At 59.4% G+C, this 225,802-nt stretch carries 211 protein-coding genes, 13 tRNA genes, 3 pseudogenes and 1 riboswitch (1 of these 228 only partly in view); of the genes and pseudogenes, 151 read left to right on the top strand and 76 right to left on the bottom strand.

What is annotated here, in order from left to right; all coding sequences use genetic code 11:
- On the top strand, positions 1-1,105 hold the 3' portion of the coding sequence (groL, locus tag BLU25_RS20660; protein ID WP_016779795.1) for a chaperonin GroEL. It extends 536 nt beyond the left edge of the window; the window shows 1,105 of its 1,641 coding nt (coding positions 537-1,641); its start codon lies beyond the left edge, outside the window; its stop codon occupies positions 1,103-1,105.
- 226 nt (positions 1,106-1,331) lie between these two features.
- On the opposite strand, the gene BLU25_RS20665 is transcribed toward groL, so the two are convergent.
- The gene (locus BLU25_RS20665; protein ID WP_016779796.1) at positions 1,332-3,281 is read right to left on the bottom strand and encodes an LTA synthase family protein; all 1,950 of its coding nucleotides are present in this window, start codon (positions 3,279-3,281) and stop codon (positions 1,332-1,334) included.
- Positions 3,282-3,500: 219 nt separating this feature from the next.
- Between BLU25_RS20665 and colR the strand changes: the two genes are divergently transcribed.
- The 5 genes from colR to BLU25_RS20690 all read left to right on the top strand — a co-directional run bounded on the left by colR (position 3,501) and on the right by BLU25_RS20690 (position 7,272).
- Positions 3,501-4,184: a two-component system response regulator ColR gene (gene colR / locus BLU25_RS20670; RefSeq protein WP_016779797.1), complete on the top strand. Its 684-nt coding sequence runs from the start codon at positions 3,501-3,503 to the stop codon at positions 4,182-4,184.
- Positions 4,174-5,454, top strand: coding sequence for a sensor histidine kinase (locus BLU25_RS20675; RefSeq protein ID WP_016779798.1), 1,281 nt, complete (start codon positions 4,174-4,176; stop codon positions 5,452-5,454). The genes colR and BLU25_RS20675 overlap by 11 nt, the downstream gene beginning before the upstream one ends.
- Before the next feature lie 196 nt (positions 5,455-5,650).
- Positions 5,651-6,331: a class I SAM-dependent methyltransferase gene (locus tag BLU25_RS20680; protein WP_016779799.1), complete on the top strand. Its 681-nt coding sequence runs from the start codon at positions 5,651-5,653 to the stop codon at positions 6,329-6,331.
- Between the two features lie 3 nt (positions 6,332-6,334).
- Entirely contained in the window at positions 6,335-7,051 is a 717-nt protein-coding gene (locus BLU25_RS20685) for a lipopolysaccharide kinase InaA family protein (protein WP_016779800.1), read from the top strand.
- The gene (locus BLU25_RS20690; RefSeq protein ID WP_016779801.1) at positions 7,051-7,272 is read left to right on the top strand and encodes a hypothetical protein; all 222 of its coding nucleotides are present in this window, start codon (positions 7,051-7,053) and stop codon (positions 7,270-7,272) included. The genes BLU25_RS20685 and BLU25_RS20690 overlap by 1 nt, the downstream gene beginning before the upstream one ends.
- Before the next feature lie 174 nt (positions 7,273-7,446).
- Here BLU25_RS20690 and BLU25_RS20695 read toward each other — a convergent pair whose 3' ends face one another.
- The 7 genes from BLU25_RS20695 to BLU25_RS20725 form a co-directional block, all read right to left on the bottom strand.
- Complete coding sequence (locus BLU25_RS20695; RefSeq protein ID WP_016779802.1) at positions 7,447-8,544, bottom strand: DUF1513 domain-containing protein; 1,098 nt, start codon at positions 8,542-8,544, stop codon at positions 7,447-7,449.
- Between the two features lie 14 nt (positions 8,545-8,558).
- Positions 8,559-9,623 (bottom strand): imelysin family protein, encoded by a 1,065-nt coding sequence (locus BLU25_RS20700; protein ID WP_083369810.1) that lies wholly within the window; start codon positions 9,621-9,623, stop codon positions 8,559-8,561.
- 26 nt (positions 9,624-9,649) lie between these two features.
- Entirely contained in the window at positions 9,650-11,077 is a 1,428-nt protein-coding gene (locus tag BLU25_RS20705) for a di-heme oxidoreductase family protein (protein WP_083369811.1), read from the bottom strand.
- A gap of 313 nt (positions 11,078-11,390) precedes the next feature.
- The gene (locus tag BLU25_RS20710; protein ID WP_016779805.1) at positions 11,391-12,737 is read right to left on the bottom strand and encodes an imelysin family protein; all 1,347 of its coding nucleotides are present in this window, start codon (positions 12,735-12,737) and stop codon (positions 11,391-11,393) included.
- A 161-nt stretch (positions 12,738-12,898) separates the two neighbouring features.
- Entirely contained in the window at positions 12,899-14,950 is a 2,052-nt protein-coding gene (locus BLU25_RS20715; RefSeq protein WP_016779806.1) for a putative bifunctional diguanylate cyclase/phosphodiesterase, read from the bottom strand.
- Between the two features lie 241 nt (positions 14,951-15,191).
- Positions 15,192-15,788 carry a superoxide dismutase gene (locus BLU25_RS20720; protein WP_016779807.1) on the bottom strand — a complete coding sequence of 199 codons (597 nt, stop codon included), beginning with the start codon at positions 15,786-15,788 and terminating at the stop codon, positions 15,192-15,194.
- A gap of 282 nt (positions 15,789-16,070) precedes the next feature.
- On the bottom strand, positions 16,071-16,673 hold the full coding sequence (locus BLU25_RS20725) for a LysE/ArgO family amino acid transporter (protein WP_016779809.1): 603 nt from the start codon (positions 16,671-16,673) through the stop codon (positions 16,071-16,073).
- 103 nt (positions 16,674-16,776) lie between these two features.
- Between BLU25_RS20725 and BLU25_RS20730 the strand changes: the two genes are divergently transcribed.
- The 4 genes from BLU25_RS20730 (at position 16,777) to BLU25_RS20745 (ending at position 21,143) form a co-directional block, all read left to right on the top strand.
- Positions 16,777-17,670 (top strand): LysR family transcriptional regulator ArgP, encoded by an 894-nt coding sequence (locus tag BLU25_RS20730; protein ID WP_016779810.1) that lies wholly within the window; start codon positions 16,777-16,779, stop codon positions 17,668-17,670.
- Positions 17,671-17,722: 52 nt separating this feature from the next.
- Complete coding sequence (locus BLU25_RS20735) at positions 17,723-18,721, top strand: NAD-dependent epimerase/dehydratase family protein (protein WP_016779811.1); 999 nt, start codon at positions 17,723-17,725, stop codon at positions 18,719-18,721.
- 28 nt (positions 18,722-18,749) lie between these two features.
- Positions 18,750-19,571, top strand: a complete 822-nt coding sequence (locus BLU25_RS20740) for a coiled-coil domain-containing protein (protein WP_016779812.1) — start codon at positions 18,750-18,752, stop codon at positions 19,569-19,571.
- 249 nt (positions 19,572-19,820) lie between these two features.
- Positions 19,821-21,143: an MFS transporter gene (locus BLU25_RS20745; RefSeq protein ID WP_016779813.1), complete on the top strand. Its 1,323-nt coding sequence runs from the start codon at positions 19,821-19,823 to the stop codon at positions 21,141-21,143.
- 106 nt (positions 21,144-21,249) lie between these two features.
- Here BLU25_RS20745 and BLU25_RS20750 read toward each other — a convergent pair whose 3' ends face one another.
- The gene (locus tag BLU25_RS20750) at positions 21,250-22,017 is read right to left on the bottom strand and encodes a COG4705 family protein (RefSeq protein ID WP_083369812.1); all 768 of its coding nucleotides are present in this window, start codon (positions 22,015-22,017) and stop codon (positions 21,250-21,252) included.
- A gap of 380 nt (positions 22,018-22,397) precedes the next feature.
- Here BLU25_RS20750 and BLU25_RS20755 point away from each other — a divergent pair, with 380 nt between their 5' ends.
- Together BLU25_RS20755 and BLU25_RS20760 are read left to right on the top strand one after the other, a co-directional pair.
- On the top strand, positions 22,398-22,655 hold the full coding sequence (locus tag BLU25_RS20755) for a hypothetical protein (protein ID WP_016779815.1): 258 nt from the start codon (positions 22,398-22,400) through the stop codon (positions 22,653-22,655).
- A gap of 316 nt (positions 22,656-22,971) precedes the next feature.
- Positions 22,972-23,592 carry a flavin reductase family protein gene (locus BLU25_RS20760; protein WP_083369813.1) on the top strand — a complete coding sequence of 207 codons (621 nt, stop codon included), beginning with the start codon at positions 22,972-22,974 and terminating at the stop codon, positions 23,590-23,592.
- Here BLU25_RS20760 and BLU25_RS20765 read toward each other — a convergent pair whose 3' ends face one another.
- Together BLU25_RS20765 and BLU25_RS20770 are read right to left on the bottom strand one after the other, a co-directional pair.
- A complete protein-coding gene (locus tag BLU25_RS20765) occupies positions 23,593-23,826 on the bottom strand; it encodes a hypothetical protein (protein WP_016779817.1) in 234 nt (77 codons plus the stop codon).
- Between the two features lie 32 nt (positions 23,827-23,858).
- Entirely contained in the window at positions 23,859-24,173 is a 315-nt protein-coding gene (locus tag BLU25_RS20770; RefSeq protein ID WP_016779818.1) for a putative quinol monooxygenase, read from the bottom strand.
- Positions 24,174-24,485: 312 nt separating this feature from the next.
- Here BLU25_RS20770 and BLU25_RS20775 point away from each other — a divergent pair, with 312 nt between their 5' ends.
- On the top strand, positions 24,486-25,415 hold the full coding sequence (locus BLU25_RS20775; protein ID WP_016779819.1) for an AraC family transcriptional regulator: 930 nt from the start codon (positions 24,486-24,488) through the stop codon (positions 25,413-25,415).
- On the opposite strand, the gene BLU25_RS20780 is transcribed toward BLU25_RS20775, so the two are convergent.
- Positions 25,410-27,041, bottom strand: a complete 1,632-nt coding sequence (locus BLU25_RS20780) for a 5-guanidino-2-oxopentanoate decarboxylase (protein WP_016779820.1) — start codon at positions 27,039-27,041, stop codon at positions 25,410-25,412. The genes BLU25_RS20775 and BLU25_RS20780 overlap by 6 nt on opposite strands.
- A 111-nt stretch (positions 27,042-27,152) precedes the next feature.
- On the opposite strand from BLU25_RS20780, the gene BLU25_RS20785 reads away from it, so the two are divergent.
- Together BLU25_RS20785 and BLU25_RS20790 are read left to right on the top strand one after the other, a co-directional pair.
- Positions 27,153-28,037 carry a LysR substrate-binding domain-containing protein gene (locus BLU25_RS20785; RefSeq protein WP_016779821.1) on the top strand — a complete coding sequence of 295 codons (885 nt, stop codon included), beginning with the start codon at positions 27,153-27,155 and terminating at the stop codon, positions 28,035-28,037.
- 150 nt (positions 28,038-28,187) lie between these two features.
- On the top strand, positions 28,188-29,240 hold the full coding sequence (locus tag BLU25_RS20790; protein ID WP_016779822.1) for a Fic family protein: 1,053 nt from the start codon (positions 28,188-28,190) through the stop codon (positions 29,238-29,240).
- 2 nt (positions 29,241-29,242) lie between these two features.
- On the opposite strand, the gene BLU25_RS20795 is transcribed toward BLU25_RS20790, so the two are convergent.
- Positions 29,243-29,860 (bottom strand): NAD(P)-dependent oxidoreductase, encoded by a 618-nt coding sequence (locus BLU25_RS20795; RefSeq protein WP_016779823.1) that lies wholly within the window; start codon positions 29,858-29,860, stop codon positions 29,243-29,245.
- Between the two features lie 222 nt (positions 29,861-30,082).
- Positions 30,083-30,967, bottom strand: a complete 885-nt coding sequence (locus BLU25_RS20800) for an MBL fold metallo-hydrolase (RefSeq protein ID WP_016779824.1) — start codon at positions 30,965-30,967, stop codon at positions 30,083-30,085.
- 112 nt (positions 30,968-31,079) lie between these two features.
- Here BLU25_RS20800 and BLU25_RS20805 point away from each other — a divergent pair, with 112 nt between their 5' ends.
- Positions 31,080-31,985: a LysR family transcriptional regulator gene (locus tag BLU25_RS20805; protein ID WP_029611281.1), complete on the top strand. Its 906-nt coding sequence runs from the start codon at positions 31,080-31,082 to the stop codon at positions 31,983-31,985.
- A 326-nt stretch (positions 31,986-32,311) separates the two neighbouring features.
- Here the strand turns inward: BLU25_RS20805 and BLU25_RS20810 are convergent, their stop codons facing one another.
- Positions 32,312-33,193, bottom strand: a complete 882-nt coding sequence (locus BLU25_RS20810) for a helix-turn-helix domain-containing protein (RefSeq protein WP_016779826.1) — start codon at positions 33,191-33,193, stop codon at positions 32,312-32,314.
- A 173-nt stretch (positions 33,194-33,366) separates the two neighbouring features.
- Between BLU25_RS20810 and pobA the strand changes: the two genes are divergently transcribed.
- Together pobA and BLU25_RS20820 are read left to right on the top strand one after the other, a co-directional pair.
- Complete coding sequence (pobA, locus tag BLU25_RS20815; protein ID WP_029611282.1) at positions 33,367-34,551, top strand: 4-hydroxybenzoate 3-monooxygenase; 1,185 nt, start codon at positions 33,367-33,369, stop codon at positions 34,549-34,551.
- A 59-nt stretch (positions 34,552-34,610) separates the two neighbouring features.
- Positions 34,611-36,128, top strand: a complete 1,518-nt coding sequence (locus BLU25_RS20820) for an MDR family MFS transporter (RefSeq protein ID WP_016779828.1) — start codon at positions 34,611-34,613, stop codon at positions 36,126-36,128.
- Between the two features lie 34 nt (positions 36,129-36,162).
- On the opposite strand, the gene BLU25_RS20825 is transcribed toward BLU25_RS20820, so the two are convergent.
- The 3 genes from BLU25_RS20825 to BLU25_RS20835 form a co-directional block, all read right to left on the bottom strand.
- Positions 36,163-37,497 carry a sigma-54-dependent transcriptional regulator gene (locus BLU25_RS20825; RefSeq protein ID WP_016779829.1) on the bottom strand — a complete coding sequence of 445 codons (1,335 nt, stop codon included), beginning with the start codon at positions 37,495-37,497 and terminating at the stop codon, positions 36,163-36,165.
- Positions 37,498-37,500: 3 nt separating this feature from the next.
- Positions 37,501-39,255 (bottom strand): sensor histidine kinase, encoded by a 1,755-nt coding sequence (locus tag BLU25_RS20830; protein ID WP_029611283.1) that lies wholly within the window; start codon positions 39,253-39,255, stop codon positions 37,501-37,503.
- A 74-nt stretch (positions 39,256-39,329) separates the two neighbouring features.
- Complete coding sequence (locus BLU25_RS20835; RefSeq protein WP_016779831.1) at positions 39,330-40,055, bottom strand: 4'-phosphopantetheinyl transferase family protein; 726 nt, start codon at positions 40,053-40,055, stop codon at positions 39,330-39,332.
- A 131-nt stretch (positions 40,056-40,186) separates the two neighbouring features.
- Here BLU25_RS20835 and BLU25_RS20840 point away from each other — a divergent pair, with 131 nt between their 5' ends.
- From BLU25_RS20840 to BLU25_RS20850, 3 genes are all read left to right on the top strand, one after another.
- Positions 40,187-40,864, top strand: a complete 678-nt coding sequence (locus BLU25_RS20840; protein ID WP_016779832.1) for a response regulator — start codon at positions 40,187-40,189, stop codon at positions 40,862-40,864.
- The gene (locus tag BLU25_RS20845; protein ID WP_016779833.1) at positions 40,861-42,207 is read left to right on the top strand and encodes an ATP-binding protein; all 1,347 of its coding nucleotides are present in this window, start codon (positions 40,861-40,863) and stop codon (positions 42,205-42,207) included. The genes BLU25_RS20840 and BLU25_RS20845 overlap by 4 nt, the downstream gene beginning before the upstream one ends.
- A 468-nt stretch (positions 42,208-42,675) precedes the next feature.
- Positions 42,676-44,010, top strand: a complete 1,335-nt coding sequence (locus tag BLU25_RS20850; protein WP_016779834.1) for a dicarboxylate/amino acid:cation symporter — start codon at positions 42,676-42,678, stop codon at positions 44,008-44,010.
- A gap of 49 nt (positions 44,011-44,059) precedes the next feature.
- Here the strand turns inward: BLU25_RS20850 and BLU25_RS20855 are convergent, their stop codons facing one another.
- Positions 44,060-44,554 (bottom strand): SprT family zinc-dependent metalloprotease, encoded by a 495-nt coding sequence (locus BLU25_RS20855; protein ID WP_016779835.1) that lies wholly within the window; start codon positions 44,552-44,554, stop codon positions 44,060-44,062.
- A 190-nt stretch (positions 44,555-44,744) separates the two neighbouring features.
- The gene (locus BLU25_RS20860; RefSeq protein WP_016779836.1) at positions 44,745-45,347 is read right to left on the bottom strand and encodes a Yip1 family protein; all 603 of its coding nucleotides are present in this window, start codon (positions 45,345-45,347) and stop codon (positions 44,745-44,747) included.
- A 268-nt stretch (positions 45,348-45,615) separates the two neighbouring features.
- Here BLU25_RS20860 and ttcA point away from each other — a divergent pair, with 268 nt between their 5' ends.
- A complete protein-coding gene (gene ttcA, locus BLU25_RS20865; protein ID WP_016779837.1) occupies positions 45,616-46,440 on the top strand; it encodes a tRNA 2-thiocytidine(32) synthetase TtcA in 825 nt (274 codons plus the stop codon).
- 18 nt (positions 46,441-46,458) lie between these two features.
- Positions 46,459-47,130 (top strand): DNA-3-methyladenine glycosylase I, encoded by a 672-nt coding sequence (locus tag BLU25_RS20870; protein WP_016779839.1) that lies wholly within the window; start codon positions 46,459-46,461, stop codon positions 47,128-47,130.
- 123 nt (positions 47,131-47,253) lie between these two features.
- Here the strand turns inward: BLU25_RS20870 and BLU25_RS20875 are convergent, their stop codons facing one another.
- From BLU25_RS20875 to arsC, 3 genes are read right to left on the bottom strand one after another with little or no spacing between them, the layout of a single operon-like run.
- Positions 47,254-47,661 (bottom strand): DUF2069 domain-containing protein, encoded by a 408-nt coding sequence (locus tag BLU25_RS20875; protein WP_016779840.1) that lies wholly within the window; start codon positions 47,659-47,661, stop codon positions 47,254-47,256.
- Positions 47,654-48,259, bottom strand: coding sequence for an NAD(P)H:quinone oxidoreductase (wrbA, locus tag BLU25_RS20880; RefSeq protein WP_016779842.1), 606 nt, complete (start codon positions 48,257-48,259; stop codon positions 47,654-47,656). Before wrbA ends, BLU25_RS20875 begins: the two co-directional genes overlap by 8 nt.
- Positions 48,256-48,609, bottom strand: coding sequence for an arsenate reductase (glutaredoxin) (gene arsC / locus BLU25_RS20885; protein WP_016779843.1), 354 nt, complete (start codon positions 48,607-48,609; stop codon positions 48,256-48,258). Before arsC ends, wrbA begins: the two co-directional genes overlap by 4 nt.
- A gap of 126 nt (positions 48,610-48,735) precedes the next feature.
- Here arsC and BLU25_RS20890 point away from each other — a divergent pair, with 126 nt between their 5' ends.
- Positions 48,736-49,200, top strand: a complete 465-nt coding sequence (locus tag BLU25_RS20890; protein ID WP_029611284.1) for a TlpA disulfide reductase family protein — start codon at positions 48,736-48,738, stop codon at positions 49,198-49,200.
- 89 nt (positions 49,201-49,289) lie between these two features.
- Here the strand turns inward: BLU25_RS20890 and BLU25_RS20895 are convergent, their stop codons facing one another.
- The 4 genes from BLU25_RS20895 to BLU25_RS20910 all read right to left on the bottom strand — a co-directional run bounded on the left by BLU25_RS20895 (position 49,290) and on the right by BLU25_RS20910 (position 54,069).
- Positions 49,290-49,694 carry an META domain-containing protein gene (locus BLU25_RS20895; protein WP_016779845.1) on the bottom strand — a complete coding sequence of 135 codons (405 nt, stop codon included), beginning with the start codon at positions 49,692-49,694 and terminating at the stop codon, positions 49,290-49,292.
- On the bottom strand, positions 49,691-50,128 hold the full coding sequence (locus BLU25_RS20900) for a hypothetical protein (RefSeq protein WP_016779846.1): 438 nt from the start codon (positions 50,126-50,128) through the stop codon (positions 49,691-49,693). Before BLU25_RS20900 ends, BLU25_RS20895 begins: the two co-directional genes overlap by 4 nt.
- 51 nt (positions 50,129-50,179) lie before the next feature.
- Positions 50,180-51,169, bottom strand: a complete 990-nt coding sequence (locus BLU25_RS20905; protein WP_016779847.1) for a 2-hydroxyacid dehydrogenase — start codon at positions 51,167-51,169, stop codon at positions 50,180-50,182.
- Positions 51,170-51,303: 134 nt separating this feature from the next.
- Positions 51,304-54,069, bottom strand: coding sequence for a response regulator (locus BLU25_RS20910; protein ID WP_016779848.1), 2,766 nt, complete (start codon positions 54,067-54,069; stop codon positions 51,304-51,306).
- Positions 54,070-54,269: 200 nt separating this feature from the next.
- Here BLU25_RS20910 and BLU25_RS20915 point away from each other — a divergent pair, with 200 nt between their 5' ends.
- The 7 genes from BLU25_RS20915 (at position 54,270) to BLU25_RS20945 (ending at position 62,730) form a co-directional block, all read left to right on the top strand.
- On the top strand, positions 54,270-54,989 hold the full coding sequence (locus BLU25_RS20915; RefSeq protein WP_016779849.1) for a response regulator transcription factor: 720 nt from the start codon (positions 54,270-54,272) through the stop codon (positions 54,987-54,989).
- Positions 54,979-56,340, top strand: a complete 1,362-nt coding sequence (locus BLU25_RS20920) for a sensor histidine kinase (RefSeq protein ID WP_016779850.1) — start codon at positions 54,979-54,981, stop codon at positions 56,338-56,340. The genes BLU25_RS20915 and BLU25_RS20920 overlap by 11 nt, the downstream gene beginning before the upstream one ends.
- Before the next feature lie 244 nt (positions 56,341-56,584).
- Positions 56,585-57,487, top strand: coding sequence for a cysteine synthase CysM (gene cysM / locus BLU25_RS20925; RefSeq protein WP_016779851.1), 903 nt, complete (start codon positions 56,585-56,587; stop codon positions 57,485-57,487).
- The gene (gene rlmD / locus BLU25_RS20930; RefSeq protein ID WP_016779852.1) at positions 57,487-58,839 is read left to right on the top strand and encodes a 23S rRNA (uracil(1939)-C(5))-methyltransferase RlmD; all 1,353 of its coding nucleotides are present in this window, start codon (positions 57,487-57,489) and stop codon (positions 58,837-58,839) included. The genes cysM and rlmD overlap by 1 nt, the downstream gene beginning before the upstream one ends.
- Before the next feature lie 117 nt (positions 58,840-58,956).
- Complete coding sequence (relA, locus tag BLU25_RS20935) at positions 58,957-61,212, top strand: GTP diphosphokinase (protein ID WP_016779853.1); 2,256 nt, start codon at positions 58,957-58,959, stop codon at positions 61,210-61,212.
- A gap of 116 nt (positions 61,213-61,328) precedes the next feature.
- On the top strand, positions 61,329-62,162 hold the full coding sequence (mazG, locus tag BLU25_RS20940; RefSeq protein WP_016779854.1) for a nucleoside triphosphate pyrophosphohydrolase: 834 nt from the start codon (positions 61,329-61,331) through the stop codon (positions 62,160-62,162).
- 22 nt (positions 62,163-62,184) lie between these two features.
- Positions 62,185-62,730 (top strand): DUF2058 domain-containing protein, encoded by a 546-nt coding sequence (locus tag BLU25_RS20945; protein ID WP_016779855.1) that lies wholly within the window; start codon positions 62,185-62,187, stop codon positions 62,728-62,730.
- Between the two features lie 176 nt (positions 62,731-62,906).
- On the opposite strand, the gene BLU25_RS20950 is transcribed toward BLU25_RS20945, so the two are convergent.
- The 4 genes from BLU25_RS20950 to purM all read right to left on the bottom strand — a co-directional run bounded on the left by BLU25_RS20950 (position 62,907) and on the right by purM (position 65,784).
- The gene (locus BLU25_RS20950; RefSeq protein ID WP_016779856.1) at positions 62,907-63,089 is read right to left on the bottom strand and encodes a hypothetical protein; all 183 of its coding nucleotides are present in this window, start codon (positions 63,087-63,089) and stop codon (positions 62,907-62,909) included.
- 264 nt (positions 63,090-63,353) lie between these two features.
- A complete protein-coding gene (locus tag BLU25_RS20955; RefSeq protein ID WP_016779857.1) occupies positions 63,354-64,067 on the bottom strand; it encodes a DUF3108 domain-containing protein in 714 nt (237 codons plus the stop codon).
- Between the two features lie 8 nt (positions 64,068-64,075).
- Complete coding sequence (purN, locus tag BLU25_RS20960) at positions 64,076-64,726, bottom strand: phosphoribosylglycinamide formyltransferase (protein WP_016779858.1); 651 nt, start codon at positions 64,724-64,726, stop codon at positions 64,076-64,078.
- Positions 64,726-65,784 (bottom strand): phosphoribosylformylglycinamidine cyclo-ligase, encoded by a 1,059-nt coding sequence (gene purM, locus BLU25_RS20965; RefSeq protein ID WP_016779859.1) that lies wholly within the window; start codon positions 65,782-65,784, stop codon positions 64,726-64,728. Before purM ends, purN begins: the two co-directional genes overlap by 1 nt.
- 371 nt (positions 65,785-66,155) lie before the next feature.
- Here purM and BLU25_RS20970 point away from each other — a divergent pair, with 371 nt between their 5' ends.
- From BLU25_RS20970 to BLU25_RS20990, 5 genes are all read left to right on the top strand, one after another.
- On the top strand, positions 66,156-67,190 hold the full coding sequence (locus tag BLU25_RS20970; protein WP_016779860.1) for a DUF2066 domain-containing protein: 1,035 nt from the start codon (positions 66,156-66,158) through the stop codon (positions 67,188-67,190).
- Between the two features lie 35 nt (positions 67,191-67,225).
- Complete coding sequence (locus tag BLU25_RS20975; RefSeq protein ID WP_016779861.1) at positions 67,226-68,299, top strand: AI-2E family transporter; 1,074 nt, start codon at positions 67,226-67,228, stop codon at positions 68,297-68,299.
- 224 nt (positions 68,300-68,523) lie between these two features.
- Positions 68,524-69,228, top strand: coding sequence for a DnaA regulatory inactivator Hda (gene hda / locus BLU25_RS20980; protein WP_016779862.1), 705 nt, complete (start codon positions 68,524-68,526; stop codon positions 69,226-69,228).
- A 225-nt stretch (positions 69,229-69,453) separates the two neighbouring features.
- The gene (locus BLU25_RS20985; RefSeq protein ID WP_016779863.1) at positions 69,454-70,080 is read left to right on the top strand and encodes a C40 family peptidase; all 627 of its coding nucleotides are present in this window, start codon (positions 69,454-69,456) and stop codon (positions 70,078-70,080) included.
- Between the two features lie 145 nt (positions 70,081-70,225).
- Positions 70,226-70,765, top strand: coding sequence for a C40 family peptidase (locus BLU25_RS20990; protein WP_016779864.1), 540 nt, complete (start codon positions 70,226-70,228; stop codon positions 70,763-70,765).
- Positions 70,766-70,862: 97 nt separating this feature from the next.
- Here BLU25_RS20990 and BLU25_RS20995 read toward each other — a convergent pair whose 3' ends face one another.
- Positions 70,863-72,170 (bottom strand): PQQ-dependent sugar dehydrogenase, encoded by a 1,308-nt coding sequence (locus BLU25_RS20995; RefSeq protein WP_083369814.1) that lies wholly within the window; start codon positions 72,168-72,170, stop codon positions 70,863-70,865.
- A 127-nt stretch (positions 72,171-72,297) separates the two neighbouring features.
- A riboswitch (cobalamin riboswitch) is annotated at positions 72,298-72,542 on the top strand.
- 80 nt (positions 72,543-72,622) lie between these two features.
- Between BLU25_RS20995 and cobO the strand changes: the two genes are divergently transcribed.
- The 14 genes from cobO (at position 72,623) to BLU25_RS21060 (ending at position 84,091) form a co-directional block, all read left to right on the top strand.
- Positions 72,623-73,234 carry a cob(I)yrinic acid a,c-diamide adenosyltransferase gene (cobO, locus tag BLU25_RS21000; protein ID WP_016779866.1) on the top strand — a complete coding sequence of 204 codons (612 nt, stop codon included), beginning with the start codon at positions 72,623-72,625 and terminating at the stop codon, positions 73,232-73,234.
- A 10-nt stretch (positions 73,235-73,244) separates the two neighbouring features.
- The gene (locus BLU25_RS21005) at positions 73,245-74,558 is read left to right on the top strand and encodes a cobyrinate a,c-diamide synthase (RefSeq protein WP_029611285.1); all 1,314 of its coding nucleotides are present in this window, start codon (positions 73,245-73,247) and stop codon (positions 74,556-74,558) included.
- The gene (bluB, locus tag BLU25_RS21010) at positions 74,555-75,205 is read left to right on the top strand and encodes a 5,6-dimethylbenzimidazole synthase (RefSeq protein WP_016779868.1); all 651 of its coding nucleotides are present in this window, start codon (positions 74,555-74,557) and stop codon (positions 75,203-75,205) included. Before BLU25_RS21005 ends, bluB begins: the two co-directional genes overlap by 4 nt.
- A complete protein-coding gene (gene cbiB / locus BLU25_RS21015; protein ID WP_083369815.1) occupies positions 75,202-76,110 on the top strand; it encodes an adenosylcobinamide-phosphate synthase CbiB in 909 nt (302 codons plus the stop codon). The genes bluB and cbiB overlap by 4 nt, the downstream gene beginning before the upstream one ends.
- Positions 76,103-77,095 (top strand): threonine-phosphate decarboxylase CobD, encoded by a 993-nt coding sequence (cobD, locus tag BLU25_RS21020; protein ID WP_083369816.1) that lies wholly within the window; start codon positions 76,103-76,105, stop codon positions 77,093-77,095. The genes cbiB and cobD overlap by 8 nt, the downstream gene beginning before the upstream one ends.
- Positions 77,092-78,543, top strand: coding sequence for a cobyric acid synthase (locus tag BLU25_RS21025; RefSeq protein ID WP_016779871.1), 1,452 nt, complete (start codon positions 77,092-77,094; stop codon positions 78,541-78,543). Before cobD ends, BLU25_RS21025 begins: the two co-directional genes overlap by 4 nt.
- Positions 78,544-78,643: 100 nt before the next feature.
- On the top strand, positions 78,644-79,165 hold the full coding sequence (gene cobU / locus BLU25_RS21030) for a bifunctional adenosylcobinamide kinase/adenosylcobinamide-phosphate guanylyltransferase (RefSeq protein WP_016779872.1): 522 nt from the start codon (positions 78,644-78,646) through the stop codon (positions 79,163-79,165).
- Positions 79,162-80,217 carry a nicotinate-nucleotide--dimethylbenzimidazole phosphoribosyltransferase gene (cobT, locus tag BLU25_RS21035; RefSeq protein WP_016779873.1) on the top strand — a complete coding sequence of 352 codons (1,056 nt, stop codon included), beginning with the start codon at positions 79,162-79,164 and terminating at the stop codon, positions 80,215-80,217. Before cobU ends, cobT begins: the two co-directional genes overlap by 4 nt.
- Positions 80,214-80,792, top strand: coding sequence for an alpha-ribazole phosphatase family protein (cobC, locus tag BLU25_RS21040; protein ID WP_016779874.1), 579 nt, complete (start codon positions 80,214-80,216; stop codon positions 80,790-80,792). Before cobT ends, cobC begins: the two co-directional genes overlap by 4 nt.
- Entirely contained in the window at positions 80,792-81,523 is a 732-nt protein-coding gene (locus BLU25_RS21045) for an adenosylcobinamide-GDP ribazoletransferase (protein ID WP_016779875.1), read from the top strand. The genes cobC and BLU25_RS21045 overlap by 1 nt, the downstream gene beginning before the upstream one ends.
- A 168-nt stretch (positions 81,524-81,691) precedes the next feature.
- Entirely contained in the window at positions 81,692-82,105 is a 414-nt protein-coding gene (locus tag BLU25_RS21050; RefSeq protein ID WP_029611286.1) for a MarR family winged helix-turn-helix transcriptional regulator, read from the top strand.
- 52 nt (positions 82,106-82,157) lie between these two features.
- On the top strand, positions 82,158-83,366 hold the full coding sequence (locus tag BLU25_RS21055; RefSeq protein WP_016779877.1) for an MFS transporter: 1,209 nt from the start codon (positions 82,158-82,160) through the stop codon (positions 83,364-83,366).
- Complete coding sequence (locus BLU25_RS23860; protein WP_255311572.1) at positions 83,363-83,485, top strand: hypothetical protein; 123 nt, start codon at positions 83,363-83,365, stop codon at positions 83,483-83,485. The genes BLU25_RS21055 and BLU25_RS23860 overlap by 4 nt, the downstream gene beginning before the upstream one ends.
- Before the next feature lie 54 nt (positions 83,486-83,539).
- Entirely contained in the window at positions 83,540-84,091 is a 552-nt protein-coding gene (locus BLU25_RS21060; protein ID WP_016779879.1) for a glutathione peroxidase, read from the top strand.
- Positions 84,092-84,177: 86 nt separating this feature from the next.
- Here the strand turns inward: BLU25_RS21060 and BLU25_RS21065 are convergent, their stop codons facing one another.
- The 3 genes from BLU25_RS21065 to BLU25_RS21075 form a co-directional block, all read right to left on the bottom strand.
- Positions 84,178-85,479 (bottom strand): OmpP1/FadL family transporter, encoded by a 1,302-nt coding sequence (locus BLU25_RS21065; protein ID WP_016779880.1) that lies wholly within the window; start codon positions 85,477-85,479, stop codon positions 84,178-84,180.
- A gap of 147 nt (positions 85,480-85,626) precedes the next feature.
- Positions 85,627-86,106: a hypothetical protein gene (locus BLU25_RS21070; protein WP_016779881.1), complete on the bottom strand. Its 480-nt coding sequence runs from the start codon at positions 86,104-86,106 to the stop codon at positions 85,627-85,629.
- A 266-nt stretch (positions 86,107-86,372) separates the two neighbouring features.
- The gene (locus BLU25_RS21075; RefSeq protein ID WP_019407963.1) at positions 86,373-86,597 is read right to left on the bottom strand and encodes a hypothetical protein; all 225 of its coding nucleotides are present in this window, start codon (positions 86,595-86,597) and stop codon (positions 86,373-86,375) included.
- Positions 86,598-87,570: 973 nt separating this feature from the next.
- Here BLU25_RS21075 and BLU25_RS21080 point away from each other — a divergent pair.
- Both BLU25_RS21080 and BLU25_RS21085 read left to right on the top strand, forming a co-directional pair.
- On the top strand, positions 87,571-87,894 hold the full coding sequence (locus BLU25_RS21080) for an SEL1-like repeat protein (RefSeq protein WP_029611287.1): 324 nt from the start codon (positions 87,571-87,573) through the stop codon (positions 87,892-87,894).
- A gap of 172 nt (positions 87,895-88,066) precedes the next feature.
- Positions 88,067-89,431, top strand: coding sequence for a DNA recombination protein RmuC (locus tag BLU25_RS21085; RefSeq protein WP_162939411.1), 1,365 nt, complete (start codon positions 88,067-88,069; stop codon positions 89,429-89,431).
- Positions 89,432-89,544: 113 nt separating this feature from the next.
- Here BLU25_RS21085 and BLU25_RS21090 read toward each other — a convergent pair whose 3' ends face one another.
- Positions 89,545-93,015: a hybrid sensor histidine kinase/response regulator gene (locus tag BLU25_RS21090; RefSeq protein ID WP_016779885.1), complete on the bottom strand. Its 3,471-nt coding sequence runs from the start codon at positions 93,013-93,015 to the stop codon at positions 89,545-89,547.
- A 240-nt stretch (positions 93,016-93,255) separates the two neighbouring features.
- Here BLU25_RS21090 and BLU25_RS21095 point away from each other — a divergent pair, with 240 nt between their 5' ends.
- Positions 93,256-94,407 (top strand): TDT family transporter, encoded by a 1,152-nt coding sequence (locus BLU25_RS21095; RefSeq protein WP_016779886.1) that lies wholly within the window; start codon positions 93,256-93,258, stop codon positions 94,405-94,407.
- Positions 94,408-94,522: 115 nt separating this feature from the next.
- Positions 94,523-96,397 carry an MFS transporter gene (locus tag BLU25_RS21100; protein WP_016779887.1) on the top strand — a complete coding sequence of 625 codons (1,875 nt, stop codon included), beginning with the start codon at positions 94,523-94,525 and terminating at the stop codon, positions 96,395-96,397.
- A gap of 124 nt (positions 96,398-96,521) precedes the next feature.
- Here the strand turns inward: BLU25_RS21100 and sugE are convergent, their stop codons facing one another.
- The 3 genes from sugE to rdgC all read right to left on the bottom strand — a co-directional run bounded on the left by sugE (position 96,522) and on the right by rdgC (position 99,023).
- Positions 96,522-96,836, bottom strand: a complete 315-nt coding sequence (gene sugE, locus BLU25_RS21105; RefSeq protein WP_016779888.1) for a quaternary ammonium compound efflux SMR transporter SugE — start codon at positions 96,834-96,836, stop codon at positions 96,522-96,524.
- Between the two features lie 118 nt (positions 96,837-96,954).
- A complete protein-coding gene (locus BLU25_RS21110) occupies positions 96,955-97,920 on the bottom strand; it encodes a bile acid:sodium symporter family protein (protein ID WP_016779889.1) in 966 nt (321 codons plus the stop codon).
- A gap of 182 nt (positions 97,921-98,102) precedes the next feature.
- A complete protein-coding gene (rdgC, locus tag BLU25_RS21115; RefSeq protein WP_016779890.1) occupies positions 98,103-99,023 on the bottom strand; it encodes a recombination-associated protein RdgC in 921 nt (306 codons plus the stop codon).
- Positions 99,024-99,183: 160 nt separating this feature from the next.
- Between rdgC and BLU25_RS21120 the strand changes: the two genes are divergently transcribed.
- The 6 genes from BLU25_RS21120 (at position 99,184) to BLU25_RS21145 (ending at position 100,084) form a co-directional block, all read left to right on the top strand.
- Positions 99,184-99,259: transfer RNA gene (locus BLU25_RS21120), tRNA-Val, on the top strand.
- 19 nt (positions 99,260-99,278) lie between these two features.
- Positions 99,279-99,355: transfer RNA gene (locus BLU25_RS21125), tRNA-Asp, on the top strand.
- Positions 99,356-99,574: 219 nt separating this feature from the next.
- Positions 99,575-99,650 (top strand) — tRNA-Val (locus BLU25_RS21130).
- A gap of 19 nt (positions 99,651-99,669) precedes the next feature.
- A tRNA-Asp gene (locus tag BLU25_RS21135) sits at positions 99,670-99,746 on the top strand.
- 166 nt (positions 99,747-99,912) lie between these two features.
- A tRNA-Val gene (locus BLU25_RS21140) sits at positions 99,913-99,988 on the top strand.
- A gap of 19 nt (positions 99,989-100,007) precedes the next feature.
- Positions 100,008-100,084, top strand: a tRNA-Asp gene (locus BLU25_RS21145).
- Between the two features lie 191 nt (positions 100,085-100,275).
- Here the strand turns inward: BLU25_RS21145 and BLU25_RS21150 are convergent.
- The 8 genes from BLU25_RS21150 to rloA form a co-directional block, all read right to left on the bottom strand.
- Positions 100,276-102,681 carry a TonB-dependent siderophore receptor gene (locus BLU25_RS21150; protein ID WP_016779892.1) on the bottom strand — a complete coding sequence of 802 codons (2,406 nt, stop codon included), beginning with the start codon at positions 102,679-102,681 and terminating at the stop codon, positions 100,276-100,278.
- Positions 102,682-102,758: 77 nt separating this feature from the next.
- Entirely contained in the window at positions 102,759-103,745 is a 987-nt protein-coding gene (locus BLU25_RS21155) for a FecR family protein (RefSeq protein WP_016779893.1), read from the bottom strand.
- Positions 103,746-103,751: 6 nt separating this feature from the next.
- Positions 103,752-104,270 (bottom strand): sigma-70 family RNA polymerase sigma factor, encoded by a 519-nt coding sequence (locus tag BLU25_RS21160; RefSeq protein WP_016779894.1) that lies wholly within the window; start codon positions 104,268-104,270, stop codon positions 103,752-103,754.
- A gap of 204 nt (positions 104,271-104,474) precedes the next feature.
- The gene (locus tag BLU25_RS21165) at positions 104,475-105,209 is read right to left on the bottom strand and encodes a phosphoadenylyl-sulfate reductase (RefSeq protein ID WP_016779895.1); all 735 of its coding nucleotides are present in this window, start codon (positions 105,207-105,209) and stop codon (positions 104,475-104,477) included.
- A gap of 68 nt (positions 105,210-105,277) precedes the next feature.
- Positions 105,278-106,621 (bottom strand): aminodeoxychorismate synthase component I, encoded by a 1,344-nt coding sequence (gene pabB / locus BLU25_RS21170; protein ID WP_029611288.1) that lies wholly within the window; start codon positions 106,619-106,621, stop codon positions 105,278-105,280.
- Between the two features lie 194 nt (positions 106,622-106,815).
- Positions 106,816-107,799 carry an alpha-L-glutamate ligase-like protein gene (locus BLU25_RS21175; RefSeq protein WP_016779897.1) on the bottom strand — a complete coding sequence of 328 codons (984 nt, stop codon included), beginning with the start codon at positions 107,797-107,799 and terminating at the stop codon, positions 106,816-106,818.
- Positions 107,799-109,331, bottom strand: a complete 1,533-nt coding sequence (gene rloB / locus BLU25_RS21180; protein WP_016779898.1) for an osmotic stress tolerance membrane protein RloB — start codon at positions 109,329-109,331, stop codon at positions 107,799-107,801. The genes BLU25_RS21175 and rloB overlap by 1 nt, the downstream gene beginning before the upstream one ends.
- A 5-nt stretch (positions 109,332-109,336) precedes the next feature.
- Positions 109,337-109,873, bottom strand: coding sequence for a retropepsin-like aspartic peptidase RloA (gene rloA, locus BLU25_RS21185; RefSeq protein ID WP_016779899.1), 537 nt, complete (start codon positions 109,871-109,873; stop codon positions 109,337-109,339).
- Between the two features lie 280 nt (positions 109,874-110,153).
- Here rloA and BLU25_RS21190 point away from each other — a divergent pair, with 280 nt between their 5' ends.
- The 6 genes from BLU25_RS21190 to prpD all read left to right on the top strand — a co-directional run bounded on the left by BLU25_RS21190 (position 110,154) and on the right by prpD (position 118,756).
- Complete coding sequence (locus BLU25_RS21190; protein WP_016779900.1) at positions 110,154-110,876, top strand: GntR family transcriptional regulator; 723 nt, start codon at positions 110,154-110,156, stop codon at positions 110,874-110,876.
- Positions 110,873-111,760 (top strand): methylisocitrate lyase, encoded by an 888-nt coding sequence (prpB, locus tag BLU25_RS21195; RefSeq protein WP_016779901.1) that lies wholly within the window; start codon positions 110,873-110,875, stop codon positions 111,758-111,760. Before BLU25_RS21190 ends, prpB begins: the two co-directional genes overlap by 4 nt.
- Before the next feature lie 161 nt (positions 111,761-111,921).
- The gene (gene prpC / locus BLU25_RS21200; RefSeq protein WP_016779902.1) at positions 111,922-113,049 is read left to right on the top strand and encodes a bifunctional 2-methylcitrate synthase/citrate synthase; all 1,128 of its coding nucleotides are present in this window, start codon (positions 111,922-111,924) and stop codon (positions 113,047-113,049) included.
- 167 nt (positions 113,050-113,216) lie between these two features.
- Positions 113,217-115,808: a Fe/S-dependent 2-methylisocitrate dehydratase AcnD gene (gene acnD, locus BLU25_RS21205; RefSeq protein WP_083369817.1), complete on the top strand. Its 2,592-nt coding sequence runs from the start codon at positions 113,217-113,219 to the stop codon at positions 115,806-115,808.
- Between the two features lie 47 nt (positions 115,809-115,855).
- Positions 115,856-117,046 (top strand): 2-methylaconitate cis-trans isomerase PrpF, encoded by a 1,191-nt coding sequence (prpF, locus tag BLU25_RS21210; RefSeq protein ID WP_016779904.1) that lies wholly within the window; start codon positions 115,856-115,858, stop codon positions 117,044-117,046.
- A 225-nt stretch (positions 117,047-117,271) separates the two neighbouring features.
- A complete protein-coding gene (gene prpD / locus BLU25_RS21215; RefSeq protein ID WP_016779905.1) occupies positions 117,272-118,756 on the top strand; it encodes a 2-methylcitrate dehydratase in 1,485 nt (494 codons plus the stop codon).
- 106 nt (positions 118,757-118,862) lie between these two features.
- On the opposite strand, the gene ppsR is transcribed toward prpD, so the two are convergent.
- Complete coding sequence (gene ppsR / locus BLU25_RS21220) at positions 118,863-119,681, bottom strand: posphoenolpyruvate synthetase regulatory kinase/phosphorylase PpsR (RefSeq protein WP_016779906.1); 819 nt, start codon at positions 119,679-119,681, stop codon at positions 118,863-118,865.
- Between the two features lie 177 nt (positions 119,682-119,858).
- Here ppsR and ppsA point away from each other — a divergent pair, with 177 nt between their 5' ends.
- The 9 genes from ppsA to BLU25_RS21270 all read left to right on the top strand — a co-directional run bounded on the left by ppsA (position 119,859) and on the right by BLU25_RS21270 (position 129,574).
- A complete protein-coding gene (gene ppsA / locus BLU25_RS21225) occupies positions 119,859-122,234 on the top strand; it encodes a phosphoenolpyruvate synthase (protein ID WP_083369818.1) in 2,376 nt (791 codons plus the stop codon).
- A gap of 104 nt (positions 122,235-122,338) precedes the next feature.
- A complete protein-coding gene (locus BLU25_RS21230) occupies positions 122,339-123,298 on the top strand; it encodes an alpha/beta fold hydrolase (protein WP_016779909.1) in 960 nt (319 codons plus the stop codon).
- A 721-nt stretch (positions 123,299-124,019) separates the two neighbouring features.
- Positions 124,020-124,511 carry a ribonuclease E activity regulator RraA gene (gene rraA, locus BLU25_RS21240; protein ID WP_016779910.1) on the top strand — a complete coding sequence of 164 codons (492 nt, stop codon included), beginning with the start codon at positions 124,020-124,022 and terminating at the stop codon, positions 124,509-124,511.
- Positions 124,512-124,535: 24 nt separating this feature from the next.
- Entirely contained in the window at positions 124,536-125,531 is a 996-nt protein-coding gene (locus BLU25_RS21245) for a CorA family divalent cation transporter (RefSeq protein WP_016779911.1), read from the top strand.
- Between the two features lie 63 nt (positions 125,532-125,594).
- A complete protein-coding gene (locus BLU25_RS21250) occupies positions 125,595-125,840 on the top strand; it encodes a hypothetical protein (RefSeq protein WP_016779912.1) in 246 nt (81 codons plus the stop codon).
- Positions 125,841-125,842: 2 nt separating this feature from the next.
- Positions 125,843-126,667, top strand: a complete 825-nt coding sequence (locus BLU25_RS21255) for a mechanosensitive ion channel family protein (protein ID WP_016779913.1) — start codon at positions 125,843-125,845, stop codon at positions 126,665-126,667.
- Between the two features lie 92 nt (positions 126,668-126,759).
- Positions 126,760-127,350, top strand: coding sequence for an RNA polymerase sigma factor SigX (gene sigX, locus BLU25_RS21260; protein WP_029611289.1), 591 nt, complete (start codon positions 126,760-126,762; stop codon positions 127,348-127,350).
- Positions 127,351-127,455: 105 nt separating this feature from the next.
- Positions 127,456-128,430 (top strand): OmpA family protein, encoded by a 975-nt coding sequence (locus BLU25_RS21265; RefSeq protein ID WP_016779915.1) that lies wholly within the window; start codon positions 127,456-127,458, stop codon positions 128,428-128,430.
- A 121-nt stretch (positions 128,431-128,551) separates the two neighbouring features.
- Positions 128,552-129,574, top strand: a complete 1,023-nt coding sequence (locus BLU25_RS21270) for a quinone-dependent dihydroorotate dehydrogenase (protein WP_016779916.1) — start codon at positions 128,552-128,554, stop codon at positions 129,572-129,574.
- A 117-nt stretch (positions 129,575-129,691) separates the two neighbouring features.
- On the opposite strand, the gene rmf is transcribed toward BLU25_RS21270, so the two are convergent.
- Positions 129,692-129,907 carry a ribosome modulation factor gene (rmf, locus tag BLU25_RS21275; protein ID WP_081481023.1) on the bottom strand — a complete coding sequence of 72 codons (216 nt, stop codon included), beginning with the start codon at positions 129,905-129,907 and terminating at the stop codon, positions 129,692-129,694.
- Positions 129,908-130,447: 540 nt separating this feature from the next.
- Here rmf and rlmKL point away from each other — a divergent pair.
- A complete protein-coding gene (gene rlmKL / locus BLU25_RS21280; protein ID WP_083369819.1) occupies positions 130,448-132,718 on the top strand; it encodes a bifunctional 23S rRNA (guanine(2069)-N(7))-methyltransferase RlmK/23S rRNA (guanine(2445)-N(2))-methyltransferase RlmL in 2,271 nt (756 codons plus the stop codon).
- Between the two features lie 193 nt (positions 132,719-132,911).
- Here the strand turns inward: rlmKL and dacB are convergent, their stop codons facing one another.
- Positions 132,912-134,378, bottom strand: a complete 1,467-nt coding sequence (gene dacB / locus BLU25_RS21285; protein ID WP_016779917.1) for a D-alanyl-D-alanine carboxypeptidase/D-alanyl-D-alanine endopeptidase — start codon at positions 134,376-134,378, stop codon at positions 132,912-132,914.
- 232 nt (positions 134,379-134,610) lie between these two features.
- Between dacB and BLU25_RS21290 the strand changes: the two genes are divergently transcribed.
- Positions 134,611-134,955: a YggL family protein gene (locus BLU25_RS21290; protein WP_016779918.1), complete on the top strand. Its 345-nt coding sequence runs from the start codon at positions 134,611-134,613 to the stop codon at positions 134,953-134,955.
- A gap of 230 nt (positions 134,956-135,185) precedes the next feature.
- On the opposite strand, the gene BLU25_RS21295 is transcribed toward BLU25_RS21290, so the two are convergent.
- Positions 135,186-135,944 carry a hypothetical protein gene (locus BLU25_RS21295; protein ID WP_083369820.1) on the bottom strand — a complete coding sequence of 253 codons (759 nt, stop codon included), beginning with the start codon at positions 135,942-135,944 and terminating at the stop codon, positions 135,186-135,188.
- Positions 135,945-136,276: 332 nt separating this feature from the next.
- Between BLU25_RS21295 and BLU25_RS21300 the strand changes: the two genes are divergently transcribed.
- The 14 genes from BLU25_RS21300 (at position 136,277) to BLU25_RS21365 (ending at position 147,124) form a co-directional block, all read left to right on the top strand.
- A tRNA-Glu gene (locus tag BLU25_RS21300) sits at positions 136,277-136,352 on the top strand.
- Positions 136,353-136,354: 2 nt separating this feature from the next.
- A tRNA-Gly gene (locus BLU25_RS21305) sits at positions 136,355-136,430 on the top strand.
- 101 nt (positions 136,431-136,531) lie between these two features.
- Positions 136,532-136,607: transfer RNA gene (locus tag BLU25_RS21310), tRNA-Glu, on the top strand.
- A gap of 5 nt (positions 136,608-136,612) precedes the next feature.
- A tRNA-Gly gene (locus BLU25_RS21315) sits at positions 136,613-136,688 on the top strand.
- A gap of 101 nt (positions 136,689-136,789) precedes the next feature.
- Positions 136,790-136,865, top strand: a tRNA-Glu gene (locus BLU25_RS21320).
- A 5-nt stretch (positions 136,866-136,870) separates the two neighbouring features.
- Positions 136,871-136,946 (top strand) — tRNA-Gly (locus tag BLU25_RS21325).
- A gap of 187 nt (positions 136,947-137,133) precedes the next feature.
- A complete protein-coding gene (locus BLU25_RS21330) occupies positions 137,134-138,075 on the top strand; it encodes a fatty acid desaturase (RefSeq protein ID WP_016779920.1) in 942 nt (313 codons plus the stop codon).
- A gap of 18 nt (positions 138,076-138,093) precedes the next feature.
- Positions 138,094-138,885, top strand: a complete 792-nt coding sequence (locus tag BLU25_RS21335) for a phosphate/phosphite/phosphonate ABC transporter substrate-binding protein (RefSeq protein WP_083369821.1) — start codon at positions 138,094-138,096, stop codon at positions 138,883-138,885.
- 130 nt (positions 138,886-139,015) lie between these two features.
- On the top strand, positions 139,016-139,555 hold the full coding sequence (locus BLU25_RS21340) for a sigma-70 family RNA polymerase sigma factor (RefSeq protein WP_016779922.1): 540 nt from the start codon (positions 139,016-139,018) through the stop codon (positions 139,553-139,555).
- Entirely contained in the window at positions 139,552-140,571 is a 1,020-nt protein-coding gene (locus tag BLU25_RS21345; RefSeq protein WP_016779923.1) for an ABC transporter substrate-binding protein, read from the top strand. Before BLU25_RS21340 ends, BLU25_RS21345 begins: the two co-directional genes overlap by 4 nt.
- A 21-nt stretch (positions 140,572-140,592) precedes the next feature.
- A complete protein-coding gene (locus BLU25_RS21350) occupies positions 140,593-141,444 on the top strand; it encodes an ABC transporter permease (RefSeq protein WP_016779924.1) in 852 nt (283 codons plus the stop codon).
- Positions 141,441-142,262 carry a quaternary amine ABC transporter ATP-binding protein gene (locus BLU25_RS21355; RefSeq protein WP_016779925.1) on the top strand — a complete coding sequence of 274 codons (822 nt, stop codon included), beginning with the start codon at positions 141,441-141,443 and terminating at the stop codon, positions 142,260-142,262. The genes BLU25_RS21350 and BLU25_RS21355 overlap by 4 nt, the downstream gene beginning before the upstream one ends.
- Before the next feature lie 108 nt (positions 142,263-142,370).
- Entirely contained in the window at positions 142,371-144,257 is a 1,887-nt protein-coding gene (locus BLU25_RS21360; RefSeq protein WP_029611290.1) for a dermonecrotic toxin domain-containing protein, read from the top strand.
- Positions 144,182-147,124 carry a DUF6543 domain-containing protein gene (locus BLU25_RS21365; RefSeq protein WP_029611291.1) on the top strand — a complete coding sequence of 981 codons (2,943 nt, stop codon included), beginning with the start codon at positions 144,182-144,184 and terminating at the stop codon, positions 147,122-147,124. Before BLU25_RS21360 ends, BLU25_RS21365 begins: the two co-directional genes overlap by 76 nt.
- On the opposite strand, the gene BLU25_RS21370 is transcribed toward BLU25_RS21365, so the two are convergent.
- Entirely contained in the window at positions 147,109-147,735 is a 627-nt protein-coding gene (locus BLU25_RS21370; protein WP_016779926.1) for a hypothetical protein, read from the bottom strand. The genes BLU25_RS21365 and BLU25_RS21370 overlap by 16 nt on opposite strands.
- A gap of 89 nt (positions 147,736-147,824) precedes the next feature.
- Here BLU25_RS21370 and BLU25_RS21375 point away from each other — a divergent pair, with 89 nt between their 5' ends.
- Positions 147,825-148,766: a LysR family transcriptional regulator gene (locus BLU25_RS21375; protein WP_029611292.1), complete on the top strand. Its 942-nt coding sequence runs from the start codon at positions 147,825-147,827 to the stop codon at positions 148,764-148,766.
- 194 nt (positions 148,767-148,960) lie between these two features.
- Here the strand turns inward: BLU25_RS21375 and BLU25_RS21380 are convergent, their stop codons facing one another.
- The gene (locus BLU25_RS21380) at positions 148,961-149,377 is read right to left on the bottom strand and encodes a PA2817 family protein (RefSeq protein ID WP_083369822.1); all 417 of its coding nucleotides are present in this window, start codon (positions 149,375-149,377) and stop codon (positions 148,961-148,963) included.
- A 63-nt stretch (positions 149,378-149,440) separates the two neighbouring features.
- A complete protein-coding gene (locus BLU25_RS21385) occupies positions 149,441-151,888 on the bottom strand; it encodes an acyl-CoA dehydrogenase (RefSeq protein ID WP_016779929.1) in 2,448 nt (815 codons plus the stop codon).
- Between the two features lie 152 nt (positions 151,889-152,040).
- Here BLU25_RS21385 and BLU25_RS21390 point away from each other — a divergent pair, with 152 nt between their 5' ends.
- The 3 genes from BLU25_RS21390 to BLU25_RS21400 all read left to right on the top strand — a co-directional run bounded on the left by BLU25_RS21390 (position 152,041) and on the right by BLU25_RS21400 (position 154,509).
- Positions 152,041-152,667, top strand: coding sequence for a glutathione S-transferase (locus BLU25_RS21390; RefSeq protein ID WP_016779930.1), 627 nt, complete (start codon positions 152,041-152,043; stop codon positions 152,665-152,667).
- Between the two features lie 133 nt (positions 152,668-152,800).
- Positions 152,801-153,733: an ABC transporter ATP-binding protein gene (locus tag BLU25_RS21395; RefSeq protein WP_016779931.1), complete on the top strand. Its 933-nt coding sequence runs from the start codon at positions 152,801-152,803 to the stop codon at positions 153,731-153,733.
- A complete protein-coding gene (locus BLU25_RS21400) occupies positions 153,730-154,509 on the top strand; it encodes an ABC transporter permease (RefSeq protein ID WP_016779932.1) in 780 nt (259 codons plus the stop codon). The genes BLU25_RS21395 and BLU25_RS21400 overlap by 4 nt, the downstream gene beginning before the upstream one ends.
- A 45-nt stretch (positions 154,510-154,554) precedes the next feature.
- Here BLU25_RS21400 and BLU25_RS21405 read toward each other — a convergent pair whose 3' ends face one another.
- Positions 154,555-155,070 (bottom strand): DUF2062 domain-containing protein, encoded by a 516-nt coding sequence (locus tag BLU25_RS21405; RefSeq protein WP_016779933.1) that lies wholly within the window; start codon positions 155,068-155,070, stop codon positions 154,555-154,557.
- A 134-nt stretch (positions 155,071-155,204) separates the two neighbouring features.
- On the opposite strand from BLU25_RS21405, the pseudogene BLU25_RS21410 reads away from it, so the two are divergent.
- The 8 genes and pseudogenes from BLU25_RS21410 (at position 155,205) to BLU25_RS21445 (ending at position 162,151) form a co-directional block, all read left to right on the top strand.
- Positions 155,205-157,421 (top strand): annotated as a pseudogene (locus BLU25_RS21410) (DNA internalization-related competence protein ComEC/Rec2).
- A 48-nt stretch (positions 157,422-157,469) separates the two neighbouring features.
- On the top strand, positions 157,470-158,105 hold the full coding sequence (locus BLU25_RS21415) for a MotA/TolQ/ExbB proton channel family protein (RefSeq protein WP_029611293.1): 636 nt from the start codon (positions 157,470-157,472) through the stop codon (positions 158,103-158,105).
- On the top strand, positions 158,102-158,530 hold the full coding sequence (locus BLU25_RS21420; RefSeq protein ID WP_016779937.1) for an ExbD/TolR family protein: 429 nt from the start codon (positions 158,102-158,104) through the stop codon (positions 158,528-158,530). The genes BLU25_RS21415 and BLU25_RS21420 overlap by 4 nt, the downstream gene beginning before the upstream one ends.
- Positions 158,530-159,540, top strand: a complete 1,011-nt coding sequence (gene lpxK, locus BLU25_RS21425) for a tetraacyldisaccharide 4'-kinase (RefSeq protein WP_016779938.1) — start codon at positions 158,530-158,532, stop codon at positions 159,538-159,540. Before BLU25_RS21420 ends, lpxK begins: the two co-directional genes overlap by 1 nt.
- Before the next feature lie 21 nt (positions 159,541-159,561).
- The gene (locus tag BLU25_RS21430; RefSeq protein ID WP_016779939.1) at positions 159,562-159,747 is read left to right on the top strand and encodes a Trm112 family protein; all 186 of its coding nucleotides are present in this window, start codon (positions 159,562-159,564) and stop codon (positions 159,745-159,747) included.
- Complete coding sequence (kdsB, locus tag BLU25_RS21435) at positions 159,744-160,508, top strand: 3-deoxy-manno-octulosonate cytidylyltransferase (RefSeq protein ID WP_016779940.1); 765 nt, start codon at positions 159,744-159,746, stop codon at positions 160,506-160,508. The genes BLU25_RS21430 and kdsB overlap by 4 nt, the downstream gene beginning before the upstream one ends.
- A complete protein-coding gene (murB, locus tag BLU25_RS21440) occupies positions 160,505-161,524 on the top strand; it encodes a UDP-N-acetylmuramate dehydrogenase (RefSeq protein WP_083369823.1) in 1,020 nt (339 codons plus the stop codon). Before kdsB ends, murB begins: the two co-directional genes overlap by 4 nt.
- A gap of 15 nt (positions 161,525-161,539) precedes the next feature.
- Positions 161,540-162,151 (top strand): transglycosylase SLT domain-containing protein, encoded by a 612-nt coding sequence (locus BLU25_RS21445; protein WP_016779942.1) that lies wholly within the window; start codon positions 161,540-161,542, stop codon positions 162,149-162,151.
- A gap of 81 nt (positions 162,152-162,232) precedes the next feature.
- Here the strand turns inward: BLU25_RS21445 and rne are convergent, their stop codons facing one another.
- The gene (rne, locus tag BLU25_RS21450) at positions 162,233-165,496 is read right to left on the bottom strand and encodes a ribonuclease E (RefSeq protein ID WP_016779943.1); all 3,264 of its coding nucleotides are present in this window, start codon (positions 165,494-165,496) and stop codon (positions 162,233-162,235) included.
- A 721-nt stretch (positions 165,497-166,217) separates the two neighbouring features.
- Between rne and rluC the strand changes: the two genes are divergently transcribed.
- From rluC to BLU25_RS21470, 3 genes are read left to right on the top strand one after another with little or no spacing between them, the layout of a single operon-like run.
- Positions 166,218-167,180: a 23S rRNA pseudouridine(955/2504/2580) synthase RluC gene (rluC, locus tag BLU25_RS21460; RefSeq protein ID WP_016779944.1), complete on the top strand. Its 963-nt coding sequence runs from the start codon at positions 166,218-166,220 to the stop codon at positions 167,178-167,180.
- Positions 167,167-167,832 carry an HAD-IA family hydrolase gene (locus BLU25_RS21465; protein WP_016779945.1) on the top strand — a complete coding sequence of 222 codons (666 nt, stop codon included), beginning with the start codon at positions 167,167-167,169 and terminating at the stop codon, positions 167,830-167,832. Before rluC ends, BLU25_RS21465 begins: the two co-directional genes overlap by 14 nt.
- Positions 167,833-167,852: 20 nt before the next feature.
- A complete protein-coding gene (locus BLU25_RS21470) occupies positions 167,853-168,842 on the top strand; it encodes a S49 family peptidase (protein ID WP_016779946.1) in 990 nt (329 codons plus the stop codon).
- 150 nt (positions 168,843-168,992) lie between these two features.
- On the opposite strand, the gene BLU25_RS21475 is transcribed toward BLU25_RS21470, so the two are convergent.
- Positions 168,993-169,571 carry a Maf family protein gene (locus BLU25_RS21475; protein WP_016779947.1) on the bottom strand — a complete coding sequence of 193 codons (579 nt, stop codon included), beginning with the start codon at positions 169,569-169,571 and terminating at the stop codon, positions 168,993-168,995.
- A gap of 105 nt (positions 169,572-169,676) precedes the next feature.
- Between BLU25_RS21475 and BLU25_RS21480 the strand changes: the two genes are divergently transcribed.
- The 16 genes from BLU25_RS21480 to BLU25_RS21555 all read left to right on the top strand — a co-directional run bounded on the left by BLU25_RS21480 (position 169,677) and on the right by BLU25_RS21555 (position 182,919).
- Complete coding sequence (locus BLU25_RS21480; protein WP_016779948.1) at positions 169,677-170,204, top strand: YceD family protein; 528 nt, start codon at positions 169,677-169,679, stop codon at positions 170,202-170,204.
- A gap of 13 nt (positions 170,205-170,217) precedes the next feature.
- A complete protein-coding gene (gene rpmF, locus BLU25_RS21485) occupies positions 170,218-170,400 on the top strand; it encodes a 50S ribosomal protein L32 (protein ID WP_003442519.1) in 183 nt (60 codons plus the stop codon).
- Between the two features lie 4 nt (positions 170,401-170,404).
- A complete protein-coding gene (gene plsX / locus BLU25_RS21490) occupies positions 170,405-171,415 on the top strand; it encodes a phosphate acyltransferase PlsX (RefSeq protein WP_016779949.1) in 1,011 nt (336 codons plus the stop codon).
- A 126-nt stretch (positions 171,416-171,541) separates the two neighbouring features.
- Complete coding sequence (fabD, locus tag BLU25_RS21495) at positions 171,542-172,480, top strand: ACP S-malonyltransferase (RefSeq protein WP_029611295.1); 939 nt, start codon at positions 171,542-171,544, stop codon at positions 172,478-172,480.
- 16 nt (positions 172,481-172,496) lie between these two features.
- A complete protein-coding gene (fabG, locus tag BLU25_RS21500; protein WP_016779951.1) occupies positions 172,497-173,240 on the top strand; it encodes a 3-oxoacyl-ACP reductase FabG in 744 nt (247 codons plus the stop codon).
- Positions 173,241-173,431: 191 nt separating this feature from the next.
- Positions 173,432-173,668: an acyl carrier protein gene (gene acpP / locus BLU25_RS21505; protein ID WP_016779952.1), complete on the top strand. Its 237-nt coding sequence runs from the start codon at positions 173,432-173,434 to the stop codon at positions 173,666-173,668.
- Between the two features lie 111 nt (positions 173,669-173,779).
- The gene (fabF, locus tag BLU25_RS21510) at positions 173,780-175,024 is read left to right on the top strand and encodes a beta-ketoacyl-ACP synthase II (protein ID WP_029611296.1); all 1,245 of its coding nucleotides are present in this window, start codon (positions 173,780-173,782) and stop codon (positions 175,022-175,024) included.
- On the top strand, positions 175,024-175,842 hold the full coding sequence (gene pabC, locus BLU25_RS21515; protein ID WP_016779954.1) for an aminodeoxychorismate lyase: 819 nt from the start codon (positions 175,024-175,026) through the stop codon (positions 175,840-175,842). The genes fabF and pabC overlap by 1 nt, the downstream gene beginning before the upstream one ends.
- Before the next feature lie 3 nt (positions 175,843-175,845).
- Positions 175,846-176,940 (top strand): endolytic transglycosylase MltG, encoded by a 1,095-nt coding sequence (mltG, locus tag BLU25_RS21520; protein ID WP_016779955.1) that lies wholly within the window; start codon positions 175,846-175,848, stop codon positions 176,938-176,940.
- A 12-nt stretch (positions 176,941-176,952) separates the two neighbouring features.
- Positions 176,953-177,585, top strand: a complete 633-nt coding sequence (gene tmk, locus BLU25_RS21525) for a dTMP kinase (protein WP_016779956.1) — start codon at positions 176,953-176,955, stop codon at positions 177,583-177,585.
- A complete protein-coding gene (locus BLU25_RS21530) occupies positions 177,578-178,564 on the top strand; it encodes a DNA polymerase III subunit delta' (RefSeq protein WP_083369824.1) in 987 nt (328 codons plus the stop codon). The genes tmk and BLU25_RS21530 overlap by 8 nt, the downstream gene beginning before the upstream one ends.
- A 32-nt stretch (positions 178,565-178,596) precedes the next feature.
- A complete protein-coding gene (locus BLU25_RS21535) occupies positions 178,597-179,379 on the top strand; it encodes a TatD family hydrolase (RefSeq protein ID WP_016779957.1) in 783 nt (260 codons plus the stop codon).
- Positions 179,380-179,825: 446 nt separating this feature from the next.
- A complete protein-coding gene (locus BLU25_RS21540; RefSeq protein WP_016779958.1) occupies positions 179,826-180,467 on the top strand; it encodes a TetR/AcrR family transcriptional regulator in 642 nt (213 codons plus the stop codon).
- Between the two features lie 125 nt (positions 180,468-180,592).
- On the top strand, positions 180,593-181,561 hold the full coding sequence (locus BLU25_RS21545; protein ID WP_083369825.1) for a GTP 3',8-cyclase MoaA: 969 nt from the start codon (positions 180,593-180,595) through the stop codon (positions 181,559-181,561).
- 173 nt (positions 181,562-181,734) lie between these two features.
- Entirely contained in the window at positions 181,735-182,340 is a 606-nt protein-coding gene (locus BLU25_RS21550) for a DUF4823 domain-containing protein (RefSeq protein WP_016779960.1), read from the top strand.
- Positions 182,341-182,355: 15 nt separating this feature from the next.
- Positions 182,356-182,919 (top strand): DUF1285 domain-containing protein, encoded by a 564-nt coding sequence (locus BLU25_RS21555; protein ID WP_016779961.1) that lies wholly within the window; start codon positions 182,356-182,358, stop codon positions 182,917-182,919.
- Between the two features lie 43 nt (positions 182,920-182,962).
- On the opposite strand, the gene BLU25_RS21560 is transcribed toward BLU25_RS21555, so the two are convergent.
- Positions 182,963-184,027 (bottom strand): NAD(P)-dependent alcohol dehydrogenase, encoded by a 1,065-nt coding sequence (locus tag BLU25_RS21560; RefSeq protein WP_016779962.1) that lies wholly within the window; start codon positions 184,025-184,027, stop codon positions 182,963-182,965.
- A 179-nt stretch (positions 184,028-184,206) separates the two neighbouring features.
- Between BLU25_RS21560 and BLU25_RS21565 the strand changes: the two genes are divergently transcribed.
- Entirely contained in the window at positions 184,207-185,100 is an 894-nt protein-coding gene (locus tag BLU25_RS21565; protein ID WP_016779963.1) for an AraC family transcriptional regulator, read from the top strand.
- 154 nt (positions 185,101-185,254) lie between these two features.
- On the opposite strand, the gene BLU25_RS21570 is transcribed toward BLU25_RS21565, so the two are convergent.
- On the bottom strand, positions 185,255-186,919 hold the full coding sequence (locus tag BLU25_RS21570) for an electron transfer flavoprotein-ubiquinone oxidoreductase (RefSeq protein WP_016779964.1): 1,665 nt from the start codon (positions 186,917-186,919) through the stop codon (positions 185,255-185,257).
- A gap of 546 nt (positions 186,920-187,465) precedes the next feature.
- Between BLU25_RS21570 and BLU25_RS21575 the strand changes: the two genes are divergently transcribed.
- The 11 genes from BLU25_RS21575 (at position 187,466) to BLU25_RS21625 (ending at position 196,670) form a co-directional block, all read left to right on the top strand.
- The gene (locus tag BLU25_RS21575; protein ID WP_046809636.1) at positions 187,466-188,215 is read left to right on the top strand and encodes an electron transfer flavoprotein subunit beta/FixA family protein; all 750 of its coding nucleotides are present in this window, start codon (positions 187,466-187,468) and stop codon (positions 188,213-188,215) included.
- A gap of 2 nt (positions 188,216-188,217) precedes the next feature.
- Positions 188,218-189,147 carry an electron transfer flavoprotein subunit alpha/FixB family protein gene (locus BLU25_RS21580; protein ID WP_016779965.1) on the top strand — a complete coding sequence of 310 codons (930 nt, stop codon included), beginning with the start codon at positions 188,218-188,220 and terminating at the stop codon, positions 189,145-189,147.
- A gap of 136 nt (positions 189,148-189,283) precedes the next feature.
- The gene (locus BLU25_RS21585) at positions 189,284-190,102 is read left to right on the top strand and encodes a substrate-binding periplasmic protein (protein ID WP_016779966.1); all 819 of its coding nucleotides are present in this window, start codon (positions 189,284-189,286) and stop codon (positions 190,100-190,102) included.
- Between the two features lie 9 nt (positions 190,103-190,111).
- Complete coding sequence (locus BLU25_RS21590; RefSeq protein WP_016779967.1) at positions 190,112-190,468, top strand: DUF4398 domain-containing protein; 357 nt, start codon at positions 190,112-190,114, stop codon at positions 190,466-190,468.
- Positions 190,465-191,271, top strand: a complete 807-nt coding sequence (locus tag BLU25_RS21595; protein WP_029611297.1) for an OmpA family protein — start codon at positions 190,465-190,467, stop codon at positions 191,269-191,271. The genes BLU25_RS21590 and BLU25_RS21595 overlap by 4 nt, the downstream gene beginning before the upstream one ends.
- A gap of 364 nt (positions 191,272-191,635) precedes the next feature.
- On the top strand, positions 191,636-193,105 hold the full coding sequence (locus tag BLU25_RS21600; protein ID WP_016779969.1) for an aminotransferase-like domain-containing protein: 1,470 nt from the start codon (positions 191,636-191,638) through the stop codon (positions 193,103-193,105).
- Between the two features lie 70 nt (positions 193,106-193,175).
- On the top strand, positions 193,176-193,649 hold the full coding sequence (locus tag BLU25_RS21605) for a hypothetical protein (protein ID WP_029611298.1): 474 nt from the start codon (positions 193,176-193,178) through the stop codon (positions 193,647-193,649).
- A gap of 153 nt (positions 193,650-193,802) precedes the next feature.
- Positions 193,803-194,057: a YkgJ family cysteine cluster protein gene (locus BLU25_RS21610; protein ID WP_016779971.1), complete on the top strand. Its 255-nt coding sequence runs from the start codon at positions 193,803-193,805 to the stop codon at positions 194,055-194,057.
- Positions 194,058-194,104: 47 nt separating this feature from the next.
- On the top strand, positions 194,105-194,713 hold the full coding sequence (locus BLU25_RS21615; RefSeq protein WP_016779972.1) for an START domain-containing protein: 609 nt from the start codon (positions 194,105-194,107) through the stop codon (positions 194,711-194,713).
- Positions 194,714-194,978: 265 nt separating this feature from the next.
- Positions 194,979-195,320, top strand: coding sequence for a ribonuclease E inhibitor RraB (locus tag BLU25_RS21620; RefSeq protein WP_016779973.1), 342 nt, complete (start codon positions 194,979-194,981; stop codon positions 195,318-195,320).
- Positions 195,321-195,947: 627 nt separating this feature from the next.
- A complete protein-coding gene (locus BLU25_RS21625; protein WP_016779977.1) occupies positions 195,948-196,670 on the top strand; it encodes an amidotransferase in 723 nt (240 codons plus the stop codon).
- Between the two features lie 54 nt (positions 196,671-196,724).
- Here BLU25_RS21625 and BLU25_RS21630 read toward each other — a convergent pair whose 3' ends face one another.
- The 3 genes from BLU25_RS21630 to BLU25_RS21640 all read right to left on the bottom strand — a co-directional run bounded on the left by BLU25_RS21630 (position 196,725) and on the right by BLU25_RS21640 (position 199,475).
- Complete coding sequence (locus BLU25_RS21630; protein WP_016779978.1) at positions 196,725-197,696, bottom strand: magnesium and cobalt transport protein CorA; 972 nt, start codon at positions 197,694-197,696, stop codon at positions 196,725-196,727.
- 83 nt (positions 197,697-197,779) lie between these two features.
- Entirely contained in the window at positions 197,780-198,562 is a 783-nt protein-coding gene (locus BLU25_RS21635; protein ID WP_029611299.1) for a lysophospholipid acyltransferase family protein, read from the bottom strand.
- Between the two features lie 223 nt (positions 198,563-198,785).
- Positions 198,786-199,475: a crotonase/enoyl-CoA hydratase family protein gene (locus BLU25_RS21640; RefSeq protein ID WP_016779980.1), complete on the bottom strand. Its 690-nt coding sequence runs from the start codon at positions 199,473-199,475 to the stop codon at positions 198,786-198,788.
- Between the two features lie 307 nt (positions 199,476-199,782).
- Here BLU25_RS21640 and BLU25_RS21645 point away from each other — a divergent pair.
- From BLU25_RS21645 to moeB, 6 genes are all read left to right on the top strand, one after another.
- A tRNA-Ser gene (locus BLU25_RS21645) sits at positions 199,783-199,872 on the top strand.
- Positions 199,873-200,036: 164 nt separating this feature from the next.
- Positions 200,037-200,555 (top strand): hypothetical protein, encoded by a 519-nt coding sequence (locus BLU25_RS21650; RefSeq protein WP_016779981.1) that lies wholly within the window; start codon positions 200,037-200,039, stop codon positions 200,553-200,555.
- A gap of 363 nt (positions 200,556-200,918) precedes the next feature.
- Positions 200,919-202,094, top strand: coding sequence for an acyl-CoA dehydrogenase family protein (locus tag BLU25_RS21655; protein ID WP_016779982.1), 1,176 nt, complete (start codon positions 200,919-200,921; stop codon positions 202,092-202,094).
- Between the two features lie 2 nt (positions 202,095-202,096).
- Positions 202,097-202,372 carry a MoaD/ThiS family protein gene (locus BLU25_RS21660; RefSeq protein ID WP_016779983.1) on the top strand — a complete coding sequence of 92 codons (276 nt, stop codon included), beginning with the start codon at positions 202,097-202,099 and terminating at the stop codon, positions 202,370-202,372.
- Positions 202,373-202,376: 4 nt separating this feature from the next.
- A complete protein-coding gene (locus BLU25_RS21665) occupies positions 202,377-203,210 on the top strand; it encodes a hypothetical protein (RefSeq protein WP_037000995.1) in 834 nt (277 codons plus the stop codon).
- A 64-nt stretch (positions 203,211-203,274) separates the two neighbouring features.
- Positions 203,275-204,486, top strand: a complete 1,212-nt coding sequence (moeB, locus tag BLU25_RS21670; RefSeq protein ID WP_016779985.1) for a molybdopterin-synthase adenylyltransferase MoeB — start codon at positions 203,275-203,277, stop codon at positions 204,484-204,486.
- Positions 204,487-204,587: 101 nt separating this feature from the next.
- On the opposite strand, the gene BLU25_RS23495 is transcribed toward moeB, so the two are convergent.
- A complete protein-coding gene (locus BLU25_RS23495) occupies positions 204,588-204,737 on the bottom strand; it encodes a hypothetical protein (RefSeq protein ID WP_016779986.1) in 150 nt (49 codons plus the stop codon).
- Positions 204,738-204,766: 29 nt separating this feature from the next.
- On the opposite strand from BLU25_RS23495, the pseudogene BLU25_RS21680 reads away from it, so the two are divergent.
- A pseudogene (locus BLU25_RS21680) lies at positions 204,767-205,401 on the top strand (phage terminase large subunit family protein); the annotation flags it as partial.
- Positions 205,401-205,640: pseudogene (locus BLU25_RS21685) on the top strand (phage portal protein); the annotation flags it as partial. The pseudogenes BLU25_RS21680 and BLU25_RS21685, both read left to right, overlap by 1 nt.
- Before the next feature lie 78 nt (positions 205,641-205,718).
- On the opposite strand, the gene BLU25_RS21690 reads toward BLU25_RS21685, so the two are convergent.
- The 5 genes from BLU25_RS21690 to BLU25_RS21710 form a co-directional block, all read right to left on the bottom strand.
- Complete coding sequence (locus BLU25_RS21690) at positions 205,719-206,294, bottom strand: HD domain-containing protein (protein ID WP_029611301.1); 576 nt, start codon at positions 206,292-206,294, stop codon at positions 205,719-205,721.
- 105 nt (positions 206,295-206,399) lie between these two features.
- Positions 206,400-206,957 carry a helix-turn-helix domain-containing protein gene (locus BLU25_RS21695; RefSeq protein ID WP_081481025.1) on the bottom strand — a complete coding sequence of 186 codons (558 nt, stop codon included), beginning with the start codon at positions 206,955-206,957 and terminating at the stop codon, positions 206,400-206,402.
- Between the two features lie 831 nt (positions 206,958-207,788).
- Complete coding sequence (locus tag BLU25_RS21700) at positions 207,789-208,934, bottom strand: EstA family serine hydrolase (protein WP_016779991.1); 1,146 nt, start codon at positions 208,932-208,934, stop codon at positions 207,789-207,791.
- A 182-nt stretch (positions 208,935-209,116) separates the two neighbouring features.
- Positions 209,117-210,172 carry a fatty acid desaturase gene (locus tag BLU25_RS21705; RefSeq protein WP_016779992.1) on the bottom strand — a complete coding sequence of 352 codons (1,056 nt, stop codon included), beginning with the start codon at positions 210,170-210,172 and terminating at the stop codon, positions 209,117-209,119.
- Between the two features lie 327 nt (positions 210,173-210,499).
- A complete protein-coding gene (locus tag BLU25_RS21710; RefSeq protein ID WP_016779993.1) occupies positions 210,500-210,841 on the bottom strand; it encodes a hypothetical protein in 342 nt (113 codons plus the stop codon).
- A 169-nt stretch (positions 210,842-211,010) separates the two neighbouring features.
- Here BLU25_RS21710 and BLU25_RS21715 point away from each other — a divergent pair, with 169 nt between their 5' ends.
- Positions 211,011-211,529 carry a DUF4142 domain-containing protein gene (locus BLU25_RS21715; protein ID WP_016779994.1) on the top strand — a complete coding sequence of 173 codons (519 nt, stop codon included), beginning with the start codon at positions 211,011-211,013 and terminating at the stop codon, positions 211,527-211,529.
- A gap of 64 nt (positions 211,530-211,593) precedes the next feature.
- Here BLU25_RS21715 and BLU25_RS21720 read toward each other — a convergent pair whose 3' ends face one another.
- From BLU25_RS21720 to BLU25_RS21730, 3 genes are all read right to left on the bottom strand, one after another.
- Positions 211,594-211,890, bottom strand: coding sequence for a DUF6388 family protein (locus tag BLU25_RS21720; protein WP_016779995.1), 297 nt, complete (start codon positions 211,888-211,890; stop codon positions 211,594-211,596).
- Between the two features lie 76 nt (positions 211,891-211,966).
- Positions 211,967-213,169, bottom strand: a complete 1,203-nt coding sequence (locus BLU25_RS21725; RefSeq protein ID WP_029611302.1) for an MFS transporter — start codon at positions 213,167-213,169, stop codon at positions 211,967-211,969.
- Between the two features lie 149 nt (positions 213,170-213,318).
- On the bottom strand, positions 213,319-213,636 hold the full coding sequence (locus BLU25_RS21730) for an ElaB/YgaM/YqjD family protein (protein ID WP_016779997.1): 318 nt from the start codon (positions 213,634-213,636) through the stop codon (positions 213,319-213,321).
- Between the two features lie 167 nt (positions 213,637-213,803).
- On the opposite strand from BLU25_RS21730, the gene BLU25_RS21735 reads away from it, so the two are divergent.
- A complete protein-coding gene (locus BLU25_RS21735) occupies positions 213,804-214,058 on the top strand; it encodes a hypothetical protein (protein WP_016779998.1) in 255 nt (84 codons plus the stop codon).
- A gap of 113 nt (positions 214,059-214,171) precedes the next feature.
- On the opposite strand, the gene BLU25_RS21740 is transcribed toward BLU25_RS21735, so the two are convergent.
- Entirely contained in the window at positions 214,172-214,654 is a 483-nt protein-coding gene (locus tag BLU25_RS21740) for a GreA/GreB family elongation factor (protein ID WP_016779999.1), read from the bottom strand.
- 125 nt (positions 214,655-214,779) lie between these two features.
- Between BLU25_RS21740 and earP the strand changes: the two genes are divergently transcribed.
- From earP to BLU25_RS21755, 3 genes are all read left to right on the top strand, one after another.
- Positions 214,780-215,913 (top strand): elongation factor P maturation arginine rhamnosyltransferase EarP, encoded by a 1,134-nt coding sequence (gene earP, locus BLU25_RS21745; RefSeq protein WP_016780000.1) that lies wholly within the window; start codon positions 214,780-214,782, stop codon positions 215,911-215,913.
- Positions 215,914-215,962: 49 nt separating this feature from the next.
- Positions 215,963-216,535, top strand: a complete 573-nt coding sequence (locus BLU25_RS21750) for an elongation factor P (RefSeq protein WP_016780001.1) — start codon at positions 215,963-215,965, stop codon at positions 216,533-216,535.
- Between the two features lie 133 nt (positions 216,536-216,668).
- A complete protein-coding gene (locus tag BLU25_RS21755) occupies positions 216,669-217,421 on the top strand; it encodes a sulfite exporter TauE/SafE family protein (RefSeq protein ID WP_016780002.1) in 753 nt (250 codons plus the stop codon).
- Here the strand turns inward: BLU25_RS21755 and BLU25_RS21760 are convergent.
- The gene (locus BLU25_RS21760; protein ID WP_016780003.1) at positions 217,411-218,268 is read right to left on the bottom strand and encodes a LysR substrate-binding domain-containing protein; all 858 of its coding nucleotides are present in this window, start codon (positions 218,266-218,268) and stop codon (positions 217,411-217,413) included. The two genes, BLU25_RS21755 and BLU25_RS21760, sit on opposite strands and share 11 nt — an antisense overlap.
- Positions 218,269-218,363: 95 nt before the next feature.
- On the opposite strand from BLU25_RS21760, the gene BLU25_RS21765 reads away from it, so the two are divergent.
- On the top strand, positions 218,364-218,543 hold the full coding sequence (locus BLU25_RS21765) for a DUF1127 domain-containing protein (RefSeq protein WP_016780004.1): 180 nt from the start codon (positions 218,364-218,366) through the stop codon (positions 218,541-218,543).
- A 135-nt stretch (positions 218,544-218,678) separates the two neighbouring features.
- Here the strand turns inward: BLU25_RS21765 and BLU25_RS21770 are convergent, their stop codons facing one another.
- Positions 218,679-220,025 carry a class II 3-deoxy-7-phosphoheptulonate synthase gene (locus BLU25_RS21770; protein WP_016780005.1) on the bottom strand — a complete coding sequence of 449 codons (1,347 nt, stop codon included), beginning with the start codon at positions 220,023-220,025 and terminating at the stop codon, positions 218,679-218,681.
- 157 nt (positions 220,026-220,182) lie between these two features.
- Here BLU25_RS21770 and BLU25_RS21775 point away from each other — a divergent pair, with 157 nt between their 5' ends.
- Complete coding sequence (locus BLU25_RS21775; RefSeq protein ID WP_016780006.1) at positions 220,183-220,938, top strand: spermidine synthase; 756 nt, start codon at positions 220,183-220,185, stop codon at positions 220,936-220,938.
- Positions 220,939-221,309: 371 nt separating this feature from the next.
- Positions 221,310-222,980: a DEAD/DEAH box helicase gene (locus tag BLU25_RS21785; protein WP_016780007.1), complete on the top strand. Its 1,671-nt coding sequence runs from the start codon at positions 221,310-221,312 to the stop codon at positions 222,978-222,980.
- A 183-nt stretch (positions 222,981-223,163) separates the two neighbouring features.
- Here the strand turns inward: BLU25_RS21785 and BLU25_RS21790 are convergent, their stop codons facing one another.
- On the bottom strand, positions 223,164-223,931 hold the full coding sequence (locus BLU25_RS21790) for a DODA-type extradiol aromatic ring-opening family dioxygenase (RefSeq protein WP_016780008.1): 768 nt from the start codon (positions 223,929-223,931) through the stop codon (positions 223,164-223,166).
- Between the two features lie 101 nt (positions 223,932-224,032).
- Between BLU25_RS21790 and BLU25_RS21795 the strand changes: the two genes are divergently transcribed.
- Complete coding sequence (locus tag BLU25_RS21795) at positions 224,033-224,692, top strand: thiopurine S-methyltransferase (protein WP_016780009.1); 660 nt, start codon at positions 224,033-224,035, stop codon at positions 224,690-224,692.
- Positions 224,693-224,752: 60 nt separating this feature from the next.
- Here the strand turns inward: BLU25_RS21795 and htpX are convergent, their stop codons facing one another.
- The gene (gene htpX, locus BLU25_RS21800; protein ID WP_016780010.1) at positions 224,753-225,640 is read right to left on the bottom strand and encodes a protease HtpX; all 888 of its coding nucleotides are present in this window, start codon (positions 225,638-225,640) and stop codon (positions 224,753-224,755) included.
- Between the last annotated feature and the right edge of the window lie 162 nt (positions 225,641-225,802).

Genomic DNA, 225,802 nt, shown 5'->3' on the forward strand with positions numbered 1-225,802 from the left:
AGGCTCGGGCCTGGAAAACGAACTGTCTGTTGTTGAAGGCATGCAGTTCGACCGTGGCTACCTGTCCCCTTACTTCGTCAACAAGCCAGACACCATGGTGGCTGAGCTGGACGGCCCGCTGATCCTGTTGGTAGACAAAAAGATCTCCAACATCCGCGAAATGCTGCCAGTTCTGGAAGCCGTTGCAAAAGCCGGCCGTCCACTGCTGATCGTGGCTGAAGACGTTGAAGGCGAAGCCCTGGCGACTCTGGTTGTGAACAACATGCGCGGTATCGTTAAAGTCGCTGCTGTTAAAGCACCAGGCTTCGGCGACCGTCGCAAAGCAATGCTGCAGGACATCGCTGTTCTGACTGGCGGTACCGTTATCTCCGAAGAGATCGGCCTGAGCCTGGAAAGCACTACCCTGGAGCACCTGGGTAACGCCAAGCGCGTGATCCTGTCCAAAGAAAACACCACCATCATCGATGGTGCTGGTAACGACGCGGACATCCAGGCACGTGTTACCCAGATCCGTGCTCAAGTGGCTGACACCACTTCGGACTACGACCGTGAAAAACTGCAAGAGCGTCTGGCCAAGCTGTCTGGCGGCGTTGCAGTGATCAAGGTTGGCGCTGGTTCTGAAGTAGAAATGAAAGAGAAGAAAGCCCGCGTTGAAGACGCCCTGCACGCAACCCGTGCAGCCGTTGAAGAAGGCGTGGTACCTGGCGGTGGCGTGGCACTGGTTCGCGCTCTGCAAGCCATCTCCGAACTGAAAGGCGACAACGCTGATCAGAACGTGGGTATTGCTCTGCTGCGCCGTGCTGTTGAAGCACCTCTGCGCCAGATCGTTGCCAACTCCGGCGACGAGCCAAGCGTAGTTGTCGACAAAGTGAAGCAGGGTTCGGGTAACTACGGTTACAACGCTGCTACTGGCGAATACGGCGACATGATCGAAATGGGTATCCTTGACCCGGCCAAAGTGACTCGTTCGGCTCTGCAAGCGGCTTCGTCGATTGCCAGCCTGATGATCACCACTGAGGCGATGATCGCTGAGATCCAGGAAGACAAACCAGCTGGCGGCATGCCAGACATGGGCGGCATGGGTGGTATGGGCGGCATGATGTAAGCCAGCCTTACCCCGATACGCAAAAGCCCCGCCTGAGTGATCAGGCGGGGCTTTTTTGTGGGTCTATTAAAAGCCCCTCACCCTGGCCCTCTCCCAGAGGGAGAGGGGATTGACCGAGCCGATGCAGGATTCAACTCAATGCATTCAGGCTGCAGAGATTCTGCAATATCCCCCAATCAGCCCCCTCTCCCTTTGGGAGAGGGTTGGGGTGAGGGTCGCAAGGCAATTACCGTTGCGAAACCTGCCCCGCTTCGACCTGCACCGGCTTCCAGCCCAGCAACTGCTGCTTGAAGCCATGACTGGCGCCCTGATAGTAGGCAATCGCCCGCTCAATCAACGGATCAGTCGCCGGTACTCGCGATTCAATACTGGTGCTCAGCGCATCATCATGGCGGCGCAGCCCTTGGCGCGGGCTGAGAATGGCCAGGTCTTGGCCGTCAAACAACCCCAGGTGCTGGTAGTTGCCCACCACCACTCGCGGTGGCAACGGGTTGTCCTGCAACAGGTTGCGGCCAAAGAAGGTTGACTGGTAATCCAGGTTCAACAAGCCGAGCAAGGTGGGCGCCAGGTCGATCTGGCTGGCCAGTTGCGAGTTCTCACGGGCCTCTATCAGTTTTGGCGCATAGATAAACAACGGGATCTGGTAGTTGGTGATCGGCAAGTCTTCCTTGCCGGCACTGCCTGCCGTGTGGTCAGCCACGAAGACGAAGATCGTGTTATCGAACCAGGGTTTTTTACGCGCATCGTTAAGGAATTGGCCGATGGCGTAGTCGGTGTATTTCACTGCGCCGTCGCGACCATTGCCCGACTTGATGTCGATCCGGCCTTCAGGGTAGGTGTAAGGACGGTGGTTGGAGGTGGTCATCAACTGCAGCAAAAACGGCTTTTGTTGCGCGTAATTGGCGTCGGCCAGTTTCAGGGTTTCGCGGTACAGGTCTTCGTCAGCCATGCCCCAGGCATTTTTGAAGTGGATATCGGCTTCATTCACGCTGCTTTGGTCGACAACGCGGTAACCGTTGCCACTGAAAAAGGCGTTCATGTTGTCGAAGTAGCCGCGCCCGCCATACACGAACACGCTGTCATAGCCCACGCCATTGAGCTGCTGGCCGAGGCTGGCAAAGCCGCTTTCACGGCCGATACGCTTGACGATGGAGCGCCCCGGTGTCGGCGGAATGGCCAGGGTGATGGCTTCCAGGCCGCGGTCGGTACGGGTGCCGGTGGCATAGAAGTTGTTGAAGTACAGGCTCTCCTTGCGCAGTTGGTCCAGGTTCGGCGTCAGGTTGCGGCCGTCACCGTTGCTGCCCAGGTACTTGGCACTGAGGCTTTCGATGGTCACCAGCACGATGTTGGGTTGGCGCGCAGTGCCGGGGTTGTCGATATTGCGGCGGATATCCAGCGGGTCCTGGCCAACGAAGGTGGCGTTGGGTTCGGTCAGTTCTGCGCGCAGCTGTTTGGCCACTACGTCTGTGGGCAGGCTGGCGTAAAACTGCTGGTAATCCAGTTCGTTGTTACGGAACGCAGCGAAGAACTGGTACGGGCCATTGCTCGCCAGTTCATGTTGGTAGGCGTTGCCGCCCTGGCCGCGCGGGCCGTCCTGGTCCAGCAGTTGCAGGCTCAGGCCGGCAACCAGCAACAGGCCAGCAAAGGTCGCCAGACGACCGCCAAAAGAGGGTAGCGGTGCGTTCATCGCAGCTTTGAACGGCTTGCGCAGCACCAGGCTCAACACTATGGCCGCCAGGGCGATGGCGCTGAGCAGGATGCCGATCGGGTAGGATTCCAGTACGTTGTTCAGTACTTCGTCGGAGTAGACCAGGTAGTCCACCGCGATAAAGTTGAAGCGCACCCCAAACTCATCCCAGAACAGCCACTCGGCGACGGCGGTGAACAGCATGGCAAACAGGCTGACGGTCAGCAGGCCTTGCAGAAACCACTGATGGCCACGGCGGCGCCACAGCGCAGGCGGACAGAGCAGCAGGTACAGGCCCAGGGGCACAGCGGCATAGGTCAAGAAGCCAAGGTCGTAAAGCAGGCCAATCCCGAACACCGGCAGCCAGTTGTTGCCAGCCTCACCCAGGTGGGTGACCAGCAGGACGCCTCGGGTGATCAAAAAAGTCGCCAGCCAGCAGCCAGTCAACAACAGGAGGTAGCGCATAGGCGCAGTGTGCAGCAGACGCATGGGTTGTTTTTCCTTAAACGCGGGAGGCTTTATCGCGGGGGGAGCGGGAGTGTGCGCGCGCCACTGTATTGAGTTTGTGAACCGATAGTAAAAAAAATGTCATTTCTGTGAGAGCTATAACTAAATTGTCTGAGCGCCCTGTGGTGCTGGCCCTGCGCGGTTGTTGGCCTTAAGCTGCGCGGGCCAAGACGGCCGTAACTGTGAACGGAGAGAGTGCCCATGCGAATTCTATTGGTTGAAGACAACCGCGATATCCTCGCCAACCTTGCCGACTACCTGGGCCTGAAGGGCTACACCGTTGACTGCGCGCAAGATGGTTTGTCGGGCCTGCACCTGGCGGCCACCGAGCATTACGACCTGATTGTGCTCGATATCATGTTGCCCGGCATCGACGGCTATACCCTGTGCAAGCGCCTGCGTGAAGATGCCCGGCGCGATACGCCGGTAATCATGCTGACTGCCCGCGATCAGCTGGACGACCGCCTGCAAGGGTTCAAGTCAGGTGCCGATGACTATTTGCTAAAACCCTTTGCCCTCTCGGAACTGGCCGCCCGGATCGAAGCGGTATTGCGTCGCGCCCAGGGCGGCGGGCGACGTGAGCTGCAGGTCGGCGAGTTGCGCTATGACCTCGATACCCTGGAAGTCACCCGTGAAGGCCGTCTGCTCAAGCTCAACCCGGTGGGCTTGAAATTGCTGGCAGTACTGATGCAGAAAAGCCCCCATGTGTTACGCCGCGAAGTGCTGGAAGAAGCCTTGTGGGGCGATGATTGCCCGGACAGCGACAGCCTGCGCAGCCACGTCCACCAATTGCGCCAGGTGATCGACAAACCATTCGACAAGCCTCTGTTGCACACCGTACATGGCGTGGGCTACCGCCTCGCCGAGGTTCGTGATGGAGTTTAGGCAAAGTCTTTCCCAGCGGATCATCATCGCTTTTGCCTTGATGAGCGCGCTGGTGGCAGGGACATTCGCTGTGGGCATTATTGCCACCGTGCACCTGGTCGAAGAGAAACTCATCTCGGCAGGGCTGGGCGGGGATTTGCAGCGCCTGCTGCTGATGGACAACGGCGCAGAGTGGAATCATCGTCCCAAGCCAAGCCAGCTGTTTTATTTCAGTGGCGGGCGTGGCGACTTTGCCCTGCCCAAGGACCTGCGTCACCTGGACCCGGGCTTTCATGAGGTGTTTCGCGATCAGTTGTCTTATCACGCGATGGTGGAAGTGGTCGATGGCCGGCGCTACGTCCTGTTGCAAGACCAGAGCGATTTTGAAGAGCGCGAGCGCGTACTGTTTGCCGTGGTTGCCGTCGGTTTCGTTCTCGCGCTGGCACTGGCGGTATTTTTGGGCTGGACCCTGGCCCGGCGGGTGATGGCACCGGTGATCCGCCTGGCCCGTCAGGTTCGTCATCGCGATCAGTTGCTGGGGCTGGCGCCGCCATTGGCCCCGGATTATGCGGCCGATGAAGTGGGCGAACTGGCAGTGGCGTTCGATGCCACTCTGGGGCGCTTGCGCGACACCCTGACGCGCGAACGTTTGTTCACCAGTGATGTAAGTCACGAGTTACGTACTCCGCTTATGGTGTTGGCCAGTTCCTGCGAGTTGTTGCTGGAAAGCCCGTCACTGGATCAGCGCAGTCGCTCGCAGGTCGAGCGTATTTCCCGCGCCTGTGAGGAAATGCGCGAACTGGTGCAAACCTTCCTGATGCTGGCCCGTGCCCAGCATGAGGATGCCAGCATGTCGCCAACGGTGACCCTGAGCACCGTGGCCGAAGGCCTGATCAGCCTGTGGCGCGAACCCATCGAGGCCAAAGGCCTCAAGCTGATCTATGACCCCGGCAACCCGCTGGACACACGGTACAACGCCACCTTCCTGCACGCCGTCATGGGCAACTTGCTGCGCAATGCCTTGCACTACACCGACACCGGCTTTATCCGCTTGACCCTTGAGGCCAGCGGTTTTGTGGTGGAAGACAGCGGCGTGGGGATCCCGGAAGAAAAACGCCAGGCGATGTTCCAGCCATTTGTGCGCGGCAGCGAAAAACGCGGTGAAGGTCTCGGGTTGGGCCTGTCACTGGTGCAGCGTATCTGCGATAGCCAGGGTTGGCGCGTGACCCTGACCACGATGGAACCCAACGGCTGTCGTTTTCGCGTCGAACTGGCTCCGGCCGACGTCTGATCCCCTCCCGTGGCCTGCGCTCTGCAGGCCGCTCTCCCTGCGCATTAGTCGATACATGGCCCTGCGCCAGTATTTTCGCCCTGTAAAACCTTGCAATGTTTATGTGGAATGCCCTGACAGAATTTTCACCTGTTGATGACCTGATGCAAACGTTCGGCTGATTAAGGTAGTGCTCATTAGCTTCAGGAGCACTGATATGAGCCCGATCATCAAACTCAAATTTTCTGAAAAGTACGATCAGCAGCACGCTACGCAATACCTGATCAAGCATCAGGACGGCCTGGCCCGGCGTTTGTCGCACAAACGCGATGAACAATTGGCGCGCCGTGCATTGCAGTTGGCTGGCGAGCCTCAGGTTGTCCTCGATTTGCCTTGTGGTGCGGGCCGTTTCTGGCCGTTGCTGGCGCAAATGCCAAGCCGTGAAATCATCGGTGCGGACAACTCGGCGTCGATGCTGGAGGTGGCTTCGTTGGCGCAACCGGCCGATGTGGTTAAACGGGTACGGCGTTTGCAGATGTCAGCTTTCGAAATAGATATGCCTGACAACTCGGTTGACAGTGTTTTCTGCATGCGCTTGCTGCACCACATTGGTGATGCAAGCCACCGGATGGCTCTATTGCGGGAGCTTCATCGCGTTAGCCGGGACAGTGTGATTATTTCATTGTGGGTTGATGGCAATTTCAAGGCCTGGAAACGCAAGCGTCTTGAGCGTCAACGCGCTGCAGAGGCAGAGCAATTCGGTTACCAAAATCGTTTTGTGTTACCTGCTGCTACAGTGGAGGCGGAATTCAAAAAGGCAGGCTTCACCGTTCAGGACCATTTGGACTTTATTCCGCTCTACGCGATGTGGCGGGTTTACGTATTACGAAAGAGATAACTCATGACCGTTGATTTTGTACAGCAAGCTCCCTCTGCGACTGACGACCCATTCGAGTTCTACTGGAATCGGCAAGGCGAATGGGTTGAAGAGCCCAACCAGCGTCGCGGTGGGGAGAGCGGTGTACAACGGATACATGACGCCGATGGGCGCTTGCTCTACGTCAAGCGACAGGTCGGGCATACCTACCGCAGCTGGCGTTACCCGCTGGGCCGCCCGACGGTTTTGCGGGAGCAGGATGCGTTACTGGCCTTGAGCCGTTTGGCGGTGGGTGTGCCTGAGCTGGTGTACTGCGGGGCGCAGCAAGCGGCAGATAAACAATGGCGTGCATTGCTGGTGACCGTGGGCCTGGAAGGCTTTGTCGAGATCGACAACTGGTACGCCGCAGGTGAGCGCGAGCGTCACGGTGAAGCGGTGCATGACCGCGTGCTTGAAGCGATCGGTCAGACCTTGGCCCGCATGCATCTGGGCCGTTGGCAGCACGGCTGCCTGTACGCCAAGCATGTGTTTGTGCGGGTGACGGGGCAGGGCGAAGGGGCAGTGATTGATGTGGCTTTGCTGGACCTGGAAAAAAGCCGGCAACGCCTGACGGCCCAAAAAGCCGCTTCCCACGATCTTAAACAATTGCGCCGCCATTCGTCGTGGAGTGCCACAGAGTGGGACAGACTGATCTACTTTTATAAGACAGTGTTTGGCAGCGCTATCAAAGGTTTACGGTGATGAAGCGAGAAATAGCACGAAGTTTGTTTCTGCTGGGCGCCTTGGTCATTGCTGGCGTGGCGTTTGCCGCTTGGGAACAACCGGTGACACAAGTGTTGAGCGGGCCCCAAATGGGGGCTCATTGCCCGTTGCCGCGGGTGGTTAAAGCGGCGGTAGCGACCCGGCCCGATCATGATTTGTTGCTGTTTATGTTTGGCATGAGCCAGGGGCTGAAGAAGTAATAGCCAAATCCCTGTAGCCGTTGACGAGCTGTGCGAGGCTACGTTCGGCTGCGCAGCAGTCGTAAAACCATCCAGCGTTGGTGTTTCTGATACACCATGCCCACCGGCTTTACGACTGCTGCGCAGCCGAACGCAGCCTCGTTCCTTCGGCAGCTGCTACAGGTTTTTTTGGTTCTACATGATATGTAGATGGTTGTCCCAAAGCCCCGACGGCAAATCCAGAGGCTTGGCAATCAGGTCGTTCTGACGGCAATCGTAGAAACGGCAGCGGCCCTGGCCGGACGTGACCACAAACCCATCCTTCACCGCACCCACCCCCGCACAATCCGGCAACGGCGCATCCAGGCGCAAGGCGCCGCTGTCCAGGTCCCAGACGAAAAAACGGTTGCCCCGTGGCGCCGTCAGCGCGACCAGACGCAACTCGCTGTGGACCGCGACGCTGGCCGTGTAATGGCCCATTGCTCGCAGTTGTGCTTCGGCCACCGGGAAGGGCTCAAATGGCTGGCCGGGACGCTTGATGGCCAGCAATTCGGACAACTCATGGGCATCGCCCATAAATTGCTGGCAGGCGACGATGGTGCCGTCACTGGCAATGCCCAAGTGGCGCACGCTGTTCATTTGCTGGCTCAGGGTTTCCTTGCTGAGCAGGGTGCCATCACGCTGCATCAGCACCAGGCTGGGTTCCATCGCGTTGAGGTTCATCTCGACCCGGCTTTCGGCTTCGGTACGAATTCCGCCGTTGGCCACCACCAGTGTTTCACCGTCAGGCATCCACGACACCTGATGCGGGCCGACGCCGTGGGTGGGGATTTCGCCGCTGTGAACCAGGCGCTCGCCCTCAAAGCGATAAACCCCTAGCAGGCCACGGCCCGGATCAGTGGTGTCGTTTTCAGTGGTGTACAGCCACTCGCCATCTTTATGGATCACGGCGTGACCATAAAAATGCCGGTTGGGCAGGGAGGTCAGGGTTTGCAGCAGCTGCCCGTCGGTCAGGCTGATCAGGTAGCTTTCGGTACCGGGGCGCCGGGCCACGAACAAGGCGATGGGCAGCGTCGGGTGGTTGATGATGTCATGGCAGCGCTGGCCGACCCGGGTGCTGAACACCCGGGTGCCATCGAGTCGATAGCCGACGGCAAAGTGATTGCCGTCTGCATCGTCGCGGGCACTCAGCAGCAGCGGGCTTTGGCCTTTTTGTTTAAACAGCGACCAACCGCCCAGCGTCATTGCACTGAGCAGTAAACCACCAAGCTTGAGTGCTTGCCTGCGCATCATCGAACCTTCCTTTATCAATCGCCGTCGTTGGCGTTAAAGCCCAGCTGGATACCCAGGGCCTTGGCCAGTTCGCCTTCGTGCAGGCGGTGAACCACGTTGAGGCTGTCGTAGATGGCATTCAGCTGGGCGCGCCCGGCATCGTCCGCCAGCAGCTCATTGAGCGTGCGCTGGTTGTCGTTGAACAACTTGAGCGAGGTGGCGTAGGCCGCGTCGATCTTGTCAGCCAGTGGCTTTTGTTCGGCAGGCAACAGGCTGCGCAAGCCCTTGTTGTCGACACCGGCCCAAACAGTCTGGGCAGCGGCCAGGCTGGCGGCCAGGCTCTTGAGTGACGACTCGCTGCGCCAGGCATCGGCCTGGAACGGTTGCGGAATGCCCTTGCTCTGGCGGCCCATTGGCGTGCCGAGTTTTTTCTTCAGGGTATCCAGCGCAGTCACCTGCACACGCAGCACGTCAGCGATGGCTTCGTGGGAGTCGGCATACCGCTGGTTGGGGAACTTGCTCATTTGCGCGAGCATGCCGTCGGTGCTGTTCCAGCTGGCCAGAATCTCTTCGGCCAGTTGCTTCTGACGTTCGCCGATGGCGGTCAGCAGCGGGCAGTAACGGGCTTTTTGCGCATCGTCAGCCAGGTTGATATTGCTGTCGAACAGAATGTATTCGTAAGCCGACAGGCCTTGCACCACAACGCTGGACTTGGCCAGGGCGGCAGCATCGATCTGCGGCTGGGCAACCACCAACTGCTCGACCTGACGGCCGACCAGGTTCTTTTTGTCCGGCCAGAACTGTACCTGCCACGAACGATTGCCTTCAGCCAAAGGCCCGATCAGCAGCGGTTGCAGCTCGGCCCAGGCCTTTTGCGCGTGCAGGAAGTCGGCACGGGCGGTTTCCAGGCTTTCCTTGCCCTGGCAATAGGCCAGGGCACTGACCGCCAGCTGGCGGTCAGCTTCAACCCAGCGGCTGTAGGTAGGCAGGATCACTTGTTTGGCGATGGCTGCCGAAGTGACGGCCTGCGGGTCTTGAGGCGAGCAGGCAGCCAGGGCGATGGCGGCAAGGCTGGTGAACAGAAGCTTGGGTCGAAACATGTCGGGGTCCCCGATCTTGTAAGGCGTTAAAGAGAGTTCAGGAACGCCAGCAACGCAGCGCGCTGCTCGGCATTAAAACGTAAAACCTGCTGCCTGGCCGGTTCGGCCTCGCCGCCATGCCACAGCACGGCTTCAAGCAGGTTGCGGGCACGTCCATCGTGCAGAAACTGGGTGTGGCCACTCACCGCCTGGGTCAAACCAATCCCCCACAGCGGTGGCGTGCGCCAGTCGCGGCCGCTGGCGGCGAACTCGGTGCGGTTGTCGGCAAGGCCCGGGCCCATATCATGCAGCAGCAGGTCGCTGTAGGGGTGGATGACCTGATTGGCCAGTTCGGGCTCGGCAGCGCTGGCCGATGTCGTGAAAGTCGGTGTGTGACAGGCGCTGCAGCCTGCCTGATAGAACAGGTTTTTACCGGCCAGCACCTGGGGCGCGCCGACATCACGGCGGGCGGGCACAGCCAGGTTGCGGGTGTAGAACTCCACCAGGCGCAGAATGTTGTCGCTGACCTCGGGTTCGCCATCCGGGCCATTGCCGTTGGGCGCCTCGAGGCAGGCAGTTTGGGCCTTGGTGCAGTCATCGAAGGGTCTCAGGGAAGTCGTGAGGCCCATATCACCAGAAAAGGCGTGAACATTTTGTTGATTGAGATTCGGTTGTCCGGCTTTCCAGCCAAAACGGCCCAAAACCGTCTTTTGTTGCGCGTCATCCCACACCCAGTTCGGACGCCCGGCCACGCCGCCAGCGGTTTTTCGCTGGGCATCGGCATTGGCCAGGATCGCCTCGTTGGGGATGGCTTCGAGCAGCCCCAGGCCAATCATCGGCGGCGCGATGCGGGCTGACATGCGGGCATCGGGGTGCATCGGGCCATAGCCCAACTGGGTGATTTGCAGCGTGGGCTTGCGCAGCTCGACTTCAGTGCCGTCCTTGAAACGCACGGTCACGGGTTCGTAATCGACTCGCACCTTGCCCTCGGGGACTACACCGGGAACCGACATATCCTGCAACTGGCCGCCATAGACCGGCTCGGGCACGATGCCAGCCTGTTCGATCAGCGTGGCATAAGTCGGGTCGTTGGGGATCGACAGGCGTACCAGCATCGACACCGAATTTTTGGCGCCGGGGGCGGGCGGGTGGCCGCGACCATCCTTGATATGGCAGTTCTGGCAGGCGTTGGTGTTGAACAGCGGGCCCAGGCCGTCACGCGCGGTGGTGGTTGACGGAGCGATGACCCAGGGGCTGCGAAAAAAACTGTTGCCGACACTGAAATCCAGACGCCGGGTGGGCGAAAGGTTGGCTGATGGCATGGAAAAGGCGTTGTGATCGCTTTTACGCACCGTAGTCGCGCCGCCGGAGCGGGCTTCGCCGGGCTCGGGTTTGGTAAAGCGCGGGGCATCATCACAGCCGCCAAGGCCCAGGGCCACTAGCAACAGAGACAGGCGAAGAGGCAACGAAGGCATCAAGCGTCCAGATCAGTGAGCAAAATCGAGGGCGTAAAGTCTAGCAGGGAAGGTGAATTGAAATAAGAGGGATTAGCGTTTGCTGTGACTTGGGGCAGACAAATGGCCCTTCTGCTTTTGATCTGTTTTTTGATTTTGATCTACCAGCCCCATCGGGAGGCCGAGAGGAGGTTCTGCGCAGTGGGTCTCCCGGCATGGATGCCGGGAGAGCCGCGATGGGCCATGGATGGCCCGTGGCGGCTGGCGCGGCGTCCTGCCGCAAAAAAAGGCGACCCGAAGGTCGCCTCATTACTCAGTCACTCAGCGCCGCAGATCAAAAATCGTGATCGGCGTTGTCCGGGTTCAGGTCGCTGATACCCAGCTTGCCGGCAGCTTGCTCGATGGCACCGGTCTGCTTGACCAGCGCTGCAATGGCATCACGTACCACCTGGTTGCCCGCAGCGTTGTCCGCAGCGATCAACTGGTCGTAGTGCTCGCCCTTGTTGGCGCGATCAACCATGACCTGGATCTTGGCTTCAGTGTCGGCCAGGTCGGACTTGAGCGTGGCGTCGGTAGCCGGGTCGATGACCACCACCAGCGACGACAGGCTAGGGCCGGTCATTTTTGTGCCGTCGGCCCGCACGTACTCGCCCAGGTACACGTTGCGGATGCCCTTGGCATCGTAGAAGTGCGAGTTGTGGGTGTTGTCGCTGAAGCAGTCCTGCTCGTCTTCAGGCGAGTTGGCTTCCAGGGACACTTTCATGCGCTCGCCGGCCAGTTCGCCCAGCGACAGGCTGCCCATGCCGAACAGCATCTTGCGCAGGCCGTTTTGTACCGGCTCGGCTTCCAGCGTGGCGCGGTAGTTGTCGGCCACGTTCGGTGCCCAGTTGCCGACCATTTCATTGAGGTCGTTGACCAGCAGCTGGGTTACGGCTTTCAGGTAAGCGCGACGGCGATCGTTATGACCACCGGTGGCGCCTTCGCCTTCCAGGTAGTCCGAAGCAGGACGGTTGCCTGCGCCCGGGCCGGTGCCGTTGAGGTCCTGGCCCCACAGGAGGAATTCGATGGCGTGGTAGCCGGTGGCTACGTTGGCTTCGGAACCGCCCAGCTCGTTGAGGCTGGCCAGGGTTTCCGGGGTGATTTCGGTGACGTCGACCTTGTCTTCGCCGACCTGGATCTGGGTGTTGGCAATGATGTTGGCATTGGCACCCGGGTTGCCCAGTGCGCCGGCGTAGTTGGCGTCAACGTAGTCGATCAGGCCTTCGTCCAGCGGCCATGCGTTCACCTGGCCTTCCCAGTCGTCGATGATGGTGTTGCCGAAGCGGAACACTTCGCTTTGCAGGTATGGCACGCGGGCTTCAACCCAGGCGGCGCGAGCGGCCTTGAGGGTGTCGTCGTTCGGTTTGGCCAGGAACGCATCGATAGCGGTCTGCAGTTTTTTGGCGGTGCTTTCGGCATCGCTGTACACGGCATGAACCATGTCGGCGTAATGGGCCACGACAGCCTTGGCAGCAGCTTCGTCGACTTTTGCCGCGGTGACGTCAGTGGCTGGCGTCGCAGTGCTGGTGGCGGCTGCCGGGGTCGGCGCCGCAGCGGTTTTTTCCTTGTCCTTGTCGCCACAGCCGGCGAGTGAGATAGCAATGGCCAGCAGACTGGCGGTAGCCAGGGGCATACGAATCATGGCGAAAATCCTGCTTCGAGAGGTGGGACAAGCGTGCGGCTGCACGCAAAACTGCCACATGATGCGAAAGATATGCATTTTCTGTAAAGGGCTACGGTTGGAAATATTTCTTGTTTACTTGCGCTCTGCGCCGGGGCTTTAGTGAATCTCGAAATATGGACTTACAGAATGACTGCCTTGTTACGCTTCGCCTGCTTCAGATAAGCGACCAACTCCCGTGCGCCAAGGGGTTTGCTGTACAGGTAGCCCTGGCCTTCATGGCAGCCTTCGGCAATGACATAGGCTTCCTGTTCGGCGGTTTCGACGCCTTCGGCGATCACCTGCATGCCCAGGCTTTTACCGAGCTGGATGATGGCGCGCACGATGGTGGCGTCGTCACCGTCATCGATCAGGTCCTGGACAAAGCTTTTATCGATCTTGATCTTGTCCAGTGGCAGGCTCTTGAGATAGCTCAAGGATGAGTAGCCGGTGCCGAAGTCATCAATGGCAATCAGCGCACCGGAGCGGCGCAGGCTGAGCAGGTGCTGGGCGGCCGTGCTGATGTCTTGCATCAGGCTGGTTTCGGTGACTTCCAGCTCCAGGCTGCGCGGCGGCAAGCGGTAGCGCTGCAACAGATTGTTGACTACCCGCGGCAGTTCGACGTGGTGCAATTGCACAGTGGACAGGTTGACCGCCATGCGCAGCTCGCTGAAGCCCTGGTCGTGCCATTCGCGCAGTTGGCGGCAGGCCTGGTCCAGTGCCCATTCGCCGATGGCAATGATACTGCCGTTTTTTTCCGCCAGCGGGATAAACAGATCGGGCGGGACCATGCCGTGCTGCGGGTGCTGCCAGCGCAACAGGGCCTCGACGCCGACTACGCGGTGGTCGCTGTAGCGGATTTGCGGCTGGTAGACCAGGTGCAGCTGGTTGCACAAGAGGGCTTCGCGCAGGTCTTTTTCCAGCTCGCGCATGCGCCGCATCTCGCGGTCGACGCTGGCGATATAAAACTGGTAGCGGCTGCGCGAATAGCTTTTGGCCAGGGTCATGGTCTGCTCGGCCTTTTGCAGCAATTGCTCGGTAGTGTCGCCATCTTCGGGGAACAGGGTGATGCCGATGGTGGCGCGCAGGCGGATGCTTTGCTGATCGAGGCTGAACGGTGATTCGAGGTCATCGAGAATGCTCTGGGCCAGCTCGGCGGCCTCGTAAGGCTGCTCGATATGGGCCTGCACCAGGGCAAACTGATCGCCGCCCAGACGGCCAAGCGCACCGAGGCTGCCGCTATGGGCGCGCAAGCGGTCGGCCAGGGCCTGGAGCAACTGGTCGCCGGTTTGATAGCCGAACTGTTCGTTGATGCCCTTAAAGTCGTCCAGGCCCACGCACAGCACGGCGACCCGGCGCTGCAAGCGGCCTGCATCGGTGAGGATCTTGCCCAATTGCCCCTGCAATTGCTGGCGGTTGGGCAGCCCGGTCAAAAAGTCGTACTGGGCCATGCGCAGCAACGAGCTTTCGGCTTCGTGGCGCAAGCGGTTGTTGCGCTCGATCGAAGCCAGCAACTGATTGGATGTATTGACCCACACCCCCAGTTCGTTGTGCTCATGGCCCTTGAGCAGGGGGATCACATGCTCGCTGGGGCGGTCGGGGTTGATGCTGGTCAGGTGGCCAATGATGTTGGACAGCGGCTTGGTCAACAGCCAGTGATAGACCAGATACAACACCAGCCCCATCAGCAGGGCGCGCAACAGGCCGGAAAACAGCATGACGGCGGAGTCGGTCAACAGGCCCTGGCCGTAAGTGGCAGTATCGAGGGTAATGCTCAGGTCGCCGTAGTACTCGCTGTAGGGCCCCTGGCCCACCAGCGGGATACTGAACGTGTGCTCGCGACCCAAAATCATGTCGGTCACCCAGCGGCTTGATGAACTGTGCAATGCCCGGGCTTTTTCGGCGAGGGCCGCTTCATTGGGGTGGCCGATGGATGCCTTGCGCACAGCCGGGTCCTGGAACAGGCCTTCGATGACTTGCATGGCCATGTCACGGTCCAGGCTATAAAGCGCCTGGGTCGAGGGGTCGCGAAACATGTCGAGGATGCGCCCGGCATCGGTCGTGACGGCCTGTCGGACTTTGTAGGCATCGAACACGATTTGTGCGCAACTCAGCACTCCTCCGACAACCAGTGCCGACAGCAGCACGATCCGGAGCAACTTGAGTGACAAGCTGTTTTTGAATTGCCGCTTCAAAGCGCTATTCCTTGTTTCTCGCCGTTAATGCCTGTTGGGGGGACAAGTATGCAAGCCGTCAGCACACGCTGTTCACGATCGCCACTGTGTCGGTATTCTGACTTCGAACTTGAGGCGCGCAATAAAAAAAACCAACGCTTTCATACTAGCTGGCCCGGATTGTGCGCAAGGGTCTTTTGGCACTTTTCACGCGGCCAAAAAAAAACCCGGCAATGCCGGGTTTTTTTATCTGGAGCGAGGCTTAGGCAGTGAAGGTCTTGCCTTCGAACTGCTCAGCCACGAACTTCCAGTTAACGAGGTTCCAGAACGCTTCTACATACTTCGGACGCACGTTGCGGTAGTCGATGTAGTAGGCGTGTTCCCAAACGTCGCAGGTCAGCAGCGGGGTGTCGCCGCTGGTCAGCGGGTTGCCGGCGCCGATGGTGCTGGCCAGGGCCAGGGAACCGTCAGCTTTCTTCACCAGCCAGCCCCAGCCGGAGCCGAAGGTGCCGATGGAAGTCTTGCTGAATTCTTCCTTGAACTTGTCGAACGAACCGAAGGCAGCGTTGATGGCATCAGCCAGCGCGCCAGTCGGTTGGCCGCCGGCGTTTGGCGCCAGGCAGTTCCAGTAGAAGGTGTGGTTCCAGACCTGAGCGGCGTTGTTGAAGATACCGCCCGAAGAGGTTTTAACGATCTCTTCCAGGGTTTTGCCTTCGAACTCGGTGCCTGGCACCAGGTTGTTCAGGTTCACGACGTAGGTGTTGTGGTGCTTGTCGTGGTGAAACTCCAGGGTTTCTTTGGAGATGTGCGGCTGCAGGGCATCGTGTGCGTACGGCAGCGGCGGCAATTCGAAAGCCATGATGATTCTCCTAATCAGGTCAGTTGCGATGAGCGCAAGGCCGATCACGGGCGGCCAAACACGCGCCGATGAGTTTTTACTCTTTGCGGCGCAGGGTCAGGATCATAGCACCGGGGTGACCGCTTAACCACGCGACAACTGTGTGGGATAGACGTTTCAGCAGGTGTGGGACTATTTTTTTTAGCTGTGGGAGCGGGCTTGCTCGCGATGATATCGCTGGGGTTTGTCTGACAGACTGCGCCGTCTGCATCGCGAGCAAGCCCGCTCCCACAGGTTTTGCGCTCAGCCCGAAACTATCAGTTGCACCGCCACCGCATACATCATCACCGCCACCAGCAAATCGAGGATGCGCCAGGTGTTTGGCCGTGCCAGCCACGGCGCAAGCCAGGCAGCGCCCAGGGCCAGGGTGAAAAACCACATCAGCGAAGCACTGGCCGCGCCCACTACATAGGCGCCGGGCACGCTTTGTTGAGCACCAAGGGAGCCGATCAGCAACACTGTATCGAGATAGACATGGGGGTTGAGCAGAGTCACGGCCAGCGCACTGAGCATCACTGCCTTGAGCGAGCGCGCCGTCTGGCCGGCAGATTGTTCAAGGCTCGACTGGGAAAACGCCCGACGCAGTGCCTGGGTGCCGTACCACAACAAAAACACCGCGCCGCCCCAGCGTGCCACGCTGAGCAATAACGGGTTTTGTGCCAGAAGGGTGGCCAGGCCGAACACCCCGGCGGCCACCAGCAAGGCATCGCTCACCACGCAAAATGCGGCCACGGGCAGGTGGTGTTCACGGCGCAGGCTTTGTGCCAGGACGAAGGCATTCTGGGTGCCGATGGCCATGATCAGGCCGAACGCGACCAACAGGCCATTAAGGTAGCTTTGCCACATAAGGATTACTCGTTGTACTGCAGGCGGGGTTGCTGCTGGCTATTGTCCTGCCCTTGGCTGTATAAGAAAAACCAATATTGCTGATCGCTCATTAGGAAAACTGATGTTCGACTATAAATTACTCTCGGCCCTCGCTGCAGTGGTGGAACAAGCCGGATTTGAGCGGGCGGCGCAGGTGCTTGGGCTGTCACAATCGGCCATCTCCCAGCGCATCAAATTGCTTGAGGCCCGTATCGGCCAGCCGGTGCTGGTGCGCGCCACGCCACCGACCCCGACCGAGATCGGCCGGCGCCTGCTCAACCATGTACAGCAAGTGCGTTTGCTGGAGCGTGACTTGCAAAGTGCGGTGCCGGCGCTGGACGAAGACGGTTTGCCGGAGCGGTTGCGGATCGCCTTGAATGCCGACAGCCTGGCCACCTGGTGGGCGCAGGCCGTGGGCGATTTTTGTGCCGAGCAACACCTGCTGCTGGATATGGTGGTTGAGGATCAGACCGTTGGCCTCAAACGCATGCGTGCCGGTGAAGTGGCAGCCTGCCTGTGCGCCAGTGAGCGCCCGGTTGCCGGGGCTCGCAGTGTGCTGCTGGGGGCCATGCGATACCGTGCGCTGGCCAGCCCGGCCTTTATAGCGCGGCATTTTCCCCATGGGGTGAGTGCCGTGCAGTTGTCAAAAACGCCGGCCCTGGTGTTCGGCCCGGATGATTTTCTGCAGCACCGCTACCTTGCCGCACTGGGCGTCGAAGAGGGTTTCGAGCACCATTTGTGCCCGTCCTCAGAGGGCTTTATCCGCCTCACCGAGGCCGGCCTGGGGTGGGGGCTGGTGCCTGAACTGCAAGTGCGCGAACAATTGGCAAATGGCAGCCTGGTGGAGCTTTTGCCAGATAAACCCATCGACGTGCCACTGTACTGGCATCATTGGCGCAATGGCGGACAACTGCTGGGGCAACTGACCGAACATTTATCGCGTTCGGCAGCCCGCTGGTTAGTGCCTTTGGCCTGATAACCGGCGTTTAAAGAGCAAGCAGCACGAATTACAGCATTTGGAGTGATTGATGAAGATTCTGGTCACCGGCGCAAGCGGCTTTATTGGCGGACGCTTTGCGCGTTTTGCCCTGGAGCAGGGCTTTGACGTACGGGTCAGCGGGCGTCGGGCCGAAGGTGTCGAACACCTGGTGCGACGCGGGGCTGAATTTATCCCGGGGGATTTGACCGATGGCTTGCTGGTGCGCGACTTGTGCGTCGATGTCGATGCGGTGGTGCATTGTGCGGGGCATGTGGGCGCCTGGGGGCGTTATCAGGACTTCCACCGTGACAACGTGCTGGTGACCGAAAACGTGGTTGAAGCCTGCCTCAAGCAGCGGGTGCGGCGCCTGGTGCACTTGTCTTCGGCAGCGTTGTACTTCGATGGCCGCGACCACAACGACCTGACCGAGGAGCAGGTGCCCAAGCGCTTCAGGCACCCCTATGCCGCCACTAAAAACCTGGCAGAGCAGAAGGTGTTTGGTGCCCAGGAGTTTGGTCTTGAAGTGGTTGCCCTGCGCCCCAGTCTGGTTACCGGGGCAGGGGACATGAGCCTCTTCCCGCGATTGCTCAAGCAGCAGCGCAAGGGCCGGCTGGCCATTGTCGGCAACGGTCTGAACAAGGTCGACTTCACCAGCATGCAAAACCTCAATGAGGCGCTGATGAGCAGCTTGCTGAGCAGCGCTGCGGCGTTGGGCAGGGCCTACAATATAAGCAATGGCACGCCGATACCTTATTGGGATGTGGTCAATTATGTGATGCGCCAAATGAACGTGGCGCAAGTGACCCGTTACCGGGGCTACACCCTGGCCTACTGCCGAGGAGCGCTTAACGAAGCGGCCTGCAAGCTGTGGCCGGGGCAGCCTGAGCCGTCACTCTCGCGTTTGGGCGTGCAGATCATGAACAAAGACTTTACCCTCGACATCGGCCGCGCCCGGCATTACCTCGATTACGATCCCAAGGTGAGTCTGTGGGCCGCGCTTGATGAATTCTGCGGCTGGTGGAAAGCTCAGGAATCCCCTTACCGCTAACCGCTGCCGCCATTTTTAAAGGTTTACGATGCGTAACGATGCCCGCGACGACTTTGACAATGTGCCGACCCTGCGCGCCGATGCCCATGATCATGATGAGCCGCAGGCCAGCCCTGGTGCCCGTGAGCGCACCACGGTGTACTCGCGCAACACGCCGGTGATCAAGGTCAAGGGCCCGAGCACCGGGCCTTTGTGGACCTTGATCTGTGCCTTGCTGGTGGCCGTTGGCGGGTTGGCCTGGTGGAGCTTTCAGCAGATTTCGCTGATGGAGCAACAGTTGGTGGCCACCCAGGAGAGTTTTGCCCGTATCAGCGAAGAAGCTGCCGGGCGCCTGCAGGCCATTTCCGGCAAGGTGGTTGCCAGTGAGTCGACGATCAATACCGGCAGCGAAGCCTTGAAGATGCAGATCAAGCAGCTTGAAGAACAGTTGCTTGAGCAGAGCAAGCGTCAGCAAGGGTTGGTGGCGGGGCAGCAGGGGGATCTGGATCAGCGCTTTGAGCAAATCAATGCGGCCATGTTGCTGCAAGTGACGGCGCAGAAAGAAAACCAGGCCAAGCTCGAAACCGAAATCAAGAACCTGGGCACTGAGCTGGCCACGCTCAAGGCGGGTGTCGCCCAGCAGGTCGCAGAGGTGGCGGCCTTGAAGAAACAGGGCAACCCGAGCGCGGCAGTGGAGCGCCTGGAGCAGGACATGATCGTGCTCAAAAGCGAACTCGAAAATCGTCCGGCTCCGGCTCAAGGCGCCAATGCGGCCGAGTTTGACGTGTTCCGTGCGCAGATGACGCGCAACATCAACACCCTGCAAAGCCAGATTCAGAACCTGCAAAAGCAGATCAGCGCTCGACCTTGACGGTTTTCCCCTCACCCCAACCCTCTCCCGCAGGGAGAGGGGGCTGATGTCTGGCGTCAGGCAGATCTGGATTTGCCTGTCGGCGGATTTCCGCTTATTCCTGCGCTGAAAGTCAGCGGATTCCCGCTTATCCATCTCCCGCAAGCCATGTAAACCGTGGCTTCAAGCGTTGGCACAAGTCCTGCTATAGCCCTGCAAGCTCGCGTTTTGACGCGCTATAAAAAAACAAATAAAAGAAGGATCCATTCAATGGATAACTCCAGCACCCTGCCTGCCGGGGCCGTGTCTGCGGCGCCTAAAGAAAAGACCACCTCCAGCCGCATCAAATCGATTTTCAGTGGTTCCGTCGGCAATATGGTCGAGTGGTACGACTGGTACGTTTACGCCGCGTTCTCGCTGTATTTCGCCAAGGCTTTTTTCCCTAAGGGCGACACCACCGCACAACTGCTCAACACCGCTGCGATCTTCGCCGTGGGCTTTTTGATGCGCCCCATCGGTGGCTGGCTGATGGGCCTGTACGCTGACCGCAAAGGCCGTAAAGCCGCACTGATGGCCTCGGTATTGCTGATGTGCTTCGGTTCGCTGGTGATCGCGCTATCGCCGGGTTACGAAACCATCGGCGTCTGGGCACCGATCCTGCTGGTCTTCGCCCGCTTGCTGCAAGGCTTGTCGGTGGGCGGTGAATACGGCACTTCGGCCACTTACCTGAGTGAAATGGCGACCAAGGAACGTCGCGGTTTCTTCTCCAGTTTCCAGTACGTGACCCTGATCTCGGGCCAGCTCATCGCCCTGGGCGTGCTGATCGTGCTGCAACAGACCCTGACCGAAGAACAGCTTTACAGCTGGGGCTGGCGCGTGCCGTTCGTGATCGGCGCCCTGTGTGCCGTGGTCGCGCTGTATCTGCGTCGTGGCATGGAAGAAACCGAGTCGTTCAAAAAGACCAAGGTCAAGCCTAAAGAAAGCGCCATGCGCACCTTGCTGCGTCATCCCAAGGAGCTGATGACCGTCGTCGGCCTGACTATGGGCGGCACCCTGGCGTTCTACACCTACACCACCTATATGCAGAAGTATCTGGTGAACACGGTGGGCATGAGCATCTCGGACTCCACCACCATTTCGGCCGCTACATTGTTCCTGTTCATGTGCATCCAGCCGCTGGTGGGCGGGCTTTCGGACAAGATCGGCCGTCGTCCGATCCTGATCGCCTTCGGTGTACTGGGGACCCTGTTTACCGTGCCGATCCTCACCACCCTGCACACCATCACCACCTGGTGGGGCGCGTTCTTCCTGATCATGGCCGCACTGATCATCGTCAGCGGCTACACCTCGATCAACGCCGTGGTCAAAGCGGAACTGTTCCCCACGGAGATTCGCGCACTGGGCGTAGGTTTGCCTTACGCACTGACCGTGTCGATTTTTGGTGGTACGGCTGAATATATCGCGCTGTGGTTCAAGAGCGCAGGTATGGAAACCGGTTACTACTGGTACGTTACGGCTTGTATTGCCTGCTCGCTGGCGGTGTATGCCACCATGAAAGACACCCGCAAGCACTCGCGCATCGAGACTGACTGACGGCCTACCCAGTGGTGTGGGAGCGGGCTTGCTCGCGATTGAATCGCTGCGCTGCAACTGAAACACCGCAGCGCCTGCATCGCGAGCAAGCCCGCTCCCACAGGGGTTAGCCGATGCTGCTACCCGACAGGCTGGCCGATTGGCCGGCCTGTTTGTTTTTCAGATACGTCGCCCCGCCAATCATGACCACCAATATCCCCGCCAGCACCAGCGATGAGCCGATGGTGCCGAAGTCCAGCCCGCCCTTGTCCAGGGGTTTGGTCAGGAAGTCGCCCAGGGTTGCGCCGAACGGGCGCGTCAGCACGAATGCGACCCAGAACAACACCACCGGCGAGATTTTGCTGAAGTAGCGCGCCAGCACCACCACCCCGATAGTCGCCCCGATAAACAGCGCGCCACCCGCAAAACCCAGCCCCGAATCATCCGCCAGGTAGTCACCCAGGGCAGTGCCCAGAGTGTTGGAAAACAGAATCGCCATCCAGTAGAACATCTCGCCGCGTCGGCTCTGCACCTGGCTGACATTCAGTGACTCACCGCTCCATTTCCACAGCGCGAATATCGCCACCAGTATCGACACCAGAATCAGCGAGCCCGTGGCATAGCCCAGGCCGAGGGTGCGGTCCATAAAGTCAGACAGGGTGGTGCCGGCGGTGCTGGTGGACAGAATCACCAGCCAATACAGCACGGGGTTGTAGGTTTTGGAGGACAGCTGAGTCAGCAAGGTCAGCACAAACACGCTGATAAGCAGCATCGAGCTGACGGCATAGCCGACATTGAGGGTCATCGACAGCAAGTCGCCCGCGGTTTCGCCCAGGGTCGTGGCGCAGATTTTCATCACCCAAAACGCAAGGGTAATTTGAGGAAGTTTGTTCATTCGGTCGAGGCTCCAGTGTTTATGGGGGGCAAAGCCGTTTTTGGGATCGGCTTTTTTGCCCGCGGAAGACTGGTGCTCGGGGGGTGAAAAATAGGTAATGGACAGATGAAAAGCCTGTCTGTGAATACGATTTTTCCCAATTAATTGTCAGTTAATACTGTTAGCCCACTATCAATCTCAGCAACGCCTGTGGGCCGGCTGAAGTGCTAAGCCACCCTGCGCAACGATGGACAGCCTGTACAACCTGTTTTTGTGCGGGCCTATACATCGAATTAACTGATTTGTTTGTGCTGTTTTTTGCGCTTTTTAATCAAATTAATCGGCGTAGTCTTAAACCCATAGCCACTCAACATCCCAAACACGAAACAAGGAACTTGATCATGAAAACCAAACTTATCCTCGCTGCTGCTTTCTCTGTCCTGGCTTTCAATGCTGTTGCCGCCGACGGTTTCGATAAAACCCATTCGTCGAGCTTTGCTGAAGATGGCTACAGCCGCACAGGTTCTGCTGCCGTGGCTGCCGACGGTTATGACCGCACAGGTTCGGCCACATTTGCCGAAGACGGTTTCAGCCGCACCAAATCGGCTACCTTCGCCGCTGACGGTTACGATCGCACCGAAGGCGCCCGGTTCAGCTAACCGCTGAAACAGGCACTCCAGCCCGGCCTTGGCCGGGCTTAGTTGTTTTTGGGGGGGAGGAAATGGCGATCCACTTGTAGCAGCTGCCGAAGGAACGAGGCTGCGTTCGGGGACGTAGTCGTCGTAAATCCTGAGTACCGGTTTTAACTGGCGCACCCCATTGTCTGATTTTGCGACGGCTTCGCCGCCGAACGCAGCCTCGTTCCTTCGGCAGCTGCTACGAAAGCCTCGCAATTCGCCATGGAAGCTTTTGTAATCAACCCAAATGCCTTGCACTATATGGGCCCTCTATCTCAGCCGTTTGCGGACTCTTCCCATGTATGACGATATCCATTTCTATGAACCATCCCAGGGCCACGGCCTGCCCCATGATCCGTTCAATGCCATCGTCGGTCCGCGCCCCATCGGCTGGATTTCGTCACAGGACGCCCAGGGCCGCTTGAACCTTGCGCCCTACAGCTTTTTCAACGCATTCAACTACATCCCGCCGATCATCGGGTTTTGCAGTGTAGGTCGCAAAGACAGCCTCAATAACATCGAACAAACCGGCGAGTTCGTCTGGAACCTCGCCACCCGGCCGCTGGCCGAGTCCATGAACCAAAGCTGTGCCATGGTCGCGCCCGAGGTCAATGAGTTCGAGCTGGCCGGGCTGACCACCGTACCGTCACGGGTGATCAGTGTGCCGCGCGTGGCCGAAACGCCGGTGTCGTTTGAATGCAAGGTCACCCAGATTATCCAGCTGCAACGGGCAGACCAGGAACTGGTGCCAAGCTGGCTGATTCTGGGGGAGGTGGTGGCGGTGCATATTGCCAGGCACCTGCTCAAGGACGGGATTTACGATACCGCCGCCGCCGAGCCGATCTTGCGCGGCGGCGGCCCGGCGGATTACTTCCAGCTGGGCCCCGAAGCATTGTTCAAGATGCATCGCCCACGCTGATTACCACACCAGCTCGGCGTCCTCGGTGACGCCTTGCAGGGCTTCAAGTTGCTCGGCTGCAGCGGCATCGGCGGCGGTCGCAGTCTTGAAGGTCTGCTCGATGAGAATTTTGTGAAAGCGCGGGGTTCCACCTTCGTACAAGGCTTTGACCGCAATTGCTGCGTGATAAACACCCGGTTCTACCGGGACTACAGCGGATACCGCTTCAAACTGTGCAAATTCCTTACGCGCCATGCGCCAACTCCCGGCAGTGAAAAACCGCCATTCTACCTCTTCGGCCCGCCTGCATCGCTGTAGGTCTGAAAATCGAGGCTGTCCACCACTTGCTGGTGTACCAGGGTGCCGTAGATATCCATCAGCGCTGAGTTGAAGTAGGCCTGCATCGAGGGTTCATCCTGCCAGTAGCCAGCAACCTGCCACAGCAGCGGATCGTTATCGCAATGCTGCAAGGCAAAGTGCAGGCAGCCGGGGGTTTGCAGGCTCGGTTCGATCAGTTGGCTCAGGCAGGCCTCGACCTGGGCCGAGCACCCGGCGCGGGCGCGAACCACGGTCATATGACTGACGGCATTGGGCTGGGGCATGCTGGCCTCCACAAAGGAAAGTGGTGTTGGGGGGAGGTTCAAAGCTTAAGGGGCGCAGCAACTGACCGTTAGTCGATTCCTGCCCGAGGCTTGCACGATCCTGCAAACCCCCGCCTGCCAGCCGCCCGCCCGGACAATCGGGCAAACGGCCTGGCTATCAGGGTTTCGAGCAAGGTTGTGCGTCTGCGCCGGGTTCGGCGGGGGGCTGCTCCCGGGCTTTGACAGGATCAGGCAAGACAACGGCAGAAATTAGCTACCCCTTGGCCTTGCACAAACTTAAGCTGTGCCATCACTGCAAGAAGGATGCGCCCCATGTCCCTGCTGGAACCGCCGCGGCCCGCGCTCGACCCCGCCTTTGAAACGCAGCGGGTGGAACTGGCCGACCTGATTTTTCGTCACGCCCCGCAAGACGGCTCGTTCACCACCGGCGTCGAGGCGCTGTTCGTGTCGCGCTACAGCCAGCCCAGCGGTTTCTCTCCGAGCCTGCCCAAACCCGCTTTGTGCATCATGGCCCAGGGGCGCAAAGAGGTACGCCTGGCAGACGAATACTTCGCCTACGACCCGCTCAATTACCTGGTGGTTTCGGTGTCGATGCCCATCAGTGGCCGGGTGCTGGAAATATCCCCCGAGCACCCGGTACTGGCTTTGCGCTTGGACATTGACCCGGCCGAGATCGCCACGCTGATCAGCGAGGCTGGCCCCATGGGCGTGCCATCACGACCTACCGGGCGCGGGCTGTATGTCGAACCCATCGACCCGTTGATGCTCGATGCACTGCTGCGTCTGACACGTCTGCTCGATACGCCCAAAGACATCGCCATGCTCGCGCCATTAATTCGCCGCGAGATTCTCTACCGGCTGCTACGCAGCCCGCAGGGCCATCGGCTGTATCAGATCGCCAGCGAGAACAGCCAGAACCACCGCGTCAGCCGGGCGATTTCCTGGCTTAACGGTAACTTTGAGCAGCCGTTGCGCATCGACAGCCTGGCACGCGAAGCCAATCTCAGCGTGTCGACCCTGCACCACCGGTTCAAGGCCATGACCGCCATGAGCCCGCTGCAATACCAAAAGCAACTGCGCCTTAACGAAGCCCGCCGATTGATGCTCAGCGAAGGCCTGGATGCGTCGGCCGCGGGCTATCGCGTGGGCTATGAGAGCCCGTCGCAATTCAGCCGCGAGTACAGCCGCCAGTTTGGCGCGCCACCGGTGCGGGATCTGGCGCGCCTGCGCATGAGCTTATAGGCCCAGAGATTGCTGCCAGCGCAGCTCATCGATTTCAATCACGCTGGGCCCCTGGCGGTCGCCGGCGCTGGCCAGCGCTGCGCGCAATTGCGCTTCATCCCCGACCGCCTGCGCGGCACAACCCAGGGCCTTGGCCACACCGATAAAGTCCGGGGTGTAGATGTCCACGCCAACAGGCTCGATGGCGCGATTGAGCATGTATTTCTTGATCTCGCCGTAGCCCTGGTTGTTCCACAGCAGCACGATGATCGGCGTTTGCGCCTCCACTGCGCTGGCCAGTTCGGCCAGGGTAAATTGCAGGCCGCCATCACCAATCAGGCACAGCACCGGGCCGCCGGGTTTGCCTTCGGCACGACGCCCCAGCCAGGCCCCCACTGCCGCGGGCAGGGCGTAGCCGAGCGTGCCGTAGCCCGTCGATGAGTTGAACCAGCGCCGCGGCTGTTCGGGGTTGAAGGTCAGGTTGCCGGTGTACACCGGCTGGGTCGAATCGCCGACGCACACGGCATCCGGCAGCACCTCGAAAACCGTCTGCAAAAAAACCGTCTGGGCACGGGTCGGGGCATCCCACTCGGTGGCCAACTGCGCCTGCAGACGGCTGACCCGCACAGCTCCCCACTGCGGATCTCGTAATGGCAACGGCGCAAGGCTTGCCAGTAGAGCCTCGCTCGCCACGTTGGCATCGGCTACCAGCGCCAGTGTCGGCGGGTAATTGCGTACGGTCTGGTCGGGGTCGATATCAATACGCAGCAGTACGCCGGGGATCTCGAAGCCGCCGGCAAACGTCACGTCGTAATCGGTCTCGGCCAACTCTGTGCCGATTGCCAGCACCACATCGGCCTCGGCCACCAGCGCCCGTGTGGCGACCAGGCTTTGCGTCGAGCCGATCAACAGAGGGTGAGAGGAGGGCAGCATGCCCTTGGCGTTGATGGTCAGGGCCACCGGCGCGCCGAGGCGCTCGGCCAGTTGCGTCAGTGCCGGCGCCGCATCGATCGCACCGCCGCCAGCCAGAATCAGCGGTCGCTTGGCCTGGGCCAGACGCTGGCTCATCTGCTCAATCGCAGCAGGCGCGGGGCCGGGGCGGGCAATGCTGACGGGCAGGCTGGCAAGCAGCGCATCGGCGTTTTCCACCAGCACGTCCAGGGGGATTTCGATATGCACCGGGCGTGGGCGCCCGGCCTGAAATAGCGCAAAGGCCCGCGCCAGCACGGCCGGCAACTCAGCTGCCGACATCAGGGTATGGGAAAACGCCGCGACGCCAGCGACCAGTGCGCTTTGGTTGGGCAGCTCGTGCAACTTGCCGCGCCCGCCACCCAACTGGCTGCGTGACTGCACACTGGAGATCACCAGCATCGGGATCGAGTCGCCGTAGGCCTGGCCCATCGCCGTGGTGATATTGGTCATGCCCGGCCCGGTGATGATAAAACATACACCCGGTTTGCCACTGGTGCGGGCATAGCCGTCGGCCATAAAGCCTGCACCCTGCTCATGACGCGGGGTGATGTGGTTGATCGACGAGCCCGCCAGCCCGCGATACAGCTCAACGGTATGCACCCCCGGAATGCCGAACACCTGCTCGACCCCGTAGGCCTCCAGCAACTTGACCAATACCTCGCCGCACGTCGCCATGTGTCCCGTTCCTTTTTTGTTCTGGAAAAGACCATTGAAGCGGTCGGATGTGGTGCGCACAACGCAAACGTGCTCATACTAGCCATGTCCTGGACTCATGGCTGACCACTGATGAAACGCCTCCCGCCGCTTCCCGCACTGCATACTTTTCTGATCACGGCCCAATGCTGCAACTTCACCCGTGCCGGTGAGCAATTGCATATCACCCAAGGGGCGGTCAGCAGGCAAATTTCCGGTCTGGAAGAGCATCTGGGTTACTCGCTGTTCCATCGTCAGGCCCGTGGTCTGAGCCTGACCGAGCAGGGCCAGGCGCTGTACCCGCGTATCGAGCAGGTGTTTGACTTGATCGGCGAGGCTGTCGAGCATGCGAGCGTTCGCCGCAGCCCGCTGCAAATCAAGGCCCCTACCTGCATGCTGCGCTGGCTGTTGCCCAAGTTGCTGCACTGGCAAGAACTGCGCCCGGACGTGCCGGTTGAGCTGACCAGCAGTGTGCAGCACGGGGTGGATTTTCGCCGCGAGGCATTTGATGCTGCGGTGGTCTACAGCCCGCAACCGGGGCCCAAGCGTCAGGGGCGCCACCTGTTCGACGAACAGCTGACACCGGTCTGCGCCCCGCATCTGCTGGATGGCAGCGGCGCTATCAACCAGCTGGGCGATCTGGCACAACACACCCTGCTGCACCCCAGTCGCGACCAGCAGGACTGGACCCACTGGCTGAGTGCGGCGGGGGGCGATGTATCGGCCATCCGCAAGAGCCAGTACTTCGACACCCTGGACCTGGCCATGACCGTGGCCGCCCAGGGCAACGGCGTTGCCATAGGCGACTGGTCACTGATAGGCGATGACCTGAAGGCTGGCCGCCTGGCCATGCCCTTTGACTTCAAGGTGCGTACCGGCGGCGCGTACCTGCTGGTGTGTTCACCACGCCACGAGGCATCGGCGCCGTTGCTTGAGTTGCTGGACTGGTTGGTGGCGCAGGCACATGGCGCAGATTAACTGCGGACCGATAACCCCCCCCCCCCGATTTTCCTGATGCGACAAAAAGCGCTGTAACAGTTTTAATGGGGTAATTCTTCCTTAAATGGGGTAAAAACAACCAATAAAACCCTATTTGATCTTTTGAATTACCCTATTTAAAGGACGCTTATGCACTCGCTCACCGTCGAACTACTGGCCCAACTCCGTTATGACGGTTTGCAGCTTTCAACCTTGAGGGCGTTGGGCGAGTACAGGGGCAAGCAAAAGCTGTTTGTCGCGCAATCGGCAGAAGCACTGGCAGACCTGAAGCAGCAGGCCGTGATCGAGTCCGCCGAATCATCCAGCCGCCTGGAGGGCGTCGTCGTTTCGCCCTCCCGTCTGAAGTCCTTGATGGTCAAAAATGCCCAGCCTAAAAGTCGCTGCGAACAGGAAGTTGCCGGCTATCGGGATGCCCTGTCGCTGATCCACGAAGCCTGCGATGCCATGCCCGTCTGCGAAGGCACGGTGCGCCAGTTACATACGATTCTCTATCGTTACTTGCCACAAGAGGGTGGCAACTGGAAATCAACCAATAACGACATCATTGAACGCCATCCTGATGGCAGTCTCAGGGTGAGATTCACACCTACTCCCGCTCATCTGACGCCGATGGCCATGAGCGATCTGCTAACCCGCTTCCACAACGCCAATCAGCAAAAACTTGCCGACCCACTGGTGCTGGTTCCGCTGTGTATTCTGGACTTTTTGTGTATCCACCCCTTTGCCGACGGGAACGGCCGTGTTGCCCGCCTGTTGACTTTGTTGCTGCTCTATCAGTTTGATTACGCCGTAGGCCGTTTCATCAGCCTTGAGCGGATTTTTGAAGACAGCAAAGAGAGCTATTACGAAACCCTGGAGGCCAGCTCTGTTAATTGGCATTCAGGCACCCACGATGTGGGGCCCTGGCTCAATTATTTTTGGGGCGCACTGATCAAGGCTTACAAAGAGTTTGAAGCCCGGGTTGGAACCATCGAGAAAAAACACGGTAACAAGAGCAGCCGTGTCCGGATTGCCGTGCTGAACCGCTCGCTACCCTTTTCAATCAGCGAGATCGAACTGGCATGCCCCGGCACGAGCCGGGACACGGTGCGCCTGGTGTTACGAACGTTGAAGTCCGAAGGCGTGATTGAGTCCACAGGCAAGGGGCGAAGTGCGAAATGGCGCAATTGCCCCTTACCCTGAACTCAATACCCCACGGTAAACCGCTGGCGGGAATGCTGGGGCTGTTCGACTTCATCGAGCATGGCGATGGCAAAGTCGGCAAAGCTGATCCAGCTTTTGCCTTCGCTGTTGATCAGCAGGCGGTCTGTGCCCAGGCGGAACTTGCCCGTGCGCTCGCCTTCGACAAACTCGGCTGAAGGTGACAGAAAGGTCCAGTCCAGCTCTTTTTCGGCGCGCAAGGTGTCAAGGTAGACGCCGCCTGCCGTGGCTTCTGGCCGGTATTCGTCAGGGAAGCCCGGGCTGTCGATGACTTTGGTGTCGCCTGGCAGCAACAGTGAGCCTGCACCGCCCACAAACAGCAGGCGTTTGACCCCGGCCTTTTTCACCGGCTCGATAATGGCCGAGGCCGGCAGGGTCGAGAAATGCGCGGCGCTGAGCACCACGTCATGGCCCGTCACGGCGTCTTGCAGGGCCTGGGCATCGTTGACGTCAACGTCCTTGACCACCACGCCCGCCCGCTCGCCCAGTTTTTTCGAGGCATTGCGGGCAATGGCCGTGACACTGTGGCCACGACGCAGGGCTTCTTCCAGCAGTTGGCTGCCAGCACGGCCGGTAGCCCCGATAATTGCGATCTTGCTCATGATGTTCTCCAGTGAGTAGGTAGTAACGTCAAACATTCAGTTCAGGCCCGTAGCAGCTGCCGTAGGAACGAGGCTGCGTTCGGTTGCGCAGCGACCGTAAACCCTGGAATCCGGATCTGACTGGCACACCGCAGTATCTGATTTCACGACGGCTGCGTCGGGGTGCCGCCTTACGTCGGACGCAGCCTCGTTCCTTCGGCAGCTGCTACGCAGGTTCTGCATTCACCACTTCATTTCGCCCTTGGCCACCTTGGCGCTCAGTTCCAGCGAAGACTCTTCGCCCAGATCCGGGTAGCGTTTTTTCATGGCTGCAATCAGTTCGCCCGAGTTGCTGGCCTTTAGCGCCTCTTCATCGAACGCCTTGATGTAGTCGCGGGTGAAATACACCGCTTTCATCGATCGGTCGCTGTCACCCAGGTAATGGCCCGGTACCACGATTTTCGGTTGCAGGCTGTCGATACGTTTAAGGGTGGCCAGCCATTGCTTGTGCGATTGCGGGGTCTGGGTGTCGGCCATCCATACATGCAGGTTGTCAGCCACGACCACGCCACCGACCACCGCCTTGATCGAAGGGATCCACACAAAGGTACGGTCCGGCTGGCGCCCGCTCAGGCCGACGATATCCAGTTCATGCCCTTCAAGGTCCAGGGTGTTGCCCTTGAGCACCTGCGGCACGATCAGCTTTTGCGGCATATCGGCGCCCATTTGCGGGCCCCAGAATGCCAGTTTGGCGTCTTTGGTCTGGTTGATATGCTCGACCACCGGCCCCGGGGCAACCACTTTGGCATCCGGGAACGCCTGGGTCAGGGTCTCCAGGCCGAAATAGTAGTCCGGGTCGCCGTGGCTGATGTAGATGGTGGTCAGGTGCTTGCCACTGGCGCGAATCTTGTCGACCACTTGCCGGGCCTGGGCCTTGCCAAATTGGGCGTCGACCAAGATGGCGTCCTTGTCGCCACTGACCAGCACTGAAGACACCGGGAAAATCGCCGCCGCCCCCGGGTTGTAAACGTCCAGGGTCAAGGGCGCCGGAGCCGCCGCAGCATGGGCGGCAAAGCCCAGCATCACAGCGCTGAGAACAAAACGGCGAAGGGTGGAAAATCCGCTCATGGGTGATTCCTGAGTCAATGGCCAAAATCGGCGATGGACAGAGCTTAGTTGCCCGATCAAGAACTAAAAATGCGATGCTTGAACATAGTTTGTTTCAGATATCGGGCAGATCATGGATCGTCTTATTGCAATGCGGGTGTTTGTCACCGTCGTCGACCTTGGCAGCCAGTCAGCCGCTGCTGATCACCTGGACCTGTCGCGCCCGGTGGTTTCGCGTTATCTGGCGGAGCTTGAAGAATGGGTGGGGGCACGCTTGATGCACCGCACCACGCGCAAGCTGAGCCTGACCGCCGCCGGCAATGAAACCCTGCCGCGCTGCCGGCAGTTGTTGGAGCTGGCCGACGACATGCAGGCCGCCGTGGATGTGCCCAGTGATGCACCACGGGGGTTGTTGCGCATCAGCGTCAGCACCTCGTTCGGCCAGGCGCAACTGGCGGCGGCAGTCACCGACTATGTACGGCTTTACCCGCAGGTCAGTATCGACCTGCAGATGCTCGATCGCACGGTCAATCTGGTGGATGAACGCATTGATCTGGCGATTCGCACCAGCAATGATCTGGACCCGAGCCTGATCGCACGCAAGCTGACCGTTTGTCGCTCAGTGCTTTGCGCATCCCCGGCCTATTTGCGCGAACACCCGGCGCCGCAACAGGTCGATGACCTCAGTGGGCACAACTGCCTGACCCATTCCTACTATGGCAAAAGCCTGTGGCATTTCACTTGCGCGGGTGAGGAAGTGTCGGTACCGGTGCAGGGCAATATCAGCGCCAATGAAGCCAGCACCCTGTTGAGCGCTACATTGGCCGGTGCCGGGGTTGCGCTGCTGCCCAGCTATCAGGCGGGGGTTTTTGTGCAACGCGGTGAACTGGTGCCCCTGCTGCCCGAAGCAGAGCCGCGCTTGATGAACATCTACGCGGTGTACGCCTCGCGCAAGCACATGCCGGCCAGCTTGCGCAGCATGCTCGACTTCCTCGCCGAGCGCTTTACCGACGAACCGGTGTGGGATAAATACCTGTAGCCGCTGCGCTCCTCAGCGGCTACAGGATTTACATGCATAGTCCATTTGAAGGATGAAATCGGGCGCAACCACTCGTACAACTGATATGGCAAGAACCTGTGTCTGAACTAGCCTCAAAGCTGTGACGTCAAGGGAGCCAATGCCATGACTACCAAAACAAAAACAACATGCATGACCGTTTTTATCGTTTTCGCTGCCGCTGTCCTGTTTGCAAGCGCTTGCTACCGCGCCGAGCAAACCCGCCAGGCAGCCGGATTGACCGCCAGTTGCAATGGCGCGCACTGCACTGCCATGTTCAGCGCTCTGAGGTAGCAAACACCAGAGTGTCAGGGCGGGCTGATCATGTCAGTCCGCCCTTCTCGAAACGCACTGGGCGATGTCCCGCTCAAGCGTCGGAAAAATCGCGCAAAATACGCCGGGTCTGCAAACCCCAGGCTGTCAGCCACTTCGCTGATGGTTAGCGGTGTATAGATCAAATGTCGCTTGGCCTCCAATAACAGTCGCTGATGGATGATCTGCAACGCCGACTGCCCCGCCAGTTCGCGGCAGATGCTGTTCAAGTGCGCCACTGAAATGCCCACCTGATGTGCCAGCTGCTCAACACCGGGTTGCTGGCGGAACTGCGCCTCGACCTGCTGATTGAACAGGCCCAGATACTCGCGCCCCCTTGGTAACAACTGCCGCGCCTCACGACGCTGGATCACCTGGCGCGCCACCCATACCAGCAGCACACTGATCAACGATTGCAAGAGCATGTCGCGGGCAGGCTGTGCGCCGACATATTCGCGTTGCACCTCACTGAACAGGTTGTTGAGGTAATCACTGTCCTTGCCTGCGGGGTAACTGGCGACCCGCTGCAACAGACTGATGTTGCCGCCCAGTTGGGCTTGCAACTGCGCCACCAGCGGCGCGGCCAGGGTCAGGACAAAGCCTTCCACGTTCGGCGAAAACTGAAACCCGTGGACGCACAGAGGCGGGATGACCTGAATCGCCGATTGCTCCAGAACATGGCGCTGGCCCTCGACTTCAACCTGCGCTCGGCCCTTGTGCACATAGAGCAACTGGCACAAGTCAGCATGCCGATGGGGGCGGATCTCCCAATCGTGGACGCGGCTGCGCAGCGAGATGGTTTCGCAGTGCAACAGGTCGGGGCTGAGCCAGTCCTGCTGCTCACCGTAAAGCTTGAACACCGGGATTGAAGGAATCATTGGCGCCGTACCTGTTGTCGGGTTGTAAGCCGATAATCGCACCGATTGGCGAAAAGTACCGGTAATGCCGTGGTTATCACCTTCATTTGCTGCGCTCGCAAGCGAAAAATACAAGCACAAACCTATAAGAACTTGCTCGCCCCACGGGGTCGAGGCTACGCGAGACAACAACAATGAGAACTCAAGTCGCCATTATTGGAGCGGGTCCTGCGGGGCTTTTGCTCGGTCAACTGCTGCACAACGCCGGGATTGATAACGTGATCCTCGAACGCCAGAGCGGCGACTATGTGCTCGGGCGGATTCGCGCCGGAGTGCTGGAGCAGGGCATGGTCGACCTGTTGCGCCAGGCCGGTGTCAGCCAGCGCATGGACGCCGAAGGGTTGGTGCATACCGGCTTTGAGCTGGCCCTGGATGATCGCCAGGTGCATATCGACCTCAAGGGCCTGACCGGCGGCAAGACGGTGATGGTCTATGGCCAGACCGAAGTCACCCGCGACCTTATGGCGGCCCGCGAAGCTGTCGGTGCCCACACCCTGTACAGCGTCAGCAACGTCCAGCCCCACGGCATGAAAACCGATGCGCCTTACGTCACCTTCGATAAAGAGGGCGAAAGCGTGCGCCTGGACTGCGATTACATTGCAGGCTGCGATGGTTTTCACGGCGTCGCACGTCAGTCGATTCCGAGTGATGTACTGAAAATTTTCGAACGTGTGTATCCCTTTGGTTGGCTCGGCGTACTGGCCGACACCCCTCCGGTGCATGACGAACTGGTGTATGCCCGCCACGAGCGCGGTTTTGCCCTGTGCAGCCAGCGCTCGGCCAGCCGTAGCCGCTATTACTTGCAGGTGCCGGCAGAAGAGAAAGTCGAGGACTGGTCTGATCAGCGCTTCTGGGCCGAACTGAAAACCCGGCTGCCAAAGGCGTTGGCCGAGCAGTTGGTGACGGGCCCCTCCATCGAAAAAAGCATCGCGCCCTTGCGCAGTTTTGTCGTTGAACCGATGCAGTACGGGCGCCTGTTTTTGCTGGGCGATGCCGCCCATATCGTACCGCCGACCGGGGCCAAGGGCCTGAACCTGGCCGCCAGCGATGTCAGCACCTTGTTCAATATGTTGCGCAAGGTCTACACCGAGGGGCGCACCGACTTGCTGGAACGCTATTCCGAGGTGTGCCTGCGACGAATCTGGAAGGCCGAGCGCTTTTCGTGGTGGATGACCTCGATGCTGCACCGCTTCCCGGACAGCGACGGCTTCAGCCAGCGCATTGCCGACAGCGAACTGGCGTATTTCGTCGACTCTGCGGCGGGCCGTACCACCATTGCAGAAAATTACGTCGGGCTCCCTTACGAAGCTATCGAATAGGATCCTATCGAGTACACTGAGGGCCATCCGATACAAGCTCCGCGCCTACAGGTGTCCCCGTGACCAGTCTGAACCAGCCTCCCCAGGCCAAACCGGCCATTCGCAGCATTCTGATCGCCCTGATGCTGGCGATTTTTCTGGGGGCGCTGGATCAGACCATCGTCGCCGTCTCCATGCCCGCCATTTCTGCCCAGTTCAAGGATGTCAGCCAGCTGGCGTGGGTGATTTCCGGTTATATGGTGGCGATGACCGTCGCGGTGCCGATCTACGGCAAGCTCGGTGACCTGTACGGGCGCCGGCGCCTGATGCTGTTCGGCATGGGCCTGTTTACCCTGGCCTCGCTGTTTTGCGGGCTGGCGCAAAACATGGAGCAGCTGGTACTGGCGCGGATCATTCAGGGCATTGGCGCCGGCGGCATGATCTCGGTCAGCCAGGCGATCATTGGCGATATCGTACCGCCCCGCGAACGCGGCCGTTACCAGGGTTACTTCAGCAGCATGTATGCCCTGGCCAGCGTTGCCGGGCCGGTGCTGGGTGGCTATATGACCGAGTACCTGTCATGGCGCTGGGTGTTCCTGATCAACCTGCCACTGGGGCTGGCGGCCTGGTGGATTTCCCACCGTACCCTGGTCGGCCTGCCCGTGCCGCAGCGCAAACCCATTATTGATTACCTGGGCACGATGCTGATGATCGTCGGCCTGACGTCACTGCTGCTGAGCATCACGTTTATCGGTCAGGGCCAAAGCTGGCGTGACCCGCAAGTGGCAGGTTTTCTGGTGGTGGCGCTGATCGCCCTGGCGCTGTTTGTCCGGCATGAACGGCGCACGCCAGAGCCGTTGCTGCCCATGCACCTGTTTGCCAACCGCAATGCGGTGCTGTGCTGGTGTACGGTGTTTTTCACCAGCTTCCAGGCCATTTCCCTGATTGTGCTGATGCCGCTGCGCTATCAGAGCATCACCGGTGCCGGTGCCGACAGTGCGGCCCTGCACCTGTTGCCGCTGGCCATCGGGTTGCCGATGGGGGCCTACTTCGCCGGGCGCATGACTTCGGTGACCGGGCGTTACAAGCCGATGATCCTGAGCGGGGCGGTGCTGATGCCCCTGTCCATTCTGGGCATGGCCTTCAGCCCGCCCGGCGCCGAATGGTTGAGTGGCGTGTTTATGCTGTTCAGCGGGATTGCCAGCGGCATGCAGTTTCCGACGTCGCTGGTGGGCGCGCAGAATTCGGTGCAACAGCACGATATTGGCGTGGCGACCAGCACCACCAACCTGTTCCGTGCGTTGGGCGGGGCGATGGGGGTGGCGTTGATGTCAGCCCTGTTGCTGGCGCTGCTGCACGGTTCATTGCCGGCGCCGGTCATGGGCCAGCCGCTGATTGGCGAAGGCAGTTCGGGCAATGTGCTGCTCGACAGCCTCAGCCAGGTTCAGGGCCCGGCCCTGCAAAGCCTGCGGGCAGAGCTGCTGCTGACTTTCCGTCAGTTGTTGAGCATCAGCGCGGCGGTGTCGTTGCTGGGGCTGGCGGCGGCACTGGCGATGCCCAACCAGGTACTGCGCGGGCGTGAGGACAAGGCACGCTAGGGCAAATCAAAAGCCCCTGAATACGCTGAGGGGCTTATTCGGCATTTAAAAACGCTTCACGCACCAGGCCGTGGCGCTGCATTTTTTCATTCAGGGTACGCCGCGGCAGTTGCAGCTCATGGAGTACGGCCTTGATATCGCCCTTGTGCCGGGTCAGTGCCGCGCGCAGGCATTGCGCCTCAAAGGCTTCCTGTTGTGCCACCAGCGATTGCCCCACGTCGGTGTCGGGCAGTTGCGGTTCGCCCAACCCCAGTACATCCCGCTCGGCCACGTTGGCCAGTTCGCGCACGTTGCCTGGCCAGGCGTGGCAGAGCAAGCGCGACAGCTGCGGGCCGCTCAGCACTTGTAGGCTGCGCCCGAGGCGTTCAGCGGCTTGGCGGGAAAAGGCGTCGTACAACAAGGCAATGTCCTCGCGCCGCTCCCGCAGCGGTGCCAGGCGTAACTCGGCCACAGTCAGGCGATAGGCCAGGTCTTCACGAAAGCGTCCGGCGCGGGCTTCGTCGAGGAGGTCGGGTTTGGTCGCGGCAACCACCCGCAAATTCACGCTGATGCTCTGGTTGGAACCCAGGCGCTCGAGCTTCTGCTCCTGCAGCACCCGCAGCAATTTGGCTTGCTGGGCCAGCGGCATGCTTTCGATTTCATCCAGAAACAAGGTGCCACCATCGGCGTATTCCAGCTTGCCGATGCGCTTGCCCTGGGCGCCGGTAAAGGCGCCGCTTTCGTGGCCAAACAACTCGGCTTCAAACAACTGCTCGGGGATGGCCGAGCAATTGAGGGCGACAAAGGGCTTGTCGGCCCGTGGACCAAAATCATGCAGGCAGCGGGCGACCAGTTCCTTGCCGCTGCCGGTCTCGCCGCGAATCAGCACATTGACCGGCAGCGGCGCCAGCTCCAGCACCTGGCGGCGCAAGGTCTGCAAGCTGCGCGAGACCCCCAGCAGGCGCCCGTCGATCTGCTCACGCAGGTCGGCCTGTTCGTGCAAGCGACGGTTCTCCAGGATCAACTGACGTTTTTCCAGCGCGCGGCGCAGGCTGCCAAGCAATGCTTCGGGGCTGAAGGGCTTTTCCAAAAAGTCGTAGGCACCTGCGCGCATGGCCTCCACTGCCATCGGCACATCGCCGTGGCCGGTCAGCAGGATCACCGGCAAGTCTGCATCCAGTTGCTGCAAGCGGTTGAGCAGGGCCAGACCGCCCATGCCCGGCATGCGCACATCGCTGACAATCACCCCGGCAAAGTGCGCAGGCAACTGGCCAAGACAGTCTTCGGCGCAGGTGAACAACTGCACGTCAAAGCCGCTCAGGCTCAGCCACTGCTCCACTGCATTGCGAATACTGGCCTCGTCATCGACCACGATCACCGAATTGAGCATGTTTCAAGATTCCTGTGCGATGGGCAGCGTCAGCGTGAATTGCGCACCATCCGCGTGGTTGCAAGCAGTCAGGCGACCGCCGATTTCGTGAACAATGGCGTAAGACACCGCCAGCCCCAAGCCCAATCCGTCGCCCACGGGCTTGGTGGTGAAGAACGGGTCGAAGATTTTACCCAAGTGCTGCTCGTCAATCCCGCCGCCGCTGTCGGTCACGGTCAGGCACCACAGTTGCTGGTCGGCTTCGATGCGGATCTCAAGGTGCTTGCGCGGTTTGTCGCGCATGGCGTCCAGGGCATTGCGCAGCAGGTTGATCAGCACCTGCTCCAGGCGGATGGCATCGCCGCGTACCCAGGCCGGGCGTTGCAGGTTGACCTGCAGGTCGATCTGCTCGTCCTTCAGACGCGGCTCCAGCAGTTGCAAGGCTTGATCCACCACAGTGGCCAGATCCAGCTTTTCGCGCAGGCCGCTGGGGCTTTGCCTGGCGTAGGTTTTCAGGTGGCCGGTGAGGGCCGCCATGCGCGTAAGCATCTGCTCCAGGGGCGCCAGGGCTTTATAAGCATCGTCGATGCGGCCGTGGTCGAGCAACAGGCGCAAGGTCGCCAGTTGCATGCGCTGGGCGGTAAGGGGCTGGTTGATTTCGTGGGCCAGCGCCGCCGACATTTGCCCCAGTGCCGCGAGTTTCGCTGATTGCACCAGGCCATCTTGGGCGGTTCGCAAGTCCCGGGTACGGGCTTCGACCAGTTGTTCAAGTTCTTCACGATTACGCTGGCGCAAACGTGCCAGGCGCCAACGCTGAAGTAAAAACAGGCCCAGAAAAACCACGGTCAGCCACAGACCTGCCCCCGCCAGGGCTGCATTGCGGATGTCTTCTGCGACGTTTGCCGGGCGCCGCAACAGGTGCAGGGTCCAGCCTTCGGGGCTCAGTGGCAGAGAGCCCCACAAATAATCCGCCGGCCCGTCCGGGCCCTCGACGCGGGTCAGTGAGCTGTTTTCAGCGAAGCTGCGCAAGGTGTGGGTGTTCATCAAGGTCAGCGGTTGATTGTGGTATTGGCGGGTAACGCTGATTTCGTTGCGGTCGCTGTCATCCAGCGGCCGCAACAGGCGATAGCGCCAGCCGGGCTGATTGGCAATAAACACGATGCCCCGCGCATCGCTGACCAGCAGGATATCGTTGCCGTGGCTCCATTCGCGTTCAAGCTGGGGGAACTCGAGTTTGACCACCATCGCCCCGAGGAAGCGGCCGTCCGCATCGAGCACAGCGCTGGACAGAAAATACCCCGGGATGCCACTGGTCACGCCCACCGCGTAAAAGCTGCCGCTGCCCTGGCTGCGGGTCTGGCTGAAGTAGGGCCTGAAGCCGTAGTTGTGGCCCACATAGCTGTTGGAGGTGTTCCAGTTGCTGGCGGCCACTGCCAGCCCGCTGCTGTCGAGCAGTTCCAGGGTCGAGGACTGCGCCGCGCCGTTGATGCGTTCCAGTTTGCGGTTGAGGGCGGCCTGTACCTCGGGCGTGACCGGGTTGCTCAGGGCGTTGACCAGTTCGGCGTCCAGCGCCAGCACGGCCGGTAGGGCGCGATAGCGCTCGATCAGGGTGTGCAGTGAGTTGGCATACAGGCTCAGTTGCTCTGGCCCGCGTCTGGCGCTTTCTTCCAGGGCATGGCGCTCGGCCTGACGCATCGCCCAGCCGCCAGCCAGAGCCGCGCCGGCCAGGATCAACAGGCAATACAGCGCCATACGCAGGGCGCGAGATGTCACAGGCATGCTGGCAAACCGCTCAAACAGGGGGGCGAACGATAGCATGGCAGGCGTATCCAGCGGCCAACGGCCAGCAGGGGTCAGGCTTTTATCGCCACCACGCTGAGCAATTGCCCGTCAACCAGAGCAAACTGCGCATCCAGTTCGCTGCCGTGTTGCCAGTCGGTAGACAGGTCGGTGAGCAGGCGCAGGCGCACATGACCTTCGGGCGTCCAGCTGAGCACTTCGGCGTGTTCAAAGTAGAAGCGTTTTTGCACCAGCGGGTAGAGGGCCTTGAACAGGCTTTCCTTGACTGAAAAGGTCAGGGTGACCAGCAGCGCGATCTGCTCGGCAGGCCCGGCGAGCATGCGCGCAAGCTCATCCGGGGTGAGGATTTCCTTGGCCAGGCGCTGGGCGCGTTCGGGGCTGAGCAGGGTTTCCAGATCGATGCCCAGGCCTTGCCAGTCGCGCCGCAATGCTACCAGGGCCGCGGCGCGGCCTTTGCTGTGGGTAATGGCGCCGCAGATATGGGCGGGCCAAACGGGGGCGCGGTCTTCGCCCATGCCGGGGGTGGCCAGAGTGCCATCCAGTTGCAGCATGGCTGCACGGGCACACAGGCGCCCGGCCAGAAATTCGGCCTGGCGTTTGGCCACCGAGCGTTGAATACTCGCTGGCATGTCGATGTTGCTGCGGGCAAAGTCATCGTCTTCCAGCTGGGCAGGGATAAAGTCGGTGCTTAGCCAGGTACTGGCAGGCAGCGTGGCTGGCAAGGGCCAGTCGGCGCGCAGCGGCGTGCAGCAGGCAGGCAGGGCGGGGAGTCGGTTCATGGCGCCATTGTGCCGGGGCTTGGCCCGGCTGTGCAATTGTTCAGAGTCTGTTCAGGGCACACGACTTACTGTGTAGCTAGGCTGTATAGGACACACGTCCTTAGAGACGCGGATTGGCTTGGGAGAGCGCGATGAAATTGCTGGTGGTTGAAGATGAGGCGTTGCTGCGCCATCACTTGCAAACCCGTCTGACAGAAAGTGGCCATGTGGTCGAAGCGGTGGCCAATGCCGAAGAGGCGTTGTACCAGACCGAGCAGTTCAACCATGACCTGGCGATGATTGACCTGGGCCTGCCGGGGCTTGGCGGCCTGGAACTGATTCGCCAGTTGCGCGCCCGGGGCAAGACGTTTCCGATCCTGATCCTCACTGCGCGTGGCAATTGGCAGGACAAGGTCGAAGGGCTGGCAGCGGGTGCGGACGATTATGTGGTCAAGCCGTTCCAGTTCGAAGAACTGGATGCGCGGCTCAATGCGTTGCTGCGCCGCTCCAGTGGCTTTACCCAACCGACGATAGTGGCCGGTGCGCTGGTGCTGGACATCAACCGCAAACAGGCGGTGCTCGACGGTGAGCCGCTGGCGCTGACCGCCTATGAATACCGGATTCTTGAATACCTGATGCGCCATCACCAGCAAGTGGTGGCCAAGGACCGACTGATGGAACAGCTGTACCCGGATGACGAGGAACGTGATCCGAATGTGATCGAGGTGCTGGTCGGGCGCCTGCGACGCAAGCTGGAGGGGGCAAACGGTTTTAAGCCAATCGATACAGTGCGCGGCCTGGGGTACTTGTTTACTGAGCGCTGCCGATGATTCGTTCGCTTCGCGTTCGATTGATGCTGGCGGCAACCCTGTTGGCCGTGTTGTTTATGCTGGCGTTGCTGCCGGCGATGCAGGGAGCGTTCAGTCTGGCGCTCAAGGACGCCATCGAGCAGCGCCTGGCGTCAGATGTCACCACGCTGATTTCAGCGGCAAAGATGGAAAAGAACCGGCTCAAGATGCCGGCGCTGCTGCCTGATGAGCAGTTCGACCTGCCGGACAGTCGCCTGCTGGGCTACATCTATGACCGTGACGGGCAACTGGTGTGGCGCTCACGCGCCACCCAGGAAGAAACCATCAACTACAAGCCGCGCTATGACGGGCGCGGCAACGAATTTGCGAGCATTCGCGAGGCCAACGGCGAAGAGTTCTTTGTCTACGACGTGGAGGTCAAGCTGCTAGGCGGCAAAAGTGCGGCCTTCAGCTTTGTCGCCCTGCAACCGATGCGCGAATACAACCGCACGCTGGAAGGCCTGCGGGAAAATCTTTATCTGGGGTTCGGCGCAGCTTTGATTGTGCTGCTGGCATTGCTATGGATTGGTCTGACGTGGGGGTTACGCGCCTTGCGACGTTTGAGTCAGGAACTGGATGAAATCGAAACGGGCACTCGCCAGAGCCTCAGCGAGCAACACCCGCGCGAGCTGCTGCGCCTGACCGGCTCGTTGAACCGCTTGCTGCAAAGCGAGCGCGAGCAGCGCACGCGCTATCGTGATTCCCTCGACGACCTGGCCCATAGCCTGAAAACCCCGCTGGCGGTGTTGCAGGGGGTAAGCGAAAGCATGGCCCAGCGCCCGGCCGACCGTGAACAGGCCTGGGTGCTGCAAAGTCAGATCGAGCGCATGAACCAGCAGATCGGCTATCAGTTGCAGCGTGCCAGCTTGCGCAAGAGCGGCCTGGTGCGTCATCAGGTCGAAGTGCTGCCCGTGGTACAGAGTCTGTGCAACACGCTGGACAAGGTGTACCGCGACAAGGGCGTCAAGGTCAGCTACGACATCCCGGAACTGAGCCATCTGCCGATCGAGCAAAATGCCTTGCTGGAGTTGCTCGGCAACCTGTTGGAAAACGCCTATCGGCTGTGCCTGAGCCAGGTACGCATCAGCCTGCACCGCAATGCCCACGGCATAGAAGTCTGCGTGGAGGACGACGGCCCGGGCGTGCCGCCGGATCAGCGTGCGCGCATCTTGCAGCGCGGCGAGCGCCTCGACCGCCAGCATCCGGGGCAGGGCATAGGCCTGGCGGTGGTCAAGGACATCATTGAAAGTTATGACGCCACCTTGACCCTGGACGACTCGTCATTGGGCGGGGCGGCCTTCAGGATTCATTTCCCGGCGGGGTGAGCGATGCCCCCCCTGTAGCAGCTGACGAGCGGAGCGAGGCTGCGTTCGGCGGCGCAGCCGTCGTAAACCTGAGTCCCGGGTTTTCCTGACACAACCATGTACCTGACTTCACGACGGCTGCGCCGCCGAACGCAGCCTCGCTCCGCTCGTCAGCTGCTACAGGTATATGGGGGTACGGTGGCGTTTAGGCGGATATCCGCCACCTCCTGCACTTCAACACGCCTAATGGGCGGATTCCCGCCAAGGGCTGTCCTGCAAAAACAATACGTAAAGTCCTACAAGTTCAGGCGCTACGGGCCATTGCGCAGCTTTAACGCAATGTGGCCCACGGCTTGCAATAAGTGCGAGAGGTCTGCCGTAAGAGCAGCCCCAAAAACAAATCCCTCCAAGTACAGGAGGGTTCGCGCTTTAGGTGTCACCAGTCTCAGACGGAATGATGATTGAGTGATGCACTTGAGGAACTTTGCAATGACGACTCGTCAGCCACTGTACAAATCCCTGTATGTGCAAGTAATCGTAGCGATCGCTATCGGTATCTTGCTGGGCCATTACTACCCGGAAACCGGTGTCGCTCTCAAGCCGCTGGGTGATGGCTTTATCAAACTGATCAAGATGGTCATCGCGCCCATTATTTTCTGTACGGTGGTCAGCGGTATTGCCGGCATGCAGAGCATGAAATCGGTCGGCAAGACCGGCGGTTATGCCTTGCTCTACTTCGAAGTCGTGTCGACTATCGCGCTGTTGATCGGCCTGATCGTGGTTAACGTGGTTCAGCCTGGCGCTGGCATGCATATTGACGTGTCGACCCTGGATGCCAGCAAAATTGCCGGTTACGTGTCGGCAGGCGCAGACCAGAGCATCGTAGGCTTTATCCTCAATGTAATCCCGTCGACCATTGTTGGCGCCTTCGCCAATGGCGATATCCTGCAAGTGCTGATGTTCTCGGTGATCTTCGGTTTCGCCCTGCATCGCCTGGGTGCCTACGGCAAGCCGGTACTGGACTTCATCGACCGTTTCGCCCATGTGATGTTCAACATCATCAACATGATCATGAAGCTGGCGCCACTCGGTGCGCTGGGTGCGATGGCCTTCACCATCGGCGCTTACGGCGTAGGCTCGCTGGTGCAGCTGGGTCAGTTGATGATCTGCTTCTACATCACTTGCGTGCTGTTCGTGCTGATCGTGCTGGGCGGTATTGCCCGCGCTCACGGTTTCAGCGTGTTGAAGCTGATCCGCTACATTCGTGAAGAGCTGCTGATCGTACTGGGTACGTCCTCGTCGGAATCGGCGCTGCCACGCATGCTGGTGAAAATGGAGCGCCTGGGCGCGAAGAAATCGGTAGTGGGCCTGGTGATCCCGACCGGTTACTCGTTCAACCTCGACGGTACTTCGATCTACCTGACCATGGCCGCCGTGTTTATCGCCCAGGCGACTGACACCCATATGGACATCACCCATCAGATCACCCTGTTGCTGGTGCTGTTGCTGTCGTCCAAAGGTGCTGCGGGCGTAACCGGTAGCGGCTTTATCGTGCTGGCGGCCACCCTGTCGGCTGTAGGCCACTTGCCGGTAGCTGGTCTGGCGCTGATCCTGGGTATCGACCGCTTCATGTCTGAAGCCCGTGCCCTGACCAACCTGATCGGTAACGCCGTGGCAACCCTGGTGGTGGCCAAGTGGGTTAAAGAGCTGGACACCGACACCCTGCAGACCGAGCTGAACTCCGGCGGTCGCCCGCTGGAAGATACCCGCCCGCAAGATGACCTGGGCGTGGCTGAAGGCCCGGCCCCGGTGCTGCTCAAGTAAGTCTGAGCGCATAAAAAACCCATCTTCGGATGGGTTTTTTTATGCCTGCTTATTCGACCCGCGTCAGGCCGCTGAACACCAGCGCGTTACGGCAGCGTCGGCACAGATAGCCGCGGCCTTGCTTGACCAGGGCGTGGCGCTGGGCGGAAAAGGCAAAGTCGCTGTCCGGGCACGGGCAACGGTAGATATAGCGCGTGGCGCTGCGCCGTTTGATGGCGTAGGTATGGCAGCGATTGGGCGGCAGTTCGTACACCCCGCGCATGATCAATTGCCATTCTTCGCCGTGGGGCGCGATACGTTCGCCAAACAACTGATGGGCAACCAGGTGCGCCACTTCGTGGGGCACGGTCTGCCTGAGGAAGTCTTCGCTGTTTTCACGGTACAGCTGGGGGTTGAAGCGCAGCAGGTTTTCATGCAAATGGGCGACCCCGGCTTTTTGCCCGCGCAGTTTGAAACTGACGACGGGGCGCTTGAAGGGGCGTTTGAAAAACACTTCGGCCTGTTGGAAACAGTCTTCGACGCGGGTATTGAGCAACTCGGGCATGCGGTTCGGTTCTCCAGAGCCGAGGATTATGCCGCAAGCGGTGGGGGTTCCGAAGTGTCGAGGTGCCGAGCGGTCACGATGCGAACGCTGTAGCCGCTGCCGCAGGCTGCGATGGGTTGCGTAGCGACCCGCTCTTGAAGGTCCTGCGCCCCTTATCGCAGCCTGCGGCAGCGACTACAGGTAGTGCCGGTTAATTGGTATACACCGGCCCGACACCCAGGCCCCAGACGATCACGGTAAAGGCCATGATCGCCACCAGCACCACCAGGCCCACTGCCAGCACCGAGCTGGAAAACAGGAAGCCTTCATCCGGGTCTATGTTCATAAAGGTCGGCAGGCCCACATACAGCAGGTACACCGTGTAGCAAATGGCGGCGGTACCCACCATCATGCCCAGCCACATATGCGGGTACAGCGCTGCCAGCCCGCCAATAAACAGCGGTGTAGCGGTGTAGGTGGCAAAGGCCACGCAACGCTGCAGGCTGGGTTGTGCATCGTAGGTACGCGCCATCCAGTGGATAAATGCGCCCATTACGCCCACGCCCACCAGCATGGCGGCGTAGGACAACAGGGTCATCCACAAGGCACTGTCCAGGGTCAGCATCACCGGTGCGCGGTTACCGATCACCCAGCCCACCTGGGTTGTACCGATAAACGCAGAAACGGCCGGAATCGCTGCCAGAATTAACGTATGCGTGAAATACATATGACCGATGCTTTCTTCGGCATCTCCACGGATTTCGCGCCATTCTTTATCGGGGTGGGTGAAAAGGCCCACAACGTGATGGATCATGGCTGTCGCTCCTGTATAAGACGCATCGCCTCCAGTGGGACGCGTGCCGGTCGCGCAGCCAAAACGTATTGGGAAGAAAAGAGGCGTGCGGCCTTGGTGACAAGTATAGGAAACCTGTCGGCCCTTATATCCGGCTCCTTAGAGCTTATTGTGCTGTCAGCTGCGGGCTTATTGCATTGGCGTCTTTAGGCGGGCAAGGGGTTCGTCGGCCGGGTTTTTTTCGGTAAAATCACCGGCTTTTGGTCTTAACTCGCGGAATTGAAGCGCTATGGGCACTCACTCGGTCTCTCAAATCAAACTCCAGAAACGCCTGCGTCGATTGACCGGTGAGGCAATTGCCGACTTCAACATGATTGAGCATGGCGACAAGGTGATGGTCTGCCTGTCGGGCGGCAAGGACAGCTACACCCTGCTCGATGTGTTGCTGCACCTGCAAAAAGTGGCGCCGATCCAGTTCGAGATCGTGGCGGTGAACATGGACCAGAAGCAGCCGGGTTTCCCCGAGGACGTGCTGCCGGCCTACCTCAAGTCGCTGGGCGTGGAATATCACATCGTTGAAAAAGACACTTACTCGGTGGTCAAGGAACTGATCCCCGAAGGCAAAACCACCTGCTCGCTGTGTTCGCGCCTGCGCCGTGGCACCTTGTACACCTTTGCCGATGAGATCGGCGCGACCAAGATGGCCCTGGGGCATCATCGCGATGACATCGTTGAAACCTTCTTCCTCAACATGTTCTTCAACGGCACACTCAAGGCGATGCCGCCCAAGCTGCGCTCCGATGACGGGCGCAACGTGGTGATCCGCCCGCTGGCGTACTGCAACGAGAAGGACATCCAGGCCTACTCCGACTGGCAGCAGTTTCCGATCATTCCGTGCAACCTCTGTGGTTCCCAGGAAAACCTGCAACGCCAGGTGGTCAAGGACATGCTCCAGGAGTGGGACCGCAAGACGCCGGGCCGCACCGAGAGTATCTTTCGCAGCCTGCAGAACGTGATCCCGTCGCAATTGGCGGACCGTAACCTGTTTGATTTTGCGAGCCTGAAGATCGACGAAAGCGCCACGCCGCGCTTCGTCAACCTGCTCAACCTGTAATTGCCAAGAGGAGAGGGCATGCGCGACTACAAATGGCTGCACGGATACTGTTTGAACCGCTTTGGTTCGTCAGCCGCACTTGAAGCCCAATTGCCCGTCCCGAAAACCGCGGAACAATTGCGCCGGATCAGCGACGATCGCTACCTGTCGACCCTGGCCCTGCGCGTCTTCCGTGCCGGGCTCAAGCACAGCGTGGTCGATGCCAAGTGGCCAGTATTTGAAGAAGTGTTCTTTGGTTTTGACCCGGAAAAAGTGGTGCTGATGGGCGCCGAGCACCTGGAGCGGTTGATGCAGGATGCGCGGATCATCCGCCATCTGGGCAAGCTTAAAAGCGTGCCGCGCAATGCCCAGATGGTGCTCGATATCGCCCACGAGCACGGCAGTTTCGGCGCGTTTATCGCCGACTGGCCAGTGACCGATATCGTCGGGTTGTGGAAGTACCTGGCCAAGCATGGGCATCAGCTGGGCGGTTTGTCGGCTCCGCGTTTTTTGCGCATGGTCGGCAAGGACACTTTTGTGCCCAGCTATGACGTGGTGGCCGCGCTGAACGCGCAGAAGCTGGTGGACAAGGCGCCGACCAGCCTGCGCGACCTGGCGATTGTGCAGAACGCCTTCAACCAGTGGCACGCCGAGAGTGGCCGGCCAATGTGCCAGCTGTCACAGATGCTGGCGTTTACGGTGAATCACTAACCAGGCTTTGTGAGCGGCCAAAAGCCTGTGGGAGCGAGGCTTGCCCGCGATGGCAGCGCCTCGATGTACCTGATACACCGAGTCGTCTGCCTCGCGAGCAAGCCCGCTCCCACAACAGCTGCATCACTCGCCGCTCAGGCGCCGATCCAGCTGGTAGCGCCAGCGCACAAACAACAAGGCACTGACAAACACCGCCACGCTGGCGGCGATTTCCAGCAGGCCGAAGACCTGGCGGTTGGGGTCGAATGCCGCCAGCGCTCCCTTGATCAGGTACAGGTTGACCACATAGCAGGTGAACGAGTGCCCGCGTGGGCTGCCCATCAGCATGCCGGGCACCACAAACATCAACGGCACCAGTTCGATCAACAGGATCACCCACGGCCGGGCGCCGTGCAGGTCGGCAAAGATCAGGTAGTAAGCACACAGCAAGCCGATCAGGCCAAAAAAGCACACCAGGCTTATTACGCGCATCAGCCGCACCCGCGGCTCCAGCCATTCGATGGGCGGTAGCACTTTGGGCTTTTTAGCCACGGTTGCTCTCCAGTTTCAGCGCAATAGTGGCCAAACGCTGACCCAGGGCCCGGCACAGGGCGATTTCGTGCTCGTCCAGGCCGCGCTTGCCGTCAGCACCGGCATGATGGCTCGGGCCATAAGGCGTGCCACCCGCGGTGGTATGGAGCAGGGCCGATTCGCTGTAGGGCAGGCCGGTGACCAGCATGCCGTGGTGCATCAGCGGCAGCAGCATCGACAGCAGGGTGCTTTCCTGGCCGCCGTGCAGGCTGGCGGTGGAGGTGAACACACCCGCCGGCTTGCCGACCAGTGCGCCGGTCAGCCACAGGTTGCTGGTGCCATCGAGAAAGTACTTGAGCGGCGCGGCCATGTTGCCGAAACGCGTCGGGCTGCCCAGGGCCAGCCCCGAGCAGTTTTTCAGGTCGTCGAGGCTGGCGTACATCGCGCCGTCGTCGGGAATGGCTGGGGCCACGGCTTCGCATTCGGCAGAGATGGCCGGCACAGTGCGCAGGCGCGCCTCAAGGCCACCTTGCTCGATGCCCCGGGCAATTTGCCGGGCCATTTCGCTGGTCGAACCGTTGCGGCTGTAAAACAGAACCAGAATATAAGGCGCGCTCACGGCAGGATCTCCAGGATTTTTTCCGGCGGGCGGCCAATCACGGCCTTGTCGCCTGCGACCAGGATCGGCCGCTCGATCAACTTGGGGTGGGCCGCCATCGCGTCGATCAGGTGTGCTTCGCTGAGGCTGCTGTCGCCCAGGTTAAGGGCCTTGTACTCGTCTTCACCGCTGCGTAGCAGCTGGCGGGCGCTGAGGTTCAGCCTGGCCAGCAGGTCGCGCAGTTGCGCGGCGCTCAGCGGCGTTTCGAGGTAGCGCACCACGGTGGGGGTCAGGCCGCGGGCTTCGAGGAGTTCGAGCGCACCGCGGGATTTCGAGCAGCGCGGGTTGTGATAAAGCGTCAGATCGGTCATGTGCGGGTCGCATCTTGCGTAAGGTGGCGGCTATTCTACCCGCCTGACGGGCGCGCCTGAACCGTATGCGGTAAATGGCCGCTCGCTAATGGCTTTTTGTTTGTATTTACCGGGAAGGATCAACGCATGTTAAAGCGACTCATGGCAGTAGCTGCCGTTTCCGCCACGTTATTGCTGGCTGGTTGCGGAAATGATTATGGGGTCGATCAGCACGGACAGAAGATCGCGTCGGAGCGTCTGGACAAGCAGTGGAAGATTATCAACTACTGGGCCGAGTGGTGTGGCCCGTGCCGCATCGAGATTCCTGAACTCAACTCCCTGGAAAAACAGCTGCAGGGGCAGTCGGTGGGGGTGTTCGGGGTCAATTTCGATGGCTTGCAGGGCAAGGAGCTGAGCGACGCGAGTGCTGCGCTGGGCATCACCTTCACCGTGCTGGCGCAGGATCCGGCGGAAGTGTTCGATTTACCACGCAGTGAAGCGCTGCCGGTGACCTATATCCTTGATGAGAAGGGCAAGGTACGGGCGACCTTGATGGGCGAGCAGACTGCGGCCGGGCTGCTGGCCAAGATCAAGGAACTCAGGGGGGCCTGAGTCGCAGCCATCGCGAGCAAGCCCGCTCCCACAGGTTGACGCCAACCTTGTGGGAGCGGGCTTGCTCGCGATTCAAACGCCGCGCTGTATCAGCCTTCTTCCGGCCAAAGCCGCAGCGGCTTGCCTTCGGCAGGCCAGAAGCGCACCTGCTCGATCGGCGAAATGTCCCAGCGCTGGACGGTTTGCAGGGCTTCGAAGAATCGATGCTCCTGCTCCATCAGCGCCGGTGCACAGGCTTTGCGGGTGCTGCCCACGCCACTAAAGGTCAGCTTGTCGCCTTCCAGGGTGTAAGGCGCGAACCAGTGATTGCAACCGCCACTGCCATAGGCCCGGCCAGCATCGTCCAGGGTGACGGTCAGGTGGCTGTTGTCGATCAGCGGTCGCTCGCCGATCCACTCCAGTACATAGGTGTGGTTCTGCTGCAGCTTCACCGGGTCACCCGCGCAGCCCGCCAGGCTTGCGCCCAGTACGGCCAGCAGGATCAAACGTTTCATTGCGCAGCCTTTTGGCATTGCGGGCACACATGCTTGCTGCCTTCAGTGCTCCAGCCCAGCTCGGCAATGCGCGCCGTGGCTGCAGGCTTTTGGGCCTTGGTGCCGAGTTTGGCGTCGACCGCGAACTCGAATTTCAGCTCCTTGGCGCAAGCATCGCAGTTGACCTGCCATTCATGTATCGCCAATTCGCCGAAAACCGGCCCCTTGGTTACGGCAACCCACTGGCCGCGCGGGTTGATCAGGTGACGGACCTTGTCGACGCTCAAGCGCATGGACAAGGTCTTGCTGCCCTTGAGGGACACAATCAGCACGTCACCGGCTTGAATCGAGCCACCGTTACCGGTGACTTGATACAGGCCCGGCGCCAGAGCGCGGCATTCAATCAGGGTGTGCTGCGGGTTAAGCAGGCTGTAGCGAAAATCGTGTTCGACCATGGGTCCTCCAAGTAAGTCGCTATGCTAGCACGCAGGCATCAAAGTCCAGACTCAACCTTCGATCAGGTTTTGCGCCACGCCGTTTTTCCAGGCCGCGATATTGCTCAGGGTAGTGGCTGCAATCGCGTTCAGCGCCTCGCGGGTCAGAAACGCCTGATGAGCGGTAATGATCACGTTGGGAAAGGTCAGCAGCCGCGCCAGCACATCATCCTGCAAGGGCAGGTCGGAGCGGTCCTCGAAGAACAGCTGGGCCTCTTCCTCGTACACATCCAGCCCCAGATAGCCCAACTGGCCGCTCTTGAGTGCTTCGATCAGCGCCGGCGTATGGACCAGTGCGCCGCGCCCGGTGTTGATCAGCATGGCGCCATGTTTGAGGGTGGCCAGGCTGGTGGCGTTGATCAGGTGCTTGTTGTCTGCGGTCAGCGGGCAATGCAGGGAGATGATGTGCGAACCGGCCAGCAGCTCGGGCAGGGTGACGTATTGCGCGCCCAGTGCCAGCAGTTCGGCGTTGGGGTAGGGGTCGAAACACAGCAGCTTGCAGCCGAAACCGGCCATGATCTTGCCGAACGTGGCGCCGATCTGGCCGGTGCCCACCACGCCCACGGTTTTGCCCACCAGGTCGAAACCGGTCAACCCGTGCAGGGTGAAGTCACCTTCGCGGGTGCGGTTATAGGCGCGATGCAGGCGACGGTTGAGGGCCAGGATCAGGGCCACGGCATGTTCGGCCACGGCATGGGGCGAGTAGGCGGGTACGCGCACCACACTCAGGCCCAGGCGCTTGGCGGCGGGCAGGTCGACATGGTTGTAGCCGGCCGAGCGCAAGGCGATCAGGCGGGTACGGCCAGCGGCCAGTTGCTCCAGCACGGGGGCACTGAGGTCGTCATTGATAAACGGGCAGACCACTTCGTAGTCATGGGCCAGCGCCGCGGTGTCCAGGGTCAGGCGCGCTGGTTGGAAGTGCAGCTCGTTGCCGTCGTCTTGTGCGGCCGCGGTAAAGCTGTCGCGGTCGTAGGTCTGGCTGCTGAAAAGAATCGTGCGCATGGGGTCTTCCTTAGTGTGTAACCACAAATCGGCATGTGTGGGGGAGGGCTTGCCCGCGATTCAGGCGGCGCTGTGTGCCGGGTAAACCGGGGCGATGCCCTCGCGAGCAAGCCCGCTCCCACGCAATGATGTTGCTATGCGGTACTGCGTGCTTCTTTGGCCAGGCGTGTGATGGCTAGATCCAGCTCGTCCAGGGCGGTAGCAGCGTTGGGGCTGGTTTGCTTGAGCAGGGTCTCGCTGCGCTGGCAGGCCGCGCGCAGTTGCGGCACGCCGCAGTAACGCGTGGCGCCGTGCAGGCGGTGGACGCGTTCGATCAGCGCGTTGTTGTCTTTGGCGTCGCGCGCCTGGCGAATGGCGTCGCGGTCGGCTTCCAGCGAGGCCAGCAGCATGGCCAGCATGTCGATGGCCAGGTCGGCCTTGCCTGCGGCCAGACGCAGGCCTTCTTCGTGATCCAGAACTGGCAATTGCGCGTTATGGCGCTGCGGTTCGTGAGGGTTGTCGCTGGTCTGATTGCGCAAGGCCAGCCCTGTCCACTTCAACACCACCTGGGCCAATTGGCGTTCACTGATGGGTTTGGTCAGGTAGTCATCCATGCCGCTTTGCAGCAGGGCACGTTTTTCGTTGGCCATGGCGTGGGCCGTCAGTGCGACCACCGGCAGCGGTGTGCATTGGCGCTCGCTTTCCCATTGGCGTAACACCTCCGTGGTTTCACGCCCGTCCATGCCGGGCATTTGCACATCCATCAGCACCAGGTCGAAGTCTTGTGTCTTGACCGCATCAAGGGCGGCATAACCGCTGTCCGCTGCTGCCACTTTGGCGCCCATGCCTTCCAGCAGGGTTTGCACCAACAGCAGGTTGGCCGGGTTGTCATCCACGCACAGGATGCGCGGCGCACGGCTGGCCAGCGGTTCGCCAGGCTCGCTGCGGGGCTGGCGCGGGTTGATCAGGTCGGCCAGGGCGCGGCGCAATTTACGGGTGCAGGCGGGCTTGGCCAGCAGTTGGCTGTGCGGGTTGGTCACCACAGGATTGAACAGCCCCTGCTCGGTGGTTGGGCACAGCACCAGCACCTTGCAGCCCAGGTGCTCAAGGTCCCAGATATGCTGGTTGAGGCGCTCGGGGGGCATGTCGTTGGCCGTCACCCCGAGCACCGCCAGGTCAATCGCCTGCGCGGTCTGGTGGGCGCCGGTGACGCAGTTGGTGAGGTTTTCCAGGGTGGTGCAGGGCGTGACTTCCAGGCCGCAGTCTTCCAACTGGTGGTGCAGGGCCTGGCGGGCCAGGTCGTGTTTTTCCAGAATGGCGACACGCCGGCCCAGCAGCGGGGCGCCGGGCAAGTCTTCGACATCATCGCGGGCCTTGGGCAGCTTGACGCTGATCCAGAACACCGAACCTTCGCCGGGGGTGCTTTCCACGCCGATTTCGCCGCCCATCTGCTCCACCAGTCGCTTGGAAATCACCAGCCCCAACCCGGTGCCGCCGGGCTGGCGGGACAGCGAGTTGTCGGCCTGGCTGAAGGCCTGGAACAGGGCGCGGATATCCTGAGCGGTGAGGCCGATGCCGGTGTCTTGCACGCTGATGCGCAATTGCACGCTGCCATCGGTTTCGTTTTCGTCCTGGTCTTCAAGCATGGCGCGTACGGCAATGGTGCCTTCACGGGTGAACTTGATGGCGTTGTTGACCAGGTTGGTGAGGATTTGCTTGAGCCGCAGCGGGTCACCCACCAGCGACAGCGGCGTGTCGCGATAGACCAGGCTGACCAGTTCCAGGCCTTTGTCGTGGGCCGAGGGCGCGAGAATGGTCAGGGTGTCCTGCAGCAGGTCGCGCAAATTGAACGGAATGTTGTCCAGCACCAGCTTGCCGGCTTCGATTTTTGAAAAGTCGAGAATCTCGTTGATGATGCCCAGCAGGCTGTCAGCTGATTTTTCGATGGTATTCAGGTAGTCGAACTGGCGCGGCGTCAGCTCACTTTTTTGCAGCAGGTGGGTAAAACCGAGGATGCCATTGAGCGGCGTGCGGATTTCATGGCTCATGTTGGCCAGGAATTCGGACTTGATGCGGCTGGCCTCCAGTGCTTCCTTGCGGGCCAGGTCAAGTTCCAGGTTCTGGATTTCAATGGTTTCGAGGTTCTGGCGCACGTCTTCGGTGGCCTGGTCGACGCTGTGTTGCAGTTCTTCCTGGGCATTGTGCAGGGTTTCGGCCATGCGATTGATGCCCGAGGCCAGTTCGTCCAGCTCGTGGCTGCCCAAGGGCGGCAGACGGGTTTCCAGGTGCCCGTCCTTGAGCTGGGCCACGGCTTGCTTGATCTGGCCCAGCGGTGCGTTGATGGTGCGGCTCATGCGCAAGGCCAGCAGGGTGGTCAGTACCAGCCCGGTGGCGATCAACAGCAGGCTGGCAAACAGGTTGCGATAGCTGCGCAGCAGCATGCCGTTGTGTGACAGTTCCAGCTCCACCCAGCCCAGCAGGCGATGGGCTTCGTTAGGGATCACATCCCCGGCCAGGTTGCGGTGGCGGCCGAACACCGGCAACAGGTAACGCGTGGCATCGTTGTCGGTACGCTGTTGCAGTTGGGTGCTGCTGCCCAGCGGGGCCCGGTTGAGCATGATCGGCCCGGCATGGGCGAGGGGCTCGTGGTTGGCGTTGAGGAACGCCACGGCGCGCACGTCCTGCTGCTCAAGGGATTCGGTGGCGATGCGGGCCAGCAGGGCGGTGTCATGCCGGCCCATCGCCGGGGCCACCAGCGGCGCGAGCTGCTCGGCGATCATTTCGCCGCGCTGCAGCAACTGCGATTGCAGTTCGGACTGTTGCAACCAGGTGAAGTAGCCGCCCAGCACCGTTGCCATCAGGCTGACGGGTAAAAGCGTCAGCAGCAATACGCGGCCTTTGATACCGAGGTTTTTAAGCACGCAACTCTCCAGCCCTGCATTTTTAAGAATGGCCCGGGCATCCCGCCCGGCCCAGGTGGCAGTGTAGCCATATGGTGACCGGCAAATCTTTGAAAATTTGCCATCAGTTTCTGATTATCAGACCGGGTAAAGGCCATGCCGGTTGCCCGCAGTGGCTCAATCTTGAATAATCGCCGATTGAGAATTACTTGCAGACGCTAATGAATCCCGTAGCTGTTAGCCCTTCGCGCCTTCTGACCATTGAAGACGACCCCGTTCTGGGTGCCTACCTGCACGAGCAGTTGGGGCGCTGCGGGTTTGACGTTATCTGGTGCCAGAACGGCCAGGAGGGTCTGGCCCGCGCCCGGCAGGAGCATTTTGACGTGGTGCTGATGGATATCCTGCTGCCCGGCATGAATGGGTTGCAGGTGCTTACGCAACTGCGCCAGACCCACGCCTTGCCGGTGATCCTGATGTCTGCGCTGGGCGCCGAGGCCGACCGCATCAGCGGGTTCCAGCTGGGCGCCGACGACTACCTGCCCAAGCCGTTCAGCATGGCCGAACTGCGGGTGCGCATCCAGGCCATCCTGCGCCGCGTGGCCCTGGACCGCATGCCCGGTGTGGCGCAGCCGACAGCCCCTGAACATGGCCTGTGGTTCGATGAACAGGCCAGTGACGTGCGCTGTGGCGAGCAATGGGCCGGGTTGACCCGCAGCGAGTTCCGCTTGCTCGACACCTTGCAGCGCAATGCCGACGAGGTACTGAGCAAGGCGTTCCTCTATCAGCAGGTGTTGCAACGCGGCTATGCCGCCCACGACCGTAGCCTGGACATGCATATCAGCCAGATCCGGCGCAAACTCAAGACCATCGGCTACCACCAGCGCGAAGTGCGCACGGTATGGGGCAAGGGCTATGTGCTGAGCGCCAGCGATGCCCTGTAAGGTGCCCGGCAAAAACTCGGTGTTCTGGAAGCTGGCCTGTTTGCTGGTGGTGTTCTGCTTGCTGATGATCTGGCTCAGCTGGTCCTGGGGCCGCTACATGGACAAACGCACCGGGTTTTTGTCCGAGCAGGCCCACGGCACCCTGGTGCGCTATGCCGGTGAGGCCGAGCGCGCCTGGGAGACCGGCCAGCAAACCGGCGTCGACCAGTGGCTGCAAGGCATGGGGCGCCGGGAACCCGGCTGGGTCGGGGTGATTGGCCAGGACCTGCAATCGCTGAGCAGCTACCCGCTGAGCGAGCGAGAAAGCGAGCGCCTGACCTTTTTGCGCGGCCTGGACTGGCCCATCAGCCATATGAAAACGGCACGGCCGTGGATCAAGGTGCCCTTTCCCCGGGACCCGTCCTTGGGCAGCCTGGTTATCGAGTTACCGCAGCGCTTTATGCCCGGACGCTCCCAGGTGGTCTGGCGGATTGTGACCAATGGTGTGATTCCGGGTTTGCTTACGCTGCTGCTGTGCGTGGGCCTGTACCGCGTGCTTATTGTGCCGCTCAACCATCTGCGCGAGCAGGCCAACGCCTGGCGGGCTGACCAGTTGGGGGCAAGGCTGTCGAGCCAGACCACCAGCCGTCAGGACGAACTGGGCGAACTGGCGCGGGCGTTCGATCAAATGTCCGAGCGTTTGCAGAGCACGGTGTCGCAACAGCAGCAATTGCTCCGTGACCTGTCCCATGAACTGCGCACGCCCTTGAGCCGTTTACGGGTGGCCTGTGACAGCGAGCAGGGGGTCGAGGCCTTGCGCGAGCGTTTGAGTCGCGAAGTGGACGGCATGCAGCGGCTGGTCGAGGACACCCTGCAACTGGCCTGGTTGGACGCCGAGCGCGGCCCGCTGCCGGTGGAAGACATCCAGGTGCAGGCGTTGTGGGAAATGCTCACCGAAAATGCCCGCTTTGAAAGCGGCTGGCCGCAATCGCGGCTGCCTTGCCGGGTGGATGAGCAGTGCTGGGTGCGCGGGCACCTCAACAGCCTGGCCCAGGCGCTGGAGAATATCCTGCGCAATGCCATCCGCCATTCGCCGCCTGACGGCATCGTCAGCCTCAGCGGCCAGCGCGAAGGCGACATGTGGCATCTGTGGCTCGACGATCAGGGCGGCGGGGTGGCGCCTGAAGAACTGGAGCGGATTTTTGCGCCCTTTACCCGCCTCGACGGGTCGCGCCCTGGGGATGGCGGCTTTGGCCTGGGCCTGAGCATTGCGCGCAATGCGCTGCGCCTGCAGGGCGGCAGTTTGTGGGCCGAGAACCATGCTGGCGGGTTGCGGGTGCATGTTCGTTTGCCGGCAGGGCATGTGGTGTAAACGCTCTGGCCGCCGGTATGCATACATCCCTGTGGGAGCGAGCTTGCCCGCGAGGGTATCAGCCCGTTTTAACTGACAGAGCGCGGTGTCAGCATCGCGGGCAAGCCCGGCTCCCACAGGAATTATTGTGAAGGGCTTGCGGCGCTTATAGCCTTTAACCATAAGCACCACACTTTGCGTGATATGGGCTCCGGGCGTTTGTCGGTATGATGTGCGGCCCCGCGGTCTGGATTGCGAATACGCCATGACATTGCAGTACCCAACTATCGCCGATTGCGTCGGCAACACCCCTCTGGTGCGCTTGCAGCGCCTGGCCGGGAACACCTCCAACACCTTGTTGCTCAAGCTCGAAGGGAATAACCCTGCAGGCTCGGTCAAGGACCGTCCGGCTCTGTCGATGATTGCCCGCGCCGAAGCGCGCGGCCAGATCCAGCCCGGCGATACCTTGATCGAAGCCACTTCGGGCAATACCGGTATTGCCCTGGCGATGGCGGCGGCGATCAAGGGCTACAAGATGATCCTGATCATGCCCGACAACTCCAGCGCTGAGCGCAAGGCGGCCATGACCGCCTATGGTGCCGAGCTGATCCTGGTCAGCCAGGAAGAGGGCATGGAAGGTGCCCGCGACCTGGCCGACCAGATGCAGGCCAAGGGCCTGGGCAAGGTGCTCGACCAGTTCGCCAACGGTGACAACCCCGAGGCGCACTACACCGGCACCGGCCCGGAAATCTGGCGCCAGACCAACGGTACCATCACCCACTTCATCAGTTCGATGGGCACCACTGGCACCATCATGGGCGTGTCGCGCTACCTCAAGGAGCAAAATCCAGGGGTTCAAATCGTCGGTTTGCAGCCGATGGAAGGCGCTGCCATCCCGGGTATCCGCCGCTGGCCGACCGAATACCTGCCAAAAATCTATCAGGCCGACCGCGTTGATCGCATCGTCGACATGGCCCAGCGCGAAGCCGAAGACGTCACCCGTCGCCTGGCCCGCGAAGAAGGCATTTTCTGTGGCGTGTCCTCGGGCGGGGCGGTGGCGGCAATGCTGCGCCTGAACCAGGAAGTCGAAAACGCGGTGATGGTCGCGATCATTTGTGACCGGGGCGACCGTTACTTGTCGACCGGCATCTACGACGCACCCAACTGATGGCCAAGCAAGAGAGAGGCCTGCGCTTCCAGCCTGCTGGCGGCACCAAGGCTGCGCAAGTGCCCACGGGCAAGAAACAGCGTTTGAATATCGAGCGCCTGGCCAATGACGGCCGCGGTATTGCCTTTATTGAAGGGCGTACCTGGTTTGTCGCGGGTGCGCTGGCCGGTGAAGAAGTTGAAGCGCGGGTGCTGGGCGCCCACGGTAAAGTCGTTGAGGCGCGTACCGAGCGTGTTTTCAAGGCCAGCGAGATCCGTCGCGAGGCACCCTGTGTCCATGCAAGCAAGTGCGGCGGTTGCAGCGTGCAGCATTTGCCCCATGAAGAGCAGCTTGCACTGAAACAGCGCATGCTGGCCGAGCAACTGTCCCGCGTGGCTGGTGTCGAACCTCAAGAGTGGGCAGCGCCTTTGACCGGCCCCGAGTTCGGCTATCGCCGCCGGGCGCGCATCGCGGTGCGTTGGGATGCGCGGGCCAAGCATCTGGAAGTGGGGTTTCGGGCTGCAGGTAGCCAGGATATCGTCGCCATTGATCACTGTTTGGTTCTGGTACAGGCCTTGCAACCTATCATGACGGGGCTGCCCGCCATGTTGCGTCAACTGGGCAATCCCAAGGCCCTGGGCCATGTGGAGTTGTTCAGCGGCTCGGCGATTGCCGTGCTGTTGCGGCACATGGCGCCGCTCAGTGATGCCGATATGAACGTATTGCAGAATTTTTGCATCACCCATAACGCCCAATTGTGGCTGCAGGGTGAAGACGGGCCGCAACCGGTCGATCTGACCCGTGCGCTGGGCTATCGTCTGGAACAGTGGGATCTGGAGCTGGCGTATCGTCCCGGGGACTTTGTCCAGGTCAATGCCGGCGTCAATGAAGCAATGGTGGCCCAAGCCATAAAGTGGCTTGCACCACAAGCTGACGAACGGATTCTTGACTTGTTCTGTGGGCTGGGTAACTTCGCATTACCACTGGCCAAACAGGTGCGCGAAGTGGTGGCTGTAGAAGGTGTTGCGACCATGGTCGAACGCGCAGCGCAAAACGCGGTCAGTAACAGCCTGCATAATGCAGTGTTTTTTCAGGCCGACCTGTCGCAGCCGCTGGTGGATGCAGACTGGGCCAAGAAGGGGTTCAGTGCGGTGCTGCTTGACCCGCCCCGCGACGGTGCCTATGAGGTGGTACGCAAGCTGTCTGGCCTGGGCGCCAAACGTTTGGTGTATGTGTCGTGCAACCCGGCCACGCTGGCGCGCGACACGGTTGAATTGATGAAACAGGGTTACCGGTTAAAACGTGCCGCAATCCTCGACATGTTCCCGCAAACAGCTCATGTCGAGGCGATGGCGTTATTTGAAGCAGACTAGGATGTCTGTCTATTTCAACGGGCCCGCAACCCGCGCAGTGATGCCCTGTAGCGCGGGTTGGGATTAGGGCCTGTGATTTCGGCGCACCAGACGTGCGCTGTAGGGAAGGTAAGCAAGATGGTACAGGTCAGAGCACACCAGCCGATCAACACCGACGGCAGTCTCAACCTTGAGGCATGGCTCGATCATGCGGTGAGTGTCGATGTGGCGCTGGACCGTGAAGCCTTGAAAGAAGCGTGCGAGTTTGCACGCGAGGCCGAGCAGCAAGCCAATGCCGCGAAAAACCTGTGGACTGAAGGCACATCGAGCTTTCGTACCGGGTTAGAAATCGCCGAGATCCTGGCCGATCTGAAACTGGATCAGGACTCCCTGGTAGCGGCAATTTTGTATCGCGGCGTGCGTGAAGGTCAGATTCAGCTCCCGGCGGTCAGCCAGCGCTTCGGTCCGGTAGTGGCCAAGCTGATTGACGGTGTACTGCGCATGGCGGCCATCAGTGCCAGCCTCAGCCCGCGTCAGTCAATGGTGCTGGGCTCCCAGGGCCAGGTCGAAAACCTGCGCAAGATGCTGGTAGCGATGGTTGATGACGTTCGCGTGGCACTGATCAAGCTGGCTGAACGTACCTGCGCGATTCGCGCTGTCAAAAACGCCCCGGACGAAAAGCGCAACCGCGTCGCCCGCGAGGTGTTCGATATTTATGCGCCACTGGCGCACCGCCTGGGCATCGGCCATATCAAGTGGGAACTGGAGGATTTGTCCTTCCGTTACCTGGAACCCGAGCAGTACAAACAAATTGCCACCTTGCTGCATGAGCGGCGCCTCGACCGCGAGCGCTTTATCAGCGATGTGATGAACCAGCTGCGTACCGAGCTGGAAGCCACCGGGGTGACCGACGCCGACATCAGCGGCCGGGCCAAGCATATCTACTCGATCTGGCGCAAAATGCAGCGCAAGGGCCTGGCCTTCAGCCAGATCTATGACGTGCGTGCGGTGCGGGTTCTGGTGCCGGAGATGCGCGATTGCTACACCGCGCTGGGCATCGTTCATACCCTGTGGCGGCATATCCCCAAAGAATTCGACGACTATATCGCCAACCCCAAGGAGAACGGCTACCGCTCGCTGCACACTGCCGTGATCGGGCCTGAAGGCAAGGTGCTCGAAGTGCAGATCCGCACCCACGCCATGCACGAAGAGGCCGAGCTGGGGGTTTGCGCGCACTGGCGTTACAAGGGCACCGACGTCAAGGCCGGGTCCAACCAGTACGAAGAGAAAATCTCGTGGTTGCGCCAGGTGCTGGAATGGCACGAAGAGCTGGGTGATATCGGCGGGCTGGCCGATCAGCTGCGGGTCGATATCGAGCCGGACCGGGTATACATCTTTACCCCGGACGGGCATGCCATCGACTTGCCCAAAGGGGCGACGCCGCTGGACTTTGCCTACCGGGTGCACACCGAAATCGGCCACAACTGCCGTGGTGCCAAGATCAACGGGCGCATCGTGCCGCTCAACTACAGCCTGCAGACCGGTGAGCAGGTCGAGATCATCACCAGCAAGCACGGTACGCCGAGCCGCGACTGGCTGAACCCGAACCTGGGCTATGTCACCACCTCGCGGGCGCGGGCCAAGATCGTCCACTGGTTCAAGCTGCAGGCCCGCGACCAGAACGTCGCGGCCGGCAAGACCATGCTCGAGCGCGAACTCGGCCGTTTGGGCCTGCCTGCGGTGGACTACGAGAAGCTCGCCGACAAGGCCAACATGCGCACCGCCGAGGACATGTACGCGGCGCTTGGCGCGGGCGACTTGCGCCTGGCGCAGTTGATCAACCTGGCCCAGCAACAGGTCGAGCCCGAGCGCGGCAGCGAACAGATGGAGCTGATCCCGCGCAAGGCCACGGGCTACAAGCCGGGCAAGCGCGGCGATATCCAGATCGAAGGCGTCGGCAACCTGCTGACCCAGATGGCCGGCTGCTGCCAGCCGTTGCCGGGGGATGCGATCGTCGGTTACATCACCCAGGGCCGTGGCGTCAGCATCCACCGCCAGGACTGCGCCTCGGTGCTGCAACTGGGCAGCCGTGAGCCGGAGCGGATGATCCAGGTTAACTGGGGGCCGATCCCGGTTTCGACGTATCCGGTGGATATCGAGATCCGCGCCTATGATCGTTCCGGTTTGCTGCGTGACGTTTCCCAGGTGCTGCTCAACGAGCGGATCAACGTGCTGGCGGTCAACACCCGCTCGAACAAGGAAAACAACACGGCGTTGATGACCCTGACCATCGAGATCCCGGGGCTGGACGCACTGGGGCGCTTGCTGGGGCGTATCTCGCAACTGCCGAACATCATCGAAACCCGCCGGATCGGGCGCAGCGAGCCGCGCTGATCCTTTGTGGGAGCGGGCTTGCTCGCGATTGCATCACCTCGGTGAGTCGGGGGTGTTCACATCGCGAGCAAGCCCGCTCCCACAGGGTGTGGTTAGCGTGTGCCAAAGGATTACAGATGTATAACCTCGACGACCTGCTTCACCTTATGGCCCGCCTGCGCGATCCGCAATATGGCTGCCCGTGGGATATCAAGCAGACGTATGCCACCCTCGTGCCCTACACCCTTGAAGAAGCCTACGAGGTTGCTGACGCGATCGAGCAGGGCGACTTCGAGCACCTGCAGGGTGAACTCGGCGATTTGCTGTTCCAGGTGGTGTATTACAGCCAGCTGGCCCGCGAAGAAGGCCGTTTCGAATTTGCCGCGGTGATCGACAGCATCACCCGCAAGCTGATCCGCCGTCACCCCCATGTGTTTCCAACTGGCGACCTGTATGCGCCGCTGGATGTGCCGCGCCTGAGCGAAGAACAGGTCAAGGTACGCTGGGATGAGATCAAGGCCGAGGAGCGCGCAGAAAAATCTGCAGCCCCCGAGCAGTTGTCCTTGCTGGATGATGTGCCAGTAGCCCTGCCGGCGTTGTCCCGTGCCGCCAAGCTGCAAAAGCGCGCCGCCCAGGTCGGTTTTGACTGGCCAGCAGCCTTGCCGGTGCTGGACAAGGTACGAGAGGAGCTGGACGAAGTGCTGGAGGCCATGGCTGACAACGATTCGTCGGCCATTCATGAGGAAATAGGCGACCTGCTGTTTTCCGTGGTCAACCTGGCCCGTCATCTTAAAGTGGACCCTGAAACCGCCTTGCGTGGCGCCAATACAAAATTTGATCGACGTTTCCGGTTTATTGAGCAGGCATTGCGCGATACCCTGCGTCCCATTGAAAGTTGCACCCTTGAAGACCTGGACGCCCTGTGGGGCGAAGCCAAGCGCCAGGAAAAGAATTTGCCCAGCTGCGGCTGAGTTTGCCTAAGTGAGTAAGTAGATGAGCATTTCCCTACGCGACCAGTTGCTCAAAGCCGGACTGGTCAACGAGAAGCAGGCCAAGCAGGCCGGCAAAGAAAAACAGAAGCAGCAGCGCCTGGCCCACAAGGGCCAGATCGAGCTGGACGACACCCAGCAGCGCCTGGCTGCCGAGGCCAAGGCCGAGAAGGTCAAGCGTGACCAGGAACTGAACCGCCAGCAGCAGGAAAAGGTCGAGCAAAAGGCCCGTGCTGCGCAGATCAAGCAATTGATCGAAGTGTCGCGCTTGCCCAAGCTGAACACCGAGGACTACTACAACTTCGTTGACGACAAGAAGGTCAAGCGCCTGTCGGTAAACACCCTGATGCGCAACAAACTGGCCAATGGCTCGCTGGCGATCGTGCAGCACCAGGGCGGCTATGAAGTCATCCCCCGTGAGGCGGCGTTGAAGATCCAGGAGCGCGACCCGCGCCGGATCGTGCAGCTGAACATCCTGGTTGAGCCGAAAACCCCGGAAGAAGACGATCCTTACGCGGCATACCAGATTCCTGATGACCTGATGTGGTAAGACACACAACCTGTGGGAGCGGGCTTGCTCGCGATTGCATCGACGCGGTTTAGCTGGAAGATCGCAGCGTCTGCATCGCGAGCAAGCCCGCTCCCACGGAGTGTTGTGTTGGCGCATAACAAAACAAACCCCGCTTCGGCGGGGTTTGTGTTTTTCAAGACTGTAATTGCCGTGGTTCAGGCCTGGCGTTTCTGCGCTTCCAGCTTTTCCAGCTCAGCCTTGTAGCTGTGAGCGTCGCTCTCGCGGTGGAACATGCCTACCAGTATGTCTTCTTGATGCACATCCCACAGGTGGACTCCGTGGGCTACCAGTTGGTGGAACATACGTGAATCGTCGCGCTCAGTTACTTTGATAGTCATCTGCTTGCTCCAAATTCTGATGAGGGCCTGCGGCAAGGCGTCGCAGGACTTCTTTATAGAATTTGTTAGCTTCCTAAGTAAATAGCTGATTGTCGCACTGTCATCTTGTTAAACAGAGCTAAACGCTGCAGCCCTTGTAAACCGGGCTGTTTACGGATTTGGCCGATAGTTTTATGACAAAAGTTTCATGTTTCAGGGGGCTCCAAACCAAAAAAAACCTCGCCGAAGCGAGGTTTTTGAGGCGTGCAGCTAAAGGCGTGTCGCTTAGTTGCCCTTGACCGGTTTGCCGTTCACCGTGCCGTCCAGCAGCATGATGTTGTATTCCTTGCCGTCTTTTTCGACCTGACGCAGTTTGACCAGCAGCGAATCCCAGTTCTTGGCGAACCACATTTCGGTGATGCGCTTGTTCTGTGTCGGGTCGCGTACGCGCTCAACCTTGATGGCGTCGACCTTGCCTGCCTTGGTTTCAACCACTTCAGGGCCGATCACGCGGAAGTCATAGGTGTCCACGTCATTACCGTCAACCACCTGGTAGCTCATGGACTTCTTGCCGGCTTCTACGTCACGCTGCAGCGCCAGCTGGTAGGTGGACTTGTCGAGCATGCCGCTGAGCAAAGGCACTTTGACTGCGTCGCCCTGATCGGTGCCGGTGACCATTTTGGTCGCCCAGTCGAAATCCAGATCGATCTTTTTCGCTTTGCCCAGGCCACCACGTTCAAAGTGGTAGGTGAGCGGGATCAGCGCGTTTTTCTCGATCTTGAGCGTGCTTTCTTCGTTCAGGCTGGCCACCAGCATCGATGCCTTGAAGTTCAAGGTCCAGATGCCGTTGTCGCTCTTGGTCAGGCTGCGCTCGGCAGAACCGCTCATGGGCAGCTGTTTCCAGTCTGCGGTGTAGCTGGCCTTGAAAGGCTGAAGATCGGCCGCTTGGACTGCTGGAATAGCCAGCAGGCTAAGGGCGAGAAGCAGGGCACGACGCATAAGTTCTCCTAGGTTCGTATCAAGTGGCCGCTGGCCGCAAGTAATTGACCGTCCAATAATGCGCCTTGCTCGTCAAGAGACAAGCGACCTTCGGCAAACCAGCGCACTGCAAGCGGATAAATCCGGTGTTCCTGGGCGTGAACCCGTTGCGCCAGACTGTGTGGCGAGTCATCGGACTCTACCGGTATCACTGCCTGTACGACCAGAGGCCCGCCGTCGAGTTCCTCGGTCACAAAGTGCACGCTGCAGCCGTGCTCGCCATCACCCGCTTCCAGCGCCCGCTGATGGGTGTGCAAGCCTTTGTACTTGGGCAGCAGGGAGGGGTGGATATTGAGCAGGCGCCCCTGATAGTGACGCACGAAATCTGCGCTGAGAATGCGCATGAACCCGGCCAGAACCACCAGTTGCGGTTTGAATTCGTCGATGACTTCGATCAGTGCAGCATCGAAGGCCTCGCGGCCCTCGAATGCCTTGTGATCCAGTACGCGGGTATCGATACCCGCGTCTTTGGCGCGTTGCAGGCCGTAGGCGTCGGCGCGGTTGGAGATAACCGCGCGGATGTTTGCCGGGCTGGCCTTGACGTCATCGCTGTCGATCAAGGCCTGCAAGTTGCTGCCGGTGCCGGAAAGCAGCACCACTACATCACAGGTATCAGGCATTAGTGCGCCTTGATGTTTTGCAGCTCAACTTGCGCAGCGCCTTCAGCGGCGGTTGCGATCTGGCCGATGACCCAAGGCTGCTCGCCCGCTTCACGCAGTACGTTCAGCGCGGTTTCAACATCGGCCTGGGCCACGCAGATCACCATGCCAACACCGCAGTTCAGCACGCGGTGCATTTCGTGCTCGTCCACGTTGCCTTTTTCCTGCAGCCAGTCGAATACGGCAGGGCGCTGCCAGCTGGCAACGTCAACCACGGCCTGGGCGCCTTTTGGCAGAACGCGCGGGATGTTGTCGAGCAGGCCACCACCAGTGATGTGGGCCATTGCCTTGACCACGCCGGTTTCCTTGATCAGCTTGAGCAACGGCTTGACGTAGATGCGGGTCGGCGCCATCAGCAGGTCGGTCAGTGGCTTGCCGTCGAGCTGGATGTTTTCGATGTCGGCACCCGACACTTCGATGATCTTGCGGATCAGCGAGTAGCCGTTGGAGTGCGGGCCCGAGGACGGCAGGGCGAGCAGGGCGTCGCCGGCCGCTACTTTGGAACCGTCGATGATCTCGGATTTTTCGACAACGCCAACGCAGAAGCCGGCCAGGTCGTAGTCTTCGCCTTCGTACATGCCTGGCATTTCAGCGGTTTCGCCGCCCACCAGGGAGCAACCGGACAGTTCGCAGCCAGCGCCGATACCGGTAACCACCTGGGTTGCGGTTTCAACGTTGAGCTTGCCGGTGGCGTAGTAGTCAAGGAAGAACAGAGGCTCGGCGCCGCATACGATCAGGTCGTTGACGCACATGGCAACCAGGTCGATACCGATGCTGTCGTGCTTGTTCAGGTTCAGCGCCAGGCGCAGCTTGGTGCCGACGCCGTCAGTGCCGGAAACCAGAACAGGCTGCTTGTAGCCAGCCGGAATTTCGCAGAGGGCGCCAAAACCGCCGAGGCCGCCCATCACTTCCGGGCGTGCAGTGCGCTTGGCCACGCTCTTGATGCGTTCGACCAATGCTTCACCGGCGTCGATGTCTACACCGGCGTCTTTGTAGCTCAGGGATGGTTGCTTGCTCATAATCCAGGCCTTTAGGGGGGATTCGGGGGTATCGACCGAGTTCAGGGGGCAGGCTTGCCAGTGCTCTTTGAGTGCTGCAGAGCATTTGCACGGTGCCCGGCTGTTGCCGGTCTGCGAAGGCGCGCGATTTTATCAGGCTTGAAGGGCAGCGGCCATCCTCGGGCCGACAGGCAGGGTTATATCTGGCGAAAAAAACCTTTTTTAGTCGTACTTGGGTCTGCGCGCGGGCCTGTATAAGGTATAGAGAAGTTTTGTTACCGCGTGAAAACGCGAAGCGGGCGTGAATGATTTGGCTGCGGCCGTGTCTGAAGTCTGTTCGAGTGTTTTTATGGCGTCCTTATCAGGCTGCTTTTTGTCATCGGGAATCTTTCATGCGTCTTAGCCAATTTTTAGCTGTCGGCTGTTTATCTTTTTTTAGCCTGGCCAGTCATGCCGAAATTTTAACGGGGCTGTATCAGGTCCGCGAGCCGGTCGCCAGCCAGTCACCAGATGAGCGTATCCAGGCCACGCAAAAAGCCCTGGAGACCCTGGTGCTGCGTTTGACCGGGGATGCCAAGGCGCTTCAAAGCCCCGGGCTTGAGGCGATTCGCAAGGACCCGCAGCAAATCATCAGCCGGTTTGGCTATGACGCCGGCCCGCCGGAAAGCCTGCAGGTCGATTTCGACCCGGTCAGCACTGATCGTGCTTTACGCCAGGCTGGTTTGTCGCTGTGGGGCAGCAACCGTCCGGCATTGCTCGGCTGGTGGCTGAACGACTCGATCGAGGGTTCGAGTCTGGTCGGTGACGGTCAGTCCGTGGCCGAGCCGTTGCGTCGCGCCGCACAGCATCGTGGCTTGCCGTTGCGCTTGCCGTTGGCAGACTTGAGTGAGCAGCTGGTGGGTACCGCAGAAAACCTTGAGGGCAGCAACCCTGCCCCATTGAAGGACGCTTCCGAGCGTTACGGGGCTGATGCCCTGCTGGCCGTGCATGCCCGTGAAGACGATGGCAAGTGGACAGCCAAGTGGCGCCTGTGGGTCGGTGACCAGCAAGAGCAGGGCAGTGCTCAGGCAGCGGATCAGGCCGCCCTGGCGGATGCCGTGATGCTGGCGGTGAGCGAGCGTCTGGCCCCGCGTTATGCCGTCAAGCCGGGGGTGTCCTCGGAGCAGTTGCTGGAGGTGCAGGGCATGACGCTGCAACGCTACGCCCAGTTGGGACATTTGCTTGAGCCGTTTGGCGCGCAACTTAAGCGTGTCGACGGTGATCGTATTGTGTATCTGGTCAACGGCAGTGCCGAGCAGTTGCGCTCGCAACTGGGGCTGGCGCAGTTGCAGGAAGTACCGGCAGGGCAGGTGCCTGCAGTGACGGATGCAGGGCAGGCGCCAGGTCTGGCTGCGGTGCCGGCAGCACAGTTGCGGTTTCGCTGGTAGGTTTTTGTCTTCTTTATATAAGGATGGGGTGGCTCATGGCTGATTCGCGACGGTGGGTGTGGTGGGGTGTGGCGCTGGGGTTCGCCCTTTTTGTGTATTTCCTGCATCCGATACTCACGCCATTTCTGGTCGCGATCGTCCTGGCCTATATGTTCGATCCTGTGGTCGACCGGCTGGAAAGGTTCGGGCTTTCAAGAACCTGGGGCGTGGTGGCGGTCTTTACCGTGTTCACTGTCATTTTGATGACATTGTTGCTGGTACTGGTGCCGCTGCTGGCCAAGCAGCTGTTGAAGCTCTATCAATTGGCACCGCAGATCCTCGACTGGTTGCAGCACACCGCAATGCCGTGGGTGCAGGCCAAGTTCGGTTTGAGTGACAGTTTCTGGAAGTTCGACAAGATCAAGGCAGCGATCACCGAGCACATGGGGCAGGCCACTGACATTGTTGGCATCGTCTTGTCCCAGGCCACGGCTTCCAGCCTGGCGCTGATCGGCTTTTTGGCCAATCTGGTGCTGATTCCGGTGGTGGCGTTCTACCTGTTGCGTGACTGGAACGTCATGATGGCCAAGATTCGCGGCTTGTTGCCGCGCGCCCGGGCCGAGCAGATTGTGTCGCTGGCCAAGGAGTGTCACGACGTGCTTGGCGCGTTTGTGCGCGGGCAGTTGCTGGTGATGCTGGCACTGGGGGTGATCTACTCGGCAGGCCTGATGCTGGTCGGCCTCGAGTTGGGCCTGTTGATCGGCTTGATGGCAGGGGTAGCGGCCATCGTGCCGTATATGGGCTTTATTGTCGGTATCGGTGCGGCGTTGGTCGCCGGTTTGTTCCAGTTTGGCGGGGATCTGTATCCGATGCTCGGCATCGTGGCGGTGTTTATGGTCGGTCAGGCGCTGGAGGGCACGGTCCTTACGCCACTGCTGGTGGGCGACAAGATCGGCATGCACCCGGTGGCGGTGATCTTCGCGATTCTGGCGGGCGGCGAGCTGTTCGGTTTTACCGGGGTCTTGCTGGCTTTGCCGGTCGCGGCCGTGATCATGGTGCTGGTGCGTCATGTGCAGGATCTGTACAAGGACTCCCAGGTCTATAAAGGCAGTGAAGACCCGCAGTTGTAAGCCGGGGCACTGTGTCGGGGCGGGGGCATCGCGAGGTGCCCCCGCTTTTTTATGCGCGCAAGGCGGTTCTCGGTCGTCAGAAAAAGCCCAATCAATCCAAGACCTTAACGCAAACCTTTGATTTTGCTCGTGGTCTGTTACATTGTGTGCCCAGCGACACGGGTATAAACTTTTCAAACCTTACACAGAGGCCACTAACGGTTCGTTTGAACTGTTCAGTCAGCATGAAACCGATTCAGCTGCCCCTAGGTGTGCGTCTGCGTGATGACGCTACCTTCATAAATTACTATCCAGGCGCCAATGCCGCTGCACTCGGCTATGTCGAACGTCTGTGCGAAGCCGACGCCGGCTGGACAGAAAGCCTGATTTACTTGTGGGGCAAGCATGGCGTGGGGCGTACGCACCTGCTGCAGGCCGCTTGCCTGCGTTTTGAGCAGATGGGTGAGCCGGCGGTTTACCTGCCTCTGGCCGAGTTGCTGGACCGCGGCATAGAAATCCTCGACAACCTTGAGCAGTACGAACTGGTTTGCCTGGATGACCTGCAGGCGGTGGCCGGGCGTGCGGACTGGGAAGAGGCGCTGTTTCATCTGTTCAACCGGTTGCGTGACAGCGGTCGGCGCCTGTTGATTGCAGCGTCCACCTCGCCCCGTGAACTGCCGATCAAGCTGGCGGACCTCAAGTCCCGGCTAACCATGGCGCTGGTGTTTCAGATGCGCCCCCTGTCTGATGAAGACAAGCTGCGGGCCTTGCAGCTGCGCGCATCGCGCCGTGGCCTGCACCTGACCGACGAAGTCGGGCATTTTATTCTGACCCGCGGCACTCGCAGCATGAGTGCCCTGTTCGATTTGCTCGAACGGCTCGATCAGGCGTCCTTGCAAGCGCAGCGCAAGCTGACCATTCCCTTCCTCAAAGAAACCCTGGGCTGGTAGTTCAGCCCTTTAAAACTGCGGTCTGCACCCAATTTTGGCAGTTTTCAGGCGCCAGAAATCCTGCGCGGCCCAAGGGCTGTTTGCGCAAAATCTATCGTCAGGGGTGTAAAGCCTTAGATGTCGCGACAAAACCATCAAGTCACATTTAGATCGATTGAATTTGCAAATGAGGATCATAGAAGGCATAGTCGCGGCTACTTTTTCTAATAAGCCACGGTCGTGCCCATGCTAAAGCGCTTCGCACCCCTCGTGCCCCTCGCACTCGTTACCCTGTTGTTTGGTTGCGCTGCCCACACGCCAGTGTCGCAGCAAGTGGTCCAGGCTCAGGTTCAAAAGTCATCTTCGGTCTCGCAAACTTCCGCTCTTTATCAGGAAGAACTGGCAACCGAAAAAGAACTGGCTGAATTTTCCTCCAACAGCAAGCCTTACGAACTGCCGGCCCTGGCTGACAGCATTCTTGAGCGCGGCATGTCCTTGATCGGTACCCGTTACCGGTTTGGCGGCACCTCTGAAGCGGGCTTCGATTGCAGCGGCTTTATTGGCTACCTGTTCAAGGAAGAAGCCGGTATGCAGTTACCGCGTTCGACCCGCGAAATGATCAACGTAAAAGCACCGTTGGTCGCGCGAAACAATCTGAAACCAGGTGATTTGCTGTTCTTCAGCACCAATGGTCGTGGCCGTGTGAGCCATGCCGGGATTTACTTGGGCGATGACCAGTTTATCCACTCCAGCAGCCGTCGCAGCGGGGGTGTACGGATTGACAACCTGGGTGACAGCTACTGGAGCAAGACCTTTATTGAGGCCAAACGCGCCCTGGCGATGGCCCCTGCGAGCGTAGTCGCCCGCAAGTAAAGTTAATGTCTTACTTGAAGTTCGGCCGCTAAGGGCTAGAATTCAGAGACATTGTTAAATTCCTGAAGCCGCGAGGGTCCTTCCTGTCGCGGCTTCGGGTTTCGCGGCCTGAGTTGCCGTATCCAGAATCAGGAACATTCTGTTTATGTCGACCATGGCCCGAGCTCTACTTTTGACTCTAGCAGCACTGCTCAGTGCCTGCGCAAACCGCCCGGCCCCGGTTGCGGTACCCACCAAGCCCGTCGTATTCATCAACCCTGCCGATGAGACTTCACCCATAGCCGCAGACGTATTGTTTCGCGCCTTGGGTCTGGTGGGCACGCCTTATCGCTGGGGTGGTAATACACCGGATTCGGGCTTTGATTGCAGCGGCCTGATCAAGTATGTGTACAACGATGCCGCAGGTATTTCGCTGCCGCGCACCACTCGCGAGATGATCGTGATGCAGGCGCAGAACATCGGCCAGGACAAGCTGCAAACCGGTGACCTGCTGTTCTTTGCCACCAATGGCGGCTCCCAGGTCAGTCATGCCGGGATATATGTGGGCGAAGGCCGTTTTGTACACGCACCGGCCACTGGCGGTACGGTCAAGCTGGACAGCCTGAACAAAGCCTACTGGCAAAAAGCCTATCTGAATGCCAAGCGAGTGTTGCCGACCGAGCAGCATCTGGCGCGGTTGCCGTAAGGCAAGAGCCCCTCACCCCAACCCTCCCGGAGTCGCGTGCGGTCAGTTCCCTCTCCCTTTGGGAGAGGGCTAGGGTGAGGGTCGTTCTGCCAGTTACTTACTGGCCCGACACCCGCCAAACCTTGTTGCCTACATCATCGGCCACCAACAAATCCCCCTGCTTGTCGATTTCCACGCCCACTGGCCGGCCCATGGCTTTTTCGTCTTTGTTGAGAAATCCGCTCAGCACATCGATCGGCATGCCTGTCGGTTTACCTTGGGCAAAGGGCACGAAAATCACTTTGTAACCACTGTGCGGCTTGCGATTCCAGGAGCCGTGCTGGCCAATAAAGACGCCTTCAGTAAAGCCAGGCAATCTACTGCCTTCGGCAAAACTCAGGCCCAGCGACGCTGTGTGCGGGCCCACGGCGTAATCCGGGGCAATGGCTTTGGCCACCAGTTCGGGGTTTTGCGGATTGACCCGCGCATCCACATGCTGGCCGTAATAGCTGTAGGGCCAGCCATAGAAGCCGCCATCCTGCACTGACGTGATGTAGTCGGGCACCAGGTCGCTGCCGATTTCGTCACGTTCGTTAACCGCAGTCCACAGCTTGCCGGTGACCGGTTCCCAGGCCATGCCGTTGGGGTTGCGCAGGCCGGAGGCAAAAATGCGCTGGCTGCCTGTGGCCGGGTCGACTTCCCAGATTGCGGCGCGACCTTGCTCCTGATCCATCCCGTTCTCGCCCACGTTGCTGTTGGAACCGACGGTCACATACAGTTTTTTGCCGTCGGGGCTGGCGATCACGTTTTTGGTCCAGTGATGATTCAGCGGCCCGCCGGGCAAGTCGGCGACCTTGACGGGTTGGGCGCTGATGCGGTCTTCGCCGGCTTGATAAGGGAAGCGCAGCAGCTTGTCGGTGTCTGCGACATACAAATCGTTGCCCACCAGCGTCATGCCAAAGGGCGAATTCAGATTCTCGATAAATACGGTGCGGGTTTCGGCCACGCCGTCGTGGTCCGCATCGCGGAGCAAGGTAATCCGGTTCGCGCTCGGCACACCGGCCCCGGCGCGGGCCATGACCTTGTCCGCGATCCAGCCCTTGATGCCCTTGCTGTCGTCCGGTTTGGCCGGCGAGTTGGTTTCGGCTACCAGCACATCGCCATTGGGCAGCACATAGAGCCAGCGCGGGTGGTCGAGGTGTTCGGCGAAGGCGGCTACCTTCAGGCCCGCAGCGGCGGTGGGTGTGGCGCCATTGGCCCAGCCGATCGCCGGGGCGATATTGACGGTGGGGATCAGGGTCTTGTTGGGTTCGGGCAGTTTCGGCGATGGGCCGGTACCATCCGCCACTTGCAGGGTCGAACTCTCACCGCAGGCAGCCAGCCCGACCGCAAGTACGATGACAACAGCGTGCTGGGGCTTGAGCATATGAATCTCCATGAGGTTTTGGTCTTGTCAGTCATAGAGAAGCGTAGCGGGTTAAAGGTTCAGCCCGGGCGCCGGATTAAGCCCTTTGTCGGCAGCTTTAATTGACGCTCCACCCCCAACCCTCTAACCTTCGCGGCTTGTTTCAGGTGCTCTGTGGCCATTGGCCGACAGGGTGAAACAGGGAAGCCGGTGAGGGCGTGTTTGACCCACACAACCGCCACGATCCCGGCGCTGCCCCCGCAACGGTAAACGAGTCAACGCCACGCTCAGTGCCACTGTGTTTTTTTGCACGGGAAGGCGCGTGGACAAGGACTGCTCTCGCCGAGCCGCCCGCTTGTGAGCCCGGAGACCGGCCTGATCCATCCACCACTCTCGCGGCGGGCGATGCAGTGTGTTGTTCAAGAATCCCCCCGCCTCCCGTTTGCATCATCGAGCCCCAACGGAGAGCTGCCATGAACGAATCCCCCGAACGCGACGAACGTCACCAGGCGCGCATGCTGCGCAAAAAAGCTGTTATGGACGAGCGTATTGCCAGCTCGCCCAACGAGTGCGGGCTGCTGCTGGTATTGACCGGCAACGGCAAAGGCAAAAGCAGCTCCGCCTTTGGCATGCTGGCCCGGGCCATGGGCCACGGCATGCAGTGTGGCGTGGTGCAATTTATCAAGGGCCGCAACAGCACCGGCGAGGAGATTTTCTTCCGCCGTTTCCCCGAGCAGGTGCGTTATCACGTCATGGGCGAAGGCTTTACCTGGGAAACCCAGGATCGCCAGCGCGATATCGCCGCCGCTGAAGCAGCGTGGGAAGTGTCCCGCGAGATGCTGCGCGACCCGTCCATTGGCCTGGTAGTGCTCGATGAGCTGAATATCGCGCTCAAGCACGGTTACCTCGACCTGGAGCAGGTGCTCGCCGACCTGCAAGCCCGCCCGCCCATGCAGCATGTGCTGGTCACCGGCCGTGGCGCCAAACCTGAACTGATTGATCTGGCCGATACCGTTACTGAAATGGGTGTGGTCAAACACGCTTTTCAGGCCGGGATCAAAGCCCAGAAAGGCATCGAATTGTGAGTGTTGAAGTATGAGAGCGTCACGTCATTGCCCGGCGGTGTTGATCGCCGCGCCGGCTTCCGGTCAGGGCAAGACCACGGTTACCGCTGCTTTGGCCCGGTTGCATCGCAATCAGGGGCGCAAGGTGCGGGTGTTCAAGTGCGGCCCTGACTTTCTTGACCCCATGATCCTCGAGCGCGCCAGCGGTGCGCCGGTGTATCAGGTGGACTTGTGGATGGTGGGAGCCGAGGAAAGTCGTCGCCTGCTGTGGGAAGCCGCCGGTGAGGCGGACCTGATCCTGATCGAAGGCGTGATGGGGTTGTTCGACGGCACGCCGTCCAGTGCCGATCTGGCGCGACATTTTGGCGTGCCGGTACTGGGTGTGATTGATGGCACCGCAATGGCTCAGACCTTTGGTGCGCTGGCTCTGGGGCTGGCGCGTTATCAGCCGGACTTGCCGTTTGCCGGGGTGCTGGCCAATCGGGTTGGCACCGTGCGCCATGCACAGTTGCTTGAAGGCAGCCTGACCGAAGGCTTGCGCTGGTATGGCGCGCTGTCCCGCGAAACCGGGATCGAGCTGCCCAGCCGTCACTTGGGGCTGGTGCAGGCCAGTGAACTGAATGATCTGGATGCTCGCCTCGACGCGGCGGCCAATGCCTTGGCCAGCACCTGTGAGGTAGCGCTGCCACCGCCGGTCGAGTTCGCCGCGCCTGAGCCGGTGGCTGTCGAGCCGCTGCTGGCCGGGGTGCGGATTGCCGTGGCCCGCGACGAAGCCTTTGCTTTTACCTACGGCGCCAGCCTGGAGTTGTTGCGTGACATGGGCGCCGAGTTGGTGTTCTTCTCGCCGATCCGCGATACCGCCTTGCCCGAGGCGCACAGCCTGTATTTACCCGGTGGTTATCCTGAATTGCATCACCTTGAGCTGTCGCGCAATGCGCCGATGCTGGAGGCGATTCGCGCCCATCACGGTGCCGGCAAGCCACTGCTGGCCGAGTGCGGCGGCATGCTTTACCTGCTCGATGCCCTGACCGATGTTGACGGTCAGCGCGCCGAACTGGTGGGGTTGCTGGCAGGGGAGGCGACCATGCAAAAGCGCCTGGCGGCCCTGGCGTTGCAAGCCGTGGACATGCCCGAAGGGCTGTTGCGCGGCCACACCTATCATCACTCGCTGACCAGCACCGCGCTCGAACCCATTGCTCGCGGCCTGAGCCCCAATGGCGGGCGTGGCGCCGAAGCGGTGTATCGCGAAGGGCGGATGACCGCTTCTTATGTGCACTTTTACTTCCCGTCCAATCCTCAGGCCATTGCCGCGTTGTTCGCGCCATGTGCCGTGAAGGTGCCATGAGCGATAACGCCTTTAGCCCGCAAGAACGCGCCGCCGTTTACCGCGCCATCGCCGAGCGCCGTGATATGCGCCACTTCAGTGGTGGCAGTGTGGCACCCGAGTTGTTGTCGCGTTTGCTGGAAGCGGCGCATCAAGCCCCAAGCGTGGGGCTGATGCAGCCGTGGCGGTTTATCCGCATTACTGACCGCGAGTTGCGGGGCAAGATACAGGGCCTGGTGGAAGAGGAGCGGGTACGCACCGCAGATGCCCTGGGCCAGCGCTCCGATGAATTCATGACGCTCAAGGTCGAAGGCATCAACGATTGCGCCGAGGTGCTGGTGGCAGCCTTGATGGATGACCGCGAAAAGCACATTTTCGGTCGGCGGACGCTGCCGGAAATGGATATGGCGTCGCTGTCCTGTGCCATTCAAAACCTGTGGCTGGCCGCTCGTGTCGAAGGCTTGGGTATGGGCTGGGTGTCGTTGTTCGAACCGCAGGCCCTGGCTGATTTGCTGGGGTTGCCCACAGGGGCAAAACCGCTGGCGGTGTTGTGCCTGGGGCCGGTTGAAGCGTTTTATCCGGCACCGATGCTGGTGCTGGAAGGGTGGGCGCAAGCGCGTCCGCTCAGTGAACTGGTGTATGAGAATTATTGGGGGGTGAGTCCATGAGTGTGGCGTTGCTGTGCGTCGCCGGGGTGGCGCTGGATGCGTTGCTCGGCGAGCCCAAGCGCTGGCATCCGCTGGTTGCCTTTGGCCGTATGGCCGAGCGTATTGAGCAGCGTTTCAATTCCGGCGGCCGTGGCTGGCGCAGTCATGGCGTCACGGCCTGGGTGCTGGCCGTATTGCCGTTGACGATCCTGGCCACCGCCCTGTCCTGGCTGCCCTATGTCGGTTGGCTGGTGGAAATCCTGGCGCTGTATTGCGCGTTGGGCATGCGCAGCCTGGGCGAGCATGTGCAACCGGTGGCCGAGGCGTTGCGTGCCAATAATCTGGATGAGGCACGCACGCGGGTCGGGTACCTGGTCAGCCGCCAGACCAGTGAACTGGATGAGACTGAAGTGGCCCGCGCTGCCACCGAGTCGGTGCTGGAAAACGGCAGCGATGCCGTGTTTGCCGCGATTTTCTGGTTTGTGGTGGCCGGTGCGCCGGGCGTGGTGCTCTATCGTTTGAGTAACACCCTGGACGCGATGTGGGGCTATCGCAATGAGCGTTTTGAGCGCTTTGGCTGGGCCGCGGCGCGGATTGACGATGTTCTTAACTATATTCCTGCAAGGTTGGTAGCACTGACCTACGCCGTATTGGGTAAAACCCGGCTGGCCTTGAAGTGCTGGCGCAAACAGGCGCCGCAGTGGGACAGCCCCAATGCTGGCCCGGTGATGGCGGCTGGCGCGGGGGCGCTGGGTGTGGAACTGGGCGGCCCGGCGATTTACCACGGCGAACTGCATGAGCGCCCGCAACTGGGTGAAGGCACGCCAGCGGATGCCGACTCGATCGGCCGTGGCTGGCAACTGGTGCAGCGTGGTGTGTGGCTGTGGTTGCTGATTCTGTGTGTGTGGAGTGAATTCTATGCTTGAGCACGGCGGACGTTTACGCAAGGCTGCGTTGCACTACGGCATTGCCGAGGCCGATTGGCTGGACCTGTCCACCGGTTTGGCGCCCTGGCCTTTTGCGATTCCTCAAGTGCCCGAGCGTGCCTGGGCGCGCTTGCCTGAGACCGACGATGGCCTTGAACAGGCCGCCTGTGCCTATTACGGGGCGCAGCAGGTGCTGCCGGTGCCGGGGTCGCAATGTGCCATCCAGTTGCTGCCGCGCCTGCGCCGCAGTGGCAAGGTTGGCGTGCTGTCGCCGTGTTACGCCGAGCATGCCCATGCCTGGCGGCACAGCGGGCATATCGTGCGTGAAATCATGGAACAGGAGGTGGATTTCTACCTCGACACACTGGATGTGCTGGTGGTGGTCAACCCCAACAACCCCACGGGTTTGCGCCTGTCGGCAGAGCGTTTGCTGGAATGGCATGCGCGGCTGGTACAGCGCGGTGGCTGGCTGGTGGTGGACGAAGCCTTTATGGACAACACCCCCGAGCTGAGCCTGGCGGCCCATACCCAGCGTACCGGGCTGATCGTGTTGCGCTCGTTCGGCAAGTTCTTTGGCCTGGCGGGCGTGCGCCTGGGCTTTGTGCTGGCGGAGCCAAAGTTGCTCAAGTTGCTGGCCGAGCAAGTTGGCCCCTGGGCTGTCAGCGGGCCGACGCGAATTGTCGGGCAGGCTTGCCTGCTCGACACCGAAGGCCATAGCCGCCAGCGCGAGCGCAGTGACCTGGCCAGCGGGCGCCTGGAGCGTTTGCTGGGCTTGCACGATTTGCCGCCGCAAGGGGGCTGTGCGCTGTTCCAGTGGCTGATCACGCCCCACGCCGAGCGTCTTTACGAATTTATGGCCCATCGCGGCATTTTGCTGCGCCTGTTCACCCACAACAGCAGCGTGCGTTTTGGCCTGCCCGCCGATGAGGCCGACTGGCAGCGCCTGGAGATGGCGCTGGCGGCGTACACCAAGGAAACCACATGAGTACGTTGATGGTGCAGGGCACCACATCCGATGCCGGTAAAAGCACCCTGGTGACGGCCCTGTGCCGCTGGCTGACCCGTCAGGGCGTGGCCGTGGTGCCGTTTAAACCGCAGAACATGGCGCTCAACAGTGCAGTCACCGCCGAAGGCGGCGAGATCGGTCGCGCCCAGGCGGTACAGGCCCAGGCGGCCGGGCTGGCGCCGCACACAGACATGAACCCGGTGCTGCTCAAGCCCAACAGCGACACCGGCGCCCAGGTGATTATCCACGGCCGTGCCGTGACCAGCATGAATGCAGTGGCGTACCACGACTACAAGGCCATCGCCATGCAGGCGGTCCTGGCCTCGCACCAACGCCTGAGTGCGGCGTATCCGGTGGTGATGGTCGAGGGCGCAGGTTCGCCGGCCGAGATCAACCTGCGTGCCGGCGATATCGCCAATATGGGCTTTGCCGAAGCGGTGGACTGCCCGGTGGTGCTGATCGCTGACATCAACCGTGGCGGGGTGTTTGCCCATCTGGTCGGCACTCTGGAGTTGCTGTCCGAGACCGAGCAGGCACGGGTCAAGGGCTTTATCATCAACCGCTTTCGCGGTGACATTGCCTTGCTCCAGCCGGGGCTCGACTGGCTTGAGCAGCGCACCGGCAAACCGGTGATCGGCGTGCTGCCATATGTGATGGACTTGCATCTGGAGGCCGAGGATGGCATCGACCAGCGCCAGACCGACAAGGTCGAGCAGGTGCTCAAGGTCGTGGTGCCTGTGTTACCGCGCATCAGCAACCACACCGACTTCGACCCGCTGCGCCTGCACCCGCAGGTCGACTTGCAGTTCGTTGGCCCGGGGCAGGCGATCCCGCCCGCCGATCTGATCATCCTGCCCGGCTCCAAAAGCGTGCGCAGCGATCTGGCCTATCTGCGCGCCAATGGCTGGGACACGGCCATCAGCCGTCACCTGCGCTATGGCGGCAAGTTGCTGGGGATTTGCGGCGGTCTGCAGATGCTTGGCGAGCAGGTTCACGACCCGTTGGGCCTTGAAGGCACTGCGGGCAGCAGCGCCGGGTTGGGCTTGCTGGCCTTCAGCACCGAGCTGGCTGCCGAAAAGCAGTTGCGCAACGTGCGCGGGCATCTGGCTTTGGAAAACGCCGCTGTCATGGGCTACGAAATCCACGCGGGCGTCACCACTGGCGCGGCGCTGGAGCAGCCGGCGGTGTATCTGGACGACGGCCGCTGCGACGGTGCACAAAGCGCCGACGGGCAGATTTTTGGCACCTACCTGCATGGCCTGTTCGAATCGCCCGCCGCATGCAGCGCGATGTTGCGCTGGGCCGGATTGCAGGATGTGCAGGCGGTGGACTACCACGCCCTGCGCGAGCGGGACATTGAGCGGCTGGCCGATCTGGTGGAAAACCATCTGGATACGGCTTATTTGCGCGAACTGTGCGCAATTTGACAGGCCTGTCGCCTGATCCGGCATCCACCAGGATTGCGCTGAACCGGTGGGAGCCGGGCTTGCCCGCGATGGCATCAGCGGCCTTTAGAGGTATACCAACATGCTGCAACTGATTTTGGGCGGTGCCCGCTCGGGCAAGAGCCGCCTCGCTGAAAAACTGGCGGCCGAGTCCGGCTGCGTCGTGACCTACATTGCCACCAGCCAGCTGCTGGATGGCGAGATGAATGAACGCGTGCGCCATCATCGCGAACGCAGGCCCGGGCATTGGGCGCTGATTGAAGAACCCATTGAGCTGGCCCGCATACTGCGTGACAACGCGCGCGCCGATACCTGCCTGCTGGTCGATTGCCTGACCCTGTGGCTGACCAATCTGCTGATGCTGGAAGACTCGCAGCGCCTGACCGCCGAACGCGATGCGCTGCTGCAATGCCTGGCCGAGCTGCCGGGTGAAATTGTGTTTGTCAGCAACGAAACCGGAATGGGTGTCGTACCGCTGGGCGAATTGACTCGCCGCTATGTCGATGAAGCCGGTTGGTTGCATCAAGCCCTGGCCGAGCGTTGTCAGCGAGTCGTGCTGACAGTGGCGGGCCTGCCCCTGACGTTGAAAGGAACTGCACTATGAGCACCCCCTGGTGGCTGAAACCCTGCAAACCGGTTGATCGTGACCAGCAAACGGCGGCTGGCGAGCGTCAGCAGCAGTTGACCAAGCCTGCCGGCTCCCTGGGCCAGCTGGAAGCACTGGCGGTGCAACTGGCCGGGCTGCAGGGGCGGCTCAAGCCCCGTGTCGATCAGGTGTGGATCGGCATTTTCGCCGGTGATCACGGCATTGTCGCCGAAGGTGTCTCGGCCTATCCGCAGGCAGTCACCGGGCAAATGCTGCACAATTTTGTCAGCGGCGGCGCAGCGATCAGCGTGCTTGCCCGGCAGTTGGGCGCGCAGCTGGATGTGGTGGACCTGGGCACGGTCACGCCGATGCTGGAGCTGGCGGGTGTGCGGCACCTGCAGTTGGGAGCGGGCACGGCCAACTTTGCCCAGGGCGCGGCGATGTCTGACAGTCAGGGTTTGAAAGCCCTGCAGGCCGGGCGCGACAGTGTGCTGCGGGCGCAGGCGGCAGGCAGCGAGCTGTTTATTGGCGGTGAAATGGGTATTGGCAACACGGCGTCCGCCAGTGCGGTGGCCAGTGCATTGCTTGGGTGCCCGGCTTCATTGTTGACCGGCCCGGGCACCGGCCTGGATGCCGCAGGCGTCAGCCATAAGGCACGGGTGATTGACCGGGCACTGGCGTTTCATGACGGGTATCTCGACGATCCGCTGCAAACACTGTTTCGTCTCGGCGGTTTTGAAATTGCCGCGCTGGTCGGGGCCTATGTGGCCTGCGCCCAGGAAGGCATCGTGGCAGTGGTGGACGGGTTTATCTGCACTGTCGCGGCCATGGTTGCCGTGCGCCTGAACCCGCAGTGCCGCGAGTGGCTGGTGTTCAGCCATCGCGGAGCAGAGCAGGGCCATCGCCATGTGCTCGAAAGCCTGCAGGCCGAACCCTTGCTTGAACTGGGCCTGCGCCTGGGCGAAGGCAGCGGTGCTGCGCTGGCGGTGCCGTTGATGCGTCTGGCTTGTGATCTGCACGGGCAGATGGCGACGTTTGCTGAAGCCGCAGTGGCAGATCGCCCGGCATGAGCGTGCAGCTGGATTTGCTGCGCCACGGTGAGACCGAGCTGGGCGGCGGCTTGCGCGGCAGCCTGGACGATGCCTTGACGCCACTGGGCTGGGCGCAGATGCGCGATGCGGTCAAGGGGGGCGGGCCGTGGGACCGTATTGTCAGTTCGCCACTGCAGCGTTGCGCCTTGTTTGCCCGGGAGTTGAGCGCGCAGCTCGATATTCCCCTGTCCTTCGACAAGAACCTGCAAGAACTGCATTTTGGCGCCTGGGAAGGGCAGAGCGCCGCAGCGCTGATGCAAACCGATGAGCAGGCCCTGGGCCAGTTCTGGGCTGATCCCTATGCCTTTACTCCACCGGAAGGTGAGCCGGTGCTTGAATTTTCGGCGCGGGTGCTGTCGGCAGTGGGCCGTTTGCAGCAGGATTTCGCCGGTGAGCGGGTGCTGGTGGTGTGCCACGGCGGGGTGATGAAACTGCTGCTGGCCCGGGCTCGCGGTTTGCCCCGCGAGCAACTGTTGCAAGTACCCGTGCTACACGGCGCCATGTTTGGCTTGCAGGTCGGCGCGGATGGCGAGTTGATCGAGGTTGGCGGGTGATGCTGCCATTCTGGATTGCCCTGCAGTTTTTGAGCAGCTTGCCGATTCGCTTGCCCGGGATGCCGCAGCCTCAGGAACTGGGGCGCTCGTTGCTGTTTTATCCGCTGGTGGGGTTGTTGTTCGGTCTGCTGCTGTACGCGGTTAACGGTCTGCTGGCCGATACGCCGTTGATGTTGCACGCCGCCTTGTTGCTGACCCTTTGGGTGTTGCTCAGTGGCGGCTTGCATCTGGACGGTCTGGCGGACAGTGCCGACGCCTGGCTGGGCGGTTTTGGCGACCGTGAACGCACGCTGACCATCATGAAAGACCCGCGCAGCGGGCCGATTGCGGTGGTTGTGCTGGTGCTGGTGCTGTTGCTCAAGTTTTGTGCGCTGCTGGCGTTGCTGGAACAGGGCAATGGCGTCGCCTTGTTGATCGTGCCACTGATCGGGCGCAGTGCCTTGCTGGCAGTGTTTCTGACCACCCCTTATGTGCGGGCTGGTGGTTTGGGTCAGGCACTGGCCGATCACTTGCCGCGCAAGTCGGGCTGGTGGGTGCTGGGGCTCAGTGCCCTGGGCTGCGTAGTGTTGGCCGGTCATGCCGGGTTGTGGGCTCTGGGCCTGGCGGCACTGGGGTTTGTGTGGCTGCGCCGGGTGATGATGCGCCGCTTGGGCGGCACCACGGGCGATACCGCCGGGGCGCTGCTGGAATTGCTCGAAGTGCTGGTGCTGGTAGGTTTGGCGCTGATCTGAAGTTGCACGTGCTCTTGTGGGAGCGGGCTTGCTCGCGATGGTATCAACTCGATAAACCTGACACACCGAGCTGCCTGTATCGCGAGCAAGCCCGCTCCCACAAAAAAACCGGGCAGGCGGCACTGCATAAATCTTGATTCTCTTTTATTGCGGGTATATACATACAAAATGTTACCAACCCAGTGTTTATGTACCAATCTGCGGCGTGCGGCACGTGGCGTGAGCAGGCATTACGACGGGGCTCTCGATGGCTTCGGGATCAACGTTGCCCAGTATTCCTTGCTGTGCAATCTCAAGCGGCTCGATCAACCCAGCATTTCCACCTTGGCCGAAGCGATGGGGCTGGATCGCAGTACGTTGGGCCGTAACGTGCGGGTGCTTGAGGGGGCCGGGTTGCTGAAGATGACCGAGGGCGCAGATCAGCGTAACCGGCTGGTGTGCCTGACCCAGGCAGGCGAGGATTGCCTCAAGGCCGCCTTGCCGGCCTGGGAGGCTGCACAGCAGCGTTTGATGGACCGCTTGGGTGAAGCCAAGCGCGCGCAGTTGCTACAACTATTGGATGAGTTGGCGGGTTCTGACTGAAGGTCAGTCCCTCGATTATAAAAGGGTATATACCCGCTCCCGGAGAACAACAATGACATCGGTGTGGCGCAACAGTGGTTGGGTACTGCTTGGCAGTGCGCTTATTTTGGCGCTGTCGTTGGGTGTAAGGCATGGGTTCGGGCTGTTTCTGCCGCCCATGAGTGCGCAGTTTGGCTGGGGGCGTGAGGTGTTTGCGTTTGCCATCGCCCTGCAAAACCTGATCTGGGGCCTGGCCCAGCCCTTTACCGGGGCGCTGGCGGACCGCTTTGGCGCTGCCAGGGTGGTGATTGTCGGTGGCGTCCTGTATGCGGTGGGGTTGTTGCTGATGGGTTTGTCGGATTCGCCGCTGTCGCTGTCATTGAGCGCCGGACTGCTGATTGGTATCGGGTTGTCGGGCACTTCGTTCTCGGTGATTTTGGGCGTGGTGGGCCGTGCCTTGCCAGCAGAAAAGCGCAGCATGGGCATGGGGATCGCCAGTGCGGCGGGGTCCTTCGGTCAATTTGCCATGTTGCCCGGCACCCTGGGCTTGATTGGCTGGCTCGGTTGGTCGACGGCGCTTCTGGTGCTGGGAGTGCTGGTGGCAATGATCGTGCCTCTGGTCGGCATGCTCAAGGATCGCCCGCTACCCAACCTGGGCGGCGAGCAAACCCTCAAGGAAGCGCTGCGTGAGGCCTGTTCGCACTCGGGCTTCTGGTTGCTGGCGTTCGGCTTTTTTGTCTGCGGCTTTCAGGTGGTGTTTATCGGTATCCACCTGCCGGCGTATCTGGTGGATCAGCATCTGCCTGCGACGGTGGGCACCACGGTGCTGGCGCTGATCGGCCTGTTCAATATTTTCGGTACCTATACCGCCGGCTGGCTGGGCGGGCGCATGTCCAAGCCGCGCCTGCTGACTGCGCTGTACCTGGCGCGCGCCGTGGTGATTGTGTTGTTCCTGTGGGCACCTGTAACGCAGTTCAGTGCTTACCTGTTCGGCATGGCGATGGGCTTTTTATGGCTGTCGACCGTACCGCTGACCAATGGCACGGTGGCGACCCTGTTTGGCGTGCGGAACCTGTCGATGCTGGGCGGCATTGTGTTCCTGTTCCATCAACTGGGTGCATTTTTGGGCGGCTGGCTGGGTGGCGTGGTCTATGATCAGACCGGTAGCTATGACCTGATCTGGCAGGTCTCGATTGTGTTAAGTCTGCTGGCAGCCGCCTTGAACTGGCCGGTGCGCGAGCGTCCGGTGGCCCGTTTGCAGGCGCAGGGGAGTTTGGGGTGAATACAGCGTGGATGTGGCTGGGGGCAGTGAGTGGCGGTGCCTTGTTGCTGGCCCTGGTCTGGTGGGGCTGGCATCAGGGCGGCTTGGCCATGATGCAATTGGGCATGGGTGCTTGCTAGTGTGGCGGCGGGTGAGTAAGTTCTAAGCTTGCCTCTTATTCAAGGACACTGATGATGCTCAAGCGCTGGATTGCGATGCCTGTACTGCTGTTGGCCTGCGCAGGGTCGGTGTGGGCAGCGGATTGCCCGCCCTTGCTGGAGGGCTCGCTGCCCAAATTGCGGGCCAAGGAATCGATCGATCTGTGCCAGCGCTTTGCCGGCAAACCGCTGTTGATCGTCAATACCGCGAGCTTTTGCGGCTTCGCCCCGCAGTTCAAGGGGCTTGAGGCGTTGAACCAGCGCTACAAGGGCCAGGGCCTGGAGCTGATCGGTGTGCCCTCGGATGACTTCAAGCAAGAAGCCAAGGATGGTGAGGAGACGGCCAAGGTGTGTTACGTCAACTATGGCGTGACCTTCACCATGATCGACCCGCAGCATGTGCGCGGGCCGGATGCGACTCACCTGTTCAAGATCCTGGCCGAGCAAAGTAATGCGCCGAAGTGGAACTTCTACAAATATGTGGTAGATCGCCAGGGCAATGTGATTGCCAGCTTCTCCAGTTTGACCAAGCCTGACAGTCCTGAATTGATTGAGGCCATCGACAAGGCCATTGCTTCCAGGCCCTGAATCGCAGCCATTAAAAATCCCCGCCTCGGTAACGAGAGCGGGGATTTTTTTGATTCAGCAGGCGAGGGGGTTAGCCTCGCGGTGAATCAGAACTTGTAGGTTGCACCTACTGCAAAACCGTTGGCGCTGTTTTCGTACTTGGAGCTGTAGTAGCTGCCGAGAGCTGCCTTCTGGTCATCAACCTTGACCGACTCTTCCTTCAGGTAGGAATAGGCAGCATCGATTGTCAGGTTCTCGTTGACGGCATAACCGGCACCCAGGCTGAAAATCGTACGGTCGCCAGTAGGGATGCGAGGCGAGCGATTTTCATTGTTGGTAGGCGACTGGTCCCAGGTCAGACCGGTACGCAGTACCCACTGCTTGTTCAACTGATACGAAGTACCGATAGCGTAAGCCCAGGTATCGTGCCAGTTTTGCTCTTCCTTGATCGTGGTGAAAAGTGCAGGGGCTGCACCGCCGCCGGCCGCAGCAGTAACGCCTTCGTTCTGTACGGTGATGTCTTTCAGGCGGCTCCAGCGAGTCCAGGTGGAACCTGCATAGACCTTCCACGCGTCATTGATCTCTTGAGTAACCGACAGATCCCAGGATTCAGGCGTGTCGATTTTCAGAGTGGCGTCATAGCGGTTGCTTTTCAGGCGGGCGGCAGTGAACGGATCGCTGCTGGCTGTTACGTTGGTGTGACCTTCAAGCTTGTACTTAACCTTTGAGTGGTAAGTCAAACCTACCCGCGTGGTGTCGGTAGCTTGTACCAGGATACCGGCGTTGAAGCCCAGGGCGGTATCGTCACCCTTGATTTTTACATTGCTGTCGCCTGCCCCGGCCAGCGGGTTGGGGGTCAGTCGAAGCTCGGATTCAAGAGTACCGGCAATGCGGTTGATGGTCGGGCCAAAACCAATCGACACGCGATCATTGAAGGCATAGCTGACGGTTGGTTGCAGGGTAACAACCTTCACTTCGCTTTTGCTGCCAAAGCCACGGCCCTGGAAGCTGCTTTCGTAGTCGGTCACAAGGCCGAACGGGGCATAAACGCCGAAGCCGACTGCCCACTGGTCATTCAGCTTGTTGGTGTAAAAGCCCATCGGAACGCCTGTGAACGGCACCATGTCACCTTTGTTGGTGCCCTTGATGCTGCCATTGGCATCCTTGATATCGGTCGAAGCATCAATAACAGCGATACCGCCTGTTACTTGCTGGCCGCTGAGGCGGGACATACCGGCAGGGTTACCAAAAACGGTACTGGCATCGTCGGCAGAAGATGAACGACCTGCGAAACCGGTCCCCATACCGCTGACGCTTTGTTCGTTGAGTGCGAAGCCGCTAGCGAAAATCTGGCTGGAAGCCAAAGTGACGGCGAGGCCAAGTGTGGTCTTGAGCATTACTTTTTTCATTATTAGAACTCCTTATGATCACCGGACGAAAACTACCAACATTTTTGTTGAAGCGCTATAGGCTAAATCGCAGAAGATAGCGATGTTTTGTAGGACAATCCGACCGGATTTCAGGCTGTTTGAAGATCATTACAGTTGTTTGAAATTTCAAGCAACTTGGTTGAGAGGTGAAACGCAGGTGCGCCAGGCATGGGCGAAATCACGTAAACGCCCATGTGGTTCAAAGGCTTGGCGCCAGATCCTGGCCATGCCGAGCAGGTCGTCGGCGGCAGGAATGGCTATTTTTTGTTGCTCGACCAAAAACCAGGCAATGGCCGTGGCGTAACGCAAATTGACCGTCAGCTCCAGATGAGGGCTGCACAGGAACGCATGCTGGCTGGCCAGCCCGCGAACCAGGCTCGCCAAATCCGGGTCGTGGGCCAGGTACTGATCCCACAGGGCGGCATGGCGTAACTCGCGGATGCAATACAGGCCGTGACCATGACGATCATGCAGTGCCGAGCCCAGGTGCGACTGGCTGGCTGCAATACCTAGCAACAAAGCTTCTGCATCCGGGTTGTCTTGCCCCAGATAAAGAAGCGTTGGCCGGATCACGAATTGGCTCAACTCCCTGGCAGCGATACCCATATAGCCCTCGAAGCCTGAAAATGACCAGCGATACCCCGGCGCTTGGCAGCGGTGAATCGAAAGGGTTCGCTGGAAGCGGAGCAGGCCGCTTGAGTTGAAGTGTAGTGTCAAATTCTTGCTGTAACGGCCTGTTTTTAAAACATTTAAAGCATCGGCCCGCGAGCTATATATCCGCAAGTAATTAAACAATGCCGGATATTTCTTAAAGTGCAGGCAATAAAAAGCCCTGCTAATCAGGCAGGGCTTGATGTGTAACGCTCAAGCTGTCAGGCAATCAGGGCCTGACGAGTACGCTCGATCACAGCTTGCAGAGGTTCTGCGCTGGAGTACTGGTCGGGGTACAGGCGTTCGCTGTGACGGGCGATACCGTGTTCGTTGACCAGGGTGAAGCTGAAGCATCCTTTGCGAGCGGCCATAATCAGGCAGTTCATTGGAGCAAAGGCGTTGGTTAGGGTGCGAATGGCATCCTGAGTATGGATTTGAGTAGACATAGTTATTAGGTGTTCCTACAAAAGACACGGATTCGATCCGTGCTGCATTAAAACGTTCCAGTGACGTCGAGCCATTCTTTGGCTGGACGAAGAACCTGACTGGAACAAAGCCGCCAGTTGGAGCGCATTAAGTATGTGGCGCTTGGGCTGGCAGGTAGGTACTTAGGAGGGCAGGCAGTCACAACAGGAGCTAAGGTTCCGTGCTCCGGGTGAAGATCCTGATCAATTTGCAGGTTGGTTCGGTCAGAGTAAAAGAACTTCGCGATACCCTGTGCGTTTGTGCAAAGGCCGTATCGTCGCAAGATTTACCTGGAAACCATCGAGGGGGTCGATCCCGTTTATTCAGCGTGCTTTCGCTTTTTTAGCGAGGTGCTGGAGGGATTTGTTCGGCCCGAATTGACTTTCAGCTTGGTACTAACGCTGCGGATACTAACGGGTTGAATTTTTAAACGCAAGTATGCTAGCAAAAATACTTTATGTGCTTGCACCGCCGCCGCAGCTTGGCGTGTGGCACTGGCTAGTACATTTTAGCCGTTTCGCCAGTGGGGCAGGGGGTGCATTCTGTCGGTAAAGCTCCCCTTGAGAGACGCGCCGCCGCGGTGCACCAACCTGCAAGCGGTGCCCGGTAAAGGCCCGGTGCGTTGCTGTTAATGTGAACTTGTGCACATTAACAGTGCTGCCGAAAAAAACAGTGCAGATACCCGGGTTTTGCGCTTCCTAGCCTGCCTGGTAAATTTAAGTCAATGAAAAACATCGTTTTTTTTAATTGGTGAAAAAATCGACAGTTTGACCCGAGGCCCCGCAGGGTGGGCGTTTGCGGAGGTTAAAGCAGGGTTGTCCACTGACTTATCCACAGGATCTGTGGATTGTCCCATGCGCTTGCTCTAGATCAAGGGTGTCGACTTTTTTGGACTTTACCCAGACGAAAAAAGGAGTAGAGTGGCGCGCCTTCTGTTCTGCCCTACAGTGTCGTATGAAGTTCCGCACAGCTACTTCCTCTGTTGCTCGCCCCAATACACCAACTGAAGCTCCCAAGCGCTTTTCTTTGCGGGTCGCTATCTGGCTGCTGGACAACCCGCGCCTGAGTGCCAGCCCCAGCGTCAAGCATGTGGCCGGGCACCTGCTCAAACAACCCGCCCGCCAGGGTGTGGTGTTGGCCCAGAGCCGTTTGGGCCAGTTGATGTGCCGTGAATGCGGCAGCGCCCGCGATCAGCGTATCGGCCACGAACTGTTGCGCCAGGCCGCTCGCGCCGGTGACCGTCTGGCGCAGCAGGAACTGAACAAGACCGAAGACTGAACTGTCTTCGGCGCTGACTGTTGGTTAACCTTGTTCTTTTACCTCGTGCGGAGGGGTTATGGCCCTGGATCTGAGCAGCCTGTTGCTTGGCCTGGCAGCAGCGGGCGTGCCGTTGCTGGCGTTAATCTGGCAGTTGCAACGCAAGCTCGGCGGCCAGCCCGCTGAGCTTGCACTGCTCAACGAGCGCCTGAGTACGGCGCAACTGGCCCAGGAGGGCCTGAGTGCCCAGCTGGACGCCTGTCGCGACGAAGTCAGTGATCTGGGCCAGGCCAATGCCGCCAAGCAGGCAGAGCTGGCCGCACTGGGCCGCGAAGTCGAACTGTTGCAGGTGGAACGGGACAACGGGCGCGATGCCGCCCATGCCTGGAACCTGGAGCGCAATCAGAAAGAAGTCGAGCTGCGGCGCCTGGATGCCCATGCGTCTGCACTGGCTGCTGAGTTGCGTGAGCAGCAGGATAGCCATCAGCAACGGCTCAACGACCTGCAGGGTTCCCGGGACGAATTGCGGGCGCAGTTTGCCGAGCTAGCGGGCAAGATTTTCGATGAGCGCGAGCAGCGTTTCGCCGAAACCAGCAATGAGCGTCTTGGCCAGTTGCTTGACCCTCTCAAGGAACGCATCCAGTCGTTTGAGAAACGGGTCGAGGAGAGTTATCAGCAGGAATCGCGGGAGCGGTTTTCCCTGGGCAAAGAGCTGGAGCGCTTGCAGCAACTGAACCTGCGCCTCAGTGATGAGGCCACCAACCTGACCCGCGCCCTCAAGGGCCAGAAAACCCAAGGCAACTGGGGCGAGCTGATTCTGGAGCGGGTGCTGGAGCATGCGGGGCTTGAGAAAGGCCGTGAATACCAGACCCAGGTCAGCCTCAAGGGCCCTGACGGCGAGCGCTTCCAGCCTGACGTGCTGATCATGTTGCCGGGTGACAAGCAGGTGGTGGTCGACTCCAAGGTCAGCCTCACCGCGTATCAGCAATATGTAGGGGCCGATGACGATGTAATCGGGCAAGCGGCGCTCAAGCAGCATGTACTGTCGCTGCGCAATCATGTGAAGGGCTTGGCCAGCAAGGACTACAAGCGCCTGGAGGGGCTGCACAGCCTGGACTTTGTGCTGTTGTTCGTACCGATCGAGGCGGCATTTTCGGCGGCGTTGCAGGCCGAGCCGAATTTGTTTCAAGAGGCGTTTGACCGGCATATCGTGATCGTCAGCCCGACCACGCTGCTGGCCACTTTGCGGGTGATCGACAGCCTGTGGAAGCAGGAGCGCCAGGGGCAGAATGCGCGTGAAATCGCCGAGCGCGCCGGCTGGCTGTACGACAAGTTCGTGCTGTTTATTCAGGACCTGGATGAGGTGGGCAATCGCCTGCAGCAACTGGACAAGGCCTACAGCTCAGCGCGTAACAAACTGACGGAAGGCCGCGGCAATCTGGTCAGCCGCAGCGAGCAGCTCAAATTGCTCGGCGCCCGGGCCAGCAAAAGCCTGCCGGCCGACCTGCTGGAGCGGGCTATGACCGACGTTGACGGCGTGGCGCACCCGGCGGAGTAGCACCGATAGGTGGTTTTGTGGGAGCGGGCTTGCCCGCGATGCAGGCAACGCGGTTTTCTATAGCTGCGAGGTGATGCCATCGCGGGCAAGCCCGCTCCCACAAGGGTGCTCAGCTACAGCGGTACATGCCTGCTCAGCAGCGCCCGCAGTACAGCAGGCTTGACCGGCTTGGGCAGGTACTCAAGGCCTGCCGCATGCACCTCGGCAATCATCTCCGGGCGGCCATCGGCGCTGATGACCACGCCCGGTACCGGTTCACCCAGTTGTGCGCGCAGCCAGCCCATCAGTTCTGTCCCCACCTCGCCGTCGTCCAGATGGTAGTCAACCAGCACCAGCTGCGGACGCACACCTTCATTGAGCAACGCTGCGCATTCTTCGCGGTTGCGGGCCGTCCACACCTGGCAACCCCAGCGCGTCAGCAGGCTTTGCATGCCGATCAGAATGCTGTCTTCATTATCAATACACAGCACCCGTGCCCCTGTCAGAGGCTGGCCGTTCTGCTCGGCGACCACCGGCTGCGGTGCGGCCTGGCTCCTGGCCATCGGCACGCGCACACTGAACACGCTGCCAAACCCTTGCCATGAGCGCACCTGCAGGCTGTGCCCGAGCACATGGCACAAGCCGTCGGCGATCGCCAGGCCCAGGCCCAGGCCTTTTTCGGCGCGGGTTTGATGGCTGTCGAGGCGTTTGAATTCTTCAAAAATCACTTTCAGCTTGTCTTCGGGAATGCCCGGCCCGCGGTCCCACACCTCAAGGCACAGCTCCCCGCCACGGCGACGCACGCCCAGCAGCACCGGGCCTTTGGCGTAGCGAAAGGCGTTGGTAAGGAAGTTTTGCAGGATCCGACGCAGCAATTTGATATCACTGTTGACCCGCACCCGGCTGCCGCGAACCCTGAAGTTCAGGCCCTGTTCCTGGGCCTGGGCGGTAAATTCATTGCCCAGGGTTTCGAACAGGTCGTTAATGGCAAACGGCTTGATATCGGGGGTGATCTTGCCGTTTTCCAGGCGGGAAATATCCAGCAGGTCGCTGATCAGGTCTTCGGCCGAGCGCAGGGAGCTGTCCAGATGCTGCACCAGTTTCTGCGCTTCGGCGCTCAAGCCTTCTTCCTGGTGGGAGAGGGCAGAGGAGAACAGGCGCGCGGCGTTCATAGGCTGCATCAGGTCATGGCTGACGGCGGCCAAAAACCGGGTTTTCGACTGGCTGGCGGTTTCGGCCACGCCCTTGGCTTCGGTCAGTGCCTGGTTGAGTTGTGACAGTTCATGGGTGCGCTCGGCAACCCTTTGCTCCAGGCCTTCATTGGCCTCGGTCAGGGCCTGCTCGGCTTCACGGAAGGCGGTAATGTCGGTGAAACTCATGACAAAACCACCTCCCGGCATCGGGTTGCCGATCAGCTCGATCACCCGACCATTGGGGAACAGTCGTTCCGAGGTATGCGCCCGGCCCTGGCGCATCCAGTGCAGGCGGCGGGCCACATGCACTTCGGCTTCGCCGGGGCCGCACAGGCCGCGCTCGGCATTGTGGCGGATGATGTCGGCAATCGGGCGGCCGACGCTGATCAGCCCCTCCGGGTAGTCAAACAGCTCCAGATAACGGCGATTCCAGGCCACCAGCTTGAGTGACTGGTCGACCACGCTGATGCCCTGGGTGATGTTCTCAATGGCGCCCTGGAGCAAGGCGCGGTTGAACTGCAGTACTTCCGACGCCTCATCGGCAATGCGTACCACGTCTTCGAGCTGCATTTCCCGGCCTTCAATAGCAGCTTTTACTACAGCGCGGGTGGAGGATGCGCCGAGCACGCCCGCCAGTAGCCGTTCGGTGTGGGCGATCCACTCGCCATTGGCGTTCTGGTTGGGGTTAAAGCCCTTGCCCTGACGGTAAGCGAAGCGAATAAAGCTCTGATGGGCGCGCTCTTCCCCGACAAAGCGCGCGGCGAGGGCCAGCAGGTCATTGATCTGCACCGACAGCATCGAACGGCCACTGGGGTGGCTGCTTAGTTCCTGGCCAATAAAACGTCCGGCCTGCCAGTGTTCTGATACGCGGGTGCGCGACAGTACCGAGACCCAGGCAAACAGGGTGAAGTTGCCCGCCAGCGACAGCACCACGCCCTGGGTCAGCGGGGTGATCGACAGGCCCAGCGGGTTGCTGTGCAGCCACGCCAACCCCGGGAAGTGGCTCAAGTGCCAGCCAAAGCTGTGGGCGATGAGCGGCAGTACCAGGGTGTAGAACCAGATAAAGGTGCCCGTAGCCAACCCGGCAAACACGCCGCGACGGTTGGCTTGTTTCCAGTACAGGGCGCCGAGCATGGCGGGCGCCAGCTGGGTGACGGCTGCGAAGGCTATCTGGCCAATGGTCGCCAGGCTGGCGGTCGAACCCAGCAGGCGGTAGCTGACATAAGCCAGCAGCAGGATCACCACGATCGACACGCGCCGTACCGAGAGCATCCAGTGACGGAACACCTCGAACGGGCGCTCGGCGTTTTTATGGCGCAGCAGCCACGGCAGCAGCATGTCGTTGGAGACCATGGTCGACAGCGCAACGCTGGCCACGATCACCATGCCGGTGGCCGCCGATGCACCACCGATAAAGGCCAGTAATGCCAGGGCCGGATGGGCCTGGGCCAGTGGCAGGCTGATCACGAAGGAGTCCGGCAGTACCGAGCTGGGCAGCAACATTTGCCCGGCCAGGGCAATCGGCACCACAAACAGCCCGGCCAGAATCAGATAAGCCGGGAACACCCACTTGGCCAGTTGCAGGTCTTGCGGGTCGATGTTTTCCACCACGGTGACGTGGAACTGGCGGGGCAGGCAGATGATTGCCATCATCGCCACGCCGGTTTGCACGATCATCGATGGCCAGTTGACGGTTTCTTTCCAGTACTCCTCAAGGCGCGGCGCGAGCATGGCCTGGTTGAACAGGTCGTCGAAGCCGTCATACAGCCCGAAGGTCACGAAGGCGCCGACGGCGAGGAAAGCGAACAGCTTGACCAGCGATTCAAAGGCAATGGCCAGCACCATGCCGCGGTGGTGTTCGGTGGCATCAAGGTTGCGCGTGCCGAAGAGGATGGTAAACAGGGCCAGCACCAGCGTCACAATCAGCGCCGTGTCCTCGACCCGCGAGCCGGTCGCGTCGGCCCCGGCCCCGATCAGCAGGTTGACCCCCAGCACGATGCCCTTGAGCTGCAGTGCAATATAAGGCAGCACGCCCACCAGGCAGATCAGCGCCACCACAATGGCCAGCGACTGCGATTTGCCGTAGCGGGCGGCGATAAAGTCAGCAATCGAAGTGATGTTCTCCTGTTTGCTGATCATCACCATCTTTTGCAGCACCCAGGGTGCGCATACCAGCAGTAGCACCGGGCCCAGGTAAATCGGCAGAAATGCCCAGAGTTGTTCGGCGGCCTGACCAACGGCGCCGAAGAACGTCCAACTGGTGCAGTACACCGCCAGCGACAGGCTATAGACCCACGCGCGAACCCGCGGCGGCAGCGGTTTGCTGCGCCGGTCACCATAAAAGGCAATGGCGAACATAATGGCCATATAGGCCAGGGCAACGGCGGCAATCAGCCCGCTGGACAACGACATGGACACTCCTGAAGGTATAAGGCCGCTGCAATCCGGCAACGGCAGGCTAGTCTCGCATGATGTTCGGGGCGCGTCAGTGTCGACCATGGTCTGAGCGCGGCCTGGTGTCGCAGCAGTTGAAGGATGACAAAAAAACCATATATAGGCAAAACAGATAACAGTTAGAGAAATTACCCGTTATATAGATATTCGATTTGGTTCTACTCTATTTGCACCTCATACGAGGAACAGGAGGAACCCATGACTTGCCCAAACAATGCCAAAGCCGGTTTTCGGCCATTCAGTCACTTGCAGCACCCGCGGGAAGTGATCCGCCAGTTCACCCCGAACTGGTTTGCCGCGACCATGGGCACCGGTGTACTGGCCCTGGCCCTGGCTCAATTGCCGGTCCATATCCCGGGTGTGCATGCCTTTGCCGAGGGTTTGTGGCTGTTCAATATCGGTTTGTTCATTCTGTTCAGCGTGCTCTATGGCGCGCGCTGGGTGCTGTATTTCGATGAAGCGCGGCGCATTTTCGGGCACTCCACCGTGTCGATGTTCTTTGGCACCATCCCTATGGGCCTGGCCACCATCATCAACGGTTTTCTGGTGTTCGGCGTGCCGCGCTGGGGTGAAGGCATGGTGCAGGTGGCCGAGGTGCTGTGGTGGATCGATGTGGCCATGGCGCTGGGCTGCGGCGTGCTGATCCCCTACCTGATGTTTACCCGTCAGGATCACAGTATCGACCAGATGACGGCTGTCTGGCTGCTGCCGGTGGTGGCCGCCGAGGTTGCGGCGGCCAGTGGCGGTCTGTTGGCACCGTATCTGAGCGATACCGTCATGCAGTTCCATGTGCTGATTACCAGCTATGTGCTGTGGGCGTTTTCGGTGCCGGTGGCCTTCAGCATCCTGACCATTCTGATCCTGCGTATGGCACTGCACAAACTGCCCCACGAGAGCATGGCTGCCTCCAGCTGGCTGGCGTTGGGCCCTATCGGCACCGGTGCCCTGGGCCTGCTGTTGCTGGGCGCTGATGCCCCGGCGATCTTTGCGGCCAATGGCCTGGCCCGGATCGGTGAGATTGTCGAAGGCCTGGGCCTGATCAGCGGGGTGATTCTGTGGGGTGTGGGCTTGTGGTGGATTGTGATGGCGGCGCTGATCACCATTCGCTACTTCCGCTCGGGCATCCCGTTCAACCTGGGCTGGTGGGGCTTTACCTTCCCGCTGGGTGTGTACTCGCTGGCAACCTTGCGCCTGGGCAGCATGCTGCACCTGAGCTTCTTTGATGTGGCCGGTTGTGTCCTGGTGCTGGCGCTGGCGCTGATGTGGCTGCTGGTGGGCACCCGCACCGTGCAAGGGGCCTATCGCGGCGAGCTGTTTGTATCGCCTTGTATTGCCGGGTTGAAGAAGTAAGTCATTGGCTCGGGTTCTGTGCGCTCACACACAGAACCCGAGCAAGGTTGTGCCCTGAGTGTTACAACGGCCCTCCAAAGAGAAAGCCCATCAGCGCAACGTGAGTACATGGATGATGAGTCACCCCTCGCAATTCAGCTTGCTCGGCAAGCGCCGCTTCCTGCCCTTTTTCGTGACCCAGGCCCTGGGCGCGCTCAATGACAACCTGTTCAAGCAATCGCTGATTCTGGCCATCCTTTATAAGCTCACTCTCGAAGGTGACCGGGGTATCTGGGTCAATCTGTGTGCGTTGCTATTTATCGTGCCTTTTTTTCTGTTCTCGGCGCTGGCCGGGCAGTTTGGCGAAAAATACGACAAGGACCGTCTGATTCGGCTGATCAAGCTGGGTGAAATCGCCATCATGGTGGTCGCAGCCATTGGCTTTGCCTTTGATCATCTGGCGTTGATGCTGGTGGCGCTGTTTGCGATGGGCACCCATTCGGCGCTGTTCGGGCCGGTGAAATACTCGATCCTGCCGCAAACCCTGCGGCCAGAGGAACTGGTCGGTGGCAATGGCCTGGTGGAGATGGGCACCTTTTTGGCGATTCTGGCGGGCACCATTGGCGCCGGGATCATGCTGTCGTCCGGCAATTACACGGTTATTGTCTCGGCGGTGATTATCGCGGTCGCCGTGCTGGGGTACCTGGCCAGCCGTGCCATTCCGCCTGCGCCGGCGGATACGCCAGAGCTGCGGTTGAACTGGAATATTTTCAGCGAGTCCTGGGCCACCTTGCGCATGGGGCTTAATCAGACACCAGCAGTGTCCCGTTCCGTAGTAGGCAACTCGTGGTTCTGGTTTGTCGGTGCGATTTACCTGACGCAAATCCCGGCCTATGCCAAGGACTGGCTCTACGGTGACGAGACCGTGGTTACCTTGATTCTCACCGTGTTCTCGGTGGGCATCGCTTTGGGTTCGCTGCTGTGCGAGAAGCTCTCGGGGCGCAAGGTTGAAATTGGCCTGGTGCCTTTTGGCTCGTTTGGCTTGACCGTATTTGGCCTGTTGCTGTGGTGGCATTCGGGGCAAATGCCGCAAAACCTCCAGGCCAACGACTGGCTGGGTGTGCTGGGCTTCAGCCAGGCCTGGTGGGTGCTACTGGATATTCTCGGGCTCGGTGTGTTTGGCGGCTTCTATATAGTGCCGCTGTATGCGCTGATCCAGTCGCGCACCTCGGAAAGCGAGCGGGCGCGAGTGATCGCGGCCAACAATATCCTCAATGCGTTGTTCATGGTGGTGTCGGCGCTGATCACCATCCTGCTGCTCAGTGTGGCCAAGCTGACAATTCCGGAGTTGTTTCTGGTGGTGTCGCTGATGAACATCGCAGTCAACGCCTACATCTTCAAAATCGTGCCTGAATTCAGCATGCGCTTCATGATCTGGCTGTTGAGCCATTCCATGTACCGCGTGCAGCACAAGCATCTGGAGCTGATCCCCGATGAGGGGGCGGCGTTGCTGGTGTGCAACCATGTGTCTTTTGTGGATGCCCTGCTGATAGGCGGGGCAGTGCGTCGCCCGATTCGCTTTGTCATGTATTACAAAATCTACAATCTGCCGGTGCTCAACTTTATCTTCCGCACCGCAGGTACGATTCCCATTGCCGGGCGTGCTGAAGACGAGGCGATCTACGAGCAGGCATTCGACAGGATTGCCCGGTATCTGAACGATGGTGAGCTGGTGTGCATCTTCCCTGAAGGCAAACTCACCACGAACGGGCAGATTGACGAGTTCAAGGCGGGAGTGACGCGGATTCTGGAGCGCACGCCGGTGCCGGTGATTCCGATGGCGTTGCAGGGGTTGTGGGGCAGCTTTTTCAGCCGTGATCCAAACAAGGGTTTTTTGCGGCGCTTGTGGTCGCGGGTAACCCTGGTGGCCGGTGCGCCGATAGCGCCCGCCGAAGCCACGCAAAAGCTGTTGCGTGAGCGGGTGATGGAATTGCGCGGGGCGGTCAGATAGGCAAAGCAAAAGTGGGAGCGGGCTTGTTGTGGGAGCGGGCTTGCTCGCGATGCAGGCACTGCGGTTCTTCAGAAAAACCGCGGTGATGCTATCGCGAGCAAGCCCGCTCCCACAGCCGAGTGTGTTAAGCGCTGATCTTCAGGCCCACCAAACCGGCAATGATCAGTGCAACACTGGCCAGGCGGAACAATGCCATCGACTCGCCAAACAGGATGATCCCGGCGATAACCGTGCCTACTGCGCCCACGCCGGTCCAGATTGCGTAGGCTGTGCCCAGTGGCAGTTCTTTCATGGCTAGGCCTAGCAGGCCAAGGCTGATCACCATGGCGCCGACGGTCAGGGCTGTCGGTAGCGGGCGGCTGAAGCCGTCGGTGTATTTCAGGCCGACAGCCCAGCCAACTTCAAACAGACCGGCGAAAAACAGAATGATCCAGGACATCTTCATCTCCATCAATTGATGGGGTCGTCCCCGGATTAATCACTCGATGAGCCGCGAGGTCGTCCTCGCTGTGCGCAGTATATTGCACACGATTAATCCGGCAGGCAAGCCCGAAATTTCACTCAGTTGCCGCCTTGGCAGCCGCCAGGCGGTCTTCTTTCTCGCTCATGCGCCTGAAGTACGTCGACAGCAGCGCCCCCGAAATATTGTGCCAGACGCTGAAGAGCGCACTGGGCACGGCTGCCAGCGGCGAGAAGTGGGCGCTGGCCAGCGCTGCGCCCAGCCCCGAGTTCTGCATGCCGACTTCCAGGGCCAGGGATTTGCGCTGGGCCAACGGCAGCTTGAACAGACGACCGGTAAAGTAACCGAGCAAATAGCCGAAGCTGTTATGCAAAATCACCACGGCCATGATCAGCAGGCCGGACTTGGCGATTTGCGCCTGACTGGCCGCCACCACCGCGGCGACGATGATGACGATACTGACCACCGACACCAGCGGCAGTACGTCGACGGCGAAACGCACCCGTGCGCCAAGCAGGCGCTGGGCCAGTACGCCGAGGACAATCGGCAGCAGCACCACTTGCAGGATTGACCAGAACAGCTCCATAAACGAAACCGGCAGCCAGGCCGACGCCAGCAACCAGATCAGGGCCGGGGTCAACAAGGGAGCGAGGAGGGTGGTCACGGCGGCGATGGCCACCGACAGCGCCAGGTCGCCGCGAGCCAGCCAGGTCATGACATTGGATGAAGTGCCACTTGGGCAGCAGCCAACCAGGATCACCCCTACGGCGATTTCGGGCGGCAGATGGAACACCTGGCAGAGCAACCACGCCACGCCGGGCATGATCACGAAATGAGCAACCACGCCCAGTGCCACGCGCCAGGGGTGGCGGGCAACTTCGGCGAAGTCATCGAGTTTGAGGGTCAGGCCCATGCCGAACATCACCACGCCCAGCAGCGGCACGATGTAGCCTTTGAGGCCGACAAACCAGCCGGGCTCCAGAAACGCCAGTACGGCGAAAATCAGCACCCAGTAGGCAAAGGTATTACCGACAAAGCGGCTTAAGGCGGCGAGTGCGCGCATGGTGGTCCTTATTATGGTTATTGTTCGATCCGTAGCAGCTGCCGAAGGCTGCGTTCGGCGGCGTAGCCGTCGTAAAAAGTGAATGCACAGTTTGACTTTAAAACCGCGCATTCAGAATTTACGAGCGCTTCGCACTCGAACGCAGCCTTCGTTCCTCGGCAGCTGCTACGGGTGGGTGGTTTTTAGATACCCTGCGGGGTTTCTTCGCCGCCCAGTGCTTCAAACAGTTGCGGCAAGAACTCGCCGAAGGTCAGCATCATCAGGGTGAAGCTGGCGTCCTGCTGGCCTAGATCGTCGTCGCCGCCGTCCTGTTCCGCCTGGTCTTGCAGCAAGTCTTCGAACTTCAGGCGCTTGACCACCAGTTTGTCGTCCAGCACGAACGACAGCTTGTCCTGCCATGCCAGTGACAGCTGGGTCACGACTTTACCCGTGCTCAGGTGCAGCTGGATTTCGTCGCTGGTCAGGTCCTGGCGTTTGCAGCGGATGATGCCACCGTCTTCGTGGGTGTCGCGCAGCTCGCATTCGTCGAGAACGAAGAAGTTGTCAGCGGCTTTCTGGGTCTTGACCCACTCGGTCATCACCGCGCTAGGCGCAACTTTTACGGCCAGCGGGCGAACCGGCAGCGAGCCGATCACTTCACGCAGGGTGGACAGCAGGTCTTCGGCGCGTTTCGGGCTGGAGGCGTTAACCAGGATCAGGCCCTGTTTTGGCGCGATGGCGGCAAAGGTCGCCGAGCGGCGGATAAAGGCACGCGGCAGGAAGGCCTGGATGATTTCATCCTTGAGCTGATCGCGTTCCTTTTTGTAGACCTTGCGCATTTGCTCGGCCTCGATCTCTTCGACCTTCTCCTTCAATGCATCGCGCACAACGCTGCTTGGCAGGATGCGCTCTTCCTTGCGGGCGGCAATCAGCAGGAAGTCCTGGCTGACGTGAACCAGCGGGGCGTCTTCGCCTTTGCCGAACGGGGCAACGAAACCGTAGGTGGCTACTTCCTGGCTTGAACACGGGCGGGCCAGTTTGGTGGCCAGTGCAGTTTCCAGCACCTGTGCATCAAAAGGCAGATCTTGGGTCAGGCGATAGATAAGCAGGTTTTTGAACCACATGGGGTGAATCACTCCTATATACAAAGGCGCATTATTCGCCTGATAACCTTAATAGGCCAACCCTGCGCTAAGCCTTTGTCATCGTTAGGAAAATTATTTTAAAAAGTGCTTGCCAGACTATAGGTCGCTCCGTAGAATGCGCGCCACACCGAGAGTGAAAGGGTGATTAGCTCAGCTGGGAGAGCATCTGCCTTACAAGCAGAGGGTCGGCGGTTCGATCCCGTCATCACCCACCATTCGCTCACAGTGTTACGCGCAGCGGTAGTTCAGTCGGTTAGAATACCGGCCTGTCACGCCGGGGGTCGCGGGTTCGAGTCCCGTCCGCTGCGCCATTTTTAATACCATAAGCCCCTTGAACGCTTGTGGTTGGGATAAGCCCGCTAAATGCTGGTTTGCCCGAAAGGCTTCGGTTTGGCAGTTCGCTGCGAAATCAAAGATGCAGGGTGCTGGAAACGGCTGTTTTTACCAGGTTTTGAAAAAAACCAAAATAAAAACAACCACTTACACAAATAGTGTGAGAGAATGCGCCCCGCAACGAAAGTGAAGTAAATGGGTGATTAGCTCAGCTGGGAGAGCATCTGCCTTACAAGCAGAGGGTCGGCGGTTCGATCCCGTCATCACCCACCACTTACTTTCAATGTTACGCGCAGCGGTAGTTCAGTCGGTTAGAATACCGGCCTGTCACGCCGGGGGTCGCGGGTTCGAGTCCCGTCCGCTGCGCCATATTCTGAACACAAGCCCCTTGAACGCTTGTGATCAACAAAAAGCCTGCCTTGTGCAGGCTTTTTTGTGTGCGCAGGTTTTGTTTAATTAATAAAAACCTTAAATAAAACAAACACTTACATAAAAATTGTGAGACAATGCGCCCCGCAATGAGAGTGAAGTAAAAGGGTGATTAGCTCAGCTGGGAGAGCATCTGCCTTACAAGCAGAGGGTCGGCGGTTCGATCCCGTCATCACCCACCACTTACTCACAGTGTTACGCGCAGCGGTAGTTCAGTCGGTTAGAATACCGGCCTGTCACGCCGGGGGTCGCGGGTTCGAGTCCCGTCCGCTGCGCCATATTCCGATCACAGGCCCCTTGAACGTCTGTGATCAACAAAAAATCCTGCCATGTGCAGGCTTTTTTGTGCGCGGGTGTTTTGTGGCGGGTGGGAGCGGGCTTGCTCGCGATAGCATCGACGCGTGCTTACTCAAGAGCCGCAGCGTTTGCATCGCGAGCAAGCCCGCTCCCACAGGTATTTTGCGTGGGTTTAGAAATCCCAGCGCGTGGTCACCATCACATTGCGCGGGTCGCCGTAGTACGACGAGTTATAGAAACCGATATTGGTGTAGTACGACTTGTCGAACACGTTGTTCAGGTTGACCGTGGCCGACAGGTTTTTCGAGATCTGATAGCGCGCCATCAGATCAACCAGCCAGTACGGGTCCTGGGAGAATTTTTCCACGGTGCCGCCCTTGTTCCAGTTGGTCAGCATCTGCCAGCCGGTGCTCTGCCAGCGCACGCCACCGCCCAGGGTCAGTTTGTCCAGATCACCGGTCAGCTTGTAGCTGGTGTAGAGGTTGATCTGGTCTTCCGGCTCCCAGGTCGAAACCTTGGTGCCGCCCTGGTCACGGCTGACCTTGTGGGTGTAGCCCGCCTGCAATTGCCAGCCCGGCATCAGCTCACCGGAAATTTCCGCCTCGTAACCCTTGGTCGTGGCCTTGATACCTTTGTAGGCGTAGTCGATTTCCGGGTTGGTCGGATTGCCGTTGTAGGCCATGTCCGCTTCAGGGCGGTTGTCCTGATGCACTTCGAAGTACGCCAGGCTTGAGTTCAGACGACCGTCATAGAACTCGCCTTTCAGGCCCAGCTCATAGTTGGTGCCTTCGTCCGGTTCAAGCATCTTGTTGTTACGATCGCGGTAATACGTCTGCGGCAAAAAGATCTGCGTGTAGCTGGTATAGGCCGAGATATTGGGGGTGATGTCGTAGATCAGGGCGGCGTAGGGCAGCACTTTGCCGGTGTCCTTGGCCTGGCTGGTGCCGGTCACGTTGTAGTCGGCCACGCGGGTGCCCAGCATCAGCTTCAGGTCATCGGTCAGGCTGAAGCGACCGGTCATGTAGGTGCCGACCTGGCGCGTGGTTTCATCGTTGTAGGAGGTGACATTGCGCCAGTCCGGCTCCAGCGCTTCACCTTTCCAGTTGTAGTAGTCGTAGGCGTTGTTGACCATGTCGGCGTTGGTGTAGTCCTTGCCGGTCCAGTGCGACCTGGAGATCGAGCCGCCAACGACCAGTTCGTGTTCGCGCCCCAACAGGCTGAAAGGCCCGGTGGCAAACAGGTCGCCGCTGTCGCTGACGTATTCGCCGGTGTACTTGCGCGCCAGGATCGGCGCCAGGCCGGTGGTCACGTTCGGGTCGAGGAGTGCGCCCAGTGGAGCGTTATAGCCGTTGATCTGGTGGTTGTACTGGCCTTTGACTACCCAGCCATTGTCGAAGTTGTGCTCCAGGGTCGAAAACACGGTGCGCGTGTACTGCTTCCAGCTGCTCCATTTGGTGCCGTTGTTGAACGAGCGCGGAGTGCTGATGCGCTCACCGGCGGAGTTGAACAGCGAGGCGCTGCCTGACCAGCTTGAGCCTTTGGGGTTGTTGTCCTGGTAGTCGGCACCCAGGGTGAGCAGGGTGTCGGGCGTCAGGTCCACTTCAAGGATGCCGTAATAGACCTCGCTGTCGCGCTTGTAATGATCCATGAACGAATGCTTGTCCTGATAGGCCGCCACGGCCCGGCCACGCACGTTGCCACTTTCGGTTAATGGCCCGCTGACATCGATTTCGGAGCGGTAGTTCTCCCAGGAGCCTGCGCCCACATCGATATGGGCCTTGAATTCACGGGTCGGCTTTTTGCGCACCATGTTGATGGTGCCGCCCGGGCCGCCTGCGCCGGTGAGCAATCCGGTTGCCCCCTTGAGGATCTCGACGCGGTCGTAAATCGCCGTGTCTGTCAGGGTGTGGCCGGCCGAGTACTGCGGGTCCTGCAGGATGGGGATGCCGTCGTACTGGAAGTTCTTGATCGCAAAGCCGCGCGAGTAATAGCTGGTGCGGTCACTGTCGTAGGTGGCCACGGTGATGCCGGGGGTATGGCGCATCACATCGTCAATGGAGTTCATGCCGAAATCGTCCATCGCCTGGCGGGTCACCACGGAGATGGACTGCGGGGTTTCCTTGGGCGTCAGCACCATACGTGTTGCGGTGGCGATGGAGCCTGGGGTGTAGGACCCGCTACCTTCGGTGATCGTCCCCAGTTGGTTGGCGCTGACCTGGGTGGCGCCCAATTCCAGGGCGCCGCCTGCTGCCGGCAGGGCGTCCAGCCTGTAGCCGTTGGTGCTTTTGACCACCGTGTAACCGCTGCCGCGCAACAAGGCTTCGAATCCGCCTTGTTCGTTGTAGGCACCATGCAGGCCGGGAGTCGACAAACCCTCCAGGTTGCTCGACTGGAAAATGATGGCTACGCCAGCCTGTTGTGCGAAGCGGTTAAGTGCGCTGCTCAGCGGGCCTGCCGGGATATCGTAGGTCTGCACGGCTGCTGTTTGCGCCTGGGCGGTAGCGGCGCAGGCCACACCAGCCGCCGAAGCAACGATCAAGTGAATCGCCAGCGTGAGCGGTTTGTAGGAGGTCAGCATGGAAGACGTAGTCCTTTATGAGTCGTTGTTACCTACCTTGACGGTTGACTCGAAAAAAGCGGAACGAATGGGAATTATTATTTTTTGGCCGGTTGCAGCTGACTGATGACGATCAGCCACGGTGTGTACGTGTTGATCTGCAGGGGTAGGGTGTCAGCGATCAGTTGCAGCGCCCGGTCGGTGTCGTCCAGGGGCAGCACGGCCGAGACGCGCAAGTGGGCCAGGGCAGTGCGATCAAACTGCAGGTGGCCGCGTCGATGGCGGGAAATTTCATCAAGAACTTCAGGCAATGGCTGGTTCTCAACCACCAGTTGATGACGCTCCCAGGCCTGGTTGATGCTGGCCGGTGAGACGCTGCCAGCGAGTTCCACCGAGTCGCGGTGGATCAATGCCCGCGAGCCTGCAGCCACTTCCAGGGTTTGCTGCTCGTTGGCGCTCTGCGCCGCGACACGGGATTGCAGCATGCTCAAGACCGTCGTGTCGCCCTGGCGCTTGACCACGAAACGGGTGCCCAGGGCGCGCATGCTGCCTTGCGCGGTTTGCACAAAGAAAGGTCTGGTGCTGTCGTGGGCAACTTCAACCAGCACTTCACCCTGGAGCAATTCGATGCGGCGTTCCTGAGCATTAAAATGCACGTTAACTGCGCTGGTACCGCTGAGGGTGATGGTCGAGTTGTCGGCCAGGCGCTGCGTTTTCCAGTCGTTGGGGCCGGTACTGATATCGGCCATCCATTGCGCGGGGTAATGGCTTTTGAGAAGCAGGGTAACCGGCAGGGCCAGACAGCCTGCAATCAGCAGTGCGCGCAGGGCCTGTTTGCGTCGGGTTACGGCTTTACGCCCGGCGAATGCGGCGTTGAGCGCCGCTTTGGCCGGCACCGATTGCTGGCGCAAGGCCTGCAGGCGGTTGATGACATCCTGCATGCGCAGGGCGGCGGCGGCGTGTTGCGGGCTTTGTTGCTTCCAGCGCTCGAACTCCAGGCGCAAGCCCTCGCTGAAGCCTTCTTCGTGCAGGCGAAGGATCCATTCGGCGGCTTGTTCGTCTATTGATTCGGGCTGTTCGGGCATGCGGGCTCAGGTGTTCAGGCTATGGCTGCAATGCAGCAGGGCCTGGATCAGGTACTTGCGCACGGTGCGGTCAGACAGGCCCAGTTGCCGGGCGATTTCGCACTGGGTCAGGCCGTCCAGGTAATACAGCACAAAGGCCTGGCGTGCCTTTTCCTGCATGCCTTCGAGAATAAAGGCGATCTGCTCCAGGGCTTCCAGGGTGGTGAGAATCTGCTCCGGCGACTGAAAACCTTCGAGGGCTTCGGCGGTCAGGGCCAGTTCTTGCAGATAGGCGTTTTCTATCTGTTTGCGGCGCACCTGATCGATGATGAGCCTGCGTGCTGTAGTGCTCAAAAAGGCCCGGGGCTCGCGCAGGGTGGCGACCGACTCGCGGGCATTGAGGATTCGGGCGAAGGTGTCCTGGGCCAGATCGGCGGCATTGTGCGCGCAACCGAGTTTTCTGCGCAGCCAGCCAAATAGCCAGCCATGATGCTCGCAGTACAGGTCAGTAATAGCGCTCTGGTAGGACGGTTCACCCGAAGCCATAGGACTTTGCCTAAACGTTATTGAGAATAATTACCAATTCTCAACGAAAGTCCGGGGTAAACGCAAGGCGGGCGATGAAATGCTACGGTCACTTACAACTGTAGGAGCGGGCTTGCTCGCGATGGGGCGCATCGGTGTGGCAGTTACACCGCGTTGTATCCATCGCGAGCAAGCCCGCTCCCACAGGGTTTGGAGGCGGGCGTTTTAGTTCTTCGCGATTAAGTTGCCGGCATGCAGGCCGCATTCTTTTTGCGTGGCTTCTTCCCACCACCAGCGGCCTTCGCGCTCGTGCTGGTTGGGCAGTACCGGGCGGGTGCAGGGCTCGCAGCCGATGCTGATAAAGCCGCGCTCATGCAGGCTGTTGTAAGGCAGCTCCAGCATGCGGATATAGCCCCACACTTCCTCGCTGGTCATCTGTGCCAGCGGGTTGAACTTGTACAGCGTGCGCTCGGGTGTGGAGAACGCGCCGTCGATTTCCACAGCGGCTACCTGGCTGCGGGTGCCGGGGCTCTGGTCGCGGCGCTGGCCGGTGGCCCAGGCCTTGACCGTCGACAGCTTGCGTCGCAACGGTTCGATCTTGCGGATGCCGCAGCATTCGCCGTGGCCGTCCTTGTAGAAGCTGAACAGGCCTTTTTCCTTGACGAACGGTTCGAGCTTGCTTTGATCCGGCGAGATTAGTTCGATCTGGATCTTGTAGTGCTCGCGTACCTGTTCGATAAACCGGTAGGTCTCGGGGTGCAGGCGGCCGGTGTCGAGGCTGAACACCTTGACGTTCTTGTTGAGCTTCCAGGCCATGTCCACCAGCACCACATCTTCGGCGCCGCTGAAGGAGATCCAGAGTTCGTCGCCAAAGTGTTCAAAGGCGAGTTTGAGTATGTCTTGCGGGGACTTGCTGGCGTATGTCGCGGCGAGTTCAGCGACGTCAAACGGATGGCTCATCAGGCGGCTTCCTGCAGTGAATGGCGCTGGGCGCTCTCTAGTGGCGTGATCTTAGCAAAAAGCGCGGGCTACAGGGTTTGCAGCGTATCGAGCAGTACCTTCACTTTGGTGATCGATTCCTGGTATTCGTCCTGCCAGTCGGAGTCGGCCACAATGCCGCCACCGCCCCAGCAACTGACGCGCCCGTCCTTGACCAGCAGGCTGCGGATGGCGATGGAACTGTCCATTTCGCCGCGAACGTCGAGGTATAGCAATGAGCCGCAGTAGAGGCTGCGGCGTGTGGGTTCCAGTTCGTCGATGATCTGCATGGCGCGGATCTTGGGAGCCCCGGTAATCGAGCCGCCGGGAAAGCTGTCGCCAATCAGGTCCAGGGCGTCCTTGCCGTCAGCCAGTTCGCCGACAACGCTGCTGACCAGGTGATGAACGTTGGGGTAGCTTTCGAGGGTGAACAGTTGCGGTACGCGCACCGAGCCGGTGCGGCAGGTGCGGCCCAGGTCATTGCGCAACAAGTCGACGATCATCAGGTTCTCTGCGCGATCCTTGGCGCTGGCCAGCAGTTCGGCGGCGTTGGCTGCGTCTTCGGCGCTGTTCTTGCCCCGTGGCCGGGTGCCTTTAATCGGCCGGGTTTCTACCTGATGGTGGCTGACCCGAACAAAGCGCTCGGGGGACAGGCTCAAAATGGTGTTGTCGTCCGCCAGGCTCATAAACCCGGAAAAAGGCGTCGGGCAGGCCTGGCGCAGGGCGCAATAGGCGGTCCAGGCATCACCTTCGCACTGCGCGCTAAAGCGCTGGGTGTAGTTGACCTGATAACAGTCGCCCGCCTGGATGTAGTCGTGGATCTTGCTCAAAGCCTGTTGGTACTGGCTGGCGCTGATATCCGGCTGCATCGGCTGCTTGAGGGAGAACGGCCCATTGAGCTGCGGTGCGGGCTGGCTAAACAGCTGGATCAGGCGATCGCGTTGCGCGGGTTCAAGGCTTGGGTGAAACACCAATTGGCTGGTGGCTGCCTGGTGGTCCGTGATCAGTGCCCAGGCATACAGACCCAGTCGCGCATCCGGCAGGTGCAGGTCATCCAGGGCGTGGGCTGGCAGCTGTTCGAGTTGTCGGCCAAAGTCATAACTCAGGTAGCCGATCAGGCCGCCCGCGAAGGGTAATTCGTAAGCGTCGGGCAGGGTGGCGTTGCCCAGTTGCTGGAGGCTGTTACGCAGGCGCTGCAAAAATGCTGGCCCTGATTCGTCTTTGTTCATGGCCAGCTCTGCCTGTGGCCATGCGCTCATCAGGTCATAACGGCCACGGTCGGCAGTCGGGCGGCCGCTGTCGAGCAGCACGGCGCCGGGGGCGTGACGAATCACCGCAAAATAGTCGGCAGGGTTGGCGAGGTAGGGCAGCGGGTAAACGGAGCAGGTGAGCATGCGCAGCAAATCAGCCATCGGAGCGGGGGGCTGATTGTAGTCCTGTGCAGGGCAGCAAATCTATGTAGCTTGTGGGAACTGTGACAGCTGTTGGAGCTGTGGGAGCGGGCTTGCTCGCGATGGATACGACGCGGTTTAGCAGGAAAACCGAGTTGACAGCATCGCGAGCAAGCCCGCTCCCACAGGTTTTTGGCTTACTCGGGCTGGTGAATATGCCCAAAAAGCTCCTGGGCAAAGCGCACGCGCTCTTCCGGGGTTTCGGTGATGCCTTTGGCGGCCAGTTCTTCAAGGTGTGCTTCGACTGCGTGGGTGCGCAGGGTCAGGCCGCAATCGTTGGCAATCTGGATATTCAGCCCCGGACGGGCGTTGAGCTCCAGGATCAGCGGGCCTTTGTCCTGGTCGAGGACCATGTCCACGCCGATATAGCCCAGGCCGCACAACTCGTAGCAACCGGCCGCCAGCTTCATGAAACCGTCCCAGTTGGGCAGTTGCACGCCGTCCACCGCGTTGGTGGTGTCGGGGTGTTTGCTGATGATGTTGTTCAGCCAGGTGCCGCGCAGGGTCAAGCCGGTGGCCAGGTCGACGCCAACACCGATGGCACCCTGGTGCAGGTTGGCCTTGCCGCCCGATTGACGGGTCGGCAAGCGCAGCATGGCCATTACCGGGTAGCCCATCAGCACGATAATGCGGATATCCGGCACACCTTCGTAGCTGATGCTTTTGAAGATCTGGTCCGGGGTAACCCGGTACTCGATCAGCGCGCGGTCACGGTGGCCGCCCAGGGAATACAGGCCGGTGAGGATGCTGGAAATCTGATGCTCGATCTCTTCGTGGCTGATGATCTTGCCCGAGACCGTGCGAAACCGGTCTTCGAAGCGATCCGCAATCACCAGGATGCCGTCACCGCCCGCACCTTGCGCGGGCTTGATCACGAAGTCGCTGCGACCACCGATGATTTCATCGAGCTTGTCGATTTCCTTTTCGGTGGAAATCACCCCGTACATTTCCGGCACATGAATGCCGGCCTTGATCGCGCGTTCCTTGGTGATGATCTTGTCATCCACAATCGGATACAGGCTGCGTTTGTTGTACTTGAGTACGTAGTCCGCATTGCGCCGATTGATGCCCATGATGCCCCTGGCTTCCAGGGCCTTCCAGGTCTTCCAGAAGCCAAACATCAGGAATCAGCCTTCAGGAACGCTTTGAAACGTACCAGCTCGGTCAGGCGATAGCCGCGATAGCGACCCATTGCCAGCATAAAGCCGACCATGATCAGCAGGACTGCCGGGAAGGTGAATACGAAGTACACCAGCTCCGGCACGCTCATCACCAGATACGCCAGGGTAGCGGCGAACAGGGTGCCGATCGCGACTTTCATGGCATGCCCGCCACCGCGCTCTTCCCAGGTGATCGACAGGCGCTCGATGGTCATGGTCAGGATCACCATCGGGAACAAGGCCACGGACAAACCGCGCTCCAGGCCCAGTTTATGGCTGAACAGGCTGATGGCCGCGATCAGGATGACCACAAAGGTCAGCACCACAGACAGGCGCGGCAGCATCTGCAGCTTCAAGTGTTCAAGGTAGGAACGTAGCGTCAGCCCCAGTGCGGTAATCACCGTAAACAGGATGATGCCAAAGCCCAGCTGGGTCTCGCGGAACGCCAGGGCAATCAGAACCGGGGTGAATGTGCCCAGGGTCTGCAGGCCGATCAGGTTGCGCAGGATCAGGATCACCAGCACGCCGATCGGGATCATGACCATGATCATGAAGGTTTGCTGGGTCTGCAGTGGCAAGCCGTAAAGCGAGTATTCAAGGAAGTTGGCGTCAGTGTTTTCGTCAGTCAGCTTGGCCAGGCGAATGGCGTTCATTTCGCTGTTGTTCAGGCTGAAAGTAACGTTGGCTTTTTTACCGCCATCCACCGTGACCATTGGCTCGTCGCCGATCCACCACAGCAGGCGGTCAGACGGCAGGCCCTGTTCGCCGGTTTCCGGGTTGAAGTACAGCCAGTCGTTGCCGTTGAAGCTGCGCAGCCACAGCTCCGGGGTTTGGGGTTGTTCGGCCACCAGGCGGATGGTGTGGACTTTTTCCATTGGCACGTGGGCAATCGACAGCAGCAGCTCGATGACTTGTGCCTTGTGCGCGGTCGACGGATCGCCGGCCAGCAGCAGCTTCACATTGTCATCGTTGGCGTTGCTGACGCGCTTGATGGTCTCGCTGATAAAGGTCTCGACGTCGGCCGAGTGCTGGCGGATAGGCGCGAGCAAGGCTTCGGCAGCGATTTTTTCCGGGCCTTCGACGGCGATGCTGTCACGGAAAACCGGGCCCTTGACCTTGGTTTTTTCACCCGAGTAGCGCTTGGTCAGCACCAGGCGGTAGTAGAGGGTTTGCTTGCCACTGACCCGGCGTGCCGACCAGGTGACCTTGCGGTTGCCATCAACCCGGTTGACGCTCACCCCGTAGTTATTGGAGATAAAGCTCTCGTTCAAACTGACGTAGTCGCGGTTGAGCGGTGGCACGAACATCTGGATCTTGACCGGATCCTTGGAGCTGGCGACGAATTCGACCTTGGCGTCGATATTCCACAAGTCGTCCGTGGCATCTTCGGTTACCGGAATGCCGAGAACGAAAATCTGGTAGGCAGTAATCGAAATGCCCAGCACCACCAGGATGGTGATCAGGATTTTCAGGTGAAGGGTAAGCGCGCGCATTTCAATTACTCTGCGGTTTGAGCGTTGGCGACACAGGCAGGTTTGCCAGCAGCGTATTTAAGACTTGGGTCAACCAGCGCATCAAAGCGTTTCAGCGCTTCGGAGCCGATCAACAGCGGGTATTGGAACGCACTTCTATCGGTCAAGTTCACTTCGATGGTGCGTAAAGCCTTGCCCATGCAGATTTCCAGGGAAATGACCGGGCGTGAGGTGTAGTTCTTGTCAGCCTGCGGGTCGTAGTCACCCGAGCGACGCTTGATCTTGCTGACACGGGCCAGCGGGCGTTCGATGGGGTGGGAGTGGGCATCATCGATGGCCAGGTAAAAGCGCACCCAGCTCTCGCCATCACGCTTGAAACGCTTGATATCGCGGGCACTGAGCGAGGCGGTCTTGGCGCCGGTGTCGAGTTTGGCCGCTACCTGCAAGTCAATGCCTGCCAGTTCTGCGTATTCATTAAGGCCATACACGGTTTTTTCGCCAGCCAGGCTCAGGCCGGGTACGCATAGCAGGCAGGCGAGGATAGAGAGGGGGAAACATTTCATAAATCGAAGCACGTCTCTTGCAATCTTCAGATCAAGGCGACTGGCAGGAGCGCAAGTTTCCTCGTGCGGCTGCCCTATGGATGAGGGCAGGGCGGATGCGGTCGGCATTCTAACATGATGGTTTTATGGCGCCAGCGCCGAGGCGCTCCACCTGGGCCAGCAAGGCTGTCGATACAACCAAGGTCGTATTAGACGATTGTCGACAATATCTATTTATTCTTTGACTCTGCACCTGTAAATAGCTAGTTTTGGCGCTATTGATTTTCAAGGTGTCGACAATATGCTGCAAGCACTGGAACCCGCCACTATCCCCCAGGATGACTCGGAAACCCTTTCCGAGAACGTCTTCCGGCGTATTCAGGCGGCCATTGTCAAAGGCGAAATCGCCCCGGGCAGCAAGATCTCCGAGCCCGAACTGGCGCGCACTTACGGCATCAGCCGCGGGCCGCTGCGTGAAGCCATTCACCGTCTTGAAGGCCAGCGTTTGCTGGTGCGCGTGCCTCATGTGGGCGCGCGGGTCGTGTCGTTGAGCCATGCCGAGCTGATTGAACTCTACGAAATTCGCGAGTCCCTGGAAGGCATGGCCTGTCGCCTGGCCGCCGAGCGCATGAGTGATGAAGACATTGCCGAGTTGCGCCGGGTGCTCGAAACCCATGAGCGCGACGAGGCGTTTCAGGCGGGCGTTGGCTACTACCAGCAGGAAGGCGACTTCGATTTTCATTACAAGATTATTCAGGGCAGCGGTAACCGCACCCTGACGCAGATGCTCTGTGGCGAGCTGTACCAGTTGGTGCGCATGTACCGCATCCAGTTCTCTGCCACGCCCAATCGCCCGCACCAGGCGTTTGCCGAGCATCACCGCATTCTCGATGCCATTGCCGACCGCGACGGCGAACTGGCCGAGTTGTTGATGCGCCGACATATCGGCGCTTCGAAACGCAATATTGCGCGTCATTACCAAGACAGCGCCCAGCAGACAGCCACTCCACGAGGTGAGTCATGAGCAATAAGAACAGTCCAGGCCAGCGTTTCCGTGATGCAGTTGCAAGCGAGCACCCTTTGCAAGTGGTGGGCGCGATCAACGCCAACCACGCGCTGCTGGCCCAGCGTGCCGGTTTCAAGGCCATCTACCTGTCGGGTGGCGGTGTTGCAGCCGGGTCGCTGGGCGTGCCGGATCTGGGTATTACCGGTCTGGACGATGTACTGACTGATGTACGACGCATTACCGATGTATGTGATCTGCCGCTGCTGGTGGACGTGGACACTGGCTTCGGCTCCTCGTTTTTCAACGTGTCGCGCACCGTCAAGTCGATGATCAAGTTCGGCGCTGCAGCGATTCACATTGAGGATCAGGTCGGCGCCAAGCGTTGCGGCCATCGCCCGAACAAGGAAATCGTTTCGCTGCAGGAAATGGTCGACCGCATCAAGGCCGCCGTCGATGCGCGTACCGATGACAGTTTCGTGATCATGGCGCGTACCGATGCGTTGGCGGTAGAAGGTCTGGAGTCGGCCCTGGAGCGTGCAGCGGCTTGCGTTGAAGCCGGCGCGGACATGGTCTTCCCGGAAGCCATTACTGAGCTTGAGATGTACAAACTGTTCGCCAACCGGGTGAAAGCGCCGATCCTGGCCAACATCACCGAGTTTGGTGCCACGCCGCTGTATACCACCGAGCAACTGGCCGGTGCTGACGTATCGCTGGTGCTGTACCCGCTGTCGGCGTTCCGCGCAATGAACAAGGCGGCTGAAAACGTGTACACCGCCATCCGCCGCGACGGTACCCAGCAAAACGTGATCGACACCATGCAAACCCGCATGGAGCTTTACGATGCCATCAACTACCACGAGTTCGAGCAGAAACTCGATGCGTTGTTTGCCGCGAAGAAGTAACAGAACACTGTGAATCTGTGGGAGCGGGCTTGCCCGCGATAGGGTCACCACAGTGATTCAGGCAAACCGTGTTGCCTGAATCGCGAGCAAGCCCGCTCCCACCTGTACATTGAATCAAGTAGTTGCCGAATCCCTAACAAATTCAAGATTGGAGAAGCGCAATGGCCGAAGCAAAAGTATTGAGTGGTGCCGGTTTACGCGGCCAGGTGGCCGGGCAAACGGCCCTGTCCACCGTAGGCCAGGAAGGCGCGGGCCTCACTTATCGTGGTTATGACGTACGTGAACTGGCGGCCGAAGCCCGCTTCGAAGAAGTGGCTTACCTGCTGCTGTATGGCGAACTGCCGACTAAAACCGAGCTGGCTGCCTACACGGCCAAGCTGCAAAAGCTGCGCGATCTGCCCCAGGCATTGAAAGAAGTGCTGGAGCGCATTCCCGCCGACGCCCACCCGATGGACGTGATGCGCACCGGTTGCTCGTTCCTGGGTAACCTTGAGCCGGAGAAAGACTTCTCAGAGCAACAGGACAAGACCGACCGCCTGCTGGCCGCTTTCCCGGCGATCATGTGTTACTGGTATCGCTTCAGCCATGACGGCAAGCGCATCAATTGCGTAACCGACGAAGAGTCGATCGGCGGCCACTTCCTGCACTTGCTGCACGACAAAAAACCGAGCGAGTTGCACGTCAAGGTGATGAACGTGTCGCTGATCCTCTATGCCGAGCACGAGTTCAACGCTTCGACCTTTACTGCCCGTGTTTGTGCCTCGACCTTGTCCGATCTGTATTCGTGCATTACCGCGGCCATCGGCTCGCTGCGCGGTCCGCTGCATGGCGGCGCCAACGAAGCGGCGATGGAAATGATCGAACGCTTCGGCTCGGCAGAAGAAGCAGTGCAGGGCACCCTCGGCATGCTGGCGCGCAAGGACAAGATCATGGGCTTTGGCCACGCGATCTACAAAGACAGCGACCCGCGTAACGAGGTGATCAAGGGCTGGTCGAAAAAACTTGCCGACGAAGTGGGCGACACCGTGCTGTTTCCGGTTTCCGAAGCCATCGACAAGACCATGTGGGAACAAAAGAAGCTGTTCCCCAACGCCGATTTCTACCATGCCTCGGCGTATCACTTCATGGGCATCCCGACCAAGCTGTTCACCCCGATCTTTGTCTGCTCGCGCCTGACCGGCTGGGCTGCACACGTGTTCGAGCAGCGCGCCAACAACCGCATCATCCGTCCGAGCGCCGAGTACATCGGCGTAGAACAGCGCAAGTTCGTGCCAATCGAACGTCGCTGAGTGAGCAGGCCCAGAGCCGATTAAAAGGTGGGAGCGGGCTGGCCCGCGATGGCATCAACGCGGTCTGCCAGAACGACCGCAGCGCTTGCATCGCGAGCAAGCCCGCTCCCACATGAGTTCCTGGCCTGTTTGCCCTTTTGTACCTACCGTGATCGAGTCCTGCGCCAATGAATACTGAATTTCGCAAAACACTACCGGGCACCCGGCTGGATTATTTCGACACCCGTGCGGCGGTCGATGCGATCAAGCCCGGTGCGTATGGCACGCTGCCTTATACCTCCCGCGTACTGGCCGAAAACCTGGTCCGGCGCTGTGATCCGGCCACCCTGAAGGCATCGCTGAGCCAGTTGATCGAGCGCAAGCGCGATCTCGACTTTCCATGGTTCCCGGCGCGCGTGGTGTGCCACGATATTCTCGGCCAGACCGCACTGGTCGACCTCGCCGGCCTGCGTGACGCCATCGCCCAGCAAGGCGGAGACCCGGCCCAGGTCAACCCGGTGGTGCCGACCCAACTGATCGTCGACCACTCGCTGGCGGTGGAATGCGGCGGTTACGACCCCGAGGCGTTTGAAAAGAACCGCGCCATCGAAGACCGTCGTAACGAAGACCGCTTCCACTTTATCGAGTGGACCAAAAAAGCCTTCAAGAACGTCGATGTAATCCCGCCAGGCAACGGCATCATGCACCAGATCAACCTGGAGAAAATGTCCCCGGTGATCCAGGTGCGCGACGGCGTGGCCTTTCCCGATACCTGCGTGGGCACTGACAGCCATACCCCTCACGTCGATTCCCTGGGGGTGATCGCCATTGGCGTCGGCGGCCTTGAAGCCGAAAGCGTCATGCTGGGCCGGGCCTCGTGGATGCGCCTGCCGGAAATCGTCGGCGTCGAGCTGACCGGCAAGCTGCAACCGGGCATCACCGCCACCGATATGGTGCTGGCGCTCACCGAATTCTTGCGCAAGCAGAAAGTGGTCGGTGCCTGGCTGGAGTTCTTCGGCGAAGGCGCTGCGGCGCTGACCCTGGGCGACCGTGCCACCATCTCCAACATGGCCCCGGAATACGGTGCCACGGCTGCGATGTTCTATATCGACCAGCAAACCATCGACTACCTCAAGCTTACCGGTCGTGAAGACCAGCAAGTACAACTGGTGGAGAACTACGCCAGGGTCAGTGGCCTGTGGGCCGACAGCCTCAAGGGCGCACAATACGAGCGCAGCCTGAGCTTTGACCTGTCATCGGTAGTGCGCAACATGGCCGGGCCGAGCAACCCGCATGCGCGCGTGGCCACCACTGATCTGGCGGCCAAGGGCATCGCCGGTCAATGGGACGAAGTGCCGGGGCAAATGCCCGACGGCGCGGTCATCATCGCCGCCATCACCAGTTGCACCAATACCAGTAACCCGCGCAACGTGATCGCCGCGGGCTTGATGGCGCGCAATGCCAACAAGCTGGGCCTGAGCCGCAAACCGTGGGTCAAAACCTCGCTGGCGCCGGGCTCCAAAACCGTGGCCCTGTATCTTGACGAAGCCGGCTTGACCCATGAACTGGAGAAGCTGGGCTTTGGCGTCGTGGCCTTTGCCTGCACCACCTGCAACGGCATGTCTGGCGCGCTGGACCCGGCGATCCAGCAAGAAATCATCGACCGCGACCTGTACGCCACGGCCGTATTGTCGGGTAACCGCAACTTTGACGGACGAATTCATCCTTACGCCAAGCAGGCATTTCTCGCCTCGCCGCCGCTGGTGGTGGCCTACGCGATTGCCGGCACCATCCGCTTCGATATTGAGAAAGATGTATTGGGCCTGGACGCCAACGGCAAGGAAATCCGCCTGAAAGACATCTGGCCGAGCGATGAAGAAATCGACGCCGTGGTCAAGGCTGCGGTCAAGCCCGAGCAGTTTCGCCAGGTCTACATCCCGATGTTCGCCATCCATGAAGACACCGGCCCGAAAGTCGAGCCGCTGTATGACTGGCGCCCGCAAAGTACCTACATCCGCCGTCCGCCGTATTGGGAAGGGGCACTGGCCGGGGCTCGTCCACTCAAGGGCATGCGCCCGTTGGCAGTGCTGCCGGACAACATCACCACGGACCACTTGTCACCATCCAACGCCATCATGCTCGACAGCGCCGCAGGCGAGTATCTGGCGAAAATGGGCTTGCCGGAAGTCGACTTCAACTCTTATGCCACTCACCGTGGTGACCACCTGACGGCCCAGCGCGCGACATTCGCCAACCCGAAGCTGTTCAACGAAATGGTGATCGAGGACGGCAAGGTCAAACAGGGTTCCCTGACTCGCCTTGAGCCCGAGGGCAAGGTGATGCGCATGTGGGAAGCCATCGAAACCTACATGGAGCGCAAGCAGCCGCTGATCATCATCGCCGGTGCAGACTATGGTCAGGGCTCGTCCCGGGACTGGGCGGCCAAGGGCGTGCGCCTGGCAGGTGTCGAGGCCATCGCGGCCGAAGGCTTTGAGCGTATTCACCGCACCAACCTGGTCGGCATGGGCGTATTGCCGCTGGAATTCTTGCCGGGTACCAACCGCAAGACCCTGCAGATCGACGGCAGTGAAACCTACGACGTGATCGGCGAACGCACCCCGCGTGCCACGCTGACCCTGGTGATCACCCGCAAAAATGGCGAGCGTGTTGAAGTGCCGGTGACCTGCCGCCTGGACACCGCCGAAGAAGTCTCGATCTACGAAGCGGGCGGCGTGTTGCAGCGTTTTGCCCAGGACTTCCTGGAATCGGCGACCGCCTAACCCCAGCGCCGGGGCCAAGTGCCCCGGCTTTTACAGGACTTAGTGTGATGGCTTACCCAGCGCAAATCAGAATTCCCGCAACTTACATGCGTGGCGGCACCAGCAAAGGGGTGTTTTTCAGCCTGCTGGACTTGCCCGCCGTGGCCCAGGTACCGGGCGCAGCCCGTGATGCCCTGTTGCTGCGTGTGATCGGCAGCCCCGATCCCTACGAAAAACAGATCGACGGCATGGGCGCGGCCACCTCCAGCACCAGCAAAACCGTGATCGTCAGCAAAAGCCTGCGCGCGGATCATGATGTCGATTACCTGTTCGGTCAGGTCGCTATCGACAAGCCATTTGTCGACTGGAGCGGCAACTGCGGCAACCTGTCGGCGGCCGTGGGCTCGTTCGCGATCAGCAGCGGTTTGCTGGATGCCGGGCGCATTCCGCAAAACGGCACGGCGGTGGTGCGTATCTGGCAGGCCAATATTGGCAAGACCATCATTGCCCATGTGCCGATCACCGAGGGTGCGGTGCAGGAAACCGGTGATTTCGAGCTCGATGGCGTGACCTTCCCGGCGGCCGAAGTGCAACTGGAGTTTCTCGACCCTGCAGCGGATGAAGAGGGCGCAGGCGGTTCGATGTTCCCCACCGGCAACTTGGTCGATGACCTTGAGGTGCCGGGCGTCGGTACCTTGAACGTGACCCTGATCAATGCCGGGATCCCGACGATTTTCGTCAATGCCCGGGACATCGGTTATAGCGGTGCAGAGCTGCAAAACGACATTAATAGCGACCCGAAAGCCCTGGCCATGTTTGAAACCATCCGCGCCCACGGTGCGCTGCGCATGGGGCTGATCGACAAGCTGGAAGACGCGGCCAGGCGCCAGCACACACCCAAGGTGGCCTTTGTTGCGCCGCCAGCGGCGTATGTGTCGTCCAGTGGCAAACCGGTCAGTGCCCAGAGCGTGGATTTGCTGGTGCGGGCCTTGTCGATGGGCAAGTTGCACCACGCCATGATGGGCACTGCAGCGGTGGCCATCGGTACCGCTGCAGCGATCCCGGGCACGCTGGTCAACCTGGCGGCCGGTGGTGAACAGCGCGATGCAGTGCGCTTCGGCCATCCCTCGGGCACCTTGCGCGTGGGGGCCGAGGCCCGTCAGGTGGACGGCCAGTGGACCGTGACCAAAGCCATCATGAGCCGCAGTGCGCGGGTGCTGATGGAAGGCTGGGTGCGGGTGCCGGGGGACTCCTTTTGATCGGGTGAACCCTTTTGCCCTCACCTCAACCCTCTCCCGGAGGGAGAGGGGGCTGTTCTGCGGTGTGACGCAAAACTGTTTTTGCCTTTAGTCCCCTCTCCCTCCGGGAGAGGCGTGGTGAGGGGCTTTTGATTTTGATCCATCAAGCGGGCATTTCAGACCCGCAAAGTCACGATGAACCTGAGGATGGAACACGACCCTTACCCATACTTTGGAGACTGCCCCATGAGCGCCAACGTCGACCTCAATAACCGCCCCGATTACGACCAGGTTTTGCAGGACATTGCCGATTATGTCCTGACCTACACCATCACCTCCCCCGAAGCCCTCGATACTGCCCGCAACTGCCTGATGGATACCTTGGGCTGTGGCCTGCTGGCGCTGCGTTTTCCGGAATGCACCAAGCACCTGGGGCCGATTGTCGAAGGCACGGTGGTGCCGTTTGGTGCCCGGGTGCCGGGCACTTCGTATCGTCTGGATCCGGTCAAGGCCGCATGGGACATCGGCTGCATCGTGCGCTGGCTGGATTACAACGACACCTGGCTGGCCGCAGAGTGGGGTCACCCCTCGGACAATCTGGGCGGTATTCTGGCGGTAGCCGACCATCTGTCGCAAAAGCGCGTAGCCAATGGCGAAGCGCCGTTGACGATGCGGGCGGTGCTCGACGCAATGATCATGGCCCACGAGATTCAGGGCGTGATGGCCCTGGAAAATTCCTTCAATCGTGTCGGCCTTGATCACGTGTTGCTGGTCAAGGTCGCCTCGACGGCGGTGTGCGCCAAGCTGATGGGCGCCAATCGCGAGCAGTTGTTGTCGGCACTGTCCCATGCCTTTGTGGATGGCCAGGCGTTGCGCACCTATCGCCATGCGCCGAACGCCGGGTCGCGCAAGTCCTGGGCGGCGGGGGACGCGTCGAGCCGTGGCGTGCGCCTTGCCGATATCGCCTTGCGCGGTGAAATGGGTATTCCCGGGGTGCTGACAGCGCCGCAATGGGGTTTTTATGATGTGCTGTTCAGCCATACCAACAAGGACCTGGCGCTCAAGCCCGAAGGTCAGCGCCAGTTCAGCCTGAGCCAGCCCTATGGCACCTATGTGATGGAAAATGTGCTGTTCAAGATCAGCTTCCCGGCCGAATTCCATGCGCAAACCGCATGCGAAGCGGCGGTGACCCTGCACCCACAGGTCAAGGATCGCTTGCACGACATCGAAAAAATCGTGATTACAACCCACGAATCAGCGATTCGGATCATTTCCAAGCAAGGCAAATTGGCCAACGCGGCGGACCGTGATCACTGCATTCAGTACATGACCGCCGTGCCGCTGGCCTTTGGCAATTTGATCGCCGAGCAGTACGAGGACGATTTTCACGCGGCCCATCCGATCATCGACCAACTGCGGGACAAAATGGTAGTGGTCGAAAACCCGCGCTACACCCGCGAATACCTGGAGGCGGACAAGCGCTCGATTGCCAATGCCATCGAGGTGTTTTTCACCGATGGCACCCGCACCGGGCAAGTTGAGGTGGAGTACCCGATTGGCCATCGCCGGCGCCGGGCAGAAGGGATTCCATTGCTGGAGGACAAGTTCAGGGCCAACCTGGCGACCCGTTTTGTGGGCCAGCGCTGTGCGCAGATTTTTGCACTGTGCAAGGATCAGGCAGCGCTGGAAGCCACGCCGGTTAACCGGTTTGTGGACTTGTTGGTGATTTGAGACGGTGTGGGAGCGGGCTTGCTCGCGATGCAGGCGCTGCGGTCTTGGCGTATGACCGCGTTGATGCGATCGCGGGCAAGCCCGCTCCCACAGCCCCTCAGGGCTGTTACTTGAAACGCCGCTCTACGCCTTTTTCCACCAGGATCTTGGCCGAGATTTCTTCAACCGAGAAATGCGTGGAGTTGATATGCGGGATGTTTTCGCGCTGGAACAGGCGTTCAACCTCACGCACTTCAAACTCACACTGGGCAAAGCTGGAGTAGCGGCTGTTGGGCTTGCGTTCGTTGCGAATGGCGGTCAGGCGGTCCGGGTCGATGGTCAGGCCGAACAGCTTGTGTTTGTGCTCGCGCAGTGCGGCCGGCAACTTGAGGCTTTCCATGTCGTCATCGGTCAGCGGGTAGTTGGCCGCACGGATGCCGAATTGCATGGCCATGTACAGGCAGGTCGGGGTTTTGCCGCAACGGGACACGCCCACCAGGATCAGGTCGGCCTTGTCGTACTTGTGTGTACGGGCGCCGTCGTCGTTGTCGAGGGCAAAGTTCACCGCCTCGATACGCTCCATATAGTTGGAGTTGTGGCCAATGGAGTGGGACTTGCCCACTGAATAAGAGGAATGTTCGCCCAGTGCCTGCTCCAGCGGAGCAAGAAAGCTGGAGAAGATATCGATCATGAAGCCGTTGGACGTGGCGAGGATCTCGCGAATGTCCTGATTGACGATGGTGTCAAAGATGATCGGGCTGAAACCGTCCTTTTCGGCGGCGTTATCGATTTGTTGCACCATAGCCCGCGCTTTTTCCACGCTGTCTATGTAGGGGCGGGTGAATTTGCTGAAGGTCACATTCTCGAATTGTGCCAGCAAACTCTGGCCCAGGGTTTCGGCTGTAATGCCGGTGCCATCGGATATAAAGAAAGCAGATCGTTTCATTTGCGCCTTGGGCCTTAAGCTGGTGACGATTCTTGGATATGATAGGCGCGCTTTTGTCGCGCTACATGACAGGCAGTGTCACTTATTTTCCAGGTCCAGGCCACAATCGCTGCGATGACTCATGATGAGCATCCAGCGCCCTGAGCTTTTCCCAACACCGTTAGTGGAGAGATCACCTTGGTAGAGTACGTAGTTTCCCTCGATAAGCTCGGCGCCCATGACGTGGAGCATGTGGGGGGCAAGAACGCATCCCTCGGCGAGATGATCAGTAATCTTGCAGGCGCTGGTGTTTCAGTTCCCGGTGGCTTCGCCACGACTTCTCAGGCCTATCGTGATTTTCTCGAACTGAGCGGTTTGAACGACCAGATCCATGCTGCGCTGGATGCGCTCGATGTAGATGACGTCAATGCCCTGGCCAAAACCGGTGCCCAGATCCGTCAATGGATCATGGAAGCCGAGTTCCCGGAGAAGCTCAACGCCGAAATTCGTACCGCCTTTGCTGCGCTGTCCCAGGGCAACCCGGACATGGCCGTTGCCGTGCGCTCCTCGGCCACCGCCGAAGACTTGCCGGACGCCTCCTTTGCCGGTCAGCAAGAAACCTTCCTGAACATCCGTGGCGTTGAAAACGTCATTCGTGCGGCCAAGGAGGTATTTGCCTCCCTGTTCAACGACCGCGCCATTTCTTACCGCGTGCACCAGGGCTTTGACCACAAACTGGTCGCCCTGTCGGCTGGCGTACAGCGCATGGTGCGCTCCGAAACCGGTACCGCGGGCGTGATGTTCACCCTGGACACCGAGTCGGGCTTCCGTGATGTAGTGTTTATTACCGGCGCCTACGGCCTGGGTGAAACCGTCGTACAAGGTGCGGTAAACCCGGACGAGTTCTACGTCCACAAACAAACCCTGGAAGCTGGCCGTCCTGCGATTCTGCGCCGCAACCTGGGCAGCAAAGCCATCAAGATGATCTACGGCGACGAAGCCAAGGCTGGCAAGTCGGTCAAGGTGATCGACGTTGAAAAAGCCGATCGCGCGCGCTTCTGCCTGACCGACGCTGAAGTCAGCGAACTGGCCAAGCAAGCCATGATCATCGAGAAGCACTACAAGTGCCCGATGGACATCGAGTGGGCCAAGGACGGTGATGACGGCAAGCTGTACATCGTTCAGGCGCGCCCGGAAACCGTGAAAAGCCGCAGCGCCGGCAATGTCATGGAACGCTACCTGCTCAAGGAAACCGGTACGGTACTGGCTGAAGGCCGTGCCATTGGCCAGCGCATCGGCGCAGGCAAGGTGCGCATCATCAAGGACGTCTCGGAAATGGACAAAGTCCAGCCGGGTGACGTGCTGGTTTCCGACATGACCGACCCTGACTGGGAACCGGTGATGAAGCGCGCCAGCGCCATCGTTACCAACCGTGGCGGTCGTACTTGCCATGCGGCGATTATCGCCCGCGAGCTGGGCATCCCGGCCGTGGTGGGTTGCGGCAACGCCACCCAGCTATTGAAGGACGGCCAGGGCGTTACCGTTTCCTGTGCTGAAGGCGATACCGGGTTTATCTTCGAAGGCGAACTGGGCTTCGATATCAAGAAGAACTCCGTGGACGCCATGCCGGACCTGCCGTTCAAGATCATGATGAACGTCGGCAACCCGGACCGTGCCTTTGACTTCGCACAGTTGCCGAACGCCGGTGTGGGCCTGGCCCGCCTGGAGTTCATCATCAACCGCATGATCGGCGTACACCCCAAGGCGCTGTTGAACTACGATGGCCTGCCACAGGAAATCAAGGACAGCGTCGACAAGCGCATTGCCGGTTACAGCGATCCGGTGGGTTTCTACGTTGAGAAACTGGTTGAAGGCATCAGCACCCTGGCTGGCGCATTTACCCCGAAGAAAGTCATCGTGCGGCTGTCGGACTTCAAGTCCAACGAATACGCGAACCTGATCGGCGGCAAGCTCTACGAGCCGGAAGAAGAAAACCCGATGCTGGGCTTCCGCGGTGCTTCGCGTTACATCAGCGAAAACTTCCGTGACTGCTTCGAGCTCGAGTGCCGTGCGCTCAAGCGTGTACGCAACGAGATGGGCTTTACCAACGTCGAAATCATGGTGCCGTTCGTGCGTACCCTGGGCGAAGCGAGCCAGGTGATCGACCTGCTGGCCAAAAATGGCCTCAAGCGCGGCGAAAACGGCCTGCGCGTGATCATGATGTGCGAGTTGCCTTCCAACGCGATCCTGGCTGAAGAGTTCCTTGAGTACTTCGACGGCTTCTCCATCGGCTCCAACGACCTGACCCAGCTGACCCTGGGCCTGGACCGTGACTCCGGTGTGATCGCGCACTTGTTCGACGAACGCAACCCGGCGGTTAAAAAGCTGCTGTCCAACGCCATCCAGGCGTGCAACAAGGCTGGCAAATACATCGGTATTTGCGGTCAGGGCCCGTCCGATCACCCGGATCTGGCGCTGTGGCTGATGGAACAGGGCATCGAAAGCGTTTCCCTGAACCCGGACAGCGTGCTGGAAACCTGGTTCTTCCTGGCAGAAGGTCAAGCCAAGGCTTGAGTCGTTGAGAGAAGAGCAGGGCAGCCGTGAGGCTGCCCTGCTCTTTATAGGCAGTGGTAGGGCGAGTTCTTTATGAGCGTCGCCCTTTTTTGTGCAAGAGCATTATGCAAAGCAGCAGTCTCCTTTTTCCCGTTGCCCTGATCAGCGCTGAGCGTCGGGGCGACCTGAGCGAAGATGTCTATCGCTTGAAACCCGCCAACAGCCTGGATATCTCCGTTGAGCTGGTGGTTACCCGGCTGGGCATGGCCGACGATAGTCAGGTACGCGGCGTGCCGGTCATTCTGTTGCATGGCAGTTTTTCCAACCGGCGCTTCTGGTACTCGCCCAAGGGCGTGGGGCTGGGCGCTTATCTGGCGCGTGCCGGGTTTGATGTGTGGCTGGCGGAAATGCGCGGCCACGGCCTGTCGTCGCGCAATGTCTGCTGGAGCAAGAACCGCGTGGCGGACTATGCCCGGTACGATTTGCCGGCCATAGCGGCCTTTGTTCGTGAGCAAAGCGGGCAGGTTCCCCACTGGATCGGCCACTCCCAGGGGGCTATCAGCCTGGCAGCGGCCTTGGGCGGCAAGTACCTGAGCGAAATGGACGTGGCCTCGGCGGCATTTTTTGGCTGTCAGATCAATCGCCGCTACTGGTCGTTGAAAATCCCTCCTGTGCAGTGGGGTGCATATTTATTGTTGCGGCGTTTTGCACAGTTGTCGGGGACGCGACTCAAGCGTGGCCCGGAAGATGAACCGGTCAGCATCGCCCTTGAAACCCTGCGCTGGAATGGTTTTATGGGGCGTTTCAAGGATGCCGAGCGTGACTGGTGGGCCGGTTTGGCCGAGGTTCAGATTCCGGCTCTGGTGGTGGCTGCGGCAGGGGATAGGCAAACACCTGAGTGGGCGTGCCGCAAACTTTTCGATCAGTTGGGCTCAGAACAGCGCAAGTTCGTTTCTCTGGGCCGTGAGCAGGGTTTCAGCTCTGATTTCAGTCACGTCGAAATGTTGGTCAGCCAGCCCGCACAGCAGGAAGTGTGGCCGTTGGTGCGTGATTGGCTACTAAAAGGCACTACGAAATCGTTGTAGATACTCTGTTGCAGGCTCGCTCCCACAGTTGAAATTTCTTTCAGACTTTGTAGCCGCTGACGAGCGGAGCGAGGCTGCGTCCGGTTGCGAAGCGACCGTAAAACCTGAGCCCGGGATTTACCTGAACGAGCGCAGTGTCCGGTTTTACGAGCGCTGCGTCGCAGTGGCGCACCAACTCGATCGCAGCCTCGCTCCGCTCGTCAGCGACTACAGGAAAACAGTTAATTCGCGTACATATCCGGCATTTGCATATAACTGGAATATTGGTTTCGCCCTTACGGCGAGTCCCTTTTGTCAAACAGCCACAAAAGGAACCAAAAAGGCCTTGCCCCTGGCGTACGGCCTTCGCTGCGCTCAGGTTCCCTCACTCCGGTCCCGCTCCGTGGGCCCGCCGCCACGGGCCATCCATGGCCCATCGCGGCTCTCCCGGCATCCATGCCGGTCGACCCACTCCACAGAACCTCCTCTCGGCCTCCCGATGGGGCGGTAGATCAAAAGCCGCCGAGGCGGCCGACCGGCCGACCTGTTGGCGTCAGTGTGTGCTGCTACGGATAGCGTGTGACCCGACGTCGCGAGGTGGTCATAACTTGTTCTTTTGTGTGATATTGGTTGCCACTAGTGGCCTGGACGACTTTTAAAGCCAGCCATCACCAAAGCGTCTATAACCATAGTGCTAACGTTATTTTCACTGTTGTGCCCACCCCCGAACAGGAGCTTTCCCGTGAATCACTACATCACCCCCGATCTGTGCGATGCCTACCCTGAACTGGTGCAGGTGCTTGAGCCGATGTTCAGCAATTTCGGCGGGCGCGACTCCTTTGGTGGCGAGATCGTGACCATCAAGTGTTTCGAAGACAATTCGCGGGTCAAGGAGCAGGCTGAACTCAACGGTGAAGGCAAAGTGCTGGTGGTTGACGGTGGCGGTTCTCTGCGCCATGCCTTGCTGGGCGACATGATTGCCGATCGGGCCGCGAAAAACGGCTGGGAAGGTATCGTTATCTACGGCTGTATTCGCGATGTCGATGTGCTCGCGCAAACCGCTCTGGGTGTGCAGGCCTTGGCCAGCCACCCGCTCAAGAGCAACCGCCGCGGAGTGGGTGATGTTAACGTGCCGGTCACGTTTGCAGGTGTCACGTTTCGCCCCGGAGAATTCATTTATGCCGACAACAACGGCGTTATCATCTCGCCAACTGCTCTGAAAATGCCGGGCTAAACGCATTACCATTAAGGATCACGGATGTTCGAAGAAGAAAACGCTCAATGGGGGCTGGTGCACGCGCTGGTGCTGGATGGTGAAGGTGGTGCGCGTTCGATTGCGCGCACCGAGCTGAACGATCTTCAGTTAAAAGCCCACGAAAGCCTCTGGCTGCACTGGGATCGCAGCCATCCGCAAACCCAGAGCTGGTTGCGTGACTCCAGCGGCTTGAGTGATTTCAACTGTGACCTGCTGCTTGAAGAAAATACCCGCCCGCGCCTGGTTCCCGCCCCCAACAATGAGCTGCTGCTGTTTATGCGCGGGGTCAATCTGAACCCGGGCGCAGAGCCGGAAGACATGGTATCGCTGCGTATTTTCGGCAGCGCGCAGCGCTTGATTTCGCTGCGCATGCGACCGCTGCGGGCGACCGATGAGTTGCTCAATGAGTTTTCCCAGGGCGAAGGCCCGAAAAACCCCTCTGAATTGATCCTGTATCTGGCACAGCACCTGACACTGAAGGTGCAGGACTTGATCGGCGAGCTGTCAGAAATCGTCGATGACGAGGAAGACAAAATAGATGCCGACGAACGGTATACCCCTGATCACAACGCGCTGTTGCAGGTGCGTCGAAGGGCGGCCGCCTTGCGTCGATTCCTCGCCCCGCAGCGGGATATTTTCGGTCAGCTCACGCGTATCAAATTACCCTGGTTCAGCGCCGATGATGCCGATTACTGGAACGAATTGAACAACAGCCTGACCCGCTATCTCGAAGAGCTTGAACTGACCCGCGAGCGCGTGGGGCTGGTGCTCGAGTCGGAAGACCGGCGCCTGAACGTGCGCATGAGCCGCATCATGTACCGCTTTGGCGTGCTCACGGGGATCTTTCTGCCGATCACCTTTATTACCGGTTTGCTGGGTATTAATGTGGGCGGCGTGCCGTTCTCCGATGACTCCTATGGCTTTGCGATAACTTGCGCTGTGATGCTGGTGATCGGGGCGGGGCAATGGTGGTTTTACCGCCGTTTGCAGTGGCTGTGATCGGGGTGGATGTGACCCCGGCAAATGTCCCTTCGTCTTTTACTGACTTACCGAGAGGTGCATATGCACGATCCGTTTGAACAGTCGTTGCGTGAAATGCTCAAGGCCGAGCCGTCCAACCGGGACGACGACGCTTGCCTGGGCCGCGTGCTGAAAACCGCCAACCGCCAGGTCGGTGCGGGGGACCTTTTCAGCCTGTTGGGCCGCTGGATGCAAGCACTGATGATTGCTTTGAACAGCGGTTCGGCTCATATTGCGCCCGTTTCGCGACGCAAACCTGCTGCTCGCCCTGTTGATAAGGCTGATTGAACATGGAATTGAATGTCTGGACCCAAAGCCTGGTCGCGGCGATGACTGCCTTGTGGACCAAGATTGCGAACTTTATTCCCAACCTCTTCGGTGCGTTGGTGGTGGTACTGCTGGGCTTCGTGGTTGCCAAACTGCTTGACGCCCTGCTGTCCAAGCTACTCGCCAAACTGGGCCTTGATCGCCTGATGGGTGGCACAGGGCTGACCAAGATTCTGGCCCGGGTCGGCATCCAGGTCCCTATTTCGACGCTGATTGGCAAGATTGTTTACTGGTTTGTGTTGCTGGTGTTCCTGGTTTCGGCGGCGCAGTCGCTGGGCCTGGACCGCGTATCATCTGCGCTGGACCTGTTGACGGTCTATTTGCCCAAGGTCTTTGGTGCGCTGCTGGTTCTGCTGGCAGGTGTGTTGCTGGCCCAGGTGCTCAATGGCCTGGTGCGTGGTGCTGCCGAGAGCGTGGGTTTTGATTACGCCAGCGGCCTGGGGCGGGTAACCCAGGGTCTGGTCATTATCATCAGTATTTCCGTGGCCATCAGCCAGCTTGAGGTCAAAACCGACCTGCTGAACCACGTTATTGTGATCGTATTGATTACCGTTGGTCTGGCGATTGCCCTGGCAATGGGGCTGGGCAGCCGCGAAATCGCGGGTCAGATACTGGCGGGGATCTATGTGCGTGAGTTGTATCAGGTAGGGCAGGAAGTGCGTGTGGGCGAGGTCGAAGGGCAGATCGAGGAAATTGGCACGGTTAAAACCACGTTGCTGACCGATGAGGGTGAGCTAGTCTCCATCTCGAACCGGATCTTGTTGGAGCAGCATGTAACCAGCCGCTAAGGCGGTAAACCCTGCTAATGTACGCCGCCGCAAAAATAGCCATGATTCAAAGGCTGCGGCGGACATTGACCTGACTGTTGGCACAACTCGTTTTGAATAAAGCCCAATCGCTATCCATGCGCTATGACCCCCGCGAGCTCTCTGATGAGGAGCTGGTGGCGCGCTCGCATGATGAGTTGTTTCACGTCACGCGCGCCTATGAAGAGCTGATGCGCCGCTATCAACGTACTTTGTTCAACGTTTGTTCAAGGTATTTAGGGAACGATAGAGACGCTGATGATGTCTGTCAGGAAGTCATGCTGAAAGTGCTGTACGGTTTGAAGAATTTCGAAGGCAAATCGAAATTCAAGACATGGCTATATAGCATCACCTACAACGAATGCATTACGCAGTATCGCAAGGAACGGCGAAAGCGTCGCTTGATGGACGCATTAAGCATTGACCCCCTCGAGGAAGCGTCCGAAGAAAAGGCGCCGAAACCTGAGGAAAAGGGCGGGCTTGATCGCTGGCTGGTGCATGTGAATCCGATTGATCGGGAGATTTTGGTGCTGCGATTTGTCGCAGAACTGGAATTTCAGGAAATCGCAGACATAATGCATATGGGTTTGAGCGCGACAAAGATGCGTTACAAGCGTGCTCTTGATAAATTGCGTGAGAAATTTGCAGGCATTGCTGAAACTTAGTTCAGCGCAAATGGCTCTACGTGTAGGCAAGGTCTGATAGACTTGCCGCCGAGTTGTCCCCCGGTTGTGGGACTGCTTTACAATCACCAGATGGGGATTTAACGGATGAAACTGAAAAACACCTTGGGCATTGCCATTGGTTCCTTTGTAGCCGCAACTTCGTTCGGTGCCCTGGCACAAGGCCAAGGCGCGGTCGAGGGTGAACTGTTCTACAAAAAACAGTACAACGACAGCGTCAAGCACGTAGAAGACGGCTACAACCCAGGCGCATCGATCGGTTACTTCCTGACCGACGACGTTTCGTTGAACCTGACCTACGACACCACCAACCACACCCGTTCGAATGACGGCACTGGCCACCAGAAAATCAAAGGCGACAACTTTGGTCTGAACGCTCAGTACCACTTCGGCACCGTAGGCGACGCTCTGCGTCCATACGTTTCCGGCGGTGTTGCTCACAAGAGCATGACCAACGTTGAGGCTGACGGCCACAGCGGTCGTGACAAGTCGACTTTCCTGACTGCAGGCGCTGGTGTTAAGTGGTACATCACTGACAACCTGTTCGCCCGTGCTGGCGTTGAAGCTGACTACAAACTGGACAACGGCAAGTGGGACTACGCTCCTACCGTTGGTCTGGGTGTGAACTTCGGCGGCAACGGCGGTAAAGTCGCTCCTGCTCCAGTTCCAGCTCCAGCACCAGTTGAAGCAGAACCAGAAGCTCCGATCGCTGAAGTTGTTCGCGTTGAACTTGACGTGAAATTCGACTTCGACAAGTCGGTTGTTAAATCGCAGTACATGCCTGATATCAACAACGTTGCTGATTTCATGAAGCAGTACCCTGCGACCACCACTACTGTTGCTGGTTACACTGACAGCATCGGTCCAGACGCCTACAACCAGAAACTGTCGCAGCGTCGTGCTGACGCTGTTCGTGCAGCCCTGGTTAACCAAGGTGTTGCAGCCAACCGTGTAGACGCAGTTGGCCACGGCGAAGCCAACCCAGTTGCAAGCAACGCAACTGAAGAAGGCCGTGCTCTGAACCGTCGCGTAGAAGCTACCGTTCAAGCAGAAGCTAAGTAATTTTTAGCTAGGCTGTTCAGAAAAACCCGGCTCCGGCCGGGTTTTTCTTTGCCTGTGATTTAGCGAAGCGCGCAGCTATAATCGCGCTCTCTTCAAGTAACCCTTTGAGTCCAATCAGCCCATGTATAACCTGGCCCGCCAGTTGCTCTTCAAACTTTCCCCTGAAACCTCCCACGACCTGTCCCTGGACTTGATCGGCGCAGGTGGCCGTCTTGGGCTTAACGGTTTGTTGTGCAAGGCGCCGGCAAGGCTGCCAGTGAAGGTGATGGGGCTGGAATTTCCGAACCCGGTCGGTCTGGCCGCGGGGCTGGACAAAAATGGTGCGGCCATTGATGGCTTTGCACAGCTGGGTTTTGGCTTCGTTGAGATCGGCACCGTGACGCCGCGTCCTCAGCCGGGCAACCCCAAGCCACGTATTTTCCGACTGCCTGAAGCACAAGCGATCATCAACCGCATGGGGTTCAACAACCTTGGCGTTGATCATCTGCTGACGCGGGTTCAGGCAGCCAGGTACAGCGGTATCCTGGGTATCAATATCGGCAAGAACTTCGACACGCCGGTTGAGCGTGCGGTCGATGACTACCTGATTTGCCTGGACAAGGTGTATGAGCACGCCAGCTATGTGACTGTAAACGTCAGCTCGCCCAACACTCCAGGTTTGCGCAGCCTGCAATTCGGTGATTCGCTCAAGCAATTGCTCGAAGCCCTACAGGTGCGTCAGAACGAACTGACACAGCGCCACGGCAAGCGCGTACCGCTGGCGATCAAGATCGCCCCTGACATGACCGACGAAGAAACCGTGCTCGTGGCTCAGGCGCTGCTTGAGACGGGTATGGACGCGGTTATCGCCACCAACACAACACTGAGCCGGGTGGGTGTGGAAGGGATGGAGCATGGCGACGAGGCGGGTGGGCTGTCCGGTGCCCCGGTACGCGAGAAAAGCACTCACACCGTCAAGGTTCTGGCTGGCGAGCTGGCGGGTCGCATGCCGATCATCGCTGCAGGCGGGATCACCGAAGGCAAGCACGCGGCTGAGAAGATCGCTGCGGGTGCCAGCCTGGTACAGATCTACTCGGGCTTTATCTACAAGGGCCCGGCCTTGATTCGTGAGTCGGTCGACGCCATTTCTGCCTTGCCACGTTGATTGGCAGGCAATAAAAAGGGCTCCCCTAAGGAGCCCTTGGGCCGAAGCCCGCCGCCTGGATAGGACGGCAAGGTTGAGTCGGTACAGCTTCGAGGTGATGTCGGATCTTGCCCAGAGTTAGCCGACGGCGTGAAGTTCGTTGAGTCTGTGGATGCCCGCAGTGCCAGTCATACCGTCCCAGTTGTCGCCGCGTCCTTCGCGCCAGCCGTTAATCCAGGCTTGGCGTACCGACGGTAGAGTAAAAGGGCAAAGCTCGCGGGATTTTCCAGTAACACCGTATTGATATCCGCGTAGGAACGCTTTTTCCAACGGATCACGCTTAAGTCTTCTCATAGGGTATTGCCCTCACTTGTTGACTGTTTTATTTAGCGTCGACCTTCCTGAGGTCGGGGCAGAGTGTTCTGCCGTTGGTGTGCTCGCTGCCGGCGTGGCGAGCATTTCGTCAGGGCCTGTGCGGCCATAACCTGTGTTGAGTTCTAACCAATGCGCCAAGGCGTGTGAATGATCGTTTTGTCATAAGGACGTAACGATAATGGTGTTAAGGCCATAAGTAAGGTCGCTTTTTCGCTGCGAATTACGACCAAAGCCTGATAGGGCGAGTGTTTGCAAAGCTGATGAGTTTCATTCTCTGCCGTGAATAACCGCCCGTTTCAATGGGGCACTATTCGACGAAGGGTCTGAATATGACCAGTTGTTTCTCGATAAATGACCTGCCTCTGCGTCTAAACTCTTCGTGCCTCAAGGCATGAATGACGCTTCGGTGGAACGGCACAGTTTCGTGCCATGCGAGCGCTCTTCAAGAAAAGCGCTTGATTGAAAACGGAGCAGGCAATGCGTTGCCTCTTCACAGATAGCTTAAAGCTCAGGAATCCCATGTCGGATCGTTACGAACTCTTCCTTACCTGCCCCAAAGGCCTTGAAGGCCTGCTCCTCGACGAGGCCACCGGCCTAGGCCTGGAGGAAGCCCGCGAGCATACCTCGGCCATTCGAGGCATGGCGGATATGGAAACTGCCTACCGCCTGTGTCTGTGGTCGCGTCTTGCCAACCGTGTGCTGCTAGTGCTCAAGCGTTTCCCGATGAAGGACGCTGAAGACCTGTACCACGGTGTGCTGGACGTTGACTGGCAAGACCATATGGTCCCGGATGGCACCCTGGCCGTTGAGTTCAGTGGTCACGGTTCGGGTATCGACAACACCCACTTCGGTGCGTTGAAGGTAAAGGACGCCATCGTCGACAAACTGCGCACGCCAAGCGGCGAGCGTCCTTCGATCGACAAGATCAGCCCGGACATGCGCATCCACCTGCGCCTGGACCGTGGCGAAGCCATTCTGTCGCTGGACCTGTCGGGCAGCAGCCTGCACCAGCGTGGCTACCGTCTGCAGCAGGGTGCAGCCCCGCTGAAGGAAAACCTCGCGGCAGCCATCCTTATTCGTGCGGGCTGGCCACGTATGGCCGCCGAAGGCGCTGCCCTGGCTGACCCGATGTGCGGTGTGGGTACGTTCCTCGTCGAAGGTGCAATGATTGCCGCCGATATGGCACCGAACCTCAATCGTATCCATTGGGGTTTCGATGCCTGGCTCGGTCACATTCCGGCCATCTGGAAAAAACTCCACGACGAAGCCACCGAGCGCGCCGAGATCGGCATGGCCAAGCCACCGCTGTGGATTCGTGGTTATGAAGCCGATCCGCGCCTGATCCAGCCAGCGCGCAACAATATCGAGCGTGCGGGCCTGAGCCACTGGATCAAGATTTACCAGGGCGAAGTCGCGACCTTCGAGCCACGCCCGGACCAGAACCAGAAAGGCCTGGTGATCTGTAACCCGCCCTACGGCGAGCGTCTGGGTGATGAGGCGAGCCTGCTCTACCTCTACCAGAACCTCGGCGAACGCCTGCGTCAGGCCTGTCTGAACTGGGAGGCGGCGGTATTTACCGGTGCTCCGGACCTGGGCAAGCGCATGGGTATCCGTAGCCACAAGCAGTATTCGTTCTGGAACGGCGCCTTGCCGTGCAAGCTGTTGTTGATCAAGGTGGTGCCGGATCAGTTCGTGACTGGCGAGCGTCGTACTCCCGAGCAGCGTCAGGCTGAGCGCGAGCAGGCTGAGTCCGATCTGCCTTCCAACATCGAAGCGCCGACCAAGTACGAGAAGTTCAACAAGAACGGCAACCCGATCAAGCCGGCCCCGGTGGTGATCGAGCAGCCGCGCTTGAGCGAAGGCGGGCAGATGTTTGCCAATCGCCTGCAAAAGAACCTCAAGGCCCTGGGCAAGTGGGTCAAGCGCGAAGGCATCGATTGCTACCGTGTCTACGACGCCGACATGCCTGAGTACTCGATGGCTATCGACCTGTATCACGACTGGGTTCACGTCCAGGAGTACGCGGCACCCAAGTCCATCGATCCGGTGAAAGCTTCGGAGCGTATGTTCGATGCATTGGCGGCCATCCCGCAGGCACTGAACGTCGACAAGAGCCGGGTGATCGTCAAGCGCCGCGAGCGTCAGAGCGGTACCAAGCAGTACGAGCGTCAGAGTGCCCAGGGCAAGTTCACCGAGGTCAATGAAGGCGGCGTCAAGCTGCTGGTCAACCTCACTGACTACCTGGACACCGGTCTGTTCCTGGACCACCGCCCGATGCGCATGCGCATCCAGAAAGAAGCCGCGGGCAAGCGCTTCCTCAATCTGTACTGCTACACCGCAACGGCCAGTGTGCATGCAGCCAAGGGCGGCGCGCGCAGCACCACCAGCGTTGACCTGTCGAAAACTTATCTGGACTGGGCGCGTCGCAACCTGTCCCTGAACGGTTTCTCGGACAAGAACCGTCTGGAGCAGAGTGATGTGATGGTGTGGCTGGATGCCTGCCGCGAAGAGTACGACCTGATCTTTATCGATCCGCCGACTTTCTCCAACTCCAAGCGCATGGAAGGTATCTTCGATGTGCAGCGCGATCACGTGCAATTGCTGGATCTGGCCATGGCCCGTCTGGCGCCGGGTGGCGTGCTGTACTTCTCGAACAACTTCCGCAAGTTCATTCTTGATGAGCATCTGGAAGCGCGTTATTCGGTCGAAGAAATCACTGCCAGCACCATCGACCCGGACTTTGCCCGCAACAGCAAAATCCACCGTGCCTGGAAAATCATGGCGCGCTGAGAGTCGTTGGCGTGATTGTGGGAGCGGGCTTGCTCGCGATGGTGTCGCCGCGGTTTGCCTGATTAACCGTGTCGCCTGCATCGCGGGCAAGCCCGCTCCCACAGGGCAGAGCTGCTCTCAAGGCAATTGCGCTCACAAAAAAAACGCCCCTGATCGCAAGATCAGGGGCGTTTTTTATTGCCTGGCCTATGCCCTACTGAGCGATGGATACCGCAGTGTTAGGGACTTGCGGCTGGCGATACAGGTCGAGCAGCACCTGGTCGAGAATTGCCGAGGCACCCCACGGGCGAGGGTCGTTGAGGATGGCGACCACTGCCCAGGTGTTGCCGTTGCTGTCGCGGCTAAAACCGGAAATGGCCCGCACGGTATTCAGGGTGCCGGTCTTGATATGCGCCTGGCCGTTCATGGCCGTGGTTTTCAGGCGTTTGCGCATGGTGCCGTCCTTGCCGGCAATGGGCATGGAACTGATGAACTCGGCAGCGTAGGGGCTTTTCCAGGCTGCCTGGAGCATTTGCGCCATTTCCCGTGCGCTGACGCGCTCTGCACGGGACAGGCCGGAGCCGTTTTCCATGACCAGGTGCGGCGCAGTGATGCCTTTTTTCGCCAGCCACTGGCGCACTACGCGCTGTGCGGCTTTGGCGTCGTCACCGTCGGCGTCATTGCGAAACTGCGCGCCCAGGCTCAGGAACAACTGCTGGGCCATGGTGTTGTTACTGTACTTGTTGATGTCGCGAATGATCTCGGCCAGGTCAGGCGAGAACGCGCGTGCCAGCAACTTGGCACCTTTTGGCACGCTGGCCTGGCGGTCCTGGCCCTGGATGCTGCCACCCAGCTCTTTCCAGATGGCGCGTACGGCGCCAGCGGTGTAGGTCGCGTGATCAAGCAGGGACAGATAAGTCTGCGAGTTGCAGCCATCAGCCAGTTGCCCGCTGACGGTGACAATCACCGAGCCGTCTGCTTGTGTGACCGGGTTGTAGCGCACATCGCCGGTGCATTGCTTGGCGTTGACGGCTTTGACCTGGTTATCGATCTTGATGCTGGCAATCGGTGGTTCAACCGAGATCAGGACTTTGCCGCCATCGTTGCGGGCCACGAAGCGCAGGGCCTTGAGGTTGACCATCAACGAGTCGGGCTTGACCAGGAAGGGCTTGTTCTTGTCATTGCCGTCATCGTTGAACACCGGCAGTTGCGGCTGATCGAAGAAGTTGCGGTCAAGCACCAGGTCGCCGGTCACCTGCTGCACGCCATTGGCGCGCAGGTCGCGCATCAATAGCCAGAGTTTTTCCATGTTGAGCTTGGGGTCGCCGCCGCCCTTGAGGTACAGGTTGCCTTGCAGGATGCCGTTGTTGAGCGTGCCGTCAGTGTAGAACTCGGTTTTCCACTGATGGGTCGGGCCGAGCATTTCCAGGGCCGCGTAGGTGGTCACCAGTTTCATGGTGGAGGCCGGGTTCATGGACACGTCGGCGTTGTAAACGGTTGGAATCCCGGGGCCGCTGAGAGGCAGCAGCACCAGGGACAAGGCGTCGTCGCCCAGCTTGTTGGTTTTAAGCGCTTGCTGAACTTTTGGTGTGAGGGTGGTATTGACGGGGGCGGCGTTGGCGCCGAAAGCCAGTGGCAGAAAAAAGCTGGCGAGAAACAGAGGCCGTAAAGATTTGATCATATGAAGTAAAACCCTGCAGGCGAGGGGGAAAATACGAGGGCATGATGAAAAGTTCCCTCAATGGTCATAAAAGTGTTGGCATTATGCCCCAAGGTTGTCGGGCTTGTGCATCCACCTGTTACAGGGTTTGGTGGATAAAGTATAGAAAACGATGAACCGTTCACACGGAACCGGGCGCCGGGCGGCCGAAGCTGCTAAAGTGCCGCCCGTTATTACTTAAGAGGATTGTTCAATGGCTACTAATCGTTCCCAGCGTCTGCGCAAAAAACTGTGCGTTGATGAATTTCAGGAGTTGGGTTTTGAGCTGAACCTGGATTTCAAAGAAGACCTGTCGGAAGAGGCTATCGATGCATTCCTGGCAGCTTTCCTGGCAGAAGCCATGGAAGCCAACGGTCTGGGTTATGTTGGCGGCGACGACTACGGTCTGGTTTGCCTGCAGAAGCGCGGCTCGGTCAGCGAAGAACAGCGTGCAGCTGTTGAAGCCTGGCTCAAGGCGCGTCCAGAGCTGACCACCGTTGAAGTCAGCCCGCTGCTGGACGTGTGGTACCCGGAAAAAGAAATCAATCCGGTAGCCTGACGTCAAACGCAAAGGCAGCCCGCGCGGCTGCCTTTGTGTGTTACGCCCTCTGACCCGTCCGGGTCTTGATTCGAATTTCTAAGTCTCAGTGCCGCGTATTTTCGTGCGATTTGCCGTGGGCGTCATGTTGTGGGAGCGGGCTTGCTCGCGATGCAGGCAGCGCGGTCTCCAGGGAGTGCCCGGTGATGCCATCGCGAGCAAGCCCGCTCCCACCTCTTGATATGAGGGGCTCAGTCGTAAATCGACTTCTTTTTCCAGTCCGCATCGGCTTCGTCGGTTTTCAAGCCTTCAGTCAGCTCGTTCACTTCGCCCGTATTCGGCGCGAGTGCGCTTTGCACCTGTGCGTCGGCGCGGGCCAGCTGTGCTTCAAAGTCCTTCAGCGGGGCGTTGTACATGGCCGGCACCGGCTGTTTGCGCAAATACTGCACGGCGCGCTCGAAAGCCAGGCGGGCCTGGGCCGGCTGGTTTTTCTGTAAGGCGAGCTTGCCCAGGTTGTTGAAGAACTCGATATGCACCACCACCAACAAGTGGCGAATCTCTTTAAGCCATTGCTTGGCTTCATTAGTAGGCAGAAAACCATCCTGCGCAGCACGGGTAATCTGGCCGTGCAGGGTTTCCAGCAAGAAGCGCACGTCCTTGGCCTTGGCCTCGCTCATGATGGGGTTGGGCGGGTTGTTGACCGGGATCGACTCGCCTTTGCCAATCAAGCCCGTGAGTTCGGCCACTTGCGCCTTCAAGTCGGCGCTGGATTTGTGCAGCAGTAACAGACGCTGCAGGGCGTTGAGTTCCAGGCGCGTGATCAGCAGTTTGAGGGCAGGGGACATCAGTTGCCCGGGAAACGTTTCGTTGACCTCGCTGCAGCGGCGCACGCGGTCATTGAGCTCGACCTTGAGGCGGGCCTTCTCCAGTTTGTTGTTTTCCACTACATGGTTGATGTAGACGATGGCGATCAATAGTGCGATCCCGGCGACGACAAGCAGGGCGATCATGGAGGGCGTCAACGTTAAAACCTCTTCTGGTTGTGGGTGCGCTGTCTCGGTGAGGTCGGGTCGCCTGGGTATATAGAGAGGCTGAAGATCGACGGGCAGCAAACTGCCATCACTGAGGTTGGGCAATCATAACCCCTTGTAGGGTGCCGGAATATAGGCGTCAGGAGCTTGGCTTGAGACTCCGTAGGAAAACGCCTTAATAGGGGGGAAGTCATTGATTTCAATATATTTTCATATTGGGGTTGACGACCTTCCAATCCATCCCTAGAATGCGCGCCAATTGCAGCGTAAAGCAAACAGCCAAACGCTTGTAACCAGTGAAGTTGTAGTGTGTCCCCTTCGTCTAGTGGCCTAGGACACCGCCCTTTCACGGCGGTAACAGGGGTTCGAGTCCCCTAGGGGACGCCATTGCGGGAATAGCTCAGTTGGTAGAGCACGACCTTGCCAAGGTCGGGGTCGCGAGTTCGAGTCTCGTTTCCCGCTCCATTTTTAAGCAGCTTTGCTTTCGGGCGAAGTTGAGTGAAAGCCAAGAGACTAACATTTTTTAGTGATCTGGCACTGAAATGTACGTGTGCATTTCGGGCAACGTCCCCTTCGTCTAGTGGCCTAGGACACCGCCCTTTCACGGCGGTAACAGGGGTTCGAGTCCCCTAGGGGACGCCATTATTGCGGGAATAGCTCAGTTGGTAGAGCACGACCTTGCCAAGGTCGGGGTCGCGAGTTCGAGTCTCGTTTCCCGCTCCATTTTTAAGCAGCTTTGCTTTCGGGCGAAGTTGAGTGAAAGCCAAGAGACTAACGTTTGTTAGTGATCTGGCACTGAAATGTACGTGTGCATTTCGGGCAACGTCCCCTTCGTCTAGTGGCCTAGGACACCGCCCTTTCACGGCGGTAACAGGGGTTCGAGTCCCCTAGGGGACGCCATTATTGCGGGAATAGCTCAGTTGGTAGAGCACGACCTTGCCAAGGTCGGGGTCGCGAGTTCGAGTCTCGTTTCCCGCTCCAAATTTTGTTTTTTGGAGCTACGCAGTTGCAAAAAACACTCAGAAAGCAGCCTTAGGGCTGCTTTTTGCGTTTCCGGGTTTTGCTTTTCTTGCTCCGCGTAAACGCTTCTAAGCTGATAACCAATCGATCTGCAAGAAAACCCCGGCTGGCGCCACACAAGAATTCAAACCTGATTTGAGTTCTTCAGATGTCGTATTACTTCGATAGCGCCCAGCAACGGGACATCCAGGCCTTGTCCCTTACCTTCACCGGTCGAACCCAGTGGCCTACCTGGTTTTTGCTGCTTGCCGTACCCGCTGCCTGGTTCGCCTTGCTGCTGGGCAGTCCGCTGCTCGGCGCGGGCTGGACGATTGTGCTGCTGATTCCGGTGGTTGTGTTATGGATGTCGGTGCAGCACGAACTGCTGCATGGCCATCCCACCCGTTTCAATGGCCTTAACAAAGTGCTGGGCTACGCCCCGTTTGCCCTGTGGTATCCCTACACTCTGTATCGCGACAGCCATTTGCAGCATCACCGCGATCATGACCTGACCCTTCCCGGTATCGACCCCGAAAGCCGCTATATGACTCAGGCTCACTGGCAAGGCAGTTCGAAACTGTTGCGCGGTCTGCTCTGGCTGAACAAAACGGTGCCCGGCCGCTTGCTGGTGGGGCCGCCCCTGGCGTTGTACGGTATGGCCAGAGAAGAGCTGCAACGCCTGCGCAGTGGCGACCGGCAAGCCTGGTGTATGTGGCTGACCCACGGTTTTTTTACCCTGCTGATGTTTGCCTTTATTGCGTACTGCAGCGAACTGGCCGTTTGGCAGTATGTGTTTCTGGTCACCGTACCGGTTTTGTCAGTGGGCATGGTCCGTTCCTTTTATGAGCACCGCCCCGCAGTCCGGCCGGAACAGCGAACGGTACTCAATGAAGCCGGTTGGCCCTGGACCTGGCTGTTCCTGAACCTCAATTTGCATCTGGTGCACCATGATTTACCGAGTTTGCCGTGGTTTTACCTGCCCAGGGTCTACCGGGCGCGGCGCGCGCAGTGGCAGCAACGCAGTGGTGGTTTCCTGGTGCAAGGCTACGGTGAGCTGATTCGTCGTCACGCGGTGCAGGCGATTGATAGCCCGCAGCATCCGTTCAGTTAATTACTAAAGGTGCCTTCCATGTCTGGCCGTTATGCCGAATTGGCAATGTATGTAGCCCCCCAGCAAGTCAGCCAGGCCAATGAGCAGTGGTTGACCCGCATTCTCGAGCTGTTGCAGCAACCGCGTGGTGATGCCCGGGGCCTGGATTCACTGGCGCTGTGGCGGTCTGCGCACCTGTTGCTCAGCCAGACCTGCGGCTACCCGCTGTTGACCCAGTTGCGCGGGCAGGTGCAAGTGATCGGTCGCCCGCAGTACGAATGGCCTGACAGCAGTGGCGGTGAGCATTGCAGTGTGATTGTCAGCCGTGATGCAGACCCGCGCCGCGATCTGGGCGCTTTTGCGGGCAGCCGCGGGGTGATCAATGATCTGCACTCCAACAGCGGCATGAATCTGTTGCGCCATCGCCTTGCGCCCCTGCAGCGCGGCGGGCGCTTTTTTGCCTCAGTGGCCGTTAGCGGGGCGCACCGGCAAAGCCTGCGCTGGGTGCGTGAAGGCTGGGCAGACCTGGCCGCCATCGACAGCGTGACCTTTGCCTACCTGGCCCGTTATGCCCCGGCAGAAGTTGCCGGGCTGCGGGTTGTGGCGCGTACGGCCTCCAGCCCGACCCTGCCTTACATCACTGCCCTCAATGCCGGACCTGACGGCGCTGAGCGGATTCGCCAGGCAATGAATACTGCCTTGCTGCAATTACCCGAGGTCGCTGCAACCCTGGGGCTGCGGGAAGTTTTACCCGCCAGCGAAGCAAACTATCTGAAGGTTCTCGATTATCGGCAGGAGGCGACTGAATTCGGGTATGGGGTGTTGCAGTAATGGCGTGAATATTAATAGCTTAAACGAATAACCAAATGTTTTTTTAGTATTTAAATTGCATAAAACCTTTTGCTAGCATCGCCGCACCGGATCACCGGACATACCGTTCTACTTACTTTCTGGAGCCTCTATGTCCGGCGCCGACTTCGCTCACCGCGATCATGTGAGCCAGCTTTATCGCACCCACTATTTGTGGCTGCATGCACGATTGTGCCGTTACCTCGATTCCAGCAGCTACGCTGAAGACATTGCAGCCGATACGTTTGCCCAGCTTTTAAGTGCCCCTCAAAGCCTGGTCATTCGTGAACCGCGTGCGCTGTTGACGACTATCGCCCGGCGTTTGATCTTTCAACTGTGGCGTCGCCGGGATGTGGAGCGGGCCTATCTGATGAGCGTGCAACAGCAAGAACCCCTGCATTCACCCTCGCCAGAAACACTGGCCCAGGCCCTCCAGGCCCTGCAAGTGATTGACGCCCGGCTTGATGGTTTGCCCGACAAGGTCAAGGAAACCTTCGTGCTGTCACGGGTCAATGGCCTGACCTACCCCGAAATTGCCCAACAACTGGGAATTTCCCGGCGCAGCGTCAGTCACTACATGGTTCGTGCACTCAAGCGCTGCGCCATTGCGCAATCACCCTACCGCCCCTCCATAACAAGAGAATCCCCATGAGTAACTTGAAAAAATGGCTCGGTGGGCCGCTGTTGGCCGTGGCCCTTGTCGCTCAGCCAGTACTGGCCGAGCAGAAAACCCCGGTTCACTTCGGTGATATCACCTGGGAAAGCGGCAGCCTGATTACCGAAGTACTACGCCTTATTACCGAAAAAGGCTACGACGTGGCTACGGACACACTGCCGGGCAGCACGGTCAGCCTGGAAGCCGCACTGGCCAAAAACGATATCCAGGTGATTGGAGAAGAGTGGGCAGGGCGTAGCCCGGTGTGGATCAAGGCCGAAGCCGAAGGCAAGGTGCAGGGCCTGGGCGATATCGTCAAGAACGCCAGTGAAGGCTGGTGGGTGCCGGAATATGTGATCAAAGGCGACCCGGAAAAAGGCATCAAGCCAGTGGCGCCGGACTTGAAGTCTGTCAACGATCTGGCGCGCTACAAAGATGTTTTCCGTGATCAGGAAGACCCGTCTCGCGGTCGCTTTCTGAACAGTCCTACTGGCTGGACCTCTGAAATCGTCAATAGCCAGAAGCTCAAGGCCTACGGCCTGGACAAGGACTTCGTGAACTTCCGTACCGGCTCCGGCGCGGCGCTGGATGCCGAGGTCAGTTCATCAATCAAGCGTGGCAAACCGGTGTTGTTCTACTACTGGTCGCCCACCCCGCTGATTGGCCGTTACAAGCTGATCAAGCTCGAAGAGCCTGCCTTTGATGCCGAAGCCTGGAAAACCCTGGCCGACGTCAATAACCCAAACCCCAAGGGCACTCGTTCGTTGCCGGCGAAACTGGCCATCGGCGTGTCGACGCCGTTCAGCCAGCAATACCCGCAACTGGTCGAGTTCTACCAGAAGGTCGATTTCCCCATCGATCTGCTGAACACCACCCTGGCGCAGATGAGCGAAAAACGCACCGAGCCGCGCAAGGCCGCGCAGGCCTTTTTGCGTGAGCAACCGCAGATCTGGCACGCCTGGGTCACTCCAGAAGCTGCGGCCAAGGTCGATGCGGCGCTTAAAGCGAATTAACCTCTTGAACGCGAGCACTGCATGTTTCCTGACAATCTGACGTTTTCCATCGCAGGATGGGTCAACGACGGGGTTGATGCGCTGGTCAGCAACTACGGCGATGTGTTTCGGCACATCTCCGACACGTTGCTGTGGGCCATCGTCAACCTTGAAAACCTGCTGCGCCTGACCCCCTGGTGGCTGATGCTGGCCATCGTCGGGGTGATTGCCTGGCATGCCACGCGCAAAGTCGTCAGCACCTTGCTGCTCGTCGGCCTGCTATTTCTGGTCGGGGCTGTCGGGCTGTGGGACAAGCTCATGCAAACCCTGGCATTGATGATGGTAGCCACGGTCATTTCGGTGCTGTTGGGCATCCCCCTGGGGATCCTCGCCGCCCGCAACAACCGCCTGCGCTCGCTGCTGATGCCGCTGCTGGACATCATGCAGACCATGCCCAGCTTCGTGTACCTGATCCCGGTGCTGATGCTGTTTGGCCTGGGCAAGGTGCCAGCGATTTTTGCCACTGTGATCTATGCGGTGCCACCGCTGATCCGCCTGACCGACCTGGGCCTGCGCCAGGTTGACCGCGAGGTCATGGAGGCCATCAACGCCTTTGGCGCCACGCCTTGGCAGCAGTTGTTCGGCGTGCAATTGCCGCTGGCCATGCCGAGCATCATGGCCGGGATCAACCAGACCACCATGATGGCGCTGTCGATGGTGGTGATTGCCTCGATGATCGGCGCCCGAGGCCTGGGCGAGGATGTGCTGGTGGGCATCCAGACCCTCAACGTGGGCAAGGGCCTGGAGGCCGGGCTGGCGATCGTGATTCTGGCGGTGGTCATCGACCGTATTACCCAGGCCTATGGCCGCCCGCGGCACGGGGATCAGAAATGAGCGTCAACAAAATAGAAGTGCGCAACGTGTTCAAGGTGTTCGGCAATCGTGAAAAAGACGTGCTGGCCATGATCCGCGCAGGCAAGAGCAAGGAGCAGGTGCTGGCCGAAACCGGCTGCGTGGTGGGCATCAACGATTTGTCGCTGTCGATCGCGGCCGGGGAGGTGTTCGTCATCATGGGCTTGTCCGGTTCGGGCAAGTCCACGCTGGTACGTCATCTCAATCGCCTGATCGACCCCAGCAGCGGGCAGATCCTGGTGGACGGTGAAGATATCCTGGAATACGACATGCCGGCCCTGCGCCATTTTCGCCGGCACAAGATCAGCATGGTGTTTCAGAACTTTGGCCTGTTGCCGCACCGCAACGTGCTGGATAACGTCGCCTATGGTTTGAAAGTGCGCGGCGAGAGCACGGCGCAATGCCAGGCGCGGGCTCGCCACTGGATTACAGTGGTCGGCCTGCAGGGGTACGAGCAGGCCTTTATTCATCAGCTGTCGGGCGGCATGCGCCAGCGTGTCGGCCTGGCGCGGGCATTGGCCACCGACACCGATATTATCCTGATGGATGAGGCTTTCAGCGCCCTCGACCCGTTGATCCGCGCCGAGATGCAGGACCAGTTGCTCGAACTGCAGCGTACCCTGCAAAAAACCATCGTGTTTATCACCCATGACCTGGACGAGGCATTGCGCATCGGCAATCGCATCGCCGTGCTCAAGGATGGCCAGTTGATCCAGGTGGGTACCCCCCACGAGATCCTGCATGCGCCGGCGGATGATTACGTCGACCGCTTTGTCCAGCGTCGGCGTACCAGCGCCTAGCGATATCCTGATACCGCACGCAGTGCGGGTTTGTTGCGTTCAATCAGGCAATCCGGTTCTGCCCTGCACGGGCAGGGCCCTGTCTGCCATCCAACGCGATGAACTGCCATGCCAACACTTTCGACCACACCCGACTCACTGGTTCGTCACGCGGTTCTGGGCAATTTTGCGGCCCCGGATTTTGCCCGGCGCCCGACCTTTCAAAATGTTGCGGCGCTCTGCTTCAAACAGGCCCTGCTGGAGAAGTATCCGGCCCTGAGCGTGGACTTTACTCAACTGGCCATTGCCGAACCCGTGGAAAGCACCGATAGCTCCGGCCCGCCCCGGGGTTATCGTTTTGGGCACCCTGTGGATGCGATGATCCGCAGTTTTATCAACTCGACGCCGGTTACCCTGATCCAGGGCGTGCATCGCCTGACGGTCGATCCCAACCGGCTGGCCCCCCATCCGTTGGCCGTGGGCATGGCCGAGCTGCAGGCCATTATCAACGACCATGCGCCGCTGCTGATCAGGGCCTACCAGCAGGCGCTGGCCGAGTTCTGGAGTGACAGCCCTGACCGTTCGCTGCCGCCCCTGCAGTGGTTGCGGCGGGTGTTGCAGACTGCCCTGAAAAGCGCCGCCCTGGCTCAGGGCCGTACGCCCTCGTTGTCTGCCGAGCAGTCGGTGGCGCTGGCGGTGGTGGCGGCGTTCCCCGACAGGCAGGACCGGGCCCGAGGGACCGCGGAAACCCCGCTGAAAGCCTGGCTGGTGAATATTGACGGTAGCCATAACGATGCGCGGCAACGCTTCCAGTTGCCGGGCGTGATGCTGGTGACCCGGCAAATGCCCGATCGCCTGATTGTGCTGGGTTACTCCCTGGAACATGGCGTCGAGCTGTTCGCTTCGGTGCAAGCGTTTGCAACCTGTATGGTTACCCGCGTATTGCAAGACACGGCCCTGCGCTCCCTGAGCTGGAGCCTGCATGAGCCTGAAGGGGATTTTTTTACCGCGCTTGGCATCACCCTGCTCGATGAGCAGTTGCGTGACATTGCCCGCATAGGGGCTGATGCCCAAGCCGAAAAATACACGGTCGCGCGCCTGGAGCAGGCGCTGGATGAGGCGGGCAGGATGTTCCCGTTTTTCAGCCCCCGGGAGCGCCCCGAACTGCAGCGGGTGATGGCGGTATTGCCCGACTGGCTGAGGCAGGCCAGCCCGGCAGACCAGTTGGCCTGCAGCAAGCTGATTGGCGCCGAGGTTGCCTGGCAGCGCCAGACCCGGGGCCAGACGTTTCTCGAGGGTATCGTGGCCATGCCGGAGTATGCCGAGGGGCTTATCCGCCAGCGCATCGAGCAAGACCACCCGCAATCAGGGCTCGATATCACACAGATCGAGATCCATGACATCGGCGTCGAGAATTTGCAGTTGCCCATCTTCACCGACGATGTGCTGCCCTTCGCCGAGTTTGTCCTGACCTACCGGGGTGGTTGGCCCGTCGGCCTGATCGGGGTCAGGCAACGCTCGGGCGAAGCCGTACCCGACTGGTTGAATGGTGCCTATGTAAAAAACCTAGTGGATGAACTGGATGTGGGCAGCCGCTATATCGCGCTGCTGAAAAACCTGCTGGTGGACAACGAGGCCGAGGTGACGCGGCGCAAGGGGCTGTTCGCCTCGCAATTGCAGGTGCAATTGCCGTTATTTGCCCTGGAGCGAAAAATCAGGGGGCAGGCCGGTTTTACCCAGCAGGGCGTAGACATCTTGAGCCGGTTGATGGCCCCCGGCGGGCAGCACCCGGCCAGCGCTGCCGATGTGTGCGTGCGCCCCCTGGGGTTTCATGCCTATGAAGGAGCGGGCGTTGATACGGTGGCGAACATGTTTGTGTTTGGGGCCCGGCAGACTGGCACCGGCCCCTTTATTCTCTATCGCCTTTCTCGCCCGAACCGTTGCTGGAGTTCGCCAGCTGGGCCGCGCTGCTGGCGGCGATCAAACAGCCCGGCGATCTGCAGGAAAGCATACTGACCTGGCTGGACGATGATGCCCGCGGTTATTACGCCGACGGCGGCTTTGAGCGCCCGCATCTGGAAAGCGTGCTGCTTGAAGGTATCTTGGCCCTCCTGCCGCGCAGCCCGGCGACCCTCGGCACCCAGAGGGTGGTGGGGGATTATTTCGAGGCCATGTTCGATGCCAATGCCAAGGCCTTGATGACCTTGGCCGACAAGCAGACCGTCTCGACCGCCGAGCGGCGCTGGATCTTGCTTAAACGCTATGGCTGGAGCCTGTTCAACGGACTGACATTTTTCCTCAGCGGGCCCTTGCAGAAAGCCGCCTGGCTGTTCCAGACCCTGCTGAGCCTGGACAGCGGCCTGCAGGCGCGAATCAATGGCGACAAGCAAGGGGTGCAACAAACCCTGATCGACCTGCTGTTCAATATCAGCCAGGCCCTTCTGCATGCCGGCCTGAACTTCAAGGCGCAGGCCAATGAGCGCCAGCGCCTGCAAGCGCCGGTCGACGAGCCCCTGTTCAGCATCGCTAAACCACAGCCCCCACGGGTGGTAGAGCCCCATATTGTCTCGGTGCTTGCGCAAAAAAAACTGCCTGACCTCGATGGCCGTGCTGCCCGGGATTATTCCGCGCTGGATTTCTCCTGGTTCGGTGCGCAACAACGCCTGAACCAGACGCAGCAGGCGAGCTTGAACACGTTCGCCCTGGCCATCGACTTGAGCCAGGGCACACCCATCGAAGTCGGCCCGTTACAAGGGGTGATCAACCATGAAGGCAAGTCGTATGTGCAGGTCGACGGCCACACCTACCGCGTTGCCCGCGATGTCGATGGCTTGGTGATTCAGGACGACAGCCAGCCGACCAGATTCGGCCCGCGCCTGCGCAGCGATGAGGCCGGGCAGTGGCGCCTGGACCTGCGTCTGGGGTTGCGCGGCGGGGGGCCGAAAAAGGCGATCCAGGCATTGCGCGAAAAAAAGGCGCAGAAACTCGCCGCCCTTGAGCAACAGGCCGGGGAGCTGGATGTTGAACTGCACAGACGTGAGCGTGTGCTCAGGCTTACGGAGGAGTTGCTGGGTAAATACCCGGAGCGACACACGGCGCTGGTTGACCGTTACGAGGCCGAGATCGATGCATGGCGCACTACAGTGCTGGAACTGATCGCGGTGAAAACCCGTTCCCACGACATCACTCCCGTGGAGGGTTTTGCCATGAAAACCCAGGAAACCTGGGTACAACTGACCTTGCGCCTGTTCAAGTTGCAGAACTACCTGGAAGAAACGCTCAATCTCCTGCCGGTCTGCAACTCCAGGCCTTCTTACATTCCGGACCTGCTGGAGATGATGGCCGAGATATCCCGTGGCTCAACGCTGCCTTATGCGCGCTGGATCGAGGATTTGAAGCAGGCCGAGCAGGTAGAGGCCCGGCTGTATAAAAACTCCTTGCGCGAGAGCCAGGCCCTGACTGAGGTCAAGCGTCGGCCGTTGCCCAAGGAGAGCTCGCTGCTGGAAATCGCGAGCCAACCCGACGGCGACTATTTTGATCGCCACTGGGCGGCAGCCTACCTGGAAACCCTCTGTGAGCTGGTTATCCGTCGTGATGCATTCAACCTTAGCCCTGAAGAGCAGCACGCGTTTGATCTCTTCGGCCAAGGGACACTGATAGACACCGCCTGGTCGCAATTGAGCCTGCGCCGAGAAGGGACGCTGTACACCAGCGATCATCTGGATTTTTTTGACCGCACCATTGACCAGTACGATGCTGCCGAAGGGGTATGCCGAAACATCATAAGCCTTGGCTCAGAGCATTTTCGCAATGAGTACCTGCCGGAAATCATCCGTGTGCTAGGTGAACTACGAAACTTTGCAGAAGCCCAGATGCAGAACGTTATTCATGACTCGGAAAGCTCATCCTCCGAAGCCGAAGAGCCTGTGCCCGGGCCCAGCCGTGTCTTCAATCTGCCCAAGGCCAGTAACTCCTCGGCCCAGGGCTCTCAGCAAATCATCAAGACCACCCGCAACCTGACCCTGGTAGGGCAGCGCCGGCCTCCGTCAACCACTTCCGAAGGTTCGGATGAAGAGATTGTTGATGTGGCCGAAGGTATCGACCGCATGAAAATCCGCTCGTACCGCAAAACCCAGGCCGGGGACTGGGAAGAAATCGGCAGCAGCCGGCCACCGACCCTGCAGGCTTCCCAGGCCAGGCCACTGGCCGGGCTGCAGGTGGAGGCGCGCAAATTGCTGGAGCGTCTGTCGGAAGTCATCGCGCAGAACAGGGTCAGTGCCAATACGTCGAAGATCCCGGTGGAAATCGAGGAAATCCTCGATTTCAAGGCTCGCGCGCTGGACGAAGTCGCGCAGCAGATCGAAAAAATCGTGCTGGCGTCCAACCATAATGTCGAGGTTCTGGACCCGCAGCGTAAAACAGCCGCCCTGGCGCAAATTGCCGAGCTCAAGGCGGCGGCTGGCAGATTGCGTACGGAGGGTCGCAGCCTGCGTATCAATATCATCAAGCGGCTGCCACCCACTGGGGCCAATGTGGAGTACTTGCTGGCCCAGGGGGAGGTGAGCATTGCCCGTGTGGGGCAGCGCCGGCATTTGTCCCGGGGCCAGCGCAAGGACTACCTGGATGAATATGTCATCAAGACCCGGGAGGGTACCGAGCTGTGGTTTGCCCATTTTCATTACAAGGCCAAGGACACCCCCGTTGCCGAGTTTGAGGTGGCCCATTTGAAAACCGCCCAGCAGCGCACCTTGAGTGAGCAGGCGCTGTACGCCCGGGCGCAAAGCTCCCATGAATATATCGAGGTGTATCGGGCCAAGCTGGACCGGGCAATGGCGCTACGGCTGTTTCTACCGACCCCTGGGGGGGCTCAGTCCAACGTGTAGCGAACAGACAGCACGCCCTTTTTCTGGCTGACGGACAGCACGTTGACGGCACCCAGCTCGGCCAGGGAGCGCACATGGGTGCCGCCGCACGGGTAACCCGGCAATTCGCCGAAACTGACGGCGCGTTGTTGAGTGGCAAGGTGCACATGCCTTGGCAGGTCGGCGCTGATCCACTGTGCCAGCGCGTGCTGCACGGCTTCTGCTTCAAAGGGGGTCGGCTGGTCGCCGGGTACAAAGCTGACCCGGCACTCGCCTGGCCAGTGGTGCGCCCTGGTTGGCACCCAGCCCAGTTGTTCGCCGTAAACACCAATCAAATGCCCGGCCGAATGCAGGCGGGCATTGAGCCGGCGGCGCGCTTCGTCGACCCGGGCCTGCGCCTTGCCTGTGGTCACAGGGTGGGTGGTGTAGTGCACGATGGATTCCTGCTCCTGCATGACCCGAGTGACCTGGCTGTCGCCGATCCAGCCAGTGTCGCTGGGTTGCCCGCCGCCCTGGGGGTGAAAGGGGGTGGCGACCAGGGTGACGGCGAACCCGTCTTCATGGGGTACACAGTGGGTAACGTCAACGTCGCAGTTCAGCGCATCGTCGGTAAAAAAAAGGCGTTGGGTCATGGCTGTGTTCCTGAACGGGTTTCTTTTTTCAGTATAAGGGTGCGCTTGTGGTGTGATAATCCTCTCAACTATCAATGGACCTGTGCGCTGTGAGCATAAATCTACCTGTGACGTTGCTGACTGAGATGGTGGTGTTTGTGAAGGTGGTCGAGGCCGGCAGCTTTTCCGCAGCTGCGCGCCAGCTGGGTAGTTCACCCTCGGCGGTAAGCCGCAGCATTGCCCGGCTGGAAAAGGCCCTGGCGATTCGCCTGTTGCAACGCACCACGCGCAAACTGCGTCTGAGCGATGCTGGTGAAGAAGTCTTCAGGCGTTGTCGCGAGATGGCGGGCGCGGCCCAGGCGGTGATGGACCTGAGCGGGCGATTCACCCGGGAAGCTGAAGGCTTGATTCGCGTCAGCGTGCCCAAGGCGGTGGGGCGCTATGTGATTCATCCGCATATGCCTGAATTCTTGCGTCGGTATCCCAAGGTCGATGTGCAATTGATTCTGGAAGACCGCTATGTCGACCTGATCGATGACAACGTTGACTTGAGTATTCGTATCACCGACGAGCCGCCGCCGGGGCTGGTGGGGCGTGAACTGTTTCCGATCGAGCATTTGCTCTGTGCCACGCCGCAGTATCTGGCCGAGCAGGGGGTGCCGCAGCAGCCCGAGGACTTGCGCGAGCACAGTTGCATTGTGCTGGGGGAAACCCCGGCCGATGCGCGCTGGAAATTCAGGCAGGGGAGCAAATCGGTGACCGTGGGCGTGCGCGGGCGTTATGCGGCCAACCACACCGGGGTGCGACTGGACGCGGTGTTGCAGGATATCGGTATTGGCAGCTTGCCGTATTTCACTGCCCGGCAGGCGCTGGAAGAAGGGAGGGTGATTCAGGTGCTGCCCGAGTGGGATTTTATTGCGTCCTACCACGGCGGCGTATGGTTGCTTCAGACCCCGACGCGCTACCTGCAGCCCAAATTGCGGGTGTTTATCGACTTTCTGGTGGAGCGGCTGGCGCAGGAACCGACGCTGGGGATGTTGCGTAAAACGTAGCAGCTGCCGAAGGCTGCGTTCGGCGGCGCAGCCGTCGTAAAGTCAGCCACTGCGGTGCGCCCGACAAACACGGCTCTAACGATTTGCGACGACTACGTCGCCGAACGCAGCCTTCGGCAGCTGCTACAGAGCTTTGTGTTTGCATAAAAAAGCCCGCCAGGCAAAACCGGGCGGGCTTTTGGGTCGGAGCGGTATCAGTGCTGCGGGCTGTCTTGGGTGGTCGGCAGCGCCATCAGTTGTTTTTCCTGATTCCAGTCGAACGGCTCATCGTTCAGTTCGGCTTCATGGCGGCGCTCTTCCAGAGCCTGGTACATGTCCAGTTCTTCATCCGAAAGGAAGTTGAAGCATGCACCGCCGAAGTACCACAGCAGGTCACGCGGCACCAGGTGGGCGATCTGCGGGTAGCGTTCGATCACCTGGCACATGATGTCCTGGCCCAGGTACTGGCTGTTGATCGGGTCAACCGGCAGCGAGCTGCGCATGTCGTCAAAACGCTCCAGGAACAGCGCGTGGCTTTCCTCGGGGATCTGCTCAGCGTCACCGACAGCAACCAGGATGCTGCGCAGAATGTCGAGCAACACTAGGTTGTGGTTCAGGTCATTGGTGGCCATTGCGGGTGTCCTCTTGGGCAAAACGGGCGCGAGAGTATAAAGCTCATCGCGCTCGCTGTCCTGCTATCGAATCTTTCCGTCTGTGTGGCTGAGTTCTTCCTTGCTGAAGTCATCCACGTCGATCACCTTGCGCCGTGCCGCTTCGGCAGCGCGCAGGGTTTGAGCTTCGGCCGGTTGCAGGACGCCAGCTTGCAATGCGGCCTCGATGGCCGGTTCGCCCGCAGCTGGTTTGACCTGGCCGCTTTTCAGCGCTTCGTGGAGCTTTTTGTGCAGTGGTCGCGCCTCGGCCAGCAGGTCGCAGGCCTGTTGCAGGGCGCCTACGGCATCGTCTGCCGATTGCGGGCGATAGCAACCGGCAAGTACTGCTTCGAGGGTCGGATCACCCTTGGCGCGGCCCAGTACGGCGGCCACTTCGGCATCCAGCCGGTCGGATGGTCCGGTATGACGACGGCCGAACGGGAACACCACGACCCGTAGCAGGCAGCCCAGGGCACGGTTGGGGAAGTTTTTCAGCAGTTCGTCCAGAGCACGCTCGGCCTGGCCGAGACTTTCTTCCATGGCCCACTTGAACAGCGGGTCAAGGTGCGCAGGTGAGTCCAGGTCGTGATAGCGCTTGAGCGCGGCGCTGGCCAGGTACATATGGCTCAGTACGTCACCCAGGCGCGCCGACAGACGCTCACGGCGTTTGAGTTCGCCACCCAGCAGCATCATGCTCAGGTCGGCCAGCAGGGCAAAGGCTGCGGCCTGACGGTTCAGGGCGCGGAAGTAACCCTGGCTCAAGGCGTTGCCAGGTGCATGCTCGAAACGCCCAAGACCCAGGTTCAGGACGAACGTGCTGGCCATGTTGCTGATCGCAAAACCGATGTGCTTGAGCAGCAGGTCGTCAAACTCGATCAGCGCCTGGTCCTTGTCTTCACGGCTGGCGAGGGCCATTTCCTTGAGGACAAAAGGATGGCAGCGAATGGCGCCCTGGCCGAAGATCATCAGGTTGCGCGACAGGATATTCGCGCCTTCCACGGTGATGAAAATCGGCGCACCCTGCCAGTTGCGGCCCAGGTAGTTGTTGGGCCCCATGATGATGCCCTTGCCGCCATGCACGTCCATTGCGTGGCTGATGCACTCGCGGCCGCGTTCGGTCAGGTGGTACTTGAGAATCGCCGACAGCACCGAGGGTTTTTCCCCCAGATCCACCGCGTTGGCGGTGAGCATGCGCGCGCTGTCCATCAGCCAGGCATTGCCGCCGATACGTGCCAGTGCCTCCTGAATGCCTTCGAAGGCCGCCAGTGGCACATTGAACTGTTCGCGCACCTGAGCATACTGGCCGGTCACCAGGCTGGTGAACTTGGCGGCGCCGGTGCCTACTGCAGGCAAGGAAATCGAACGCCCCACAGACAGGCAGTTCATCAGCATCATCCAGCCCTTGCCGAGCATCTCCTGGCCGCCGATCAGGTAGTCGAGCGGGATAAACACGTCTTTGCCCGAGTTCGGGCCGTTCATAAAGGCTGCGCCCAGTGGCAGGTGGCGACGGCCGATCTCGACGCCGGGGGTGTCGGTGGGGATCAACGCCAGGCTGATGCCCAGGTCTTCGTTGTCACCCAGCAGGTGGTCCGGGTCATGGGCCTTGAACGCCAGCCCCAGCAGGGTGGCGACAGGGCCGAGGGTGATGTAGCGCTTTTCCCAGTTCAGGCGCAGGCCAAGTACTTCTTCGCCTTGCCACTGGCCCTTGCAGATAATCCCGGTATCGGGCATTGCGCCGGCATCGGAGCCGGCCAGCGGCCCGGTCAAGGCAAAGCAGGGGATGTCATCGCCACGGGCCAGGCGGGGCAGATAGTGGTCGCGTTGTTCGTCGGTGCCGTAGTGCAGCAGCAATTCTGCCGGGCCTAGGGAGTTGGGCACCATCACAGTGGAGGCGAGGTCGCCGCTGCGGGTGGCCAGTTTCATCGCGACCTGGGAGTGGGCGTAGGCCGAGAAACCCTTGCCGCCGTAGGCCTTGGGGATGATCAGGGCGAAGAAACCATGTTCCTTGATATGCGCCCAGGCTTGTGGCGGCAAATCCATCGCCTGGCCGATTTCCCAGTCGCTGACCATCGCGCACAGTTCTTCGGTGGGGCCATCGATAAAGGCCTGCTCTTCTTCGGTCAGGTGGACCTTGGGGTAAGCCAGCAGCTGATTCCAGTCGGGGCGGCCACTGAACAGCTGGCCATCCCACCAGACCGTGCCGGCATCGATTGCATCGCGTTCGGTTTGCGACATCGGTGGCAGGGTTTTTTGAAACCAGCTGAACAGTGGCGCAGTGAACAGTTTGCGCCGCAGCTCAGGCAACAGCAGCAGGGCGGTGGGCGCGGCCAGCAGTAGCCAGAGGATTGCCAGCAGCCAGCCGGGGACATGGCCGATGACCCCCATCGCCAGCAGATAAACCGCCGTCACGGCAATGATCGTCAGCGGGGCGATGCGCCGGTGAGCCATATAGGCGAGGCCAACAATCAGAACCAGTATCCACAGCAACAGCATATTCAATCCTCCATGAAACCTAGGGGCAGGCACCCTTGTGAGCTTAGTCGCAACTTTCGCCAAGGGTTACATGGATAGTGACCTTGTGTTGCAGACGGAGTTCGACAACCCGGCGTAGACTGCCCCGGCGTCTATCAATCAGGAGCCAGATCATGCTGAAAGTGTGGGGTCGCAAGAATTCGTCCAACGTGCGCAAGGCGTTGTGGTGTGTTGAAGAGCTGGCGTTGCCGTATAGCCGCGTAGAAGCGGGAGGCGCCTTTGGGGTGGTCAACAGCCCGGAGTATCGGGCGTTGAACCCTAATGGCCAGGTGCCTGTGATTGAAGAGGACGACGGCTTCGTGCTGTGGGAATCAAACACTATCGTGCGTTACCTCACTGCCAGATACGGTTCGGATACGTCCTGGTACCCGACCGATGCCCGTGTACGGGCGCAGGCAGACAAGTGGATGGACTGGACCAGTACCTCCTTTGCCGGGGTGTTTCGCACCGTCTTCTGGGGTGTCTTGCGTACACCTGCCGAGCAGCAGGATTGGGTGGCAATCAATGCTGCGATCAAGGCCAGCGGCGAATTGCTGGCCATTGCCGATCGGGCGCTGGCGGAAAAACCCTACTTGTCCGGTGACGAAATCGGCATGGGTGATATTCCCCTGGGATCCTTTATTTACGCCTGGTTTGAAATGCCCATCGAACGCCCGCCCCTGCCGCATTTGAGTGCCTGGTATGAGCGCCTGAAGCAGCGTCCGGCTTACCGAAATGCAGTAATGACCGCGTTGACTTAATAGCCACTATTAATACGGGCGACTGTACTTGTGCGGCGAGGCCAAGCACCATAGGTCCTTGTCGGACTTGCCCTACAGGCAGTTCGCCCCTATTTACACCTCTCCTTTCCCCCATCTTGGTGCGTAATCCGATATGAGTTCCGCTCTGTCCATACGGCAGCTAACCAAAACCTACGGCAACGGTTTCCAGGCCCTGAGTGGTATCGATCTGGATGTGGCCGAAGGTGACTTTTTTGCCTTGCTGGGCCCTAACGGCGCCGGCAAATCCACCACCATCGGTATTCTCTCGACCCTGGTCAACAAGACCAGCGGCACGGTGAATATCTTTGGCCATGACCTTGATACCAACCCGGCAGCCCTCAAGCGCTCGATTGGCGTGGTACCGCAGGAATTCAACTTTAACCAGTTTGAAAAGACCTTCGATATCGTCGTCACCCAGGCGGGGTACTACGGCATCCCGGCGAAAATTGCCAAGGAACGTGCCGAAAAGTACCTGACGCAGTTGGGGCTTTGGGACAAGCGCGATACGCCTTCGCGTTCGTTGTCAGGGGGCATGAAGCGTCGCCTGATGATTGCCCGTGCCCTGGTGCACGAGCCGCGCCTGCTGATTCTCGACGAGCCGACTGCCGGTGTCGACATTGAGCTGCGCCGCTCGATGTGGACCTTCCTCACCGGGCTGAACGAGCAGGGCACCACCATCATCCTCACCACCCACTATCTGGAAGAGGCCGAGCAGCTGTGCCGCAATATCGGCATCATCGATCACGGCACCATTGTGGAAAACACCAGCATGCGCCAGTTGCTTGGCCAGCTGCATGTCGAGACCTTCCTGCTCGACTTGAAGCACCCGTTGCAGACTGCCCCGCAGTTGATCGGTTACCCGAGTCAGTTGCTCGATGCCACAACCCTGGAAGTGCAAGTGGACAAGGTGGTGGGCATTACCGGCCTGTTCACTCAACTGGCCGCGCAAAACATCGAAGTGGTGAGCCTGCGCAACAAAACCAATCGCCTTGAGGAGTTGTTCGTGTCGTTGGTCGAGAAAAATCTGGCAAAGGTGGCGGTATGAGCTCGGAGCTGCGTCCCAACCTGGTTGCGTTGAATACCATTATTTACCGTGAAGTTCGCCGCTTTATGCGGATCTGGCCGCAAACGCTGCTGCCGCCTGCGATCACCATGGTCTTGTACTTTGTGATCTTCGGTAACCTGATCGGTCGGCAAATCGGCGATATGGGTGGTTTCACCTATATGGAGTACATCGTGCCGGGCTTGATCATGATGTCGGTGATCACCAACTCCTACGGCAACGTGGTATCGAGCTTCTTTGGTGCCAAGTTTCAGCGTTCGATCGAAGAGCTGATGGTGTCCCCGGTCTCGCCGCATACCATCCTGATCGGTTTTACCGTGGGCGGGATTTTGCGTGGCTTGATCGTGGGCCTGATCGTGACCCTGCTGTCGCTGTTCTTTACCCACTTGCAGGTGCATCACCTGGGCCTGACCATTGTGGTGGTGGTACTGACCGCGACGATCTTCTCGCTGCTGGGGTTTATCAACGCCGTATTTGCGCGCAACTTCGATGATATTTCGATTATCCCGACCTTTGTGCTGACGCCGCTGACCTACCTGGGCGGGGTGTTCTACTCGATCACGCTGTTGCCGCCGTTCTGGCAGAGCGTGTCGCTGGCCAACCCGGTGCTGCATATGGTCAACGCCTTTCGCTACGGCATCCTCGGGGTTTCGGACATCAAGATCAGCGTAGCGCTGACCTTTATGGTGGTGGCGACCATCGTCCTGTACTTTGGCTGCGCCAGGCTGCTGGTCAGCGGGCGCGGGATGCGCCAGTAGTCACGATACCTGCTGCATGAAAAAGGCCCCGACAAGGGGCCTTTTTCATGGGTGCCGGTTTTTCCGGGCCTTCCATTTATGGCTGACCCACCAGCGCCAGTAGAGCATGGTCAGGCAATAGGCCAATGCGCCAAGCACCACGCCGCAAACCACCGAGCCCAACAGGAATGGCTGCCAGACCGTAGACAGCTGGCCGCTGATCCATTCCCAGGTCAGCTCGTCGGGCAGGGTGCGTGCCGGTACGTTCATCAGCCAGGCGCCGAGCTGGTAGGTGCAATAAAACACCGGCGGCATGGTGATGGGGTTGGTCAGCCATACCAGGCCCACGGATATCGGCATATTGCTGCGCACGTTTATCGCCAGAAAGGCCGCCAGCAGCATTTGAAAGGGCATGGGGATAAAGGCCGCGAAAATGCCTACAGCCATCGCCCGCGCCACCGAGTGACGATTGAGGTGCCAGAGGTTCGGGTCGTGGAGCAAGGTGCCCAAAAATCGTAAGGACTTGTGTTCCCTGATAAGGGCCGGATCTGGCATGAAACGTTTGATCAAACGCCTTGGCATGGGCCTCTCCCTGGGGCAAGGGGGCAGTATGCCCAAATTCGACAGGATGCCTATTCAGACTTTGTGACATTTTTTTAATCGCAGAACGCCTGAGACCAACTAATCCGAGTCAAAAGGGTTAGTTGAGTATAGGCATGTACACAGGGATGTTGGCGCTGGCAGCGGGCCTGATGACGCTGCGCTTTTTACCGATTTTACCGTCTGTCGGGTGGTTGCTGCTGATGCTGGTGGCGGGGCTGTTGCTGTTGGCCTGCAGGGCCTGGCCGCTGGGGCTTTTTGTGCTTGGGTTGAGCTGGGCCTGCGTGCAGGGGCAAAGGGCGCTGGATGATCGTCTGGCGGATTCATTCGACGGGCGTACCCTCTGGGTTGAGGGGCGTGTTATCGGGTTGCCGCAGCAGTCCGGCAAGTCCGTTCGTTTTGAGTTGCAAGGGGCAAAGTCGCGGCACGGCGCGCTGCCCGCGACCATCAGGCTGAGCTGGTATGGCGGGCCCTCCGTGAACAGCGGCGAGCGCTGGCGGCTGGCGGTCAAACTCAAGAAGCCCAAGGGCTTGCTCAACCCTCAGGGGTTTGATTTTGAAGCCTGGTTACTGGCGCAGCGCATCGGTGCCACTGGCACAGTCAAGTAGGGGCAACTGCAGCAAGCCGCCAGCCACGCCTGGCGTGACGGCTTGCGCCAACGCCTGTCAGGGGTTGATGCCCAAGGCCGGGGCGCCTGGCTGGCAGCGCTGGTCCTGGGTGACGGGTCGGGCCTGAGCCGGGATGACTGGGCGCTGCTGCAGGCGACCGGCACGGTGCATTTGCTGGTGATCTCGGGGCAGCATATCGGCCTGTTTGCCGGCTTGATCTACGGGTTGGTCGCCCTGCTGGCGCGTTACGGGCTGTGGCCAGGCTTTTTGCCGTGGCTGCCCTGGGCGTGTGCCCTGGCGTTTATCGGCGCCACAGGCTATGGCCTGCTGGCCGGCTTTGAAGTGCCAGTACAGCGGGCATGCGCGATGCTCGGTCTGGTGCTGGCATGGCGTTTGTGGTTTCGCCAGCTGGGGGTGTGGCTGCCTTTTTTGCTGGCGCTCAATGCGGTGTTGATCGTCGAACCGCTGGCGAGTTTGCGGGCGGGGTTGTGGTTGTCATTCAGTGCCGTGGCGGTGCTGCTTTTTACCTTCAGCGGCCGTTTGGGGGCGTGGGGGTGGCGGGCCATGTGGCTGCGCCCTCAGGGCCTGATAGCCCTGGGCTTGTTCCCGGTGCTGTGGATCCTCGATTTGCCCATCAGCCTGACCGGGCCGCTGGCCAATCTGCTGGCGGTGCCCTGGATCAGCCTGGCGGTGCTGCCCACGGCACTGCTGGGGACCTTGCTGCTGCCTGTGCCCTGGCTGGGGGAAAACCTGCTGTGGTTATCGGGTGGCCTGATTGATGTGCTGGTGCAGGGTTTGAGCCTGCTGGCCGATGTGTTCAAGCCCTGGTTGCCCGCCTCGGTGCCGGTTTACCTTTGGTTGTTGAGTGCTGGTGGAGTGCTGATCCTGTTGTTGCCAGCGGGGTTGGTGTTGCGGCCGTTGGGCTGGCCGCTGGTGCTGCTGGCGCTGTTCGCGCCCCGGGAGCCAATCCCCCACGGTCAGGTCGAGGTGCTGCAACTGGATGTCGGCCAGGGCCTGGCCATTGCTTTGCGTACCCGCAATCACACGCTGTTGTATGACGCTGGCCCCAAGTTCGGCGATCTGGATCAGGGGGAGCGGGTGGTGGTGCCGGTTTTGCGCTCTCTGGGCGTTGGTGCGCTGGATTTGATGCTGCTCAGCCATGCTGACGCCGATCATGCGGGTGGCGCGCTGGCAGTGCAGCGCGCGATCAACGTGGCGCGGGTGGTCAGCGGTGATGTACCTGGGCTGGCGCCGCAGTTGCGGGCGCAACCCTGTGTCAGTGGCCACAGCTGGGAGTGGGACGGGGTGCGGTTTGCACTCTGGCAGTGGGCGGGGGCGAGCGACAGTAATCAAAAGTCCTGCGTGCTACAGGTGCAGGCTGGCGATGAACGGTTGCTGCTGACCGGGGATATCGACGCCAGGGCCGAGCGTGAGTTGCTGAAAAGCCCGTTGGCCGTGCCCACCCGTTGGTTGCAGGCCCCGCACCACGGCAGCAAGACTTCGTCGTCGATGGTGTTTCTCAAGGCGCTGGCGCCTGAAATCGTGCTGATATCCCGGGGGCATGGTAATAGCTTCGGTCATCCCCATCCGCAGGTGATGGCCCGGTATCAGGCGCTGGGGGTGCAGGTACTGGACAGCGCCGAGCAGGGTGCGGTGAAATTTCGTCTCGGGGTGTCGGGCAAGGCTGAAAGCATGCGTGACCAACGCCGCTTCTGGCGCGATTGACACTGCCCCTGTGGTAGAGTGGCGCACTTTTTCGAGGGGATTGTCACTGTGTGGGAACTGGTCAAATCCGGCGGCTGGATGATGCTGCCGATCATTCTGAGCTCTGTTGCCGCGCTGGGCATTATTGTCGAGCGCCTGTGGACCCTGCGTGCCAGTCGCGTGACCCCGGAGCATTTGCTCGGCCAGGTCTGGGTCTGGATCAAAGACAAACAGATGGACAAGGAAAAACTCAAGCAGCTGCGCGCCGATTCACCCCTGGGGGAGATTCTCGCTGCCGGCCTGGCCAACTCCCGGCATGGTCGCGAGATCATGAAGGAGTGCATTGAAGAGGCCGCCGCGCGGGTCATTCACGAGCTGGAGCGCTACCTCAATACCCTGGGCACCATCGCGGCAATGGCGCCGTTGCTGGGCCTGCTGGGCACCGTGCTGGGCATGATCGATATTTTCAGTTCGTTCATGGGCTCGGGCATGACCACCAATGCTGCCATCCTGGCGGGCGGTATTTCCAAGGCGCTGATCACCACGGCTGCAGGCCTGATGGTGGGTATCCCGGCGGTATTCTTCCATCGTTTCTTGCAGCGTCGCGTTGACGACCTGGTGGTCGGCATGGAACAGGAAGCAATCAAGCTGGTTGAAGTGGTGCAGGGCGACCGTGAAGTCGACATGGTCGGGAGCAAAGCGTGAAATTTCGCCGCAAGCCACGGGAAACGGTCGATATCAACCTCGCGTCATTGATTGACGTGGTGTTTATCCTGTTGCTGTTTTTTGTCGTGACCACCACGTTTACCCGCGAAACCCAGTTGCGCGTCGATCTGCCCGAGGCCGTGAGCGGCTCGCCCAACGACGAGCAGAACGGCAAGCAGCTGGATATCGCCATCAGCGCAGACGGGGTGTTTTCGCTGAATAACCAGCTGTTGCCCAAGAATGACCTGGCCAGCCTGATGGACGCCTTGCAAAAAGAGTCCGGCGGCGATACCCGCTTGCCCCTGTCCATCAGCGCCGATGGCAAAACGCAACATCAGGCGGTCATCACCGCGATGGACGCGGCCGGCAAACTGGGTTTTACGCATTTGCGCATGACCACCGTTGAAGCGCAGACGACGCCCTGATGGCCATGTCCGATCGGTTACTGCGCGCCTGGTACAGCGGGCATCCGCTGCTGACCCTGTTGCGACCGCTTGAGTGCCTCTACCGACGGGTGGTTGAGCGCAAGCGCGCACGTTTTGTTGCCGGTGAGGGCCAGATCTACCGCCCACCGGTGCCGTTGGTGGTTGTGGGCAATATCACGGTCGGCGGCACTGGCAAGACGCCTTTGATCCTGTGGCTGATCGAGCATTGCCAGCGCAAGGGGCTGCGAGTGGGTGTGGTCAGTCGTGGTTATGGCGCGACCCCGCCTCAATTGCCGTGGCGCGTACGCGCCGAGCAAAGCGCCGCGCAGGCAGGGGATGAACCCTTGCTGATCGTGCAGCGCACCGGTGTGCCGTTGATGATCGACCCCGACCGTAGCCGGGCAGTCAAGGCGCTGCTGGCCAGCGAGGTGCTGGACCTGATCCTGTCCGATGACGGTATGCAGCATTACCGTCTGGCGCGGGACCTGGAGCTGGTGCTGATCGACAATGCCAGGGGCCTGGGCAATGGCCGCTGCCTGCCGGCGGGGCCGTTGCGCGAACCGGTCGAGCGCCTGCAAAGCGTTGATGCAGTGCTGTACAACGGCGCGGCCAGCGACCCGCGGGGCGGTTTTGCATTTGCGTTGCAACCCACCGCTCTGGTCAATCTGCTGAGCGGGGAGCGCAAGGCGCTGGACTTTTTCCCTGCGCAGCAGGCCCTGCATGCGGTCGCCGGTATCGGCAACCCCCAGCGTTTCTTCACCACCCTTGAAACGCTACACTGGCGGCCAATTGCCCATGCTTTTGCCGATCACGCGCCCTATAGCGCCGACATATTGAATTTCTCGCCGGCATTGCCAGTGGTCATGACCGAAAAAGACGCGGTTAAGTGCCGCGACTTTGCGTCGCCCGACTGGTGGTATCTGGCTGTTGACGCAGTGCCTTCCCAGGCCTTTGTACTGTGGTTTGACCAACAATTGCTGCGTCTTTTACCTGATCGTCTTTTACCCTAACTCATCTCAAGGGGAACATTTATGGACACCAAGCTGCTCGATATCCTCGCCTGCCCTGTTTGCAAAGGCCCGCTCAAGCTCAGCGCCGATAAAACCGAACTGATCAGCAAGGGTGCAGGCCTGGCTTACCCGATCCGTGATGGCATCCCGGTAATGCTCGAAACCGAGGCCCGCACCCTCACCGCCGAAGAGCGTCTGGAAAAATGATCCCGGTTTTTACCGTCGTTATCCCGTCGCGCTTCGCCTCGACCCGTTTGCCGGGCAAGCCGTTGCAGATGATCGCAGGCAAGCCGATGGTCCAGCATGTCTGGGAGCAGGCCTGTAAAAGCAGCGCACAGCGGGTGGTGGTTGCCACCGACGATGCGCGTATTGTCGAGGCCTGCAAGGCGTTCGGCGCCGAGGTGCTACTGACCCGTGCCGACCACGAGTCGGGCACCGATCGCCTGGCCGAAGTGGCCACGCAACTGGGCCTGGCCAGCGATGCCATCGTGGTCAACGTGCAGGGTGACGAACCCATGATTCCGCCACAGGTGATCGATCAGGTTGCCGTCAACCTGGCGGCCCACAGTGAAGCGAGCATGGCGACCCTGGCCGAGCCGATCGACGACGTTGAGACCCTGTTCAACCCCAATGTGGTCAAGGTGGTCAGTGACATCAACGGGCTGGCGCTGACCTTCAGCCGCGCTACATTGCCCTGGGCGCGGGATGACTTCGCCCGGCAACCGGATGCACTGCCAGCGGGCGTGCCTTACCGTCGACATATCGGTATCTACGCTTATCGTGCAGGCTTCCTGCATGATTTCGTCAGTTGGGGCCCTTGCTGGCTGGAAAACACCGAACGCCTTGAGCAGCTTCGAGCGCTGTGGCACGGCGTACGTATTCATGTGGCTGACGTGCTTGAAGCCCCGCCTGCCGGTGTGGATACCGCAGAAGACCTTGAGCGCGTGCGGCGGTTGCTGGAGTCATGAGTCTGGACATGCAGGTCAATGCCTCGCTCAAGCCGTTCAACAGCTTTGGCGTGGATGTGAAGGCGAGCCTGTTGGCGCAGGCGCACAACGATGATGATGTGCGTCAGGCCTTGCTGTGCGCCGAGGAGCAAAAATTACCGCTGCTGGTGATTGGCGGGGGCAGCAACCTGCTGTTGACCGGCGATGTGCCAGCGCTGGTTTTGCGCATGGCCAGTCGCGGTATCCGCTTGCTGGAAGATGACGGCGAGCGGGTGGTGGTCGAAGCCGAGGCCGGGGAAGTCTGGCATGCCTTTGTGTTGTGGACCCTGGAGCAGGGGTTGTCGGGGCTGGAAAACCTCAGCCTGATCCCTGGCACCGTGGGCGCTGCGCCGATGCAAAATATCGGAGCCTACGGGGTTGAGATCAAGGACGTCTTTGCAGGCCTGACGGCGCTCGACCGGCACACCGGCGAGCTGCGCGAGTTCAGCCTGGCCGAGTGCAACTTTGCCTATCGTGACAGCCTGTTCAAGCAGCAGGCCGGGCGCTGGTTGATCTTGCGGGTGCGCTTTGCCCTGAGCCGGGCCATGCACTTGCATCTGGAGTACGGGCCGGTGCGTCAGCGCCTGGCCGAACAGGGCATTGAACAACCCACGGCCAGTGATGTGAGCCGCGCCATCTGCAGTATCCGCAGCGAAAAACTGCCGGACCCTGCGGTGCTGGGTAATGCTGGCAGCTTCTTCAAGAATCCATTGGTGTCGGCTGTGCTGGCTGCTGAGTTGCAACTGGCCCATCCTGGCTTGATCGGCTATCCGCAAGCGGATGGCCAGGTAAAGCTGGCCGCAGGCTGGTTGATCGAAGCTGCGGGCTGGAAGGGCTTTCGCGAGGCCGATGCCGGGGTGCATCGTCTGCAGTCGCTGGTGCTGGTCAATTATGGGTCGGCCACCGGTCTGCAGTTGTTGGCCCTGGCGCAACGCATTCAGGCGGATATCGAGCAGCGCTTTGCGGTGCAGCTGGAGATGGAGCCCAACCTGTATTAGTGGTCTGGACAATCAATGAAGCCTATACCGGTAGCGGCGCTGGCGTTGGCCCTGGTGACGTTGACCGGGTGTGTCACTGCTCCGCCCAAAGATCAAAACAACCTGTGCAGTATTTATCGCCAATACCCGGCCTGGTACAAGGACTCGGTCGCGATGCAGGAGCGCTGGGGCACCCCTGTGCATGTTGCGATGGCAATCATGAAGCAGGAAAGCAGCTTCGTCGCCGACGCGCTGCCGCCCCGCGCTTATCTTCTGTGGGTCATTCCGTGGGGCAGGGTCAGCCCGTCTTACGGTTATGCGCAGGCCCAGCCCCCCGCGTGGCGTGACTTTGAAGCCAGCATGGGCAGTTCCGGCTCGCGCGACAATTTCGCGGACGCCATCATGTTTATTGGTTGGTACACCGCCGGAACCCAGCGGCAATTGGGGATCTCCAAATGGGATGCCTACAACCAGTACCTGGCGTATCACGAGGGCAGGGGGGGATACAGTCGCAATACCTATCGCGCCAAGCCCTGGTTGATGCAGGTGGCGCGCAAGGTCGAGCAACAGTCCAAAACCTATGGTGCGCAGCTTGGTCAGTGTCGTGGCGAGCTGGAGAAGGGGCGCCGCTCGTTCTGGCCATTCTGATTGCCCGCAAGCCATGACTTGGGGGAATAAAAAAAGCCCCGCCAGTTCAGAACTGGCGGGGCTTTTTATTGGCCTTTGGAATTAGGCGAGGGGTTTATCCTCGTGCTCCTTTTCCTGGGCTACGCCTTCGTGCGCAGTTGCCTGGGCGGCAGCTGCCGCTGCAGCAGCGGCTTCTTCACGCTTGCGACGACGGACTTCACGCGGGTCGTTAGGTGCACGACCATTGCTTGGGGCGCTGACCGCCGGGGCGGCAACCACGACCTCAACCACTTCAGTTGCCACAACAGCTTCGACTGGAGCCGGCTCTGCGGCAACGACCGTTTCAACCACGGCTTCGACGGCGACGACTGCAGGTGCGGCCGGTTCTTCGACAGCCACGCGCTCTGCGGCGGCTTCAGCAACGGCAGGCTCTGCAACGGGCTCGCGTACTACGCGGGCTTCGCGGGCAGGCTGTGGTGCCTTCTCGATCACCGCAGTCTCGACCACAGGTGCTTGCACCTCGGTTTCGACTACAGGCTCTGGTGCTGCTGCAACTGGTTCGGCAGCGGCCTGAACTTCAGGCTGTGCTTGCTGATCCGGAGCTACTTCAACTTCAGGTGCCTTGACCGCTTCGATCGGTGTCACGGCTTCCACGACAGGGGCTTCAACAACCGGCGTTTCAACAACCGGTGCTTCAACGGCGGGTGCCTGGGCAGCGACTGCTTCTACCGTGGTTGCTTCTTCAGCAGCGGCTTCAACAGCCGGCGCCTGGGCAGCAGCTGCTTCAACAACCAGCACTTCCTTGTCGGCTTCAACAACCGCTACGGTTTCAGCCGGGGCCGATTCCTGGGCTGCTTCGGTGGCGCGTTCTGCCTGCTGGTGCGCCTGGGCTTCAGCTGGAGCGCTGATGGCCTGGGTGGCAACCACTTCAGTCACGGCTACAGCGGCGGCGACTTCAGGTGCATTGGCAGGAGCGTTTTGGGCAGTGCCTTCTTCGCTGTTCTCTTCCGAGCCTTCAATCACATTGCCGTTGGCGTCACGCTGACGTTCACGACGGTTGCTGCGACGACGCTGGCCGCGGGAGCGACGACGTGGGCGATCGCCTTCGGCGTTGTCCTGGGTCTCGTCCTGGGACTGCTCTTCAGCGGTCAGCACTTCTTCGTCTTCAGCAGCGGCGACAACCTGCTCTTCGCGTGGTGCGCGTTCTTCGCGAGGGGCGCGCGGCTGGCGTTCTTCACGCGGTGGGCGTGGTGCGCGCTCTTCAGCTACGGCTGCGGTGGCAGCGGCAACAGCAGGTGCTGCATCCAGAGGTTCGCGCAGTTCACGTACGCGTTCTTCGCGTTCGCCACGAGGCTTGCGGTCTTCACGCGGTGCGCGTGGTGCACGCTCTTCACGAGGTGGGCGTGGTGCGCGCTCTTCGCGAGGGGCTTGGGCCACAACCGGAGTTTCTTCGCGCGGGCTACGTTCTTCGCGTGGTTCGCGTGCAGCACGTTCTTCACGTGGAGCACGTTCTTCGCGCGGCTTGCGTTCTTCGTCACGACGACCGTTGCGGTTACGGCTTTGCTGGCGACCGTTGCGGCGCTCTTCGTTGCGCGCAGGGCGCTCAGGGGTTGCCGGCTTCTCGACTACGGTCGGAGCAGCAGGCTCTTCCTTGGAGGCGAACAGGCTGACCAGCGACTTGACCAGGCCCTTGAACAGGCTCGGCTCGGCGATGGTGGCAGCAGGTGCAGGCGCGACCGGTGCAGCAGCGGCTTCGGTTGGAACCGGTGCCGAAGTGCGTGGCGGAGCAGTCTTGACCGCTGCTTCCTGGCGAACCAGGGTGCGGGTGGCTGCAGCCGGTTGAACTTCTTCCACTTCAGCAGCAGCGGCAGCGATTTCATAGCTGGACTGGTTGGTGTGGGCTTCCGGGCTGTCATCACGCAGACGCTGAACTTCGAAGTGCGGCGTTTCGAGGTGATCGTTCGGCAGGATGACGATGCGGGCACGGGTGCGCAGTTCGATCTTGGTGATCGAGTTGCGTTTTTCGTTGAGCAGGAACGCTGCAACCGGGATCGGCACCTGGGCGCGTACTTCGGCAGTGCGGTCTTTCAGGGCTTCTTCTTCGATCAGGCGCAGGATCGCCAGCGACAGCGATTCAACATCACGGATGATGCCGGTGCCGTTGCAGCGCGGGCAAACGATGCCGCTGCTCTCGCCCAGGGATGGACGCAGGCGCTGACGGGACATTTCCAGCAGGCCGAAGCGCGAGATACGACCCACTTGTACGCGGGCACGGTCGGCTTCCAGGCATTCGCGGACTTTTTCTTCCACGGCGCGCTGGTTCTTGGCCGGGGTCATGTCGATGAAGTCGATGACGATCAGGCCGCCGATGTCGCGCAGGCGCAACTGACGGGCGATTTCTTCTGCCGCTTCAAGGTTGGTTTGCAGGGCGGTTTCTTCGATATCGCTGCCTTTGGTGGCGCGCGCCGAGTTGATGTCGATGGACACCAGGGCTTCGGTCGGGTCGATAACGATGGAGCCGCCGGAAGGCAGTTCAACGACGCGCTGGAAGGCGGTCTCGATCTGGCTTTCGATCTGGAAACGATTGAACAGCGGAACGCTGTCTTCGTAGAGTTTGATCTTGCTGGCGTACTGCGGCATCACCTGGCGGATGAAGGTCAGGGCTTCGTCCTGGGCTTCAACGCTGTCGATCAGCACTTCGCCGATGTCCTGGCGCAGGTAATCGCGGATGGCGCGGATGATCACGTTGCTTTCCTGGTAGATCAGGAATGGCGCGGCGCGATCCAGCGAGGCTTCTTTAATGGCGGTCCACAGCTGCAGCAGGTAGTCGAGGTCCCACTGCATTTCTTCGCTGCTGCGGCCAAGGCCGGCAGTGCGCACGATCAGGCCCATGTCGGCAGGAGCGATCAGGCCGTTCAGCGCTTCACGCAGTTCGTTGCGCTCTTCGCCTTCGATGCGACGGGAGATGCCGCCGGCACGCGGGTTGTTCGGCATCAGGACCAGGTAGCGGCCGGCCAGGCTGATAAACGTGGTCAGGGCTGCGCCCTTGTTGCCGCGTTCTTCTTTTTCGACCTGCACGATAACTTCCTGGCCTTCGCTCAGGACGTCCTTGATGTTGACGCGGCCTTCAGGGGCTTTCTTGAAGTACTCGCGGGAGATTTCCTTGAGGGGCAGGAAGCCGTGGCGCTCGGAGCCGAAATCGACAAAGGCAGCCTCAAGGCTTGGTTCGATGCGAGTAATACGGCCTTTGTAGATATTGGCTTTCTTCTGCTCGCGAGCACCCGACTCGATGTCCAGGTCGTAGAGGCGTTGGCCATCTACCAGTGCAACGCGCAGCTCTTCAGGTTGAGTTGCGTTAATCAGCATTCTTTTCATGTTGTACCGTCGGTTTCCGGGCTACCGGAAACGGCGTTCGGCACACACGACTTCTCATGGTCGGTGTCAGGTGCGTCAGGAGTTGTTGGCCACTCCTGTGTACAACGAGGTTCGACCCTTGGGGGCGAAGTCGCGACTTACGCTTCCTGCTTGCTGTGGTGCTAAAGCACCTCTTAAGCAAAAGTCTGGTCAGGAGGAGGAATCAACCGGCGGCTGTGGACGAGATGAAGCGTCTTGATAAAGCCTATTGCTACACAGTCCGGCGGTTGTGCATCTCCACCCTACACGTATCCCTGATAATTCGGGTGCTGCCGCGCGCAGAATCCGCAGCGGGTTGGCATTTACCGTGTTCTCCAAAAGGGGAGTTCACGCATCATGGCTAATAAAGGCGTTGTTTCCGAAGCATTCGCTCGAAATTCCCGAGGCTGACTGCACTTTGTGAACTGGCCGTGAATATCGGCGTAAAAGGCGAGTTTGCACTCTGCTTTCCAGGCTCGCTTCAGGCCTCATGTCACCTGCGCTTGTTACAACTCCAGGTCTTGCGTATCCAGCAAAAGCCCCGTAGGACGGCCTCGCGTCCTGATCAAGAGCGTTGGTCAGGGCCGGTTGTTCACCGTTAATCCGCTGTCCAGGCCGCTTTTGGCGGCGTTCGCGACTATAGCAGCAATGATTAAGTGCTTCAATTCCATAAAAAATTGTTATCATTCGCGGCATGACGACGACTACCCCCCCGACCCCCAGCGTCCAGCTGCTTGAGGTCTCGCCGGAATATGCCGGCCAACGCATCGACAACTTTCTTCTTGCTCGGCTCAAGGGCGTTCCCAAGACCTTGATTTACCGCATTTTGCGTAAAGGCGAAGTGCGCGTGAACAAGGGCCGGATCAAGCCCGAGTACAAGCTGCAGGCTGGCGATATCGTGCGCGTGCCGCCGGTTCGCGTGCCTGAGCGTGACGAGCCGGTGCCGGTGGCGCAAGGTTTGCTGCTGCGTCTTGAGGCAGCGATTGTCTATGAAGACAAAGCGCTGATTGTATTGAACAAGCCGGCGGGTATCGCCGTGCATGGCGGCAGCGGCCTGACCTTTGGCGTGATTGAAGCCTTTCGTCAGATGCGCCCGGACGCCAAGGAACTGGAGCTGGTTCACCGCCTCGACCGTGACACGTCCGGCCTGCTGATGATCGCGAAAAAACGCAGCATGCTGCGTCACCTGCACGAAGCCCTGCGTGGCGATGGTATCGACAAGCGCTATATGGCCCTGGTGCGCGGCAACTGGGCGGCCTCCATCAAGCAGGTGCGTGCGCCGCTGATGAAGAGCAACTTGCGCTCAGGTGAGCGCATGGTGGAAGTCAACGAAGACGAAGGCAAAGAGTCGGTGACCGTGTTCAAGGTACTGCGCCGCTTCGGCGACTTTGCCACCATGGTCGAAGCGCGGCCGATTACCGGGCGTACCCACCAGATCCGCGTGCATACCCTGCATGCCGGGCATTGCATTGCCGGCGACAGCAAGTACGGCGATGAAGGGTTCTCCAAGGAGATCCGCGACCTGGGCGGCAAGCGTCTGTTTCTGCATGCCTATATGCTGACGGTGCCGATGCCCGATGGCACTGAAATGAAATTCCAGGCCCCGGTTGATGAGATGTGGGCCAAAACCGTGGAGCGTCTGAGTGCCCCTTACTGAGTACAAGCTGCTCATTTTTGACTGGGATGGCACGCTGGCCGATTCCATTGGTCGGATTGTCACGGCGATGCAGGGCGCGGCGCAGCGTGCGGGGCGCCCTGAGCGTGATGCGCCTGCTGTAAAAGGGATTATCGGCTTGGGGTTGCCCGAGGCGATCCTGACCCTTTACCCCGACATGACGCCTGAAGAGGTCATTGCCTTCCGTCAGCACTATGCCGACCTCTATATCGCTATGGATGCCGAGCCCTCGCCGTTGTTTGCGGGGGTGCGGGAATCGCTGGAAGCCTTCCGTGCCCAGGGCTATCGTCTGGCGGTGGCCACGGGCAAGGCGCGTCGCGGCCTTGATCGTGTGCTCAAGGCTCACGGCTGGGAGGACTTCTTTGATATCACCCGTGCCGCAGACGAGACCGCCAGCAAGCCCGATCCGTTGATGCTCAATCAAATCCTGGCCCATTGCGCTGTGCGCCCGGAGCAGGCGTTGATGGTGGGGGATGCGTCCTTTGATTTGCTGATGGCACGCAATGCGGGTATCGACTCGGTTGCGGTAGGCTATGGTGCTCAATCAATGGAGCGCTTGCTGACGTTCGAGCCCCGGTTGGCGATTGACAGTTTTCCCGAGTTGCGTGCCTGGCTTGAGCGTCAGGCTAATTAAGATCTTTGCTGGGGTAATGCATGGTCGATCAATGGAAAGCGCCCTCTGCGGCTGAAAACACTGTTGGTGATGATAAAAGCTGGCGGTTGCTGGAAAAAACCTTGTTGGCAGGTATTCAGGAGCAGCGCCGCTCGCGACGCTGGGGCATTTTCTTCAAGGTCTTGATGTTCTGCTACCTGATTGCGGTGTTGTTGCTGTTCACTCCGCTGGTGAGCATGGAGCGCAGCGCGGTCGGCGGCTCCAGCTATACCGCGCTGATCGATGTGCGCGGGCCGATTGCCGATAAAGAGCCGGCCAGTGCCGACAATCTGGTCACCAGCCTGCAGGCAGCGTTTGACGACCCGCGGGTCAAGGGCGTGGTGCTGCGCATCAACAGCCCGGGCGGCAGCCCTGTGCAGTCGGGTTATGTCTACGATGAGATCCGTCGTCTGCGCGGCTTGCATCCCGATACCAAGGTGTATGCGGTGATTTCCGATCTGGGCGCTTCCGGGGCTTACTACATTGCCAGTGCCGCTGACGAAATCTACGCCGACAAGGCCAGCCTCGTCGGGTCGATTGGTGTGACGGCGGCAGGTTTCGGCTTTGTCGGTGCGATGGACAAGCTGGGGATCCAGCGTCGTGCCTATACCTCGGGTGACCACAAGGCGTTCCTGGATCCTTTTGAGCCGGAGAAGCCGGACGAGACCAAGTTCTGGCAGGGCGTGTTGAATGTGACGCACCAGCAGTTTATTGACAGCGTCAAGCAGGGGCGTGGTGATCGCCTGAAAGACAAGGAGCACCCGGAGCTGTTCTCGGGCCTGGTCTGGACTGGTCAGCAGGCACTGCCGCTGGGCTTGATCGACGGGCTGGGCAATACCAGTTCGGTAGCGCGTGACGTGATCGGTGCCAAGGAATTGGTGGATTTCACGGTGCAGGAATCGGCGTTCGATCGCTTCTCGAAAAAGCTCGGTGCCAGCGTGGCTGAGCAATTGGCCATGTGGATGGGCTTTCAGGGGCCGACGCTGCGCTGATTACTTTGCTGTTGTGGGAGTTGGCTTGCCTGCGATGCAGGCGATGCGGTCTGTCAGATGCACCGTGTTGATGCCATCGCGAGCAAGCCCGCTCCCACAGGCATGTTGCAAACAAAAAAAACCGGCACGGCGATGCCGATTTTTTGTGGGTCAGGGAATCTCGACGCCCTCAGCAAGCAGCATATCCACCAGGCGGATCAGCGGCAGGCCGACCAGGCTGGTGGCATCATCGCCTTCAGTGCGCTGGAACAGGCTCACACCAAGCCCTTCGGCTTTAAAGCTGCCTGCGCAGTCGTAGGGTTGCTCGGCGCGCAGGTAGCGCTCGATCTGCTCTGTGCTCAGGCTGCGCATATGCACGGTAAATGGCACGCAGTCGGTCTGATAATGGCCGGTCTGGCTGTTGAGCAGGGTCAGGCCGGTCAGGAAGCTGACGCTGGCGCCACTTGCCCTGGTCAGTTGCTGGTGGGCTTTTTCGTGGGTGTGGGGTTTGCCGATGATCTGTCCGTCGAGAACTGCGACCTGATCCGAGCCGATAATCAGATGGTTCGGATGGCAGGCGGCGAGTGCGCGGGCTTTTTCCAGTGACAGGCGCTTGACCAGTTCGGTGGCAGTTTCGCCTTGATGGTGGCTTTCGTCGATATCCGGCGAGCTGCAAGTGAAGGGCAGGCGCAGGCGAGACAATAAATCGCGGCGATAAACCGAGCTTGAAGCGAGTAATAAAGGTAGCATGCGCGACTCCTGTAGGCAGTTGACGATTCTAATGCTCGTACGCAATGTCGCACAGACACAATTTCCTTTGACACGTGAAGGGGTCCTCCCTAGAATGCTGCGCCTATGTTGAATGACCCGATTCCACCTCACGTTGACCCGCGCAAATTGGCTGATCGTGGCACTACCCTTCAAGGTGAAGTGTTGCTGGCTGATTTGGAGAGACTCTGCGATCCGCTTTCCGACGATGTTGGAACGGTCCAGGCTAAATTTGTTTTTGAGCGCGACGAACGTAGATCTGTGGTAATACACAGCTCCATTGACGTCGAGGTCAAGATGGTTTGCCAGCGTTGTCTTGAGCTGGTCACCCTGCCGATCCACAGCGAATGCAGTTATGCCGTGGTGAAAGAGGGTGCGAATACCCAGTCGTTACCGAAAGGTTATGACGTGCTGGAACTGGGCGAAGATCCATTGGATCTGCATGCACTGATCGAGGAGGAGCTTTTGCTCGCCTTGCCCATTGTGCCTGCTCATCATCCGGAAGAATGCCAGCAGCCGGCGGGTCTCGATGAGCCCGAACCAGGCGAGGACGAGGTAACGCGGTCCAACCCGTTCAGTGTATTGGCGCAGTTAAAGCGTGACCCAAACGTTTAGGAGTTAATCAATTATGGCTGTTCAGCAGAACAAAAAATCCCGCTCTGCCCGTGACATGCGTCGTTCGCACGATGCTCTTTCGGCTAGCACTCTGTCTGTAGAAAAAACCACCGGTGAAATTCACCTGCGTCACCACGTATCGCCAGAAGGCGTATACCGTGGTCGTAAAGTGATCGACAAGGGCGCTGACGAGTAATCACTTGTCCGCTCAGGTCATCGCGATCGACGCAATGGGCGGGGACTTCGGTCCCCGCAGCATTGTTCAGGCCTGTATTGCCTGCCTGTCTGCTACTCCCTCGCTGCATCTGACCCTCGTCGGTCAACCCTCCATACTTGAATCCCTGATTGCCGGCCATTCGGCTGTGGATCGCTCGCGCCTGTCGATTACTCCCGCTTCTGAAGTGATTGCCATGAATGAGCGGCCGTCCCATGCCTTGCGCAGCAAGCCGGACTCGTCCATGCGCGTTGCTCTGGAGTTGCTCCGTGATGGCAAGGTGCAAGCCTGTGTCAGTTCCGGCAACACCGGTGCGCTGATGGCCTTGTCCCGGCATGTGCTCAAGACCTTGCCGGGTATCGACCGTCCGGCGATGGTGGCGGCGGTGCCGACCCAGACCGGCTACTGTCAGTTGCTGGACCTTGGGGCGAATGTCGATTGCACGGCCAGCCAGTTGTTCCAGTTTGCGGTGATGGGCTCGGTGGCCGCGCAGGCGCTGGGCGTGCCCCGTCCGCGGGTTGCATTGCTTAACGTCGGCACCGAGGACGTCAAGGGCAACCAGCAGGTCAAGGAGGCGGCGGCGTTGTTGCAGGCGGCACCAGGGCTGCATTACATCGGCTTTGTCGAGGGTGACGGGGTGTATCGCGGTGAGGCTGATGTGGTGGTGTGCGACGGATTTGTCGGCAATATCATGCTCAAGTCCAGCGAAGGCCTGGCGACCATGATTTCGAGCCGGCTTGAAGCGGTGTTCCGGCGCAACCTGTTCAGTCGCTGCGTAGGTATGCTGGCATTGCCGTTGATGCGGCGCCTGCAGGCCGACCTGGCACCGGCGCGGCACAACGGCGCGAGTTTTCTCGGTTTGCAGGGCATTGTGGTCAAGAGTCACGGTTCGGCAGGTGCTCAGGGCTTTCAAAGTGCAATTGAGCGCGCACTGATTGAAATCCATGAAGACCTGCCAAAGCGTTTGTATGGGCGCCTTGAAGGGTTGTTGCCGTAGGCGTTTTACCGGGTGGATGCTTAAATGTGACCGCCCGGTCCAATCAGCCATCCAACTGTCAGTTTCTTGCGTCCGCCACGGCAGGACGTCAATTCTCCGACGACAAGATCATTAGGGGCTTGTTACATGTCTACATCCCTCGCATTCGTCTTTCCAGGGCAGGGTTCGCAGTCCCTCGGCATGTTGGCCGAGCTGGGCGCGGAACACCCGCTGGTCCTGGAAACATTCAAAGAAGCTTCTGCTGCCCTGGGTTACGACCTGTGGGCGCTGGTCCAGGAAGGCCCTGCAGAGAAGCTGAACCAGACTGATATTACCCAGCCTGCCATTCTCACCGCCTCGATTGCCCTGTGGCGTCTGTGGCTGGCTGAAGGCGGCAAGCGTCCGGACTTCGTGGCTGGCCACAGCCTGGGCGAGTACAGCGCGCTGGTGGCTGCCGAATGCCTGACCCTGGCCGAGGCGGTCAAGCTGGTTGAGCGTCGCGGTCAGCTGATGCAAGAGGCCGTACCGGCCGGGCAGGGCGCCATGGCGGCGATCCTGGGCCTGGAAGATGCCGATGTACTGGCGGCCTGCGCAGAAGCTGCGCAAGGTGAGGTGGTCAGTGCGGTCAACTTCAACTCGCCGGGTCAGGTCGTGATTGCCGGGGCCAAGGCTGCTGTCGAGCGTGCCATGGAGCTGTGCAAGGCCAAGGGCGCCAAGCGTGCCTTGCCGTTGCCGGTGAGCGTGCCGTCGCACTGCGAGCTGATGCGCCCTGCTGCCGAGCGTTTTGCCGAGTCCATCGAAGCGATCGACTGGAAAATGCCGGGCATTGCCCTGGTGCAGAACGTCAGCGCCGCCGTGGCGGCCGATCTGCCGACCCTCAAGCGCGATCTGCTCGAGCAGCTGTACAAGCCTGTGCGTTGGGTTGAATCGGTGCAGGCCCTGGCGGCCAACGGCCCGGTTGACCTGGTTGAATGCGGCCCGGGCAAAGTCCTGGTGGGCATCAGCAAGCGTTGCGCCGAAGGCGTTACCACTCACAATTTGAATACCCCGGATGCCTTCGCCGCTGCGCGCTTGGCTCTGGTCTGAATCAGGAGAAGCCTGCATGAGCTTGCAAGGTAAAGTTGCACTGGTAACAGGCGCAAGCCGTGGCATTGGCCAGGCGATCGCATTGGAATTGGGTCGTCAGGGCGCCATTGTCATTGGCACGGCGACTTCCGCGTCAGGTGCCGAGCGCATCGCTGCCACCCTGAAAGAAAACGGTGTTCAGGGCACTGGCATGGAGCTCAACGTGACCAGCAACGAATCGGTTGCTGCGGTACTGGCAAGCATTCAGGAGCAGTTCGGCGCGCCGGCAATCCTGGTCAATAATGCCGGTATCACCCGCGATAACCTGATGATGCGCATGAAAGATGACGAATGGCATGATGTCATCGACACCAACCTGAACAGTCTGTATCGCCTGTCCAAGGGTGTTTTGCGCGGCATGACCAAGGCCCGCTGGGGACGAATTATCAATATTGGCTCTGTTGTGGGTGCCATGGGCAACGCAGGCCAAGTAAACTACGCCGCCGCCAAGGCAGGCCTTGAAGGTTTCGGCCGTGCACTGGCACGTGAAGTGGGCTCGCGCTCGATCACTGTCAACTCGGTTGCTCCGGGCTTTATCGACACCGATATGACCCGTGAACTGCCAGAAGCACAGCGCGAAGCCTTGCAGACGCAGATTCCGCTGGGCCGTCTGGGCCAGGCTCAAGAGATCGCTAACGTGGTCGCTTTCCTGGCATCCGACGGTGCAGCCTACGTGACCGGGGCTACAATTCCGGTCAACGGCGGGATGTACATGAGTTAAATGTGACGGATTGCTTCAAAAAAATGTCATACGAGCTGTCTAAAATCCGTTATAAAGCTGCAATCTTTTTATAGGCAGCCGGCTGTTGCGGAGTGAGTGCAAAGCTTTCAGTTGAAAAACCGAAAAGGCTTTCGATACACTTGCCCACTGGCCAGCTGCCTGAATTTGTCCATTAGGAGTGAAAACAAGGTATGAGCACCATCGAAGAGCGCGTCAAGAAAATCGTTGCCGAGCAACTGGGCGTTAAAGAAGAAGAAGTGACCAATGCCGCTTCCTTCGTTGAAGACCTGGGTGCCGACTCCCTTGACACCGTTGAGCTTGTGATGGCTCTGGAAGAGGAATTCGAGACTGAGATTCCTGACGAAGAAGCTGAAAAGATCACTACTGTACAAGCAGCAATCGACTACGTTACTAGCCACCAGGCGTAATAGTTTGTAATCGTTGCTCGCTGTCATGGAAAAACCGCACTGCCGCTCTGGCGTGCGGTTTTTTCTTTAGGTGTGATGCAAAGTGTCGTCAATAGAATAAAGGAGAGTGCTGTGTCGCGTAGACGCGTCGTAGTCACCGGTATGGGGATGTTGTCGCCACTGGGTGCGGATGTTCCGAGCACCTGGCAAGGCATTCTGGCAGGCCGTAGTGGCATTGGTCTGATCGAACACACGGATCTTTCTGCCTATTCCACCCGTTTTGGCGGCTCGGTACAGGGCTTTAACGTTGAGGATTACCTCTCCGTCAAAGAAGCCCGAAAACTTGACCTGTTTATTCAATACGGTCTGGCAGCCGGGTTTCAGGCTGTGCGCAATTCCGGCCTGGAAGTTACCGACGCCAATCGTGAGCGCATCGGTGTGGCAATGGGTTCGGGTATTGGCGGTCTGACCAATATCGAAGAAACCAGCCGTACCCTGCACGAGCAAGGCCCGCGACGGATTTCTCCGTTCTTTGTGCCTGGCTCGATCATCAACATGATTTCCGGCTTTCTGTCTATCCACCTGGGTACACAGGGGCCTAACTACGCCATCGCCACAGCCTGTACCACCGGTACGCACTGTATTGGCATGGCGGCGCGCAATATTGCCTACGGCGAAGCCGATGTGATGATTGCAGGTGGCGCAGAAATGGCTGCTTGCGGTCTGGGCATGGGCGGCTTTGGTGCTTCGCGTGCGCTGTCGACCCGCAACGACGACCCGACCCGGGCCAGCCGTCCTTGGGACAAGGGCCGTGACGGCTTTGTGCTGTCCGACGGTGCCGGCGCGCTGGTGCTTGAAGAGCTTGAGCATGCCAAGGCGCGTGGCGCGACCATCTACGCCGAGCTGATCGGTTTTGGCATGAGCGGCGACGCCTTCCACATGACCTCGCCTCCGGCTGACGGTGCGGGTGCTGCACGCTGCATCACCAATGCCTTGCGTGATGCCCGGGTCAACCCTGACCAGGTGCAGTACATCAACGCCCACGGCACCTCGACGCCTGCCGGTGACCTGGCGGAAGTTTCGGCGATCAAGTCGGTGTTCGGCGATCACGCCTACAACCTGGCCGTGAGTTCGACCAAGTCCATGACCGGTCACCTGCTGGGTGCCGCCGGCGCGGTCGAGGCGATCTTCAGCGTGCTGGCCATCAACAGCCAGATTGCCCCGCCGACCATCAACCTCGACGAGCCCGATGAAGGCTGCGACCTCGACTTCGTGCCGCATACCCCGCGCGAAATGCCGATTGACGTGGTGTTGTCCAACTCGTTCGGCTTTGGTGGCACCAACGGCTCGCTGGTATTCCGCCGGTACGCCGAGTAATGCAAAGCTGGGTCGACGGTCAACCGGCGAGCGCCCTGGCGTCGCTTAAAGACCGTGGGCTGGCCTATGGCGATGGGCTGTTCGAGACCATTGCCGTCAAGGCTGGCACGCCGTTGCTGCTGGAGCTGCACCTGCAGCGCCTGGCACTCGGTTGTTCCCGGCTGGCGATTGTTGCGGATCAAGCACTGATCCGCAGCGAATTGCTGGCTTACGCCCGCGCAATGGGCGAAGGCGTGCTCAAGCTGATCCTGACCCGCGGCGACAGCCAGCGCGGTTATGGCGCATCCCCCGGGGCCTTGCCTCGAAGAATTCTGCAGGCCAGCCCGACGGCTGCTTACCCTGAAGCCAATGCGTTGCAGGGTATACAGCTGTTCGACTGTGCCACCCGTCTGGCCGAGCAACCGCTATTGGCCGGGCTCAAACACCTCAATCGACTTGAACAGGTCATTGCGCGCTCCGAATGGCAAGACCCGGCCTGTGCCGAGGGCTTGATGCGCGATACCTCGGGGCGGGTGATTGAAGGTGTGTTCAGTAATCTGTTTATAGTGCGTGACGGGGTTTTGCTGACCGCCGACCTGAGCCGCTGTGGCGTGGCCGGCGTGATGCGCGCGGCACTGCTGGCTGAGGCCGGGCGCCTGGGTATCCCGTGTCATGTCACCGACATCAGCCTTGCGCAACTGCAGCAGGCCGATGAACTCTTCCTCTGCAACAGTGTGTATGGCATTTGGCCCGTGCGCGCTTTTGCAGACCTGAGCTGGCCGGTGGGGCCACTCACCCGTAAACTGCAAGGCATTGCTCGCACCCTACTGGATGTCTGATTCGTGAAACGTAAAATCTTGGTGCTGCTGCAGATGGGTCTGGTGCTGGCGGGCTTGGTGCTGGGCGCCAGCGCCTGGAAGCTCAACTCGGCGCTGGAGCAACCGCTCAACCTGACGCAAGAACAAATGCTCGATGTGCCCGCCGGCGCCACGCCCACCGGTACGTTCAATCGCCTGGAAGCAGACGGCACGCTGGACGACGCTTTCTGGCTGCGCCTGTACTGGCGCTTCAACCTTGAAGGCCAGCCCCTGCACAGCGGCGAATACCGCATGACGCCGGGCATGACCGCTCAGGACCTGATCGGTGTGTGGCAGCGGGGTGAAGTGGTGCAATACAGCCTGACCCTGGTTGAAGGCTGGAACTTTCGCCAAGTGCGTAGCGCCCTGGCCAAACACGAAAAAATCGAACAGACCCTCGACGGCCTGAGCGACAGCGAAGTCATGGCCAAACTCGGGCACGAAGGTGTATTCCCGGAAGGGCGGTTTTTCCCGGACACCTACCGTTTTGTGCGCGGCATGACCGATGCCCAGCTGCTGGAAAAAGCCTACGATCGTCTGGATAAAGTACTCGCCCAGGAATGGGAGCAGCGTGACCCTGCTGTGCCCTATGCCACGCCGTATCAGGCGCTGATCATGGCCTCCCTGGTGGAAAAAGAAACCGGTGTGCCGCAAGAGCGTGGGCAGATTGCCGGGGTTTTTGTACGCCGGATGAAAATCGGCATGCCGCTGCAAACCGATCCTACGGTGATCTACGGTCTGGGTGAGCGCTACACCGGCAAGCTGACCCGCGCCCATTTACGCGAGCCTACGCCCTACAATACCTACACCATCCCCGGCTTGCCGCCGACGCCGATTGCGATGGTGGGGCGCGAGGCCATTCACGCCGCGCTGCACCCGGCAGATGGCACCAGCCTGTATTTTGTGGCCAAGGGCGATGGCAGCCACACGTTTTCCGATGATCTGGATGCGCACAATTCCGCTGTGCGCGAATTCCAGATCAAGCGCCGTGCCGATTACCGTTCGAGCCCCGCGCCGGCCCCGGCGGCTGAACCGCAGACTTCCCCGGTCGAGCCGCAAGGCCCGACAGACACTGATTAAGGATTGCTGCCTGTGACTGGCTTGTTTATTACCTTGGAAGGCCCCGAAGGCGCGGGCAAAAGCACCAACCGCGAATACCTGGCAGAGCGCTTGCGCGCCGAAGGCATTGACGTGGTGCTGACCCGCGAACCTGGCGGCACGCCGTTGGCCGAGCGTATCCGCGAGCTGCTGCTCACGCCCAGCGATGACGCGATGTGTGCCGACACCGAACTGCTGCTGGTCTTCGCCGCCCGCGCCCAGCATCTGGCCGAAGTCATTCGCCCGGCACTGGCCCGTGGCGCGGTGGTGCTGTGTGATCGCTTTACCGATGCCACCTATGCCTATCAGGGCGGCGGCCGGGGCTTGTCCCATGAGCGTATCGCCACCCTTGAGACCTTTGTTCAGGGCGCGCTGCGCCCAGACCTGACCCTGGTGTTCGACCTGCCGATCGAAGTCGGCATGGCCCGTGCCAGCGCCCGCGGCCGACTGGACCGCTTTGAGCAGGAAGGCCGCACATTTTTCGATGCCGTGCGCAGCACCTACCTTGATCGCGCCAGGGCCGAGCCCGGACGCTATCGCCTGATCGATGCCGGGCAAACCCTGGATCAGGTGCAGGGCCAGCTCGACGCGCTGTTGCCGCAATTGCTGGGCATGCACCGTGGCTGAGGCCTATCCGTGGCAAGACAACCTGTGGCAGCAGATGGCCGGGCGCGCACAGCATGCCCATGCCTACCTGCTGCACGGCCCGGCGGGCATCGGCAAGCGGGCGCTGGCCGAGCGCTTGATGGCCAGCCTGCTGTGCAAGCAGCCGGTGGGGCTTGAGGCGTGCGGTGTGTGCAAGTCTTGTTCGCTGCTGGCGGCGGGCAGCCACCCCGACAACTACATTCTTGAGCCAGAAGAGGCCGACAAGGCGATCAAGGTCGACCAGGTGCGCGAGCTGGTCAGCTTTGTGGTGCAGACCGCCCAGCTGGGCGGGCGCAAGGTGGTGCTGGTCGAGCCGGTGGAAGCGATGAATATCAACGCCGCCAACGCCTTGCTCAAAAGCCTTGAAGAACCGTCGGGCAACACCATCTTGCTGTTGGTCAGCCATCAGTCGAGCCGGTTGCTGCCGACCATTCGCAGCCGTTGCGTGCAGCAGGCCTGCCCGCTGCCCAGTGAAGCGCTGAGCCTGGAGTGGCTGGCCAGTGCGCTGCCCGACCTCGTCGAAGCCGAGCGCGTCGAGTTGCTGACCCTGGCCGCAGGTTCGCCCCTGGTGGCGGTCAAGCTGCAGGCCCAGGGTGTGCGCGAGCAGCGCGCAGCGGTGGTGGAGGGCGTCAAGAAGCTGCTCAAGCGCGAGCTGTCGGCCAGTCAGTTGGCTGAAAGCTGGAAAGCCATTCCGCTGTTGCTGCTGTTTGACTGGTTCTGCGACTGGTCGAGCCTGATCCTGCGCTATCAACTGACCCGGGACGAAGCCGGCCTTGGCCTGGAAGACATGCGCAAAGTCCTGCAATACCTGGCACAAAAGACCCCCCAGGACAAAGTGCTGACTATCCAGGACTGGATTCTTGCCCAGCGCCAGAAGGTCTTGAGCAAGGCCAACCTTAATCGTGACTTGTTGCTCGAAGCGCTGCTGGTGCAGTGGGCTGGCCTGCCCGGCCAGCGCTGATTTGACTGAATTGATAAACAGGTAATTTTTGTATGCTGGTTGACTCCCATTGCCATCTCGATCGTCTTGATCTGAGCGCCCATGACGGCTCGCTGGATGCCGCCCTTGAGGCAGCGCGTCAGCGCGGCGTCGGGCATTTTCTGTGTATCGGTGTCAGCGCCGACAATGCGGCGGATGTCAAAGCCCTGACCGAGCGCTATGCCGATGTTGACTGTTCGGTGGGCGTCCACCCGCTGGACGTGCAGCCTGGTGCAGCGCCGGCGCTGGACTGGTTGTTGGGCGAATTGAATCACCCGCAGGTAGTGGCCATTGGCGAAACCGGCCTGGACTACCACTACGAGCCTGAAGCCGCCGACCTGCAGCAACTGTCGTTCCGGGTGCATCTGGAAGCGGCACAACAGACCGGCAAGCCGGTGGTGATCCACAGTCGCGGGGCCCGCGCCGATACCCTGGCGATGCTGCGCGAGGCGGCCTTGCCCCAGGCTGGCGTGCTGCATTGCTTTACCGAAGACTGGGACATGGCCAGGGCGGCGCTGGACATGGGCTATTACATTTCGCTCTCGGGTATCGTGACCTTCCGTAATGCTGACGCGCTGCGCGATGTAGCCCGCCAGGTGCCTGCCGACCGCTTGCTGGTCGAGACTGACTCGCCTTACCTCGCCCCGATCCCGTATCGCGGCAAGCCGAACCTGCCGCAATATGTGCGGGAAGTGGCGGAATTCCTGGCCATGTTGCGCGGTGAGTCCTACGAGCGCTTCGCCGAGCAAACTACTGAAAATTTCAAGCGGCTGTTTCCGCTGGCCCGGGTCAGATAATTGCGTGGCTTTGTGGGAGCGGGCTTGCTCGCGATGGGATCGCTACGGTGTATCTGTTAAACCGGGTTGCCTGTATCGCGAGCAAGCCCGCTGCCACAGGTTTCGCATTTAACTGAACAGCAGGCAAAAAAAACCCGAACTCTGGGGAATTCGGGTTAAGACCATTAGGAGTAAAACAAAGGCGCACAGTCCATTGCGGCCAATATCGGCGCCACACTTTGGGGGGGATGTCGCACCGACATGTTAAGTATTGGTCAGCTTTGTCGAACGTCCAGCCGTGGTTGATCGTTTTTTAAACAGATTTGGAATACCCCAGCTTCGCTTGAGTGCTCATCGAATCGCGGGTAAATCGTTTGACCCCATCGATATGCAGGATGATCCGTGCAATTTAGCGTGACTAATGCATAATACTCCGCTTCGATTTTGACCCGAACAGACCTTTTCTTATGCACAAAGAACCCCGTAAGGTCCGTGAGTTTCGTCGCCGCGAGCAAGAAATTCTCGATACCGCGCTCAAGCTGTTCCTCGACCTGGGTGAAGACAGTGTCACCGTCGAGATGATTGCTGATGCCGTGGGTATCGGCAAAGGCACGATCTACAAGCACTTCAAGTCCAAGGCCGAGATCTACCTGCGCCTGATGCTCGACTACGAGCGCGATTTGAACGAGCTACTGCACTCTGCTGACGTGGACAAGGACAAGGAGGCGTTGTCGCGTGCCTACTTTGAGTTCCGCATGCGCGACCCGCAGCGCTACCGGCTGTTCGACCGCCTCGAAGAGAAGGTGGTCAAGGGCAACCAGGTGCCGGAACTGGTCGAAGAACTGCACAAGATCCGCGCTTCCAACTTTGAGCGCCTGACCCTGCTGATCAAGGGGCGCATCAGTGAAGGCAAGCTCGAAGACGTACCGCCATACTTCCATTACTGCGCGGCCTGGGCCCTGGTACATGGCGCGGTAGCGCTGTACCACTCGCCGTTCTGGAGCAATGTGCTGGAAGATCAGGAAGGCTTCTTCCAGTTCCTGATGGACATCGGCGTGCGCATGGGCAACAAGCGCAAGCGTGACAGCGACACCCCGGCGGTAGAGTAATCAAGGCCCGTATTTGCCTTCATGGCAGATGGCCTTGAGGCTTATACTCAGGCTTGGGTCTTGCCAAAACCTGATTTATGAGTCAGGTTTTGCAGCGGCCCATTTCCCCCGCGCCGGAGTCATCCATGATCGTTGATCGCCAAGGCAGACGTTTTCGCAATTTGCGTATCAGTCTGACGTCTGCCTGCAACTACGCCTGCACTTACTGTGTGCCCAACGGCAAACGGCTGGTGGCGGCGCAGAATGAGCTGTCGGCTGAAGCGATGGTGCGCGGGGTGGCCTACCTGATCGAAGCGGCAGGCATCGAGCGCCTGCGCATTACCGGCGGCGAGCCGCTGATCAGCCCCAAGCTCGAAACGTTCATGGGTGAGGTCGGTCAGCTCGGTCTGAACGATATCAGCCTGACGACCAATGGCCAGTTGCTTGCGCGCAAACTGCCGCTGCTGCTGGACGCGGGCATCGCTCGCATCAACGTTTCCCTGGATACCCTCGACCCTGAAGCATTCCGCCGCATTGCCCGGGGTGGCGACCTGGCGACCGTGCTCGACGGCATGCAGCGGGCGCGCGAGGCCGGGATCAAGATCAAGGTCAATATGGTGCCGCTGCGCGGGCAGAACCTGGACCAGGTCATGCCGTTGCTGGAGTATTGCCTGGAGCGTGGCTACGAGCTGCGTTTTATCGAGCTTATGCGCATGGGGCATCTGGCCAGTGACGGTAATGCCTTTCTTCAGCAGTTCGTCAGTTTGCAACAGCTGTTGGCGCTGATTGGCGAGCGTCATGAGTACTTGCAGGCCGATGCACCCATCGACGCCACGGCGGTGCGCTACCAGATTCCCGGGCACGGCTATTTCGGGGTCATTGCCAACGAAAGCGTGCCGTTTTGCCGGACCTGCTCGCGGTTGCGGCTGTCTTCGACGGGGTGGCTGCATGGTTGCCTGTCGTCGAGTAACCGGCACTATGTGGGCGACCTGTTGAACAAGCCGCGGCACGAGGCGTTGCCAGCGCTGCAAGGCCTGCTGATGAAAGCTCTGGGCGACAAGCAGGACATCGCCTTCTCGGGCGGCGCTACCGTGATGAAAATCATCGGCGGCTAACAATCTGCGTGGGAGCTGGCTTGCCTGCGATGCTGGCAACTCGGTCTTACTGATACCCCGAGGTGATGCCATCGCGAGCAAGCCCGCTCCCACAAGGGAGGAGGGTGTTGGCGCGCAATCTGCATCTCGGGGCTATTCGCCGGTTTTTTGTCGCCGGCCATCGGGAGAGCGGGATGCGTGGTCTGATTGTATTGCTGGCTTTTTTGACACTGGGCGGCTGCATGACCGTCAGCGATCTGGGTGAAAGCGCACGCTATCAAATGAGCGACGCCGGTCTGCTCGATCACAGCAATACGCGACGCAGCAATTCGCTGCGCATTCAACCGGATTCCTTTATCTATATCGCCCAAGGCCCGTTTGCACCGATCGGCGACCCCTATGTGCGGCCCAATATCGTTGCCGAGGAAGCCTTCAACGGCTTTGTCGAATACTTCCCCATGGTGCGCCGTGCCAAAGCGCCGGTCGGGCTCGACCAGGCGATGACCGAAGCGCGTAATTTTGGCGCTCACTATTTACTGTACACCCGCTTTGCCCGGGCCGATGACCGCATCGGCAACAGCGACGAATGGCTCGATCAGGAAGAAATCAGCCGCCTGGGCATCGACAGCGGTGTGATCCAGGTGATGTTGATCGAAACCAGCACCCAGTACCTGATCGACACCGCCACCATCCGCAGCCGCGGCGGTTTGCTGACGTTCCATGACAACAAGCCTGCCGACCTGATCGGTCCACCGCTGGCTAAATACGCCCGCAGCTTGATAGGCTTGAGCGATCAATAAGTCGAGGAGAGCACCATGAGCGAGCCGGTAGACGTCAGCAACCTGCTGGCGCAAATCCCCAGGGCCGACAAGGGCCTGCCGCCCGTTCACTTGTGGGATACGGCGTTTTGCGGTGACATCGATATGCGCATCGCCCGTGATGGCACCTGGTACTACATGGGCACGCCGATCGGCCGCAAACCGATGGTAAAATTGTTCTCCACCATCATCCGCCGCGATGGCGATGATTATTTCCTGATCACCCCGGTTGAAAAGGTCGGTATCAAGGTCGATGACGCGCCTTTTGTCGCCGTAACGCTGGACGTGGAAGGGGCGGGCGAGCAGCAAGTGCTGCGCTTTACTACCAATGTCGACGAGTCGATCAGTGCCGGTCGCGAGCATCCGCTGCGTTTCGTCATTGATCCCCAGACCCAGGAGCCTGCGCCATACCTGCATGTGCGGCGCAATCTTGAAGCGCTGATCCACCGCAATGTGTTCTATCAGTTGATAGAGCTGGCGGTGGTGCGTGAAATCGATGGGCAAAACTGGCTGGGTGTGTGGAGCGCGGGAGTGTTCTTCCCGATAGGGCTTGAACCCTGAGGGGGGTTGTGGGAGCGGGCAATCCGCTCCCACAAAGACGCTTTTAGGCTTTCAAGGTTTTCATATCGATCACAAAGCGGTATTTCACATCGCCTTTGACTACGCGCTCAAAGGCTTCGTTGATGTTTTTGATGTCGAGCATTTCGATATCGCAGGTAATCCCGTGCTCGGCGCTGAAATCGAGCATTTCCTGGGTTTCGGCAATGCCACCGATCAGCGAACCGGCCAGTACGCGGCGCTTGAACACCAGGTTGAAGGCGTTCAGTGCTGGCTCAACCGGCTCGATCAGGCCCACCAGAATGTGTACGCCGTCAAAGGTCAGGGTTTCCAGGTACGGGTTCAGGTCGTGCGGCACCGGAATGGTGTCCAGCAAGAAGTCGAAGTGCCCGGCAGCGGCTTTCATCTGCTCGGGATCGGTGGACACGATCACATGGTCGGCGCCCTGGCGACGGGCTTCTTCAGCCTTGGCTTCGGAGCGGGTGAACAGGGTGACTTCAGCGCCCAGGGCCTTGGCGAACTTGATGCCCATGTGGCCCAGGCCGCCCATGCCCAGAATCCCGACCTTGTCGCCCGCTTCCACGCCGTAGTGAACCAGTGGCGAGTAGGTGGTGATACCGGCGCACAGCAGAGGTGCGGCGCTGGCCGGGTCGAGGTTTTTCGGGATGCTCAGCACGAAGTGTTCGCTGACGACCATCTTGTCCGAGTAACCGCCCATGGTCAGGGTGCCGTCGATGCGGTCCGGGCTGGCGTAGGTCTGGGTCATGCCTTCCAGGCAGTATTGCTCCAGGTCTTCCTTGCACGCCGAGCAGGTGCGGCACGAATCGACCATGCAGCCCACGCCGACCAGATCGCCGACCTTGTGCTTGGTGACCTTGTCGCCAATAGCCGTGACCTTGCCGATGATTTCGTGGCCCGGCATCAGCGGGTAAGTGGCGAAGCCCCAGTCATTGCGCGCCTGGTGGATGTCGGAGTGGCAAACGCCGCAGTACAGCACTTCGATGGCAACGTCGTCCGGTCGTGGGGCGCGACGGTTGAACTGCATGGGCGCCAGAGGTGCCTTGGCATTCTGGGCGGCATAACCGATAGCGTTGTAAGTGACTGTGGACATGTGAACCTCGCGAAACGTTAACTGTGGAGAGGGGGCGATTTTGCGCCTGGTTGCTTTGCAGGACTATGACGATTCCTCCGCCTGTCATGCCTATTACTCCGGAGTGTCGGGCCGGCTGTCGCTTTATTGACCAATTCTGCGAAGATGCGGCTGTCTATTCCTCCTGTGAACCTTTATCCATGTTTTTGACCCGTCATCGCGACGAGAATGCCGCGCTGGTGTCTCTGATCGAACCCTTGGCAACACAGACCGGTTTTGTGTCGACCCTTTTGCCTGAAGTTCGGGTGGTTTCTGCGTGCCGGGTGGTGGCCCGGATGCCGCAGATCTATGAGCCTAGCCTGATGGTGATCGCCCAGGGCAGTAAATTGGCCTACTTGGGCCAGCGCACCCTGGAATACGGCGCCGGGCATTATCTGGTGCAGGCGCTGGCGGTGCCGTTCGAGTGCGAAACCTTCGCCAGTGAAGAAATGCCGCTGTTGGGAGTGGCCATCAGTATTGATCGTGCAGTGCTGGGTGAGCTGGTGCTGGCAATGGGCCTGACAGCGGATCGCAATGCCGTGGCGCAGACGCCGGAGTCAATGACCTCGGCGGTACTGGATGACGACATGCGCGAGGCGGTGGAGCGCTTGCTGCGTTGCCTGCATGATCCGCTGGAGTGCCGGATCATGGGTCAGGCGCGTTTGCGCGAGGTGTTGTTTGCCGCGCTGCGCGGGCCGCAGGCGGGGGTGTTGCGGGCTTTGGTTGAGCAGCAAGGGCAGTTTGCCCGGGTGGCGGCGTCGTTAAGCTATTTGCACGAGCACTTTGCCCGGCCGCTGAATGTCGAGACCCTGGCCCGTTGCGCAAACATGAGCGCGTCCACCTTTCATGAGCATTTCAAGCGCAGCACGTTATTGTCGCCGGTGCAGTACCTCAAGCGGTTGCGATTGTTGCGCGCGCAGCAGTTGCTGCTGAGCGAGGGCTTGGGAGTGGCGCAGGTAGCGGAGCGGGTGGGTTATCAAAGTACCTCGCAGTTCAGTCGCGAGTACAAGCGTTACTTCGAACGCAGCCCGGGGCATGAAGGGGTGGGGTGCTAGTCAATCGGTGTGACAGGCGTGTTGTGGGAGCGGGCTTGCTCGCGATGCGGGCAGCGCAGGCTGTCAGGCAAGGCTGGGCGATCCCATCGCGAGCAAGCCCGCTCCCACAAAAAAGCCGGGGGCAATAAAAAGGCTCCCGAAGGAGCCTTTTGACTTACATGTTCGGGTAAGTCGGCCCGCCGCCACCTTCCGGGGTGACCCAGGTGATGTTCTGCGAAGGGTCCTTGATGTCACAGGTCTTGCAGTGCACGCAGTTTTGCGCGTTGATCTGGAAGCGCTTCTCGCCGCTTTCCTGGGTGATCACTTCGTACACACCCGCCGGGCAATAACGCTGCGCAGGCTCGTCGTAGAGCGGCAGGTTAACGCTGATCGGGATGCTCGCGTCACGCAGCTTGAGGTGGCACGGCTGCTCTTCTTCATGGTTGGTGCTGGAGATAAACACCGAGCTGAGCTTGTCGAAGCTGAGCTTGCCGTCGGGTTTCGGGTAGTCGATCTTCTTGCAGTCCTTGGCCTGTTTCAGACACGCGTAGTCCGGCTTGGTGTCGTGCAGGGTAAACGGCATCTTGCCGCCAAAGATGTTCTGGTCGAGCCAGTTGAAACCACCGCCTACGATTGGGCCGAACTTGTGCAGTGCCGGGCCGAAGTTGCGGCTGGCGAACAGCTCGTCGAACAACCAGCTGGCCTTGAAGGCTTCAACGTAGGTGTTGAGTGCATCACCCCCTTCGGAGTCGGCGAGCAACGAGTCAGCCACGGCCTCAGCTGCGAGCATGCCGGACTTCATGGCGGTGTGGCTGCCCTTGATCTTGGAGAAGTTCAGGGTGCCCAGGTCGCAACCGATCAATGCACCGCCGTTGAAGATCATTTTCGGCAGCGAGTTCAGGCCGCCCTTGCAAATGGCGCGGGCGCCGTAGCTGATGCGCTTGCCGCCTTCCAGGTACTGCTTGAGCACCGGGTGATGCTTGAGGCGCTGGAATTCGTCGAACGGTGACAGGAAGGTGTTGCTGTAGGACAGGTCAACGATCAGGCCGACAACCACCTGGTTGTTTTCCAGGTGATAGAGGAACGACCCCCCGGTGTTTTCGCTGCTGACGATGTCCAGCGGCCAGCCTGCAGTGTGTACCACCAGGCCTGGCTGGTGCTTGGCCGGGTCGATTTCCCAGATTTCCTTCAGGCCGATGCCGTAGTGCTGGGCGTCGGCTTCGCTGTCGAGCTTGAAGCGCTCGATCAGTTGCTTGCCCAGGTGGCCACGACAGCCTTCGGCGAACAGGGTGTACTTGCCGCGCAGTTCCATGCCCGGGGTGTACAGGCCTTCCTTGGGGTTGCCTTCGCGGTCAACCCCGAGGTCGCCGGTGATGATTCCGCGCACCACATTGTTTTCGTCGAACAGCACTTCTTGAGCAGCAAAGCCCGGGTAGATTTCTACGCCCAGGTTTTCAGCCTGCTGTGCCAGCCAGCGGCACAGGTTGCCCAGGGAGATGATGTAGTTGCCTTCGTTGTGCATGGTTTTTGGCACAAACAGGTCTGGCACCTTGGTCGCGGTGCTGTCGCTGCGCAGTACATAGATATCGTCGCGGGTGACCGGAGTATTGAGCGGAGCGCCAAGCTCTTTCCAGTCCGGGAACAATTCGTTCAGGGCGCGGGGTTCGAATACCGCACCGGACAGGATGTGAGCACCGACTTCGGAGCCTTTTTCAACCACGCAGACGCTGATTTCTTTACCGGCTTCGGCGGCCTTCTGCTTCAGGCGGCAGGCGGCGGACAAACCGGCAGGGCCGGCGCCGACGATGACCACGTCGAATTCCATGTATTCGCGTTCCACAGGTTCTCTCCTACTCAAGGCTCAACGGTATTTTTCTAATTGGAGGTTTGGCGTTTCATCCATTATTCCCTCGGCGCAGGCCAAGGACGCAATGGATGAGGCGCCGCTCTCTCTATAAGGCCGGGCATTATATCTACACCACTGGCAGGGTCCAATACAAACGTTTGTTTGAATTCACTGCAAGCCAGACAAATCAAAGACGCGCGGCTTGAAACTGGCCCATTTGCTGTATTGACCGCAAATGGTGTTCCGGTCAAGATACGGGCGGTTTTGCGCTCGCCGTAGGCTGATTGTCGGTTTCAAGAGCACCTCTAAAGACAGGGCACAGGCACACGCCAGTGGGAGCCTGCCATTTTTGCAGCGGAGTTTACACGTCCTTTTGGTGGATGACTTGTTAGTCACATCGGACAGACGGTCGCAGGGGCAGTCGCTGGTACCCGTCTATTAATAAGGCAACGATCTTTGGAGGTGCCCTTGTGCTGACGAGCATCAACCGCCAGGTTCGCCTAGGCGACTTTCTTTTCACCGGAGAGTAACGAGGAATCCATGAAGGTTCTTGTAGCTGTCAAACGAGTGGTCGATTACAACGTTAAAGTGCGCGTCAAGGCGGACAACTCCGGCGTTGACCTCGCCAACGTCAAGATGTCGATGAACCCCTTCTGCGAAATCGCCGTGGAAGAAGCCGTACGCCTGAAAGAAAAAGGTGTTGCGACTGAAATCGTCGTCGTCTCCATCGGCCCGACCACTGCTCAGGAACAGCTGCGTACCGCGCTGGCTCTGGGTGCAGATCGCGCCATTCTCGTCGAGTCCGCCGAAGACCTGACCTCGCTGGCCGTGGCCAAGCTGCTCAAGGCCGTTGTCGACAAGGAACAGCCTCAGCTGGTGATCCTGGGCAAACAGGCCATCGACAGCGACAACAACCAGACTGGCCAGATGCTGGCTGCGCTGACCGGTTTCGGCCAGGGTACGTTTGCCTCCAAGGTTGAAGTGGCAGGTGACAAGGTTGCCGTCACGCGTGAAGTCGACGGCGGCGCGCAAACTGTTTCGCTGAGCTTGCCGGCGATCATCACCACCGACCTGCGTTTGAACGAGCCGCGTTATGCGTCCCTGCCAAACATCATGAAAGCCAAGAAAAAGCCGCTTGAAGTGCTGACGCCAGACGCGTTGGGTGTTTCGACTGCTTCGACCAACAAGACCCTGAAAGTTGAAGCCCCGGCTGCACGCAGCGCGGGTATCAAGGTCAAGTCGGTGGCTGAACTGGTCGAGAAACTGAAAAACGAAGCGAAGGTAATCTAATCATGACTATCTTGGTAATCGCAGAACACGACGGCAAGGCACTGGCTCCGGCCACGCTGAACACCGTAGCCGCCGCCGCTAAAATCGGTGGCGACATCCACGTTCTGGTTGCAGGCCAGGGCATTGGCGCAGTCGCTGAAGCCGCTGCACAGATCGCTGGCGTGGCCAAAGTCCTGGTTGCTGATAACGCGGCTTACGCCCATCAGTTGCCGGAAAACGTTGCCCCGCTGGTTGCAGAGCTGGGTGCCGGCTACAGCCACATCCTGGCCGCCGCGACCTCCAACGGCAAAAACATCCTGCCGCGCGTTGCTGCACAGCTGGACGTTGACCAGATCTCCGAGATCATCTCGGTGGTCAGCGCCGACACCTTCACCCGCCCGATCTACGCCGGTAACGCCATTGCCACCGTGCAGTCCACTGCGCCGGTGAAAGTGATCACCGTGCGTGCCACCGGTTTCGACCCGGTTGCCGCCCAAGGTGGTTCGGCAGCGGTTGAAGCGGTTGCAGCGGTTCACGATGCTGGCACTTCCTCGTTCGTGGGTGAAGAACTGGCCAAGTCGGACCGTCCTGAGCTGACCGCAGCCAAAGTCGTGGTTTCCGGCGGTCGTGGCATGCAGAACGGCGACAACTTCAAACTGCTTTACACTCTGGCCGACAAGCTGGGTGCTGCGGTTGGCGCATCGCGTGCCGCTGTGGACGCAGGCTTTGTACCCAACGACATGCAGGTCGGTCAGACCGGTAAAATCGTTGCGCCACAGCTGTACATCGCGGTGGGCATTTCCGGCGCGATCCAGCATCTGGCCGGCATGAAAGACTCCAAGGTGATCGTTGCGATCAACAAGGACGAAGAAGCACCGATCTTCCAGGTGGCTGATTACGGCCTGGTAGCGGACTTGTTCGAAGCAGTACCTGAGCTGGAGAAGCTGGTTTAATCCAGTCGCTTCACTTATAAAGAGCCCGGTGACCGGGGCGTGGGGAAGGGCAGGGCACTCAGTGTTTTGCCTGCTTTCACCGCCCGGGTAACCGGGCTTTTTTATGCCTGTCAATTGTGGAGGGAGCGTGAGGGGTATGGATATGCGTCAGATCAGCAGGCTGCTGGCGGGGCTGGCATTGTTGCCATTGCTGGCCGAGGCGGCGGGCAAGTGCGAACGCCTGATTGTCACCGGCAGCCCCGATGCGCCGCCTTACCTGTGGCGCGACCCGGCCGACCCGGCGCATTTGATCGGTGCCAGCGCCGACCTGATCCAGCAGGCGGGGCAGGAGCTGGGGATCAAGGTTGAAGTGCTGTATGGCGGCAAGCGCGCCCAGGCCCAGGACGAAGTGCGCACCGGACGCATGGACATGCTGCTCGATGCGCCGCTGACGGTAGCCGGGCTTTCGTCTTTTGATTACATCCACCCGCCGCTGGTACGCAACGATTACCTGGTGTGGACGCGCAAGGACTCGCCCCTGATCTACGAAACGCCCGCAGATTTGCATGGGCACAAGGGGGCTGTCTCGCAAAAGGCCCGTTTAAGCGAGACCTTCAACGAGTTTGCCCAGCATCAACTGACACTCGAGCTCCAGCCCGGGTTGACCCAGGCTTTTCAGAAGCTGCTGCTGGGGCAGGCCGAATACGTATTGGCCGGGCGCTACGCCGGTATGGCTACAGCACAGACCCTGGGTATTGCCGACGACTTGCTGGCGCACCCGCAACCGGTCGATCAGCCAGGGCTGTTTTTGGCGGTTTCCCACGACTCGGCCTGCAATGAGCCGTGGTTGCGCGGACAGCTCGCCAAAAAGATGACAGAATTGCCCGCCTCCGGCCTGACCGAGGCGGTAGTGCAACGCAACCTGGAGCGGTGGAAAACCCAGCTGCAACAACCGCTCAGCGCCCCAAAACAGTAGGAATCCCTAGTGACAATTCGACCTCTTTTCGCTGCCCTGGCCGTTGTGGCTCTGGCGGGTTGTGCAGCCGATCCTGCGCCGAATGAACAATTGCGTTTGACCGAACAGGCCCTGGAACAAGCCAGGGCGGTGGGTGCCAAGGCCGATGATCTGGCTGAGCTAAAACAAGCCGAAGACAAGCTGGCCCAAGCGCTGGCCGATATGGCTGATGAATCCTACAAAGACGCCCGCATGCACGCCGAGCAGGCCGAGCTTGACGCCCGGTTGGCCGAAGCGCGTGTGCTGACGCAAAAAAGCCAGGAACAATTGAACGTGCTCAATACCCGTATCGCGCGCTTGCGCAAACAACTGGCGGAGGCGCAATGAGCCTCAAACCCTTAGCTTGCATGGGTGCGCTGGTGGTCGGCCTGAGCGGTTGCGCCGGTCATCACAACAGCGAACAAGCCTTGCAGCAGGCCAGCACGGACTTCCAGGCCGTCAAGGAAGATACCAATGTGCTGCGCATCGCTCCCAAGGATGTGATCCGTTCCGGTGAGTCCCTGGCGCGAGCCGACCGGTTGTCCAGCTACTGGGGCAGCGGCGAAGATGTAGCGCATTACGCTTACTTGAGTCAGCGCTACAGCGAAATCGCCCGTGAGCATACCCAGCAAGTGCTGAATGAAGAACGTGCTGCCAAGCTCGAACTGGAGCGTCAGCGCCTGCAACTGGCCTTACGCGAAGCCAAGCTGTTGAGTGTTCAGCAGCAGGGCCAATGGTTGGAAGAGCAAATCATCAGCCTGGCCACGACCCAGACCGATCGAGGCCTGGTCATGACCCTGGGCGACGTGCTGTTTGATACCGGCGAAGCCGACTTGAAGAATTCGGCCAACCGCACGGTGCTCAAGCTGGTGCAGTTTCTGCAACTCAATCCCAAGCGCATAGTGCGAATCGAGGGTTACACCGACAGCACCGGCGGCACGGAGGATAACCTCAAGTTGTCCCTGGCCCGTGCCCAGGCCGTGGCGGATGTGCTGATTGATCTGGGAATCGATGAAAAACGCATCCAGGTGGAAGGTTATGGCGACCAGTACCCGGTGGATGTAAACGCAAGTGAACGCGGGCGGGCCCAGAACCGTCGTGTTGAAATCGTCTTTTCTGACGAAAAAGGCCAGTTGGGCGCTGCGCGGTAAACGTTTTACCCGAAACCCTGTAGATACTCTGTTGCAGGTCAAGCCCAACCAAAAGCCCCTCACCCTAGCCCTCTCCCGGAGGGAGAGGGGACTGACCGCACGCGGCCTCAAAATCTCCACAGATCAACCCCCTCTCCCTCCGGGAGAGGGTTGGGGTGAGGGGCTTTCAGCCATCACTTTTCCCCAGCGTGTAGCAGCAGTCTCGTCCCTTCGGCAGCTGCAGGGGAAGTTCCGTCCGCACCCATACAGTTTGCCCCGCACTCGGGCTGTACGGCTGAGATAAGTGACAACTGTGCCCGTACACTTCTAAACTGTTCCGGTATTGTTCCCACAAAAATAAAGCCTGAACATCGAGTGCGGCGCCATGACCAACCTTTTGCTTTACCAACGTATCGCTCAGCAGCTGGCTGAAGATATCCGGCGTGGCGTTTATCAGCCCGGCGAGCGCGTGCCTTCGGTGCGCAAGATGAGCTCGCAGCTCAACGTCAGCCATGCCACGGTGTTGCAGGCCTACGCCAATCTTGAAGACCAGGGGCTGATCCGGGCGCGGCCACAGTCCGGCTACTACGTTCACCAGACCCCGGCCCTCACCGCGCCCACTCCGGATATTGCCCGTGTCGAGCGCCCGGGGCTGGTCACCCGCAGCAGCATAATCCAGCAAGTTTTGGTCGAGTCCCGCCGCGAAGGCGTATTCCCGCTGGGCGCGGCAGTGCCCAGTGTCGATTACCTGCCTGTGCGGGCGCTGCACCAGCAATTGGCCAAGGTCACGCGCTTTCACAGCCCGCGGGCGTTCAGCTATATGTTCAGCCCCGGCTTCGAACCCCTGCGCCGACAGGTGGCCATCCGCATGCGCGACGCCGGGGTGGTGGTTGATCCGTCCGAGGTCATCATCACCCACGGCTGTGTCGATGCCCTGCAAATGTCATTACGGGTGCTGACCCGCCCCGGTGACCTGATTGCGGCAGAGTCGCCGACTTACTACGGCTTGTTGCAACTGGCCGATCTGCTGGGTTTGAAAGTCATTGAAATCCCCAGCGACCCGGCCACCGGCATGAGCCTTGAGGCCCTGCAGCTGGCCGCCAACCAATGGTCGATCAAGGCCCTGGTGCTGACCACGCGCCTGAGCAACCCGCTGGGCGGGACCATGCCTGAAGAGCGGCAAAAGCAACTGCTGCGCCTGGCTTCAGACTTTGATATCCAGATCGTCGAAGATGACATCTACGGCGAATTGATGTTCGAGGTCGGGCGCACCAAGGCCCTGAAAGCCTATGACCGCCTGGATCGGGTGATCTACTGTTCGAGCTTTTCCAAAACCCTGTCACCCGGTGTGCGTATCGGCTGGATGATTGCGGGTAAATTTCAGCAGGAAATCCAGCGTCTGCAAACCTTTACCACCCATTCGGCGTGCAGCGTGACCCAAATGGGCGTGGCGGCTTACCTTGAAAATGGTGGTTACGACCGCCATTTACGTTACATCCGCCAGGAATACAGAAAAAACCTCAGTGCATTCCAGTTGGCCGTACAGCAGCATTTCCCGGAAGGCACACAGATGTCACGCCCCAGCGGCGGTTTTATCCTGTGGGTCAGTTTGCCGGGCCGGGTCAATACCCAGGAGCTGCATGTGCGGGCGCTGCAGCAGGGCATCAGTATCGCGCCGGGGCTGATTTTCAGTAATACCGAGCAGTTCAATCATTGCATCCGGCTAAACTGCGGCACGCCCTGGAATCGGGAAGCCGAACGGGCCCTGATGACACTTGGCATGCTTGCCAAGCAGCTATGCCAGGAAGCGGCAGGTCTGTATGGCGGCTCGGCAACAGCCGGGATGGCATTTTGACTATAATTACCTTGTTCCCCTGTGCGTAAAGCGCGAGCATACGCACCTGAACCGTTAAAGCTGTGGAGTTATGAAAGCGACATATTGTGCAAGTCTTGTGTTGATGGGTGTTTTGGGTGCGCTCAATGCAGTCGTTGCAACAGCAGACCCGGTGCAACCTGCATCCACTTCTGCGCAGACGCCATCTGTCCATTCAGCGGCCCAACCTGCCGCCAGCGAGAAAAAAGCGCCCGTCAAAAAGCGTGAGCCGATTGCCTCCAAATCCAGGTCGGCCCATGACATCGCCAAAAAGCGTTTGCCTTCTGCCAAGCTGGACCTGCACCTGCCGCCCGAGATGGTCAGGCAATTGCGCCCCCTGGGTACGGTCCCCATGCCTGCCCACAAACCGCTGTTGCCCAATATGTTTGGCGAAAAGTCGGTCGAAGAAAGTCCGTTTCAACTCAATGGGCGTTTGCTCAGCAATGAAATGGACCTGCAATTGCGCAATGAATATCGGCGCAATGAAATCGAAGGTGCGGCGCTGGATTTCGAGTTCAAGCAATAAGTGCCGAACGTTGAAAAACAGACTTCTAAACTGACTAATCAGTCACCGTCAGTTATCGGCACATTCTGCTGAACGGTCAATTTCAAACACCTGTTCCAGCGAGTACTATCCCTTGTCATCTACACACTTTGCCCCGAACGAGGAGCTGACGTCATGAATTGCCGTGAAGGCTGTGGCGCTTGCTGCATAGCCCCTTCCATCAGTACACCGCTGCCCGGCATGCCCAATGGCAAGCCGGCCGGGGAACGCTGCCTGCATCTGTCTGTCGACTACCTGTGTGGTTTGTTCGGCCAGCCGCAACGCCCTGCGGTGTGCGGTGATTTCAAGGCCGATATCGAGGTGTGCGGCAGCAATCGGGAAGAAGCCATCAACCTGATCGGCTGGTGGGAGCAGGTGACTGCGGCGTAGTGTGTTGGTGTCCAGTGAACAAACCTTCAACAATAAGGAACAAGACAATGGGTTCGTTGCATAGAGTGGCATTGGTATGTGGTTTGAGCGCGCTGCTGGTGGGTGTGGCCCAGGCTGAAGACTGGAAGGTTGCCAAGGATCAGGACGGCATCAAGGTGTCGCTGAGTGAGGTCGCCGGTTCCCAGTACAAGGCGTACCAGGGCGTGACCACCATCAAGGCGCCACTGGCCAAAATCAGCAAGCTGCAGGAAGACGTGGCCAGCGCTTGCGCCTGGATCCATGAGTGTCAGTCGCAAAAATTGCTCAAGCATGAAGGCGACCAGAGCTGGACTTACACCCAGTTCAAGACCCCGTGGCCGGTCACCCCGCGTGATTCGGTGCTGCAGGTGACCACGGCCCAGGGTGCCGATGGCAGTCTGACCCGCACGCTCAAGGGCATGCCGACCTACATCCCGGAAGAAAAGGGCTTTGTACGGGTTGCCCAGGTCAACGGCTTCTGGAAACTGGTGCCCAAAGGCGACAACCTGACCGAAGTGACTTACCAGGTGCACACCGAGCCGGGCGGCAGCGTGCCTTCGTGGCTGGCCAACAAGTTTGTGGTCGATGCTCCGTTCAATACCCTCAAGGGGCTGAAAGAACGCGCTGAAAAGCCGTAACCCGCAGCAGTGCAAGCCGGGTCCTGGACAGCGCATCTGTCCGGGTACCGGGCGAGGTTTCCCCGGAGTGGGGTAAAAAACTGTTGAAATTCATGGCTTGCCCCCTTGGCAGAGGCCGCTCCCCGGGTCTACTCTGGATCCAGACCAGCGAAGTAATCGACTGGCTCTGATCTTGTTCGCTACATGCTTATTTCTTCCCCTGTCACGGCCCGAATGCGGCCAGAGGGAAGCGCTGAATGTCTATCCATTGCGAGGAGGACGTTTCATGAGCACAGCCCATCAAGAAGACCTCAGCAGCTATGTGCTGCGCCGCATGAAAGAAGGCGGTTTTGATTTTTCACGCATCCATCCCATCGAGTTTTACGCAATCTTCCCGGACGAGGAGCGGGCGCGCAGGGCTGCACAAAAATTTTGCGGTGAATCCCTCAATGCGCAGATCAATGTGCGTGATGACGGGGCCTGGCATCTGGAATTGAGCAAGGTGATGTATGCCACCTATGGTGGTATCGGTGATTTCGAGCAGGACTTTGAAGCTGTCGTGGTGCCGCTGGGCGGGATTATCGAAGGCTGGGGCGTCAAGCAGGAGGTGCGTGGCCTGCTCAATTGAACGGCGTTTGATGGATAAGCGGCTGGCCTCAGGGCTGGCCGTTCTGCTTTTTGCGCCGGGTACCCAGGCCCGCGAAGACGCGCAGGGGCTGCACGTCTTCGGCGCAGTGGCGTGTCTTTAACCGATAACCTTGGTCAGGTTCGGCAAGATCAGCAGCAAGGTGGTAGCAAAGAGGATAAGACCGGCTTGACGTACTTTCGTATGTTTGAACATGGCTATCTGCCTTTTTTTGTTTTTTCCGAACGACAATGCCTGCGCCAAGGGCACCATGCCTTGGAAAGAAAGCGGCCCCGGCGACAGGCTTAACAGTAGAGCCCTCATAAGACATGGCTTAGAACCCTTTCACATCATTCAAGTGCAGTAAGTTTCTAAAACGCTATTAGGTTTATTGCGCCTGACCTGCCGCCCCGCAGCTAGACGCAACGGACTTGTGGGGAGGGCATATTCTTAGCCACCTACCGTTCGTCAGTGCGTCCAGTTCCTGTTTGTTTTGTCCTACAAAAGCCCACGGTTTTCGGGGGCTGGAGGGTAATCACCCGCTTCAGTGCTTGCCATGAAATACCCTTTCAAGGCAGGCTCTGGCGAGCAGTCATCATTACTTTCGCCTTTATCGTGCCAGGTACTTTTATGTCGCTACGCATCTGCATTCTGGAAACCGACATTTTGCGTCCAGAGTTTGTTGACCAATATCAGGGTTACGGGCAAATGTTCGTGCGCCTGTTCTCCACGCAGCCTATTGCGGCACAGTTCAGTGTTTTTAACGTGATGCAAGGCGAGTACCCGTCTGATGACCAGGTTTTTGATGCTTACCTGGTTACCGGCAGCAAGGCGGATTCATTTGGCACCGATCCGTGGATTGAAACCCTCAAAGCCTACTTGCTGAGCCGCTACGAGCGCGGCGACAAGTTGCTAGGTGTGTGCTTTGGCCATCAATTGCTGGCGCTGCTGCTCGGTGGCAAGAGCGAGCGCGCTACCCAGGGTTGGGGAGTGGGCACCCATCAGTACAAACTGGCGGCCAGGGCGCCGTGGATGAGCCCGGTGGTCGAGGACCTGACCCTGCTGATCAGTCATCAGGATCAGGTCACAGCCCTGCCGCAGAACGCCACGGTCATTGCCTCCAGCGATTTCTGCCCGTATGCCGCCTACCATATCAATGATCAGGTGCTGTGCTTCCAGGGGCACCCCGAGTTTATCCACGATTATTCGCGGGCCTTGCTCGACCTGCGCCAGGAGCACCTGGGCGAGCAGGTCTACAGCACCGGTGTTGCCAGCCTGGGCCAGGACCATCATGGTCGCACCGTTGCCGAGTGGATGATGCGCTTCGTTTCGCACAAGCCGCAGACCGCCTGATATCCGGCTCGATACCTGTGGGAGCGAGCAAGCCCGCTCCCACAGGGTGGGGCGTTATAGCCAGCCAGAGCGCTTGAAGCTGGTCCACAGGCCGGTCACGCCCAGCGCAATAAACCCCAGCACGCCGAAATAGCCGTAATGCCAGGTCAATTCCGGCATGTTCTGGAAGTTCATCCCGTAAATACCCGCCACGGCAGTGGGGAAGGCGAGGATGGCGGCCCAGGCGGCGAATTTGCGCTGCACGTTGCTCTGGCGTGAAGATTCCAGCAACACCACGATCTCAATGGTCTGGGTCGCGGCATCGCGCAGGTTGGTGAGGTCTTCCATCTGCCGGGTGACGTGAATCTGCACATCGCGAAAGTACGGGCGCATGTTTTTGTCGATAAAGGGAAAGGTCAGGCGCTGCAGTTCTTCGCTGATCTCGACCATCGGCGCCACATAACGGCGCAGGCGCAGTACATCGCGGCGCAGGCCATGCAGGTGGACAATGTCGGCCTCATTCAGGGCGTTGCCCATGATGCTTTGCTCGAGCTGTTCGATTTCGGCGTGGATGGCCTCGCTGACCGGCTGATAGCTCTCGGTGACGAAGTCGAGCAGGGCATACAGCACAAAGTCTTCGCCATGCTCCAGCAGCAGCGGGCGAGCTTCGCAACGCTGGCGCACGGCCTTGTACGAGGCCGAATGGCCGTTGCGGCTGGTGATGATGTAGCCGTTGCCGGCAAAGATATGGGTTTCGACAAACTCCAATTTGCCTTCATGGCGAATCGGCGAATAGATCACGATAAACAGCGCATCGCCGAAGGTTTCGAGCTTGGGCCGGCTGTGCTGCTCAAGGGCGTCCTCGATGGCCAGTTCATGCAGGTTGAACTGGCGTTGCAAGTTGGCCAGCTCTTGCGCGTCAGGTTGCTCCAGACCGATCCAGACGAAGTGACCGGGCTTTTTCGCCCACTCAATACCTTCGTCCAGCGTGATATTGGTGACCTTCTTGCCTGCGTTGTAAACCGCAGCAGCAACAACTCTCCCCATAGTTCTAATCGCTTCTTCTTCAAAGGGTTATGGCACGAAGATGCAGCTTAGCGCGCTATTGACCACTTTGAGTCGCCAAAGGCTCAGAGGTTCGGGTTGGACACTGTCGAATTGCCCTTGGCCAGGGGCGGCAAGTGACGGTTTTGCGGGCTCAGCAGCTCGCGATCCATAGACTCGATGCATTCGCGCATCTGCGTATGGCACAGCTCCATCAGGTGCGGGATGTCATCCAGGGTCAGGCCGGCGGTCGGGATGGCCGGTAACGAGCGGATCAGGATATCGGCACTGTGCCAGCGGTTGAGCTGCAGATGCCGGCTATAAGTGCTGACACACACCGGCACAATCGGCACCCCGGCAGTGATTGCCATCTGAAATGCCCCTTTCTTGAAGGGCAGCAGGGTTTTGCCCAGGTTGCGCGTGCCCTCCGGGAACACCCAGATCGATGTGTCCTTCTCTTGCAGGGTGCGCGTTGTCGTCAACATCGACTTGCGTACTTTCTGGGCATTGCCGCGATCGATCAGCACATTACCCGCCAACCAGAACAGCTGGCCGAACAAAGGCACCCACTTGAGGCTTTTTTTGCCGATGCACACCGTGCGGCGCGGCACTACGTTGCCGAATACAAACAGGTCGTAGTTGGACTGATGATTGGCAATCACCACACAGCTTTGCGGCTTGTCCATCAGTGGTCCGACTTCGGCTTTGAGCCGGTAGCCCAGGATCCAGCGCGATGGCCAGGCATACAGGCGCGCGCACAGGCGGCTGTTGTCCGGATTGAAGGGGCGGCACATGCCCAGTAAGACACCCAGTACGCCTGCGAGCATAAAATGCAAAAACATCAACAACATACGCATCGAAAGTAGCATTTACAGGCTCGCCAAAACAAAAGTCGGCGCAGTGTACGGATGTGCACTGTCTTCAGCAATTACCCCGATACAAGTAGGAGATAGCTGAAGTTTTAGCATTTGTTTCAGCAAGCGCTGTAAGAAGCGGGCCAGAGGTGTTCAAGAATGTCAGGTGGGGGGTGTTGCGCAGGCACAATCCCGACCGCAGGTTGCGGTCGGAACCGGGTTTGCGGAGGGAGGAGGGTCAGAGCGGGTGGTGCTGATCTTCTTCGATGGCCTTGTCCAGGGTCTCCAGCAGCTCCTTGCGCACTTTGAGCTTGGTGTTCCTGTGAGCCTTCATATTGATCTTCTTCAACTGGCGGGCCACTTCCAGGGCTGCGGCGTGCAGCTCTTCAGGCTTGACCACCTTGTCGAGAAAGCCTGCATCTACGGCGGTGAGCGGGTTGAACATCTCGCCGTTGATCACTGAACGATGGAATGCCGATTTGCGCAGACGGTCGCGGGCCAGCTCGATGCCGGCGTGGTGCATGGTCATGCCGATCTGCACCTCGTTCAGACCGATACTGAACGGGCCTTCCACACCGATGCGGTAATCCACCGACAACAACAGGAACGCACCCTTGGCCACCGCATGGCCGGAGCAGGCGATCACCACCGGGAAAGGGTGTGCAAGCATGCGCCGGGCCAGGGTTGAGCCCTGCCTTACCAGCTCAATGGCTTGCTCGGGGCTGGCGGTCATCACCTTCAAGTCATAGCCACCAGAGAGAATGCCCGGTTGCCCGGTAATAATGACCACCGCGCGATCCTGCTCGGCCTGGTCCAGCGCGGCATTGAACGCAGAGATCACATCCGGGGAGATGGCATTGACCTTGCCATTGCTTAAGGTCAGCGTGGCGATACCGTCTTCCAGGTGGTAGGCAATCAAGTCACTCATGGCGCAAATCCTTGTTATGAAGTGGGTCAGACGTTACCCAGCCCTGTGGCGCAGGTAAAGGGCCATGACTGACTGGTGAGTCATGCAATTGGCCTTCGCCTTCTATATAGAGGGCAGCGCAGCAGGGGTTGCGCTGGAGCGAGCAACGTTGCGGTGCCGGAATTTGGCAGAAACACCCCCCTGGGGCCTACGCCCAAAAGGACTATTTTCGTAAGCACATGAAAATTCTGAAAAAAACATTTGTCATATCGAAAGCTTTCGACTACATTAGCGCGCCTCGACAGACAGAACTTGTTTGAAGAGATACGGTGAAGTGTCCGAGTGGCTTAAGGAGCACGCCTGGAAAGTGTGTATACAAGAAATTGTATCGAGAGTTCGAATCTCTCCTTCACCGCCACATTAAGTAAACACAAACCCCTGATTTTCCTAGAGAAAGTCGGGGGTTTGTGGTTTCTGGCGTCTGGAAAAGGGCGGTATGGGAACAATATGGGAGCACGACCGCTGAACTGCCCGTGTTCTGCTTGAATGCTCTTCTTCGAACCTAAATGGATTTAGACTTTTATGAAAGTGCTCCCCCTTGGTGTGCTGTTGTTGCTGACTGCAGGTTGCGTCCAGGTCCAGCAGTACACGCCCCCTCCCGGTGTACCCCAGGCGCAGATTCGCAGCGAAATGGACGCCTTGAGCAATTATCGCAACTACCTGACCCTGACCGAGGCGCCGATTGTGGGCTGCAAGTACGGCAGAACAGTGCCGGTGAAACCGGGTCGACAATTGTTCGCCGTGCGGGATAAGACATCCTGGCCAGCAGGCTTCATCCCGGTAGAAGCGGAAAAACCCGTCCATTTGGTAGTGGATGGCGCGGCTAATGCCGGCCGCAGATGCAAGATCGAGTTTGTCAGCGTGTTCGCCACGGGTGCCCGTTATGTCATTAAGGGAGGTATTGTCGAGAACCCCGAGACTTACGATTCTTGCCAAGTCAAAATCTTTAACGAGGACACCGGAGCCCCTCTGCTGATGCTCGAACCGTCAACGCTCAAGAACGACTGTGCTTTGGACAAGTTGCCGTCTACGGCGCGTTGATTGTTGCAGGCAAGGACCTGTAGTCGCTGACAAGCGGCGTGAGGCTGCGTCCGCCGACGCAGTCGTCGCACAATTCGCTGCTGCAAGGCACCCGATAAACCCGAATGACTGGATATGTGATCGCCGCGCCAGCGGGTCAGGGTAATGATGCAAACAGTCTCATATTTAATAGTGAGCGTTATCGGTAACTTAGAAGAGTATGAGTGGTGTCATATTTAACGAGTCGGGTTTATTTGTGCTAAAGCGCCTTGCATGTTTTTAGTTCTGATCTAATATTTGCTCGCACTAAGCAGCACGACACGATTCTAGGACCGGTTTTCTTTCGCGCTTGCTTTCCAATTGTTTGACGTAGAAGGAACTACGATGAGTGTTGACTGGCAAGGTGCGGGTGATATTCAGGCTATTTTTGGCACGCTGATCGACAAGGAGCTTAATTGCACCGTCGAAGAACGTGATCGTCTCTCTATTCCTATTTCCAATGCGCTGATAGAAAAGTTTGCACGACTGGGGTTGTATAAATACAACTTGCCCGCCGTGTGGGGCGGTCAGGAAGTTGGTTATGCTCAGTGGGGCCGTGTGCTGGAAAAGCTCGGGTATTTATCTACGGACTTATCGTTTCCCTTTTTGATATCCGTAAGGATGTCATTTATTTCATTTCTGATTGCAGTGGGGCGGGAAGATATAAATAACGAATACCTGGTTCACCTGATTGAGGGTAAAACAGGTGGTGCATTTGCTTATACAGAAGATGCCGATGCTTTTTCTTTTGTCTCCCGTGCAGTGCCCACTGCGGACGGAAAAGCCTATACGGTGAATGCCGTGAAAAAGATCGTCACCGGCGGTGAGACAGCGAATTATTTTTTGCTGTTTGTTCATGGTGATACCGCTGATATGCAAGTCTTTCTTGTGCACGCCGACGATCCGGGTGTTGTGGTGACACCTAGCGTGATGCATGGCTGTCGTTCTACAGGGATTGCCTGTTTAACATTGACAGATGTGCGCCTGGATAAACACCGCTTGTTGCTGGCCACGGACGGTCTGAGTTTTGCGCAGCGTTATTTCCTTAATTGCAGGCGCTCATTGCAAACCACCTTGTTTTTAGGGCGCGCCCGCGCCGTGATTGAAACCACTGTGGCGTATTTGCAAAACACTGTGCGCTACGATCAGCAATTGATCGATATGCAGCATGTGCAGGCCTGTATTGGTGAAATGTATATGGCGCTTGAGTCATCCCGCACCTTGGTCCATTACTCACTGGAGCGTCAGGTCAGGCAAGAGTCTGACCTGTACTGGGATGCAGCCGCTTCAATGGCCAAGTATCAGGCGGTGGAGGATGTCAACAAAATCGCCTTCAAAGCCCTGAACCTGACGGGTAGCTGGGGCTATACCGAAAGCAGCGGTATCGGTCGGGCGCAGCGCGACTTTGCGGCGCTGGTGGCAGGGGCTGATCCGCAGGAGAAGCTCAAGGTTGATATGGGCATTCGGATGGTGCACGACCTGGACATGATGTCCCGACGTTCTTCAAAAAAGGAGAGTTGAACATGAAGATCAAGTTGTCAGGCAATTTGGCACGTTTTGTTAACTATAAAAAAGAGTTGAAACTGGAGGGCGATGGTATTCAGACCGTAGGCGATGCGTTGCACGCGTTGGTGGTGAATTATCCGGTATTGAAAGATATTATTTTTGATAAGAATCACAGCGTTAAAAAAGGCTATTTGATTTCTTTGAATGGCGAAAAAGTTGACGCAGCAGTTAAAGTAAGTGCAGGCGGTGAGGGTGATTGTCTTGATATTTTTACTGCGATAGCCGGGGGGTGAGGCTATGCAAAGCAGAACAATAAAGGTTACGCATCCGATAGAGCCAACGCTGTTTGGTCCTTTCCAGTTTCATGCGCGCTCGCTGATGTTGATGAGTTACAGTTTGATGTGGTCCTGGTGTAGTACCTATCTGTCAGTGTCCTTTCCGGGGATGATCAAAGAGCATCACCAAAGCATGGTGGCCGTGGGTGCCGAAGTTGAATATGTCGAACCTTTTGAGATGTTCTCGGTCGATGAGTTTTCGGTGTCGGTCGATGAGTTCAAGGTGCGCCAGGGCAACTCTGTGTTTCAAGTGCTGCACCTGGTTCGTGCCCAGGGCATTGTGGTTGCCAGGGTCAAGGTTCGCTGGAAACTGCTGGAGCTGGATGGTGATGAAGCACTGTCCGCAACGCCTGGGGTTATTCGGCCTGCTTTACTGCAGAAGTTTCTTCCCGAGGAAGTTGACCCTTCACGGGTTGAGCGGCCTTTGCTGGCGCAACTGGATAGCTTGAAAGAGCATGGGCAGCTCGGTGCCGAGTTTGAATATGACTTCACCCTGTTTCGGCATCGTTGTGAAGTGGCCGATCAATGGGTGTTCTTTGAATTACCCACACTGGCTGCGGAAAGCAGGGAGTCATTAATTGATGCCTTGCAAGATGATCCTGACGAACTTTCCAGTTCGCTGGGCCTGGCCCTGAATGATATTTACATGGAGTGGCGTTGCCCTTTTTATCTTTTCGAAAAGGGCCGTATTAAAACGCAGGCTTATCGGCTGCAGGGCAAGCTGTATTTCGCTCATCATGTTTTCAACCTGACGCGCGCCAATACATTGGCAGCGATCGTGATTGAAGCGTTTTAAATTCGACTCAGGTTTTTTATCTGTCTCGTCAATCCGATCCTAGAAAAGTGAAGGGAGCAACGCCATGAGCAGGGAGGGTGATGCGATCGAGCATGAGCAACTTACCGCGGGTGAGATGGGGATGTACTCCCGTCATTTGCTGATCCCCGCGATCGGCATCAAAGGTCAACTGGCATTGAAAAATGCCAGTGTTTTAATGATTGGTGCTGGCGGCCTGGGGTGCCCGGCGCTGCTTTATCTGGCGGCTGCCGGGGTGGGGCGGCTGGGAATTATCGATGCCGACCAGATCAATGTGTCCAATGTGCACCGCCAGGTGCTGTTTCGCATCACCGATAAAGGTCAGAACAAGGTCGATGTCGCCAAGCGGCGTTTGCAAAAACTCAATCCCTATATCGAGATCGAAACCTGGATTGAGCGCTTCAACCTCGACAATGCCCAGGCGCTTGTGGCTGATTACGACATCATTGTCGATGGCACTGACAACTTTACCGCCAAGTACTTGATCAACGATGCCTGTTTCTATGGCGGCAAGCCGCTGGTGTATGGCGCCATCATGCAGTTCGAGGGGCACGTCACGGTGTTTAACGCGCTGGATGAGCAAGGCCGTCGTGGCGCCAATTATCGTGATCTCTACGATGGTCCGCCTGATGCTGCGTTGGCGCCCAACTGCGCGGAAGCCGGGGTGTTGGGGGTGCTGCCTGGCATGATCGGCTGCTTTCAGGCCAATGAAGTGATCAAACTGATTACCGGGATCGGGCGGCCGCTGGTCAACCGCCTGATGGTCTACGACGCCCTTGAGGCCACGAGCCGGGAGATCGTTTTTTCGCCTGTCGGCGATAACCCTCTCAGGGACCCGCTGCGCCAGCCAGTGCTGGAAGAAATGGCGCAAGTCTGTAGCGCGCCAGGTGTCACCGATGACTTTATGCTGAGCATTGAAGACTTTGCCGCGCTGATCAGTGAGACATCGATCCATCTGATTGATGTGCGTGAAGGGCATGAGCGCGAACAGGTTTCGATCGGTGGCGAACATGTCCCGTTGGAGCAGGTGGGCGAGCGGGTCGCACAGTGCCTGAGCGACAGGCCAATCGTGCTTTACTGCCAGTCGGGTGTGCGCAGCCAGAAGGTGGCGAGAATCCTCGCGCAGCAAGCACTCCGGTCACCGATTTTCAGTTTGAAAGGCGGCTTGAGCGCGTTTTTGGGCGCAGATACCTATGCGCAGATAATGGCTGAACTGGTGTTCTGCAAATGTCCCATGAGCCATCAGGCTCGCGTGTAAAGAACCTGTGGGTCAGGCTTGTTTGCGATGCAGATGAAGTGGATGTTCTGGCATTCAGTCTCGAGGCAATCGTGAGCTAGCCTGCTCCCACAGGGTCGTTTTCAGAGCGATGAGGAATGCGGGCCATTGATATCCAGATCCCTGGAAACAGCTTGCTCTGCCTCGATGAATGATGGCGTCTTGCCAGTATCGGCATAAATCTCCTCGCCTTCTTCAATCCGGATGACCTCAGAACCCTTTACATAGGGCATGGCTTGTTCTGCCTGTTCAAGGGCGCAACTTTCCGCTGGCCGTGCTGCAGACGTGCATGGTCGATAGCTGGGTGGAGTGGGCCGAGGACTCCAAGCCCTTTGCCTCACGGCCATTCGGTGACCGGCAGGAGTGGATCGGCTACGACCCGGCCGAGACGGGGGACTGCTCTGGGTTGGTGGTGTGCGCACCGCCGTTGGTACCGGGTGGGAAATATCGTGTCATGGAGCGACATCAGTTCCGGGGCATGGACTTTGCGGCGCAGGCGGCCTTTATCAAAAGCGTCTGCGACCGCAACTGGGTGACCTATATCGGCATCGATGTCACCGGCTTGGCAGCGGCGTGGCGCAGCTGGTGCGCCAGTTCTTCCCCAACGTCACCACGTTCAGTTCTTCGCCGGAAGTCAAAACCCGACTGGTACTCAAAGCCTCCGACGTGATCCACAACGGCCACCTGGAGTTCGACGCAGGGTGGACCGATAGGGCGCAGTCGCTGATGGCCTTCCGCAAAACCGTCACCGCAGGCTGTCGCCAATACACCTATACCGCAGGACGCAACGACACTACCGGCCACGCCGACCTGGCCTGGGCGCTCTTTCACGCATTGCACACCGAACCGCTTGAGGGGCAGATCGCTGCCAATACCGGGCGGATGGAGATTTTTTGATGAGCGATCAACAGGCAGAGGGCAGAGTTAATCAGTCCATTCAGGCGTTCAGCTTTGGTGAGCCCACCCCGGTGCTGGGCGGTCGGGCGGTATTCAACTATCTGGAGTGCTGGTTTAACGGGCGCTGGTATGAGCCGCCGCAATCGCTCGATGGGCTGTCGCGCTCGGTGGGTTCCAGCGTGCATTTGCACTCGGGCCTGGCTTTTAAACGCAACTTGCTGAGCAAGACCTTTATCCCGCTGCTCCAAGGTCACTTGTAGGGACACCCGACGTCCGCCTAGTTCAGGCGGGGGTTCTTGACGATGCTGTGAGCTAGTTTATTTCGGATTCAAAAGCATATTAGCTTTGGTTTCTTCGTCGATGATATTGCGAAGCGCCTCGAATAGAGGGGCGGCATCTGTGTATTTTTTGCCATAGGCAAGATTGAATTCGTAATCGAAGTCCGCTGGGTTCTTGCCTTGGTTGTGCTGAAGCATTGTTTCCAACTTATCTAGCGCCTTGACGGCTACCGCCTCTGGTGACAAAGCATTTTCGTAGTCGTCCCAAAGTGCCAATATCTCGGCTTTTAATGATTCATCCAGAGTATTGGTCAAGAGAATGAGGTCGCTCCTCTCTTGCTCGCTCTTGTTGGGGAACGAATCTTTATTGATGGCGGGAATGTCACCGCTGATGGCCTCTCCCAAGTCGTGAATTACACACATCTTGAGCATTTTTAACCTGTCGAGACCGGTCAGATAATCTCCAAAGACGACGGCCATCAGGCATAAGCGCCAGCTGTGCTCTGCCGTGCTTTCGGTGCGCCCGGAAGAGGTGTGTGCGCTTCTAAGTACATCCTTGAGCTTTTCCGCCTCACGCAGAAATTCAAGGCGCCCTTTGATTTTTTCGATGTCCATGAACACCTCTGACTCTGTGGGCCGGACAGAATGTCCGCTCACCTGGTTAAGCCAGACTAGATCTCAAGATAATTAGCGTCTACGCATAAAATATGCCGGGTGCAGTCAGAGCGACTCAACCAGGCGTGTTGTTGCTCCGTCCGAAAGGGGGATTTGTGTCCAGCGACATAAGCTTTGGCTGATCGGAACAATGGACGAATGATTGTCGCCCGTTAGAAATTCCAGCGCTGGTGGTGCGAAGGCTTCCCGCCAACCCAATCTATCCAGGTCAGCTTCCATGCTAATAATAGTTGGCGTAGCGAAGCGCCATAAAGAACTACCCAGCAGCTCGCTGACAGGACTTGCGAACTGGGCTGCTCGTGAAGATGAACAAGCAAGCAAACGGTGCGTCAAATCACAAATGAGATGAACGGGGCGCGAGCTTTCACGAACCATTCGGCCCAGCGCTTGATCTGCGGCTGTAGTGAGGCGAGCAGCCAGCAACTTCTCAAGCTTTTCGTGTGCGAGGGAATCCAAATCCAGTACGCCACTTTCCCAGCGAGAGATAGTCGATTGGGTAACGCTAAACAACTCTGCGGCATGTGATTGTTTGACTTGGTGCAAGAGACGCCATCGCCGGAGCATGACTCCAGGCAACGAAGGTTTTAGCAACATATCAGGCATATTGGGTTACAGAAAAAGTGGGAGTCTTGGCGAGTTTGATCTGCGCGAGCCCTGCATGCAAATTGCCTGGATAGGTGGAAGCTGGATCGACGTGCCAGCAGGCAATGTCTTTTGCGGAGCTGCTCGTAACGCCCCTTTAAATGACTGCCATTGAAGGGTGGCCGCCTCCAGGCTAAGTGAGCAGAGGCTGGGGCTCATATTTTGCGTAGCAGCATGCAAAAATGGCGTTTTCAGCAGTCAGTACATGGGCAGTCTGGAAGGGCCGACTTTTTCTACAGAATCAGCCGATAGCTGCCGTTCACGAAGGACTCCATCAGCTCGGATTCTCAGGAACGCTGACGGAAAAAGGTAACTCAATAGCGCACAGGTCTAAAGGTTGCTGGAAGCCCCGTGTTTGTTGGATTTGGCGTAGTACAGAAAAGATTGATTTTGAGTGATGCGCAAGGCAATGCAATTGTAAGTTATTGATTTATATAGCATTGATCTTTATAGGTTACTCAGATATTACCTGCACCGTATCGGCTGTAGCCCTTGAATCCGGGGGCCGTGATTTGAAAAAGCGGGGGCGGGCGGTATCGAATCTCTCCTTCACCGCCACATTAAGTAAACACAAACCCCTGATTTTCCTAGAGAAAGTCGGGGGTTTGTGGTTTCTGGCGTCTGGAAAAGGGCGGTATGGGAGCATCCGTGGGAATACGGCTGCAGGCCAGTTCGCGATCCGCCCCATACCACCTTGCGGTACAGTGATGCACTGATGCGGCACGCGCCTGATTTACCTCAGGCGCGTTATTGCTTGTTGTGTGTGCAGGCATCCTGCTGATCCGTGCAGCTTTAAATCACCGCGTAGGCAAGCGCCGCAAGGTTCTGGGCACGTGGATCGATCATCATGTGGCGACCTGATGTGGTTGTCACAAAGCTGAAGCTCACGTCACGCTCTGCATCGGCAAAGGCAATTGGGCCACCAAGCCCTATATGGCCGAAAGTGTTGGGCCCCATGCAGTGTGAAGCGTCCGGATCGGCTTTTTGCTCCATCATGCAGCCCAGGCCATAGCGCATTGGTCTTTTCCAGATTCGATCCAGGCCGTTGCTGTGCTCTTTGGTGAACTCATTGAGCATCTCTGTGCCGATCAAGCGCCCGGCCAGCAGGGCGCTGTAGAAACCGGCCAGCCCGGCTGCCGTACTGTGCGAGCATGCTCCGGGCTGTTGAAAAGCCCACCATTTACGGTCGGATGTACGCCCGGGGGATATTCCCGGGTTAGTAAATGCAAGCGTCGAAATGTCTTCTGAATGACCAGTAACCACATCACGCAAGTGCTTAGAGTAGGGGTCGCCCACTCGCCCCCTGGCCGCGTCATAATGGGCGATGCGGTAAAACTCCTGTTCTTCTACGCCAAGATGAACCTCTAGCCCGTTGGGTCGGGTTATTTCCTCGTGGATAAAGGTGCAAGGGTTGCGCCCGTCCGTTCGCCTTATCAGCTCGCCGATTATCCAGCCGTATGTTGTGGTGCCATACCCCAGCGCAGTCCCTGGTTGCCACCATAATGGCTCGGCAGCCAGTGTCTTGACCATCTGCTCCCAGTCATACATCGCAGGGTTGCGGTCCGGGAGTCTTAATGCCGGAATGCCAGAGGTATGGCTCATGACATGGCGCAAGGTCACCTGGCATTTACCGCCCTGCGCGAACTCAGGCCAGTAATCAGCCACCGGGATATCCAGCTCCAGTTTTCCTTTCTCGACCAGCATTAATGCAGCCACCGCAGCGAACGGTTTTACCGTACAAAATGTATTCGCCAATGTGTGTTTGTTCCAAGGTATGTTTCCCTGGAGGTCCGACGAGCCTGCCCATAAGTCCACAACCGTCGTGCCGCCAACGTTAATACATAGCCCTGCGCCTCGTTCTTGCGGGTCATTAAAGATGGCTTCAAAAGCGCTTTTGACGGCTTCGAATTCGGGGGTACATAGTCCTTTTGCTTCCATGCGTAATGCTCCATGCAGTAAACCAGTATTTATTAACGGCATATATAGAGGGCAGGGTCGATGCCCTGCACTAAAAGGTGCCGTTGAATAAGGCGTAACGCGCTCTGAAGGTCACTGGGTGTGGGGGTGTTCAGTGGCGCTGTTTTAGGGTGAGGTGATTTAAATAAAAGAGTGTGGCCTGATCAAACTTCGGGTTGCGAAAAGTTGTAGCGGTTTGAGCGCTTGTAAGTGCCAAAGTCATTGAATCTGACACCGGCATCCGCTAAAACTTTATGGGCGAAGGGTGCGGTCATTTGGCGCAGGTAGAACGGGTCCTTCACCACAAAGTGATGAATGCAGTGGGTACTTCCGAAGTTGAAGCAAAACAACTGGAATGGCCACAGCCACCACCGGTTCATGACCTGGGTTTGTTGCAGGGGATTGCGCGGCATGACGTCGCCGAAGTAGTGAATGTTGGAGCTGATAAAAAACAGGCAGAACTGGCGGATGATATTGGGCGCGACGATAATCACCACTGCAGCATTGACCACCTGCATCAGCAGTGCTGCGCCAGCCGAGAGCTCAACAGTGTGGCCCATCAACGAGTTCACCCATGTGTACAGGTGGTAACCCAGGAATATATACCAGCAGCCCCAGTACAGAAGCCCCATGGGCGCATTCAAGCGAAGCACCTTGACGGTCAGCCTGATTTTTTCTTTCCATGTAGATGCGAACAAGGCATTTACAATGCCAAAGACAAAACCATCGATGAGTTTTAAAAAGCGCTTGGCGCCCCACTGGCTGCCGCTGGTGGTAATCCAGGCTTCAACATCGGTCTGGGTGCCAGACTCTTTATGATGATGAAAGTGCAGTTCACGGCGCAGCCAGGGGCTGGGCATGCCGGGGCGGGCTATCCAGCACAACAGCATCATCAGGTTGTGCGCCACGGGTTGTTTGCGGAAATACAGGCGATGAATCAAGTCGTGCTCAAGTTCATGAATAAATGACGTCAATAACGCATTGATTAAAATACACAGCCAGCCGGGAATAAGACCTTTTATATACAGTGTGCCTGTGACGATCATGCCAATAATTGAAACGGCCATCACGCTGGCGCCGAGGGTGTTCTGGAAAGCCAGTATGCGATAGCGTTTACGCAGCTCATTACTGTGCTGGGTGATTTTTTGAGTAACGTCGTTAATTAAATCCTGCTCGGTTTTTGGCAGGGGTGTGCGGGGTGCTTGATTAGCAGTATTCATCACTTCATCCTTTGAAGACGATGGGTCGGGAACGCTCCTCTAGAAAAGCACATTTATTTTATTGGGCAAGTTTTAAAGTTTTTATGGCGAGTTGGTCAGACGAGTGGATATATATCGTTGTATTGTCTGACAATAACTTTGCAGTTTTGGACTAACTATTGCGCCGGATTAAATACCGCCCGGCCAACTAATGGCGTATGCCATATAACTGCCTGAACCGCATTGTTGTGCATGCTCCACCGGGTTGCCGGGATTGAAGGGTTACTCTGCGGGCCTGGCAATCATCAGGGACGACCGGGCGCAGCGCTGCCCGGTCACTGCCTAAGGCTAGCTTGAGGAAGACGGACTGTTTACCTCCAGCGCCCTGGAGATTGCTTGTTCTGCTTTCACGAATGCTGGTGTCTTGCCAGCATCGGCATAAATCTCCTCGCCTTCTTCAATCCGGATGACCTCAGAACCCTTTACATAGGGCATGGCCTGTTCTGCTTGTTCAAGGGCGCAATGAATCAGGCTTTGGGTAATGGTGGCCTCATCCAGGCCGTAGGCTTGGGCGAAAGCCTTGATTTTGACCAGATCACGCTTGTGCAGTGAAAGGCTGTATTCAACCCGCTCACTGGACTCCTGAGATCTGGATTCCCAGTTGTCGAGCATGGCCCTGAAGGCGTCCATATGGCTTCTCCTGTTTGGCGGCAAGTGCTGCTGGACAGTATGGCTCACGGTTCGCTGACGTGCTTTTAGTTGCCACCCGTCAGAAAAAACAGCTTTGATCTAAACCTTTGCCATCACCTGCCTTCAGATTCTGTGCAGGGAATAAACCTGCCTTTTTCTGGAGGACGTTATGAAACACCTGATTGGCCCCAAACGCTTCGTGGCAGGTTGTGCCCTGGTCTGTTCCCTGGTCGTGGCCGCCACAGCCGTCGCAGCCAGTCCGGCAGACTTTGTTGATGAGGCCCACGCAGCAGGGATTGCGGAGATCGAAACCAGCCGTATGGCGATCAGTAAAACGTCATCTACCGATATAGAAAGCTATGCCGTGGAGGCCATCAAGGACCATACCAACGCCAACCGGGACTTGAAGGACCTGGCCAGCCGCCTCGGCCTGCAGGTGTCCAGCGACGAGCAATTGCTCGACAAGGCGAAAAAACTGATGCTGCAAGTGCAGGAGGGGGACTCGTTTGATGCGGCTTATGCGGCCAATCAGGTCAAGGCCCATGAGCAGGCCATCAAGTTGTACAAGGAGCAGGCGCAAAACCCCGAGTCACCGGAGTTGCAGGCGTTTGCCGAAAAGTATCTGCCCAAGCTGGAAATGCATCTGCTGATGGCGCAAAAACTGGTGGATGCTCACCACAAGTCCTGAGCCTTTGAGATGCAAAAACGCCCGGTGAGTAATCGACCGGGCGTGTTGTGCAGCGGGGCGTGGTTCAGACCGCGATTTCGTTGAAACCGCAATATTCTTCCCAGCTCATGTCCAGGGCTTCGGCGACTTCCTGATGCACTTCAAGGCGCATGCTCTTGAGTTCTTCAGGGGAGCGCGCGATCAGCTCCAGAGCCAGTTCCCAGGCTTCCAGGCCGCGGCTTTCGGCTTCGTCTTCAAAGGCCCACAAAATCTGTTGCTGGCGGTCCTCGGCGCTCAGCTCTTTCATTTCTTCGATCAGTTCAGGGTGCGCCTTGATAAAAGTATCCAGGGCCAGTTCGTTACGGGATTCTTTAGGGATCATATGGCGTCTCGGATGGTCAGGGCTTTTTTCGCATGCTAGCGAGTTCGCATTACGATGAAAAGCGCCGTATAGCTGCCTAGCCGACCGGTTGCAGCTTGCTTTCACGCTGCAGGCTATAAGCCCACACCGCCAGTGCCAGTGTCGCGACCACTGCGCCGACCACGACAATGCCGTCCCAGCCATAGGTCGGGTAGGTTTGCGCACCCACCAGCGAGCCCAAAGCGCCGCCAATAAAATAGCAGGTGATATAACCGGCATTCAGGCGGTTGCGTGCGGCCGGGCGGACTTTGAATACCGCGTTCTGGTTGCTCACATGGACCAGCTGCACGGCAAAATCCAGGGCCAGTACGCCGATCAGCAAAGCGATCAATGAGTGCCCGGCAAATGCCATCGGCAGCCAGCACGCCAGCAGCACCAGCAGGCCGGCGGTGGTCGCCTGCTGCCCCTTGCCGCGATCAGCCATGCGTCCGGCCCAGTTGGCTGCCACTGCACCGACTGCACCGGCCAGGCCGAACAGGCCGATCACGGCGTCCGAGAAACTGTAGGGCGGTACGGCCAGCAAAAAGGCCAGGGGTGTCCAGAACAGGGCGAACAGCGAGAACGTCAGCAGGCCCAGCAGGGCGCGCAGGCGCAGTACTGGCTCTTCGACAAACAGGGTAAATACCGACTTCAGCAGTTTCGGGTAGCTCAGGCCTGCGCTCTGGTGATGGTTGGGCAGGGCACGGAACAGGGCGATGGCACTGACCAGCATCAGCGCGGCGGCCACCAGATAAATGGTGCGCCAGTCACCTGCCGACGACAGTGCGCCCGCCACGGTGCGCGCCAGCAATATGCCCAGTAACAGCCCGCTCATCAGGGTGCCGACTACTCGACCACGGCTTTGCGGGTCGGTCAGGCTGGCCGCCATCGGCACCAGCACCTGGGCCGATACCGAAAACAGCCCGGTCATTGCCGTGCCGATCAACAGCCAGGTCAACGAAGGGGCGAACGCGCTGAGCAGAAGACCCAGGGCGCTGAGCACGGTCATGGTGACGATCAGGCGGCGTTGTTCAAACAGATCACCCAGCGGCACCAGCAGCAACAGGCCGGCGCCATAGCTGAGTTGGGCCGTGATGACCACGGTGCCGGCGCTGCCCATGCTCAAGCCCAGTTCCTGGGCGATGGTGTGCAGCAAGGGCTGGGCATAATAGTTGCTGGCAACAGCCAGGCCGGTGGCGGTGGCCATCAGCAGGATCAGGGCAGTGCTAAGAGGCTTTGTTGCAGTAGTAGACGCGGACATTGGCTGTCTCGTTGGCATGGGGTATGCGACGAAGTATTGGAATGCCAGCGAAGAATGTCACTGAATATGTCGGTAATTTTAATTTATAAACCACAAAGCCCCTGGCGATAAACATCAGGGGCTTTGCTTGCAGGCGTTGCCGCCAATTTTTAGTTGCGACGGCCCAGCAGCAGGCCTACGACCAGACCAAAACCGGCCGAGATGGCCACGGTCTGCCACGGATGACCGCCGATGTAGCTTTCAGTGGCGTCGACCACAGGTTTGGTGCGCTCACGCACATTGGTCACTGAGTCCAGTGCCTGCTTGAGCTTGAGGCTGACCTGCGCACGCAGGGTTTCGCCTTCTTCGCCGATCAGGGACGCGCTGTCCTTGAGCAGCTTTTCAGATTCGGCAATCAGGTCTTGCAGCTCGCTGAACGCTTGATCCTTGATTTGATCTTCAGCTTGTACGGCATTTTTTCGAGCCATTGCGGTACTCCTTGCAGGTTAAAGGGGTGATAAGTAATGGAGTCAACCCAATGCTAAAAAGTTGCATCTGATTTGCGCCTGAGCTGACAGCGTAGTCAAAAACCAGACTGAGACACTTCTTTGTAGGGTGTAAGATGTCACCTAAATTTACGCCGCAGGAAATTCCCATGAGCTTCAACCTCGCCAACAAGCCTCTCGCAGAGCGTGCAGCGCTTGAAGATGAAAAATCCCGTTTGTATGACCTCTGGCAGAGCAACCTGGGCAAGGCCAAAGGCGATGCGGCGCGTTTGTTCGGTGAGCGCGCCAAGCGCAAGGGCAAGTGGGCTGAATGGGTACGTTCGGAACTGGACGCCATGTCGCCGCCCGAATACGCCAACATGGTGCGCAGCGAAGTGAACCGCATGATGGCTGCGGCCAAGTAATTCATACGCAAAAACTACTGTCTGTGGGAGCGGGCTTGCTCGCGATTCAGGCGCCGCGATTTATCTGAAAACCGGGGCGATGCTATCGCGAGCAAGCCCGCTCCCACAGTTGCCTAGAGCGTTTCGCAAACGCTGAACACCTGCACCGCGCCGCCCACATTGATCTGCACTTCGTCATCGAGCTGCTTGCCCAGCAAGGCAGCGCCCAGCGGTGAGCGCGGGGTGATCACAGTGACCGTCTGTCCGCCGTGTTCGAGCTTGAGCCCGGCGGCATCGGGGGCGAGAAACAGCCACTGCGCACTGCCGTTGTCAGCCTCCAGTTGAATCAGCGCCCCGATCTGTATGCCGCTTGCCGCGTCGTATGGCGCCAGGGGCATGGCCCGGCAGTTTTTCAGCGCCTGACGGATTTCTTCAACCCGGCGTGCCTGCCCCGTGGCCAGATACGAGGCTTCAAGGCCAAGGGTGTCGTATTTGTTTTCGGCGATATTTTCCGCGTGGGTCGCCGCTTCATAGGCGGTTTGCGCTGCCCGCTGGAGCACGTCGAGGTCGATGGCGAGCTTTTCCAGCATCAGCAAGTGGACTGCGGTCTTGTTCATGGCTCATGGCTTGCAGGAAACGAGCAGCGATTGTCGCACGAGTGCTGCGCAGATTAATCCGCATCAAGCCTTCTGTACGCGTGAAATTATGCGGACAATCACCCCTTTGAATGTTGGAGCCCGGAATGAAAGCCTCCTGGGATATTTTTTGCAGTGTGGTCGATAACTACGGCGACATTGGTGTGACCTGGCGCCTGGCCCGGCAGTTGGTGGCCGAGCATCAGCAGGGTGTGCGGTTGTGGGTCGATGATCTGCGGGCCTTTGTGCCGTTGTGCCCCGAGGCGGATGTGCAGGCGGCTCGGCAATGGCAGCAGGGGGTCGAAGTTTGCCAGTGGCCTCAACAGTGGCAACCGGCCGATGTCGCTGATGTGGTGGTCGAGGCATTTGGCTGCAAGTTGCCTGAAGGTTACTTGCAGGCGATGAAAGCGCGCCCGGCTCCGGCGCTGTGGATCAATCTGGAGTACCTGAGCGCGGAAGACTGGGTCAGTGGCTGTCATGGTTTGCCCTCCTTGCGCCCCGACGGCCTGAAGCGGATGTTTTTCTTTCCAGGGTTTACCCCTGATACCGGCGGGTTGCTGCGTGAGGCCGACCTGCTGCAGCGTCGCCGTGCCTTTGAGCAGGATCCGCAAGCCAAGCAGGCTTTTTTGCAGGGGCTGGGGGTTACACCGGCAAGCGATGCGCGGTTGATTTCATTGTTTGCCTATGAAAATACCGGGCTTGCCAGCTGGTTGGACGCAATGGCAGCGGGCAGTGTACCGACCCATCTGCTGGTGCCTCAGGGGCGGATTATGGGTGATCTGCTGCGCTGGCTTGGGGTTGAACAACTGTCGGTGGGGCAGGTGCAGCAACGCGGGGCCTTGACCGTGCAGACTTTACCGTTCGTCCGTCAGCAGGACTACGACCTGTTGTTATGGAGCTGTGATTTCAACGCGGTACGCGGTGAAGACTCGTTTGTGCGGGCGCAATGGGCGGGGCGCCCCCTGCTGTGGCACATCTATGAGCAGGAAGAAGACGCGCACTGGGTCAAGCTCAATGCCTTCCTTGATTTGTACGTCAAAGGCCTTTCGCGGCCGGCTGCCCAGGCATTTACCGGGCTCTGGCATGCCTGGAATGCGGGTGCCGATATGGCGCAAAGCTGGAATTCGCTGCTGGAACACTGGCCCGAGATCACCGCGCACGCCGAGCGTTGGTGTCTGGAACAGTCATTACAGGCCGATCTTGCGCAAGCGCTAGTACTGTTTTATAGAAATTGGATATGATACGCGACCTAGATTTTTGTAAATCTCAATCCAAATTCGGATATTCGTAATGAAAACTGGTAAAGAGCTTAAACCCGGTACAGTCATCAAGCTCGAAAACGACCCTTGGTTGGTTCAGAAAGCTGAATTCACCAAGTCCGGTCGTAACAGCGCGATCATGAAGACCAAGCTGAAAAACCTGCTGACTGGCTACAAGACCGAAATCGTATACAGCGCTGACGACAAGCTGGAAGACGTGATCCTGGATCGCAAAGAAGCGACCCTGTCCTTCATCAGCGGCGACACCTACACGTTCATGGACACCACTGACTACACCATGTACGAGCTGAACGCTGAAGATATCGAAGCCGTTCTGCCATTCGTTGAAGAAGGCATGACCGACGTTTGCGAAGCCATCTTCTTCGAAGACCGTCTGGTTTCCGTAGAGCTGCCGACCACTATCGTGCGTCAGGTTGACTACACCGAAGGTTCCGCTCGCGGCGACACTTCGGGCAAGGTGATGAAGCCTGCCAAACTGAAAAACGGTACCGAGCTGAGCGTTGCTGATTTCGTTGAAATCGGTGACTGGATCGAAATCGATACCCGTGACGGTGGTTCCTACAAGGGCCGCGCCAAGGTTTAAACCTTGCGTTAACCGTACGATAAAAAGCCCGGCCTGTTGGTCGGGCTTTTTTTTGCCCGGCAAAAGCCCCCGCATAGCGCTTTGCCCGGGGCCGGGGACTGGGTAGCATGGGCGCTTACCAAGAGGGGCGGCAATGCTGATCGATTTTGTAATGTATGCAGCCTTGGGCGTCGCGATGGGCGCGCTGGGCGGGTTGTTCGGGATTGGCGGCGGCTTGATCGCCATTCCGGTGCTGGGGTTGTGGTTCGGGCTGGATCAGCAATTGGCGCAAGGCACGGCCCTGGCCATGTCGGTGCCCAATGTGTTTTTGGCGCTGTACCGCTATCAGCAGCGCAACCGGATCAATCTGCGTCAGGCATTGCCGCTGGTGCTGATGAGTTTTTGCTTCGCCTGGCTGGGGGCAATGTTCGCGGTCGGGGTGGATGCAGGGGTTATTCGCTGGGGCTTTATCGCCTTTTTACTGGCGATCACCCTCTACAACCTGATCAAAATGTACACCTCGGCGCCACCCTCAGTGACCGGTTCACGCTACGGCTGGCCGTGGTTCGGGGTGCTGGGGGCCGTAGCGGGCACGACCGGCGGGTTGTTTGGGGTAGGCGGGGCCGTGGTGGCGGCCCCTGTACTGACCAGCGTGTTCGGCACCACGCAGGTGGTGGCTCAGGGCCTGTCGCTGGCCCTGGCAGCGCCGAGTACTGCGGTTACCTTGCTGACGTATGCGGTGCATGACGAGGTCAACTGGGTCATGGGCGTGCCGATGGCCATCGGCGGCCTGTTGAGCATCAGCTGGGGCGTCAGGCTGGCCCACGCCCTGCCGGAGCGCATGCTGCGCGGCTTGTATTGCGCCTTTTTGCTGCTGTGCGCGGGGTTGCTGGCAATCAAGGCTTGAAGCCTTCAACGATGTACTCGGCAAAGCACTCGATAATGGGCGACGACGCGCTGTTGGCTTTGCGCAGCAGCACGATACTGGCGGAGGGCAGCACGGGCAGGTTCTCGGCCTCGCCGATAATGCGCAGGTCGGGCGTCAGCAGGCTTTGCAGCTGTGCGGTCACGGCCAGCCCGGTGCTCACCACGGCGTTGATTGCCGCCAGGCTGGCGCTGGTGTAGGCCACCCGGTATTCACGTTGCTGAATATCCAGCGCATTGCAGGCCCAGGTTCGGCAAAAACAGTCGGTATTGAACATTGCCAGCGGCAGGGGCGTTTGCTCGTGGGGCGAGAAGCCCTGGGCCACCATCCAGACAAAACGCTCCTGGCGCAGGATCTGGCCCATTTCGGTGCCGGGTTTGCGGGTGACGATGGTCAGGTCCAGGTCGTTGCGCTGCAACAGCTGCGATGACGGCTCGCAATGCACCTCGACATTGATCAGCGGGTAGTCCTGGGCAAAACGCGACAGCACCCCGGGTAGAAAGCGCATCACATAATCATCCGGCGAGCCGATCTTTACCGTGCCCACCATCTGTGGCTGGCGCAGGGTGTTGAACACCTCGCTGTGCAACTTGAGGATGCGCCGCGCATAGCCGAGCAGCACGATGCCTTCCTGGGTCAGGCTGACATTGCGCCCCTCGCGCTGGAATAGCGCACATTTCAGTACGTCTTCTTCCAGGCGTTTCATTTGCATGCTGACCGCCGACTGGGTGCGATTGACCACTTCGGCCGCACGGGTAAAACCGCCGTGATCGGCGATTGCGGCAAAGGTGCGCAGCAGGTCGGTGTCGATGCTGGGGAATTCAGCCATTGATCAATCTCGTAGATGTGTCGCATAAGAAACATTCGTTGGATTGATCTTATGCCCGCGCCGACACTTGAGCCATACCCCAGGAGGCTCAAGTGATGAAAGGTCAAATAGGCAGGGTGTGGATGGCCCGGATTTCGCGCTGGTATCAACTGTCTCGGGAGAGGGCCTGCTTGCGGCAGATCAGCGATGCGGCGCTCAAGGATCTTGGCTTGAGCAGGGCGGATATCGAAACCGAAAGCCACCGGGCTTTTTGGGATGATCCGTTTAACAAGTGAGGCGAGCTTGCCTCAACCCCTCTGTGGGAGCGGGCTTGCTCGCGATGGTATCCCCCGGCTTTGCCTGAGACACCGGGGTGTCCGCATCGCGAGCAAGCCCGCTCCCACAAGATCGGCATGCACACAGTGTGTGGGTCAGCGCTTGACCTGCTTGAGCGTCTCGGCAATCAAAAATGCCAGTTCCAGCGACTGATCGGCGTTCATGCGCGGGTCGCAGTGGGTGTGATAGCGGTCCGACAGGCCGTCTTCGGTAATCGGGTTGGCGCCACCGATGCATTCGGTGACGTTTTGCCCGGTCATCTCGATATGAATGCCGCCGGCATAGCTGCCTTCTGCCTCATGCACCTGGAAGAACTGCTTCACCTCACCCAGGATCTGCGCAAAGTCGCGGGTCTTGTAGCCGCTGCTGGCCTTGATGGTGTTGGCGTGCATCGGGTCGCAGCTCCACAGCACCTGCTTGCCTTCACCTTCCACGGCGCGGATCAGTTGCGGCAGGTGATCGCCGACCTTGTCGGCACCCATGCGCACGATCAGGTTGAGACGGCCCGGGTCGTTGTCCGGGTTGAGGATATCGATCAGGCGGATCAGGTCTTCGTTGTTCATGCTCGGGCCGACCTTGACCCCGATCGGGTTGTTGACCCCGCGCAGGAACTCGACATGGGCGCCGTCCAGCTGGCGCGTGCGGTCGCCGATCCACAGCATATGTGCCGAGCAATCGTAGTAATCGTTGGTCAGGCTGTCGCGCCGTACAAAGGCTTCTTCGTAGTTGAGCAGCAGCGCTTCGTGGGCGGTAAAGAAGCTGGTTTCACGCAGTTGCGGCGAGCTGTCCATGCCGCAGGCGCGCATAAACGCCAGGGTCTCGTCGATGCGGTCGGCCAGTTGGCTGTATTTTGCCGCCAGCGCCGAGTTGGCGATAAAGTCCAGGTTCCACTTATGTACCTGGTGCAGGTCGGCAAAACCGCCCTGGGCAAAGGCGCGCAGCAGGTTCAGGGTGGCGGTGGACTGGTGGTAGGACTGCAGCAGGCGCTCCGGATCCGGCACACGGCTTTTTTCATCAAAGCCGATGCCGTTGACGATATCGCCACGGTAGGCGGGCAGGGTCACGCCGTTGATGGTTTCATCATTGGCCGAGCGCGGCTTGGCGAATTGCCCGGCCATGCGACCGACCTTGACCACCGGGCAACCTGCCGCGAAGGTCATGACAATGGCCATTTGCAGCAACACCTTGAAGGTGTCGCGAATCTTCGCCGCCGAAAATTCGGCAAAACTTTCAGCGCAATCGCCGCCCTGAAGCAGAAACGCCCGACCTTGAGTGACTTCGGCAAACTGGCGGCGCAGCTCGCGGGCTTCCCCGGCAAACACCAGCGGCGGGTAACTGGCCAGGCTTTGCTCGACGCGCAGCAGGTGTGCAGCGTCCGGGTAGTGGGGTTGTTGCTGGATCGGCAGGGCGCGCCAGCTGTCAGGGGTCCAGATTGGGCTCATCGCAGACTCTAGTATTTGTTGGGGGTGGCCCATGTTAGCAGCAATTAGTGCGTGACCTGTTGCGCTGCAATGGCCGACAATCGCGCCTTTGCGCTCGCTATCGAGTGGCTGTTTTTTCAGCGTTGCGGGTAGTGCCGGAGCGCGGCAAGGAGTGGAAATGTCTGAGGAGCGCGTAGAGCGTCTGCTCGCCGAAGTTCACGATGACTTCGGCATGATTCGGGTACTGGAGGTGGCTGACTACCGTTTCCTCGAATTTGGCGATGCAATCGAGCAAAGTTGCGTGTTCACCGCTGACCCCAGCTGGCTGGAGTACGATTACACCCGTGCCATGCTGATCGGTGCGTTGTGCCATGACGCCCCGGAAAGCGCGTTGTTCCTGGGGCTGGGCGCCGGAACCCTGACCCAGGCCTGCCTGAAATTCTTGCCCCTGGAAGATGTCGAAGCCATCGAGCTGCGCCCTGATGTGCCACGCCTGGCCATTGAATACCTGGGCCTGGACGATGATCCGCGGTTATTTATACGCATTGGCGATGCGCTTGAACTTTTGGACAGTGCCGAGCCGGCGGACCTGATTTTTGTCGATCTGTACAACGACCTGGGTCCGGCTGCGGGGCACCTGGCCTGGACCTTCCTTGAAAGCTGCCAGAAAAAACTGGCCCCCAACGGCTGGCTGATCATCAACCAGTGGGCCACCGATGATGGCAAGCCGCTAGGTGCTGCCCTGTTGCGCGGCCTGTATCACCGCCATTACTGGGAGCTGCCGGTCAAGGAGGGTAACGTGATCCTGATGGTGCCTGCCGATCTGGAACAGACCCTGGACATCGACGCGCTGACCGTTCGTGCGCAAGCCCTGGCACCGCGTCTGGGCTATTCGCTGGAGTCGCTGATCAAGGCAATTCGCCCGGCAACCTGATGCCCGACGGTGAAACGTTTTAGCGTTTGCCCCAGGGTGGCCCGGCACGAAACGCTTTTTCAGGGACGAAAAAATCGTTAAAGCCCGGTCTACAGAGGGGTACAGGCGTTTTTACAGTAAAAAACCCCTTCTTTTTTTTGATAAATCCGGTATAGTGCGCGCCGGCCTTTAGCCGGGCCACGTTTAGGTGTCGCATTTCCCGAAGCACGCTTCGGCTGCTCGTCCGTTTCGCGGACAACCCCTGAACGCTCCATTCATTTAACGTTTTCGCAAATCCCCGCCGACAAAGCAGCCAGGGCGACTCTTGAGTCTTACACGGCATGCGCAGCTTTGGAGCATGGGTCTTTGCGGATGCACTTAGAGGCAGACCCATGACCCAGGAAACCGGCGGCTTCGCCGCTTTTAATCTTAACCCGAACATTCTTTCTGCTGTCATCGCGACTGGCTACGAAGAACCTTCGGCTATTCAGCAGCAATCGATCCCGATCATCATGGCCGGTCACGACATGATTGGTCAGGCGCAAACCGGTACGGGTAAAACCGCCGCGTTCGCCCTGCCGATCCTGCACCGCATCGATCCTGCTAAGCGCGAGCCGCAAGCCCTGATCCTGGCGCCAACCCGTGAGTTGGCGCTGCAAGTAGCAACCGCTTTCGAAACCTACGCCAAGCAAATGCCGGGCGTTACCGTTGTGGCCGTTTACGGCGGCGCCCCTATGGGTCCACAACTGAAAGCAATCCGTAATGGCGCACAGATCGTTGTCGCCACTCCGGGCCGTCTGTGCGACCACCTGCGTCGTGACGAAAAAGTGCTGTCGACCGTGAACCACCTGGTTCTGGACGAAGCTGACGAAATGTTGAAACTGGGTTTCATGGACGATCTTGAAGTTATCTTCAAGGCACTTCCGCCAACCCGTCAGACCGTATTGTTCTCGGCAACCTTGCCGCAGTCGATCCGTGCCATTGCCGAACGCCATCTGCGCGATCCGCAACACGTGAAGATCCAGACCAAGACTCAGACCGTTACCGCGATCGAACAGGCTCACCTGTTGGTTCACGCTGACCAGAAGACCTCGGCTGTATTGAGCCTGCTGGAAGTTGAAGATTTCGACGCCCTGATCATGTTCGTTCGCACCAAGCAAGCGACCCTGGACCTGGCCAGCGCCCTTGAAGCCAAAGGCTACAAGGCTGCAGCACTGAACGGCGACATCGCCCAGAACCAGCGTGAGCGCGTGATCGACTCCCTCAAGGATGGCCGTCTGGACATCGTTGTGGCGACCGACGTTGCTGCTCGTGGTCTCGATGTTCCACGTATCACTCACGTGTTCAACGTTGACATGCCTTACGATCCAGAGTCCTACGTTCACCGTATCGGCCGTACTGGCCGTGCCGGTCGCGAAGGTCGCGCACTGCTGCTGGTGACTCCGCGTGAGCGCCGCATGCTGCAAGTGATCGAGCGTGTAACGGGTCAGAAGGTTGCGGAAGTCCGCCTGCCGGATGCCCAGGCTGTTCTGGATGCTCGCATCAAGAAGTTGACCAACAGCCTGACGCCGCTGGTTGCTGACGCTGAAGCCACTCACGGTGATCTGCTGGATCGCCTGATTGCTGATATCGGTTGCAGCCCGCGTGCCCTGGCCGCTGCTCTGCTGCGCAAGGCCACCAACGGTCAGGCCCTGACCCTGGCTGCCATCGAGCGTGAGCGTCCACTGGTGCCGAACAGCGCACCGCGTGAGCGTTCCGAGCGTTCGGGTGACCGTCCGGATCGTGGTGATCGTGAGCGTCGTGCTCCGGTTCCATTGGCCGAAGGCCGTGCTCGTTGCCGTACCGCGCTGGGTGCGCGTGACGGTATCGCTGCCAAGAACCTGCTGGGCGCTATCCTCAACGAGGGTGGCCTGGCGCGTGAAGCGATCGGTCGCATCCAGGTGCGTGACAGCTTCAGCCTGGTAGAACTGCCGGAAGCCGGTCTGGAAGGTTTGCTGGCCAAACTGAAAGACACCCGCGTTGCTGGCAAGCAGTTGAAACTGCGTCGCTACCGCGAAGATTAATCACTGTTGCAGTGATTGATCGCTAAAAAAATCCCCGCCTGGTGCGGGGATTTTTTTTGTCCGTCATTTGTACTGTCTGGCCTTTGTGGGAGCGGGCTTGCTCGCGATGCTGGCGGCGCGGCAGTGCAGTTGAACGGCGTCGATGCCATCGCGAGCAAGCCCGCTCCCACAGGATATGGGGCGCTAGCCAAACCGGTAGATATCCATGCCCAGCGCGCCCAGCGTCCAGCCCTGGTGGGCAATGCTGAACGGGCCGCCTGCGGCGCGGGCAAAATACAACGGCAGCAGGTGCTCGTCGCTGGGGTGGTTTTTGGCGGCGAAAGGCGCCTGTGTGCGATAAGCATGCAGTGCGGTTTCGTCATCAGCAGCCAGTTTGTCGATCATCCAGTCACGGAAAGCCTTGGCCCAGGGCTCAATGCTCTCAGGGCCTGCGTGCCAGTCCAGTTCGCGCAGGTTGTGGGTGATGCTGCCCGAGCCGATGATCAGCACGCCCTCGCTGCGCAGGGCCGCCAGTGCATGCCCGACTCTGGTCTGGCCGGCCGGGCCAAGCTGGCTGGGCAGCGACACCTGCACCACCGGAATATCTGCGTCCGGGTACATTAATGACAGTGGCACCCAGGCACCGTGGTCAAAAGGCCGTCTGGCGTCCAGTCGGGCCGGCAGGCCGTTATCTGCCAGCAACGCGGCGATCCGCGCCGCCAGCGCCGGCTCGCCGGGCGCCGGGTATTGCACGGCAAACAGGGCTGGCGGGAAGCCGCCGAAGTCGTGCCAGGTCTCGGGCGCCGGGTTGCTGGCGACCCGCAGGTCGGGGCTTTCCCAATGCGCGGACACCAGCACGATGGCTGTTGGTCGTGGCAGTTCGGCCGCCAGGCGTTTGAGCGCCGGGCCACTGGCGCCCGGTTCCAGTGCTAGCATGGGGGAACCGTGGGAAATAAACAGGCTGGGGAGCATGAACGATGTCCTCAAAGTTAAGATGCGTCATCTTCATCCCGATCATTGATCTAAATCCAATATAAGTTTTAGTACTTATCTATCGAATTTAAAGGTGAATCATGCAGCCCGAATTTTGGCACGACCGCTGGGATCGCAATCAGATCGGCTTTCACCTGCAGCAGGTCAACCCTTACCTGCCGCGCCTTTGGCCCACTCTGGGCCTTGAGCAGGGCGGGTGTGTGCTGGTGCCGCTGTGTGGCAAGAGCCTGGATATGAGCTGGTTGGCTGCCAACGGCCATGAAGTGCTGGGGGTGGAGCTGACGCAGACGGCCGTGGAGCAGTTTTTCAGCGAGCAGCAGGTCGAGCCACAGATTCGCCAGCAGGGCGCCTTCAAGGTGTACGAGGCAGGCCCGGTGACGATCCTGTGCGGTGACGTGTTCGCCCTGACTGAGGCCGACGTGGCCTCCTGTGTGGGGCTGTATGACCGCGCTGCGACTATCGCATTGCCTGCCGAAATGCGCGCAGCCTACGCTCAGCACCTGAACCGGATTCTGCCGAGGGGTTGCCGTGGCCTGTTGATAACCCTCGATTACGATCAATCACAAATGAACGGCCCGCCGTTTTCGGTGCCGGACGCCGAGGTGCAGAGCCTGCTGGCACCTGCCTGGACGCTGGAAATCATTGAGCAACCCGATGTGCTCGATCAGGAATGGAAGTTCCTCAAGAGCGGTGTGACGCGGCTGGTGGAGCGGGTGTATCGCCTGGAAAAAACCGCCTGAGCGAAATCGCAGGCACAAAAAAGGGCGACCGCAGTCGCCCTTTTTTGTGTTCGCCGTGGGTTAGCCGCGGCGACGCAGAGCATCGATACGTTCTTCCAGTGGCGGGTGGCTCATGAACATCCGCGCCAGGCCTTGCTTGAGGCCGCCGTTGATGCCGAAAGCCGCCATGGTGTCCGGCATGTGAACCGGCAGGCCCTGTTCGGAGCGCAAGCGCTGCAAGGCGCTGATCATGGCCGTGGTGCCGGCAAGCTGCGCACCGGCTTCGTCAGCCCGGAACTCACGCTTGCGCGAGAACCACATGACGATGGCGCTGGCCAGGAAGCCCAGGACCAGCTCGGCGAAAATGGTCGCGACGTAATAGGCAATGCCGCGGCCTTCATCGTTCTTGAACACCACCTTGTCGACAAAGTTGCCGATGATCCGTGCGAAGAACATCACGAAGGTGTTCACCACGCCCTGCACCAGTGCCAGGGTGACCATGTCACCGTTGGCAACGTGGCCGATCTCGTGGGCCAGTACCGCTTTGACTTCATCGGGCGAAAAACGCTCGAGCAAACCCTGGCTGACCGCGACCAGGGCATCATTTTTGTTCCAGCCTGTGGCAAAGGCATTCGCCTCATAAGCAGGGAAAATCCCCACTTCAGGCATTTTGATTCCCGCCTCGCGGGACAATTGCTCAACGGTTTGCATCAACCATTGTTCATGACGAGTACGAGGTTGAGTGATCACCTGGGTGCTGGTGCTCATCTTCGCCATCCATTTGGAGATGAACAGCGAGAACAAAGACCCTGCAAAACCAAAGACCGCACAGAACACCAACAGCTGACTGAGGTTCAGATCAACCCCGTTGGCCGCCATGAACCCGTCGAAGCCGAACAGGCTCAAGGTGATGCTGGCAATCAGCACGACCGCCAGGTTAGTGGCCAAAAACAGCAGAATGCGCATCATGGTTGTAAGAATCTCCTCGTCTTAAAGGTGTTGCCGTATGCGGGTATATAAGGTGCTGCCCCAGGCTATTCAACCAAGTGACTATTTCAAACTGTGTCCTTCAGCCTGATTCTAGTTGCATGCGGGGCATTTCCTAATATGAAGGAACGTTTTTCTGCGCCA

The organism is Pseudomonas fragi (genome assembly GCF_900105835.1).
In the GTDB taxonomy this organism is placed as follows: Bacteria; Pseudomonadota; Gammaproteobacteria; order Pseudomonadales; family Pseudomonadaceae; genus Aquipseudomonas; species Aquipseudomonas fragi.

Excerpts from the sequence above, each read along its gene's own strand:
- BLU25_RS21635 (WP_029611299.1), bottom strand. The coding sequence starts at position 198,562 with ATGCTACTTTCGATGCGTATGTTGTTGATGTTTTTGCATTTTATGCTC.
- BLU25_RS21330 (WP_016779920.1), top strand. The coding sequence starts at position 137,134 with ATGTCGTATTACTTCGATAGCGCCCAGCAACGGGACATCCAGGCCTTG.
- BLU25_RS21715 (WP_016779994.1), top strand. The coding sequence starts at position 211,011 with ATGAAACACCTGATTGGCCCCAAACGCTTCGTGGCAGGTTGTGCCCTG.
- BLU25_RS21430 (WP_016779939.1), top strand. The coding sequence starts at position 159,562 with ATGGACACCAAGCTGCTCGATATCCTCGCCTGCCCTGTTTGCAAAGGC.
- BLU25_RS21090 (WP_016779885.1), bottom strand. The coding sequence starts at position 93,015 with ATGTCGTTGTCCAGCGGGCTGATTGCCGCCGTTGCCCTGGCCTATATG.
- prpD (WP_016779905.1), top strand. The coding sequence starts at position 117,272 with ATGAGCGCCAACGTCGACCTCAATAACCGCCCCGATTACGACCAGGTT.
- fabD (WP_029611295.1), top strand. The coding sequence starts at position 171,542 with ATGTCTACATCCCTCGCATTCGTCTTTCCAGGGCAGGGTTCGCAGTCC.
- BLU25_RS20785 (WP_016779821.1), top strand. The coding sequence starts at position 27,153 with ATGAAACGCCTCCCGCCGCTTCCCGCACTGCATACTTTTCTGATCACG.
- BLU25_RS21575 (WP_046809636.1), top strand. The coding sequence starts at position 187,466 with ATGAAGGTTCTTGTAGCTGTCAAACGAGTGGTCGATTACAACGTTAAA.
- BLU25_RS20745 (WP_016779813.1), top strand. The coding sequence starts at position 19,821 with ATGGATAACTCCAGCACCCTGCCTGCCGGGGCCGTGTCTGCGGCGCCT.
- BLU25_RS21045 (WP_016779875.1), top strand. The coding sequence starts at position 80,792 with ATGCTGCCATTCTGGATTGCCCTGCAGTTTTTGAGCAGCTTGCCGATT.
- BLU25_RS21785 (WP_016780007.1), top strand. The coding sequence starts at position 221,310 with ATGACCCAGGAAACCGGCGGCTTCGCCGCTTTTAATCTTAACCCGAAC.
- BLU25_RS21110 (WP_016779889.1), bottom strand. The coding sequence starts at position 97,920 with ATGCGCGCACTCGCCGCCTTAAGCCGCTTTGTCGGTAATACCTTTGCC.
- rlmKL (WP_083369819.1), top strand. The coding sequence starts at position 130,448 with ATGTCGGATCGTTACGAACTCTTCCTTACCTGCCCCAAAGGCCTTGAA.
- BLU25_RS20775 (WP_016779819.1), top strand. The coding sequence starts at position 24,486 with ATGTCCCTGCTGGAACCGCCGCGGCCCGCGCTCGACCCCGCCTTTGAA.
- BLU25_RS21625 (WP_016779977.1), top strand. The coding sequence starts at position 195,948 with ATGTCGCTACGCATCTGCATTCTGGAAACCGACATTTTGCGTCCAGAG.
- BLU25_RS20830 (WP_029611283.1), bottom strand. The coding sequence starts at position 39,255 with ATGCCTGTGACATCTCGCGCCCTGCGTATGGCGCTGTATTGCCTGTTG.
- BLU25_RS21230 (WP_016779909.1), top strand. The coding sequence starts at position 122,339 with ATGCAAAGCAGCAGTCTCCTTTTTCCCGTTGCCCTGATCAGCGCTGAG.
- BLU25_RS21245 (WP_016779911.1), top strand. The coding sequence starts at position 124,536 with ATGTTCGAAGAAGAAAACGCTCAATGGGGGCTGGTGCACGCGCTGGTG.
- rpmF (WP_003442519.1), top strand. The coding sequence starts at position 170,218 with ATGGCTGTTCAGCAGAACAAAAAATCCCGCTCTGCCCGTGACATGCGT.
- rloA (WP_016779899.1), bottom strand. The coding sequence starts at position 109,873 with ATGAAATGTTTCCCCCTCTCTATCCTCGCCTGCCTGCTATGCGTACCC.
- BLU25_RS21545 (WP_083369825.1), top strand. The coding sequence starts at position 180,593 with ATGATCGTTGATCGCCAAGGCAGACGTTTTCGCAATTTGCGTATCAGT.
- colR (WP_016779797.1), top strand. The coding sequence starts at position 3,501 with ATGCGAATTCTATTGGTTGAAGACAACCGCGATATCCTCGCCAACCTT.
- BLU25_RS20750 (WP_083369812.1), bottom strand. The coding sequence starts at position 22,017 with ATGAACAAACTTCCTCAAATTACCCTTGCGTTTTGGGTGATGAAAATC.
- BLU25_RS21255 (WP_016779913.1), top strand. The coding sequence starts at position 125,843 with ATGGAATTGAATGTCTGGACCCAAAGCCTGGTCGCGGCGATGACTGCC.
- BLU25_RS20800 (WP_016779824.1), bottom strand. The coding sequence starts at position 30,967 with ATGAGCGGATTTTCCACCCTTCGCCGTTTTGTTCTCAGCGCTGTGATG.
- htpX (WP_016780010.1), bottom strand. The coding sequence starts at position 225,640 with ATGATGCGCATTCTGCTGTTTTTGGCCACTAACCTGGCGGTCGTGCTG.
- BLU25_RS20990 (WP_016779864.1), top strand. The coding sequence starts at position 70,226 with ATGTCGACCATGGCCCGAGCTCTACTTTTGACTCTAGCAGCACTGCTC.
- BLU25_RS21660 (WP_016779983.1), top strand. The coding sequence starts at position 202,097 with ATGAAGATCAAGTTGTCAGGCAATTTGGCACGTTTTGTTAACTATAAA.
- rlmD (WP_016779852.1), top strand. The coding sequence starts at position 57,487 with ATGGCCAAGCAAGAGAGAGGCCTGCGCTTCCAGCCTGCTGGCGGCACC.
- BLU25_RS20900 (WP_016779846.1), bottom strand. The coding sequence starts at position 50,128 with ATGGTCGAACACGATTTTCGCTACAGCCTGCTTAACCCGCAGCACACC.
- BLU25_RS21155 (WP_016779893.1), bottom strand. The coding sequence starts at position 103,745 with ATGCCCGAACAGCCCGAATCAATAGACGAACAAGCCGCCGAATGGATC.
- BLU25_RS20955 (WP_016779857.1), bottom strand. The coding sequence starts at position 64,067 with ATGCGTCGTGCCCTGCTTCTCGCCCTTAGCCTGCTGGCTATTCCAGCA.
- BLU25_RS21385 (WP_016779929.1), bottom strand. The coding sequence starts at position 151,888 with ATGCTGTTGCTGTGGATACTGGTTCTGATTGTTGGCCTCGCCTATATG.
- rne (WP_016779943.1), bottom strand. The coding sequence starts at position 165,496 with ATGCTGATTAACGCAACTCAACCTGAAGAGCTGCGCGTTGCACTGGTA.
- BLU25_RS21050 (WP_029611286.1), top strand. The coding sequence starts at position 81,692 with ATGTTACCAACCCAGTGTTTATGTACCAATCTGCGGCGTGCGGCACGT.
- BLU25_RS20920 (WP_016779850.1), top strand. The coding sequence starts at position 54,979 with ATGCCCTGTAAGGTGCCCGGCAAAAACTCGGTGTTCTGGAAGCTGGCC.
- BLU25_RS20840 (WP_016779832.1), top strand. The coding sequence starts at position 40,187 with ATGAAATTGCTGGTGGTTGAAGATGAGGCGTTGCTGCGCCATCACTTG.
- BLU25_RS21005 (WP_029611285.1), top strand. The coding sequence starts at position 73,245 with ATGAGAGCGTCACGTCATTGCCCGGCGGTGTTGATCGCCGCGCCGGCT.
- BLU25_RS20850 (WP_016779834.1), top strand. The coding sequence starts at position 42,676 with ATGACGACTCGTCAGCCACTGTACAAATCCCTGTATGTGCAAGTAATC.
- BLU25_RS21730 (WP_016779997.1), bottom strand. The coding sequence starts at position 213,636 with ATGGCTCGAAAAAATGCCGTACAAGCTGAAGATCAAATCAAGGATCAA.
- BLU25_RS20675 (WP_016779798.1), top strand. The coding sequence starts at position 4,174 with ATGGAGTTTAGGCAAAGTCTTTCCCAGCGGATCATCATCGCTTTTGCC.
- BLU25_RS21735 (WP_016779998.1), top strand. The coding sequence starts at position 213,804 with ATGAGCTTCAACCTCGCCAACAAGCCTCTCGCAGAGCGTGCAGCGCTT.
- rmf (WP_081481023.1), bottom strand. The coding sequence starts at position 129,907 with ATGAGAAGACTTAAGCGTGATCCGTTGGAAAAAGCGTTCCTACGCGGA.
- sugE (WP_016779888.1), bottom strand. The coding sequence starts at position 96,836 with ATGTCCTGGATCATTCTGTTTTTCGCCGGTCTGTTTGAAGTTGGCTGG.
- BLU25_RS21610 (WP_016779971.1), top strand. The coding sequence starts at position 193,803 with ATGAATTGCCGTGAAGGCTGTGGCGCTTGCTGCATAGCCCCTTCCATC.
- ppsR (WP_016779906.1), bottom strand. The coding sequence starts at position 119,681 with ATGAAACGATCTGCTTTCTTTATATCCGATGGCACCGGCATTACAGCC.
- BLU25_RS21650 (WP_016779981.1), top strand. The coding sequence starts at position 200,037 with ATGAAAGTGCTCCCCCTTGGTGTGCTGTTGTTGCTGACTGCAGGTTGC.
- BLU25_RS21595 (WP_029611297.1), top strand. The coding sequence starts at position 190,465 with ATGAGCCTCAAACCCTTAGCTTGCATGGGTGCGCTGGTGGTCGGCCTG.
- BLU25_RS20915 (WP_016779849.1), top strand. The coding sequence starts at position 54,270 with ATGAATCCCGTAGCTGTTAGCCCTTCGCGCCTTCTGACCATTGAAGAC.
- bluB (WP_016779868.1), top strand. The coding sequence starts at position 74,555 with ATGAGCGATAACGCCTTTAGCCCGCAAGAACGCGCCGCCGTTTACCGC.
- BLU25_RS21445 (WP_016779942.1), top strand. The coding sequence starts at position 161,540 with ATGAAGCCTATACCGGTAGCGGCGCTGGCGTTGGCCCTGGTGACGTTG.
- BLU25_RS21390 (WP_016779930.1), top strand. The coding sequence starts at position 152,041 with ATGCTGAAAGTGTGGGGTCGCAAGAATTCGTCCAACGTGCGCAAGGCG.
- BLU25_RS20780 (WP_016779820.1), bottom strand. The coding sequence starts at position 27,041 with ATGGCGACGTGCGGCGAGGTATTGGTCAAGTTGCTGGAGGCCTACGGG.
- BLU25_RS21695 (WP_081481025.1), bottom strand. The coding sequence starts at position 206,957 with ATGCCTGATATGTTGCTAAAACCTTCGTTGCCTGGAGTCATGCTCCGG.
- BLU25_RS21480 (WP_016779948.1), top strand. The coding sequence starts at position 169,677 with ATGTTGAATGACCCGATTCCACCTCACGTTGACCCGCGCAAATTGGCT.
- BLU25_RS21560 (WP_016779962.1), bottom strand. The coding sequence starts at position 184,027 with ATGTCCACAGTCACTTACAACGCTATCGGTTATGCCGCCCAGAATGCC.
- pobA (WP_029611282.1), top strand. The coding sequence starts at position 33,367 with ATGAGAACTCAAGTCGCCATTATTGGAGCGGGTCCTGCGGGGCTTTTG.
- BLU25_RS20755 (WP_016779815.1), top strand. The coding sequence starts at position 22,398 with ATGAAAACCAAACTTATCCTCGCTGCTGCTTTCTCTGTCCTGGCTTTC.
- BLU25_RS21690 (WP_029611301.1), bottom strand. The coding sequence starts at position 206,294 with ATGGACATCGAAAAAATCAAAGGGCGCCTTGAATTTCTGCGTGAGGCG.
- BLU25_RS20845 (WP_016779833.1), top strand. The coding sequence starts at position 40,861 with ATGATTCGTTCGCTTCGCGTTCGATTGATGCTGGCGGCAACCCTGTTG.
- BLU25_RS21580 (WP_016779965.1), top strand. The coding sequence starts at position 188,218 with ATGACTATCTTGGTAATCGCAGAACACGACGGCAAGGCACTGGCTCCG.
- BLU25_RS21760 (WP_016780003.1), bottom strand. The coding sequence starts at position 218,268 with ATGGCTGAATTCCCCAGCATCGACACCGACCTGCTGCGCACCTTTGCC.
- BLU25_RS21755 (WP_016780002.1), top strand. The coding sequence starts at position 216,669 with ATGCTGATCGATTTTGTAATGTATGCAGCCTTGGGCGTCGCGATGGGC.
- BLU25_RS21605 (WP_029611298.1), top strand. The coding sequence starts at position 193,176 with ATGAAAGCGACATATTGTGCAAGTCTTGTGTTGATGGGTGTTTTGGGT.
- BLU25_RS21615 (WP_016779972.1), top strand. The coding sequence starts at position 194,105 with ATGGGTTCGTTGCATAGAGTGGCATTGGTATGTGGTTTGAGCGCGCTG.
- BLU25_RS21725 (WP_029611302.1), bottom strand. The coding sequence starts at position 213,169 with ATGTCCGCGTCTACTACTGCAACAAAGCCTCTTAGCACTGCCCTGATC.
- BLU25_RS20695 (WP_016779802.1), bottom strand. The coding sequence starts at position 8,544 with ATGATGCGCAGGCAAGCACTCAAGCTTGGTGGTTTACTGCTCAGTGCA.
- cobT (WP_016779873.1), top strand. The coding sequence starts at position 79,162 with ATGAGCACCCCCTGGTGGCTGAAACCCTGCAAACCGGTTGATCGTGAC.
- BLU25_RS20805 (WP_029611281.1), top strand. The coding sequence starts at position 31,080 with ATGGATCGTCTTATTGCAATGCGGGTGTTTGTCACCGTCGTCGACCTT.
- earP (WP_016780000.1), top strand. The coding sequence starts at position 214,780 with ATGAAAGCCTCCTGGGATATTTTTTGCAGTGTGGTCGATAACTACGGC.
- purM (WP_016779859.1), bottom strand. The coding sequence starts at position 65,784 with ATGAGCAAGCAACCATCCCTGAGCTACAAAGACGCCGGTGTAGACATC.
- cysM (WP_016779851.1), top strand. The coding sequence starts at position 56,585 with ATGACATTGCAGTACCCAACTATCGCCGATTGCGTCGGCAACACCCCT.
- BLU25_RS21665 (WP_037000995.1), top strand. The coding sequence starts at position 202,377 with ATGCAAAGCAGAACAATAAAGGTTACGCATCCGATAGAGCCAACGCTG.
- BLU25_RS20705 (WP_083369811.1), bottom strand. The coding sequence starts at position 11,077 with ATGCCTTCGTTGCCTCTTCGCCTGTCTCTGTTGCTAGTGGCCCTGGGC.
- BLU25_RS21770 (WP_016780005.1), bottom strand. The coding sequence starts at position 220,025 with ATGAGCCCAATCTGGACCCCTGACAGCTGGCGCGCCCTGCCGATCCAG.
- BLU25_RS20995 (WP_083369814.1), bottom strand. The coding sequence starts at position 72,170 with ATGCTCAAGCCCCAGCACGCTGTTGTCATCGTACTTGCGGTCGGGCTG.
- ttcA (WP_016779837.1), top strand. The coding sequence starts at position 45,616 with ATGGGCACTCACTCGGTCTCTCAAATCAAACTCCAGAAACGCCTGCGT.
- BLU25_RS21075 (WP_019407963.1), bottom strand. The coding sequence starts at position 86,597 with ATGTCTACTCAAATCCATACTCAGGATGCCATTCGCACCCTAACCAAC.
- lpxK (WP_016779938.1), top strand. The coding sequence starts at position 158,530 with ATGGCCATGTCCGATCGGTTACTGCGCGCCTGGTACAGCGGGCATCCG.
- BLU25_RS20700 (WP_083369810.1), bottom strand. The coding sequence starts at position 9,623 with ATGTTTCGACCCAAGCTTCTGTTCACCAGCCTTGCCGCCATCGCCCTG.
- BLU25_RS21175 (WP_016779897.1), bottom strand. The coding sequence starts at position 107,799 with ATGTTTGGCTTCTGGAAGACCTGGAAGGCCCTGGAAGCCAGGGGCATC.
- BLU25_RS20740 (WP_016779812.1), top strand. The coding sequence starts at position 18,750 with ATGCGTAACGATGCCCGCGACGACTTTGACAATGTGCCGACCCTGCGC.
- cbiB (WP_083369815.1), top strand. The coding sequence starts at position 75,202 with ATGAGTGTGGCGTTGCTGTGCGTCGCCGGGGTGGCGCTGGATGCGTTG.
- BLU25_RS21600 (WP_016779969.1), top strand. The coding sequence starts at position 191,636 with ATGACCAACCTTTTGCTTTACCAACGTATCGCTCAGCAGCTGGCTGAA.
- BLU25_RS20665 (WP_016779796.1), bottom strand. The coding sequence starts at position 3,281 with ATGCGTCTGCTGCACACTGCGCCTATGCGCTACCTCCTGTTGTTGACT.
- BLU25_RS20770 (WP_016779818.1), bottom strand. The coding sequence starts at position 24,173 with ATGCCCCAGCCCAATGCCGTCAGTCATATGACCGTGGTTCGCGCCCGC.
- BLU25_RS20825 (WP_016779829.1), bottom strand. The coding sequence starts at position 37,497 with ATGCTCAATTCGGTGATCGTGGTCGATGACGAGGCCAGTATTCGCAAT.
- BLU25_RS21055 (WP_016779877.1), top strand. The coding sequence starts at position 82,158 with ATGACATCGGTGTGGCGCAACAGTGGTTGGGTACTGCTTGGCAGTGCG.
- BLU25_RS21370 (WP_016779926.1), bottom strand. The coding sequence starts at position 147,735 with ATGACCCAACGCCTTTTTTTTACCGACGATGCGCTGAACTGCGACGTT.
- BLU25_RS21475 (WP_016779947.1), bottom strand. The coding sequence starts at position 169,571 with ATGCTACCTTTATTACTCGCTTCAAGCTCGGTTTATCGCCGCGATTTA.
- BLU25_RS21630 (WP_016779978.1), bottom strand. The coding sequence starts at position 197,696 with ATGGGGAGAGTTGTTGCTGCTGCGGTTTACAACGCAGGCAAGAAGGTC.
- BLU25_RS21345 (WP_016779923.1), top strand. The coding sequence starts at position 139,552 with ATGAGTAACTTGAAAAAATGGCTCGGTGGGCCGCTGTTGGCCGTGGCC.
- BLU25_RS21290 (WP_016779918.1), top strand. The coding sequence starts at position 134,611 with ATGGCTACTAATCGTTCCCAGCGTCTGCGCAAAAAACTGTGCGTTGAT.
- BLU25_RS20680 (WP_016779799.1), top strand. The coding sequence starts at position 5,651 with ATGAGCCCGATCATCAAACTCAAATTTTCTGAAAAGTACGATCAGCAG.
- BLU25_RS21700 (WP_016779991.1), bottom strand. The coding sequence starts at position 208,934 with ATGGAAGCAAAAGGACTATGTACCCCCGAATTCGAAGCCGTCAAAAGC.
- BLU25_RS21355 (WP_016779925.1), top strand. The coding sequence starts at position 141,441 with ATGAGCGTCAACAAAATAGAAGTGCGCAACGTGTTCAAGGTGTTCGGC.
- BLU25_RS20855 (WP_016779835.1), bottom strand. The coding sequence starts at position 44,554 with ATGCCCGAGTTGCTCAATACCCGCGTCGAAGACTGTTTCCAACAGGCC.
- dacB (WP_016779917.1), bottom strand. The coding sequence starts at position 134,378 with ATGATCAAATCTTTACGGCCTCTGTTTCTCGCCAGCTTTTTTCTGCCA.
- BLU25_RS20870 (WP_016779839.1), top strand. The coding sequence starts at position 46,459 with ATGCGCGACTACAAATGGCTGCACGGATACTGTTTGAACCGCTTTGGT.
- murB (WP_083369823.1), top strand. The coding sequence starts at position 160,505 with ATGAGTCTGGACATGCAGGTCAATGCCTCGCTCAAGCCGTTCAACAGC.
- BLU25_RS21150 (WP_016779892.1), bottom strand. The coding sequence starts at position 102,681 with ATGCTGACCTCCTACAAACCGCTCACGCTGGCGATTCACTTGATCGTT.
- acpP (WP_016779952.1), top strand. The coding sequence starts at position 173,432 with ATGAGCACCATCGAAGAGCGCGTCAAGAAAATCGTTGCCGAGCAACTG.
- BLU25_RS20710 (WP_016779805.1), bottom strand. The coding sequence starts at position 12,737 with ATGATTCGTATGCCCCTGGCTACCGCCAGTCTGCTGGCCATTGCTATC.
- BLU25_RS21765 (WP_016780004.1), top strand. The coding sequence starts at position 218,364 with ATGAAAGGTCAAATAGGCAGGGTGTGGATGGCCCGGATTTCGCGCTGG.
- BLU25_RS21750 (WP_016780001.1), top strand. The coding sequence starts at position 215,963 with ATGAAAACTGGTAAAGAGCTTAAACCCGGTACAGTCATCAAGCTCGAA.
- BLU25_RS20765 (WP_016779817.1), bottom strand. The coding sequence starts at position 23,826 with ATGGCGCGTAAGGAATTTGCACAGTTTGAAGCGGTATCCGCTGTAGTC.
- BLU25_RS20890 (WP_029611284.1), top strand. The coding sequence starts at position 48,736 with ATGTTAAAGCGACTCATGGCAGTAGCTGCCGTTTCCGCCACGTTATTG.
- BLU25_RS23495 (WP_016779986.1), bottom strand. The coding sequence starts at position 204,737 with ATGCCCTATGTAAAGGGTTCTGAGGTCATCCGGATTGAAGAAGGCGAG.
- BLU25_RS21165 (WP_016779895.1), bottom strand. The coding sequence starts at position 105,209 with ATGAGCCATCCGTTTGACGTCGCTGAACTCGCCGCGACATACGCCAGC.
- BLU25_RS20760 (WP_083369813.1), top strand. The coding sequence starts at position 22,972 with ATGTATGACGATATCCATTTCTATGAACCATCCCAGGGCCACGGCCTG.
- BLU25_RS21360 (WP_029611290.1), top strand. The coding sequence starts at position 142,371 with ATGCCAACACTTTCGACCACACCCGACTCACTGGTTCGTCACGCGGTT.
- BLU25_RS21270 (WP_016779916.1), top strand. The coding sequence starts at position 128,552 with ATGTATAACCTGGCCCGCCAGTTGCTCTTCAAACTTTCCCCTGAAACC.
- BLU25_RS20795 (WP_016779823.1), bottom strand. The coding sequence starts at position 29,860 with ATGAGCAAGATCGCAATTATCGGGGCTACCGGCCGTGCTGGCAGCCAA.
- BLU25_RS21095 (WP_016779886.1), top strand. The coding sequence starts at position 93,256 with ATGACTTGCCCAAACAATGCCAAAGCCGGTTTTCGGCCATTCAGTCAC.
- BLU25_RS20735 (WP_016779811.1), top strand. The coding sequence starts at position 17,723 with ATGAAGATTCTGGTCACCGGCGCAAGCGGCTTTATTGGCGGACGCTTT.
- cobD (WP_083369816.1), top strand. The coding sequence starts at position 76,103 with ATGCTTGAGCACGGCGGACGTTTACGCAAGGCTGCGTTGCACTACGGC.
- BLU25_RS21395 (WP_016779931.1), top strand. The coding sequence starts at position 152,801 with ATGAGTTCCGCTCTGTCCATACGGCAGCTAACCAAAACCTACGGCAAC.
- BLU25_RS21295 (WP_083369820.1), bottom strand. The coding sequence starts at position 135,944 with ATGATCGCCCTGCTTGTCGTCGCCGGGATCGCACTATTGATCGCCATC.
- BLU25_RS21775 (WP_016780006.1), top strand. The coding sequence starts at position 220,183 with ATGTCTGAGGAGCGCGTAGAGCGTCTGCTCGCCGAAGTTCACGATGAC.
- BLU25_RS20790 (WP_016779822.1), top strand. The coding sequence starts at position 28,188 with ATGCACTCGCTCACCGTCGAACTACTGGCCCAACTCCGTTATGACGGT.
- BLU25_RS20860 (WP_016779836.1), bottom strand. The coding sequence starts at position 45,347 with ATGATCCATCACGTTGTGGGCCTTTTCACCCACCCCGATAAAGAATGG.
- cobU (WP_016779872.1), top strand. The coding sequence starts at position 78,644 with ATGCTGCAACTGATTTTGGGCGGTGCCCGCTCGGGCAAGAGCCGCCTC.
- BLU25_RS21335 (WP_083369821.1), top strand. The coding sequence starts at position 138,094 with ATGTCTGGCCGTTATGCCGAATTGGCAATGTATGTAGCCCCCCAGCAA.
- pabB (WP_029611288.1), bottom strand. The coding sequence starts at position 106,621 with ATGCTCACCTGCTCCGTTTACCCGCTGCCCTACCTCGCCAACCCTGCC.
- BLU25_RS21790 (WP_016780008.1), bottom strand. The coding sequence starts at position 223,931 with ATGCTCCCCAGCCTGTTTATTTCCCACGGTTCCCCCATGCTAGCACTG.
- fabG (WP_016779951.1), top strand. The coding sequence starts at position 172,497 with ATGAGCTTGCAAGGTAAAGTTGCACTGGTAACAGGCGCAAGCCGTGGC.
- BLU25_RS21190 (WP_016779900.1), top strand. The coding sequence starts at position 110,154 with ATGCTGCAAGCACTGGAACCCGCCACTATCCCCCAGGATGACTCGGAA.
- prpB (WP_016779901.1), top strand. The coding sequence starts at position 110,873 with ATGAGCAATAAGAACAGTCCAGGCCAGCGTTTCCGTGATGCAGTTGCA.
- moeB (WP_016779985.1), top strand. The coding sequence starts at position 203,275 with ATGAGCAGGGAGGGTGATGCGATCGAGCATGAGCAACTTACCGCGGGT.
- arsC (WP_016779843.1), bottom strand. The coding sequence starts at position 48,609 with ATGACCGATCTGACGCTTTATCACAACCCGCGCTGCTCGAAATCCCGC.
- BLU25_RS20945 (WP_016779855.1), top strand. The coding sequence starts at position 62,185 with ATGAGCATTTCCCTACGCGACCAGTTGCTCAAAGCCGGACTGGTCAAC.
- BLU25_RS21540 (WP_016779958.1), top strand. The coding sequence starts at position 179,826 with ATGCACAAAGAACCCCGTAAGGTCCGTGAGTTTCGTCGCCGCGAGCAA.
- BLU25_RS20690 (WP_016779801.1), top strand. The coding sequence starts at position 7,051 with ATGAAGCGAGAAATAGCACGAAGTTTGTTTCTGCTGGGCGCCTTGGTC.
- BLU25_RS21795 (WP_016780009.1), top strand. The coding sequence starts at position 224,033 with ATGCAGCCCGAATTTTGGCACGACCGCTGGGATCGCAATCAGATCGGC.
- BLU25_RS21070 (WP_016779881.1), bottom strand. The coding sequence starts at position 86,106 with ATGGGTATCGCTGCCAGGGAGTTGAGCCAATTCGTGATCCGGCCAACG.
- BLU25_RS21400 (WP_016779932.1), top strand. The coding sequence starts at position 153,730 with ATGAGCTCGGAGCTGCGTCCCAACCTGGTTGCGTTGAATACCATTATT.
- BLU25_RS21080 (WP_029611287.1), top strand. The coding sequence starts at position 87,571 with ATGAAGTTCCGCACAGCTACTTCCTCTGTTGCTCGCCCCAATACACCA.
- BLU25_RS21565 (WP_016779963.1), top strand. The coding sequence starts at position 184,207 with ATGTTTTTGACCCGTCATCGCGACGAGAATGCCGCGCTGGTGTCTCTG.
- hda (WP_016779862.1), top strand. The coding sequence starts at position 68,524 with ATGAAACCGATTCAGCTGCCCCTAGGTGTGCGTCTGCGTGATGACGCT.
- BLU25_RS20975 (WP_016779861.1), top strand. The coding sequence starts at position 67,226 with ATGGCTGATTCGCGACGGTGGGTGTGGTGGGGTGTGGCGCTGGGGTTC.
- BLU25_RS21585 (WP_016779966.1), top strand. The coding sequence starts at position 189,284 with ATGGATATGCGTCAGATCAGCAGGCTGCTGGCGGGGCTGGCATTGTTG.
- cobC (WP_016779874.1), top strand. The coding sequence starts at position 80,214 with ATGAGCGTGCAGCTGGATTTGCTGCGCCACGGTGAGACCGAGCTGGGC.
- BLU25_RS21710 (WP_016779993.1), bottom strand. The coding sequence starts at position 210,841 with ATGGACGCCTTCAGGGCCATGCTCGACAACTGGGAATCCAGATCTCAG.
- purN (WP_016779858.1), bottom strand. The coding sequence starts at position 64,726 with ATGCCTGATACCTGTGATGTAGTGGTGCTGCTTTCCGGCACCGGCAGC.
- mazG (WP_016779854.1), top strand. The coding sequence starts at position 61,329 with ATGTATAACCTCGACGACCTGCTTCACCTTATGGCCCGCCTGCGCGAT.
- BLU25_RS21705 (WP_016779992.1), bottom strand. The coding sequence starts at position 210,172 with ATGAATACTGCTAATCAAGCACCCCGCACACCCCTGCCAAAAACCGAG.
- BLU25_RS20985 (WP_016779863.1), top strand. The coding sequence starts at position 69,454 with ATGCTAAAGCGCTTCGCACCCCTCGTGCCCCTCGCACTCGTTACCCTG.
- BLU25_RS21620 (WP_016779973.1), top strand. The coding sequence starts at position 194,979 with ATGAGCACAGCCCATCAAGAAGACCTCAGCAGCTATGTGCTGCGCCGC.
- BLU25_RS21065 (WP_016779880.1), bottom strand. The coding sequence starts at position 85,479 with ATGAAAAAAGTAATGCTCAAGACCACACTTGGCCTCGCCGTCACTTTG.
- BLU25_RS21555 (WP_016779961.1), top strand. The coding sequence starts at position 182,356 with ATGAGCGAGCCGGTAGACGTCAGCAACCTGCTGGCGCAAATCCCCAGG.
- BLU25_RS20725 (WP_016779809.1), bottom strand. The coding sequence starts at position 16,673 with ATGTGGCAAAGCTACCTTAATGGCCTGTTGGTCGCGTTCGGCCTGATC.
- BLU25_RS21025 (WP_016779871.1), top strand. The coding sequence starts at position 77,092 with ATGAGTACGTTGATGGTGCAGGGCACCACATCCGATGCCGGTAAAAGC.
- BLU25_RS21740 (WP_016779999.1), bottom strand. The coding sequence starts at position 214,654 with ATGAACAAGACCGCAGTCCACTTGCTGATGCTGGAAAAGCTCGCCATC.
- BLU25_RS20895 (WP_016779845.1), bottom strand. The coding sequence starts at position 49,694 with ATGAAACGTTTGATCCTGCTGGCCGTACTGGGCGCAAGCCTGGCGGGC.
- BLU25_RS21550 (WP_016779960.1), top strand. The coding sequence starts at position 181,735 with ATGCGTGGTCTGATTGTATTGCTGGCTTTTTTGACACTGGGCGGCTGC.
- BLU25_RS20835 (WP_016779831.1), bottom strand. The coding sequence starts at position 40,055 with ATGAACCGACTCCCCGCCCTGCCTGCCTGCTGCACGCCGCTGCGCGCC.
- BLU25_RS21250 (WP_016779912.1), top strand. The coding sequence starts at position 125,595 with ATGCACGATCCGTTTGAACAGTCGTTGCGTGAAATGCTCAAGGCCGAG.
- BLU25_RS20685 (WP_016779800.1), top strand. The coding sequence starts at position 6,335 with ATGACCGTTGATTTTGTACAGCAAGCTCCCTCTGCGACTGACGACCCA.
- relA (WP_016779853.1), top strand. The coding sequence starts at position 58,957 with ATGGTACAGGTCAGAGCACACCAGCCGATCAACACCGACGGCAGTCTC.
- cobO (WP_016779866.1), top strand. The coding sequence starts at position 72,623 with ATGAACGAATCCCCCGAACGCGACGAACGTCACCAGGCGCGCATGCTG.
- BLU25_RS20810 (WP_016779826.1), bottom strand. The coding sequence starts at position 33,193 with ATGATTCCTTCAATCCCGGTGTTCAAGCTTTACGGTGAGCAGCAGGAC.
- BLU25_RS21470 (WP_016779946.1), top strand. The coding sequence starts at position 167,853 with ATGGTCGATCAATGGAAAGCGCCCTCTGCGGCTGAAAACACTGTTGGT.
- prpF (WP_016779904.1), top strand. The coding sequence starts at position 115,856 with ATGGCTTACCCAGCGCAAATCAGAATTCCCGCAACTTACATGCGTGGC.
- BLU25_RS21350 (WP_016779924.1), top strand. The coding sequence starts at position 140,593 with ATGTTTCCTGACAATCTGACGTTTTCCATCGCAGGATGGGTCAACGAC.
- BLU25_RS21060 (WP_016779879.1), top strand. The coding sequence starts at position 83,540 with ATGCTCAAGCGCTGGATTGCGATGCCTGTACTGCTGTTGGCCTGCGCA.
- rluC (WP_016779944.1), top strand. The coding sequence starts at position 166,218 with ATGACGACGACTACCCCCCCGACCCCCAGCGTCCAGCTGCTTGAGGTC.
- BLU25_RS20905 (WP_016779847.1), bottom strand. The coding sequence starts at position 51,169 with ATGCGCACGATTCTTTTCAGCAGCCAGACCTACGACCGCGACAGCTTT.
- prpC (WP_016779902.1), top strand. The coding sequence starts at position 111,922 with ATGGCCGAAGCAAAAGTATTGAGTGGTGCCGGTTTACGCGGCCAGGTG.
- BLU25_RS21405 (WP_016779933.1), bottom strand. The coding sequence starts at position 155,070 with ATGCCAAGGCGTTTGATCAAACGTTTCATGCCAGATCCGGCCCTTATC.
- BLU25_RS20950 (WP_016779856.1), bottom strand. The coding sequence starts at position 63,089 with ATGACTATCAAAGTAACTGAGCGCGACGATTCACGTATGTTCCACCAA.
- BLU25_RS21535 (WP_016779957.1), top strand. The coding sequence starts at position 178,597 with ATGCTGGTTGACTCCCATTGCCATCTCGATCGTCTTGATCTGAGCGCC.
- BLU25_RS21100 (WP_016779887.1), top strand. The coding sequence starts at position 94,523 with ATGAGTCACCCCTCGCAATTCAGCTTGCTCGGCAAGCGCCGCTTCCTG.
- BLU25_RS21640 (WP_016779980.1), bottom strand. The coding sequence starts at position 199,475 with ATGAGTGACTTGATTGCCTACCACCTGGAAGACGGTATCGCCACGCTG.
- BLU25_RS20720 (WP_016779807.1), bottom strand. The coding sequence starts at position 15,788 with ATGGCTTTCGAATTGCCGCCGCTGCCGTACGCACACGATGCCCTGCAG.
- BLU25_RS20970 (WP_016779860.1), top strand. The coding sequence starts at position 66,156 with ATGCGTCTTAGCCAATTTTTAGCTGTCGGCTGTTTATCTTTTTTTAGC.
- BLU25_RS21265 (WP_016779915.1), top strand. The coding sequence starts at position 127,456 with ATGAAACTGAAAAACACCTTGGGCATTGCCATTGGTTCCTTTGTAGCC.
- rloB (WP_016779898.1), bottom strand. The coding sequence starts at position 109,331 with ATGCGCGCGCTTACCCTTCACCTGAAAATCCTGATCACCATCCTGGTG.
- BLU25_RS21160 (WP_016779894.1), bottom strand. The coding sequence starts at position 104,270 with ATGGCTTCGGGTGAACCGTCCTACCAGAGCGCTATTACTGACCTGTAC.
- BLU25_RS21380 (WP_083369822.1), bottom strand. The coding sequence starts at position 149,377 with ATGGCCACCAATGACCTGAACCACAACCTAGTGTTGCTCGACATTCTG.
- BLU25_RS21655 (WP_016779982.1), top strand. The coding sequence starts at position 200,919 with ATGAGTGTTGACTGGCAAGGTGCGGGTGATATTCAGGCTATTTTTGGC.
- pabC (WP_016779954.1), top strand. The coding sequence starts at position 175,024 with ATGCAAAGCTGGGTCGACGGTCAACCGGCGAGCGCCCTGGCGTCGCTT.
- rdgC (WP_016779890.1), bottom strand. The coding sequence starts at position 99,023 with ATGTGGTTCAAAAACCTGCTTATCTATCGCCTGACCCAAGATCTGCCT.
- BLU25_RS21720 (WP_016779995.1), bottom strand. The coding sequence starts at position 211,890 with ATGATCCCTAAAGAATCCCGTAACGAACTGGCCCTGGATACTTTTATC.
- BLU25_RS21340 (WP_016779922.1), top strand. The coding sequence starts at position 139,016 with ATGTCCGGCGCCGACTTCGCTCACCGCGATCATGTGAGCCAGCTTTAT.
- BLU25_RS20730 (WP_016779810.1), top strand. The coding sequence starts at position 16,777 with ATGTTCGACTATAAATTACTCTCGGCCCTCGCTGCAGTGGTGGAACAA.
- acnD (WP_083369817.1), top strand. The coding sequence starts at position 113,217 with ATGAATACTGAATTTCGCAAAACACTACCGGGCACCCGGCTGGATTAT.
- kdsB (WP_016779940.1), top strand. The coding sequence starts at position 159,744 with ATGATCCCGGTTTTTACCGTCGTTATCCCGTCGCGCTTCGCCTCGACC.